Here is a 228,738-nt window from a genome sequence, read left to right as displayed (position 1 = left end):
CCTCCGGCAACGGCAAGGGCCAGATCTTCGTCAAGGGCGAGGTGATCAAGACCGTCCCCGAGTCCAAGATCGTCGAGACCCTGATCGAAGAGGCGATGCGGATCGCCGAGGAGATGGGCGAGACCACCAGCACCGGCGAACCAACCGTAACAGTCGGGTAGCACCACGTTCGGGTCGAATATGGTGCGCACAGAGGCGATCGACTGGTGCGTTATTCGCTTGAGATTGGCGTACCGTTGCTCCTGTGACGCGCATCTCCGTAGATGTGAACGACGAGTGGCTGGACGCCGCTCGTGCCGAGCTGGGCACCGACAGCAAGGTGGAGACGATCAATGCCGCCTTGCACGAGTTCGCCCGACGGCAACGGGCCAGGGCTCTGATCGCGACCTTGGATGACGTCGAGCTGGATACGAGTGGATCGGCTGACGCGTGGCGTTATGGCGGCGGTCGTGACTTGAGCAAGCTCGAGGAAGATGCGCGAGAGGCGCCCAGCGCATGATGGCCGGCGCCGCCTATCTGGTGGACACCTCGGTCGTCGTGCTGCGCGGTCGGCAGATCGAGGTCAAGCAGCGCTTCGACGCCCTGCTGATCGAGGGCCGGCTGACCTTCTGTCAGATGGCTCTGCTCGAGTGCCTGAACAATGCACCCGATCCACGGTCGTACGAGCGGATGTGGGCGGATCTTCACGAGCAGCGGTGGGCAGATGTCACCACTGAGGTGATGGACCGGGCGCTGGACGTGCATCGGGCGCTCGCGGCCAAGAGTCAGCATCGCGGATTCAAGCTGCTGGATCTGATCATTGCGGGCACGGCTGAGCTCGCCGGGCTGACGGTGCTGCACTACGACGAGGACTACGAGCGGATCGCGAAGGTTACCGGGCAACCGGTCGAGTGGGTTGTCCCGAAGGGATCTCTCTGACATGACCGACTATTTGGTGGTCAGTGCGGTGCCAGGTGAGGCGCGCTACGTTCCCGAGGGACTGCCGGTGGTCATCACCGGTGTCGGGAAGACGCAGGCAGCGGTTGCGATGGCGCGGGCGCTGGCGTCGCGTGACACCTCGGACCTCGTTGTCCTGAACGTCGGTACGACGGGCGCCCTGCGCGACGGGCTGTCCGGGATCTACCTGCCGAGCTCGGTGATCAACCACGACCTGAACGCGGACGCGATCCGGGCGATCGGGCTCGACCCGCAGGAGGAGTTGCCGGTCGACGGCGGTGACGGGACGGTGCTGGCATCCGGCGACGTGTTCGTGGCCGACCCCGCCGTACGGGATCGGCTGGCTGAGCGGGCGCACCTGGTCGACATGGAGGCGTACGGCGTCGTCTACGCGTGCCGTGAGTTCGGCGTACCGGTCAAGGTCGTCAAGCACGTCTCCGACTCAGCTGACGACGCTGCCCTCGACTGGCCGGCGCAGGTCGACGCCAGCGCCAAGGTCCTGGGGGAGTGGCTCACTCAGTTCGTGCGGCCAGCCAGCTGAGTACGGCGGTCTCACGCACGAGCCACCGCATCACGCCCACACCGCTGTCCAACACACCGCGGTTGGCTGCCAACGCCTCGGCGACGGTCACCCACCGCGGTGTCAGTTCGAGCTCAGCCTCGTAGCCCTCCAACTGCTGGGCGCCCATGGCTGTGCCGCCTGAGCAGGCGAAGTAGTGCGACGTCATGCCGAACACCTCGTACTCCGTGTCCTCGGCCGCCACCTCTTCCCGCGTCGTGCCCAGCTCTGCACCGACCACGACTCCGTCGTACGCGCACTCCTCCTGGAACTCGCGCACCAGCGCCGCCGCGAACGATTCACCCGCCTCTACTCCGCCCCCGGGGAACTTGAAATCCCCGTGGCGTGAACCCAGCAACAACAATCGCGGCCCGTCGAACAGCACGCCGCGGACCGCCGTCCGTTCGACGACCCGTCCGTCGGCGGGGAGGCCTGGTGCGGTGAACGTGCCGAGGTGTGCGCTCAACTGCGCTCCTGGAGATGGACGGCGACGCGTGCTGCGACGGACAATGCCTGATGTCTCAACTCCAGGCAAGCCAGCCGCTGTTGTGCCGCTTGAACTTCCATCGGGTCGATGTGTGGACGATGCGCTCCGATGCCCATCCTTGCGAGCAGGTCCGGCGCTGCAAGCGATGCGCGGTGGAGATGCAGGCGCAAACGTTCCACGACTGGGGAAGCCCTCGCCGAGCCGGCGATTCCTGTACGGCGACCTTCACCTGCGCGGACTGCGGTGCGCGCAAGGCGGACGTCGCGCACGTTTACCGGGAGCAGCTCGGTGACGACTGCCTGAAGATCGTGGCGTGCACGGTCTGCAGGTCGGAGAAGTCGCGGGGCTACGTCCACGACTATCGGGGCGCCGACCCCGGATGCCGGCGCTGCGGCTTCGAACCGACGAGCGACGAAGCCTAGGCTTGACCTTGACCCTGGGGGCAGGGTTTAGCGTCGAGGCAGAGGAGGCGGGATGCGGATCGGGGACTTGGCCCAAGCGGCCGGCGTGACGATCAAGGCGGTGCGGTACTACGAGTCGCAGGGGCTGCTGAAGCCGCGTCGCGAATCGAACGGGTACCGCGCGTACGACGCCGAGGACGTGCTGATCGTGCGGGAGGTGAAGGCGTTGCTGAGCCTTGGCCTGACCGCGGAGCAGACGTACCCGTTCATCGAGTGTCTGCGCGCCGGTAACGACCGGGCCGACGTGTGCCCGGCGTCGCTGACGGCGTACCGGATCCGGATCGCCGAGGTGGACCAGCGGATCGCTGAGCTCACCGCGCTGCGAGGCCGGCTGACCGACCTCCTGACCGATGCCGAGAGCTGGAGGACGAACCGAACATGAGTGACCTGCGATCAGTCGACGAGACCACCTTCGACGAGCTGGTACTGCGCTCCGACAAGCCGGTGCTCGTCGAGTACTGGGCCCAGTGGTGCGGGCCGTGCCACCAGATCCTGCCGATCCTCACCCAGATAGGTGCCGAGCGCAACGATCAGCTCACGGTCGTGAAGCTGAACGCCGACGAGAACCCGGCCATCTCCGCGGCCTATCGCGTGATGGCCCTGCCGACCCTGATGCTGTTCCACCACGGTCAGCCGATCTGGGCGGTTGTCGGGGCCCGCCCCAAGGCCAAGCTCCTCAAGGAGCTGGACGACGCCCTGCTGGCTGCCGTCTAGAGAGCGGTCTGCTGGTGGAAGATGACGCGCCAGTCGCCGGAGCCGTTGTTCCACACGGTGCTCGCGTACGACGGGAACTGCTGTTCCTGGCCGTCCAGTAGGACGGTGACCTCGACGCGGTAGGTGACGATCGCGGTGTGGTCGTCGATGACGATCACCTTCTCGTCCGTCCGCGGGGTCTTCAGGTAGGGGTTGTGGTTGGCCTGGATCCCGGGGACGGCGGCGGTCTTGTCGATGATGCCGTACTTGCTGACGGCCAGCGCGTCGTCGCGCAGCCACTGGGCGTAGAACGATCCGTCGCCCTCGCGGTTCGCGCGCCACAGCTGGTCCTCGAGGTCGAGCAGGGTCTCCTGGACGGACATGAATGCTCCTGTAACTGGTTAAACCGGTGTGAGACACCGAATATAGTGGTTACATGAAGCCAGGGGCAAGACGTCTGACCGGCACGGACGGGGTGAGCCACACCTTCGATCCGGGCAGCTTCGCGCTGGAGCTGATCCTCAGCGGCGGCCCGCCCCCGTGGGACCGCTACGAGCTCCTGCACACCCCGGACGACGCGGCCGCCTGGCTGGCCGAGTCCTACCTCGCGGCCGACCTGCCCTTCACCGCGGACGACGTCCGCGTCACCAAAGCGGACCTGGCACGGCTGAAGGAATTCCGCGCGCTGTTGTGGCACGTCGTACCAGGCATGATCCCTGACGCGAAGACGCTGCCCGGCATCACCACGCGGCAGCTGACCCCCGAGGACCGCGCGCTCATCAACGCCACGGTCGGCGAACCGCCGCTGGCCGAGCTCGACGAGGCCGGCCGGATCCGCCGCCGTACCCCCATCACCATGCGTCAGGTCCTGGGCGCAGCCGCCCAGGACCTGATCGACATCATCGGAAGCGACCAGGTCGCTCGCCTCCGGATGTGCGAGGGCGACAACTGCGCCCTGATGTTCTACGACACCTCACGCCCCGGCAACCGCCGCTGGTGCTCGATGCAGCGGTGCGGCAATCGCCACAAGGTCGGCAACTACCGCACCCGCCACCCCAGCTAACGCTTCTGGAAGCTCCACCGCTGACAGGGACCACCGTGGTAGAACCACGTGATCACGTCGGCATCGGTCGTCCGGTTGCACCCGGCAACATCCATCGAGAGACCGCTGCCGGCCTGGATGACGCTGTAGGTGCCGCCAGGTGTCGGCTCGATCCGCCACAGCTGACACTCGGACTCGTTGCTCGTCCACAAGTTGACGAAGGCCCCCGGCAGTTTCGAGCACCCGACCAGGTCCAGCACCTTCGCGGTCTTGCCGTCGACGATCTTGTACAGGTCGTCACCGAGGCTCTGCAGCTTCCAGGACTGGCACAGACTGCCGGTGACCTCGGCCCACATCCGCACGTTGGCGCCGTCGTCGGTCTGGCAGTCCTGTACGTCGAGCACCGCCGCCGCGTTGGTCGCCGCCGAGGTTCGGTACTTGGCGTTCAGGTTCTCGCCCAGCGGTACAGCGTTGTACGACGGCCGCAGAATCCACTGCTGGTTCGACCCCTGCCCGCAGGTCTCCTGCTGCACCGGCGCATAGTCGGCAGGTGACGCGTCGATGATCGACAGACACTTCCCGCTGTGCGCGAGCTTCAGTTGGACGACGGTGTCGTAGCTGGCGCCGTCGACGTACGAGAGCGTGAACTGCTGGTTGGCGGTCGCCTCGCCGTTCCCGTTGCCGCACGGCCACTGGATCAGCTGGCCACCGTCCTGCATGCTCCAGTTGTCCATGTCCGCACACTTCAGCGGCCCCTCACCGGTCGCCGTGTGCATCGGTTTCAAGGCGTACTGGTCGGTGCCGGCGATCTGCGCGATCTGGAACCTGGCGTTGAGGTCCACCGGGAGGCACTGGTACTGGATGTACTTGGCCAGATTGTCGACGCTGGCGCCCGAGACGTTCAGGCACTTGCCGCTGTTGCGGTTGACCAGTTCGTACTCGCGGTGCTCGATGTCGAACTTCGGACCGGTCACCGCGCCGACTTCGCCCTGCCAGCCCAGTACGCGGTCGGCGAACGCCGTGCCGGAGGACTGGAAGCTGAAGACCTGGCGGTCGACCGGGGCGGTGCCACCGGCGTACAGGATGGCGGCGTCGCCCTTGCCGTCGGCGTTGTAGTCGCCGGTGGTCAGGGTCGCCTTGGACAGGTCGAGATCGACCGTCTTGCGCCACCACGAGCTCTGGGTGAGCGCCGTACCGGTGGACTTGAGAACTGTGAGCCCGGCGTCGGTCTGGTTGTTGGCCGTGCCGTACTCGTACAGAGCGACGATGTCGTCCTTGCCGTCGCCGTCCACGTCGGCCACCGCCGGGCGGCTCTTCTCCCAGCAGAGGTTCCCCGCGCCCGAGTCGTAGATCGTCTGGGCGGCCGCGAACCCGCTCCCCGTCGACTTGTACAGGTCGACCGTGGTGCGGCAGCCGTTCAGGTTGCGCACACTGAGCAGGTCGAGCTTCTTGTCCCCGTCGACGTCGGCCAGCAGCGGAGCGCTCGCCGACCACGGATTGCCCGCGGCCGAGGTCGTCCAGGTGGTCGGCGCCGAGAAGTTGTTCGCGGCCCGGAACACCAGTGCGCTCCAGTTGCCGCTGCCGGCGTTCTGTACGACGAGGTCGGCCTTGCCGTCGCCGTCGACGTCACCGCCGATCATCCGTGCCGTGCTCAGGGGCCAGCCGTTCGGCCCGCTGCTCCACAGCGCCGGCGGCGCGTCGTACCGGTTGCCGTCCGAGGTGAGCTTGTACAGATAGATCTGGCGGCCGGCGCCTTCACGGAACAGCGCCAGGTCGGTCCGGCCGTCGCCGTCGAGGTCGCCCTGGACAGGCCGCGTGCGGTACAGGTTGAAGCCGCCGCCCTCACGACTGTCCCAGCCGATGTAGCCGGGGTAGTAGGTGCTGTCGCCCTGGGAGTCGAAGTTCCAGACCGTGGTCCGGCCGAAGCCGTGGTCGACCACCGACGTGATGTCGGCCCGGCCGTCACCGTTGACGTCGTTGCGGACGTGGGTCACCGGTGGCGGGCTGTCGTCGAGGGCCTGCAGGCTCCATTGCTTGAACTTCTCGCTGATGTTGCCGGCGCTGTCGACCGCCTTCACGAACAGGGTGGCAGACGGCGTCTGGGTCGCCGGATCGACGAAGACGGTGGCCGGAATCGTGGCCTGGCCGTTGATCGCCTTGACCCGCATCGTCATCTTGTCCTGCTGGTAGCCGAACAGGAACTCGGTGACGTCGGTGTCCGCGGCCGAGCCCACCTTGAAGGTGACCTTGCCGGCCGTCCGGATCTGCAGCACGGGCTCGCCGTTCGGGAAGTCGCTCGACGTCACCACCGGGGTCGCCGGCTTGACCTTGTCGACCACGAACCAGCAGGCCGGCGTCGTCGCGCCGCTCTCGACGTCGTCGCGCGATGTCGCGGTGTACCTGTACTTCTTGCCGGACACCAGCTTGTCGGCGGGGACCTCCGGCCACGAGAACGCCGCGCCGCTGACCGTCGGGCCGACGTCGGAGGACCAGGCCTCGGCCCCGGTCTCGTCGACGATCTGCAGCTTGGTGGTGACGTTGTCACCGGCGTCGGGGTCGTTGGCGATCGCCCCGAACTGCGGCTGCAGGGTGGCGATCGGCAGCGGCTTGTCCTGGGGGGCGCAGGGCTGCGGACGGGTGAAGTTGAAGCTCTTCGGGATCCGCGGCGGGGTGTTGTAGGTGATCGAGATGACCGCGGTGTTCGGGTGGAACTTCTTCCACTGCAGCTGGTCGCCCTCGTTCGCGGCCCGCAGCCCGAACGACACCTGGGGACTCCGCGCGTCGGCGACCCCCTGCAGGATCTGCCGGAGCCGCTCGTTGCCGAACTCGATCGGGTTGTCCTCGTTCCAGGGATAGGCCTCGCCGTACGACGTCGCGACGTTCTCGCGCCAGTAACCCTCCTGGCTGCCCCAGTTGACCACGTCCGTGGTGTGCAGGTCGTTCAGCCACCACAGCTGCACCGGCCGGGCGGTACCGTCCGGCGACTTGTTGATGGTGATCCGGAAGGTGGCGCTGATGACATGGCTGCCGGCGATCGTCTGGGCGCCGTTGGTGGTGTTCATCAAGAACATCGACCGGTACTTCTGGCTCGACTCGCCGTAGATCGCGCCCATCTTGGCGCCCTCGTCGTTGCGGTCGTAGGTCCAGCCCTGGTCGCTGCCGGTCATCTTCGTGCTGACGTGCAGCCAGTTCACCAGCCCGCCACCGATCGACGGGTCGATCAGCACCGGGTACTTCGTCTTCGGACCGGTGAGCAGCTCGCGGTCCGGCGTCAGCGACATCGTCGAGCCGGACAACGTGATCCCGAGCCGGGCCGGCTTCTCGGTCGCGTCCCACATGGCCGGCGGGGGAGCGGTGAAGACGGTCTCACCCTTCTTGCCCTGGGCAACCGTCGTACCGTCCTCGCGGACCGACAGCCTCAGGCTGTCACTGCTGATCGGGTAGCGCAGCGTCCGCAGCGCCGGGTTCGCCGCGGCGGCGCGGTTCTTGACCACCAGCAGATGCTGGAAGTCGGTGACGCCGACAACGATCCGCAGGTCCACTCCCGGCAGGACCTCCGGGTACGTCGCTGTGTCGCCCGCCAACCGCGGTGCCGGCAACACGCCAGGCCACCCCATGCTGATCCGCTGCCCGCGCTTCCCGATCGTCAGCAGCTGACCGGAACCCCCACCGGACAACACGATCGGCGTGACCGCGGCCTTCGGCCGGATGCTCCCGTCGGCTCCCTTGACCAGGGTGGCGTCCGGAGTCGTCCACCGTTGCCCCTGCCGGACCCGGACCGGCAGCGCGTGCTGCTCCATGGTCTTGGTTCCGTCCGGATTGGCGAACACCTCCGCGGTCTCCGACCGCAGGTTCTCGATCTCGACCCGGTGGCCGCTCTGCTTGGCAGCCGTTGCCGCCTTGCCCATCGGCGAAAGGTCCACAGCCGGTGGCGCTGCCTCCGGTCCGGTCTGCGCCGCCCTGGCGGGTTCGGCGGGAACCACCGCCGACGTCCACAACAACCCTGCAGCGGCAAGTCCTGCCGTCAGTGCTCCCCATCGCATCTTGCGATCACCTCACTGTGAAGACCTCACGAAACGGGCAAGCCGAAGCGACCTGGCGCTGGGCCCTGCCCACCATCACATGCGTCGAAAGGACCGGACACCGTTTCGGTTCAGCTCGAAACGGTGCCCGGTCCCGGTGCCGATCAGTCCGGCGCGGTGAGCCCGAACTCGGCAGCCACCCGGAGTACCAGGCCGAGGTCGACCGACTCCTTGGCCACGCTCAGCTCGACCCGGTCACCCCGCTCGGTCAGCGTGAACAGCTGGCCGCCGTTGTCTCCGACGGTGATGTCCCAGACCTCGTAGATCATTGCGGTGTCGGCGGACCCGTCGGCCAGCTCGGTGACCTCGATCAGCCGGCCGTTGTCCTCCAGCATCACCACGGGTTGATGAGGCCCACGAAGTCCTCCCCCTTCCGCCCGTTGAAGCGTGCCGCCGAGTCCGGCAACCGGTACTCGCTGACCTTACCGAAGTCCTTGTGGGTGTACTGCTGGACAGCCGTTCTCGGATCCTCCAGCAGGTTGCGCAGGGTCCTGCTGCCGGCGCCGTTCACCTCCTTGTCGGGGACGTGCTCGTAAACGCTGTTGGCCCGCTTGCCGCCGGCCGTCCGGCGGTGTTTGGCGTACGACTGCCCGACCTCGGTCCGGCCCTTGACCTTCGACGCCTTCTCGGCCGAGGTCATCATCCGCTCGACCTTCTGAGCGGCCCGGGCGATCTGACTGGCCCGCTTGATGCTCGACGCGACCCGGACCAGGGCCATCACACCGCGCACGGCCAGGATGCCGACGCCCCCGGTCAGTGCTCCGACGGCCACCTCGAGAGCGATCTCGGCGACCACCTGCAGGATCATGGCGCGGTTCTCGTAGACCCATTTGGCGGCCTTCTGCGCCACCGCGGCGACCTGATGGGCGACCGCCTTGGCCGTTTTGACCGCCGCGGCGGCAGCCTTCTTCAGCTCACCGACGGGATCCTTGCGGATGTCGTTGACCTTCTTGGCCACCTTGACCGCGACCTTGATCGCGGTCTTCACCACGGTCTTGATGGTCTTCTCGATCTTCTTGATCACTTCGACCGGGTGGGTGACGACGTACGCGACCGCCTCGACGACCTTCGTCGCTGCGTCCTGCACGTAGTTGATCACCGTCGAGGCGACGTTGATCGTCTCCTTGAACGTCTCCACGACCCGGTTGGTGACCGTGGTGGCGACCGTCTTGATGCTCTCGACGATGCTGCTGAACCACGACATCCCGTCGGGGTCGCTGAAGGTGATCGGGTTGTTGTTCCCGTACACGTAGGCGTTCAGCGCCTGGGGGTCGTCCGGGTTCATCACCGGGTCGACCGAGATGAACTTGCCGATCGTCGGGTCGTACTCGCGGGCGCCGAGATGGACCAGACCCGTGCTGGCGTCCTCGGTACCGTCCACGAAGCCACGCTGGCCCGGCCACGCCGCCGGTGCGGTCCCGCGGCTGTTGCCGTAGGGGTCCTGCCGGCGCTTCTGCACCGTCTGGGCGGCGTTGTCGCTGACCGCCGTGGTCGACGTCGCGTGGTGGTCCGCGCCGAGCCAGGTCAGCTCGCCCTTGGACCGGATGGCGATCGTCTTCTCGCCGTGCTGGTAGTACCGGGTGCCTTCGGCAACGGTCGCGTTCGGCTTGAGCAGCAGCTCGGTGTCGCCGAGGTACAGCGTCGTCCCGGTGTTGTCCTTGCGCAGCAGCCGGGTGTTGTTGGCGTCGTACAGGTAGCTGGTCTCCTGGCTGCCCTTGGTGACCTTCTCCAGGTTGCCGTCGGCGTCCCAGCTGTAGTTCTCGCCGACTCCGGCGACGGTCCGGCTGGTCCGGTCACCGGTACCGTTGTAGGTGTAGCTGTCGGTCCGTCCGCCGGCCGGCATCCCGGTACCGGTGGTGACCACCTTCTGGACCGCGTGCGGCTGCGCCTGCCCGGCGTTCGGGTAGGTGTAGGTGGCCGTGGTGGAGCCGCCGTTCCAGGTCTTCGTCTCGGTCTGGCGATTGCCGATCTTGTCGAACGTCCACGACTGCCAGTACGGCGCCGGGCCACCCAGCCCGGCCGCGGTCGGAGCTGCCGAGCAGTCACCGGCGTTGTTGTCCGCGTCCGGGGCCGGGGTCCAGGCCGCGGTCATCCGGCGCAGGTAGTCGTAGTTGAAGCACTGGGTGTCGGTCTTCTCCCCAGTGGTCGCCGACGGGGTGTCGGTGATCTGCTTGATGTTGCCGGAGTCGTCGTAGCCGTACTGCACCTCGGAGATCCGCCGGGGCAATGTCTCCTTCTCCGTGACCACTGCCTGGAGCCGGCGGGAGCCCGTCTCGTACTGGTAGCCGAGCTGGACCCACTTGCCTCCGGTCGAGCCCAGCGTGACCTTCTGGACCTCACCGAACGGCGTGTACGACGTACCACGGACATACGTGGTGGTGTCGGACTTCAGGGTGGAGGGCTGGTCCTCGGCGTCGTAGCCGTGGGTCAGCGTCTCCGCCGGCAGGCCGCCGACGCCGGGAAGCTTCTCGGTGTCGACGGTGCCGTCCTCGCGGTAGGTGCTCTCGAACCGATAGGTACCGGCCAGTGCGCCTTCCGAGGGCGGGATGACGTACTCGTTGCCGAGGGCCCGGCCGACGGCGTCGTAGCCGGTGACCCGGTTGGTGAAGGCGTTGCCCTTGGCGTCGTACCGGGTCGACGAGGTCGGCATGCCGGCCAGCAGCGTGTCGAACGTCCACTCGGCCCGCTTGGGACCGGCCAGGGTTCCCTCGTGCACCGACTTGCTGCGGCCGAGCTCGTCGTAGTCATAGGCGAGAGTGCCGCTGGGGTCGGTCTTGGTCGCGATCCGGTCGAGGTCGTCGTAGGTGAAGGTGGTGATGCCCTTGTCGGGGTCGACCTCCTTGGTCTTACGGTTGCGGACGTCGTACTCGTAGGACCAGCGGTTGCCCGCCGGGTCCTCGACCGCCTGCAGCAGTCCGCGCTTGTCGTAGGTGTAGGTGGTCTTGTCGTAGGTGCCGGACGCGGTGTCGCCGGTGAACTGGCGGTACTCCAGCAGCCGGCCCTGGACGTCGGTGATCCGCTGCGTCGGGGTCTCCCCGTTCGGCGGCTCGACCGCCTCGCCGTCACCGGTGTACAGGTGCTTGGTCTGCCACTTCACCGAGTTCTCGGAGACGAACTTCTCGACCGTCGGACGGCCGGCCAGGTCGTACTCGGTGACCTTCTGGGTCGGCAGCTGCGCCTCTTCCGGGATCGCCACCTCGGCGACCGGCGGGGCGTCGTTGTAGTACGGCCCGTTCTCCTTGACCTCGAGACCGCGGCTGTCGTAGAGCGCCTCGTTGACGACCCGGCCGCCACCTTGCGCGGCCTGCTGGGTCTGGCGCGGGCGCATCAGGCCGTCGTACAGCTGAATGGTGCTGTCGATGCTGCCGTCGGTCTGCAGTGTCTTGGTCGTGACCGACATCGGCGCGTCGGAGTGGATGCCGTAGGTGTATTCGACGTCCGGGACGGCGGAGTTGTCGGAGGCCGCGGACAGGCCCGCGACATTCGCACCGGCCTTGCCGGCGGTCTTGGCGGCGAAGGTGGCCGAGCCGCTGTGCCCCGGGTACCAGACCTTGGTGGTCCGGCCCAGCGGGTCGTAGGTGGCCTCGGTGCGCTTCCCGGCGATGTCGGTCGTGGACAGCTGCGTGCCCCAGGCAGGCTCGAGCTCGATGGTGGTCTTCTGCCCGACCGGGTTGGTCGACTCGACCTTCGTGACCGGACCGGCGCCGGCCGGCGTGTAGCTGGTGACACTCTTCTGGCCGATGGTGTTGGTCATCTCCACCGTCCGGCCGAGGGCGTCGTACTTGACGGCGCTCGCGGTCTGGTACTGCGGAGTGCCGTCGGCGGCGAAGCTCTTCAGCCGCTCGGTCTTGGTGACATTGCCCTTGGTGGGGGCGGCGTCGACCGAGGTGGCGTCGTCGTAGTAGGTCCGGACGTCGGAGATGACCTGGTCCTGCGCGTACGTCTTGCCGCAGGCCACGCCGACGGTGAGTTCACGCTTCGGGACCTCGACGATGCCGAGGGCATCGTTCTTGGTGTACTCCATGGTCGTGCAGGTGTCGTCGGCCGCGGTGCTCAGGTCGTTGAGCTTGTTGCTGCTGAGCAGCACACCGTTGCCGTCGTACGAATTCGTCGAGACGCTCTGCCGCTCCTTGCCGCCCGGAAGTGTCTCCACCTGCCGGTTGCCGGACTGCTGGGTCTGGAACGCGCTGGTCGTTCCCCAGCTGCGGACCCGGGTCGATGTCGGGTCCGACACCCACTGGTCGGTGATCGTGCGGTCGACGAGCTCGGTGCCGTTGTAGTTGGAGACCTCGCGCGGCTGACCGGACAAGGGCGACAGGTCGGGGACCTCGGCTCCGGTGGAGTCCTTGATCGTGACGTGCTTGACACCGCCGGTGTCGTTCAGCTTGTCGCCGTCCATGCCGCGGTAGAAGCGGTTGACGGTCAGGGTCTGCGGACCACCGGCGTTGCCCTTGCGGACTTCGACCAGGTCGTACCCGCGCCACTGCGACCAGGTCTTCTGGCCGATCTCGACGAGGCCGTCCTCGTCGTCGTGACGCCAGGCCGGCGGCCGCGGGTAGCTGACCGTCGTGACCATCGGCTCGGTCCCCGAGATCAGGTCGCTCTCGGTCACGGTCTTCACGACGTACTTGTGGAACCAGTCGGTGCGTTCGGTCGTCGAGCCGGGCGGGGTCCACTTCATCGGGTGGCAGCGCCGCTCGTTGGTTGCCGGGGCCGGGACGTCACCGGGTTTGCAGTCGGTGGGGTAGTACTCGACCGCCAGCTGCCCGCCGGTGCCGTAGTTGACGCGGTTGATCCGCCACCACTTCATCTCGGGCAGGTTGTCGCCGACCGCGTCGACCCGGTTGGCGAGCTGGACACCGTCGAAGTTCACCTCGGGAATCGCGATCCCGCCGGCGTTGCCGACGTGACCGGCCGAGGTGATGGCCTCCAGCCACAGCCCCGGCTTGGTGCCGTCGCTGTTGTCGGGGAAGGTGTGCCGCAGGGTCCAGCTCGTGACCGGCGTGAAGGTGGTGCCACGCGCGACCTCGGTGCTGATCTTGGACAGCTTCCTGGTGGTGAAGAACGTCGCGTTGAACTTGTTGTCGCAGTTGGCCGGCGGCGCGCCACCGGCGCCGATGCAGCGCTGGTCGAGTGGGACGTCGGGGTAGTCCGCCGGGGCCGAACAGGTACTGCCGTCCAGGCAGCGCTCGGTCGTGGTGAACTGCACCCGGCCGACCGGTGGTGTGGTGTAGAGCGCGCCTTCGCGCTGGCCGTACTCGATGGTGCGGATGTTGCCGCCACGGATGTACGGCGTCACCGCGGTCGCCGTCTGGTTGCGGCCGTAGTAGTTGGGCTCGGTGTCGTAGTACAGGCTCATCGTGTTGCCGTGCCGGTCGACGACGTAGTCGAGGTTCCACTTGTAGGTCTGCTGGCACCACGAGTCGGCGAAGGCGGTCTGGTGGCACTGCTCGCCCTGGTGGTTGCCGAACACCGGGACCGTCCAGCTGGAGTTCGTGCGCTGGGTGGACGCACCGGGCAGCTTGTTCAGACCGAAGTAGTACTTCGTGCCTTCCTTGGTCGTCAGCAGCCAGTGCTCGCCCCGGGTCTCCGGGGTCGCGCCGTCGTCGCCGTTGTCGGCGCCGGACAGCTTCTCGATCCGCGAGCCGTCGTCGTTGCGTGGACGCCATTTCCCGGTCGCGTCGTCGCGCACCAGTTCGCCGCCCTTGCCGTTCAGCGTCATCGTGGCGTTCTCGGTGGCCCAGCACAGATCACCGGTGACCTTCGTGCCGTTGTTGCCGGAGCTCTCGGACTTCGAGCCGCAGGAGGCGTAGCGCTGCTCGATCGAGCCACCGGGGTTGAGGTCGAAGCCCTGGCCGGCCCAGGTGGGCTGGTTGTTCGTGGCCGAGGTGCGGCCGTCGACACTGCCCGAGGAGTAGCTCAGGGCCAGTTGCGGTGTCGGTCCACCGTTGCTCGGCGGAACGCTCATGGGGTAGTTCCAGGCGAAGTCGCCGGAGGAACCGCCGACCTGCCAGGTCGCCGTCGGAGCGAGGGCGGAGGCACCGAAGTTTCCCGCGCCTCCGTCGGCGGCGGCCACCATGGCGTACGTCGTACCGGTCGCTGCGACCGGTACGTCGCCGGTGAGCGTTCCCGACCCGTTGTTCTGGACGGGTACGGCCTTGCCGGTCGACTGGTCGATCAGCCGCAGCCGGGTCGCCCAGTCGCCGCCGAAGGCGTCCCGGAACTCCTCGTAGCGCAGCTGGAGCGAGACCTTGCCGGCCTTCTTGAGGCCGTCGGCGCGGGTCAGCTTGACGGTCAGGCCGTCGGTCGAGCGGCGGGCCAGGTCGACCTTGAGCTTGGTGGGTGTCACGTCGGCGGCGGTCGCCGCGGAGGTTGTGCGGGCCGGCGCGGCGCCGATCCAGATCGGCAGCTTGCCGGCCTGGGCCTTGGCGCCGGCCTGACGACCGCCCGCGAGCATCGCCGACCAGTCGGACGACACGGCGGGTACGGCGACCTCGGCCGAGCCTGCCGCCGGCCAGGAGACCTTCCGCGACGCGGGTTTCGCGGCTGCGGCCTCGGCCGCATCCGCGGTTTTCGGTATCGGCTTGAAGTTCTTGGTGGGGACGGACTTCTCCTTCTGGGGCTTCCAGGCAGGGTCGTCCTTGAGGGGTGCGGCGTTGGCCGCGGGGCCCCAGAGGGTGGCGATCAGGGCGGAGGCGACCGTGGTGGAGATCGCTATCCGGCCGGTCCGGCGCCAGAGGTGGCGCCGGCGTGAGTGGGCACTGGGCATGGGTGCTCTCTTCGGGACGGTTGGGCGTGGGCCCTGGTATTCCAACGATTGACCGGTGGGTGCGGCAACCCGTTCCACCCTGCTCGAAGTCGTCGATGGACCATTCGAACAGGGTCGAAATCGGAAACCGAAATCCCGGCTAGCGGAGCGAGAACTCCGCGGCGGGGGTGGTGCCGGGGCCGATCTGGAGTTGGCCGTCGGCGGTGTGCCGGATGGTGCTGGCGGGGTAGTTGTGGGCCCGGAACATGCGGCCGTCGGGGTGGAAGGTGGCGTCCGCGCGGTAGAGGGGTTGGTTGCTGTAGGCATCCAGTCGGAGGAGGCCGTTGGCGTGCCGGAGGTAGGAGCCGGGGTAGTTGACGGACTGGAAGGCGACGGCGTCGCGATCGGCGAGGCCGGCGACGACGCGGAAGTCGAAGTCCGCGTCGGGGCTGCCCGCAGGTTGACCGGGAAGGTCGATGCGGGCCAAGCCGTCGCGGTGCCGCCAGAACTTGCCGGGCTTGTCGACGGACTCGATGCGGTGGGTGTCGTTGACGGCGAACGCCTGGATCTCGGCGAGGCCGTTGTTGAGGCCTTGGCCGCCGGCGACCTCGAAGAGCAGCGAGGTGGTGGTGCGGGCCGGGAAGTTGACGACGAGGCCGGTGCCGGAGTTGTCGATGCCGGAGACGGTGACCTTGCTGCCGTCGCTGAAGGTGAGGGTGCCGCCGCGCGCCTGGTCCTCGAGGTTGCTGCGGTCGAACAGGATGACCTGGCTGAGGCGCTGCGGAGTTGCCCAGGTCAACGTGAGCTGGGGATTCACCTCACCGTTGGAACCCCATTCGCCCGCGAACCATTGGTTGACCACACCGTCGGTCGCGGCCGGAGCGCCGTACGCGGGATCGTTCTGGTACGCCGATGATGCCGTCGCCACGGCGCTGGAGGCGATGTTCGGGGCGGACAGGGTGCGGATCTGCGACAGGCCGACGTTGCTGCCCGAACCGGCCGCGGCGAACTTGACCCACGTCACTGACTTGGCCGGGAAGCTCACGACCTTCGCCGAGCCGTCGGCCGGGATACCGGTGATGGCGAGGCTGCTGCCGTCGCTGAAGGTCAGAGTGCCGCCGGTGATGTTGCTGACGGGATCGGGGCGGTCGTTGAGGACGATGCGGTCGAGCTGGTGTGTGTTCACCCAGTCGATCCGGACCGACGGGTTCGTCTCGGTCGAGACCCACTCCGAGGCCGGGCGGCTGTCGATCGCGTTGTACGGCGAACCCGTGCTGGCCGTGATGGTGCCTTCGCGAGCGACGTCAGCACCGTCGTACACCTGGATCTCGGACAGGCCGACGTTCAGGCCGGCGCCGTTGCTGACCTCGAGCCGGACCGACGTCGTACTGCGCGGTGCGAAGGTGATGTCCTTGGCGAGGCCGCTGTTGGGTAGTTCGGGGACTGGGACGGTACTGCCGTCGCTGAAGACGAGGCGGCCGGCGCGGATCTGGTCGGTCGGGTTGGCGCGGTCGAACAGGACGACGCGGCCGACGGCCTGCGCGGTGGGCCAGGCGAGTGTGAGGGTCGGCTTGAGCTCCTGGTTCGACGCCCATTCGCCGGTGGCATGGACGCCGACGGTGCCGTCGATGACGTTGGCGGCGGTGAGTTGCGGGTCGGCGGAGCTGACCGAGGAGGCGGTGGCTGTCGCGGACCGGGCGAGATTGTTGCCTAGGGCATTGGTTCCGAGTCGGACACCACCGACCGAGTACGGCGGAACGGTCAGCCGGAGGTTCGCCGTACCGCTGCTGAGTGTCAGTGGGAGCGAGGACTTCGGGGTGACCGGGTTCTGGTTCGGGCCAGCCTCGAAGAGGTTCGCAACGGTCGAGCCGGCCAGACCCTTGAGCTGCAGGGCGACTTCGAGGGGCTCGGCGGTGTTGTTGACGACCCAGCTGACGTTGTCGCCGCCCGCGGTGGTGGCGGCGCCGAAGCCCGTGGAGGGGTTCGGGGGAGCGGAGACCTGGCGGAGTCTGCCGACTCCGTCGCCGAGACCGAGGTCGCGGGAGAGCAGTTGGTAGGCGCGGGCCCGGGCCGGGAGCATGCCGTTGCTGTGGACACCGAAGAAGTCCGCGTCGATGGCTTCGTCGTTGTCGGCGAAGACGTTCGCCCCGGCCGCGCGCTGGTTGTAGAGGTTCGTCAGCCGCAGCGCCGAGTAGCTGAGGTTGCGGGCATCGCTCGCGTTCATCAGGACCCGCTCGTAGGCCGCGGAGTAGTTCCACTCGGTCACGTAGATCGGGATGGTCGGCCGGCCCTGCGCGGCCGCGTGCTGCCGGATGGTCTCGACGGCTTCGCCGCGGTACTGCGTGTACGGGTTGTACTCGTGGTAGCTGAGGAAGTCGAACTTGTTCTTGAGATCCGGGTTCGCCAGCAGCTTGTCGACCCAGCGCACCCCCTCGTCCGGCCAGGACACGGCCGGTCCGCCGATCGGGATCTCCTGGTCGACGCTGCGGATCGCGTCGTACGCGTGCTGGTAGATCTGCTGGTAGGCGACGAGCTGGCCGTCGGGCGTGGTCTCCCAGGGCGACTTCTTCAGGTTGAGGAAGCGCTCCAGGTTCGGTTCGTTCCACACCTCGATGAGGTCGACCTTGTGGCGGAACCGCAGGTAGATCTTCTTGACGACGTCCTCGTAGACGCGGAAGCCGGCCGGGCCGTTCGGAGGACTGGTGTCCGGCCACTTGTCCGGGTGGTAGCCGAGCCAGTCGGCCGAGTAGCTCAGGATCAGGATCGTCTTGGTGCCGCGCTGGTGATGCGCGTCGATCCAGGCGTAGTCCTGCCAGTTCCAGGTGTTCGGGTCGGAGACGCTGCCCGGCTTGTCCCCCGCGTCGACACTGGCCTGGTAGTCCTCGATGGTGCTCTTGGGCAGGATCTGCTGCAGGTAGGCGTCACCGCGGACGAAGCGGGTGCCGGCCTGGTGCAGGGTGTCGATCTTGGCGGTGTCGGTGAGGGACGGGACATTGATGCCGGAGCCGAAGACCTCGGCGTACGCCGGGCCTTTGTCGACCGAGAAGTCGGCGGTCATGGTGGTCGCGGCTGCGGTTGCTGCCGGGGCAGCGGTGGCCGTGGAGTGTAGTCCGGCGGCCAGCAGGGCGGTGGTCAGTGCGGTAGTCAGGGCGGTAGTCAGGGCGGTGGCGAGGAGTCGCATGATCGAACCGTAGGATTTAATGCATTAACACGGCAAAGGATTCGAGGGTGGTGCAAATGCTCCCCAGGTACGAGCAGGTGAAGCGGGAGTTGCTCGCGCTGATCGCCCAGGGCGGTCACACCCCGGACCGGCCGTTCATCACCCAGCGCGAGGTCTGCGAGCGGTACGGCGTCAGTACGACGACTGCGATCCGCGCACTGAACGATCTGGTCGCCGAGGGAGTGCTGGTCCGGCAGCAGGGGCGCGGGACGTTCGTCGCCGAGCGCCCTTCGCAAGAGCCTGCACCGCTACGGCGGCGTGCGGTCGCGCTGGTGATTCACGGGCAAGGGCCGGTGAAGGAGGGGATCATCAGCGGCGTGGAGTCGCGGTGCGAGGAGCTCGGGTTCGAGCTGGTCCTCTATGACAGCAAGGGCTCGCTGGAACTCCAGGAGCGCGCGCTCCGGCGTGCAGTGGCGGGCGGAGTGGGTGGGATCGCGCTCTACCCGGTGGAGGGTTCGTCGCAGGTACTCCGTGAGCTCTCGCTGCCGGTAGTGCTGATCGACCGGTACCAACCCGACGTGCCGACCGACGCGGTTCTGGCTGATCAATTCGCCGTCGGGTACGAGCTCACGACGTACCTGATCGGATTGGGGCACCGTCGGATGGCCACGCTGTGGGGCGAGGTCGACTGCACCAGCGTGCGGGACCGCCTCAGTGGTCACCAGCAAGCGCTCCGCGCTCACGGCCTGGTGACCCGGCCGGACCTCACTGCGCTCACCACGCACCAGTTCCTGACCCCTGAGGCCCGCAAGGCTCGGTTGGCCGCGCTACTGAACCACTCCGAGCCGCCCACCGTGCTGCTGTGCTCAGACGGCTTCATCGTCACGACAGCCGCCCGCGACCTCGCCCATCTCGGCTACGAGGTCCCCGGCGACATCGAACTGGCCGGGATGGACGATGCCGGCCCCGCGAGCGTCCTTCCGCTCACCGTCGCCGCCGCGTCTCTTCCGGTGCACGACATGGGTCGCGCCGCGGTCGACCTGTTGGCCAACCCGGCCGCCCCGCGCAACGTCGTGCTGCCGATCACCCTGCACAAACGCGACACCACCTACTTGCGCGTCGTCCACTCGTAGAGCTCCACGAGGACGCCGTGCGGTCCGGCGACGTACGCGGAGGTCGTCCCCCAATCGGTGTCCACTGCCTCGAGGGCGATCTTGCCGCCGCGGCCGCGGATCTCCTCCACATCGGCGCGGACGTCGTCACTGCGGAACTGCAGCAGGGTGCCGCCGTGCGGGCCGAAGTCGTCGATCATCGCCCCGGTGTGCAGGGCGATCGTGATCGCGCCCGCCTTCACCTCGGCGTACCCCTGGCTCGCGTCGCCGTCGACCTCGAGGCCGAGGACGCCGGCGAAGAAGTCGGCCAGGTCCTGGTTCTTCTCGGCTGTGTCGCTGAGCAGGCCGAGGTGGTCGAAGCTCAGATTCATCGTCGCTCTCCCTGGGTTGACTGGTAGCTCTCTAGGATGCTAGCAATATAGCCATGAGCGGTGACGGTGACAAGAAGGTGCAGTTCAACGTGTACCTGCCGCCGGGGCTGGTGCGGCGGGTGAAACACAAGGCGATCGACGAGGCGGCGAGTCTGTCGGCCCTGGTCGAGCAGGCCCTGACGGAGTACCTGGACAAGCATGGAGAGGCACGCGGATGAGTGACGTGGTGGTGCGGCCGTTGCGGTTCACGGACCAGGTGGCGGAGATGCGGGCGTTCCTGGAGACGCTGGGACTGCAGTCGCGGCTCGAGTCCGAGAGCGGGGGCTGGGTGGACATGCTGGCTGGGCGCGGGATGGTCGCACTGCACAGCGCGGCGTCCAGCTCGACCGGTGGGCAGCAGGGACAGACGCGGCTGTCGTTCGAGGCCGCTGACATCGACCGGCTGAAGGATGCGCTGGAGAGCGCTGGGTACGGCGACGTTGCGATCTGGGACGAGGCCTATGGGCGAGTGCTGCGCGTGTCGGGGCCGGCTGGTGAGAACCTCTGGATCGACGAGCGCAACGACGACCTGTACGGCTACAAGCTGGGCAGCGGCCGTCCGGACGAGCGGGTGACGCTCACGCCGTTGCTGGACGCCGCGAGCCAGGCAGGGTGGCAGAAGCTGTTGGCCGTGCTCGGACTGACCGACACCTTCCGGTTCGGGTCGCCCGGTGATGAGGTGCGGCTGGAGTTCACCACCACCGAGCCGCTGGACGACGTACTCGAACGGTTGACTGCGGCGGGTCACAAGGTCACGCGCGTTGACGACACCCTCGAGATCACCGACCCGGACGGCCAAGCCGTCGTTGTCCGCGGATGATCGCCGTACGGCGGGCTGTGGTCGCGGACGTCGACGCGGTGCGGCAGATCGGGCTCACCACGTGGCCAGTCGCGTACGCCGGTCTGGCGTCCCCTGAGTTCATCGCCGACGGACTAGCGCAGTGGTGGTCGCCTGAGGTGGTCGAGCGCGGCATCCGGACGGGTATCACCTTGGTTGCCGAGGAGAACGACGTACTGATCGGCATGGCTGGCCTTGGGCAGAACGACGGCTTCTGGGTGCTCTGGAAGCTCTACGTGTTGCCGGACCAGCAGGGGAAGGGCGCAGGCAAGGCTCTGCTCGACGCTGCGGTCAAAGAACTCCCAGCCGGTACGCCGGAGCTGCTGCTCGATGTCATGGTCGACAACAAGAAGGCGATCGGCTTCTATGAGGCCTACGGATTCGGAGCGCCGATTACGACTCCGGATCGGGAGCTCGGAGATGAGCTGATGTGGATGAGACTCGGGCTATGACGACAGCAGTACCGCCAGTGCGGTTGCGGGACGATCCGGACTTCCGGCGGTACTGGTCCGCGCGGGCGCTGTCGATCACCGGGTCGATGGCGACGGCTATTGCGTTGCCGGTGCTGGTCTACCGGCTCAGTGGCTCGACCGTGCTGACGGCTGCGGTGACTGCGCTCGAGGCAGCGCCGTACCTGCTGACCGGGCTGTTTGCTGGTGCACTGGCCGACCGATGGAACCGGCGGCGCGTGATGGTGACGGCCGACCTCGTGAACGCCGTACTGATCGGCTCAGTGCCAGTAGCGCAGTTGCTCGGGGTGCTGACGGTTGTGCAGGTGCTGGCGGTCGCCTTCGTCGTACAGGCGGTCTATACGTTCTTCGACGGCGCGAACTTCGGAGCGCTGCCGGTGCTGGTCGGCCGTGACCGAGTGGCACAGGCGAACTCGGCAGTCTGGTCGACCTCCAGCTTGATCGAGCTCTTCGTGCCACCACTGGTCGGACTGTCGCTGGCAGTCCTCAACCCGGCCGGACTGCTCGCGTTGGATGCTCTGAGCTTCGTGGCGTCTGCACTGGCGGTGCGCGGCATCGTGCGGGCGATGTCGGAGCCGCGCGACGGCCAGGCGCCGCTGCGGCCGCGGGTGGTGCTCAGAGACATCTCCGAAGGAGTCCTCTACCTGGTGCGCCACCCGGGCGTCCGGACGATGACGATCGTGGGCAGCCTGCAGTCCTTCGCGGGCGGCGGCTTCATGGCGCTGATGGTGGTCTGGTGTGACCGCGTGCTGCACGTCGGTACGTCGGGACTCCGCTTCGGACTGGTCTGGGGGACGTGGGGGATCGGTGGGCTGATCGCCGCACTCGCCCTGCCGCGGCTGCTGAAACGGCGGACTCCGGCCGTGATCACGCTCTACGCACTCCCGGCGTCCGCGGTGATCGGAGTGCTCGCGCCGCTGTCGCCGGACTGGGTGGTGGCCGCGTTCGCCTTGCTGGTCTGGGGTTCGGCGTACGTGCTGGTGATCGTCAACTCGGTCTCCTACCGGCAGCAGGTCACACCGGAGCATCTGCTCGGCCGGGTGAACATGGTTGGCCGGATGCTCTCCTGGGCGGTCGGCTGGACCCTGGGCGCGCTCGTGGGCGGGTTGCTCGGCAATCAGCTCGGCATCCGGAGCGCGATGGTGCTGGTCGGCACCGCCAGTTTCGTGGGCGTCATTGTGGCCTGGACCTCACCACTGCGGCACCCCCGTTAAGTGCCTTCGGGTGATTCATCCGCTAGGTTCTGCGCGTGGGCGTACGGGTTCTCGGTCCTCGTGACCTCGCGGCGGCGCGCGCGGTGATCGCCCGTGACCCGGTCGTCAACGTGTTCGTCGACAGTCTTGTGCAAGCGTCCGGACTCGATCCGCGGCGTGGCGCCGAGGTCTGGGGGTACGTCGACAAGGGCGTGCTCGAGGCGTTGTGTCATGCCGGCGGGAACATGGTTCCGGTCGGCGCCGACGATCCCGCGCTGCGCGCGTTCGCGGCGTACGCGCTGCGCCGGGGGCGGAACTGCTTCCAGATCCTCGGCCCGGCCCGCGCGGTCGACCTGCTGTGGACCGCGCTCGAACCGCACTGGGGCCCGGCCCGGGAGGTGCGCGGCGAGCAGCCGTTCATGGTGATCGAGGGCGCGCCGGCCGTCGAGCCCGATCCACTCGTCCGCGCGGTCGAGCCGGTCGAGCTGCCGATCCTCTACCCGGCGTGTGTCGCGATGTACACCGAGGAAGTCGGCGTACCGCCGCAGACCGGGCCCGACGGGACCTTCTACCGGTCGCGGGTGGCCGAGCTGATCCGGGCCGGCCGGGCCTTCGCGCGGATCGAGGACGGCCGGGTCGTGTTCAAGGCCGAGGTCGGATCGGTCGGCACCGGGGTGTGCCAGATCCAGGGGGTCTGGGTGGACCCGGAGTACCGCGGGCAGGGGATCGCCGCGCCGGGGATGGCGGCCGTGGTCGAACTGGCCCGGCAGATCGCGCCGGTGGTGACGCTCTACGTGAATGCGTTCAACACTCCGGCCCGGCGGTCCTACGAGCGGGTGGGCTTCCGGACCGTCGAGACGTTTGCCACCATCCTGTTCTGATTACCCGGTAGTAAGGTGGCGCCCATGGCGTCCCGAAGCAAGACCACGACCGGCCTGTCGGCGCTGTTCGGCGTCCTCGGAGTGCTGCATTTCGTGAAGCCCGAGCCGTTCGAGAAGATCGTGCCGAAGGTGCTGCCGCGGAAGAAGGAGCTCGTCTACGCCTCGGGTGTGGCCGAGCTGGCCTGCGCGGCCGGGCTGCTGCACCCGAAGACCCGCCGGGTGGCCGGGCTGATGAGCGCCGGTCTGCTCGTGGCCATGTGGCCGGCCAACGTGCAGATGGCCACGGACATCCAGCGCAAGGGGTCGCCGCGGGCCAAGGCGATCGCCTGGGGACGGCTGCCGTTCCAGATTCCGCTGATCAAATGGGCACTGAAAGCCTCCCGCGAAACGAAGTGACGCCGGCCTGGGACAACCTGCCTGGGGATAATTGGTCGGGCGAGCTCCGGGAGACGGATATCCTCTGAGACGTCCTTTGTTCCATCTCTTTTGGAGTTCCCGTGATTCTGCGTATGTCGTCGCTGTTCCTTCGCACCCTTCGCGAGGATCCGGCGGACGCGGAGGTCCCGAGCCACAAGCTGCTCGTCCGCGCCGGCTACATCCGCCGCACGGCGCCCGGTGTCTACACCTGGCTGCCGCTCGGTCTGCGAGTGCTGCGCAAGGTCGAGCGGATCGTCCGCGAGGAGATGGACGCGATCGGCGCGCAGGAGCTGGTCTTCCCGGCGATCCTGCCCCGCGAGCCCTACGAGGCGACCGGCCGCTGGACCGAGTACGGGCCGAACCTGTTCCGGCTCAAGGACCGCAAGGGCGCGGACATGCTGCTCGGCCCGACGCACGAGGAGATGTTCACCCTGGTGGTGAAGGACCTCTACTCGTCGTACAAGGACCTGCCGCTGTCGATCTACCAGATCCAGAACAAGTACCGCGACGAGGCCCGGCCGCGGGCCGGCGTGCTGCGCGGGCGTGAGTTCGTGATGAAGGACTCGTACTCGTTCGACATCGACGACGCCGGCCTGGCCGCGTCGTACGAGGCGCACCGCGGGGCGTACATCAAGATCTTCGACCGGCTCGGGTTCGACTACGTGATCGTCCAGGCGATGTCCGGGGCGATGGGTGGATCGCGCTCGGAGGAGTTCCTGGCGATCGCCGAGAACGGCGAGGACACCTTCGTCCGCTCCGCCGGTGGGTACGCCGCGAACGTCGAGGCCGTCGTGGTCGCGCAGTCCCCGGCCGTCGACGCGTCCGCGGTCCCGGCGGCCGAGGTCGTCGACACCCCGGACACCCCGACCATCGACACCCTGGTCGACGCGCTGAACGCGAAGCACCCGCGCACCGACGGCCGCGACTGGACCGCCGCGGACACCCTGAAGAACGTGATCGTGATGCTGGTGAACCCGGACGGCTCCCGCGAGCCGCTGGCGATCGGCGTACCGGGGGACCGGGCGATCGACGAGAAGCGGCTGGGCGCGCAGGTCGAGCCGGCCGAGGTCGTCGCGTTCGAGGAGTCCGACTTCGAGAAGAACCCGGCGCTGGCCAAGGGCTACATCGGGCCGGGCGTGCTCGGTTCGGAGAACGCGTCGAAGATCCGGTACCTGCTCGACCCGCGGGTGGCCGAGGGCTCGGCGTGGGTGACCGGTGCGGACAAGACCGGCTTCCACGTGATCAACCTGGTGCACGGCCGCGACTTCACCGCCGACGGCACGATCCAGGCCGCCGAGGTGCGCGACGGTGACGACGCGCCGGACGGTTCCGGCCCGCTGGAGTCGGCGCGCGGGATCGAGATGGGTCACATCTTCCAGCTCGGCCGCAAGTACGCCGACGCGCTCGACCTGAAGGTGCTCGACCAGAACGGCAAGCTCGTCACGGTCACCATGGGTTCGTACGGCGTCGGTGTCACCCGCGCGGTGGCCGCGATCGCCGAGGGCAACCACGACGAGCTCGGCCTGGTCTGGCCGCGCGAGATCGCTCCCGCCGATGTCCACCTCGTTGCCACCGGCAAGGATCCCGAGCTGTTCGCGAAGGCCGCCGAGATCGCCGCCGAGCTGGAGGCGCGCGGTCTGACCGTGCTGTACGACGACCGCGAGAAGGTCAGCCCCGGCGTGAAGTTCAAGGACGCCGAGCTGATCGGCGTCCCGACCATCGCCGTGGTCGGCAAGGGTCTCGTCGACGGCACCATCGAGGTCAAGGACCGCCGCTCCGGCGACCGCGCCGACGTCCCCGTCGCCGACGTCGTCGAGCACCTCGTCACCACGGTCCGCAGCTGACCCCAGTGGACTGCACGTTCTGCCGCATCATCGCAGGACGCCTCCCTGCCCGGTTCGTCCACCAGGACGACCGGGCAGTGGCATTCCTCGACATTCGCCCCCTGCGGCGAGGGCACACTCTCGTCGTACCGCGTGCTCATGTCGCCGACCTGGCCTCCGACGGCGCCGCCGAGGCCATCGCCGATGTGGCCGCGGCCCTGCAGGCAACCTCGCGCCTGCTCATCGACCGCCTTCCCGCTGCCGGCCTGAGCGTCCTCCAAGCCAACCGCGTCGCCGGCGGTCAGGAGGTCTTCCACCTCCACTTCCACCTGGTGCCGCGGTGGACGGGTGACCGCCCGCTGAATGATTGGTCCGAGGATCCAGGGGCCTCGACGACGCTTGACGAGATTCACCTGCAGCTGGGCGGCGGAACGCAAGACCAGGCCTGAATCACCTGCTGCCCGGCGTAACGCGTTGCAATGAACCTTGTACAAGGGTTCTTGAGTAATCCCCAGAGCGTGCTCCTTCAAGGTGCATAAGGCGAAAGGCTTGGCTAGCGTCCGAAAACACGCCGACCACGTACTGCGATCGTTCGGACGTTGGCTTTGGGGCTTGCGTAGCGTCCGAGAACACGCTGACCACGTACTGCGATCGTTCGGACGTTGGGGGTTAAGTGAGGCCGAGGTGTTTGGTTAGTAGGGCGAGTTGGTTGGCGTAGTGCTGGATGAACTCGGGGGAGCGGGGGTCGGTCTGGCAGAGGCCTTCGATGACGTGGGGGAGTGTGGTGGTCGCCATGGCTGCGCCCATCAGCATGACTAGCAGGCAGGCTGGGTCGAGCTCCGCGGGCAGGGTGCCGGCTGCTTGTAAGGCGCGGATCTGGTCGACGGAACGTTGTAGGCGATCGGCGCGGGGTTGGTGATCGGCGTCGGATGCTGGTCCGGCGTACTCGAGGCCGCCCCACGCCAGTAGCCGTACGCCGTCCGGGTTGTTCAGGGCTTCGAGTGCGTACTGGCGGGTCTGCTCGGCCAGGGTCTGGTCGGGGCCGACCAGCTCGCTCTCGCGGTCGCGCCAGGCGGCCGAGATCGCCTGGTAGAGGCCTTCCTTGCCGTCGAAGTAGTACGAGATCAGCTGCTGGTTGACCCCGGCCCGGGTGGCGATCGCGGCGATCCGCGCGCCGGCGAAACCGTGGGCGGCGAACTCGGCGACGGCCGCGTCGAGGATCAGCTTCCGGGTGCGTTCGGGGTCGCGTTGCCGCTCACCCGGTTCCGGCGAGCGACGCGGACGCGGTGTGCTCATGACGCTGATCATACAGCCGCCTGCATCAATCATCCATCTGGTTGACAAGATCATGAGAACACATGATCATCGATGGCATGACCACTGACCACACACCCGTCCTGATCGTCGGCGGGGGAGTGACCGGCCTGTCGCTGGCGCTCTTCCTGGCCCGGCAGGGGATTCGCCCGCTGCTCGTCGAGCGCCACCCGTCGACCGCGATCATGCCGAAGGCGCGCGCGTTCAATCCGCGCTCGCTGGAGGTCTACCGCGCGCTCGGCCTCGAGGACGAGATTCGTGCGCACACGTCACTGCTCGCCGACTTCCCCGAGATGATCGGCGCCGAGACCCTGGCCGGTGCCGAACGCTTCCGCTTCGACCTGCTGGCGCAAGTGCGTCCGCCGGAAGGCGTGAGCCCGACCGACTGGGCGCTGATCGACCAGGACGACCTGGAGCGCATCCTCCGCGCCGAGGCCGTGCGCCACGGGGCCGAGATCCGCTTCGGCACCGAACTGGTCTCCTTCGAGACCACCGACGAAGGCATCCGCGCGGCGCTGCGCGACGTCGAGCAGGACGTCGAGTACGCCGTACGAGCGGACTATCTGGCCGGGGCCGACGGGCACCGGGCCGGCGTACGGCATGAGCTAGGCATCGGTGCCGAGGCGGCGACCGAGCTCGGGCACGCCATGCATTTCGTCTTCGAAGCCGACCTGAGTGAAGTACTTGGCGATCGGCGCTTCCTGCTCGCCTACCTCGATCGGCCAAGACCAGGAACGGTGATCGCGCCGCTGCAACAGGTCGGTCGCTGGATGCTCGGCGTCCCCTATGACCCCGATGGTGACGAGGTCTGGACCGACGAGCGCTGCATCGAACTCGTCCGTCAAGCGACCGGTGTGCCGGACCTCGACGTGAAGATCGTCCCCATGGTCCCTGGCTGGACGCACAAGGTGTCGAGTGTGCAGATCGGCGGCTGGGTGGCACATCGGTACCGCGACGGCCGCGTGTTTCTGGCCGGCGACGCGGCGCACGTCGTACCGCCGTCTGGTTCGTACGGCGCCAATACCGGCATCGCGGATGCGCACAACCTGGCCTGGAAACTGGCCGCCGTGGTCAACGGACAGGCGGGCGACGCGCTCCTCGACACCTACGAGGCCGAGCGTCGGCCGGTCGCCGAAACGACCTTGCGGGTCGCGCTCGACCTTCTGCACAACCGCCACGCGGGGTCCGCCGAGGACATCCAGCGGATCGACGACATCACGATGATCTTCGGCTACCGGTACGCGTCGGCCGCCGTACTGACCGAGCCCACCGACCCGGGCGGCGCCGTCGCGGATCCGCGCGAGTCCAGCGGGCGACCGGGACTACGAGCGCCGCACGTCTGGATCGGTGACCAGGTCTCCACGATCGACCTGTACGCCGACAGTTTCGTCCTCCTGGCGGGGTCCGATGAGTGGGCCGATGCGGGCGCGAAGCTGTCCGACGAGGTGGTCGTGCACGGGTTCGACGGAGCGCTGGACGCCTATGGAATCAAGGGGGACGGCGCGGTTCTCGTTCGCCCGGACGGGTTCGTGGCCTGGCGATCCGTCGGGGCGTCGGCCGATCCGGAATCCGAGCTGCGCGAGGTGCTGGCCGCCGTACTGGCGCGCTGAGGTGGGATGGGTCACGTAAAGGTTGTTTGGGACAATGGCCTTACCAGACAATGGCGCGTGTGCCTGACATCTCCACCTGGACCCTGATCTTCCTCGTACTGGCCGCCTTCTCGGCGGGCTGGATCGACGCTGTGGTCGGTGGGGGAGGTCTGCTGCAGTTGCCGGCGATGCTGCTGGGGCTGCCGAACGCCTCACCGGCGCAGATCCTGTCCACCAACAAGATCTCGTCGTTGTTCGGTACGACGACGAGCGCGGTCACGTTCGGCGTCAAGGTGCGGCCGGACAAGCGGACCGTGATCCCGCTGGCGATCCTGGCCGGGCTCGGATCGGCGGCGGGAGCGTTGGTCGCGACGCGGATCCCGATGTCGTGGTTCAAGCCGATCGTGCTGGTCCTGCTGATCGGCGTCGCGATCTACACGGCGATGAAGCCGACGCTCGGGGCGCGGACCGCGTTGCGGTTCGACGGTCGCGAGCACTATCTCGCGGCGTGTGGGGTCGGGGTCGTGATCGGCTTCTACGACGGTGCGGTCGGCCCGGGGACGGGGTCGTTCCTGATCTTCGCGCTGGTCGGACTGCTCGGGTACAACTTCCTGCAGGCGAGCGCCAAGGCCAAGATCGCCAACGTGGCCACGAACCTCGGCGCGATCGGCATCTTCGCTCTGCACGGCGCACCGTTGTGGCAGCTCGGTCTGATCATGGGCGCGGCCAACATGGTCGGCGGTCTGCTGGGTGCGCGCACGGCGGTGGCGCGCGGCAGCAAGTTCGTCCGCGTGGTCTTCCTGGTTGTCGTCTCCGCCCTGATCCTGCGCCTCGGGTACGACGTCTTCTTCGCCTGAACGGGATCAGGCCGACCAGGTCACGTTGAGCGCCGGCACCTTGCGAAACACGAGGCCGCGCGGGGCTGGTGAGTCGGGCTGGAGTTGCAGGTCGGGAAGGTCCAGTACGGCGGCGACCGCGGTCTGTGTCTCCAGCCGGGTCAGGTGCATGCCGAGGCAGATGTGCGGGCCGCTCGCGAAGGCCAGGTGGCGGCGCGCGTTGGTTCGCCGTACGTCGAAGGTGTCGGGGTCGGTGAAGATCTCGGGATCACGGCCGGCTCCGGCGAGCGAGACGACGACGAGGTCGCCGCGGCGGATGTGGGCGCCGGCGAGTTCGATGTCGCGGGTCGCGTAGCGGTCGACGACGGCGGCGGCTGGTTCGAGGCGGAGGGATTCCTCGAGGGCGTTGGGGAGCAGCGCGGGGTCGGCCCGGACGAGGGCGAGCTGGTCGGGATGGGTGAGGAGATGCCAGAGGGCGTTGGTGATCATGCCCTCGGTGGTCTCGATGCCGCCGAACATCAGGACGGCGGCGTTGGCCACCACCTGATCGGTGCTGAGGTCGTGGGCGGCAGCGGACAGCAAGCCGTCGGAGTCGATGCCTGAGGCAACGTGTTTGTGCAGTTCGGCGAAGGCGGCTGCGCCTTCCGGGGTGACGGGTCGGCCCGCCGTGACGCCGGTGACGGAGTCGGAGATCGCCGTGTACCAGTCGAGGACAGTGGCGGCGGAAGCCTGGGGGAGGCCGAGCGCGTACGCGACCACCGCCACCGAGAGGGGACCGGCCAGCGTCGTCCGCAGGTCGGCGGTGTCGCGCAACCTGGCGAGCAGGTCGGCGACGGTGGCTTCTACGGGTTGAGTGAAGCGGCGGCGGGTTTCTGGAAGCGTGAAAGGGGACTCGAAGGGCCGGCGGTGGGTCGCGTGGGTGGGGCCGTCGAGGGAGAGCATGGACGGGCCGACGACCTGGGCGGTCGAGAAGCGGGGATCGTCGACGGTGAAGGTCTCGGGGTCGCGCATCACAGCGATCGCCAGGGCTCGGCCGCTCACCACCCAGCCGCCCAACGCGTCCATCCAACCGATCGGACGGATGGCGGCCACTGCGGCATGCGGGTCGCGTTCCAGCTCTTCCAGGGTGACCATTTCACTAGCCTAATCAGGTAGACCACCTGCCCAGCTGGTATTGCTGAGACAGATCGAATCTGAGTGATTCAGCAGGGCATCTGGTTATAAAACGGTCACCAACGCCCTCTAGGGTGTGGCCCATGTCTGTGTCTGGTGACTTGGTGCTGCTACCTGCCGTCGATGTGGCGGACGGTCAGGCGGTTCGGCTGGTGCAGGGTGCGGCTGGGAGTGAGACGTCGTACGGCGAACCGCTGGCGGCCGCGCTGGCGTGGCAGGAGGCAGGGGCGGAGTGGGTGCACCTGGTCGACCTGGACGCGGCGTTCGGGCGCGGGAGCAACCGTGAGCTGCTGGCCGAGGTGACCGGGAAGCTGGATGTGCAGGTCGAGTTGTCGGGCGGGATCCGCGACGACGACTCCCTGGAGGCCGCGCTGGCGACCGGTGCCCGACGGGTCAACATCGGGACGGCGGCGCTCGAGGACCCGGTGTGGTGCGACCGGATCATCCAGCAGTACGGCGACCGGGTCGCGATCGGGCTGGACGTGCGGGGCCGGACTCTGGCCGCGCGTGGCTGGACGAAGGAAGGCGGTGACCTGTACGAGGTGCTCGAGCGGCTGGAGACGGCCGGCTGCGAGCGCTACGTGGTCACCGATGTGACGAAGGACGGCATGCTCCAGGGACCCAACCTGGAGCTGTACCGCGACCTGTGCGCGCGCACGGACAAGCCGATCATCGCCTCCGGCGGCGTCTCGAGCCTCGACGACCTGCGCGCGCTGAGCACGCTGGTCGCCGACGGGGTCGAGGGCGTCATCGTGGGTAAGGCTTTGTACGCCGGCGCGTTCACTCTGACCGAGGCACTCGAACTCACGCGTGGAGGCGACAAGTGAGTCTGGCCGACCAGCTGAAGGACAAGAAGGTCCTCGTCACCGGGATCACCGGTTTCGTCGGCGAGGCCCTGCTGCACCGGATGATCGGCGATCTGCCCGGCACGACCGTGGTGGCGATCATCCGGCCGAAGGGCTCGCTGACCGGCGCCATGCGGATGGCGCAGTTGCTGAAGAAGGACATCTTCAAGCCGTTCTACGGCGAGGGCACCCCGTACGCCGACGCCGAGGCGCTGACCGCGGCCCGGATCGAGGTGGTCGAGGGCGACCTGTCCGACGTGCCGGCGCTGCCGACCGATCTCGACATCGTCGTGCACTGTGCCGGTGACGTCAGCTTCGACCCGCCGATCCACGAGGCGTTCACGACCAACGTGCTCGGTACCAAGAGCCTGCTGGAGCGGATCGACGAGAGCCGCCAGGGCACGGATCGCAAGATCCACTACGTGCACATCTCCACCGCTTACACGGCCGGCCGCCGGCGCGGCGCGATCCCGGAGGCGTCGGTCGACCACACCGTCGACTGGCGGGTCGAGGCCGAGGCCGGGATGGCGATGCGGCCCCGGATCGAGGAGCAGTCGCGGTCCGCGCCGATGCTGGCCAAGTTCCGCAAGGCGGCCGAGAAGATCCACCGCCGCGCCGGCCACTTGACCGCGGCGGCCGACACCGAGCGCCGCCGTACCGAGTGGGTCGCGAAGCGGCTCGTCGAGACCGGCACCGAGCGCGCCCGCAGCCTCGGCTGGACCGACTGCTACACGTTCACCAAGGCGCTCGGCGAGCGCGTGGTGGAGGAGTTCTCGGCCAAGTTCCCGACCTCGATCGTCCGGCCGGCCATCATCGAGTCCGCGGTCGAGAGCCCGCACCCGGGCTGGATCGAGGGCTTCAAGATGGCCGAGCCGCTGATCCTGGCCTACGGCCGCGGTGAGCTGCCGGAGTTCCCGGCCAGCCCGGACGCCGTGATCGAGATCGTCGCGGTCGACCACGTGGTCGGCGCGATCTGCGCGGTGATGGCGACCGAGCCCGAGCTGAACAAGCCGGAGTACTACCACGTCGGCTCCGGCGCCCGGAACCCGCTCACGTTCGAGCAGCTGTACAAGGGGATCCGCGCGTACTTCTCCAAGCACCCGTTCGACCTGGGCGAGCGCGGCGCGGTCCGGCTGCCGGTCTGGAAGTTCCCCGGTGGCGACTCGGTCGAGTCGATGCTGCGGTACGGCGAACGCGCGCACAAGCTCGCGGATGCGGTCGTCACCCGCGTCCCGCGCGGTGAGCGCGCCCGCAAGTTCGCTCGCGAGCTGGACGTGCAGAAGCGCCGGATCGACTTCCTGCGCCGCTACATGGACCTGTACTCCGAGTACGCGCAGGTCGAGCTGCAGTTCATCGACGACAACGTGCTCGCGCTGCACAACGCGCTCGAGGGTGACGACCGGGAGAAGTTCGCCTGCGACACTGCGGTGGTCGACTGGCAGCACTACATCCAGGAAGTGCACTGCCCGAGCATCACCGAGTCGATGCGCCGCCTCGACGTGGTCCGCAAGAAGCGGAACAAGGGGCTGGCCGAGACCGCGGGTGTCCTGAAGAAGGTGAAGCCTTCCGACGACGGCGAGATCATCGCCGCGTTCGACATGGACGGCACGTTGCTGTCGTCGAACGTGATCGAGACCTACCTGTGGATGCGGCTGCCCGAGCTGGACGGCCCGCAGCGGGTCGGCGAGATCGGTCAGATGCTGCGCCGGCTGCCGAAGCTGATCTCGGCCGAGCGCAAGGACCGCGGTGCGTTCCTGCGCACGATCTACCGCCGGTACAAGGGCGCGGACCTGGAAGAGCTCAACCGGATCGTCGACGAGATCCTCGCCGAGCACGTGCTCGAGCGGCTGAGTGGTGCCGCGGTACGGCGGATCCGGGAGCACCGGGCTGCCGGGCACAAGACGATCCTGATCACCGGCGCGATCCGGCCGCTGACCCGGCCGCTGGAGCCGTTGTTCGACGAGATCGTCGCGGCCGAGCTGGCCGTCGACGACCGCGGCCGCTGCACCGGCTACCTGTCCGGGCCGCCGCTGGTCGGTGAGTCCCGGGCCGCGTGGATCAAGCACCGTGCGCGGACCGGCAACATCGATCTGTCGAAGTCCTTCGCGTACGCCGACAGCCACTCGGACCTGCCGATGCTGGCGACCGTCGGCAACCCGGTCGCCGTCTCGCCGGACGTCTCGCTGTTCCGGGCCGCCCGGGCCGGACGCTGGCAGATCGTCGACTGGAAGACCCCGTCCACTTCGTCCCGTCTCGAGCTCCCGGGGGTGAACGCCCGATGATGCTGGCCCTCGAGATGTACCGGTCGCCGGCCAAGTACCTGGCGGCCAAGGCGGTCGGCGGCCGGATCCCGGGCATGCTGACCGGACCGGCGGCACCGTTGCGCCTCGTCACCATCAACGAGCCGAAGGCCGACCGGGAGGGCTGGGCGCGGATCCGGCCGATCCTGTCCGGGATCTGCGGTTCGGACCTCGGCATGGTGACCGGCTCGACCAAGATGTACTTCTCCGCCGTGGTGTCGCTGCCGTTCGTGCCCGGTCACGAGGTCGTCGGTGAGCTGCTGGACGACTGCGAGGACCTGCCGAAGGGCACCCGAGTAGTCATGGACAGCGTCCTGACCTGTGCCACGCGCGGTGTCGAGCTGTGCGAGGGCTGCGCGTCCGGCCACACCAACCGGTGCGACCGGATCACGGTCGGGCACCTCAAGCCGGGTCTGCAGACCGGCTTCTGCCAGGACACCGGCGGTGGCTGGGGCAACGTGATGATCGCTCACCGCAGCCAGCTGTACGCCGTACCGGAGGGGCTGAGCGACGAGCGCGCCGTACTGGTTGAGCCGCTGGCAGGTGCTGTGCACGCCGCGCTGCGTGCCAACGTTCAGGCCGGGCAGTCGGTGCTGATCAGCGGCGCCGGTGCGGTCGGTCTGTTCGCGACGCTGGCGATCCGTGAGCTGACCCAGGCGGGCCGGATCACCGTGGTCGCCAAGCACGCCAAGCAGCGCGAGCTCGCCCGGGCGTTCGGGGCCAGCGACGTGGTCGCGCCCGACGAGGTGTTCCGTGGCGTTCGCCGCGCGACCGGGGCGTTCCGGCTGAAGCCGGACCTCGGCGCCAAGGAGTTCCTGCTCGGCGGTGTCGACGTCGCTGTCGACGCGGTCGGCAGCAAGGACTCGATCGACACCGTGCTGCGGGTCACCAAGGCCGGCGGCCGGGTGGTCCTGTCCGGCATGCCGTCGACCGGTGTCGACCTGTCCCCGGTGTGGTTCCGGGAGCTGGAGGTGGCCGGCACCTACGCGTCCTCGACGTCGGAGCCGAACGGCCGCCCGGCGTTCGAGACCGCGCTGGAGCTCGCCGCGAAGGCCCCGCTGGACGGGGTCGTCGGGGCCAAGTACCCGCTGTACCGCTGGCGTGAGGCACTCGACCACGCGCATTCGGCCGGCCGCCTCGGCACGGTCAAGGTTGCTTTCGATGTGAGGGCCTCATGAGGGCGCCCGCCGTACGACGAGAGGGTTTCTGACATGTCCCGGCCAGGTTTTGTGCTTGAGGTTGACGACCGCACGCCGCCGTTGATCGTGCACAACGGTGAGGGCTTCCTGCTCGAGCGGTTCCCGCTCGGCACCCGCGTGGTGTACCCGCCGGAGGCACTGCCGGCGGTGCGCGACGTGGAGGAGGCGATCCAGAACGCGTTGCTGAACCCGATCGAGTCCGAGCCGCTGCCCGAGCTCCTGCACGCGGGGATGCGGCTGACGATCGCGTTCGACGACATCTCGCTGCCGCTGCCGCCGATGAAGAAGCCGGACATCCGCCAGCGCGTGATGGAGGCGGTGCTGGAGATGGCGGCGGCGGCCGGGGTTGACGACGTCGAGATCATCTCGGCCAACGCGCTGCACCGGCGGCTGACGCCGAACGAGCTGCGCGACATCGTCGGCGAGCGGATCTTCCGGTCGTTCTTCCCCGACGGCAAGCTCTACAACTTCGACGCCGAGGACGCCGAGAACCTGACCCACCTGGGCCAGACCCGGCACGGCGAGGACGTCGAGATCTCCAAGCGGGCGGCCGAGTCCGACCTGCTGGTCTACGTGAACGTGAACCTGGTGGCGATGGACGGTGGCCACAAGTCCACCTCGATCGGGCTGGCGTCGTACAAGTCGCTGAAGCACCACCACAACAGCCACACGATGATCCACTCGCGGTCCTTCATGGACCACAAGGCCTCGAAGATGCACCACTCGGCCTGGCGGATGGGTGAGGTGCTGACCGAGCACGTCAAGGTCTTCCAGATCGAGACCACGCTCAACAACGACCTGTTCTCCGGCGGCCTGTCGTTCCTGCAGAAGCGGGAGTGGGAGTGGTCGCTGAAGGACCAGGGTTCGATGCTCGCGGCCAAGCGTGGACTGGCGGCGGCGCCGAGCAAGGTGCGGCACAAGATCTACACCGACGTCCGCTCGCCGTACGGGCTGACCGGGATCAACGCCGGCAAGATCGAGCCGGTGCACGAGAAGACCATCGAGATGGTGCACCGCCAGCACATGGTCGAGGTGCAGGGCCAGGCCGACGTCGGCGTCATCGGCGTGCCGTACCTGAGCCCCTACAACGTGAACTCGGTGATGAACCCGATCCTCGCCGCGGTGATGGGGATGGGCTACCACTTCAACGCCTACCGGGGGAACCCGATCGTCCGCAAGGACGGCGCGCTGATCCTCTACCACCCGGTGCCGTACGAGTTCAGCCAGCTGCACCACCCGTCGTACGTCGACTTCTTCGAGGAGGTGCTGTCGGAGTCCACCGACCCGGCCACCATCGAGGCGAAGTTCGAGAAGCAGTACGCCGAGGACCCGTGGTACATCCACCTGTACCGGACGTCGTACGCCTACCACGGCGTGCACCCGTTCTACATGTGGTACTGGATCAGCCACGCCCTGGACCACTGCGGTGACATCGTCTGGGTCGGCGCGAACCGCAAGACCGTCGAGCGGATGGGCTTCCGGTCCGCCTCGACGCTGCAGGACGCGCTCGAGATGGTCAGCCACTCGGTCGGCCGGTCGCCGTCCATCACCTATCTGCACAACCCGCCGCACCTGATCGCGGACGTGCACTGATGGGCAACAGCTTGGTGAAGTTCACCTCCGAGACCGCGAAGGACGTCAAGCTGGTCGCGCGCGGCTGGCGCTGGGGCCGGCGCGCGCAGGTCCCGCGCTCGGCCGAGCCGTACGTCGTACCGAAGGAGACCTCGGTCTTCCCGACCAAGTGGGCCCGGACGCCGGGGGCGATCGCCGTCCGCGATCTGCTCCAGAAGGGCCCGCTGAACGCGATCGTCAACGGCACCGTCAAGCCGCAGGTGAGCGGGCTCGACTCGCTGCTCAAGCTCGACGGCCCGGCGTTGATCGTCGCGAACCACTCGTCGCACCTGGACACGCCGCTGTTGCTGCTGTCGCTGCCGGACGCGATGCGTCGCCGTACGGCGATGGCGGCGGCCGCCGACTACTTCTTCGACACCTGGTGGCGGGCGGCCGGTTCGGCGATCGTGTTCAACACGTTCCCGATCGAGCGCCGCGGCGGCAAGCTCAGCGCGACGCCCGGCGACCTGCTCGCCGACGGCTGGAACGTCGTGGTCTTCCCCGAGGGCACCCGCTCCCCGGACGGCTGGCTGCAGCGCTTCCGGATGGGCGCGGCCTACCTCGCGGTCGAGCACAACGTGCCGGTGATCCCGGTCGGCATCAAGGGCTCGTTCGCCGCGATGCCGCGCGGCCGCGGCTGGCCGGTCCCCGGCCGTCCGACGGTCGCAGTCCGGTACGGCGACCCGCTGCACGCCGCCGAGGGGGAGAGCCCCCGTGACTTCGCCCCGCGCATCGCGGCCGCCGTCGCCGCGCTGCTCGACGAGGAGTCGACCACCTGGTACGAGTCCCGCCGCCGCGTCGCCGCCGGTACCTCACCCGCCCAGACCGGCCCCGAAACCTCCGCCCGCTGGCGCCGCGTCTGGGAATCCACCCGCCCGGTCAAGGCAACCGACAGCCGCCGTAAAGCCTGGAAGTAGATCGGTGCCGCGGCCGACCTGACGGTAAGGGTTGCGTCGGGTCGATCGCCTCGCGAGGGGCGATCGAGAAGGTCAGGAAGTAGACCCCGCGCAGCCGCCGCTTCACCTTCCCCCTCCTCCCGGCCAACGTCCGAAGGACCGGAGTGCCCGTCTCCGGGTTTTCGGACGTTGGCGTGGGATTGGAGCGTTCCAACGTTGTGGGATCGTTTCCAGGGGATTGTGGGAGCGCTTTCATGGGCCTACGATCATCGCGTTCGACGTCCGCCCCCTGTCGACCGAAGGTGAAGACCCATGCCCAGATCCCGGCTGCTTCTGGCTGCCGTGACAACGCTCGCGATCACCGCCGCATCGCTGGTGATGACGAGTGGAGTTGCCTCCGCGAACGAGTACTACAACAGCATCGAGAGCGCCTCGGCCTCGAATGTCGACTGGATGAGCCGCGTCCCCGGCGACACCACGCTCGACAAGCTCTCCGTCCCCGGCACCCATGACAGCCTCGCCTTGTGCGGGTACTCCGGTACCGGCGGCGACAGCTGTGACCCGGTGACCACCAGCATCACCAAGACCCAGGAGAACCACGGGTACAGCGCGCAGACGCTGACCACCCAGTTCAACGCCGGCATCCGTGCCATCGACATCCGGGTCCGTGTGGACAAGGGTGATGCCGGGATGAGCTTCACCGTCCATCACGGCACCTACTACCAGTGGGCGAACTTCGCCGACGTACTGACGAAGGCGCGGGACTTCCTCGCCGCGCATCCGCGCGAGACGATCCTGCTGCACCTGAAGGCCGAGTGCACCGGTGAGACCGGGTCCTGCAACGACGCCGACGGCTACGGGAACGACGAGTGGCGGCTGAAGACGCTGCGGTCGTACCTGGAGGGCAAGGCGTACACGGGTGACGGCGACAACTCCAATCCGGCAACCAACTGGAGCAGTCTGTTCTGGGCGCCGTCGGTGACCGGTACCGACCAGGCCGACACCCCGAAGCTGAGCGAGACGCGCGGCAAGATCGTGCTGACGACTTTCCGTGGGGTGCGGGGTGGGATCTACGGCGGTTACGGGCTGAAGATTCCGTACCCCGGCGGTGGGTCCAACGACGAATGGGTCCAGGACGACTACCAGGTCGACGACATCAGCGACATCGACGACAAGTGGGAGAAGGTCCGCACCCACCTGCGCCGCACGAACGGCGTCTGGGACCTGAGCCGGCCGGGGGAGAAGGAGCACGTCTACCAGCCGAACTCGATGTACGTGAACTACACCAGCGGTTCCGGTTCGGGCGCGCACCCGTTCACCGTGGCCGGCGGTACGCCGACCGCGAACGGCGTCAACGAGTTCCTGATCCAGTGTCTGCACAACACCGACGGCCGGTGTCCCGAGTTCTACCCGGGTCGCGACGACAAGTTCGGCGGTGAGCCGTCGATGTCGCGGACCGGCGTGATCATGATGGACTTCCCGGGTGGTGGGCTGATCGACGAGATCGTCAAGCGCAACCGCACCGGCCCGGACCCCGTGGACGACAACGGCGGCGTCGGCGACCCGATGGAACAGCACCCGGGTGGTGACGACGGTGGCTCGCGGCCTGCGTCGAAGACGACAGCCACTGATTGCCGCCCGGACGGTCTGGCGACGACGCCGGGCGTGGCAACGCCGTACTGCAAGATCTATCAAGGCGACGGCCGGGAGTGGCTGGGCCAGGGTCGCGATCGCCGAGTCGTTGCCTACTTCAACGGTGGGCGCACCGGGGCGGACGGGACGCCGCATTATCTGGTGAAGAACATCCCGTGGTCGAAGGTCACGCACATCAACTACGCGTTCGCGTCCGTGAACAACAACCACATCACCGTCGACGATGCGGCGACCACGATGGAGTGGCCGGGTCAGACGGGTGCCGAGATGGACCCGTCGCTGCCGTACAAGGGTCACTTCAACCAACTCACGAAGTACAAGCGCCTGCATCCGCGCGTGAAGACGCTGATCTCCGTCGGTGGCTGGGCCGGGTCGGGCGGCTTCTACTCGATGACCACCAACTCTGACGGTTCGGTCAACCAGGGTGGGATCGACACGTTCTCGAGTTCGGTGGTGGACTTCCTGCGGACCTACGGGTTCGACGGTGTGGACATCGACTTCGAGTACCCGACCGTGCTCGACGACACCGGCAACCCCAACGACTGGAGTACGGCGAATCCGCGGCGGAAGGGCTTGCCCACGTCGTACGCGGCGTTGATGAAGACGCTGCGCGATTCGCTGAACCGCGCATCTGTTGCCGATGACAAGTACTACCAACTGACGTCGGCGTCCTCGGCCTCCGGCTACCTCGTGCGTGGCATGGCCAATCAGACCGCGTTGGACTACCAGGACTTCACCAACCTGATGGCCTACGACTACCACGGCACCTGGAACGACGTCGTCGGTCCGAACGCGGCGTTGTTCGATGATGGCAAGGACCCGGAGCTGGCCGACCTTTACGCGACACCCGAGTACGGCGGGATCGGCTACTTCAACACCAGTTGGGCGATGAAGTATCTCCGCGGCGCGATGCAGGCCGGGCGAGTCAACATCGGCATCCCGTACTACACCCGCGGTTGGAAGAACGTCACCGGTGGGACGAACGGTCTGTGGGGGAACTCGCAGAAGACCGGTTGCGAACCAGGGACCGGCGTACGGCGTCCTTGTGGTGACGGCGCGATCGGGATCGACAACATCTGGCACGACGAGACGTCCAACGGTGGTGAGCTCGGCTCGGGGACAAACCCCTTGTGGCACACGAAGAACCTGGAGAAGAACATCCTCCCCAGGTATGCGCCGAACGTCGGTCTCGACCCGAACGATGCCGCTGACAAGCTGAGCGGTCAGTACTCCCGCTACTGGGACAACACCACGAAAACGTCCTGGCTGTGGAACAACGACAAGAAGGTCTTCCTGTCCACCGAGGACGAGCAGGGCATCGACGCAGTCACCGATCTCGTGAAGTCCACGGGCGCCGGCGGCGTGATGATGTGGGAACTCGGTGGCGACTTCGCGTGCCCCGACACGGTCGACGCCCAGCACCCCTGCGGGATGGGCTACACGCTGACCACGCGGCTCAACGAGAAGCTCGGCAATTCAGGTGCCTATGACAACAATCTCCGCAGCGGAAGCTCCGGCACGGCGCCGACGGTGACCGCGAACATCAGCGTCGACATGGTGAACTACCCGACCACCACGGCGAACCTCTGGCCGTTGACGCCGACCGTCCGCATCACCAACAACACCGGCCGGACGCTCGGTGGCGGCAAGGACACCAAGCTGTCGTTCGACATTCCGGCGTCCACGTCCCCGCTGGTCAAGGACGTCAACTGGCAGACCGGTGCCCAAGGTGGTCAGTGGCAACTGACCTCCGGTTCGACCTTCCACCGGGTGACCACGACGCTCGATTACTGCCAGATCATCCCCGCGGGCAAGACCCTCGACCTGCCGATCATCTACTTCCTCCCGATCACCGGCCCCGTGAATACGAGCCTGTCGATCGGAGGTACGCCGTACGCGCCGGTGACCGACAACCTGAAGGGACTCGGTACGGCGACCCCACCGGCCGGCGGATGTAGCGCCGGCAACTGGGACTCGACCAAGGTCTACGACCCGACCACCCAAGCGGTCGAGCAGGTGACCGTGAAGTACAACGGCAAGGTCTGGAAAGCCAAATGGTGGACCCAGAACAACGCCCCCGGAACCGGCCCCGACCCCGACCACGAACCGTGGAAGCTGATCGGCCCGGCTAACTGACCACCCGTCTGCGCGGTCGCCACAGGGGACGGCCGCGCAGACCCGGGTCAGCCTTCGTGGCGGTCTCGTTGGACGTTGGTGGTGCGTAGGGCGTTGGCGGTGGGTGGGGTGATGGTCCAGTCGGGGTGGTTGGGCATCGGGGGTTCTTTGGTGCCGTAGAGCCAGTCTTCGAGGAAGGGACGGACGGTGGGGTCGCCGGAGACCTGGGTGGCTAGGGCGATGTAGTCCTCGGTGGTGGCGGAGCGGTTCTTGTAGGTGCGTAGGTAGGCCAGCTGGACCTGGTTGAACTTGTCGAGGCCGATCTTCTCCGACAGGGCGAACAGCGTCAGGGTGCCGCCGGTGTAGCGGATGTCGTCGAACAGGTGCGCGGCGTTCGGCTTGGCGACCGGGCCTGACTTGGCGCGCCAGATGTCGCCGTTGCCGTAGGTCTCCTTCATCCGGTCGAGCATGGTGGTCTTGCCGTGGGTGTCGGTCCAGCCGCGCTCGTACTGGTAGAGGAACGAGTAGTAGTTGGCGTTGCCCTCGTTCAGCCAGAGGCTGCCCCAGTCGGCGGGGGAGACGCTGTTGCCGAACCAGCTGTGGGTGACCTCGTGCACCATGTGGGTGCCGATCTGGTTCTCGGGCCGCTTGAGGTAGTTCGGCTTGTAGAGCGTCAGCGTCTGCGTCTCCAGGCCGGTGAAGTCGAACGCGTCCGACGCATCGGAGTTCGCGGGCAGCAGGCCGTACGCCTCGAACGGGTACGGGCCCAGCCGCTCCTCGACCCAACCGAGTTGACCCTTGGTGAGCTGCAAGGCTGGCTCGAGGTCGGCCACCCGAGCTTTCGGTACGACGTCCCGCAGCCGCGCGCCGCCTGACGTCGTACCGCGATCGATCACGTCGAAGTCGCCGACGGAGATCTGCACGAGCTCGGTCGGCAGGGGCTCACGAGACTGATACGTGTACGTCGTACTGCCGTCGGCGTTGGGTTCTTCGCTGGTCTTGGACCCGTTGGCGACACCGATCGTGCCTGCGGGCGCGGTGACCTTGAACGTGTAGCCGGCCTTGTCCGACGGGTGGTCGTTGCTCGGGAACACGGTGTGCGCGACATCGGGCTGCGGCGCCGTACTGAAGCCGTCCGGCGTCGCCACAAACCCACCGAGCGGCGGCTTCAGCAGGCGCGGGTCGGCCTGGTAGTGCACCTTGACGGTGAACGTCGAGCCGAGTTCCCCGGCCGGTGTGATCACCAGCTCGTGCCCGTCCTGCTGGTACTGCGCCTGCTGGCCGTCGACCTCAACCGACCGGATGTCGAGCCCGTAGGAGTCCAGGTCGAAGGTCGAGAGGTGCTGGGTGGATCGCGCGTCCATCGTCATGGTCGCGTCGATGAGCTTGGTCGCGGCGTCGTACTTCATCTCGATCAGGTAGTGCTCGGCCTCGTAGCCGCCGTTGCCGAGGTTCGGGAAGACCGAGTCACCGACACCGGGAGCGCCCGGCGTCCCGGTTCCGGCCGTGGCCGCCGAGCTGATCGCGGCCGTCGACAGCAGCGCCAGACTCGCCACTGCCGCCGTGACGCCGATCCGGCGCACCGTTCGCTGCATGAACAACTACCTCCTGGGGGATGGGATACCTCGCCCACTCTGATCCAGCGGGTGGGTCAGGAGTTGGAAACGCGGAACTATTCGACCGGGGTTTCAGGGTGGCCCGATATCCTGGCCCGCGTGACTCTTGCCGTGCGAGTGATTCCCTGCCTGGACGTGGATGCCGGGCGGGTGGTCAAGGGTGTGAACTTCGTCGGGCTGCGGGACGCCGGCGACCCGGTCGAGATGGCCAAGGTGTACGACGCGGAGGGCGCCGACGAGCTCACCTTCCTCGACATCACGGCGTCCTCGGGATCCCGGGAGACGACGTACGACGTGGTCGGCCGGACGGCGGAGCAGGTCTTCATCCCGCTGACGGTCGGCGGGGGAGTGCGCGAGGTCGCCGACGTCGACCGGCTGCTGCGGGCCGGTGCCGACAAAGTCGGGATCAACACCGGCGCGATCGCGCGGCCCGACGTGATCAAGGAGATCGCGCACCGGTTCGGCAATCAGGTGCTGGTGCTGTCTCTCGACGTACGGCGTTCGGCCGAGCAGCCGAGCGGTTTCGAGGTGACCACGCACGGCGGCCGACGGTCGGCCGGACTGGACGCGATCGAGTGGGCCCGGCGTGGCTGCGACCTCGGTGCGGGCGAGATTCTGCTGAACTCGATGGATGCCGACGGCACCAAGAAGGGCTTCGACCTGGAGCTGATCGCGGCGGTCCGCGCGGTGGTCGACGTACCCCTGATCGCCAGTGGGGGAGCGGGCGCGCCCGAGCACTTCCCGCCCGCGGTCGAGGCCGGGGCGGACGCCGTACTGGCTGCCAGCGTCTTCCACTTCGGCGACTTCCGGATCGCCGACGTCAAGAAGGCGTTGCGCGACGCCGGGATCGTGGTCCGATGACCGAGACCACCCCCGAGGTCCAGCAGGCGCCTGAGCCGCTGGTCGCCGACATCGAGCAGCAGCTGTCCGCGCTCTTCCGCCGCGCCCGCTCGGCCTCGATGATGATGGCCCGCCGCGTGCACCCCGACATGGACGCGGCCGGGTACGCGCTGATCTCCCAGGTCGAGTTCATGGGCGGCGCCGGCGCCGGCGTCCGCGCCTCCGAGGTCGCGCAGTCCCTCGGCCTCGACAAGTCCACGGTCAGCCGTGGCATCACCCAACTCGAGGGCCTCGGCCTGCTCGAACGCATCGGTGACCCCGACGACGGCCGCGCCCGCCTGCTCAAACTTACCGACGTCGGCGCCGAACGCTTCAACGCCTTGCGCGCCCAGCGCCAGCTCGAGTTCCGCGCCATCTTCAACGGCTGGAACCCCGAGGACCTCTCCGACCTCGGCCGCCTCCTGGGCCGCCTGAACGGCGACCTGACCTGAGGTAACCCTCCGTAGCCGAAGCCCTTCGCTCCGCACATATGGTTGCAGAAACCAACTATTCGTGTATATAGTTGAGTTATGCAACTAGCTCAGCAACCCCTCGTCCCGGGGGTGGAGCGGGACGCGTCGGCCCAGGAGCTGATCGAAGGGGTCAGCTCGCTGATCCGGGCCGTGCGCTGTATCGAGCACAAGCACCTGATGCCGGGCAACGGCCTGCGCCGGTCCGACGCCAGTGTGCTGAAGGTCCTGATGGTCGACGGTGAGCAGCGTGGCGGAGAGATCGCCGCGAAGCTCGGCGTCGACGCGTCCGTGGTGAGCCGGCAGCTGACCGCCCTCGAAGCCGACGGCCTGGTGAGCCGTCGGCCGGACCCGGCGGATGCCCGGGTCGGGCTGGTCCGGGTGTCGGACGACGGCAGGACCCGGCTGGAGGCCATGTACTCCGCCTACACCAAGCAACTGCGCTCCGCCTTGGCGGACTTCGACGATGACGCGCTCACCGATGCCGCCGGTGTCCTGAAGCGGCTGGCCCGCGCCGTCACCGAGGCCGCCGACTCCGTGAGGCGATCGAAGACAACGGGAGACTGATGACTGTCACTACCGCGGATTCCGGGACCCGGAGCCAAGCGCCCAGCGCTCCGGAACTCACCCACCGCGAGATCCTCGAGATCCTGATCGGCCTGCTCGCCGCGCTGTTCACGGCGATGCTCAGCTCGACGATCGTCAGCAACGCGCTGCCGACGATCACCGCCGACCTGCAGGGGACCCAGACGCAGTACACCTGGGTACTGACCGCCAGCCTGCTGGCCACGACGGTCTCCACCCCGATCTGGGGCAAGCTGTCCGACCTGCTCAGCAAGAAGCTGCTCGTGCAGCTGGCGATCTCACTGTTCGTGGTCGGTTCCGCTCTTGCCGGTACGGCGCACAACATGCCGTTCCTGATCGGTGCGCGGGTCCTGCAGGGGCTGGCGATGGGCGGCCTGATGGCGCTGGCCCAGTCGATCATCGGTGCGGCGATCCCGCCCCGTAACCGCGGCCGGTACTCCGGCTACATGGGTGCGGTGATGGCGGTCGCGACCGTGTCCGGTCCGCTCATCGGTGGCGTCATCGTCGACACCTCGTGGCTCGGCTGGCGCTGGTGCTTCTACGTCTGCGTCCCGCTGGCCGTGATCAGCCTGATCATCCTGCAGAAGTACCTGCACCTGCCGCTGATCAAGCGCAAGGTCCAGGTCGACTACCTCGGCGCGATCCTGATCAGCATCGCGGCCAGCCTGCCGCTGCTGTGGGTCACCTTCGCCGGGACTGATTTCGACTGGATGTCCTGGCAGTCCGCGCTCTTCGTCGTCGGCACGCTGGTCTTCGGGGCCCTCGCCGTCCTGGTCGAGAGCAAGGTCGCCGAGCCGCTCGTCCCGCTCAAGGTCGTCCGGGAGCGGACCACCGCACTGGCGATCGTGGCCAGCCTCGCGGTCGGTGTCGCGATGTTCGGCAGCGCCCTGTTCCTCGGGCAGTACTTCCAGGTCGCGCGCGGCTACAGCCCGACCGAGGCCGGTCTGCTCACCATCCCGATGATGCTCGGTTCGTTCATCGGTTCGGTCGGTTCGGGTCAGATGATCACCCGGTTCGGCAAGTGGAAGCGTTACCTGGTTGCCGGTGGCATCCTTCTGGTCATCGGCCTGGTCGTCCTCGGCACGATCGACCACGCCACGCCGTACTGGTATGTCGGTCTCGGCATGCTGTCGATGGGCATCGGCATGGGCATGATGATGCAGAACCTGGTGCTCGCCGTACAGAACACGGTGGACGTCTCGCAGATCGGCGCCTCGAGTGCGACGGTGTCGTTCTTCCGCAGCCTGGGTGGTGCGGTCGGCGTCGCGGCGCTGGGCGCCGTACTGGCTGCCCGGGTGAAGGACCTGATCCTGGCCGGCCTGCCGGCGAGTGCACGTGGTCAGGCGTCCGGAGGCGGGCAGAGCCTGCTCGACGTCAACCACCTGCCGCCGCAGCTGGCGGAGCTGGTTCGGCACGCGTACGGCGATGCGACCGGGCGGATCTTCCTGATCGCGGCCGCGTGTGCGGCGGTCAGCCTGATCGCGGTCTTCTTCATCAAGGAGGTCCCGCTGCGGACCACCGTGCGGAAGGTCGACGACGTCGAGGACCTGGCCGACCGAGCCGTGCACGACTAAGCAGGGCATGACTGATTCCTGAACCGGTCAGTGGTTAAGTTTGCGGTACAGACCATTGGCCGGAAAGGGTGTCATGAGCTCGGGGTACCAGCAGCAGCCGCAATGGGGTCCGCCTCCGCCGCCGCCCAGGCAGCGGAACACCGGACTGATCGTCTCGTCGGTGGCGTTCGGCGTGATGCTGATCGTGTTCGTGGTGACCGCGTTCGTCGCGCCGGGCTTCCTGGTCGGCGGCGACTCGGACACCGCGCACCCGGCGCCCGATTCGACGTTCCCGGCGTCGCCGCCGGCGTCCTCCGCGCCGCCCAGCTCGGAGCCGAGTGATCAGCCCACCTCGTCCGTGCCGACCTCGTCCACGGGGATCGAGCAGGACCCGGCGTACATGAAGCCGATGGAGTCCTTCGTCGCCAAGGTGAACGCGCGCAACGCCGCCGCCGCGAACGCGATGACCTGCAAGGACGAGAAGAGCAAGCGGCTGACGATCCCGCGGGTGACCGCGGCGGTTGCCCAGGGCCCCCATTACGTGATCGAGTACGGCAACTCCGGCAGGTCGGTGTCGAACCTGGCCGGGCTGGAGCTGGGCGGGAAGCTCGGCAAGCGTGAGGTTCCGAAGGTCGCTGCCGTCGGCAACGAGAAGCACCTGATCTACACCGGCGGCGTCTCCGCCCGCCAGGACAGCTCCGGCTGGTGCATCAACGCCTTCTACTCCGGCTTCTCCGACATCGACAAGAGCTGAGGCTCCAGGCTGTCCAGGTCGCGGGTCCTGAGGATCGGCGACCGGACCAGCCACAGTACGGCGAACAGGCCGCCGGCCGCGGAGACGAACAGGGTCGCGCGGACACCGATCCAGGTGCCGAGGAACCCGCCGACCACCGCGCCGAGCGGCCTGATCCCGTAGTTGATGGTGCTGTAGGCCCCCGAGACCCGGCTGCGCATCCGGTCGTCCGTGACCGCGGCCTGCAGCGAGTTGTTCGGGATGTCGTAACACATCACCGCGAACCCACCGACGAACTGAGCGGCGGCGAACGCGGCGGCCTTGAGCCAGACCGGGCCGGCGGCGAACGCGGCGATCGCGATCGCGCCCGGAAAGACGATCGCGCCGACGGCGATCAGCGGCCCGATCCCGATCACGCGACTGAATGGCGCCGCGGCCACTGCGCCGACCAGTGCGCCGGTCGAGCCGATGCCGAAGGCCAGGCCGATCGTGCCCGCCGACAGATGCAGCTCGCGGCTGGCGAACAGGACCAGCATCGCGCTGCCGATCAGGTTGAAGAAGTTGATCGTGGTCGAGCAGGCCAGCGTGTGCCGGAGGTACGGGTGGCGGAGCAGGTACCCCATCCCGCTGCGAGCCCGGCGGAGCAGTGACTCGGCTGTCGCCTCCGCGGGCGCTGGAGCGACCTTCGTCCGGGTGAGCTGGAGAGCTGAGAACGCAAAGGTTGCTGCATCCGCGACCAGCGCGATCGGCGCTGTCAGCCACTGCACCAGGACGCCGCCGGCCGCCGGGCCGGCGATGAACGAGATCGACCGGGTCGCGGAGAGTTTGCTGTTCGCCTCGAGGAAATGGTCGCGATCCACCAGGCGCACGAAGAACGCCGAGTACGCCGTGTTGAAGACGACCCGGGCCGCGCCGGTGAGGATCGCGATCAGATAGAGCTGGCCGAGCGTGAGCAGGTCCAGCCAGTACGCCGCCGGCACGCTGAGCAGCATGATCATCCGGGACAGGTCGGCTGTGATCATCAGTGGCCGCTTGTCGGGCCGATGGTCGACCCACGCGCCGACGAACAGCGACAGCAGGTTCGGCAGCCAGACCGCAGCGGTCAGCAGACCGACCTGGCTGGGGGAGGCATCGAGCAGAGTGACCGCGATCAGCGGCAGCGCGAGTTCAGTGATGCGGTCTCCGAACTCGGAGACCGACTGCGCGGACCAGAACCGCCGGAACCGGCGGTCGCGCCACAGGCTCGTTGCGGCCGGGCGCTTCATGCTTCTGGGAGAAGCAGGTGCAGGTAGCGAACCGAGGCGGCACCCTCTGGTGCTTCCTCGGTGTTCCGGCGCTGCACGTACGGCGCGAGCACCTGCTCGATCGCGGATCCGATCTCCTCGGCCTCCTCGGGCGTGATCACCAAGCGGGTGTTGGCCGAGTCGGCCGCCCGGCTCCACGGAGGGTCGAGGCCGGGCTCGGTCTCGGCCAGCCATCGCTGTGCGGTCTCCAGGATCTGGTTCATCATCTCGACGCGCAGCAGGCGGCCGGCTTCGGTGCCCTCGGGCGTTTCCGGCAGTCGGTAGCGGAAGCCGCGGCTCGCCGCGTTCCACCAGCGTTGGCGTTTGTCGGTGCCGGTCGGGGGTGGGCCGTCGGTGACGAGGCCGAACTGGGCCAGGTGGCGGAGGTGCCAGCTGGTCACCGAGGGGGAGGCGCCGACGTGCTCGGACAGCTGGGTCGCGGTGGCCGGCCCATGGCGTTGCAGCCAGCTGAGCGCGGCCAGCCGGACGGGGTGCGCCAACGCCCGCATCGCCTGCGGGTCGGTGATCTCGAAATCGCCGTACGGATTTCTGAGAGACATGTTTCGAGAGTAATCTCTCAGATCTCCTCTCGACAAGTTCCGGATTTCGTGGAACCTGGTGGTGGGGTGGCGCGTGTTACCACCAGACGCGGCGGGACGAGGGGGTTCGGTGGATCGGGATCAGGTGCCGGATGTGGCCGTGCTGTACCGGCGGAGCTGGCCGCGGCTGATCGGTGTCCTGGTGTCGATCGGTGGGTCCCGGCCCGACGCCGAGGAGGTGGCGCAGGACGCGTATGTGAAGCTGCTCGGCCGGTGGGAGTCGATCAGCAAGTACGAGGACCCGGAGGCGTGGGTGCGGTCGGTGGCGGTGCGCACGCTGATCAGCCGGCTTCGGCGGCAGCAGGTGGCGGCCAAGGCGCTGACGCGGCTCACTGGGCGCCGGGCCGAGGTGGTGGCGCCGCCTGATGGTGAGGCGCTGGATGTGTCGTCGGCGCTGGCCACGCTGCCGCCTGCGCAGCGGGCGGTGGTCGTGCTGCACCACGTGATGGATCTGCCGCTGGACCAGATCGCTGAGGAGCTACAGGTGCCGATGGGCACGGTGAAGTCCCGGTTGGCCCGGGCGCGGCAGGCGCTACAGCCGCTGCTGGAGGTCAAGGAGGTGCCTGAGAATGCGTGAGTTACTGACCCAGTACGTCGACGAGCAGACACCCGAGGAGGCGCCGCCGTTCGAGTACGTCGAACGCGCTGCCCGCGGCCGGAAGACCCGCAACCGGGTGACGGCGACACTGGTGACAGGGGTCGTCGTGGCCGCCGGTGGGATGCTCGCCGTGATCGACCGGCCCCAGGCTGCTGACCCGGCCCCGGCAGGACCGGAGATGGTCATCACGCAGGACGTCCGCACCGGCGAGCTGATCGTCCCCGGTCTGCTGGACGACGGTCCGCCGCCGAAGCAGTTCAAGTACGGCAAGACGACGATGGTGCTGGCCAGTGAAGTGCGGATCGTCGGTGTCAACGGAGAGCCGGACCACCCGGAGTACCTGACCGTCCAGCTGCCGCATGACGCGACCTCGTCGTCCGTGAGTTGTCTGCCGGACACCGTGGTCCGGATCCTGCGCCAGGACGACACGTCGATCCGGGTCGCCGCGTATCGCTACCGGCCGGGTGGGGACGAGGCCGTGGGGCAGCAGTGTTTTCCGGTGCGGATCGAGGGCAGGCATCAGGTCGTCCAGCTCAACCTGCGCCGGCTGCTGGGCGCCCGCACCGTGTACGCCGGCGCGGCCGGGAAGCGCATCCTCCAGTACTGACGGCTCGCCGGGGTGGACCGCGACCACCCCGGCCGGCCGTCGCTTCACACGTCGATCGTGCAGCGCAGGGAGTCGATGACGAGGGACTCCGTCATGCCGACGGACAGGTACAGACCCAGTGCTGGGGTCGGGTTGTTGGTGTCGACGTGCAGGAGGGTGCCGGTGCGTCCGGCAGCGGCGTCCAGGGCGAACTGGTCGCGGAGTAGGAACTTGGCCAGTCCCTTGCCGCGGGCATCGTCGAGCACGGCCAGGCGGCCGATGTAGTTGCAGTTCTCGTCTTCGACGAACGCGTCGGTGCACTCGCGCATCGCGACGGCTTTGCCGTCGATCTCGAGCAGCGTCATCCCGGCCCAGTCGAAGGTCGACTGGGCCTCGTGGGAGGCGCGCCACTCCTCGAACGAGCGCACCTCGAAGCCGTACTGGCCGGTGAACGCCTCGATGAGCACGTGATGGGCCGCTCGCTGCGACTCCTCATCCGGTGTGCCTCGACGGACTACGACACCGGCGGGCGCCTCCGGTGTTGAGACGGGGCCGGGGTGGTCGATCCGCATCCGGTGGAACGTCGTACCGCGAACGTAGCCCTGCGCCTCGAGGCGCTCGCGACGGGCGGTGTCGAGACGGTAGACGCCGGTGTCGAGCTGCACCGAGGTGTGCCCGTGGGCGGCGGCGAGTTCGCGGCCGCGCCGGGTGATCTCACCGAGCAGGTAGGCCTCGACGGCCGGGTCGCTGGTGACGGCGTCCATGTCGAGGACGTGGAACTCGCCCTTGCCGAAGATCGAGCCGTAACCAACCAGTTGGTTACCTTCGAAGACCAGCCATCCGTCGGTCGCCGGATCGAACCCGGGCTCGGTGAGCTCGTCGACGGCATCGTCGAGGGTGTAATCGGCGAAACCGACCACGCTCGTGTTGTACGCGGCGACCAGGTCGAAGACGGCTCGGGCGTCGGCTTCGACAGGTGGTCGCACAGTGAAGGTGTCTGGCAGTACGGCGGTCATGTCCACAGCGTGGAGAACGACCGCCGTACTGTCGACTGGTTTAACAGGCCTTGACCCACTCCGACTCACAGGCCGGCTGGTTGCTCTGCCGGGTCTGCGGTGCGATCGCCGCGGCCGGGGGAGCCTGGTCACTCCACGAGGCGAGCAGCACGCCCACCTGGTCCTCCACGGGACGCGGCGAGGTGATGTAGTTGTTGCTCAGCATGGAGAACACCAACTTGCGGCCGTCCTTGTTGGTGACATAGCCCGAAAGGGCAGTGGCACCGGTCAGGGATCCGGTCTTGCCGTGCAGGTTGTTCGCGGCCGGAGTGTTGCGCATCCGGGCGCTCAGAGTGCCGCCGGTGAAGCGGTCCGGATTCCCCGCGATCGGCAGCGCGTCGTACCACTGCTGGAACCACGGCTCCTGCTGTACGGCGAGCAGCAGCGTGGTGATCGAGTTCGCGGTCACGTTGACCTTGCGGGCCAGACCGGAGCCGTCGCTGAGCCGGATGGTGCTGGTGTCGACGCCCTTGCTCTTGACGTAGTCGTTGACGACGGCCAGACCGGCCGCCCAGGTGCCCTGGCCCTTCTTGACCGCGCCCATGGTCTTCACCAGGTGCTCGGCGTGCATGTTGTTCGACAGCTTGAGGAACGGGTTCATCAGCTCGCCGACGGTCATCGACTCGTCCTTGGCCAGCACGGTGGCACCGGTCGGAGTGGTGGCGTTCTTGATCTTGCCGTTGACCCGGATGCCCTCGGCGGTGAGCGCCCGCCGGAACACGTCGGCCGCGTACAGCTCCGGCTCCCAGACGGTCACCCACTTGCTCGACTTGGCGGTACCGAGCGGGAACGAGCCGCTGACCCGGACGGTGCTGGTGCCGTGCTCACGCTCGACGACCAGCGTGTTCGCGGAGCCGGCAGCGCCGGTGGTGGCGGTGTTGACGACCTTCAGTACGTCGTTGGCCGGCACGGTGTTGAGCTTCACCGGGTCACCGGCCGCAGCACCGGGCAGCGTCTCGATGATCGCCGTACCGGAGTCCAGGTCGCCGTTCGGGGCGAGCGTCAGCGCGGAGATCTGTGCGGAGTAGTACGAGGACTCGTCGTCGCCGGCCCAGCCGTCGCCCAGCCGGGTGTGGTCGAAGTAGGAGTCGTCGGCCACCAGGTCGCCATCGACGCGGGTCACACCGGCGGTCTTGAGCTGCTTGGCCAGAGCGACGTAGTCCGCCTCCAGCGTGGTCGGGTCGCCGTACCCCTTGAGGTACAGGTTGCCCTTGAGCTTGCCGTTCTTGGCCGGAGTGCTCGCCAGCACGTCGGTGTGGAAGCGGAACGACGGACCGAGCACCGCGAGTGCGGCAGTCGAGCTGAAGAACTTGGTGTTCGACGCCGGCATCAGTCGGTTGCCGCCGTTGCGGTTGTACAGCGTTTCGCCGGTGGTGGCGTCCCGGACGACCAAACCGACCTGCGACCCGGTGTAGGCCGGGTTGGTCAGCAGCTGGTCCAGCTGGGTCTGCAGCGGGGTCTCGTCAGCCGAGGCGGTCGAGCCGACGGCCTGCGAGACCACGGCTCCCGCGGCTACGGCCAGTACTGCCGCAGCCGCGAGCAGCTTGCGCCTTGAAACCCACGGTGAATAGCTCACTCCATACTCCCTTGACCATCGAGAATCGACTTGAGCGAGTCTCTACCTTCAGGGGGTCGCGTGGCTGGTGAATCGATGTAAAACTGCAGATCCGCCCCCACTCCAAGGAGTGCAGATGTTTCGACGACTACTCGCGGCGACACTAGCTGCAGGCCTCAGCCTGACTGCCGCCCCCGTCCACGCCGCACCACAACTGGCTGGTGCGGTCTTCCCGACCGACATCGTCGCCCAGGACTTCCCGGATCCGGACGTCTTCCAGCAGAACGGCACCTGGTACGCCTACTCGACCAACAGCAGCCCCGGGACGGTTCCGGTTGCTACAGCCACCAGCCCCGGCGGACCGTGGACGATCCGCGGTGACGCGATGCCAGGCGGCCCATCCGCCGCTTGGGCTCAGCCGGGCCGCACCTGGGCGCCGGACGTGTACCCGAACCCCGACGGCACCTACACGCTGACCTACACCGCTTGGCACAAGGCCTCCGGCCGCCAGTGCATCGGAGTAGCAACCGCCACGTCGCCCCGCGGCCCGTTCACGCCGGTCGGGACCGAACCGCTGATCTGCCCGCTCGACCTCGGCGGGGCGATCGACCCCAACACCTTCGTGGACCGCAACGGCACCCGCTACCTGGTCTGGAAGAACGACGGCAACGCCATCGGCAAGCCCTCGACGCTGTGGCTGACCAAGACCACCAACAACGGCCGAACGCTCGTCGGCTCCAACACCGCGTTGCTGAGCTCGAGCGGGATCATCGAGGCGCCGGACATCGTCCAGCGCGACAGCCGCTACCTGCTGTTCTTCTCGACCGGTGGCTACAACGACTGCAACTACCAGACGTCGTACGCGACCGCGACCAGCCTGACCGGACCCTGGAGCGTCGCCGGCCGTCCGCTGATGACCACCCAGACCTTCGATGACCACGTCTGCGGGCCGGGTGGTGCCGACTTCGTCGGGGACAAGGTGTTCCTGCACGGCTGGAAGAACAACAGCCGGCACCTGTACGTCGCCGATGTCGGCTGGCCGAACGACTACCCGGTCGTGCGTGGCAGCCGGGTCCGGACCGAGTCCGAGAGCGGCCAGCTGAACCACTGTGTGGTGCGCGCCAACGCCAACGGCGCCTCTGACGGCAAGGTGGTCGGCTACATCGACTACGCGGACTCCTGGGTCGAGAACCGCGTCTACGCACCGGTTGCCGGTGGCTACACGCTGAACGTGCGGTACGCCAACGGCTCCGCCGGTACGGCGAGCCACGGGCTGGCGGTGAACGGTGTGAGCCAAGGCTCCGTGAGCTACCCGGTCACCGGCTGGGACAACTGGCACGAGAGCGCGGTCCCGGTCACTCTGAATGTCGGCTGGAACACCGTCCGGCTCTCCAAGGGCGACCTCTACACCGAGGTGGACTACCTGGAACTGCAGTAGCGGCACTGCTGCCGGGTCAGGGACCTGCCGGGCACGACCCCGGCCCTGACCCGGGAACAGCCCGTCCGGTGCGTGGCGCGGTGCGTCCAGGCGGTACCTCGCCTCGTACGCTCGGTACTGCACCACAGCGACAGCACCACACCGGACGGGCACGGGGAGCACGGGCACGACATGGCGAAACCACCGGAACAGGTCTCCGGCGACCGGCGATCACGTCGGCCGTTCTGGCTGGACTGGCGGCGTACCGGCCGCGGCCTGCAGGCGATGCTCGTCGGCGGGCTGCTGTCGCTGATCTCCCTGATCATCACCTTCTGGACGCTGCCGCAGATTAGCAGCGAGGGTCGGCTCCCGATTTTGCGGCTGGTCGTGCTGCTGGCGGTCTTCAGCGTGCTGATGCGCTGGATACTCGCCGGAGTCGCGGTCCTGATCGGCTCGATCGGCGTACTGGTCGGTGGACTGCTGTCCCAGTTCGGAGTGGTCTACCTCGGCATCACCGTCGACCCCGGTGTGCACCTGCACGGCGGCCCCGAGGCGGTGCTGATGGTGTCGATCGTGATGTCGTCGGTCAGCGCCTTCGTCGGCTGGTTCGCGTACGCCGGGAGTGACGACGCGTACGTCTCCGAGGTGATGCGGGTGGTCCATCGCCGTGCCCGCAGGGTCACCGCGGCGCCGAAGACCGGGATGCTGATCATCCAGATCGACGGTCTGTCGGCACCGCTGCTCAACTGGATGGTGATGTCCGGCAACCTGCCGCATCTGGGTGGCTGGATCCGTGACGGCAAGCACTCGATGGTGGAGTGGCACACCGGCGTACCGGCCACGACTCCGGCCAGTCAGGCCGGCATCCTGCACGGCGGCTCCGGCCAGATCCCCGCGTTCCGGTGGTACGAGAAAGAGACCGGCCGGGTGATGGTGACGAACCGGGGCCGGGACGCCGCCGAGATCGAGGCCCGGATGTCGACCGGCCGCGGGCTGCTCGCGGACGGTGGCGTCAGCATCAGCAATAACTGGTCCGGGGACGCCGAGCACTGTGAGCTGGTGTTCAGCCGCGCCGCGCTGCCGAACAGCCGCAGTCGGGGCTACGTCCGGTTCTTCTCGAGTCCGCAGGGTGCTGCCCGCGGACTGGTGCTGTGCTTCGCCGAGATGGTGAAGGAGCTGTTCCAGGCTCGCAGGCAGCGCCGGCGCAACCTGGTGCCGCGGGTGAAGCGGGGCGGCAGCTACATCTTCCTGCGGGCGATCACCAACGTGCTGCTGCGCGATCTGAACGTCTCGCTGATCACCGACGAGCTGGTGAAGGGCACACCGGTCATCTACTGCGACTTCGTCGACTACGACGAGGTGGCACACCACGCCGGTCCGACCCGGCCGGAGTCCATGCAGACGCTGGAGGGCCTGGACCGGGTGCTCGGAGCGCTCCAGCGGTTCATCGATATCCTCCCGCACTCGTACGAGATCGTTGTCCTGTCCGACCACGGCCAGAGCCAGGGAGCGACGTTCCTGCAGCGTTACGGCCGGACGCTGACCGAGGTGGTCGACGAGCTGGTCGACACGACCAGTGAGCCGGTGGCGGCGGTCGGCAAGTCCGAGGGCTGGGGACCGGTGAACGCGTTCCTGACCGAGCTCTCTTTGCGTCGCAGCGTTGCCGGCTCGGTGACTCGGAAGGCACTGCACGGCAAGGCCGGGCGGGGCGAAGTAGAGCTGGGCCCGAAGGACTGTGAGCCGGCGGTGAACTCCGACGAGCAGATGGTGGTCACGGCCTCAGGCAACCTGGCGCTGATCTACCTGGCGACCACACCGGGCCGGGTACCGCTGGAAGAGATCGAGCTGCTGCATCCGAAACTGATCCCCGGCCTGGCGACGCACCCTGGCATCGGGTTCGTCGTGGTCGACTCCCTGGCCGAAGGCCCGGTCGCGATCGGCAGGGCCGGTGTCCGGGTTCTCAAGTCCGGCCGCGTCGAAGGCGAGGACCCGCTGGCGCCGTACGGGCCGTTCGCACCGACGTCGATCCTGCGACAGGCCGAGCTGCCGCACAACGGCGACGTCGTCGTGGTCAGCAGGGTCGACGACTACACCCACGAGGTGGCCGCGTTCGAGGAGCTGGTCGGCTGCCACGGCGGTATCGGTGGCTGGCAGACCGAGGCGGTGCTGGTACACCCGTCTCGCTGGGAGCTGAAGGAGCCTCCCGTAGGCTCCGACGCGGTCCATGCACTGCTGGTCAGCTGGCTCGAGCAGCTCGGTCAGCGCAAGGACATCGAGGAGTCGGTCGAGACGAAGGTAGAGGCCTGAAGCGTGCGGATCACCTGGTGGGGGCATGCGACCACCACCATCGAGGCAGACGGTACGCGGCTCCTGACCGACCCGGTACTGACCTCACGCATCGCCCACCTGCGGCGGCGTCGTGGTCCGGTTCCGACCGCGGAGGCGGGTCAGTGCGACGCCGTACTGATCTCACACATGCATGCCGACCACCTGCACCTCACCTCGTTGCCACGGGTCAATCCGGACGCGGCACTCGTCGTACCGCGCGGTGCGGCCCGGCTGATCCACCATGACTACGGTGCGGCCTTCTCGGACCGCTGTATCGAGGTAGCGCCCGGACATCAGCTCAGGATCGGCTCACTCGACATCACCGTGATCACTGCGCATCACGACGGTCGCCGTCTGCCCTGGTCGTCGTACGACGGACCTGCGGTCGGCTATCGCGTCGACAGCGCGCCAAGCGTCTGGTTCGCCGGAGACACCGACCTGTACGACGACCTGGCGGCTGAGGCGGGTCCGGTCGACCTGGCGCTGGTCCCGGTCGGCGGCTGGGGACCGTCTCTCGGGCCTGGCCATCTGAACCCGTCGCGTGCCGCTGAGGCGGTCCAGCGCGTCGGAGCCAGCGTGGCGATCCCGATCCACTTCGGCACGTTCTGGCCGATCGGGTTCGAGCGGATCAAGCCCGAACTGTTCCTGCCGCCGGGGGAGCAGTTCCGAACCGCTATGGCTGAGGTGGACCCTGCGGTGAAGGTGGATGTGTTGGTACCAGGAGAGTCGACCGAGGTGGCGGGATGACAGGGAACGCAGATTTCGACCTCTGGTACCTGTTCGCGCTCGCAGGCGCCGTACTGATCGGTGCCGTCCTGCCCGTGCTGCCGACCGGTGCGGCCGTCTCGGCAGGCGCAGTACTGGCCTCACACAGCAATCCGATCGGACTGGTCGGAGTGCTCATCGCCGGTGCCGCCGGCGCGTACGTGGGCGACCTGATCGTGTACGCCGGTTGCCGGTTCGGTGGAGAGAAGCTCGCGAAGCGGATCGGGTGGTTGCGCGACAACGAGAAGCTCGAGGCGCTCCGGGAGCGCCTCAGCGAGCACGAGATCGGCGTACTGCTGACGTCGCGGCTGGTCCCCGGCGGACGGGTCCCGGTGCTGCTGGCCGCCGGTCTGGCCGGCTACAAGTGGGAACGGTTCGCGGTGGTCGACCTTGCCGCCTCATCGCTGTGGGCCGCGGTCTACATGGCGATCGGACTGCTCGGCTACGCGCTGTTCCCCGAGCCGTGGCAGGGCGTCGTGGCGGCGATCGGTCTGGTGCTGCTGACCACAGTGGTCAGCAGTCTGGTCCAGAAGCTCCGCCACAAACGGTCAGAAGCCAAATGAGGTGGCCTTCAGCTCTTCGATGACCGCCGGGTCACCGTCGAGCTGAACTTCGGCCACCTGCTGGCGCCCGAAGCAGAACAGGGTCAACTCGACCGGCTCACCGATCACGGTGACCGTGCGGCCGTCGACCGGCGCCTTGGCGACCGTCGAGCGGCCGTCGGGCAGCTGCAGCACGATGCCGCTCGGCGCTTTGCGGGCCATCGCGCGGGCCGCGATCCGGAGCCCCTTCCACAGACCGGCCTGCTGGTCGGCGGGCAGTGTGCGCACGGTGAAGTCCGGCTGGGCGCGGCGGACGTCCTCGTGGTGCACGAGGTACTCGGTGGTGTTCAGCTGGTGCCCGATCAGCGGCAGCCCGTAGATCGAGGCGCGCGGCGGCCCGCTGCGGACCTTGTTCACCACACCGGCGAAGCCGAGCTTCGCCTTCGCCCGCTCCATCCGCTTCTCGGTGGTGTCGGCGAGCGCGGAGATCATGATGCCCGGACCGGCCATCGGATCGGACTCCCGCACGTACAGGTGCACGGCGAGGTCGAAGGTGTCCCAGCCCTCGCACAGCGTCGGCTGGTCCGGCCCTAGCTCGTCGAAGAGGTCACACAGAGCAAGTCTTTCCACCCGGCTGTAATCGGTCACGATCCCGATCGTAGTCCGGCGCCGGGAATGGCAGAATGTCAATCGTTGTCATGATTGTGACTGCTGTTCGCACCTGACTGTCCTGGAGTGACTCTTGCCCGTGCCGAAAGTCCCTGACAAAGGGAGCGCGACCCGGCGTGGGTTCGCGGTCCTGCGGGTCGCCATCTGGGAGGAGCCGTGGGTCTTCGCGGTCTCGGTGCTCGCCAGCATGCTGTACGGCGCGATGACCGTGGCCGACGGCTGGGCGCTGGGCTGGGCCACCGACCACGTGATCCGGCCGGCGCTCGAGCGCGGTGACACCACCTTCGGTGCACTCGCCGGGCTGGTCTCGCTCTTCCTCGGGATCGCGATTCTGCGCGCCATCGGCGTCGTCGGACGACGCGTCGGTGCCGGGGTCATGCAGTTCCGCCTCCAAGCGACGTACCGGCGCCGGGTGACCCGGCAGTACCAGAAGCTGCCGCTGGAGTGGCACCACCAGCACCCGACCGGTCAGCTGCTGTCCAACGCGAACGCCGACGTGGAGTCGATCTGGTTCGTGATCGCACCGCTGCCGATGGCGATCGGTGTGCTCGCCATGCTGGCGTTCGCGACAGTGGCCATGTTCATGGCCGACGTGTGGCTGGCTCTGGTCGGCTGTCTGGTCTTCCCTCTGGTCTTCGTGGCCAACGTGATCTTCCAGCGCATTCTGCAGCCACTGGCCACTCGGGCGCAGCAGCTGCGGGCAGACGTGTCTGAGGTCGCGCACGAGTCGTTCGACGGTGCACTGGTGGTGAAGACGCTCGGCCGCGAGGCTGCTGAGACCGAGCGCTTCCGGGCGCCGACGTACGCGCTGCGGGACGCCAACATCGCAGTGAACAAGGCACGCGGAATGTTCGACCCGGTGATCGACGCACTGCCTCGCATCGGCGTACTGATCGTGCTGCTGGTCGGTGTGGGCCGAGTGCGCTCCGGTGCTGCCGATGCGGGTGACGTGGTGCAGGTCGCGTTCCTGTTCACGCTGATCGGGTTCCCGATCCGGGCGCTGGGCTGGGTGCTCGGTGAGCTGCCGCGGTCCGTGGTCGGCTGGGACCGCGTGCAGCGGGTGCTGACGGCTGAGGGCGGCATGGAGTACGGCGAGGACCGGCTCACGTCGACTACGGCGGCCCGGCTCGACGTGTCCGGGCTGCGGTTCGGGTACCTGCCGGACCGCGACGTACTGAGCGGCATGGACTTCACCGTCGAGCCCGGCCGGACAGTTGCCGTGGTGGGACCGACTGGTGCGGGCAAGTCGACGATGACGACGCTGCTGACCCGACTGGTCGATCCGGAAGAGGGCTCCGTCCAGGTCGACGGCACTGACCTGCGTGGGCTGGCCCGTGGCGAGTTGGCGGGTTCCGTTGCGCTGGTGGCGCAGACGGCCTTCCTGTTCGACGACAGCATCCGCGGCAACATCACGCTGGGCGGTGACTACAGCGACGACGACATCTGGGACGCACTGCGGATCGCCCAGGGCGACGCCTTCGTGAAGACGCTGTCGGACGGTCTGGACACCAAGGTCGGCGAACGCGGTACAACGCTGTCCGGTGGGCAGCGCCAGCGGATCGCACTGGCTCGTGCGCTGGTACGGCGGCCACGGCTGCTGATCCTGGACGACGCCACCAGTGCGGTGGACCCACAGGTCGAGGCACGCATCCTGGCTGGGTTGCGGTCCAGAGTGCGCGAGGACGCGACCGCGGCGACCACCGTGCTGGTGATCGCCTACCGCAAGGCGACCATCTCGCTCGCCGACGAGGTGCTGTTCCTGGACGAGGGCCGGATCACGGCCCAGGGCACTCACACCGAGCTGCAGGAGACCTCAGCGGCGTACCGGGAGCTGGTGGACGCCTACGAGAAGGACGCCGAGCGCAGGCTCGAAGAAGCCGAGCTGGACAAAGAGCTTGATGACCTGGACGGAGTGAAGGCATGAGCTCGGCAGAAGCGACTCGGATGGACCAAGGCGATGACGCCGGTGGTCTGGAGACGCTGCGGCAGGGGCTGCGGATCTCACCCGAGCTCGCGCAGGGCTGGTGGATCACCGGGCTGCTTGCGTTGACCATGACAGCCGGCCGGATCGTCATCCCGATCGCTGTCCAGCAGACCATCGACAAGGGCCTGTCCGGACCCAGTGGACCGAACATGTCGTTCGTGGCCTGGATGGTCGTGGTGTGTGCGGTTGGCATCGTGGTGACTGCCGGAGCGTCGTACCTGACGACTGTGCGGCTCGCGGTGAACTCCGAGCGCGGACTGGCCACCATGCGGATCAAGGCCTTCCGGCACGTGCACGACCTGCCGGTGCTGACGCAGAGCACCGAGCGGCGGGGTGCACTGGTCAGCCGGGTGACGTCGGACGTGGACACGGTCTCGCAGTTCCTGCAGTTCGGTGGGTTCATCTTCCTGGTCAGCCTCGGGCAGATGCTGCTCGCGACCGTGGTGATGTTCTTCTACTCCTGGCAGCTCGCTCTGGTGGTGCTGGTCTGCTTCATCCCGCTGTTCGCGAGCCTGCGCGCACTGCAGCGCCGCATGTCGGCCGCGTACGGCGTGGTCCGGGCGAAGGTCGGCGAGATGCTCTCCGCGGTCGCCGAGCCGGTGGTCGGTGCGCAGGTGGTGCGGGCGTACGCGATCGAGGGGCGCACGCAGGCCCGGATCGACGCGACCGTCGACGACTACCGCCGTACGGCGACCAGTGCGCAGACGCTGACCGGAATCACCTTCTCCATCGGTGGTCTGGCGGCCGGTCTGGCGAACGCGGGTGTACTGACTGCGGGCGTGCTGCTCGGAGTGGACGGGCACGCGACGCTGGGCGAGATCCTCGCGTTCATGTTCCTGGTGGCGCTGTTCTCGGACCCGGTGCAGATCGCCACGCAGGTCCTGACCGATGCGCAGAGCGCCTTCGCCGGCTGGCGACGAGTGCTCGGCGTCATCAACACGCCGGCCGATGTGGTCGACCCGGGGGAGGACGGGGTGCAGCAGGCCCGCGGACCGATCACGGTCGAGTTCGCAGACGTGAACTTCGCCTACCCCGAAGGTGAGCTGGTACTGCGCGACGTCGACGTCCGCCTGGAACCGCATCGGCGAGTGGCGGTCGTGGGGGAGACGGGCTCGGGCAAGACGACGTTCGCGAAGCTGCTCACCCGGCTGATGGATCCGACGTCCGGCGCCGTACTGCTGGATGGTGTGGACGCACGGGAGATCTCGTTCGAGACGCTGCGGGAGCGCGTCGTGATGGTGCCGCAGGACGGCTACCTGTTCGACGCGTCGCTGGCCGAGAACGTCCGCTTCGGGCGGCCTGAGGTGACGGACGCCGAGTTGCTGACGGCCTTTGAGTCACTTGGTCTCACAGACTGGCTGGAGTCACTGCCGGACGGGCTGCAGTCGCCAGTCGGCCAGCGTGGTGAGTCCCTGTCGGCAGGTGAGCGTCAGCTGGTCGCACTGGTCCGCGCGAACATCGCAGACCCCGACCTGCTCGTCCTGGACGAGGCAACGTCCGCAGTCGACCCCGGGACCGAGGTCCGGGTCAACGCGGCGCTGGAGCGACTGATGACCGGCCGTACATCGGTTACCATCGCGCACCGGCTGTCCACGGCCGAAGCCGCGGACGAGGTGCTGGTGTTCGACAACGGTGAGGTCGTCGAACGTGGACCGCACGCGGAACTCGTCAACGCGGGCGGTGTCTACTCACGGCTGCACGAGAGCTGGATCGCTCAACGCAGCGCCCTCTGAACCCCCGGGTGCGGCCGGTCCCTGGGAGGGACGAACCGGCCGCACCGGGTTCAGGTACTTCGCGGCACCACAGTCAGGTTGGCGCCCCGCCGTACCCGGCCTCAGGCGGTGGGGGCACCGCCAGGCTGCGGCACGAGCAGGAACTCGACCCCGCCCTTGTCGTCCACCGCAGCGTCGAGGATCTTGTCATCCAGCGTGCTGGCCGCGTTCTGCTCCAGGAACACCCGCGCCCCAGCCTCTTCGACCACCTGGTCGCCCGGTCGCGGCGCCTCCGTCGTGGTCACCGCCAGCGCCGGGTCCGCCGGATTCTCCTGCGAGATCCGCACGCCGGCACCTTCCGGCGCGCCCTCGACCCCCGTGATGCTCTTGATCACCAGGGTCGCGTTCTCAGTCAGGGTAAGCACAACAGCTCCAACCTCTAGACATCACTGAACCCACCCCGTGCCCGACCACCCACACCCCAAACCCCCACTTCGAGCACCCCTCGACCACACCCACGCGCCCCACCTGGTTGACCCGTGCCCAAGGTGACGCCCCTCACCACTTCGAGCACCCCTCAACCGCATCTCCGCGTCGCAGGTGGTTGACCCGTGCTCAAGGTGCGCGTCGACCACTTTGAGCACCGTTCAGTCGTGCTGGGGGTGTGGAAGTGGTTGGTGGGTGCTCAAGGTGGGGTGGGGTGGTGGGGTGTGGGGGGAGTGGATGGTGTGGGATCGGGGGATGGCGATTGAGATGGCGACGGCCAGTGTTGACGGGCTGGGCGATGTGGTGGGGGCGTTGCGGGACTGGCAGGGGGATGACACTCCGCATCAGTTGCACCCGGGGGACGTGGGGTGGTTCTGGCGGTTCGGGGCGGAGAAGACGGCGGCGTCGATCCGGACGTGGCGGCGGGACGGGGCGATCGTCGCTCTGGGGTTGCTGGACGAGGCTGACCTGATTCGGATCGCGTTCGATCCGGCTGCGTTGCAGGATGCGGAGCTGGCCGAGCAGGTGGCTGCTGACGTGGCGGAGCCGGAGCGCGGCGTACTGGTCGCGGGCAAGGTGTTCGTGGAGGCGCCGGCTGGTTCGCTGGTGAAGGACATGCTGTTCAAGGCGGGGTGGAACCTCGACGAGCCGTGGGTGCCGGTACGGCGTGATCTCAGCCAGCCGGTGCCTGTACCAGAACTGCGGGTGGACGTGATCGGCTCGGAGGAGGCGCACGAGCGGGTCACGGTGCAGCGGGAGTCGTTCGACGGCTCGACGTTCACCAACGAGCGGTGGTTCACGATGGCCGACGGCATCCCGTACGCCGATGCGCGGTGTCTCGTCGGCCGCAACCAGCTGGGCGAATCAGTAGCTGCCGTGACGGTGTGGTCGGCCGGCGAAGGCAAGCCGGGCTATCTGGAGCCGATGGGCGTGCACCGGATGCACCGTGGTCGCGGGTACGGCGAGGCGATCACTCTGGCTGCAGCACACGCTCTGCAGGAGATGGGCGCCTCGGTCGCCTACACCTGCACGCCCGGCTTCAACGTCGGCGCGATCGCCACCTACGAGGCGGCCGGCTTCGTCCGCGGTGAGGACCTGAGGGACCTCCGCCGCGACGCCTAGACCGCTACGTCGTCCGAGGCGCGCAGTACCCGAAGGATGTTGCCTCCAGCAAGCTTCTCGAGGTCCTGGTCACTCCACTTGCGCTCGGCCAGGGCCTCGAAGAGCAGCGGGTACGACGACACGTCCGGCAGGTCGACCGGCGTCTCCGGAACCCCGTCGTAGTCCCCACCGATCCCGACGTGGTCGATCCCGGCCACCTCACGGACATGCTCGACGTGCTTGACCACATCGGCCAGTGAGGCCAGCGGCTTCGGCTTCTCGTAGGCGGCCATCACCTGGTCCCGCTGTGACGGGTCGTCCTTGTCGAGGCCGAGTGACTCGGCAGTCTCGAGTGCACCGGCCACCCAGTCGACGTACTCCTGCGAAACGAAGTACGGAACGAAGGTGACCATGCACACCCCGTCGTTGCCGGCCAGCGTCTCGAGTACGTCGTCCGGTGCGTTCCGCGGTACGTCGCAGACCGCACGGGCTGACGAATGACTGAAGATCACTGGTGCACTAGTGACCCGCAGCGCATGCCTCATCGTGTCGGCCGAGACGTGGGACAGGTCGACCAGCATGCCGATCCGGTTCATCTCCCGAACCACCTGCTCACCGAAGTCGTTCAGTCCGCCCAGCACGGGCTTGTCAGTCGCGGAGTCCGCCCACGGAACGTTGTTGTTGTGCGTGAGCGTCATGTAGCGCACCCCGAGTGTGCGCATGGTGCGCAGGACGCCGAGCGACTCACCGATCGAGTAGCCGCCCTCCATCCCCATCAGCGAGGCGATCCGGCCGGCCTTGATCGCCGCCTCCACGTCATCCGCTGTCGTCGCGAGCTGCAGCGCATCCGGGAAGCGTGCGACGAGCTGGTGCACGAAGTCGAGCTGCTCGAAGGTCCGCCGTACAGCGTGCTCGTCCTGCGGCACCCACAGGGACCAGAACTGCGCACCGACGTTCCCGGCCCGCAGCCGCGGCAGATCGGTGTGCAGCTGCGGCACCGACCCACTCAGGTCGTGTGCGTCCAGGTCGTACTCGCACAGCTCGTAGAACGCGATCGGAAGATCGTTGTGCCCGTCGATCACCAGGTGCGGACTCGTCATACAGGCATCCTGTCAGCTCTGCTGGTACGACGCCCGCGGCGTGGCGAACGTCTCCACCACGCGCCGGAGTACGTCGTACACGTCGAGCGCGGGCAGGTCGGCGTACAGGATGGCTCCGCTCGCGTGAACGACGAGGTGCTCGGCGTCGGAAGGCCAGAACCCGAACCCGGCTCCGGTCTCCACCTCGGTCTCCGGATCCCGGCTCGCGAACGCGCTGCGGATCGTGCCAGGCTCGGGCTTGCGGAAGACGTCGTCCGCATCGGCTCGCTCGACCAGCCGGACGAGATCGCGGACAGGTGCGGGCTGACGAGCGGCCCAGGACAGCGCATCCGGCGAGAGCGTGAAGGACCAGCCGTGGTCGCGCTCGGCGAACTCCCGGTGCGCGATCTCCATCCGCCGGCGGTTCTCGGCGTAGTAGGTCTGCAGGTCCATCTCCACCCTCCCTGGTCAGAACTGTCCGATCCATCGGCGACAATAGGGGAGTGAGTATCGACGAGTTGACCTTCGATGCGGCCGGGCTGATCCCGGCAGTCGTCCAGCAGTACGACACACGCGAGGTGCTGATGGTGGGCTGGATGAACGCCGAGGCCGTCCGCCGGACGGCGGCGACGGGCCGCAGCACGTTCTGGTCGCGCAGCCGTCAGGAGTTCTGGATGAAGGGCGAGACCAGCGGTCACCGCCAGCACGTGAAGGAGATCCTCGTCGACTGTGACGCCGACACCCTGCTGGTCCTGGTCGACCAGGAAGGCCCGGCCTGTCACACCGGCACCCGCAGCTGCTTCGAGCACGGATCGATCGAGGTGACGGCATGAACATCCCCGGCCTCGGGACCTTCCGCGACTACGCCAAGGACCGCCGCGTCATCCCGGTGACGCGCCGGCTGCTCGCCGACGCCGAGACGCCGATCGGCGTGTACGGCAAGCTCGCCGCCGAGCGCGAGGGCACGTTCCTGCTCGAGTCCGCGGAGAACGGCGGCGTCTGGTCGCGCTACTCGTTCATCGGCGTTCGCTCGGCCGCGACGCTGACCGAGCGGGACGGTCAGGCGGTGTGGACCGGCAACCCGCCGGTCGGCCTGCCGCAGACCGGTGACCCGCTGGCCGCGCTGCGCCAGACGCTCGAGATCCTGCACACGCCTAGGTTGCCGGACCTGCCCCCGCTCACCGGAGGCATGGTCGGCTTCCTCGGGTACGACGCCGTCCGCCGGCTGGAGAAGTTGCCGGACACAACGACCGATGACCTCGGCCTGCCCGAGCTGACCTTCCTGTTCGCCACCGACCTGGCCGCGCTCGACCACGAGACCGGTGAGATCTGGCTGATCGCGAACGCGATCAACTGGGACGACACCGACGAGCGGGTCGACGACGCGTACGCCGATGCGGTCCGCCGGCTGGACGCGATGGAGGCCGACCTGGCCCGGCCGACTCCGTCGTACGTGGTCCGTGCCGATCGCGACGCGCAGCCGGACCCGCACCGGCAGCGGTCGAGCGTCGAGTACCGGGAGGCCGTCGAGACGGCCAAGGAGGAGATCCGGGCCGGCGAGGCGTTCCAGATCGTCGTCTCCCAGCGCTTCGAGCTGCAGACCACCGCGTCCGCGCTCGACATCTACCGGGTCCTGCGTCGCTCGAACCCCAGTCCCTACATGTACCTGGTCCGCCTGGACGGTTTCGACATCGTCGGCTCCAGCCCCGAGGCGCTGGTGAAGGTCACCGACAACAAGGTGATCCTGCACCCGATCGCCGGCACCCGCCGCCGCGGTGCGACGCCGGAGGAGGACCACGCTCTCGAAGAGGAGCTGCGCGCCGACGCCAAGGAGCGGGCCGAGCACCTGATGCTCGTCGACCTCGGCCGCAACGACGTCGGCAAGGTCTGCGCCCCCGGCACCGTCGAGGTGGTCGACTTCATGGATGTGCGGCGCTACAGCCACGTCATGCACCTGGAGTCGACCGTCACCGGTCAGCTCGCCGCGGGCAAGACCGCGTTCGACGCCCTCACCGCTGCCTTCCCAGCCGGCACTTTGTCGGGTGCGCCGAAGCCGCGGGCGATGGAGATCATCGACAAGCTCGAGGTGACGCGCCGCGGGGTGTACGGCGGTGTCGTCGGCTACCTCGACTTCGCCGGTGACGCCGACACCGCGATCGCCATCCGTACGGCGGTTCTCCGTGGCTCCACGGCCTACGTCCAAGCCGGCGCAGGCATCGTCGCCGACTCCGACCCGGCCTCCGAGGACGCCGAGTGCCGCACGAAGGCAGCCGCCGTGCTGAATGCGATCGCCGTCGCAGGAACGTTCAGCGAGGTCTGATGCGTCCACAGCGACTGGTCGACCTGCTCACCCTGATCGCCCTGGCTCTGCTGGCCCTGGCTGCCTATCTGACGTGGTCGACGGCCGATCCGGGCAGTGGGCGGCCAGTGGTGCATTTCAGCGGGTACAGCGTCACCAGAGCGCCAGTCACGCTGGCCATGGCGGCCGTGGTCGCCGTTGTGGTCACCAAGCTCGCCGGTACGGCGCTGCGCCGCATCATCGGCGTACTGATCGCGCTGCTGGGTGTTGCGGCGATCGCAGTGTCGCTGCAGGTGCGGCCGGATGTCGCGGAGCTCAGCCGGTTGCGGCCCGAGCTCAGCCAGGCAGTGACCGACACCGTCACGTTGAGCGCCGGACCGGCGCCGTGGCCGGCGTTGGCCGGGGGCGTGGCGTTGCTGCTCGCAGGTCTGGTCACCGCGGTGACCGCACAGCGATGGAAGCGGCCTACCGATCGGTATGAGCGTGAACCGGCGGCGGCGACCGCCAGCAAGCAAACGGGCCCCGGCACCGAGGACGGGGTCGATCAGTGGAAGGCGATCGACGCGGGAGAGGACCCGACTCTCTGATCGCGGCGGGCTACCGCCACAATAGGACAGGACGACGACGAGGAGTGGCGGCAACCATGGACAATACGACTGCCGATCAAGGGGCGACCCGGGTGAGCGACGAGGCTCCCCACGACGCGCACGGCAACAGCACCGCGGCCTGGACCGCGGTGGCGATCATCCTGGTGGGGTTCACCGTCGGTGCCATCGCGATGGTGCTCGGCCCGAACTGGCTGCTGTTCTGGATCTCGGTCGGGATCGTGGTGCTGGGTGCACTGGCCGGCAAGGTGTTGCAGCTGCTCGGCTTCGGCGTCCCCACCGACGACCACTGAAGGGCGGACGGACCATGACTGTGCTTGACGACATTCTCGCCGGGGTTCGCGAGGACCTCGCGGAGCGCCAGGCTCTAGTCGGCCTGGACGACCTCAAGCTGGAGGCGCAGCGCAAGCCCGACGCCAAGGACCCGATGCCGGTGTTCCGCGGCGACGGGATCGCGGTGATCGCCGAGGTGAAGCGGTCCAGCCCCTCCAAGGGTGAGCTGGCCGAGATCACCGACCCGGCCGCCTTGTCCGGTGAGTACGAGGCCGGCGGCGCGTCCGCGATCTCCGTGCTGACCGAGCAGCGCCGGTTCAACGGCAGCCTGGACGACCTGCGGGCAGTGCGCGGGCGGGTCGACGTACCCGTGCTGTGCAAGGACTTCATCGTCTCCTCGTACCAGCTCTGGGAGGCGCGGGCAGCCGGTGCCGACATGGCGCTGCTGATCGTCGCGGCCCTCGAGCAGGAGGCACTGGTCTCGCTGATCGAGCGCGCGCATTCGATCGGGCTGTGCCCGCTGGTCGAGGTCCACGACGAGGAGGAGACCCGGCGTGCGGTGGACGCCGGCGCTCAGCTCATCGGCGTGAACAACCGGAACCTGAAGACCCTCGAGGTCGACCGGACCACGTTCGCCCGGGTCGCACCGATCATCCCGAACAACCTGGTCCGGGTGGCGGAGTCCGGCGTCCGGGGCCCGCATGATGTAATCGAGTTCGCGCGCGCCGGGGCCGATGTCGTCCTCGTCGGTGAAACCCTGGTGACCGGCCGCGATCCTCGCGCCTCGGTCGCCGACCTCGTCGCCGCCGGATCGCACCCCGCCATCCAGCAGCGGCACTGACCTCTCCTCCCGGTCCAAACGGGTAGGGGCAGAGACTCTCTCCCGTGCCCGTGGGCCGGGTTCGGAAGGTTTGTCGGATGAGTAACACGCTGCCCGACCAGCTCGGGCACTTCGGCCGTTTCGGCGGCCGGTTCATGCCGGAGGCGCTGATCGCGCCGCTCGACGAGCTCACGCAGGCCTGGCAGAGCGCCATGGCCGATCCGGAGTTCACGGGCGAGTTCGACCGGATGCTGCGCGAGTGGGCCGGCGTCCCGAGCCTGCTGTACGACGCGACCCGGCTGTCCGAGGTGGCCGGGGCGCGCATCCTGCTCAAGCGCGAGGACCTCAACCACACCGGTGCGCACAAGGTCCGCAACGCGCTCGGGCAGGCTTTGCTGACCAAGCGGATGGGCAAGCCGCGGGTGATCGCGGAGACCGGCGCCGGCCAGCACGGCGTCGCGACCGCGACCGCGTGTGCCTACCTGGACCTCGAGTGCGTGGTCTACATGGGCGAGGTCGACACCCAGCGCCAGGCGCTGAACGTGGCCCGGATGAAGCTGCTCGGCGCCGAGGTCATCCCGGTGACCAGCGGCAGCCGGACCCTGAAGGACGCCATCAACGAGGCGCTGCGCGACTGGGTCGCCAGCGTCGACAAGACCCACTACCTGCTCGGTACGGCGGCCGGCGCGCACCCGTTCCCGGCGATGGTGCGCGACTTCGTCCGTGGCATCGGTGACGAGGCGCGAGCCCAGTCGCTCGAGCTGCTCGGCAAGCTTCCCGACGCGGCCGTCGCCGCGGTCGGTGGCGGGTCGAACGCGATCGGTCTGTTCGCCGCGTTCATCCCCGACGAGGACGTGAAGCTGTACGGCATCGAGCCCGGTGGTGACGGGTTCGAGACCGGTCGGCACGCAGCCACGATCACGGCCGGACAGGTCGGCGTACTGCATGGTGCGCGGTCGTTCCTGCTGCAGGACGAGGACGGTCAGACGATCGAGTCGCACTCGATCTCGGCCGGGCTGGACTATCCCGGGGTCGGGCCGGAGCACTCGTGGCTCGCGGAGACGAAGCGGGCGACGTACCGGCCGGTGTCGGATGCCGACGCGATGGAGTCGTTCAAGCTGCTGGCCAAGACCGAGGGGATCATCCCGGCGATCGAGTCGGCGCACGCGGTCGCCGGTGCGCTGGAGATCGCCAAGGAGCTCGGCCCGGACTCCACCATCCTGGTGAACCTGTCCGGTCGCGGTGACAAGGACATGGACACCGCGAGCTCGTGGTTCGGGCTGATCGACGGGGAGGCCGGTCGTGAGTGAAGTAGTTGCCCTGGGCAAGGCCGGGACCGCGATCCGGAAGGCGAACGCCGAAGGCCGCGCGGGTCTGGTCGGTTACCTGCCGGCCGGTTACCCGTCGTACGACGGTGGCGTGGACGCGATCAAGGCGCTCGTCGACGGTGGTGCCGATGTGCTCGAGATCGGCCTGCCCTACAGCGACCCGGTGATGGACGGTCCGGCGATCCAGCGGGCCGCCGAGGCCGCGCTCGCCGGTGGGTTCCGGGTGAAGGACCTGCTGCGCACGGTCGAGACGGTCGCTGCGTACTCCGACGTACCGGTGCTGGTGATGACGTACTGGAACCCGATCGAGCGGTACGGCGTCGATCGCTGGGCCGCCGATTTCGCCGGTGTCGGGGGAGCGGGCCTGATCACGCCCGACCTGATCCCGGAGGAGGCCGCGGAGTGGATCGCGGCCGCCGACAAGAACGAGCTGGACAAGGTGTTCCTGGTCTCGCCGTCCTCGACGGACGCACGGATCCGGTCGACCACGGCCGCGTGCCGCGGGTTCGTCTACGCGACGGCAGTCATGGGTGTGACCGGCGTACGGTCGGCTGCCTCGGATCTTGCCGAGCCGCTGGTCGCCCGGACCAAGGCAACGACCGGGCTGCCGGTCGGGGTCGGGATCGGCGTCTCGAACGCGGAGCAGGCGGCCGCCATCGGCGCGTTCACCGATGCGGTCATCGTCGGGTCGGCGTTCGTGAAGCGGCTGCTCGACGGTGAAGGCCCGGCTGGTGTGCGATCGCTCACCCAGAGCCTGGCCGAGGGCGTCCGCCGGGAACCGTCAGCGGCGGCCGGACGTTGAGCCAGCTGTGAGTCGAACCAGGAACGCGGCCGTTCTCCTTGCCGCGGTGACTCTGCTTGCCCTCGCGGGCTGCAGTGGCGGCAAGGAAGAGAAACCCGACAACCCCGGCGGTGCGATCATCCGCACCAGCCAGGACCCGAACGGGATGCGGGGTGCCACGCTCGACCAGCCGTACAAGTTGCCCGCGGCCACACTGACCGACACCGGCGGGAACCCGTTCAACCTGGTCACGTCGACCAAGAAGCCGGTCACGCTGATCTTCTTCGGGTACACGAACTGCCCGGACGTGTGCCCGACGGTGATGGCCGACGTCGCGTCCGCGCTGACCAAGCTGGACGAGTCGGTGCGCAAGCAGGTGCAGGTGCTGTTCATCACCACCGACCCGGCCCGCGACACCGGCCCGGTGATCCACAAGTACCTGGACCGGTTCGATCCGTCGTTCATCGGGCTGACCGGGTCGCTGACGTCGATCAAGGACATCGCGCAGGCGGTCGGCGTACCGGTCGAAGGGATGAAGAAGCTGCCCTCGGGTGGTTACGAGATCGGCCACGGCGCGCAGGTGCTCGGGTTCGGCAAGGACGACAAGGCCACCGTGCTGTGGATGTCGAACACGTCGATCGGTGACATGGTGCACGACTTCGGGAAGCTGGTCGAGGCGAACCAGTGAAGCCTCGGGGGGCCTGGGTTTCACTGGTGGCACGGCTGATTCTCGGTGGGGTGATGCTGGTCGCGGGCGCGCTGAAGGTCTCCGATCCGGAGACCGCGGCGCAGGCCGTCCGCGCGTACGAGATCCTGCCGCCGGGGCTGGCCGACCCGGTCGGCTGGGGTCTGCCGTTCCTGGAGATCGCGATCGGATTGCTGTTGATCCTCGGTTTCGGTGTCCGGCACTCGGCGGCGGCCGCGGGTGTTTTCATGGTGGTGTTCATCGCCGCCGTGGGCTCTGCCTGGGCGCGCGGGCTGGCCATCGACTGCGGCTGCTTCGGTGGCGGCGGACGGGTCGATCCCGGCCGGACGAAGTACCTCGAGGAGATCCTCCGCGATGTCGGTCTGCTCGTGCTGGCGATCTGGCTCTGCGTGAAGCCGGCCAGCAGATTTGCGCTGGAAACTGATCCGAACACCTCGACAGGAGACGCCGTACCGTGAGCAACACCAACGCCAGCCCGCTGCAGGAGCAGAAGAAGCGGGTGCCACCCGGCGTCGTCGTGGTGATCGTCCTGGTGCTGGCGCTGCTGGCCGGTGTCGGGTTCCAGTACCTGCGCGGGCACTCCAAGGTCGAGGTCAGCGGGACGAACCACACCGAGCCAGCCGTCATCACCGGGCCGGGACAGTCCGGTCAGGGCGTCACGGTCGGTCAGGCCGGCGCCAAGGCGCAGATCGACCTGTATCTGGACTTCCGCTGCCCGCACTGCGCGGAGTTCGAGGAGATGACCGGATCGACGGTCGACAAGCTCGTCCAGGACGGTACGGCGAAGCTCACCTACTGGCCGTTGGCCTTCGTGAACCCGGAGGCCTCACCACGGCTGGCGAACGCGTTCGCGGCAGCGGCGGCGAACGGGAAGGCGCTGGGCTACGCCGACGAGATGTACGCCGACTTCAGCAAGTCCTGGTCGGATGACCAGCTGATCGAGCTGGGCAAGCAGCTCGGGATCGGCGACGCGAAGTTCCAGCAGGCCGTGCAGAACAACACCTACGGCAGCTGGGTCGCGTCGGTCGGCAAGGCCGCCGATACGCGCGGCGTGACCGGCACACCGACGGTCTTCGTCAACGGCAAGAAGCTGGAGACCAAGGACCTGACGCCGCAAGGCCTGCAGAAGGCGGTCGACGACGCGGTGAAGTCGGCGAGCTGACGCCATGTCTCACGCACCGAGTCCCCATCGTGACCCTGGGTTCCTGGCCGGTGGGCTGGGCCGTCGAGTAGCGTTCCGGATGCCATGTCTAGTCTGATCCCCGCCGTGATCGTGCCGGCCTTCATTCCCAGTCCCAGCCAAGGTGTCTGGCACGTCGCCGGGCTGCCGATCCGCGCCTACGCACTGTGCATCCTGGCCGGGATCTTCGCCGGCTACTGGCTGACCCGGCGGCGCTGGGTCGCCCGCGGCGGTTCGCCGACGGTGCTGTCCGACGTGATGTTCTGGGCGATCCCGTTCGGCCTGGTCGGCGCGCGGATCTACCACGTCATCACCGACGCGGAGCTGTACTTCGGCGAGGGCCGGCACCCGATCGACGCGCTGAAGATCTGGCACGGCGGCCTCGGCATCTGGGGTGCGGTCGGCTTCGGCTGCCTCGGCGCCTACCTGGCCTGCCGCCGCGCCGGCGTCCCGTTCCTGGGCTTCCTCGACGCGGTCGCCCCCGGCGTCGCGCTGGCCCAGATCTTCGGCCGCTTCGGCAACTACTTCAACCAGGAACTCTTCGGCCGGCCCACCACCCGTCCGTGGGGCCTGGAGATCGACCCGGCGCACCGCCCCGACGGCTTCGCCGACTTCGCGACGTTCCACCCGACCTTCCTGTACGAAGCGATCTGGAACGTCGGCGTCGTCGCCCTCGTCATCCTGGTCGGCCGCCGCTTCACCCTCGGCCACGGCCGCGCCTTCTTCCTGTACGTCGCCGCGTACTGCGCCGGCCGCGTCTGGATCGAGAACATGCGGATCGACACGGTCAACCACTTCCTCGGCCTGCGCCTGAACGTCTGGACCTCGATCATCCTGTTCGTGCTGGCCGTCGTCGCGCTGATCATCAGCGCCCGCACCAAGCCCGGCCAGGAAGACCTGTCCAGCGGCCCCGCCGCCGGCCAGCCCACCCCGATCGTCAGCGCCGGCGCAGCCTCCGGAACCGACGCAGCATCGGCTGAGTCCGCGACCGGTACGGCGACCGCCGCCGGCGCGACCCTCGTCGCCGAGTCCACCGAGCCCGAGTCCACTGAGCCCGAGGCCGAGCTCGACTCGACGGGTGGGACCGGACCCGACGCGGCCACTTCGCCATCTGCCGCGGCAGCCACGGATGCGGAGGCGATCGTGGTCGAGAACGCCGACCCGGCGAGCGACATACCGGCTGCGGGTGGCGAGCGGACCAGCACCGAGGCCGTCAAGGACACGAACACCACCGCTCCCGCCGTACCGGGCGACGGGGCTCGTGACTGACCGTCCGCAGGTTTCCTCCGAGCATCACGGTGACCACAAGCACCGTGATGTGAACGGCGGCTGGCTGCGGCCGGCCGTGTTCGGCGCGATGGACGGCCTGGTGTCGAACTTCGCGCTGATCGCCGGCATGGACGGCGGTACGCAATCGGGCTCCAAGTTCATCGTGCTGGCCGGACTGGCCGGGCTGGCGGCCGGAGCGTTCTCGATGGCGGCGGGGGAGTACACCTCGGTCGCATCCCAGCGTGAGCTCGCCCGCGCCGAGATCGAGGTCGAGCGGCTGGAGATCGCCCGCCACCCGATCGACGAAGAGATCGAACTGGCCGAGACCTACCGCGCCAAGGGCCTGGATCCCGACCTGGCCGACAAGGTCGCCAAGCAGTTCCACACGAATCCCGACCAGGCCCTCGACGAACATGTCCGCGAAGAGCTCGGCATCGACCCGAACGACCTCCCGAGCCCGGTGCTCGCGGCAGGCTCGTCCTTCGTCTGCTTCGCGGTCGGAGCGTTCATCCCGCTCCTGCCGTACCTGCTCGGCGCGACCACCGTCGTACCGGCGCTCATCATGAGCCTCACCGCGCTCTTCGCCGCCGGAGCGGTCGTCAGCCGGGTGACCAGCCGCTCCTGGTGGTACTCGGGCCTGCGCCAACTCCTCCTCGGTGGCGCGGCCGCGGCCCTCACCTACTTCGTCGGCTCCCTCGTCGGCCCCGGCATCGGCTGAACCCGGACCGCCCCCACTCACCAACTCTTGGCGACCCGTCCGTTCCACGCTCAGCATCCCCGCGCGAACCACGCCGACGCCGGGTTGATGAGTGGCACAGGTCCGCCTCCGATCGGCTACCGTCAGCGGGTGTTCCCCGCGAAGATCGACGAGCAGCCCGATACCTACCTGAAGAGTGTCGGCGAGGTGTTCGCCGAGTTCGGCGAGCACACCCAGGACTCCGGCAACATCTCGTACGGCGTGACGATCGACGGCCACCGCTACTTCGTCAAAACGCCCGGCATCCCGGAGGATCCCAAGCCGTTCGCCCCAGCACCCCGCCGCCAGGAAGCAGTCCGCCGCGCCGGCCGCCTCGCCGCCGAGATCGAACACGACCTGCTCCCCGCCTACCACGGCCTGATCGAGACCCCCTGGGGCCCGGCCCTCGTCTTCGACTGGCGCGAAGGCGACCACCTCGGCACCCACCTCGACCGCTTCCGCGCCTTGTCCGCCGACGAGATCAGCGAAGCCCTCGACCAGCTCTACGACCTGCACGACGTCCTGACCTCGTCCGGCTGGGTCGAAGGCGACTTCTACGACGGCGCCATGCTCTACGACTACGACACCCACCAGCTCACCGTCATGGACCTCGACGACTACCGCCCCGGTGCCTACCGCAACGACATGGGCCGCATGTTCGGCTCCACCCGCTTCATGGCCCCCGAACAACTCACCCTCGACGCCCTCATCGACGACAGCACCACAGCCTTCGTCATGGCCCGCACCGCCCTCATCCTCCTAGGCGACGGCACCCTCGACCGCCCCGCCTTCCGCGGCACCAACCCCCAGTACGCCGTCCTCCACCAAGCCACCACCACCCGCTACGACAGCTACCAAGCCTTCTACAGCGCCTGGCTAGAAGCCTCCTCAATGACATAACCCAGCTGCTCCAGTCGCTCAAGGTGATCACCAGGGGTGGGCTGGTCTAGCGCCCATGCAGCTCGTGATGCGGCGGTGAGCGCCGCCGTCAGTACGGCGCCGCGCCGTACGACGGGGTTGGCGGGGAGGATGTGGTGAGCGGCGGTGGGTAGGGCGATCAGGAGGTAGCCGAGGTCGAAGCCGGCTGGGCCGAGGCCGAACTGTTCCCAGTCGAGGGCGAGCACGTTGTCGCCGTCCCAGCCGTTCAGATTCCCCGGATGCGCGTCGCCGTGGGTGGGGACTCGCGGCAGGGTGTCGAGTTCCGCGAGCGCGGCGGATCGCCGTACCCACAAACGCCGCAGGTGCTCCAGCAACGTCCCGGAGACGTGATCCCACAACACGTCCCAACCACCTCGTGCCTCGACGGTTGCCATGCGGTCCCGCAGGACGTCGCGCGCACCCCACGCCGGTTCCTCGAGCTGAGCGTCCGCGAATCGCCGAAGCCCGTCAGCGAGTCGTCCGGCATCCACGGGTGCAGGCTCGACGTACTCGGACAGGACTGTGATCCCGTCTGCGTCACGCTGTACGGCGACGTAGCGCGGCGAGCGTAGTCCCGGCGTACTGGCGACGATGCCGGACTCGGCGACGAGCGCTTGTCGTTCCCAGTAGGCGTGGTGGCGGGCGGTTGTCACGCCGGGGAGGAGGCGTTTGGCGACCAGGCCTTCGGGGGTGATCCAGACGCCGCCGTTGGACTGGCCGGTGCCGGGCTGGAGGGGTCTCATCGTCCAGATTTAACCCGATGGTGTCACCATGGGTAGACGAAGGAGTGAGCGCTTGCTTACGAGGCGTGACTGTTGACAGTGAACGGCGTGCTGGCGGTGGAATGTCTGTCCACCTGTCGGGCGTCATGAGGTAGTCTCGGGACACCCGGCTTGGGCCAATGTTGTCCCGCGGCCAGTTGTTGACCGTAGGACGACGGGAGCCCCTGAATGTTTGGTCGCGCCCCCTTTCCACGTGAGGGTTTGTACGACGGCCGCCACGAGCACGATGCGTGTGGTGTCGCCTTCGTCGCAACCCTGACGGGAATTCCCAGCCACGACATCGTGGCGAAGGCTTTGACCGCCCTGCGTAATCTCGAGCATCGTGGTGCGTCCGGCGCGGAGCCGGATTCCGGCGACGGCGCCGGAATCCTGATCCAGGTCCCGGACGCGTACTACCGCAAGGTGTGCGACTTCGAGCTGCCGGTCGCGCGTGGGTACGCGACCGGGATCGCGTTCCTGCCGGCCGAGGCCGACGACGCCGCGAAGGCGATCGCGCGGATCGAGGAGATCGCGGCCGAGGAGAAGCTGACCGTGCTGGGCTGGCGCGACGTGCCGACCACGCCGGAGCTGCTCGGCAGTACGGCGCGTTCGGTGATGCCGACGTTCAAGCAGCTGTTCGTGGCGGCGCGGGCCGGCCGGGTGCTGGGGCTGGCCCTGGAGCGGATGGCCTTCCGGCTGCGCAAGCGGGCCGAGAAGGAGACCGAGACCTACTTCCCGTCGCTGTCCGGCCGGACCATCACCTACAAGGGGATGCTGACCACCGACCAGCTGGACAAGTTCTTCCCCGAGCTGACCGACCCTGATCTGGCTTCGGCGATCGGCGTCGTGCACAGCCGGTTCTCCACCAACACGTTCCCGTCCTGGCCGCTGGCGCACCCGTACCGGTACATCGCCCACAACGGTGAGATCAACACCGTCCAGGGCAACCGGAACTGGATGCGCGCCCGCGAGGCGTTGCTGTCGAGCGACCTGATCCCGGGTGACCTCGAGCAGCTCTACCCGATCTGTACGCCGGGCGCTTCGGACTCGGCGTCGTTCGATGAGGTGCTCGAGCTTCTGCACCTCGGTGGTCGTTCACTGCCGCACGCGATGCTGATGATGATCCCGGAGGCGTGGGAGAACGCCACCACGATGGACCCGAAGCGGCGCGCGTTCTACGAGTTCCACTCGACGATGATGGAGCCCTGGGACGGACCGGCCTCGGTCGTGTTCTCCGACGGCACCAAGGTCGGCGCGGTGCTCGACCGCAACGGCCTGCGCCCCTCGCGGTACTGGGTGACCGAGGACGGCCTGGTCGTGCTCGCGTCCGAGGCCGGTGTGCTGGACATCGACCCCGCCACGGTCACCGAGAAGGGCCGGCTCGAGCCGGGCCGCATCTTCCTCGTCGACGTCGAGAAGCACCGGATCGTCACCGACGCCGAGGTGAAGAACGCGCTCGCGAACGAGAACCCGTACGACGAATGGCTGCACGCCGGCCTGATCCGGTTCGAGGACCTGCACGAGCGCGAGCACGTCGTGCACAGCCACGCGTCGGTGACGCGCCGCCAGCAGGTGTTCGGGTACACCGAGGAGGAGCTGCGGGTCATCCTCACCCCGATGGCCAGGAGCGGCACCGAGCCGATCGGTTCGATGGGCACCGACACGCCGATGGCGATGCTGAGTGACCGGTCGCGGCCGTTGTTCGACTACTTCGCGCAGCTGTTCGCCCAGGTGACCAACCCGCCGCTGGACGCGATCCGCGAGGAGCTCGTCACTTCGCTGTCGTCGAGCCTCGGCCCGGAGTCGAACCTGCTGAACCCGAGCCCGTCGTCGTGCCGTCAGGTGGTGATCCCGTTCCCGGTGATCACCAACGACGAGCTCGCGAAGCTCCGCCACATCAACCTCGACGGCGACATGCCCGGCCTGGCCACCACGGTCCTGCGCGGCGTGTACGACGTCGAGGGCGGCGGCGAGGCCCTGAAGACCCGGCTCGACGAGATCTGCGCCGAGGCCGACGAGGCGATCCGGGAGGGCGCGCGCATCGTCGTACTGTCCGACCGGCACTCGAACGCTGACAGTGCGCCGATCCCGTCGCTGCTGCTGACCGCGGCCGTGCACCACCACCTGGTCCGGGAGAAGACCCGCACCCAGGTCGGCCTGGTCGTGGAAGCAGGAGATGTACGCGAAGTTCATCATGTCGCACTTCTGATGGGGTACGGCGCTGCCGCGATCAACCCGTATCTCGCGCTGGAGTCGGTCGAGGACCTGTGTCGTCGCGGCACCTACCTGCCGGGTGTCGAGCCCGAGCAGGCTGTTCGCAACGTCGTGAAGTCGCTCGGCAAGGGCGTCCTCAAGGTGATGTCGAAGATGGGCGTGTCGACGGTCGCGTCGTACACGGGTGCACAGATCTTCGAGGCCAACGGCCTGTCGCCGGAGCTGGTCGAGCAGTACTTCACCGGTACGTCGTCCAAGCTCGGCGGGATCGGCCTGGACACGATCGCCGAGGAGGTCCGGCAGCGCCACCTGCGCGCCTACCCGGCCGACGGCATCCTGACCGCGCACCGCAAGCTCGAGGTCGGCGGTGAGTACCAGTGGCGGCGTGAAGGCGAGCCGCACCTGTTCGACCCCGAGACCGTGTTCCGGCTGCAGCACAGCACCCGCAGCGGGCGGTACGACATCTTCAAGCAGTACACGGCACGCGTGGACGAGCAGTCCGAGCGGCTGATGACGCTGCGTGGACTCTTCGGTTTCAAGGAGAATCGGGAGCCCATCTCGATCGACGAGGTCGAGCCGGTCAGCGAGATCGTCAAGCGGTTCTCCACCGGTGCGATGAGCTACGGCTCGATCAGCGCCGAGGCGCACACCACGCTCGCGATCGCGATGAACCAGCTCGGCGCCAAGTCGAACACGGGGGAGGGCGGCGAGGACTCCGAGCGGCTGCACGACCCCGCCCGGCGGAGCTCGATCAAGCAGGTCGCGTCCGGCCGGTTCGGTGTCACGTCGGAGTACCTGACGAACTCCGACGACATCCAGATCAAGATGGCGCAGGGTGCCAAGCCCGGTGAGGGTGGTCAGCTCCCCGGGAACAAGGTCTACCCGTGGGTGGCCAGCACCCGGCACTCGACCCCCGGCGTCGGCCTGATCTCGCCGCCGCCGCACCACGACATCTATTCGATCGAGGATCTGGCGCAGCTGATCCACGACCTGAAGAACGCGAACCCGCAGGCCCGCATCCACGTGAAGCTGGTCTCCGAGGTCGGCGTCGGCACGATCGCCGCAGGCGTTTCGAAGGCGCACGCGGACGTCGTACTGATCTCCGGGCACGATGGTGGCACTGGCGCGGCGCCGCTGACGTCGCTCAAGCACGCAGGTGGTCCGTGGGAGCTCGGCCTGGCCGAGACCCAGCAGACGCTGCTGCTCAACGGGCTGCGCGACCGGATCGTCGTACAGACCGATGGTCAGCTCAAGACCGGCCGGGACGTCGTGATCGCGGCGCTGCTGGGAGCGGAGGAGTACGGGTTCGCCAGTGCGCCGCTGGTCGTGTCGGGCTGCATCATGATGCGCGTCTGCCACCTGGACACCTGCCCGGTCGGCGTCGCCACCCAGAACCCGGTCCTGCGGGAGCGCTTCTCGGGCAAGCCGGAGTTCGTGGTGAACTTCTTCGAGTTCATCGCCGAAGAGGTCCGCGAGTACCTGGCGGAGCTCGGGTTCCGGACGCTGGAAGAGGCGGTCGGGCACGCCGAGGTGCTGGACATCAAGCGCGCGGTCGACCACTGGAAGGCCGACGGTCTCGATCTGACGCCGATCCTGCACGTGCCGTCGCTGCCCGAGGGCGCCTCCCGGCACCAGGTCATCGAGCAGGACCACGGCCTCGACAAGGCCCTGGACAACGAGCTGATCCGGATCTGCCGGCCGGCGCTCGAGAACGGCGAACCGGTCCGGGCCCAGCTCGCGATCCGCAACGTCAACCGGACCGTCGGGACCATGCTCGGCCACGAGATCACCAAGCGGTACCGCGCGGCCGGGCTGGCCGACGGCACCATCGACCTGACCTTCACCGGGTCGGCCGGAAACTCGTTCGCCGCCTTCGTCCCGCGCGGTGTCACGCTGCGCCTCGAAGGCGACGCGAACGACTACGTCGGCAAGGGGCTGTCCGGTGGCCGGGTCGTCATCCGCCCGGACCGGCACGCCCGGTTCGACGCGGCCGACCAGATCATCGCCGGCAACGTCATCGCGTACGGCGCGACGTCCGGCGAACTGTTCATCAGTGGTGGCGCCGGGCAACGGTTCTGTGTCCGGAACTCCGGAGCCACCGCGGTCGTCGAGGCAGTCGGCGACCACGCCTGCGAATACATGACCGGCGGGCGCGTCGTCGTACTGGGCGCTGTCGGACGGAACTTCGCAGCGGGCATGTCGGGCGGCGTGGCCCACGTGCTCGACCTGGACCGCGCCCTGGTGAACAAGGAGCTGGTCGACCTGCTCCCGCTCACCGAGGCCGAGTCCGACCTGTTGCAGGACCTGGTCCGGCGTCATCACGAGGAGACCGGTTCGGAGCGGGCAGCCAAGCTGCTCGGCGACTGGCAGGCGGCCGGTTCGCGGTTTACAACAGTGATGCCCCGCGACTACGCCCGGGTTCTGGCAGCCAAGGCGGCTGCCGAACGCGACGGGCTGGACGAGGACGCCACCACGCGAGCGATGATGGAGGCCATCTGATGGCTGACCCGAAGGGTTTTCTCACCACTGGTCGTGAGGTCGCCGAGCGGCGTCCGGTCGAGGAGCGGTTGCAGGACTGGAAAGAGGTCTACCCCGGTGGACCGGGCAAGGCGCTGCTGCCGATCATCACCAAGCAGGCCGGCCGCTGCATGGACTGCGGGATCCCGTTCTGCCACAGCGGCTGCCCGCTGGGCAACCTGATCCCGGAGTGGAACGACCTGGTCTGGCGGGACGACTGGTCCTCGGCGATCGAGCGGTTGCATGCCACCAACAACTTCCCGGAGTTCACCGGGCGGCTGTGCCCGGCACCGTGCGAGACCTCGTGCGTGCTCGGCATCAACCAGGACCCGGTCACGATCAAGAACGTCGAGGTCGCGATCATCGACAAGGCCTGGGAGACCGGGCACGTCCGGCCGCAGCCGCCGGAGTGGCTGACCGGCAAGACGATCGCGGTCGTCGGCTCCGGCCCGGCCGGGCTGTCCGTCGCGCAGCAGCTGACCCGCGCCGGGCACACGGTCGCGGTCTACGAGCGCGCCGAGGCGCCGGGCGGGCTGCTGCGGTTCGGCATCCCCGAGTTCAAGATGGAGAAGGAACAGGTCGACCGCCGGATCCAGCAGATGAAGGAAGAGGGCACGGTCTTCCGGTCCGGCGTCAACGTCGGCGTGGACGTCACCGGTACGCAGCTCAAGCAGCGCTACGACGCGGTCGTGATCGCGACCGGCGCCACCGCGGCGCGTGATCTGCCGGTGCCGGGTCGTGAGTACGGCGGTATCCACCAGGCGATGGAATACCTGCCGCAGGCCAACCGGGTCGCTCTCGGCAAGCCGGTCGAGGACCAGATCGTTGCCACCGGCAAGGACGTGGTCATCATCGGTGGCGGCGACACCGGCGCCGACTGCCTCGGTACGGCGCACCGCCAGGGCGCGCGCTCGGTCACCCAGCTCGAGATCATGCCGCGGCCCGGTGACGACCGGCCGGCCGGTCAGCCGTGGCCGACGTACCCGATGATCTACCGGGTCGCCTCGGCGCACGAGGAGGGCGGCGAGCGCGTGTACGCCGTCTCCACGGTGAACTTCGAGGCCGATGCCGACGGCAACGTCTCCGGGCTGAACCTGGTCGAGGTGAAGTTCGAGGGCGGCAAGTTCAACCCGGTCGAGGGCTCGGAGCGGACCATCCCCACGCAGCTCGTGCTGCTGGCGATGGGCTTCCTCGGCCCCGAGCGCGAGGGCTTCCTCGAGCAGCTCGGTGTCGAGCTCGACGAGCGTGGCAACGTCAAGCGGGACAAGAACTACCACACCTCGGTCGAGGGCGTCTTCGCCTGCGGCGACGCCGGCCGCGGCCAGTCGCTGATCGTCTGGGCGATCGCCGAAGGCCGTTCCTGCGCCAACGGCGTCGACGCCCACCTCACCGGTTCCTCCACCCTCCCCACCCCCATCCCACCCACCGCCCGCCCCCTCGCCGTCTGACCCGCCCCCATTTGGCTGGCTAGGCACCGCCGTTGGGGGTTTTGCACTCTGGTTAAGGGTGCCGAACCCCTGATTTGCGTGGCTAGCCAGGCAAATTCGGTACGGCGGGGTGGTGGGGTCGGTTGATTGGGGGGAGGGGGCCGATAGGTTGGAGTTGTGGTCAGGCGGTTGGTGACGAAGAGGCGGGTCCGCGCGGTGGCGCCGTGGGCCGGGCTGTTCGTGCTCTGGGCGGTGACCACGGTGCTGATCGGGGCGATGGGGTTCTCCCACGACTCCGAGCGGGTCACCATCGGGGCGCACGCGGCAACGATCTCGCCGACGTTCGACGGGCACGCGACACTCGACCTCGGCGCGGTACTGCCCCGGTTGCGGATCGCAACCGATACACCAGGCGGGATCGGTGTGAACGTCGACGTACAGGAGACTGACGCCGACAACCTGACCGAGCTGCTCAACCGGGACGCGTTGATCGCCTCGCAGCCCGACGGTGAGATCGCGCGGATCCAGCAGGTCATCCAGGAGATGGCGATCGACAACCTGGTCGCCGGGGCCGGTTCCGGGCTGCTCGTGGTCGTGGTGGTGACGACCTTGTGGACGTCGCTCGGTCGTCGCCGGCGCCGGGAGCTGTGGGATCTCGTGCACCGCCACGAACGGCGGTTCGAGCACCGCGCGATCGTCGTACTGGTCGCGATGCTGATCACGATCGCGTCGATCTTCGGACCAGGACGGATGCGTACGGCGGAGGTCGCGCCGACCGAATGGCGGCCACTGGCCGAACTGCTCCCGCAACTGTCGCTCGATCCGCGGCTGAAGCGGGTCGAGGTGGCGTCCGGGTTCTCCACGACCGGTGGGGTCGGGGTGATCAAGACGGCGGTGCAGACGTACGAGCGCTCCACCGAGTTCTACGGGCGGCTGCGTGAGCAGGTCAGCCGGGTCGGTGGCCGGATCCACCAGGCGACCGAGAAGGAAACCGTTGCCCTGCTGGTCTCGGACCGCCACGACAACATCGGGATGGACCCGGTCGCCAGCGAGGTCGCCAAGGTGGCCGGCGCGAAGCTGCTGATCGACGCCGGTGACGACTCGTCGTCCGGGCAGTCGTGGGAGGTGTTCAGCATCCACTCGCTGCGAGAGCACTTCAAGGACCTCAAGGTGGTCGCGGTGGCCGGCAACCACGACGCCGGTGGGCACATCGAGGACGCGATGCGCAAGAACGGCTTCACCGTGCTCGACAGCAAACCGGTCGAGGTCGAGGGCATCCGGTTCCTGGGCGACAGCGACCCGACCAAGACGGGGCTCGGCAGCGCGGACAGCCCCGGCGACGAGACGACCGCCGAGCAGTCCAAGCGGCTCGCTGACGTCGCCTGCGCGCAGCCGGACGACAAACGCATCTCGACGATGGTCGTCCACGATCCGTCCTCGTTCGCCGACACGGCCGCCCGGGGCTGCGCGACGCTGCTGCTGTCCGGACATCTGCACCGGCAGGTCGGGCCGGAGACGAAGGTCGTCGACGAGCGGCCGGTGACGACGTACACGAACGGCACGACCGGGGGAGCGGCGTACGCGTTCGCACTCGGGTACACCCTGCGGCGGCCGGGCGAGATGACGCTGGTCACCTATACCGACGGCAAGCCGATCGGCCTCCAGACGGTCACCGCCGGGCTGGCCGGCGAGCTCACCGTCGGCGCCTACACCCCCTTGCCCTCCTGACTTTTCAGGCTCTGCCGCGGCTCGTCACAAGGTGGTGACCCGCAAGTAATGGGGGTGGACCAGCGGAGCAGTGGTCTTGTAGGAGTAGGGTTTTGTGACGTGCGTCGCGCAAAGATCGTTTGTACGCTCGGCCCGGCTACTGCCGCCCCCGAGCGCATCCTGGAACTCGTCCAAGCCGGTATGGACGTGGCTCGTCTCAACCTGAGCCACGGTGCCCATGCCGAGCACGAGCGGATCTATCAGCGGATCCGCACCGCCGCCGCCGAGACCGGCAAGAACGTCGGCATCCTGGTCGACCTGCAGGGTCCGAAGATCCGGTTGGCCGAGTTCGCCGAAGGCAAGGTCACGCTGACCTACGGTGAGCGGTTCACCATCACCACCCGGGAGGTGCCGGGTGACGTGACCATCTGCGGAACGACGTACGACGGTCTGCCCGGCGACGTGAAACCCGGCGACCAGCTGCTCATCGACGACGGCCGGATCGCGCTCGTCGCCGAGGAGGTGACCGCGACCGACGTGGTCTGCCGCGTCACCGTCGGCGGGCCGGTGTCGAACCACAAGGGCATCAACCTGCCCGGCGTCGCGGTCAGCGTGCCGGCGATGTCCGAGAAGGACGTCGAGGACCTGCGGTGGGCGCTGCACCTGCCCGCCGACATGATCGCGCTGTCGTTCGTCCGGGACGCCGCCGACATCCTGCTGGTGCACAAGATCATGGACGAGGAGGGCCTCCGGCTCCCCGTCATCGCCAAGATCGAGAAGCCGCAGGCGGTCGCCAACCTGGACGAGATCGTCGAGGCCTTCGACGGCTTCATGGTCGCCCGCGGTGACCTCGGCGTCGAGCTCCCGCTCGAAGAGGTGCCGCTGGTCCAGAAGCTGATCATCGACCAGGCCCGGCTGAACGCGAAGCCGGTGATCGTCGCCACCCAGATGCTGGAGTCGATGATCTCCGCCCCGCGCCCGACCCGGGCCGAGGCCTCCGACGTCGCCAACGCCGTCCTCGACGGCGCCGACGCGGTGATGCTGTCCGGTGAGACCAGCGTCGGCCGGTTCCCGATCGAGACCGTCAACACGATGGCCCGGATCGTCGAGTCGACCGAGGAACACGGTCTGTCCCGGATCAAGGAGATGGAGTGGGAGCCGCGCACCAAGGGCGGCGTCATCGCCCGCGCGGCCGCCGACGTGGCCGAGCGTCTCGACGCCAAGCTGCTGGTCGCGTTCACCCAGTCCGGTGACACGGCGCTCCGGCTGGCCCGGTACCGCACCGAGATCCCGGTGCTGGCCTTCACGCCGGTCCCGTCGGTGAGTTCGTGGCTGAGCGTTGTCTGGGGCATCGAGACCCACATCGTCCCGACCGTCGACCACACCGACGAGATGGTGCGTCAGGTCGACCAGCGCCTGCTGGAGCTGGGCAAGCTGCAGAAGGGCGACCTGGTGGTCATCGTCGCCGGTTCGCCGCCCTCGATCCCCGGCTCCACCAACGCCCTGCGCGTCCACCGCATGGGTGACGCCATCGAAGGCCGGGCCCCGGCCTACCGCACTCCCAACCCGTAAGACGTGCTTCGAGGCGGACAGCTGATCAGCTGTCCGCCTCGTGGTGTTCTCAGGCGTTGACGGTGGTCGGGGTCGCGGTGCCGTAGTGCTTGGCGTAACCGTTCTCCACCCCGACCAGGATCTCGACGATGTCGAAGTAGTGATCCCAGAACAGCGTCTCGCGGAGCGCCTCGATGACCAGCTGGAAGGCTTCGTGGTCATCGGCCTCCCACACCCAGATGTCCGTGACGCGGGCCGAGTAGAACTCGGTGTCGTAGAAGCGTGAGCGGACGTTGCTGACCCGCTCGCGCACCGTCGGCAGTACGGCGGTCTCGAACGCCTCGATGCGTTCGGGCACAGTCAGATCAAGCCACTCGCGGCGGGTCTTGACGAGGATGAAGGCCGTCAGTTCGCTCATGTGTACGCCCCTGCGGTGATGTCCTCGATCAGGCCGGGGCCGGTGGGTTTCCAGCCGAGCAGATCGCGGGTGATGTCCGACTTCGCGGTCATCGTGGTGGCGAAGAAGTGACCGACGACCCCGAAGTGCTCGGCCGCCTCGGCCGGGTCGATCGACGTGACCGGTACGGCGAGCGCCGTACCGAGTGCTTCGGCAATCGCCTTGGTGGTGATGGCCTCCTCGGCTACCGCGTGCAGGCGTGATCCGGCCGGCGCCTGCTCGATGGCGAGCCGGATCAGCTGCGCCGCGTCGGTGCGATGGACGGCCGACCAGGTGCTCTCGCCATCGCCGATGTAGCCGGACACACCGTGCTTGCGCGCGGCAGCCGCGAGCCAGGTCACGAACCCCCAGTCCCCGCGCCCGTGCACCGACGGCGCGAACCTGACCGCCGAGGCCCGCACGCGCCGTACGGCGGATTCCAGCGCAAGGTTCTCGCTGCCCCCTCGGTCCGAACCGGGGCCGACCGCTGGAGACGGGTCGGACTCGAGTACCGAGCGGCCTTCGGTGATGCCCGACAAGCCGTTGGCGATCACGAACGGCCGATCGGAGCCGGCCAGGGCGTCGAGCATGGTCTCGACCGCGGCCCGCTCCGCACGGTCGGACTCTGCCGGGTTGCCCCAGTCGTGCTTATTGGCCAGGTGTACGACGGCATCCGCCTGAGCGGCGCCGTCCCGGAGCGAGTCGAGGTCGTCGAGGTCGCCGCGATGAGCGAGCGCGCCCTTCGCGGTGATCTTGGCGGCCGATTCGTCCGAGCGAGCCAGCCCGACGACCTCATGGCCGGCGGTAAGCAGCTCGTCGACGGTGGCGGACCCGATCCAGCCGGATGCTCCAGTGATGAAGACACGCATGTCGTGTCCCTCCCTCTCAATTTCGGTGCACTGTGTCCAGTAATCTAGCAATATCGAGTCACCGTGTCCAGGTATAGTGCTGTCATGGAGCACGCCAAGGTCGGCCGCCCGCGCAGCGAACAGGCCAGAGAAGCCGTCCTGCACGCCGTCGACGACCTCCTCGTCGAATCCGGCTACGCGGCCATGTCCATGAAAGGCATCGCCGAACGCGCCGGCGTCTCCCGCCAAACGGTCTACCGCTGGTGGTCCACCAAGGCCGAGATCCTCTTCGAGGCCAGCGCCACCGACGCCGAAGAAGAACTAGCCGTAACCCCCACCGGCAACCCCCAAGCAGACCTCGCCGCCTACCTGACGGCCCTCATCCACTTCCTCGCCCACTCCCAAGCCGGCATCGCCTACCGAGCCCTCCTCGGCGAAGCCCAGCACGACCCCGAAGTAGCCCGCCTGGTAGCCACCAAAGACGTCCTAGGCGACAGCGCCCGCACACTCCTCGCCCAAGCCCTCCCCGCCGCCTCCCCGGACCAAGCCGCCCCCCACCTCATCGGCCCCACCTTCTACGCCATCATGACCGGCCAAAACCCAGCCCACCTCAACCCCGCCGAGCTAGCCCGCACGTTCCTCGCCGGGCGCGAGCACTAAGCCTTCGGCCCCACCAGTTCGTCGAGTCGGGCCACACCTTCCCGCCGCGCAACCGACAACGCGTTCCGCCGCGGCATCCGCCAAGGAACGCCGAGCCGCGTGAGTGCCTCCTGGCACAACCCCATGATGTCGGCCGACTCGTTGGAGAACTGGTACCGCGGATACTCGTACCGCTTCACCACCCCGCCGACACTCCGCGTCGCCCAGTTCGCCGCCCGGCACCCGTCGGAGTTGAACAACCCACGGACGAAGAGCTCCGGTTGCGCGGCGACGATCTCTTGCTGCCAAGCCGCCAGCTCGATCCGCCGCAGGTGCTTCGGGCCCGAACCCTGCTGAGGAAACAGACAAGGCCAGTGCTTCCAGTACGACACCACCGAGGTGTAGCCAATGGCCTGCGTCCGATGCACCGGCCGAGTCGGATGTACGGCGGCGATCACCGCCGCGACCTCGTCGGTCAGCCGCGGGTACTTGTCGTCGCACGCGATCCGCAACGCGTACACCTGCCGCCGATGCTCCGACAGGCAGCCGTCGCCTAGATACCACCCGAGCAGATGCGCGTACTCCGCAGACATCGGCTGTTCGGTGCATCGCGGACACCCACTCGATCGTGGCTCCCGGTCGGCGTTGTCACGCCAGTCGCGCAGAGTGGAACGACTCACCCCAAGACGCTTGCCGATCGCGCTGAGGCTCTCACCACGCGCCATCGCCTCACGGGCCTCGATCCGCACCTTCTCGTCGTACACAAGACGAGAATCGCAAGCCCTACAGACGAAAACTGTGCCCTGGGTGGGATTCGAACCCACACTGTATGCTGTTTGAGAGCATCATCTCTGCCGTTGGATTACCAGGGCTTCTGGCGATATTTGTCAGTTCTAGATCCTAGCCCATCGAGGTGCCTGAACCGCAAATTGTCGGTCGGCTTCGAGAGCATGAGGCATGGGGCACATCAGGTCGCAGGAGACGGTTGATTCCGCGTTGCGGATGTCGGACGAGGGGTTCAGTGACCGGGCCAACGCGGCCAAACATGGCGTTGCCATCAAGACGATCCGGCGGTGGCGGAGGCTGTATCAGCGGCGCGGGCTGCCGCGTGGGACCGGATTTCAAGGGACGCCGTGTCCGCGGTGTGACGGCGCGTACCTGGATGAAGCGGCGTACGCGTTGCTGCTGGGGTGGTATCTGGGCGACGGCTCCATCGCCAGGGCTCGGCGAGGTGTGTTCACGCTGCAGATCGCCAACGATGCCAAGTATGCGGATCTCAATCGGGAGATCGTCGAGACGATCGTTCGGGTGAAGCCGACGGCAAGTCCGGTTCCACGGAGCCGGCCAGGGGCGATTATGACCGAGGCGCGGTGGAAGCACTGGCCTTGTGTGTTTCCGCAGCATGGGCCTGGGCGGAAGCACCTGCGCAAGATCGAGTTGGTGGACTGGCAGCTCGAGATCGTTGCCGAGTACCCCGAACAGCTCCTGCGGGGACTGTTTCACTCGGACGGCTGCCGGATCTTGAACTGGGCGAGCAAGCCAGGACGAGACAAGCGATACGAATACGTGCGCTACCAGTTCGCCAACGAGTCCGACGACATTCGGAAGATCCTGACCGACGCGTTGGATGTGCTGGGGATTCCTTGGCGGCAGCCGCGGCGGAATGTGATCGCGGTGAGTCGGAAGGAAGGGGTGGAGAGGCTTGATACGTTCGTCGGTCCGAAGAGTTGAGAGGGGGCTCGATACAGTGTTCACCGTGACTGCTAAGCGTGTGGTGATCGCTGAGGACGAGGCGTTGATCCGGATGGATCTGGCCGAGATGCTGGCCGAGGAGGGGTACGACGTCGTCGGGCAGGCGGGGGACGGGGAGGAGGCTATCCGGCTGGCGAGCGAGTTGCGGCCGGATCTGGTGATCCTGGACGTGAAGATGCCGAAGCTGGACGGGCTGAGCGCGGCGGAGAAGATCGCGGGGGAGCGGATCGCGCCGGTGCTGATGCTGACGGCGTTCTCGCAGCGTGAGTTGGTGGAGCGGGCGCGGGACGCGGGGGCGATGGCTTATCTGGTGAAGCCGTTCTCGAAGGCGGACCTGTTGCCGGCGATCGAGATCGCGGCGTCGCGATATGTGGAGCTGGCCGAGCTGGAGCGCGAGGTGGCGGATCTGGCCGAGCGGCTGGAGACGCGCAAGCTGGTGGACCGGGCGAAGTCGGTGCTGCAGACCAAGTTCGGGCTGTCGGAGCCGGACTCCTTCCGGTGGATCCAGAAGACCGCGATGGACAAGCGGGTGTCGATGCGGCAGGTGGCCGAGCTGGTGGTGGACGAGGCCGGCGGCAGCTGATCGCCGGTACGGCGGCCTGGTTGCCGACGGCATCGATCACGCGAACTGCCCGTCGGGGCGACCGCGGGCCGGGGCGGACGGGCGACGTACCGGCGGTGTGCGGTCCGCAGGGGCACGGATTGTCACCCGAAGGTGATATCTGGTGAAGATTTGTCACGGACGGTACCGGATGCGGCAATTTCAGAGTCGTGATCCTTCACGCAATCGACTGATCTACTGACTCTGTGTCATCGGATTAGCGCTGGGACAGTTCTCAGAATGCAAGATGGTCCTTACAGCTGTAACGACCTCACAACACAGCCAGTGCGCTGTTCGCTTGGGAGCACCCGGCGGTCTAACCTGCGGATGCTCGCGGCAAACGCGGGAGTCCGGGGATCGGCCGGACTATCCAGACATGGGAGGAACAGTGCACCAGCGTTCCGTAGTAAGGGTCGGCGCGTCGCTGATCGTTGCGTCGTTGGCCCTGACTGCCTGCGGTTCTCGCAGTGGTGGCGACAACGCCGGGGGGAGTGGCGGCAGCACCAAGACCGCCAAGATCGGCATCATCGCCCCGCTGTCGGGTGACCTGTCGGCGCTGGGCCTCGGTATCCAGCACTCCGTCGAGCTGGCCATCAAGCAGGCCAACGACAACAACACGATCCCGGGCTGGAAGCTCGAGGCCGTGCCGAAGGACGACGAGGGCAAGACCGAGCCGGGCAAGAACGCGGCCACCGCGCTGGCCGGCGACAAGGACGTCATCGGCGTCGTCGGCACGCTGAACACCAGCGTCGCCCAGCAGGTGCAGCCGGTGCTCGACCCGAAGCACATCGTCCAGGTCTCGCCGGCCAACACCGGCCCGGGCCTGACCCAGGGTGCGGACTGGCAGACGGCGCCGAAGCGCCCGTACACCAACTACTTCCGGACCTGCACGACCGACGCGGTCCAGGGCCCGTTCGCGGCCCGGTACCTGTACGAGACCGCGAAGATCACCAAGGTCGCCACGATCCACGACAAGAAGGCCTACGGCCAGGGTCTGGTCGGCACCTTCACCGAGGAGTTCAAGAAGCTCGGTGGCACCGTCGTCGCGGCGCAGACGATCAACCCCGACGACACGAACTTCAACGCGGTCATCTCGGCGGTCAAGCCGGCCGGGCCGCAGGCGATCTACTACGGCGGTGAGTACCCGCAGGCCGGGCCGCTGTCGCAGCAGATGAAGGCCGCCGGCCTGAACGTCCCGCTGATGGGCGGCGACGGCATCAAGGACCCGAAGTACATCACGCTGGCCGGTAAGAACAGCACCAACGACCTCTCGACCTCGGTCGGCGCCCCGACCGACTCGACCGAGGCCGGCAAGAAGTTCCTCGCCGACTACAAGACCGCCGGTTACAAGGAGGACTCCGCCGCGTACGGCGGTTACTCCTACGACGCCGCCAACGCGATCATCAACGCGCTGAAGACGTCGCTGGCCGGGGCCTCGGACGTGGAGTCGGCCCGGCAGAAGACGGTCGATGCCATGAGCCAGGTTTCCTTCGACGGCGTGACCGGCAAGGTCGCGTTCGACCAGTACGGCGACAGCACCTCCAAGGTGCTGACGGTCTACAAGGTCGACGCGGGTGCGTGGGCCACCGTGGAGACCAAGGCGTTCGAAACCAAGTAAGCAAGTCGACCTCATGTCTCGGGGGTGGGAGTGATCCTCCCGCCCCCGTGGCATGTCGGAACTGAGGCAGTTGGGAGGTCGACGTGGACCAGTTCTTCCAGCAGCTCGTCAATGGGCTGACCCTGGGATCGCTGTACGCCCTGATCGCCGTCGGGTACACCGTCGTCTACGGCATCGTGCAGCTCATCAACTTCGCCCATGGCGAGGTGTTCATGATCGGTGCGTTCGGCGCACTGACCACATACCTGTTGTTCTTCGAGGGCAAGACCTCGGTCTGGATCCTGCCGGTGATGATCATCGGCGCGATGATCGCGTCGGTCGGCACCGCGGTGCTGATGGAACGTGTCGCGTACCGTCCCCTGCGGAACGCGCCACGGCTGGCGCCACTGATCACCGCGATCGGCATCTCGGTGTTCCTCCAGGAGTTCATCCGGCTGATGTACGACCAGCCGGCCTGGACGGTCGTCGTGTTCGCCAGTGGCGCGCTCGCACTCGGGTACGTCGCCGGCGCGCGGCCCGGCCGGCCGAACCTGAACCACCCGGTGTCCAAGTGGTCCGATCGGGCCCCGCTGCTCGGTGCGGCCGGCGGTGCCGTCCTGCTCTGGATCGTCGCCCGCCTGGTCACCCGTGACCTGGGTGTGCTCACTGTCGGCGTGATCGTCGTCGGAGCGGTTGTCGGGACGGGCATCGGTCTGCTCGCGGCATCGCTGGCCAAGAAGACGGCTCGCGTCACGTTCAGCCCGCGGACGATCGCCACGGCTGCGGTCGTCGCGGCGGTCGCGGCCGAGATCGGCTGGGTGCTCTGGCGGACGCTGATCACCCATGTCGACTGGCCGAGTGCCAAGCAGAGCATCCCGTTCCCGCAGCTCGACGTGGTCTCCGGTACGGCGCTCAGCGTGGGCGGCGTGACGATCCAGCGCTCGGCGATCTTCACGGTCGCGGCGTTGGCGATCTGCGCCATCGGGTTGTGGTTCTTCATCAACCGGACCCGCGTCGGCCGCGGTATGCAGGCCGTCTCGCAGGACCCGGACACCGCTCGCCTGATGGGCATCAACGTCGACCGGATCATCGTGGTCGCGTTCGCCCTGGGCGCTGTGCTCGCTGCGATCGCAGGTGTATCGCAGGGACTGCAGAACAGCAACATCCAGTACCGGATGGGCTTCCTGGCCGGTCTGAAGGCGTTCACCGCCGCCGTACTGGGTGGTATCGGCAACATCTACGGCGCTGTCGTCGGTGGCCTCGTGCTCGGGGTCGTCGAGGCGATGGCGACGCAGTACATCCCCGGGCAGTTCGGTGGTAGCACCTGGAAGGACGTCTGGGCGTTCGTGATCCTGATTCTGGTACTGGTGTTCAGGCCGCAGGGCCTGCTGGGCGCGAGGGTGGTGGACCGCGCATGACGGACGTACGTACCGAAACCGCGGCGGTGCCGGAGGTTCCGGCCCCGCCGAAGGCCAAGCCGATCGCCTGGCCGCTCGGCCTGGCCGGGGTGGCCCTGGTGATCGTCGGGTCGTTCCTGTCCTGGAGCTACGACGGCACGATCCTGAACGACCTGTCGATCGACTTCTATCCCGGCGGTCTGCAGATCCTGACGATCATCGTCGCGGTGGTCGCACTCGTGCTGCTGCTGATCGAGAAGGGCCTGCTGGGCGGTCTGGGTTCCTTTGTGGACTCGGCCACCGGCCTGCGCGCGCTCGGCGCCGGCCTGTCGTTCTACATGGTGCTGGTGCTGGCCGCGATCTCGACCGAGTCCGACGGCCTGATCAACGTCAACCCCGGTGGTTACGTCACGCTGGCCGGCGGGCTCCTGATCGCTGTCGGCGCCTGGATGCTGCCGTTGCGGCAGTTGCGGTCGATGAGCGAGGCGAAGCTGCCGGCCTGGGCCGACATCCTCGCGATCGCGGTGCTGATGGCAGCGCTGCTGTTCGTCGCGGCGTACGCGCTCGGGCTCGAGGACGCCTGGTCGTTCATCCTCTGCCTGGTGTTCATCACCACGGTCGTGGTGGCGCTGTTCCGGACCGGCGCGATGTCGTGGCTGTCGCACGCCGGGCAGCGGCACCGCAAGGTGCTGACGCTGGCGTCGTTCGCGGTGGCGTTCCTGTTCCCGTTCACGCAGAACGGGTCGGACGCGAACATGTCGATCGCGACCTCGGTGCTGGTCTTCGCGGCCACCGCGATGGGCCTGAACATCGTCGTCGGTCTGGCCGGTCTGCTCGACCTCGGGTACATCGCGTTCCTGGGTTCGGGTGCGTACGTCGCGGCGACCCTGTCGGAGTCGGCGTTCGCGACGATCGGCTGGAAGCCGCCGTTCCTGGTGGTGGTCCTGGTCGGTGCCTGTGTCGCGGCCCTGCTGGGTCTGGTGATCGGTTCGCCGACGCTGCGCGTCTCGGGTGACTATTTGGCCATCGTGACGCTGGGCTTCGGTGAGATCTTCCGGTTCGCGATGTTCAACCTGGACGGCAACAACGGCCCGAACCTGACCAACGGGCCGAACGGTATCCCCGGTATCCCGGACCTGGTGCTGTTCGGCTTCGACTTCGGCACCACCCGGGCGCCGTTCGGGTTCGAGCTGACCCGTTTCTCGAACTACTACTTCCTGCTGCTGATCCTGACCGGCGGTGTCATCCTGACGTTCTCCCGGCTGAACAACAGCCGGATCGGGCGCGGCTGGGTGGCGATCCGGGAGGACGAGAAGGCGGCCGAGGCGATGGGCGTGAACGTCTTCGGGCTGAAGCTGCTCGCGTTCGCGGTCGGTGCGTTCCTGGCCGGTCTGGCCGGCACCATCAAGGCCCACCAGGACGGCGCGGTCAGCCCGGACCAGTACATCTTCCTGGAGTCGGCGTTCCTGCTCGCCGCGATCGTGCTCGGCGGGATGGGCACCATCGCCGGTGTGTTGCTGGGAGCAACGATCCTGAAGCTGTTGCCGGAGAAGCTGCGGTTCTTCTCGGAGTACCGGCTGCTGCTGTTCGGCATCACGCTGGTGCTGATGATGCGCTTCCGGCCCGAGGGGCTGGTGGCGAGCAGACGGCGGCAGCTCGAGTTCCACGAGGAGGACGAGCACCTGGCCGAAGCAGTGGAGAGCCAGCTCGTCGAGGAGGCGAAATGAGCGTCCAGGACACGGTGCCGGCCACTGCGGCACCGACCGTCGGCGAACCGGTGCTCGAGGCAACCGGTGTGACGATGCGCTTCGGTGGTCTGCTGGCGGTCAACAACGTCAACCTGACCGTCCGCCAGGGCGAGATCGTCGGACTGATCGGCCCGAACGGTGCCGGCAAGACGACGTTCTTCAACTGTCTGACCGGGCTCTACAAGCCGACCAGCGGCCAGGTGCGGTTCGCGCCGACGCCGTACCAGAAGGCGCAGCGGCCGATCAAGCGGAAGGTCGCGATCAACGGCCAGGAGACGACGCTGGAGGAGCTGGAGATTCCGCAGCAGGCTCCGGCGTCGGTCACCCTGACTCCGCCGGTGGCGAGCGCCCTCGCGGCGCTGCCGCCCAAGCCGCGGGCGGTCGTCCGGGCCGGAATGGCCCGGACGTTCCAGAACATCCGGTTGTTCGCGAACATGACGGCGCTCGAGAACGTCATGGTCGGCCGGTACTGCCGGACGTCGGCGGGTGCGCTCACCTCGGTGCTGCACGGCCCGAAGTTCCGTCGCGAGGAGGCGGCCACCCGGGCCCGTGCCCAGGAGCTGCTCGAGTTCGTCGGGCTCGGCCGGTCGGCCGAGCACCTGGCCCGGAACATGCCGTACGGCGACCAGCGGCGGCTCGAGATCGCGCGGGCGCTGGCCACCGACCCGAAGCTCATCCTGCTGGACGAGCCGACGGCCGGGATGAACCCGCAGGAGACCAAGCAGGCGATGGACCTGATCTTCAAGATCCGGGACGCCGGCCTGGCGGTCGTGGTGATCGAGCACGACATGCGGTTCATCTTCAACCTTTGTGACCGGGTGCTCTGCCTGGTCCGTGGTGAGACCCTGATCGAGGGCACACCGGGTGAGGTGCAGTCCGACCCGCGGGTGATCGAGGCCTACATCGGCACCGGCGAGGACGACGACGATGACGACGAGGAGGTGCAGGCATGACGACAGCACCTGACAGCACGCAGGACCGGCCGCTGACGGCGATGCTCGAGGTCCGCGACCTCGAGGTTGCCTACGGCAAGATCGTCGCGGTGAAGAAGATCAGCTTCAGCGTGGAGCAGGGGCAGGTGGTGTCGCTGATCGGCACCAACGGCGCCGGCAAGACCACCACGCTGCGGACGATCTCGGGTCTGCTCCGGCCGACCCACGGCGAGATCTGGTTCCAGGGCGAGCGGATCGACAACGTCGCCGCGCACGACATCGTCACCCGCGGGCTGGCGCACTCGCCGGAGGGCCGGCGGATCTTCCCGCGGCTGACCGTCGAGGAGAACCTGCTGCTCGGCGCGTTCTCGCGCCGGGACCCGGCCGGTGTCCGCACCGACCTGGATGCGGCGTACGACCTGTTCCCGATCCTGGGGGAGCGGCGCAAGCAGCCGGCCGGGACGTTCTCCGGTGGTGAGCAGCAGATGCTGGCGATGGGCCGGGCGATGATGAGCCGGCCGAAGCTGCTGATGCTGGACGAGCCGTCGATGGGTCTGTCGCCGATCATGATGAAGCGGATCATGTCGACGGTGACCGAGCTGCAGAAGCAGGGCACCACGATCCTGCTGGTGGAGCAGAACGCCCAGGCCGCCCTGAAGCGGGCGGACTTCGGCTACGTGCTGGAGGTCGGTCAGATCAAACTGTCCGGCACCGGCCGCGAGCTCCTGGTCAACGACGACGTCCGCAAGGCCTACCTCGGCGAGGACTGACCGACCGCATTTGCCTGGCTAGCCAGGCAGATTGGGGGTTCCGCACTCTGAACCAGGGTACGGAACCCCCAATTTCGCTGGCTAGCCAGCGAAATGGCCGGCCAGCGAAATGGCCGGCCAGCGAAATGGTCGGGTGGGGGATGGTCGGGTGGGGGATGGTCGGGGTGGGGGATGGCCCGGTGGGGAGTGGTCAGCTGCGGAGAACCACCAGCAGCTGAACGAGGAGGGGCGCGACGATCAGGGCGGGCAGCATGTCCGCGACCGCGATCTGCTTGATCTTCAGCAGTCGCAGAGCAACACCGATCAGCATCACCCCACCAGTGGCCCCCAGCGCGGTCACGTGGGCTTCGGGCAGTACGTCGCCCAGTACGGCGCCGACCGCGGTCATCAGGCCCTGGATCACCAGTACGACGAGCGCCGACGCCATCACGCCCCAGCCGAGGGACGCGGCGAACGCGATCGAGGCGAAGCCGTCGAGCACCGCCTTGAGGAACAGCTGGTCCGCGCCGCGACCGAGTCCGTCGGACAACGCGCCGAGGAACGTCAGCGGGCCGACGCAGAAGACCATCGACGCGGTGACGAATCCTTCCACGAAGGTGCTCTCACCGTCGGCGCGTCGGAACCGGTGCTGCAGCCAGGCGCCGAATCCCTCCAGCCGCTGCTCGATCCGGAGCAGTGAGCCCGTGATGCCGCCGATCAGCATCGCGCCGAGCACGATGAGTACAGGTGCGCTGTCGCCGACCGCGTCGCTGAGGGCCTTGTCGCCCACGGTGAGTGCCGAGGTGATCGCGATCAGCAGTGTCACCAGGCCTAGTGCGTCGGTGACCAGATCGCGGGTGCGGTGACTCAGCCGATGCCCGACGAGCACACCGAGTGTCGACCCGGCCAGAACCGTTGCAACGTTGACGACAGTGCCGATTCCGATGAACAAACCAGGTCTCCGCTCACTCTGCAGGGCGCAGCTTTGCAAGTGACCCCTGAGGGCCTACTGTTGCGCGAGGGCGAGCGTATATCGGGCCCGTTCCGTTCACCTCGGGGGTGGACCAGACCCAGGAGGTCGCTGTGGCAGCTGCCATTGCGGTGAGGGACGCCCAGCGGGGTGATGCCGCCGCTTTGGTCGCGCTGTGGCGTGAGCTGACCACGACCGGTGCCAGCCGCTTGCCGGGGGTGCCGACGGTCGCCGCGGTGGAGGTTGCCGTCAGCAAGCATCTGTCCGACCCGTCGGGCCGGCTGGTCGTCGGGGAGCTGGACGGCCAGGTGCACGCGATGGCCTACCTGCGTCGGGCGGCGGTCAGCCCCCTGCACGACGACACCACGCTCACGGTCGAGTACCTGCACGTCAGTGACGCGGCCCGTCGGCACGGACTGGGCAAGGCGATGATCGCCGAGGCGGTCGCCTGGGCCGAGCACGAGAGCTGCCCGCACCTGGCCGTCGTCGCACCGGCGATCGCCCGGGAGGCGAACCGGTTCCTGGCCAGGCTCGGGCTCGGACAGGCCGGCGTACTGCGGTTCGCGAACACGCACACGGTCGCCCGCCGGCTCGCCGCCGAGCACGCGCCGAACCTGCTCGCCCTGCTGTCGTCGCGACGGTCCGTGATCGGCCAGCGCCGCGCTCAGCTCGCGCGGCCGGCCCTGGCCGAGTCGGTCAGCTACCCGCCGGAGCCTGAATCAGCTGGCAGGTGATCCGCGCCGTACAGACCCGCTTGTCGCGGTCGTCGGTGATGACGATCTCGTACGACGCGGTGGTCCGGCCGAGGTAGATCGGGGTCGCGACCCCGGTGACCGACCCGTCGCGGACGGCGCGGTGGTGGGTGGCGTTGATGTCGACACCGACCGCGACCTTCCCGTACGACGCGGCGTGCAGCGCGGCACCGACCGAACCGAGGCTCTCGGCGAGCACGCAGGACGCGCCGCCGTGCAGCAGTCCGTACGGCTGGGTGTTGCCCTTGACCGGCATGGTCGCGACGACCCGCTCCGGGGAGGCCTCGCTGATCGTGATGCCCATCAGTTGCAGCAGGCTGCCTTCGACGTCCATGCCGGGCGGGAGCGCGTTGATATCTGTCACCGCAGCAGCCTAACCGCCGTGTTCGGAAACTGTCCCAGGGAAGCACTAGAGTCGGTGTGTGGCTCCAGATACCGACTCTTCGACGATGACCAAGGATGCTGCGGTGGCAGGAAACGGCCGCCCGCGGGTCCTGCTGCTCGACGGGCATTCGCTTGCGTACCGCGCGTTCTACGCGCTGCCGGTGGAGAACTTCTCCACCTCGACCGGGCAGCACACCAACGCGGTGTACGGGTTCACCTCGATGCTGATCAACATGCTCCGCGACGAGCAGCCGACGCACATCTGCGTCGCGTTCGACGTGTCCCGCAAGACCTTCCGCTCCGAGCAGTACACGGAGTACAAGGCCGGCCGGACGAAGTCCCCGGACGAGTTCAAGGGACAGGTGTCGCTGGTCAAGGAGGTCCTGGACGCGCTCCGGATCCCGACCACGGAGATCGACGGCTGGGAGGCCGACGACATCATCGCGACGCTGGCGACCCAGGCCTCCGAGCAGGGCTTCGAGGTGCTGATCAGCTCCGGTGACCGCGACTCGTTCCAGCTCGTCAACGAGAACGTCACGGTGCTCTACCCCAAGCGCGGGGTCTCCGAGATCGCCCGGATGGACCCGGCCGCGGTCGAGGCGAAGTACGGCGTTCCCCCGCGGCTGTATCCTGACCTGGCCGCGCTGGTGGGGGAGAAGAGCGACAACCTGCCCGGCGTTCCGGGCGTCGGTGACAAGACTGCGGCCAAGTGGCTGAACCAGTTCGGTTCGCTGAACGATGTGATCGACCGTGTCAACGAGATCAAGGGCAAGGCCGGTGAGTCGCTGCGCGAGCACCTGTCCGACGTGATCCGGAACCGGCAGATCAACGAGCTGATCCGTGACCTCACCCTCGATGTCACCGTCGACGACCTGGTCCGGGTGCCGTGGGACCGCGAGCGGGTGCACACGCTGTTCGACAGCCTGGAGTTCCGGGTGCTGCGCGAGCGGCTGGTCGCCGAGCACGAAGAGGTCGACGCGACGGTCGAGCAGGGTTTCGAGCTGGATGGTGTGCAGCTGAAGCCGGGCGAGGTCGCGGCCTGGCTGCAGAAGCACGTGAGTGCCGGTCAGCGCGTCGGCGTCGCGGTGCAGGGCAGTTGGGGGCGCGGGACCGGGGAGATCACGGGGCTGGCGCTGGCCAACACCGAAGGTGCGGCGGCGTGGTTCGACCCGACCGTGCTGACGTCAGAAGACGAGACCGCCTGGAAGGCGTGGCTCGCGGATCCGAAGCAGCCCAAGGCTCTGCACGATGCGAAGGGCCCGCTGCTCGGTTTCCTGGAGCGCGGCTGGACGCTGGCCGGCCTCAGCTCGGACACCCAGCTGAGTGCGTATCTGGCGCGTCCGGACCAGCGGTCCTACGACCTGGCCGACCTGACCGTGCGGTATCTGAAGCGTGAGCTCCGGACCGAAGAGGTCGAGAATGGTCAGCTCAGCTTCGACGACGTCGAAGGCGGTCCGGCCGCGGACCACACGATGCTGCGGGCGCGCGCGATCGCCGACCTCGCGGACACGCTCGACGCCGAGCTCGAGAAGCAGGCCGGTACGGCGCTCCTCGCGGAGGTCGAGCTGCCGCTGATCGACGTGATCGCCGGGATGGAGCGCGACGGCATCGCGGTCGACCGCTCGTATCTCGAGGAGCTGGAAGAGCGGTTCGCGACCGGTGTGCGCGAGGCGGCGACCGCGGCGTACGAGGTGATCGGCAAGGAGATCAACCTCGGTTCGCCCAAGCAGTTGCAGGTGGTGCTGTTCGACGAGCTGCAGATGCCGAAGACGAAGCGGACCAAGACCGGCTACACCACGGACGCGGATTCGCTGCAGGCGCTGTTCGAGAAGACCGAGCACCCGTTCCTGGCGTACCTGCTCGCGCACCGCGACGCGACCCGGCTGCGGCAGACCGTCGAGGGTCTGCTCAAGACGATCAGCCCGCGGGATGCGCGGATCCACACCACGTTCAACCAGACGATCGCCGCGACGGGCCGGCTCAGCTCCACCGACCCGAACCTGCAGAACATCCCGATCCGCACCGAGGAGGGCCGCCGGATCCGGCAGGCGTTCGTCGTCGGCGAGGGCTACGAGTCGCTGATGTCGGCCGACTACAGCCAGATCGAGATGCGGATCATGGCGCACGTCTCGAAGGACGAGGGCCTGATCGCGGCCTTCAACTCCGGCATGGACTTCCACTCGGTGACCGCGTCGCGGGTCTTCCAGGTCGAGCCGGGCGAGGTCACCCAGGAGCAGCGCGCCAAGATCAAGGCGATGAACTACGGCCTCGCCTACGGCCTGTCGGCGTACGGGCTGAGCCAGCAGCTGAAGATCGGCGTCGACGAGGCCAAGGGCCTGATGGACGAGTACTTCGAGGGCTTCGGTGGCGTCCGCGACTACCTGCGCAGCATCGTCCTCGAGGCCGGCAAGAGCGGCTACACCGAAACCATCCTCGGCCGCCGCCGCTACCTGCCCGACCTCACCAGCGACAACCGCCAGCGCCGCGAGATGGCCGAGCGGATGGCCCTGAACGCCCCCATCCAGGGCTCGGCCGCCGACGTCATCAAGATGGCCATGCTCAAGGTGGACTCGTCGCTGAAGTCCTCGGGCCTGCAGTCCCGGATGCTCCTCCAGGTCCACGACGAACTGGTCTTCGAAGTGGCCCCCGGCGAACGCGACCAGCTGGAAGAGCTCGTCCGCCGCGACATGGGCGCCGCCGTCGACATGGACGTCCCCCTCGACGTCTCCGTCGGCGTAGGCCGCACCTGGCACGAAGCCGCCCACTAGCACCTGCCCTACGACGAGCGCCGGCCGGCAAGGCCGGCGCTCGTTGCATTTCAGGTGACGTAGTACGGCGCTTCGTCGGGGGAGAGAGCCCGCTTGATGAAACGGAGTTCTTCGTCGCGCAGGGGTGGGAGGTTGGCGAGGGGCCACCAGCGGACGTCGGTGGACTCCTCGTCGTTGACGCGGGCTTCGCCGGAGATGGGGTGGCAGCGGAAGCAGAGGTCGAGGAACTGCACCTGGTCGCCGTTGGGGTAGGTGTGCGGCGGGAACGACTCGACGTTGAGGAGGCGCTCGACCTCGGCGTGGACGGCGGTCTCTTCGTGGATCTCGCGGACCAGGGCGACGGCCGGTTGTTCGCCGGGCTCGAGGATGCCGGCGGGCAGGGACCAGTGGCCGCTGTCGGCGCGCTGGACCAGGAGGACCTGGTCGTGGTCGTCGAGGACGACGGCGGTCAGGCCGGTGAGCCAGAGCAGGTCGTGACCGATCTTCTCGCGCAGCTCGAGGATGAACTTCGGGGTCGTCATGCGACGACCCTAGCGAACCTCCCGGCAACTTTCTTTCCTGAGGAAAGTAGTAGGGGTCGCTCCTTCACCCCTTTCGGACAGATCCGATCTCTGCCATCCTGCGGGGCATCCGAATCGTAGATCCTATCGGATATCTCACACACCGTAGCGGGAGGCGAGATGCGCAAGGACGTGAAGCGCCGGACGTTCGTGGCCGGAGCACTCGGAGTCGCCGCGACCGGCGGCAGTGGCCTGCTGAGCGGTTGCGGCTCCGGTACGGCGGACGCGGGCGCGGCACCGGAGAGCCTGACCCAGCCGGTCGCGGAGCTCGGTCCGGTGAAGCCGGGGATCAACTACCCACCGGGGTACGTCGGTCCGAAGGCGCGGCGGCAGCAGACGATCGTGACTGAGCCGGCGACGTTCACCGTGGTGGTCCCGCAGAGTCTCACCGTCGGCGACTGGAACAAGAACGAGTTCACCCGCTGGATGGAGCAGCAGACCGGGATCCGGATCCAGTGGCGGCAGGTGGCCGGCAAGGGCAACGACCCGGAGACGATGACGAAGGTCAACGCGATGATGGCGGCCGGCGACATCCCGGACGCGTTCCTCGGGATCACCTTCACCCGCTCGCAGCTCTACCTGTACGGCGCGCAGAACCTGTTCGTCGACCTGAATCCGTACCTGGAGCGGTACGCCCCGAACCTCCAGCTGGCGATGAAGGACTACCCCGAGACGCCGAAGCTGCTGGTCTCACCGGACAAGGGCGTCTACAGCTTCCCCGACTTCAACGACTGCTATCACTGTCGTGCCTCCAACGGCCGCGCGCTGCTCAACACCGAGTGGCTGCGCAAGGTGGGGCTGGCGATGCCGGAGACCACCGATGAATTCCGTGAGGTGCTGACCGCCTTCAAGAAGGCCGATCTCGCCGGCGGCGGCAAGACGATCCCGTTCGGTGGCTACAAGGACGCGCCGCTGGACACGTTCTTCATGAACTCGTTCCTCTACAACGCCGGTGATCCGTGGCTGGCCGTCAACGACGGCAAGGTCGAGGCCAACTACGTCAAGGACGAGTGGCGCGAAGGACTCAAGTACCTGCACGGCCTGTACGCCGACGGCCTGCTGGCGAAGGACATCTTCACCGCGAACGAGGACCAGATCAAACGGTACGGCGACAACCCCGGCACCGCGCTGCTCGGCGGCGCCCGCGTCTATTACTGGGGCACGTTGATGACGCTGGACCTCGTCGACCCCAAGGCCCGGTGGCGCGATTACGAGACCATGGACCCGCTGAAGGGACCGAACGGCGTACAGGTCGCACCGTGGGACTACCTCAAGGTCGGTCTCGAGGTGTCGACCCTGGTGGTGACCCGCAAGTGCAAGCGGCCTGACCTGCTGGTCCGGTGGGCCGACTATCAGCTCGATCTCGAGGTCGTCCTGCGTTCGTACGCCGGTCCGGACTTCCGCTGGTCGGTCAAGGGCGACAAGGGCATCAACGGCAAGCAGTCGATCTACGGCATGGACTCGTGGAACACCGACGCGACCAAGGGCAAGACCTGGGACCAGTACGGCGTCATGTACCGGTCCGGTGATTTCCGGCTGGCCGAGCGGGTGGACCCGAAGAAGCCGACGTTCGAGTCGCCGCTGTACGAGCAGACCCGCGATCACCTGTTCCCGCACCGGCAGCCGATGGAGCAGCAGTTCCCGCCGGTAACGCTCGAGGCCGACCAGGCCGCGCTGGACGCGGAGATCGGGCTGAACCTCAAGTCCGAGGTGACCGGCTCGATGGCCAAGTTCGTCACCGGCCGGCTCGACCCCGCCGACGACGGCCAGTGGAACGACTACAAGAGCCGGATCGGCCAGATCGGGCTGAAGCCGTACCTGGAGATCCAGCAGGCCGCCTACGAGACCTACCAGGGGTGATGAGGATGGCGATCGAGACTGCGAGTGCACCCGCGCCGGTCCAGGAGACCCGGTCGGACCGGATCGTGATGATCTGCAACTACACCGCGCTCGGCCTGTTCACGCTGGCCGTGCTGTATCCCTTGGTCTACGTGCTCAGCGCCTCGCTGAGCGATCCGAAGAACGTGGTCTCCGGCAAGGTCTGGCTCTGGCCGGTCGGGTTGAGCATCGAGTCGTTCAAGGCGGTCTTCGACTACGACTCGATCGTCAGCGGCTTCTCGAACTCGATCCTGTACGCCGTCGGCGGGTCGCTGCTGGCGACCGTCCTGACCCTGTTCGCGGCCTACCCGTTGTCGCGCAAGGGCCTGCCGGGCAAGGGCCTCATCATGGCGCTGTTCGTGTTCACGATGATGTTCTCCGGCGGCCTGATCCCGTCGTACCTGGTGGTCGACCGGCTCGGCCTGCTGAACACGCGCTGGGCGATCATCCTGCCCGCCGCCCTCGCGGTCTGGAACATGATCATCACCCGGACGTTCTTCCAGGCCACGATCCCCGAGGAGCTGGTCGAGGCCGCGAAGGTCGACGGCTGCACGGACTTCGGTTTCTTCTGGCGGATCGTGCTGCCGCTGAGCAAACCGATCATCGCGGTCAACCTGCTCTTCTACGCGGTCGCGCAGTGGAACTCGTGGTTCAGCGCGCTGATCTACCTGACCAACGAGCAGCTGTTCCCGCTGCAGCTGGTGCTGCGCCAGATCCTGCTGCAGAACCAGTTCGACCCGTCCCAGGTCCGCGACACCGCCGAGCTGATCCGGATGAAGGAACTCCAGGAGCAGCTCAAGTACTCGCTGATCGTGATCGCCACCATCCCACCCCTGCTGGTCTACCCCTTTGTGCAGAAGCACTTCGTCAAGGGGGCCATGGTCGGCTCGCTGAAAGGCTGACGATGGCTACCGACACCTTGGTACGACGTACCCCCGCGCGCCCCGGAGTCCGCAAAGCCAAGCAGGCGGTCGGTCTGGGCACCCGGATGCGACGCAACTGGCAGCTCTACGCGATGCTCGCCGTCCCGCTGATCTGGCTGGCGATCTTCGCCTACTGGCCGATGTACGGCGCGATCATCGCGTTCAAGGACTACAACGTGGTCGACGGGATCCTGGGCAGCCGGTGGGTCGGGCTGAAGCACTTCGAGCGGTTCGTGGAGTCGTACCAGTTCGGGCGGCTGATCAAGAACACGCTGGTGCTGCAGGTCTACGAGCTGTTCGCGACGTTCTGGCCGCCGATCCTGCTGGCGCTCGGGCTGAACATGGCGCGGCGGAAGTGGTACCGCCGGTCGGTGCAGCTGATCACCTACGCCCCGCACTTCATCTCCACGGTGGTCGTGGTCGGCATCATCGTGGTCCTCGTCGACCCGAACACCGGCGTACTGAACCAGTTCCTCGCGCTGTTCGGGGCCGGGCCGATCGACGTACTGAACAATCCGGACTACTTCCGGCACCTCTACGTCTGGTCCAGCTCCTGGCAGACGATGGGCTTCTCGGCGATCATCTACCTCGCCGCGCTGACCAGCGTCTCGCCGGAGCTGCACGAGGCCGCGATCGTCGACGGCGCCTCCCGGTTGCGCCGCGTCTGGCACATCGACCTCCCGGCGATCCGTCCGGTCGCGGTGATCCTGATGATCCTCAACATCGGCACGATCATGACCGCCGGCTTCGAGAAAGTCCTGCTGCTGCAGAACACGCTGAACCTGCAGACCTCGGAAGTACTCGACACCTACGTCTACAAACTCGGCTTCGCCTCGCAGGTCCCGCAGTTCAGCTACGCCGCGGCGATCGGGCTGTTCCGCTCGGTCATCGGTCTGGTTCTGCTGGTGCTGGCGAATACGCTGGCGCGGAAGTTCGCAAAGTCAAGCCTCTGGTAAGCAGCGCCGACAGCAGGAGAGCGCAACCGCTGGTCAGGGCGACCAATGTCTTGACTCCGGCCATGCCGTCGCCGAGGACGATGACGGCAGTGGCCGCGAGCACGACCAGCCCGGCCCAGATCACCAGGGCCGCGCGCTTCTCCTGCTGCGCGATGGCGGCGTACACGACCATCTGCAGTACGGCGTACGCCGAGCCCGCGATCGCGAACAGCCAGGTGTAGGGACCGAGCGATCCGTACTTCTCCGGCCCACCGATGACCTTCACGACCAGGTCAGGCAGCACGAGGGTGCCCAGCACCGTGCAGACGCCGAGGCCGGCCACCGCGAGGATCGCGCGCCGGAGCTTGGCGGTGTCGCCGGGGGAGTTGGCCAGGGACGGGAATACGATCACGATGACGAACTGTGGGAGGAACAGACAGGCCTTCGCCACGATCACACCGGCGGCGTAGTAACCACTGTGCGTCCCGTCGAGCAGGCCGCGGGCCAGCAGCACGTCCGCGTTCGCGATCACGAAGAACGCGAGCAGCGTGTGCGTGCCGTGCGCAGTCTCCAGGAGGAGGCTCTTGACGGCCGCAGGCGTGCCGCCGCTTGCTCCACGCAGGAAGACACTGCCCAGAACGGGCGGTACGACGGCGCCGAGCGCGAGGCCGATCATGGCCGAGTCCAGCGAGGGGTGGATGAACAGCGCACCGCCACCGAACGCGAGTCGTCCGAGCCCGACGGACGTGTACACCGCGGCCAGTTCGGTCCAGCGCTGGCTGCCCTGGAGCACTCCGAGCTGTGAGCCCATCAGCGTCAGCCCGGCGAGCGTCGGCGCCAGCAGCAGGACCGCGAGGACCGAGTCGATGTGCAGCAGCCACATGATCAGCGGTGTGGCGAGCAGACAGACCACAGTGAGGCCAGCGGCGGTACGGCGGCCGGCCTGCAGCATGGCGTGTGCCAGCGAACCGTCGTCGCTCTGAGTGGCGAGGCGGCGGGCACCGGTGGCCTGCAGTCCGAGCGAGGCGACGTTGCCGATCAGCAGCAGCCCCAACAGCGCGGTGATCGCGCCGAACTGCTCCGGGACCAGGCGGTGCGTCCCGATCAGCGTGAAGCCGTAGGCGGCGACGTTCATGATCGCCATGCCGACCGCGACCACGGCGGCACTCCGGAGGAAGCTGTGCCTCGGCTCTGTGACGGAATTCATCGCTGCCACCGTAAGCCGCTGGGAGTTCGATATCACTATGGCCACGCCCAGCGATTGCGTGCTCCTGATCCGTTAAGGTCCGCCTGTGCTGAAGGCAGGAACGTCCGAGCAGGTGGTCTGGCGAGCGAGGCTCGTGCTGGGCTGTCTGTTGCTGTCGGCACTTTGTTTTCAGCGCGCGCCGGGACCGGTCGCCCCCGGTTCCCGCATCGATGATCCGGGTGCGTTGCTCGGTGGCGCACTGCACCTGTGGGACCCCGACAGCGGGCTCGGCCAGCTGCGGAGCCAAGCCTTCGGCTACCTGTGGCCGGTCGGCCCGTTCCAGTGGCTGACGCACGCACTGTCGATGCCGGACTGGATCGGCCAGCGGGTCTGGTGGTGCGTGGTGCTGTGCGTCGCGTTCCTTGGCGTGTGGAAGCTGGCCAACGCCTGGCGGTACGGCGTGCCCTGGACGCGGTTCGCCGTCGCACTGCTCTACGCGCTGAGCCCGCTACTCCTCAGCGGCATGTCGATCACCTCGGTAGAGGTATGGCCGCTGGCCATGGCCCCGTGGGTGCTGCTGCCGCTGGTGACGCCGCGTGCCCGCTCCGGCTGGTGGCGGGTCGGCTGGTCGGCCATGGCCGTGGCTCTGATTGGTGGCGCCGACCCGGTCGCAGCAGGTCTGACTCTCGTCCTCCCGGCCGTCTGGTTGCTCACTCGCCGTCAGGACCGCTGGACGCTCAAGGTGGCTGTGGGCTGGCTCGGGTGCGTGCTCGCCGTGTCCGTCTGGTGGCTCGTCCCCCTGATCCTGGTCATGCAGTACGGCACCCCCGCCGACCGCACCGCCGCCCTCGCCCAACCGCGCGGCGAGACGACCGACCCGGACAGCGCGCAGTGGCGTGGGTGGATCCGTAAGCAGAACACCGCCGGCAACGTGCTCGTCGTACCGGCGGCCAAGCCGCAGTGGCTGGATGACGAGGTAGAGCGTCGCCTCGCCTCTGGTGTGGGGGACCAGACGCTCCAGCAAGCCCTGGTCCACGCCGGCGTCCGGTACGTCATCATCCGCAACGACCTGGCCGTTCCGGCCGCGGCGGTCCACGAGACGCTGGGCGAGGCCGGCCTGAAGCGCGTCGCCCATTTCGGTACGACGGTCGGCGCCTACCCGAGCGTGGAGATCTACGACGTCGGTACGGCGAACGTGGCCCGGCTGATCCCCGAATCGCGGCTCATCGAGGTGCAGGGGAGCACAAGCGACGTACCGGCCGTCTTGTCGGCACTCGGCGGTGACCGGGAGGCGATCACCGCTCCGGACCTGAGTAGTGCGCAGGGCGACCTGCCGTTGATCCAGACCGACGGGTTGCAGCGTCGTGAGGTTGGGGTGGATCAGCCGGCGGGCAGCCGGGCCGAGCGGGTCGACGTACCGGCTGCTGGGCGTCAGCCGAGTGCACTGGTGTTCAGGAACCCACAGATCGGGCGGTCTGCCTGTCTGCACTTGGACAGCCGGTCGGTGTGTCAGCAGAGCTCGGCTCGGGATGCTGACGAGCCGGGTGGGCTGTTGCGAACGGTGAACCTGCCGCAGACGGCGTCGTACGAACTGAAGGGCACTGCGCTGCCGCAGGACGGACCTGCGCTCGAACGCCTGCTGGCGGGACCGATCGGGGTCAACGCCTCCTCCCGTGCGGTCGCTGCGCCGGAAGGACGGCCGGGTGTGGTGGTCGATCAGGACATCACGACCAGTTGGGTCGCCGACGCCGCGGACCGGAAGCCGACGCTCACCCTGACCCTGCCATCGGCACGGAAGCTCAGTGCTCTGCAGTTCCGTACTGAGTCAGGGCTGACCGCGCCCACCGACGTCACGCTCAGCTTCGACGGCGGCCCGGCCACGGCTCACAAGCTGGATGCTGACGGCTATGTGCGCTTCGAGGAGTCGACGGCCCGGATCGTTGAGATCGGTTTCACCAAGCCGGTAGCGGTCTCGGAGATCCGAGTGGTGGGTGCGGACGAGCTGCGGCAGGCGCTGCGGCTCGACGACCGCGTCGGCGAGGCCTGCGGGTCAGGACCGGTCGTCCAGGTGGACGGCACGGCGACCATGACTCGCGTGACCGCGACGATGCGCGACTTCCTGCAGCGGCGGCCGGTCGCGTTCACCACGTGTGACCCGGCGCCCGTCGTACTACAGGCTGGTCGGCACCAGCTGGACGTGCTGACGAACGGCGGCCTGGCGCCGACCGAGGTCGTGCTGACCAAGGCCGGCTTCGGCGACGTGTCCGTCACGCCGGTGCAGGGTGTGAACATCTGGCGGTCGAACCCGGCTGCACTGACGCTCGAAGTCCCGGCCTCGGGGAAGCAGTCGGTGCTGACCGTCGCGCAGAACTACAGCAAGGGCTGGGTCGCGTACGACGGCAGCGGGCGCAAGCTGACGCCGATCCGGGTGGCCGGCTGGCAGCAGGGCTGGGTGTTGCCCGCAGGCGAGGAACAGTTGGTCAACGCACGGTTCATGCCGGACCGGGCGTATCGGGCCGGTCTCCTGGTTGGCTCGCTTGCAGTGCTGGCGGTGATGGCGATGGCGATCTTCTACCGGCGCCGGACGCGTCGCTCCGGACACCAGCTAAAGGCCGCTCGATGGTGTAATAGCTGGCTGCAGCGAGCCCGATGGACGCGAGCAGGGTCGTAACGAACAGGAAGACGAACTGCGTGCTGATGCGCGTGAGCAGGGTCAGCGCGATCAGCTGGTAGGCGAAGACGCCGTACGTGAGGTTGCTGGCCAGTCGCGCCGGTCTGCCGCCCAGGTAATGCAAAGCTCGCTCGGTCGGGGCGAGGGCCGGGAACAGCACGCAGGCTGCGATGCCCGTGTAGAGAAGGCTCTTCACCGCCGACTGTCCAGGGCTCGCGGCGGACAGGTCGTACGGACCGGCCAGTGGGGTCGAGGCGAGCAGCAGAAGCGCGGCGGCGATACCCCAGACGGTGCCAGGGATCGTGGTGAGGATGTCGAGCGCCGACGAGCCGAGCCGGCCGGTACTGCGAGCCACCTGCCACAGCGCGAGTCCCATGCCGACCGCGAACCAGCCGATGTACCCGGGCAGCCAAAGCGCGGCATTCGGGTGATGCGTGGCGCTCATAATGGTCAGCCAGACAGGTCCGACCACGGTGAGCGCAGCCAGCACGCTGAGCCGCCAGCGCACGCTGCGCCGGGTCGGCCGGTCGTAACCGGTCAGGAGCTTGGCCAGCGCCGGGAGGATGACGTAGAACGCTGCGATCGCCGCCAGGCTCCACAACTGAGTGAGGCCCTCAGCTGCTGAGCCCTCGAAGTAGACCTGCGTGAGCGTGGCGTGCTGCAGGTACGTCGTCCAGTCCGCGGAGTGCAGCAGGACAACGGCCAGCAGGACAGCCACCCAGAGCACCGGCAGGATCCGCACTGCCCGGTTCCGCAGGTAGGGAAGGGTCAACGGTGGCTGCGTTTCTTCGAACCAGGCTTCGACGTGCGGCCGGTAGAGCAGGAAGCCGGAGATCGCGCAGAAGACCGCGGCGCCGACATCCAGTCGCGACAGCACGCCCTTGAGCGGTCCGGCGTCACTGTGCAGCGCCACCTGAGCAGTGAGCATCGCCAGTGCGGCCAGAACACGCAGACCGTCCAGTGCCAGGAACCTGCGTCGCTTCATCCGGACCACTCCTTGCGCGCCGACCAGATCGCCGTACCGGGAACGAAGCGGCCGCGGTACGGACCCCAGCCACCCCAGACGAGGGTGTGCCCGGCCGGCCACTCGGGCTCGAACAGGTCGTCGATGGCGAACCCAGACTCGGTGAGCGCGCGAACCCAGTCGCCGACGGTCCGGTGGTGTTCGACGTAGACCGGCGTACCGGCGCTGTCGACCTCCACGTACGGCGTGCGGTCGAAGTAGGACTTGTCGATCCGCAGTCCGTCGGCGGACGGGTCGTCCGGCATCGTCCAGCGGAACGGGTGGGTCACGGAGAAGACCAGCAGACCGCCCGGCTTCAGGGTCCGGGCGATCTCGCGCAGGGCAGTGGTTGCGTCGGCGACGAAGGGCAGTGCGCCGAAGGCTGAGCAGACGATGTCGAACGTGTTGTCGGCGTAGGGGAGTGCGGTCGCGTCGGCCGCGACGGTCCGGACAGCCGTGCCGGTGCGGGCATCCAGCTGCTGTGAAATCCGCAGCTGCTCCACAGAGATGTCAAAGGCAACGACATTGGCGCCCTGGCCAACTAACCAGCGTGAGCACTGCGCGGCGCCGCAACCGACCTCGAGGATGCGTTTGCCATGCACCGGGCCGAGTAGCTGGGCGCTCTCCTCGTCGACACCCTCAGGTCCCCAGATGAACCGGTCGTCGCCGAGAAAGTCACCGTGGTCGGTGAGGTACTCGGCGGCGGCGGAGTCCCAGTAGGTGCGGCTGGCGTGCGAGCTCTCGGCCTCGGTCAGCTCGATACGTTGCGGCTCGACCACCCGGTCACCCTACCGAGCAGCGATCGCCCGAGTCGCGATCGCACGGTTCATCGCGTGGAACTGTGGCTCGATCGTGTCGTGCAGCATGCCGGCCGTGAACGGGACGGCGGCACCGCGGAAGGTCTCCTCCTGGACCAGTCGGGTCCGGCCGCCCGGCAGCGCCTCGATCCGGAAGGCGTGCTCGCCGTCGAAGATCCCGCCGAACCCGATCCGGCCGATCCAGCGCAGCTCGCGGTCGGGTACGACGGCCAGCAGCTCCGGGGTGAAGGTGGTCTCCGAGCCTTTGGTGTCGCGCAGCACGTTGGTGATCGTCGCGCCGACGGTGAGGTCACCGGTCGACGAGACGATGAACGGGTTCCAGGCGGGATAGTTCGCGCGGTCGGTGAGGACCTGCCAGACCCGGTCGGGGGAGGCGTCGATCTCGAGCTCGGTGTGCAGCACGGTGGGACGGACGATCGTGTAGGTGGTATAGCCGATCAGCAGCAGCACGAAGGCGCCAAGGCCTACCAGCAGACGACGCTTCATGGGGACTCCTCAGGTCCAAGGACGCTCACGACGAGCGTCCGGGCGTATTCAGGGGTGAGCGGCTCGCCGGTGACGAGGAGCCGGTAGTAGAGCGGGCCGACCAGCTGGTCGACCAGCACGGCGGGTGCGACGTGGTCGAGCACCACCCCGGCCTGCTGCGCCTTCGCGACGACAGCGGTGACGGCTCGATGGCGCTCCGACCAGAGCGCGCGGACGCTCTCGCCGACGCGGGGATCGCGGGCGGCCGCGGCCGCCAGGTCGGCGACCAGGCTGGTCGGTGTCGACGCCAGTCCGGCGGCGATCGTGGTGACCAACCGGGTCAGGTCCGCGCGCGGGTCGTCGGACGGCTCGAACGGGACTTCCTCGCGCATGGTGGTGATCAGCGCGACGACGAGCTCGGCCTTGGACGACCAGCGTCGGTACAGCGTGGTCTTGGCGACGCCGGCCCGGTCGGCGACCCGGTCGATCGACAGGCCGTCGTACCCGCCGGTGCGCAGTTCTTCGGCCGCGGCGGCGAGCAGCCTGCCTTCGATCGCGGTGTCACGGGGTCGTCCTCGGCTCATGCTATTTACGCTACTACAGTATCGTAAATAAATCAAAGGGCGCCGAGGTCTTGCCGAAAAGGTGAATTTTCCTCAAGCTGGTCCGCACCTGAGCTGTTACCGACTGGTCACTTAACGTCAAAGGCGGCGGCATGAAGAGAATGTTGAGAGCGGTGGCGGCGATGGGTCTGCTGGCCGGGGGCCTGGTGCCCCTGCAAGCAGCCGCGGCGCCGCCGATGGTGTACGTCGCGATGGGCGACTCGTACGCCGCCGGCTCGCTGGTGCTGCCGGCCAAGGAACTGCTCACCTGCGCGCGCTCGGCGGTCAACTATCCGTCGCTGATCGCCAAGGACCTACAGCCGGCGACGTTCCGCGACGTGACCTGCGGAGGTGCCACGACCACGCACTTCGCGAACCCGCAGCCGGGCATCATCACGGGGACCGCAGCACCCCAGTACGACGCTCTCAGCGAGGACACCACCGTGGTCTCGGTCGGGATCGGCGGCAACGACATCGGTCTGGTCGGTCTCGCGTTCTCCTGTGTGAACCTGCTGCCGCAAGGGGTCGGGACATCCTGCAAGGCGACCAACACCGCTGGTGGCGTGGACAAACTGGCTCAGAAGATCGATGCGTTCGCGCCGACCTACGGCACGGTGATCGCGCAGATCCGCCAGCGCGCACCACACGCGAAGATCCTGATGGTCGGCTACCCGACCGGGATCCGGAAGGGCGGCTGCTGGCCGGTCGTCCCGGTCTGGAGTCAGGACGCGGACTACCTGCAGGCCGCGCTGACCCGGCTGAACAAGCGGATGGCGGAGCAGGCTGCGGCGCATGGAGCGACGTACGTCGATCTGGCGACTCCGAGCGTCGGTCACGACATGTGCAAGCCGGCCGGGACGCGGTGGATCGAGGGGCTGATCCCGAGCGTGACCACGAACGGTCTGGTCCCGTTGCACCCGAATGCGGCCGGGCTGCGGAACGCCGTACCGACTGTTCTTGCCGCGATGGGTGTGCCCTCGAAGGCTTGAGGGTGCTGGCAGGATCGGGCATGTGGATGGGCTTGCGGCGAGCGCCGTACCGCTGACCGGCGGCTATCAAGGACAGACCTTCGCGGTGACTGCGGGCGGTGAGGACGCCGTCCTGAAGCTGTACGTGAAGGACCCCGGGCGCGCGGTCGTCGATGCGGCACTGCTGCAACTGGTGAACGGGCTGCTGCCGGTACCGCGGATCCTCGATCTCAAGCGCGAAGGGTCGTGGGAGGATCCGCCGTACCTGCTGATGGAGCGGCTGCCCGGCGTGAACCTGCAGGTCTATCTGGAGACGGCCGGGCCGGACGAGCGCCGGAAGGTCGGGACTCAGCTGGGGGAGTTGCTGGCCCGGCTGAGTGGGATGCCGTTCCTGACCGCCGGCATGTTCCGGGGTGGCGAGCTGACGGTCGAGCCGTTCGGCAAGGCCGACCTGGAGGAGTACGCCGCCGGTCTCGGCCTCGTGCAGGGAGGCCTGGTCGAGGTGTTCGCCGAGGCGGAGGACCTGCTGGACGGGGCGGGGAACCGGTTCTGTCTCGTCCACAGCGACTTCAATCCGAAGAACCTGCTGGTGGATCCGGAGACCGCCCGGATCACCGGGCTGATCGACTGGGAGTTCACGCACAGCGGTTCGCCGTACGACGATCTCGGCAATCTGCTGCGGTTCGAGACCGACCCGGTCCTTGCCGGCGCGGTCTTGAGCGCGCTGCGGGGGAGCGAGCTGGGACTCGCGGAGCCGCTGGTCGAGCTGGGTCGGGCGGCCGATCTGTGGGCTCTGCTCGACCTCGCTTCGCGGGCGACGGAGAACCCGGTCGCCGCTGCGGCGGCGGCTCTGGTTGCCCGGATGGCAGACACGCGGACCCTGTCCGGAGACCGCCCGGAGCTGGACGTCGTACATTGAGTTGAGCGGTACGTCGGGACACCTCGGCGGGCGGCCGGTGGTGACCGGGTGCCCCAGGTTGTGTTGCCTCCGTCAAGACCGGTATTCTGTGAGATGCGCTATGAGCCTGCGCGACCTCGGACGGAGCAGGCTCGTGCTCGCAGCTTGTCGGTGGTGTATCTGTGCTCTCCAGGCAGTCCAGCGGTGTGGTGCGATCCAACGGCTCATGACGCAACCTGACGAGACCACCAGTCCACGGAGCAACCCACCACATGACGGCCAGCATCGAGGCACCTCTCGACCCCGCAGTTCGCACCACCCCGCAGGTAGCGGTCAATGACATCGGGTCGGAGGAAGACTTCCTCGCGGCGATCGATCAGACCATCAAGTACTTCAACGACGGCGACATCGTTGAGGGCACCATCGTCAAGGTCGACCGGGACGAGGTTCTCCTCGACATCGGTTACAAGACCGAAGGCGTGATCCCCTCCCGCGAGCTGTCGATCAAGCACGACGTCGACCCGAACGAGGTCGTCAACGTCGGCGACCACGTCGAGGCCCTGGTTCTCCAGAAGGAGGACAAAGAAGGCCGCCTGATCCTGTCGAAGAAGCGCGCCCAGTACGAGAAGGCCTGGGGCACGATCGAGAAGATCAAGGAAGAGGACGGCGTCGTCACCGGTACCGTCATCGAGGTCGTCAAGGGTGGACTCATCCTGGACATCGGCCTCCGTGGCTTCCTGCCGGCCTCGCTCGTCGAGATGCGCCGGGTCCGCGACCTCCAGCCGTACGTCGGCCAGGAGATCGAGGCCAAGATCATCGAGCTCGACAAGAACCGCAACAACGTGGTCCTGTCGCGCCGGGCGTGGCTGGAGCAGACGCAGTCCGAGGTGCGGATGAACTTCCTCACCCAGCTGCAGAAGGGCCAGATCCGCAAGGGTGTCGTCTCCTCGATCGTCAACTTCGGTGCGTTCGTGGACCTCGGCGGCGTCGACGGTCTGGTGCACGTCTCGGAGCTGTCCTGGAAGCACATCGACCACCCGACCGAGGTCGTCGAGGTCGGCCAGGAGGTCACCGTCGAGGTGCTGGACGTCGACATGGACCGCGAGCGCGTCTCGCTGTCGCTGAAGGCGACCCAGGAAGACCCGTGGCAGCAGTTCGCCCGGACCCACCAGATGGGCCAGATCGTCCCGGGTAAGGTCACCAAGCTGGTGCCGTTCGGTGCGTTCGTCCGCGTGGAGGAGGGCATCGAGGGTCTGGTGCACATCTCCGAGCTGGCCGAGCGTCACGTCGAGATCCCGGAGCAGGTCGTCCAGGTCAACGACGACGTGATGGTCAAGATCATCGACATCGATCTCGAGCGTCGCCGGATCTCGCTGTCGCTGAAGCAGGCCAACGAGGGTGTCGACCCGGTCTCCGACGACTTCGACCCCACGCTGTACGGCATGGCGGCGACGTACGACGAGCAGGGCAACTACATCTACCCCGACGGCTTCGACCCGGAGACGGGCGAGTGGCTCGAGGGCTTCGATGCTCAGCGTGAGGAGTGGGAGCGGCAGTACGCCGAGGCCCACACGCGCTGGGAGGCCCACAAGAAGCAGATCGAGGACGCCAAGACGGCGGACGTCGAGGCCGGCGAGGCCTCCACGTACTCCTCCGCCACCGGCGGCGGCACCTCCTCGGCCCCGAAGGACGACGCCCCCGCCGAGGGTGCGCTCGCTTCCGACGAGGCCCTGCAGGCTCTCCGCGAGAAGCTGACGGGCCAGGGCTGAGTCCCTACCCGGTAGTGCTCGGAACCCCCGCATCCCTTGGGGTGCGGGGGTTCCGCACGTTCTGGACCAACACTGTTCAGGGGCCGCGGCGTTTGGAGTCGCGGAAGCCGTTGCCCCAGGTGCCGCCGCCCTCACCCTTCATCCGGGTCTTCAGCTCGACGACCACCGCGCGGGCACCGCTACCGGTGAAGAACCCGATCCGGTACGGCTCGTTCGGCGCACCCGCTTCCCACGCCGGCACCTGCTGTTCGCCGTACCGGACCATCCGCACCGGCGGATCCTCGCCGGCCTTGATCCGCGCGGCGTCCTGGGCGCAGGCCGGCACCCGCCGGGTCGGGCCGCTGCGCGGCGTCCACACCACGTCCACGCTGGCGGGTCCGTGCTGCGGGTTGAAGAAGCACGGCGTACGGCGTTCTGGCAGTGCTGAGCCGTCGACCCGGGCGCGGGCACAAGCCAACGCGTACCTGCCGGCGGTGAGTGTGTCGATCACCGCACTGATCGACTCGACGGACTGCAGTTTGTCGACGATCCGCTTGGCGCTCTCGTAGGCGTCGAGCGCGGTCTGGTAGTCGTGCCGGGCGTCGGCATCGAGTTCATGAGCGTCACCGAAGCGGGTCAGCTCCTCGCCGAACACGATCGTGTCCTCTTCGGCCATCAACTGGACGTGCTGCAGCTCGCGCAGGTCCTGGCGTTTCTTCCTCCACCCCATAAGACATAGTAGATCCGTGCTACGAGTGGGACTGACCGGCGGAATCGGCGCCGGCAAGAGTGCGGTGTCGTCGCGGCTGGCGGCGCGAGGTGCGATCGTGATCGACTCCGACGTCCTGGCGCGCGAGGTGGTCGCCAAGGGGACCGAGGGGCTGGCCGAAGTGGTGGCGGCGTTCGGTCCCGAGGTGCTGACCGCAGAAGGCGAGATGGATCGGTCGGCGGTCGGGCGGATCGTGTTCGGCGACGCCGCCGCGCGCAAGCGGCTCGAGGCGGTCATTCATCCACGGGTGCGGGCTCGCGCCGCCGAGATCGAGGCGTCGGCGCCGGACGACGCGATCGTCGTGCACGACATCCCGTTGCTGGTCGAGACCGGCCAGGCGGACAAGTTCGACGTGGTGCTGGTGGTCGACGTACCGGCAAACGTTCAGCTGGAAAGGCTGACGCAGCAACGAAAGATGGCTGCGGATGAAGCCCGGCAACGGATCGCCAGTCAGGCGACCCGCGAGCAGCGGCTGGCGGTCGCCGACATCGTGGTCGACAACTCGGGGACGCCGGCCGAGCTGGAGGAGCGCATCGATGAGGTGTGGGCCACGTTGCGAGGGCACGGTCCCACAACGAAAGCGTGACCCCTGCGCGGTAAATGATGAATCCGGGACCTGCTGTAAGAGAATCTGTGCGGTCCAAACACCCGATGTAGGGAGGATGGCGTGGTGTGTCCGCGCTGTAACTCTGACGTCCCCGAGGTCTCGCGGTACTGCCACCACTGTGGCAACGACCTGCGGTCGGGGGACACGGAGCGGAAGAACGCGTACGCGGCGCGGCCGGATGAGCCGGTGGCGTCGTTCAAACTCGTCTCCACGATCATGCCGCAGGGCTCGGGCAAGCAGCCCTACACGTACAAAGTCGCGCTCGGGGTCGCGCTGCTGCTGACGATCATCACCGCCGCGCTCGGCGCGCTGCCGGTCGCGATCATGGTGGCCGCGTTCTCGATCCCGATCGTCTACATCCTCTACCTGTACGACGTGAACCTGTGGGAGGACGAGCCGATCCCGGTGGTCGCGGCGGCCTTCGTGCTGACCGGCGTACTGGCGGCCGTCTTCACCTGGTTGTGGTCGGACAAGATCTCGCTGTCCACCGACACGATCGGCGCGAACGACGTCGGCCCGTCCGGACGCGACCTGCTGATCCTGCTCCTGCTGCTCCCGGTCGTCTCGGAGCTGATCCGCCAGATCGGCCCGCTGTACCTGGCCTCGCGGCCGCGCTACGACGACCTGATGGACGGCTTCACCTTCGGTGTCGTGGCCGGCGTCGGGTACGCCTGCTTCGAGACGCTCGTCCTGCACTGGGGCTGGATCAGCGGCGGTTTCGCCGGTCCGGGCAGCAGCGCCGGCACGTGGATCTCGATCGTGGTCCTGCACGGTTTCATCAAGCCGCTGATCTACGGCTCGGCCACCGGTCTCGCGGGCGCGGAGTTCTCCGGACTCGGTGCCGGGTACGACGGCTTCACGCCGCGCTGGGTGATGGGCCTGCTCCAGGCCATCGTGGTGAATGTGCTGTTCCAGGGCGGTGTCTACCTGCTCGGCTTCGTCGGCGGTCACGGCTCGACCATCGGCGCCGTGCTCGGTGTCGTCTGGGGCCTGTTGCTGCTGGGCGCGCTGATCATCCGGGTCCGCACCGTGCTGCACAAGGGCCTGCTCGAGGCCGCGCTGGAGTCCGCCGCTCGCGGTGGCTCCAACCACGCCTCCGGCGACCAGGCCTTCTGCTCGCGCTGTGAGATGCCGCTGCTGCCGCACTCGGACTTCTGCTCCGCCTGTGGCAACTCCGTCCGCTCGGTGCCGAAGTCGGCCCGCGGTGTGACGGCACCGGCGACGGCGAGCGGGTACGACGCGACGACTGGGGAGACGCAGGCATGAGCAACCAGCAACCTCCGTACGGCCAGCAGCCTCCGCAGGGTCAGCCGCCGCAGGGGCCGCCGCCTGGTTACGGCCCGCCTCCGCAGGGACCACCGCCGCAGGGACCGCCGCCCGGGTATGGGCCGCCCCCTGGCTACGGTCCGCCCCCGCAGGGACCGCCTCCTCAGGGCCGCCCGCCGCAGGGGCCGCCGCCTGGTTACGGACCGCCGCAGGGTCAGCCGGGATACGGGCAGCAGCCCGGACAACCGCCGTACGGGCAGCAGCCGCCGCAGGGACCGCCGCCTGGCTACGGCCAGCAGCAGTACCCGCCGCAGCAGGGTGGTTACCCAGGACAGCAGCAACAGTTCCCCCAGCAGGGGTACCCGGGCCAGCCGCAGTACGGCGGCCAGCCTCCGCGCGGCAAGCTCAACGCCAAGATCCTCTACCTGGCCGGTGGTGGTCTGGTCGTGGTCGCGGTGATCGGCATCGTGCTGGCACTGATCTTCGGCGGCGGTGACGACAAGCAGGTTCAGCCGACTCCGCCGACCCCCGGTGGTGGCGGCGACAACAGCCAGCCGACCAACGTCGACGAGGGCATCGAGGTCGGTGAGGGCGTCTTCGTGAAGCCGGCCTCGGGCTACATCCGCAAGGAGCTGCAGGACTTCAAGGGCGTCTACCTGCTCAAGTCGGGTGAGGGCTACTTCATGACCCAGGTCTTCAAGGCCGCTCCCGGTGAGAACGCCGAGAACGTGCTGCCGAAGCTGTTCACGGCCGAGACCAAGAACCTGACCTCGCTGCAGAAGAAGGAGATCAAGACGCTGACGCCGGGCTCCGGCGACAAGACGCCGGTCAAGGTGCTGCTGAGCCAGGCCTACTCCGGTGTGTCGGTCGGCCAGCAGGGCAGCACTCAGATCGTCGGCTTCGTCGGCGTGATCGAGCGCAACGACGGCGTCATCACGCTGATCCGGGTCTACGGCCGCAAGGACAAGCTGGCGACCCTGGACCCGGACAGCACCGCGATGCTGCAGTCGGTGCTCAAGAGCCAGTGACCGGGAAACGTGACAAGGGGGCCGGGGACAGCAACCCGTGGGTGAGTAAACCCGGCCCCGGCGACGACACCGAGGCAGCGCCGGCTCCGGCGCTGCCGCCGTCCCCGTGGAACCTCGAGGTCCCACCGGCGCCCGCCGGTTCGGGGTCGCCGTGGTCCGGTGACAAGGTTCCGGACACCGAGGCCGGTCCCGCTCCCGCTGTACCTGGTGGTCCCGGCCCGGCGACCGAGACGTCGTCGGCCTGGGGTGACAAGGTCGGGCCGCCGTCGCTGCGCCGCCCGCCGCCGGAGAAGAAGCGGCCGCGGATCCCACCGCTGCTGCTGCCGATCGGTGCCGGGCTGATCGTGGTCGTGATGGTCGCGGTCGCGCTGGTGCTGCTGTCCGGTGGTGACGGCGACAAGGCGGACCCGGGCCCCGGTCCGGCCACGCCGAGCGCGACGCCGACCACGCCGTACACGCCGCCGGCCGGTGCGATCCCGGTCGAGTTCGGAGTGTCCGTCGTACCGGTGCCGGGCTGGAGCGTGCTGGAGACCGAGAAGCAGGGCAAGGAGCTCGTCACCTACGCACCCGACGGCAAGCCGCGGGCGTTCTTCTGGGTCCGGCAGAAGCAGAACGTCGGGGCGAAGGCCTATCTGCTCGCGATCATCGAGGGCGAGACCGAGAACGAGATCGCCAAACTCGGCGACGAACGGAACCTGCCGTGCCCCAAGGACGTCCTGGAGGAGTGCATCGCGATGAGCTACACCTCCACCGCCAAGGACGACAAGGGACAGGACGTCGCGGTCCAGGGCTACGTGGAGGTCTACGTGCGCAAGGACAAGGTGGCCACCGCGGTGGACTTCCGGACCCGGGTCGACTTCGCGCCGAAGGCCGAAGCGGACGGCGCCCAGATGAAGACGTCGGTTCTCGACAGCCTGTGACGAACCCCCGACACCACGAGGAAAAGCTATGAGTCAGCAGTACGGACCGCCGCCCGGCCCGCCGCCGGCCGCCGCACCCGGTGGCTGGGGATCCGGTCCCGGGACGCCCACCGGGCCTGGCGGCTGGGGACCCGGACCGAACCGTCCGCAGGGCCGGCCCGCCAAGTCGAACCGCTCGCAGTTCATCATCATCGGTGCCGCGGCCCTGGCCGTCGTACTGGTCGCTGTCGGCGTTGTCCTGCTGGTGACCGGCGGTGGCGACGAGGACCAGCCGGCCGCCGTCCAGACCCCGGACGCGCCGGGCACCATGTACACGCCGCCGGCCGGTTCCAAGCCGGACGACTCCAAGGGGCCGAACGACGTCGGCGTCGAGGTCGGCCGCGGGATCTGGTTCACCCCGGCCAAGGGCTGGCTGCCGGACCCGAGGTCGAAGTCCGGGCAGAACTACATCCTGCAGCAGTTCAACGTGCGCGGCCTGATCGACGGGTACTTCTGGGTCCGCCAGACCGAGCTGTACGACGCGAAGGGGTTCGCCGAGCACCTGGTCGACATCGAGTCGAACGGGATGCAGAACGTGGTGATCGGCAAGGGCGAGGAGTGCAAGCCGGCCAACACCGCGATCAAGGCCTGCTACCGGCTGAACTACACCGCCAAGATCAAGACCGCCAAGAACGGGCTGATCGACTACCAGGGCTTCGTCACGGCGTACTCGGACAAGTGGGACCGGATCACGGCGACCGACGTGGGGCTGGAGACGCGGGTCTACGAGCGCCGCAAGGACAACCTCAAGTCGATGAACGACAGCGTCGAAAAGAGTTTCTGACCTGCGGTTTCATCGTTTTGTCGGTGCCGCCACGTACGGTTGGTGACATGCGACAGGTAACAGATCTCCAGCGGATGGTGGCGCCGCTCAAGGTGGTGTCCGATTTCGATCCGGCCGGTGACCAGCCGGCCGCGATCGCGGACCTCGAGCGGCGGATCAACGCCGGCGAGCAGGACGTGGTGCTGCTCGGTGCGACCGGTACCGGCAAGACGGCCACGATCGCCTGGCTGGCCGAGAAGATCCAGCGCCCGATGCTGATCCTGCAGCCGAACAAGACGCTGGCGGCGCAGTTCGCGACCGAGCTGCGGCACTTCTTCCCCGGGAACGCCGTCGAGTACTTCGTCTCGTACTACGACTACTACCAGCCCGAGGCGTATGTCCCGCAGACGGACACCTACATCGAGAAGGACTCCTCGATCAACGAGGAGGTCGAGCGGCTGCGGCACTCGGCGACCTGGTCGCTGCTGACCCGCCGCGACGTGGTCGTGGTGGCGACCGTCTCCTGTATCTACGGTCTGGGTTCGGCCGACGAGTACCTGAACCGCATGATCCACGTGAAGGTCGGCGACGAGATGGACCGCGACGGTCTGCTCCGCAAACTGGTCGGCGTGCAGTACGCGCGCAACGACCTGGCCGGCACCCGCGGCACCTTCCGGGTCCGCGGCGACACGCTCGAGGTCTTCCCCGTCTACCAGGAGCTCGCCGTCCGGGTGGAGTTCTTCGGTGACGAGATCGAGCGGCTGATGACGCTGCACCCGCTCACCGGTGAGGTGCTGAGCGAGGAGGACGAGCTCTACATCGGCGCCGCGACGCACTACGTGACCGCGCCCGAGAAGATGGAGCGCGCGATCACCTCGATCGAGGCCGAGCTGGCCGACCGGCTGGCCGAGCTCGAGCGCGGTGGTCAGTTGCTGGAGGCACAGCGGCTGCGGATGCGGACGACGTACGACATCGAGATGATGCGCCAGATCGGCACCTGCTCCGGGATCGAGAACTACTCCCGGCACACCGACGGCCGCGAGGCCGGGACGGCCCCGCACTGCCTGCTCGACTACTTCCCCGAGGACTTCCTGCTCGTCATCGACGAGTCGCACGTGACGGTCCCGCAGATCGGCGGGATGTACGAGGGCGACATGTCGCGCAAGCGGACGCTGGTCGAGCACGGGTTCCGGCTGCCGTCGGCGATGGACAACCGGCCGCTGCGCTGGGAGGAGTTCCTCGAGCGGATCGGCCAGACGGTCTACCTGTCCGCGACCCCGGGGCAGTACGAGCAGGACAAGTCCGACGGGTTCGTCGAGCAGATCATCCGCCCGACCGGCCTGATCGACCCCGAGGTCATCGTGAAGCCGACCAAGGGCCAGATCGACGACCTGATCCACGAGATCCGCGGCCGCGTCGAGCGCGACGAGCGCGTGCTCGTCACCACGCTGACCAAGAAGATGTCGGAGGACCTGACCGACTACCTGCTGGAGATGGGCATCCGGACCAGGTATCTGCACAGCGAGGTCGACACCCTGCGCCGCGTCGAGCTGCTGCGCGAGCTCCGGATGGGGGAGTACGACGTCCTCGTCGGTATCAACCTGCTGCGGGAGGGCCTCGACCTGCCCGAGGTGTCGCTGGTCGCGATCCTCGACGCGGACAAGGAAGGCTTCCTGCGCTCCGGCCGGTCGCTGATCCAGACCATCGGCCGGGCGGCCCGCAACGTCTCCGGCCAGGTCTTCATGTACGCCGACAAGATCACCCCGTCGATGGAACAGGCGATCGACGAGACCAACCGCCGCCGGACCAAACAGATCGCGTACAACCTGGAGAAGGGCGTCGACCCGCAGCCGCTGCGGAAGAAGATCGCCGACATCACCGACATGCTCGCCCGCGAGGACGCCGACACCGCCGAACTGCTCGGCTCCGGCCGCACCCAGTCCCGCGGCAAGGCCCCGGTCCCCGGCGGCGGCAAGGCCCGCGCCGGCGAGAAGGCCAAGGAGCTGGCCGGCGGCCTGCCGTCGTCCGACCTCGCCGACCTCATCCAGCAGCTCACCGACCAGATGCACAACGCGGCGGCCGAGCTCCAGTTCGAGGTGGCCGCCCGCTACCGCGACGAAATCTCCGAACTCAAGAAGGAGCTCCGCCAGATGACCAACGCCGGCGCCAAGTAGCGCGGGGAGCGCCGAGCGGTCAGCCTCGGCGGGTTTCGTCGACTGTCAGGGTGAAGATGTCGGGGCGGCTGTAGTGGCCGACCGGGTCGAAGTCGAAGACCGCGCGGTCGCGGTCGGCCAGGTCCAGTTCGGCGAGGAGGACTGTCTCGCCGGACCGAGCTGGGCCGGCAAGGATCTCGCCCAGTGGATTGATGATCGTGCTGCCGCCGTTGATGAGCACGCGGTCGTCGGCGTCGGTCAAGTACTGGTTGGCGCTGATCACGAAGCACCGGCCTTCGAGGGCCACGTGGCGCATGGTGGCTTGCCATTGGTCGCGGTCGTCGACGGTCGGCGCGCACCAGAGCTCAACGCCTTTCGTGTACATGGCCTGGCGGAACAACGGCATGTAGTTCTCCCAGCAGATGGCCGCGCCAAGAACGCCGTACGGGGTCGGTACGGCGTGCATCGTCGAGCCGTCGCCCTGTCCCCACAGGTACCGCTCGGCGGCGGTCGGCATCAGCTTGCGGTGCTTGGCCACGAGTTCGGGCGTGAAGAACAGCGCGGTGCAGTACAGCGTGCCGCCGTCCCGCTCGATCACACCCACCACCAGATCCACGGTCAGCTCCGCAGCAAGCTCCGCCAACCGCGCAGTCTCCGGCCCCGGTACGGCGATCGCTGCCTCCCGATAGCGCCGGAACAACTCACGCCCTTCCGGCGACCGTGATCCCACCGTCACGCCGAAGTCCATCCCCTTCGGATACCCACCCAGCAACGCCTCCGGCAACACCACCAACCGAGCCCCACCCGCCGCGGCCTCCCGGACGTAATGCTCCGCCTTCACCAACGTCGCCGCCGTATCGAACAACACCGACCCGACCTGAACCGCCGCCACCACCACTGTGCTCATGCTCGCAGCGTAAATCGGGGGAAGATGACCCGCATGAGCCGGTTGGAGCGGGACGACGTACTGGCGCACTGCCTGGCCAAAGCAGGCGCCTGGCAGGACGAGCCGTGGGAAGGCGACCTCGTGGCGAAGGTGGCCGAGAAGATCTTCGCCTTCACCGGGACCGACACCGTCGGTCTGAAGTGCGGCGCGAACCGGGAGGAGGCCGACGAACTGGTGGCGGCCTACCCCGACGACGTGTGGACGATGCCGTACATCGGGCGCTCGGGCTGGAACACGGTCCGCCTCGGCGCCGCCGTCCCCGATGACGAGATCCTCGAGCTCATCGACACGTCGTACGAGACCGTCGTCGCCAAGCTCCCCCGCAGCCGCCGGCCTTAGGCTATAGATATTAATCATTTGCCTAATAGGTTTAGGTTACCTACCGTGGAGTCATGGAACCCGTCACGGAAGCTGTGATCCGCAGCTCGTTCGTCAACTGCTCGCGGGGTGAGGCGCAGCGGCTGCCGATGCCCAAGGACCTGGCCGACCGGCCGTGGGGCGACCTCGACTTCCTCGGCTGGACCGATCCCGGCGCACCTGATCGCGGCTACCTGGTGGCGGAGCACGACGGGAAGCTGGTCGGCGTCACCCTGAAGACAAGCCGCGGTAAGACCCGTGGATTCACTGCGCGCGCCATGTGTTCCTTGTGTCTGACGCCTCGCACCGGCGGCGGTGTAGTCCTGATGGCCGCGCGGCGTTCCGGCGCTGCCGGGCGGCAGGGAAACACGGTCGGGCAGTACTTGTGTGCCGACCTGTCCTGCTCGCTCTATGTCCGCGGCAAGAAGCAGTCGGTCTCGGATCCGGGGATCGAGGAGACGCTCTCCGCCGCGGCCAAGATCGCGCGTCTGGAGGCCAATCTCGCGACCTTCGTCGAGAAGGTTCGGGGCTGATCTGAGCAGTTTCGGGGTGGCGGTCGGCGTGGCGGGGCGGCGGGAAGGTGCGGAATCTAGCCTCGGCTCATGACTGAGTTGTGGGGGAAGAAAGCGTTGGTGACGGGGGCTACGTCCGGGATCGGGCGGGCCATCGCGGAGAAGTTCGCGGCAGCGGGGGCCGAGGTCGTGGTCACCGGGCGACGGGCCGAACAGGGGGCGGAGACGGTCGACCTGATCACGGCGGCCGGGGGCAAGGCGACCTACGTGCGGGCCGACCTCGGCGAGATGGCCGAGGTCGAGCGGCTCGCGGAGGTCGTGGGGGAGGTGGACGTGCTGGCGAACAACGCCGGCTACTACCCGATGGTGCCGACGGGCGCGGTGAGCCCGGAGGAGTTCCAGCGGATCTACGACGTGAACCTGCGCAGTGCGTACTTCCTGACCGCCGCGATCGCGCCGCGGATGGTGGCCGGGGCGACGATCGTGAACACCTCGTCGATCGGGGCGCGGATCGGGATGCCGGTGGCGGCTGCCTACAGCGGTACCAAGGCCGCGCTGGAGTCGATGACACGGTCGTGGGCCGTCGAGTTCGGGCCGGCCGGCGTCCGGGTGAACGCTGTCTGCGCGGGCGCCGTACGGACGGAGACGCTGCTGGGGATGGTGCCGGAGGAGGTGCTGTCGATGACCAGTGCCTCGGCGCCGCTGGGACGGATCGGTACGGCGGAGGAGATCGCCGAGGTGGTGTTGTTCCTCGCCTCACCGCGGTCCAGTTTTGTCACCGGCGCGGTGATCGTGGCGGACGGCGGGTACAGCGTCCCGTAGACCGCGGGCGGTGAACGACCACCGTCCGTGACTATTCCCCAACCGGCTTGTGATGATTTCGACAGGCGGACACGGTGTCCCGGATTTGGAGTCCGGGACGCCGACCCGTCACACTGGTCCTGAAGAAGGGGAGTATTCCTTCGCGGCGGCATCGTCATCACGGCCGTGGGTTCACGCTCACGCCCGGTGCCCCCGGTCGGCCAGGTGGCCGGCGGAAGAGACCTTCGGAGTCCTGTTTCAGCTGCGCTCCGGAGGTTACCTATGCACGTCGCTGACTACGTTTGGTACATCACGGTCGGTCTGTTGCTGGCGTTGCTCGCCTTCGACGTCTTCGTGATCGGCCGCCGCCCGCACGAACCCACCACCCGGGAGTCCGCGATCGCGATCGCGTTCTACGTCGGTCTGGCGGTCGTCTTCGGGCTCGGGGTCTGGTTCTTCTCCGGCGGCGAGTACGCCGGAGAGTTCTTCGCCGGCTGGCTGACCGAGTACAGCCTGAGCGTCGACAACCTCTTCATCTTCCTGATCATCATGTCCAGGTTCAGCGTGCCGAGGAAGTATCAGCAGACCGCACTGCTGGTCGGCATCATCCTGGCGCTGGTCTTCCGCGGCATCTTCATCGCCGTCGGCGCCGCGGCGATCAACGAGTTCTCGTGGGTCTTCTACATCTTCGGCGCGTTCCTGGTCTACACCGCGATCCACCTGGCCTCGCAGGGGGAGAACGACGACGAGGACTACAAGGAGAACGCGGTCATCCGGTTCGCGAAGAAGCGGCTGAACGCGACCGACGAGTACAACGGCGTCAAGCTCACCGTGGTCAAGGGCGGCAAGCGGCTCGTCACCCCGATGGCGATCGTCATCATCGCGCTCGGTACGACGGACCTGCTGTTCGCGCTCGACTCGATCCCGGCGATCTACGGCCTCACGCAGGAGCCGTTCCTGGTCTTCACCGCGAACGTCTTCGCCCTGATGGGCCTGCGGCAGCTGTACTTCCTGCTCGGCGATCTGCTGAAGCGCCTGGTCTACCTGTCGATCGGCCTGTCGGTGGTGCTCGCGTTCATCGGCGTGAAGCTGGTCCTGCACGCGATGCACGTCAACGAGTTGCCGTTCATCAACGGCGGTCACCACATCGAGTGGGCGCCCGAGATCCCGATCTGGTTCTCGCTCGGCTTCATCATCGTCACGCTCGGCGTCACGACCGTGCTGAGCCTGCGCAAGTCCCGTGGCCTGCCCGCCGCCGGTGAAACTCCTGCTGCGATTGATCAGGAAGAGCCGGCGACGGACGCCAAGAACAGCTAGTTCAGAACCGGGCGGCGGCGACCAACGTCTTCCGGCGCTCATCGGGAAGCGGCGCATCCTCGAGCCGCTTCCCGGTCTCGGAGGCGTGCAGCATCCCGGTGGAGGAGACGAACCCGACGTGGTGCACGACCTTGCCGGGGCGCGCGAAGAAGTACAGGTCGCCGGGCCGGACCTCCTCGAGCGGGATGTTCTCCAGCGTGTCGGCCTGGTCGTGCGCGTCGCGGGGGATCCGCAGACCGAGCACCCGGCTGACGGTGTGCGTCAGCCCGGAACAGTCCAGCCCGTACGCCGACGTACCGCCCCACAGGTATTCCAGCCCGAGGAACTGTGACCCGAGCCGCAGCCGGTCCTCAGGTGTCGACGGCTCACCAACAGCACGCAGTACGTCGTTCGCTAGCCAGCCGGACCCGCCATCGGGAGTGGCGACCCGCGTGTACCCGTCGGCCTGCTCGACCGAGGCCAGCACGGTGCCGAACGACAGCGTCATCACTGGGGCACCAGTCCCTGGCTCTGCGAGCAGGGGAGCAGTAGGCACGGTCACAGCGACCGGATCGGTCGCGCTGCCCGGCAGCTCACCCAGGTGGCTCGACGGCACCCAGCCCGGGTAGCCGAGCTCGTCCCCGGACGACGGCTGCCACGGCGCGAGGATCTCGGACCAGCCGTCCCGCTCGGAGCGGACCAGTACGGGCTCTGCGAACAGCAGCTGGGACAGAGTCCGGCCGTGCAGGCCGAGGCGGCTCTCGTTGTCCATCGACTTCGCCCAGGCAGCCACATCGGGCTGCGCGGCGGTGGCGGGCGCGTCGACCTCACGGGGCGCGTCCGTTCCGGTCCACACCGTGCTGATCGGGACCTTGGCGGCTGCAAGCTTCATAAGGTCAAGCCTGTCACGCCGAGGCCAGGCTCAAACGGAAGATGGATCAGCGAGCCGTCGTACCGGATTCCGCCGATCACCGGTGCGTCACGGAGCCACCACGCCGCGTCGAGATCGTTGACCGCCGTGGTCGGATACGCGGCGACCAAGGCCGCCGCGGCGCCGATTCCGACGTGACTTTCCATCATCGAGCCGACCGCCGTACCGAGGCCGTGCTCGCGCGCGAGCTCCAGCAGGGTGCGGGCCGGGCCGAGTCCGCCGCACTTGGCGAGCTTCACGTTGACCATGTCGGCGGCGCCGTGCCGGATCACCGCCACGAGGTCACGAACGCCGTACACGGACTCGTCGGCGAGGATCGGTGTGTTCACCCGGTCGGTCACCCAGGCCATGCCTTCGAGGTCGGCGGCGGCGACCGGCTGCTCGACCAGTTCGAGGTCGCAGTCCTCGAGTGCGCGGATGGCGTTGACGGCGTCGCGGCGGGACCAGCCCTGGTTCGCGTCGAGCCGCAGCCGTGGTCCCGGCCCGATCGCATCCCGCACCCGGCGGACCCGCTCGACGTCGCCGGCCGCATCGGTACCGACCTTCACCTTCAGTACGTCGAACCCGTCGGCGACCCGTGCCGTCGCGGCAGCCGCGAGTGCATCCGCATCCCCGACCGAGAGCGTCACGTCCGTCCGCACGGTGCTGACCGTCGAACCGAGGAAGGCCTGCAGGCTGATGCCGAGGCGGCGGGCGGCGAGATCGTGCAGAGCGACGTCGACCGCGGCCTTGGCGCCGAAGTTGCCGGCGGCCGCGTTCTGTACCCGGCGGAGCGCCTCGGTGAGGTCGTCCGGACCGAGGCCGTTCAAGGCAGCGGTGATCGGTCCCTCGACACACGCCTGGGCGCCCGCGAGCGACTCGCCGGTGACCTTCCAGACCTGCGGCGCCTCACCCCAGCCGCTGTGCGAGCCGTCGCTCAGCTCGACCAGCAGGGAGTCGGCGTGCGTCGCGGTCCGCAGTGCGGTGATGAACGGGGTGTGCAGCGGCGCGGAGATCAGATGGGTGGTGAGCTTCATCGAACCGCTCCCAGATCGTGCCGGTGGTTCCACGCCGCCAGCGCGATCTCCGCGATCAGTTGCTGCGCACGCGCATCCGGCAGGTCGGACGTCGTACAGACGGTGAGCACGAACGGGTCTGCGTCGGGCGGTCGCACGATGCCGCCGTCGTGACGGATGCGGACGTCCCAGCCGTTCTTGTGCTCGACCCGAGTGCCGGCCGGAAGCAGCGCGGGGATCTCGCCGTTCCATTGGTTGCCCGCGAGCAGGTCGCGCAGATACTGGTTGTCCACGGCAACGAGTACGCCGGCCAGCCCGGCCGGGCTCATCTCGTTGCTGATCCCGGCTGCCTGGGCCGCGCGGTCGTCGATCCCGCGGCGGATGGCGCTGCGGCCGTCGCCGTACTCGGCGAGCACCGCCTGCGCCGCGTCGATCCCGACCTGTTCGAGGACGAGGTTCGTGGCCAGGTTGCTGGACAGCGTGATCATCTCGGTCGCGAGCCAGCCGAGCGGGACCAACGTGTCGAGCTTGGCCCAGGTCGCCGGCGCCTCGTCCTCGTCCGGGTTCACACCGAACCGGCCGCCGGCTTGTGAGGTGAAGTCGTTGTGGACGGCCACTGGCTGGTCGAGGGCGAGTTCACCGGCCGCGACCTTGCGCAGCATCGCCATCGCCACCGGCAGCTTCATCGTGCTGGCCGAGTAGTGCGTCCGCTCCGCCTCGTGCTCGAACACCGGCGTCCCGTCGGCCCGGCCCAGCCACACCCCGAACTCGCCGCTCCCGTCCACCGCCGCGAGCAGTTCCGCAATACCCATACCGTCACCCTCGCATATTTCTTTCCTGACCCACACCTGACCCCGCACATTTGTTACCTGGCACACTTCTCCAGGTGTCCACCAGTGTCGGGCTCTTGCTCGGGTTCGTCGCCGACCGTGTCCTCGGCGATCCGCGGCGTTTCCACCCGGTCGCCGGGTTCGGGCAGACGGCGGCCCGGCTGGAGTCACACCTGTACGCCGACTCGCGGGCAGCCGGTACGGCGTACACGACGGCACTCGTCGGTACGACGGCACTCGCGGGGGTCATGGTTGAGCGGCTGACGCGTGGACGGCCGGTGCTGCACACGCTGGTCACGGCCGCGGCCACGTGGACCGTGCTGGGCGCTCGGAGCCTGGAGCGCGAGGCGGAGACCATGGCCGGGCTGCTGGAGGAGAAGGACATCCCAGCGGCGCGTGAGCGGCTCAGCCACCTGTGCGCTCGGGACGCCACGTATCTGGAGGCCGACGAGCTCGCCCGTGCCACGGTGGAGTCTCTGGCCGAGAACACGTCGGATGCGTGTGTGGCGCCGCTGCTGTGGGGCGGAGTGCTCGGGGTGCCCGGGCTGCTGGCGTACCGCGCGATCAACACGCTCGATGCGATGGTCGGGTACCGCTCACCGAAGTACGCCAACTTCGGGTGGGCCTCAGCGCGGCTGGACGATCTGGTGAACCTCCTGCCGGCCCGGGCGTGCGCCGTACTGACTGGTGTCGTTGCAGGCCGCTATGGCGAGGCGCGGCGGGTGTGGAAACGGGATGCGCCGCAGCACCCGAGTCCGAACGCCGGTCCGGTCGAGGCGGCGTTCGCTGGTGCGTTGGGGTTGTCGCTGGGCGGGACGAACAACTACGGGTCCTATACCGAGGACCGTGGCACGCTGGGGGACGGACCGACGCCGACCGTCGCCGATGTCCGCCGTACGGCGACCCTGGCGCGGCGAGTCGGTATCGCGGCGGCTGGCGCGGCAGCGATCCTGGCAGTGGCGAGAGGACGGTTATGGGACTGAGCCGACGACCACTGCGGATCGCGTTGATACGGCACGGCGAGTCCGAGGCGAACCTGGACAAGTCGATCTACGAGCGAGTGCCGGACCACTCCGTGGCGCTGACGGCGCACGGGTGGGAGCAGGCGGCTCTCGCCGGGCAGGAGCTCCGCGACCTGTTCGAGAACGAGCCGATCCGGGTGTACGTCTCGCCGTACCTGCGCACCCTGGAGACGCTCAAGGGCCTCAATCTCGACGACCTGATCGGGATCGCCCGGGAGGAGCCGCGGCTGCGTGAGCAGGACTGGGCGAACTTCCAGGACACCGAGGACATCGAGCGCCAGGAGAAGCTGCGCGATGCCTACGGGCATTTCTTCTACCGGTTCACCCATGGTGAGTCGGGGTCGGACGTGTACGACCGGGTGTCGAGCTTCCTCGAGACGATGCACCGCGACTTCGAGCAGGCGGACGCACCGCGCAACGTGCTGCTGGTGTCGCACGGACTGACCATGCGGCTGTTCTGCATGCGGTGGTTCCACTGGTCGGTCAAGTACTTCGAGACGCTGCGCAACCCGGGCAACGCCGAAACACGCGTGCTGCTGCGGCAGCCGGACTACCGGTACAAGCTGGACCGACCGTTCGAACAGTGGACGACGACTTACGAGCCGAAAGAACAGGAGCGCGCCGCGTGGTTGTAGAGCAGACCCGTCAGGCAGCCATCGAACTGCTGGAGAGCCTGCGGCCGGCACAGCGCAGTCTGATCCAGGCGCCGTTCGACACCCCGGACCACCAGGAGTGGACCTACCTGCCCGGGCCTCGACCCGGCCTGCCGCTGTCCGCGCTCAGCCCGGAGCAGCAGCAGTTGGCGCTGCGGCTGATCGCCCTTGGCTGCAGCGAACGCGGCTTGGCCGACTCACTCGCCGTACTGGACGCTGAGGTGATCCTGCGCGGGCACCCGGTGCCTACGACTGCAGACTGGCAGGACTCGCTGGCCACGCCCGGCTACTTCCTGCGGATCCTGGGCGACCCCGCCGCGTTCGAGCCGTGGGCCTGGCGGCTGAACGGCCACCACCTGGCGATCCACGTGACGCTGGTCGACGGTGCGATCTCGTTCACCCCGTCATTCATCGGCTCCAACCCAGCCGTGGCTCCCTCGGGCCGACGCTTCCTGGCTGGCGAGCACGACCTGGGCTTCCAGCTCTTGGACGCGTTGGACGACAGCCAGCGAGCCGTCGCTGTCGTCTCACCCGACGCACCGGACGACATCCTCACCCGGCACGACCCGGTCGCCGACCCGTCGCTCCTGCGCCGCGGACTCGCGTACGGCGACATGACCGCCGAACAGCGCCAGCTCCTCAGCCTCCTGCTCGGCCAGTACGTCGGTCGCGCAGCCGGCCCGATCGGTCTCCTGACCTGGCAGGACCTGACCGAGCAGGGCATGGAGAACCTCACCTTCGCCTGGGCCGGCGAAACCACCCCCGGCATCGGCCACCGCCACTACTACTCCCTGGCCGCCCCGACCTTCCTGGCCGAGTACGACAACACCCAGGACAACGCCAACCACATCCACGCCGTCTGGCGCTCCCATCGCTCCGACTGGGGCACCGACCTCCTCGCCGCCCACTACGCAGCCCACCGCTGAACACAGCGTCCGAAAACACGCCGACCACGTGCTGCAACCCTTCGGACGCTGTGGACCAGTTGTTCGCAGCGTCCGAAAACACGCCGACGAGGTACTACGGGGCTTCGGACGTTGTGCAGGGGGTCGGATAGGGTTCAGGGGTTCAGCGACGGCTGTGCAGGAACCCGGTGTGAGTCCGGGACGGTCCCGCCACTGTGACCCAGCGATGGGGAGTCAGGAACTGCTGCTGTCGCACCTCCGGCCGGGGCGTGGATACCCCCAGGAAGGACCGGTTCAGCGTGCCCGCGAACCTGTTGCTGTTGTCTACTGCCGACACCGACCTACTGGCTGCGGCGGAGGCGGGAACCGGGTGGAAGGTCGCGAACCCGGCGCGCCTGGAGCTGTCTGAGCTCGCTCCGCTGCTGGACGCCGCGCAGATCGTGGTGGTGCGGCTCCTGGGCGGTAAGCGCGCCTGGGAGGACGGACTGGACGCCGTACTCGCGTCTGGCAAGCCCACCGTGGTGGTGAGCGGTGAGGCGGCACCTGATGCGGAGCTGATGTCGCTGTCGACCGTGCGGGCGGGGGCGGTGACCGAGGCGCTGGCGTACCTGCGGGAGGGCGGCGCGGACAACCTGCGGAACCTGGCCGGCTTCCTGAGCGACACCATCCTCCTCACCGGCGACGAATTCGACCCGCCGGCCGCGCTCCCGGCGTACGGGGTGCGTGGGACCTTCACTGACGACGACCGGCCGGTGGTCGGGATCGTCTACTACCGGGCGCATGAGATCGCCGGCAACACGGCGTTCGTCGACACGCTCGCTGCTGCGGTGGAGGCGGCCGGTGCACAGCCGCTGCCCGTGTACTGCGGGACGCTGCGCGGGCTGGACCCGACGAGCGACGAGAACGCCGGACTGTTCGAGCTGCTGCGCAAGTGCGACGTACTGGTCACCACGCTGCTCGCAGCGGGCGGTTCGGTCGCTGCGAACGCCAGCGCCGGGGGAGCGGACGACGCCTGGGACGCGGGCGCGCTGGCCGCACTCGACATCCCGCTGATTCAGGGGCTCGCACTCACGTCGACCCGCGAGCAGTGGCTCGCCAGTGACGCGGCGATCAGCCCGCTGGACGCTGCCACGCAGGTGGCGATCCCTGAGTTCGACGGCCGGATCATCACGATCCCGTTCTCGTTCAAGGCGTACGACGCCGACGGGCTGGCGCGGTACGCGCCGGATCCGGAGCGGTGCACCCGGCTGGCCGGGATCGCGGTCGCCCACGCCCGCCTGCGACACGTCCCGGTGCCCGAGAAGCGGCTCGCGCTCGTGCTCTCGTCGTACCCGACCAAGCACGCCCGGATCGGGAACGCGGTCGGTCTCGACACCCCCGCCTCGGCGGTCCAGCTGCTCGGCAAGCTCGAGGAGGCCGGGTACGACCTCGGCGGGCTCGACCTCAGCGAGTTGCAGGGCGCTGACGGTGCGGACGGGCTGATCCACCGGCTGATCGCGACCGGCGGTCACGACGTCGACTGGCTGACCGACGAGCAGCTCGAGAACGCCGTGGCCAAGGTGCCGCTGTCCACGTACGCGAAGTGGTTCGGCCAGGTCCCGGAAACGTTGCGTGAGGCAATGACCGAGGCCTGGGGCGAGGCGCCCGGATCCCTGTACGTCGACACCTCCGGACCCGAGACTGCGATCGCGCTGGCCGCGTTGCGGTTCGGGAACGTCGTACTGATGATTCAGCCGCCGCGTGGTTTCGGCGAGAACCCGGTCGCGATCTACCACGATCCCGACATGGCTCCGTCGCACCACTACCTGGCGGCGTACCGGTGGTTGGAGAACGCGCCGGCCGACGGTGGGTTCGGGGCACACGCTGTCGTGCACCTGGGCAAGCACGGAACGCTCGAGTGGTTGCCGGGCAAGGGCATCGGGATGGCGGCCGACTGCGCGCCGGACGCCGTGCTCGGGAACCTGCCGATGGTCTACCCGTTCATCGTCAACGACCCCGGTGAGGGAACGCAGGCCAAGCGGCGGGCGCACGCGGTCGTGGTCGACCACCTGGTGCCGCCGATGGCACGGGCCGAGACGTACGGCGACATGGCCAAGCTGGAGTACCTGCTCGACGAGTATGCGACGGTGCAGGCGCTCGACCCGGAGAAGGTCCCGACGCTGCGGGCACAGATCTGGACCCTGATCCAGGCGGCGCAACTGCACCACGATCTGCATACCGACGAGAAGCCGGACGACGAGGCGTTCGACGAATTCGTCCTGCACCTGGACGGCTATCTGTGTGAGATCAAAGACGTTCAGATCCGTGACGGCCTGCACATCCTTGGCGGCGTACCGGCCGGCGAGGCGCGGATCAACCTGGTGCTCGCCGTACTGCGGGCGCGGCAGCTGTGGGGCGGTTCGTACTCGATCCCCGGCCTGCGGGCTGCACTGGGGGAGACCTTCGGCGTCGACGAGGCCGAGCTGCTCGCGAACCCTGGTCTGGCCGCTGAGCTGACCGAGCTCGCGACACTGGCCGACCTGCCCGCGGTGAGTGGTGCAGACGGTGTCGACATCCTGGAGGCGGCCGCGCGCAAGCTGGTCGTCGCGATGGAGACGCTCAACTGGGATGCGTCGAAGGTGCCGGTCGTTGTCACCGAGGTCATCGGCCGCTCGTCGGTGGGCGTCGAGTCCGCGCTGACCTTCGCCGCGACCGAGGTCGTACCGCGGCTCAACGGCACTTCAGCTGAGCTGACGAACGTGCTGCGTGCACTGGACGGCCGGTTCGTCGAGGCAGGCCCGTCGGGTTCACCGACCCGCGGTCTGGTCAACGTGCTGCCGACCGGACGGAACTTCTACGCGGTCGACCCGAAGGCGATCCCGAGCCGCAACGCCTGGGACGTTGGCGTCGCGCTGGCCGACTCGCTGCTGGCCCGGCACCAGGCCGAGACCGGCGAATGGCCGCGCTCGGTCGGTCTGACGGTCTGGGGTACGTCGGCGATGCGGACCCAGGGCGATGACCTGGCCGAGGTGCTGTGGCTGCTCGGCTGCCGCCCGGTCTGGGACGAGGCCTCGCGCCGCGTCACCGGGTTCGAGGTGGTGAGCCTGGAGGAGCTGGGCCGGCCGCGGATCGACGTGACGATCCGGATCTCCGGGTTCTTCCGGGACGCGTTCCCACACGTCGTACAGCTGCTCGACGAGGCGGTCCGGACGGTCGCGGCACTGGATGAAGATGCCGCCGACAACTATCTCCGCGCCCACGTCGACGATGACGTTGCCGCGGGCAACGACGTACGGTCGGCAACGGCTCGGGTGTTCGGATCCAAGCCCGGCTCGTACGGCGCCGGCCTGTTGCCGTTGGTGGACGCGCGGAACTGGCGGACCGACGCCGAGCTGGCCGAGGTCTACGCGGTCTGGGGCGGGTACGCGTACGGCAAGGACCTGGACGGAGCCGAGGCGCGCGGGTCGATGGAGCGCGCGTACGCGCGGATCCAGGTGGCGGCCAAGAACGCGGACACCCGTGAGCACGACATCATGGATTCCGACGACTACTTCCAGTACCACGGCGGCATGATCGCGATGGTGCGGCACCTGACCGGGTCGAACCCGAAGGCCTACGTCGGCGACTCCGCCGTACCGGCGCAGGTGAAGACCCGGACGCTGGAGGAAGAGACCAAGCGGGTCTTCCGGGCGCGGGTCGTGAACCCGCGGTGGATGGCCGCGATGCGGCGGCACGGGTACAAGGGCGCCTTCGAGATGGCGGCGACCGTCGACTACCTCTTCGGGTACGACGCGACCGCGGGCGTGGTCGACGACTGGATGTACGAGACGCTCACCACCGAGTACGTCGCGGATCCGGAGATGGCCGAGTTCTTCCGCAAGTCCAACCCCTGGGCCCGGCACGGGATCGCCGAGCGGCTGCTCGAGGCCGCCCAGCGCGGCTTGTGGTCCGCGCCGTCGCCCGAAGCCTTGGAGACCCTGCGGAACGCAGTCCTTGAGACGGAGGGTGACATCGAGGACCGCGGCTGATTGGGTGGAGGTATGGCGCGGATCCTGATCACCAACGATGACGGTTTCCAGGCACCCGGGATCCGCGCGCTCGCTCCGGCGATCGCCGAGCTCGGCCACGACGTGTTCGTGGTCGCGCCGCTCGACGACCAGAGCGGCGTCGGCTCGGCGCGGGTCGGGGTGGCCAACCGGCCGATCCAGACCGTCGTCGAGGAAGCCGGCGGCATCAGCTACCGCGGGGTCGCCGGGACGCCTGCACTCGCGGTGACGCTGGCCACGCTCGGCGCGTTTGGTCCGGCGCCGGATCTGGTGCTGTCGGGGATCAACCGCGGCCACAACATCGGCGTACCGATCTTCCACTCGGGCACCGTCGCCGCGGCCCTGACCGCAGCCGGTCAGGGCGTCTCTGGCGTCGCGATCAGCATCCAGGGCATCGACCCCGTGCACTGGTCGACGGCGGCAACGATGGCCGGCGAAGCACTGGCGTGGATCGCGGCCGAGCCGGTGGGGACCGCGCTCAGCCTCAACGTGCCGGACCTACCGATCGACGAGCTGGCGGGAGTGCGGCACGCAACGCTGACCCCGATCACGCGCGAGCGGTTGGTGGCGACCACGGCTCCGACCGGCGAACCGATGATCGCCGTCGCCCCGCTCCGACCCGACCCACCCGCCGGTTCCGACGAGGCGCTGCTGCGGGCCGGCTACGTCACGGTCAGCCCGCTCGTCGGGATCCGTGTGCTGCCGGAGGACGATGCCGCGATCGCGTTGGCGAAGCGACTGTCGTCGTACCGATGAGCCTGTACGTCGAGCAGTACGGCGACCCGGATGCGCCGCCGCTGCTGTTCATCCACGGTCACGGCGGTGGATACCACTGGACGCAGTGCCAGGGCGAGCGACTCGGTTCGCAGCTGCACGTGATCTCGCCGGACCAACGCGGCGTACTGCGGTCCGACCCGGCTGACGTCGAGATCCGGATGGACCTCCTGATCTCCGACTTCGAGGAGCTCCGTCAGCAGTTGGGTATCGAGCGCTGGGCGATCCTCGGTCACTCGGCCGGCGGCAACTACGCCGTCTCCTACGCTCTCCAGCATCCCGACTCGGTCTCCGCCGTCATCTTCGACTGCCCCTGCTGGGACTTCGACGCCAACGACCGCTACCGGCTCCCGATCTTCGCCGACCTCTACGACCAGGCCGGCGACCCCGAGACCGCCGCCCGCTGCCGCGCCCTCGCCGCCCTGCCCCGCCGCCTCACCCCCGACGACAAAACCTACGAACTCGCCTTCGGCCTCGGCGAGGCCTTCCAGGACTTCTCCTGGTACGACCCCTCCCGCCGCCCCGCCTTCGAACAACTAGGCCGCGACGCCGACCTCACCGAAGACCAATGGGCCCGCGGCTACAGCCACCTCTCCACCCTCGCCGACCTCTACACTTCCAAACTCGACGACTTGGCCCACATCACCCAACCCACCCTCCTCATCCGAGGCACCAAGGACCCCGCCACCGACCCCCTCTCCGTAGCCACCTACGAAGCCACCGGCCGCCCCGCCATCACCTTCACCCACTCCGGCCACTTCCCCCACTACGAACAGCCGGAGGAGTATGCGGCCGAGGTGTTGACCTTCCTAACGACAGGAGGTGTCGGCGCAAGCTGACCGCACCGTCACCTGGGCCTCTTGTTGGGGTGGTTCGCGCGTTCGGACCGGAGGGTTGCCGTCCGATCGCAGGACCTCGGGCGCCATCGTGGTGGGCGTGGAGTGGCGGGGGCGGACCGCCAGCACCGTCTAACTCCGCACGGCTCGGACAGTTCACGCTCAGCATCACCCGCACGAGTCGCCGCACGAGGGGTTGGACGGTGGCACAGGTCCGGTACCGACCCGGGGTGGATCAGAGGAAGGTGAAGAGGTCGGCGGTGGAGATGATGGGCTCGTTGTTGGGGCCGGTGAGGGTGTCTTCCAGGCCTAGGCGGAGGTCGTGGCGGTGGGCGCGGGCCCAGTGGAGGGTGGGCCAGGCCCAGTGGTTCTCGCCGTGGACCAGGGCTGGGGTGTGGGGTGGGAGGGCGGCGAGGATGGATTGGGCGGCGGTGGGGCCGTCGGGGCCGGGGGAGATGGTGGGGATGGCTTCGACGAGGATGCGGAGGGTGGGGCCAGACCAGGTCAGGTAGGTGGCGGCGGCTTCGGGGGTGAAGAGTCCGGCTTCGACGGCGATACCTCGGGTGATCAGGAGGTCGGCGACCTCGCAGGCGCCGGGTTCGTGGAAGTTGACGCTGGCGAAGTCGGGGCCGGGTTCCCAGTCGGCGATCAGGCGGAGGCGTTCGGTGAGGTCGGGGACGATCGGTTCGCGGGTCGAGACGCCGATCGATACGCCGGGACAGGCGGTTCGGACGGCGTCGACGGCGGCGCGGATTTCGGGCCAGTGAAGGCTCTCGAGTTCGTCGGTGCCGCGGGGGTGCAGGTGCAGAGCGTCGGCACCAGCCTGTACGGCGGCCGCGGCTGCGTGGGCGAGTTCGTCCGGGGTGATGGGGACACCAGGGTGGTCGGCTCGGGTCCGGTCTCCGTTGAGGCACGCCTTGATCACGTGTCGACGATAAACCGGTGTGAACCTCGTCGCTGAGCGGCCGGGGGCGGTGTGCCATGATCGAGCGGACGGGTGTGGAGGAACACCGGTGACCGGGTTTGGCCGGGACTCCGGGGCGGTCCCGCCACTGTGACCGGGAGACCGGGAGCCAGAACATCCACACCACGTCCGCCGCGGTTTCGTGGCGTACCAGCTGCGCGGGCGTGGATACCCGCTGACGAAGGGACTTCCCGCTGATGCGGCCTGCGCCACCCTCGACCGGCTTTCCGTTCACCGCGGTGGTCGGGATGGACGACCTCCAGCTCGCTCTGATCCTCGCGACGATCTCACCGGCGATCGGTGGGGTGCTGATCCGAGGTGAGAAGGGGACGGCGAAGTCGACCGCGGTCCGCGCCCTGACCGAGATCCTGCCGCCGGTGGACGTCGTACTGGGTTGCCGCTTCTCGTGTGATCCCGAGGCTCCGGCGGCCGACTGTCCCGACGGACCGCATGCGGCGCTGGAGACGGTCAGCCGCGCAGCGCGGTTGGTGGAGTTGCCGGTGGGTGCGACCGAGGACCGGGTGCTGGGGTCGTTGCACCTGGAGAAGGCGCTGGCCGAGGGAGTCACGGCGTACGAGCCGGGATTGTTGGCTGCCGCCCACCGCGGACTCCTGTACGTCGATGAGGTCAACCTGCTGCACGACCACCTGGTCGACGTGCTGCTGGACGCCGCCGCGATGGGGCGCGCGACGATCGAACGGGACGGGGTGTCGGTGACGCACCCGGCGCGGTTCGTGCTCGTGGGCACGATGAACCCGGAAGAGGGCGAGCTGCGGCCGCAGTTGCTCGACCGGTTCGGCCTGACGGTCGACGTCGTCGCGAGCCGGGACCCCGCCGTACGGGTCGAGGTGATGCGCGCGCGGCTGTCCTACGAGGCTGATCCGGCAGCGTTCGTCAGCCGGTACGACGGACCGCAGCGGGAGCTCGCCGAGCGGATCGTCAAGGCACGCGACCTGCTGGGCGAAGTGATCCTGACCGACTCGGCGTTGCGCCAGATCGCCGAGATCTGCGCGTCGTTCGACGTGGACGGGATGCGCGCCGACCTGGTCACCGCCCGAACCGCGGTCGCCCATGCGGCATGGTCGGGACGCACGGTCGTCGAGGTCGACGACGTCCGCGCCGCGGCCAAGCTCGCCCTGCCGCACCGCCGCCGGCGCAACCCGTTCGACGCACCCGGCATGGACGAAGACCAGCTCGAACAAGCCATCCAGAACAGCATGCCCCAAGACCCGGACGACGACCCCGACGGCGGCACAGACCCCGACGGTCGACCCGACGACCCCGACACGACCCCTCCGACCGACGGACCGGACGCCTCCACCGACGGTTCAACCCCACCCGGCAACCCCACGAACGAGCTCGACCCCGCCGAAGGGCCGGACCTTCCCCGGAACTCCGCCGACCCGGATCCGGCCGACCAGTCCACCGAGAAGCCCGGTCGGCCTACCCCGGTAGGTGAGGTGGCCGGCAGCTCCGAGCCCTACAAGGCCCGCCTCCTGAGCGTGCAAGCAGCAGGTGCAGGCGTGGCCGGCCGCCGATCCCGAGCGATCACCGAGGTTGGCCGAGTAGTAGGCGACCGACCCCGCGTAGGACGAGAGTCCGGCCGCCCCCACCTCCTCGCGACCATCCGGGCCGCTGCCCCCCACCAACACGCCCGCGGCCGCAAGAACTCCGCCGACGCAGGCCCGGCCGACGCGCGTGCCGAGGCCCTTGGCAGCGCCGGGGTGGTCCCGCACGTGGGTGATGGTGGCCCAGGTAATGCGGTGGTGGAGGCGCGTGCTGGTGGTGCTGACCCGGCGCGTGCTGGTGGTGCTGACCCGGCGCGTGCTGGTGGTGCTGACCCCGCGCGGGTGGGTGGTGGTGACCCGGGTGGTGCGGTGGTGGAAGGGCGCGCTGGCGGTGGGGGACGGCGGGGTGGGTTGGTGGTGCGGGGGAGTGATGTGCGGCTGTCCGTGCGGGAGGGGCGGGAGGGGAACCTTGTGCTGTTCTGCGTGGATGCTTCTGGGTCGATGGGGACGAAGAGGCGGATGGGCGAGGTCAAGACGGCGATCGTTTCGTTGTTGCTGGATGCCTATCAGCGACGGGACACGGTTGGGCTCGTGACGTTCGCGGGGGCGGAGGCGACGGTGGCGTTGCCGCCTACGGGGAGTGTGGAGACTGCGGTACGGCGGCTTGAGTCGTTGCCGACGGGTGGACGGACGCCGCTGGCTGAGGGGTTGATGCAGGCGGCGGAGGTACTGCGGATCGCGGCGATCCGGGATCCGCGGCGGCGGCCGTTGCTGGTGCTGGTGACGGATGGTCGGGCGACGCAGGGGGAGAAGGCGTTCGCGAGGGCCAAGCAGGCGGCTGGGTGGTTGGCGCAGCGCGGGGTCGCGACTGTGGTGGTGGATTGCGAGCCCCGGCGTGGGGTTCGGCTGGGGCTGGCGGGTGAGCTCGCGGGTGATCTCGGCGCGGAGTACCTCGACCTCGGTGACGTTGCCGCTGGCAACCTTGTGCGGACGGTCTCGGAACGGAAGGTGGCCTGATGCCGAAGGGACAGCCGGAGGTCGTGCCGCAGGACGGGCTGACGACCCGGCAGCGCCGGAACCGGCCGCTGCTGATGGTGCACACCGGGGAGATGAAGGGGAAGTCGACCGCCGCCTTCGGGATGGCGTTGCGCGGCTGGAACCAGGGCTGGAACATCGGGGTCTTCCAGTTCGTGAAGAGCGCGAAGTGGAGGGTCGGCGAGGAGGGTGCCTTCAAGGCGCTCGGTCAGTTGCATGAGGCAACGGGTCAGGGCGGGCCGGTCGAGTGGCACAAGATGGGTGAGGGCTGGAGCTGGTCGCGCAAGGCCGGTACCGAAGAGGACCACGCCGCTGACGCGGTGGAGGGCTGGCGGGAGATCCAGCGCCGGATCGCCGCCGAGACCCACGATCTCTATGTGCTGGACGAGTTCACCTACCCGATGAAGTGGGGCTGGGTCGATGTCGACGAGGTCGTCGAGACGCTCGTGAACCGGCCCGGCCACCAGTACGTCGTGATCACCGGCCGCAACGCCGACCAGCGCCTGATCGACGCGGCGGACCTGGTCACGGAGATGACGAAGGTCAAGCACCCCATGGATGCCGGCCAGAAGGGGCAGAAGGGCATCGAGTGGTAGTTCCGCGGATTGTGGTGGCGGCGCCTTCGTCGGGAGCCGGCAAGACGACGGTTGCCGTCGGTCTGATGGCCGCGCTGCGGCGGGCCGGGCATGTGGTGGCCGGCTTCAAGGTGGGGCCGGACTACATCGACCCCGGGTTCCACGCGGTCGCGACCGGCCGGCCCGGACGGAACCTCGACGCGATGCTGAGCGGCGAGGAGCGAGTCGCGCCGCTGTTCGCGCACGGTGCGCTGGGCGCGGACCTCGCGGTCGTCGAAGGCGTGATGGGCCTGTACGACGGCGCCCTGGGAACCGAGGGTTTCTCGTCGACCGCCCATGTGGCGAAGTTGCTGAAGGCACCGGTCGTGCTCGTCGTAGATGCGTCTGCGGCGGGACGGAGCGTCGGGGCGGTTGTTCAGGGATTCGTTGCCTTTGACACCGAGGTGCGGATCGTCGGGGTGATCCTGAACAAGGTCGGCTCGGATCGGCATGAGGCCGAGGTCCGCGCCGGGGTGGCGCCGACCGGCGTACCGGTTCTTGGGGTGTTGCGGCGGGACACCAGGCTGACGGTTCCCAGCCGGCATCTGGGATTGATCCCGGCGGATGAACAGCGTCAGCAGGCGGAGAACGCGGTCGAGGCTGCGGCTGAGCTGGTGCGTGCCGGAGTTGATCTGGAGGCGTTCGTCGCTGCGGCGCGGGCGGCTTCGGAGCTGGCGACGGAGACCTGGGATCCGGCGGCCGAGGTGACGCCGGCGGAGGAAGGCCGGCCGGTCGTTGCGGTGGCGGGCGGGCCGGTGTTCTCGTTCCACTACACCGAGACGACGGAGTTGCTGACCGCTGCCGGTGCTGACGTGGTGCGGTTCGATCCGCTGCTCGATCCGTTGCCCGAGGCAACCTCTGCGCTGTATCTCGGCGGCGGCTTCCCCGAGCTGCATGCGGAGGCACTCGCGGCCAATGAGCAACTCAGGAAGCAGGTCGCGACCGAGATTGCCGCTGGGCTGCCGGTTGTCGCGGAGTGTGCGGGCCTCTTGTATCTGTGCCGTGAGCTCGACGGTCACCAGATGACCGGCGTTCTTCCGGCGACGGCTCGCATGACCGGGAGCCTGACGCTCGGCTACCGTACCGCGATCGCGGCGACCACGACCGCGTTCTTCGACGAGGGGCGTCGGGTGCGCGGGCATGAGTTCCACCGGACCGCGGTGGAGTTCGACGGTGACGTCGCTCCGGCTTGGTACCTGCCGGGCGGGGCCGAGGGGATCGCGCAGCCGTGCGTGCATGCGTCGTACCTGCATCTGCATTGGACGGCCACCCCTGATGTGCCGGCTCGGCTGGTAGCGGCGGCGCGCGTGCATGCTGGGTTGGAGAAATGAACCTCGTCGTCGGCGTCGGCCTGCGCGCCGGTACGTCGTACCGTGAGCTGCGCGATCTGGTCACGGAAGCCGTCGCCGATGCAGGCAGGGTCCGGATCCTCATCACAGTCGATGGGCGCGAGAGCGAACCGGCTGTCCAACGGCTCGCGGCCCACCTCGGTGCGGAGTTGCAGACGGTCGCCCCGGCTGAGCTTCGCCGGCAGAACGTGCCGAGCCCGAGTGAGCAGGTCGACGGCCTCGCCGGTACGCCGAGCGTCGCGGAGGCCGCCGTACTGAGCACTGGTGCTGAGCTTGTTGTCCCCAAACGCAAGTCGGGCGCGGCGACTGTTGCGGTGGGGCGGCTTGCGGCGGCTCCTGGGTATGCACCGGGGGAGCGGCACGTCGTGCATCGGGTGCTGGCGGAGCGACGGGATGTACGGCGGGGGTTCGTGGACCTGCCGATCCCGGATGACGTGCTGACGCGGGTGCTGGAGTCGGCGCATCGGGCGCCGAGTGTGGGGCTCAGTCAGCCCTGGGACTTCCTGCTGATTCGCGAGATCGCGACGCGACGGAAGATTCACGATCTGGCGAGTGCCCAGCGGGACGCGTTCGCGGCGTCGTTGCCGGATGAGCGACGGCAGCGGTTCGACGGGTTAAAGATCGAGGCGATCCTCGACACTCCGTTGAACATCGCCGTGACGTGCGACGCCGGGCGCGGCGGACGCCACGTACTCGGACGGCATGCAGATCCGCGGACGACGTGGTTCTCGGCCGCGATCGCGATCCAGAACCTCTGGCTGGCGGCGCGGGCCGAAGGGCTGGGCGTCGGTTGGGTCTCGTTCTTCGAACCAGGTGAAGTGGCCGCCGTGCTGGACCTGCCCGCGCACATCGAGCTCGTCGGGTACCTCTGCATCGGGTACGTCGATGAGTTCGCGCCCGCACCGGAATTGGTGCGGACCGGGTGGGCGTCGCGGCGTCCGCTCGCGTGGGCGGTGCATCAGGAGTCGTGGGGGAGGCGAGGTCTGCCAGGTGCCGAACCAACCTCAATCACCCAGGACGCCGAGCAAGCAGCCCGCGAGGTGGAGCCACGAGAGTCGGGGCAGTCGGTTCGCGTGGTGGTTGGTGGGGATCCTGCCGACTACCTGGGGCGGACGGACACGATCGTCGTACAGTTGGGTGCTAAGCCTGAAGCCGATTTCGGTGTGCTCTGGCGGCCGGCGCGGAATCCCGTGGAAGGTGTCGAGGTGGGCGTGGAGATCGTGCGGGATCTGGCGTTGCAGGGCGTGGGAGAGATCGCCGTACAGGTGGTCGAGGACGGCGACGTGGCGGCCGCGGTGGGGCGTGGGCTGCGGGTCGGGGCGAGTGCCTGCGGGGTTGGATGCCGTGATGAGCCGGTGGAGCTGTCAGACTCACCCGCATGACTGTGCCACCCAGTGGGGGATCCATGCACGTACCCGCCTTCTCGATGAAGCAGCGGATCACGTTGATGGCCAACAAGTACGAGCTGATCACGACCAACCCGGACGGGTCCGACGGGCAGCTGCTGGCGTTCGCGCAGCAGAAGCGGATGGCGTTCAAGGAAGAAGTCACGTTCTACACCGACGACAGCAAGTCGCAGGTGGTGTTCTCGTTCAAAGCGCGCAAGCGGATCGATCTCGGTTCGGGATACGACGTCTTCGACGCGAACGGCCAGCAGATAGGCTGGTTCAAGAAGGAGTTCGGCAAGAGCCTGCTGCGGTCGAGCTGGCAGCTGAGCGGGGCCGGGTTCGAGTCGTCCGGCACCGAGCGCAGCGCCGGGATCGCGATCCTGCGCCGGGTCTGGGACTTCGTCCCGTTCGTCGGTGAGATCCCGCTGCCCTTCATCTTCCACTTCGACTTCACCGACAACGCCAGCCGGCAGCCGGTGCTGTCGGTCGAGCGGAAGATGTCGATCCGGGACCGGTACCGCGTGACGGTCCAGGACCAGCGGGTCGACTTCCGGGTCGCGGCCGCGATGACGGTCGCCCTGGACGCGCTCCAGAGCCGCTGATCGTGCAGTAACAGAGCCCGCCGTACGACCCCGGTCGTACGGCGGGCTCACTCTTTCGGGTGAACTGACCCCGAAGACCCTTGGCTGGGCAAGCTGGCGGTGCGAGTCTTGAGGACATGAGTGCAACTCAGCGCAGTCGACGGTGGTTGGTTCCGGTTACGGCGGTGGCCGTGGTGGCCGGAGTGGGGACGCTCGGGCCGGTGGTCGCGGACGCCTCACCGAAGTTGCCAGGGATCTCCGCACAGGAGTTGCTGGCCAAGGTGCAGACCGCGAAGGTCGACGGGCTGAGCGGCACCGTGCACTCGTCCGCTGATCTCGGTCTGCCGGCGCTACCCGGCGTGACCGGTGGTGACAGCAGCTCGCCGAGCGGCCAGGTGACCGAGATGCTGAGCGGTGACCACACCGCGCGGGTCGCGTTCGCCGCGCCGGACAAGGCACGGGTCTCGGTGCTCGACAACATGGCCGAGCGGGTCTGGACGTCGGACGGCAAGTCCGCCTGGGCCTACGACTCGTCCAGGCGCGAGGCCGTGAAGCTGCAGATCCCGGCGCACGACAGCGGCAAGCCCGAGAAGGCGCCGCAGTCGTACGACCCGCAGGCCGTGGCCAAGCAGTTCCTGGACGCGATCGACCCGACCACGAAGGTCGATGTCAGCGGCACCGAGAAGGTCGCCGGGCGGGACGCCTACAAGCTGCGCCTGACGCCGAAGACGGACAAGACCACGGTCGGCTCGGTGACGCTGGCGGTGGACTCCAAGACCTACGTCCCGCTGCAGGTGAGTGTCCTGCCGCGGACCGGCAAGGACCCGGCGGTCGAGATCGGCTTCACGCAGGTCGACTTCGCCGTACCGGCGGCGAGCACGTTCACGTTCACCCCGCCGAAGGGTGTCGAGATCAAGCAGCCGAAGGTGCCGACGACGCGGCCGGATCACCCGGTCAAACCGACCGGCCCGAAGGCCGTCCCGGGCAAGCCCACTGAGAAGCCTGAAACCGCCAAGAAGCCCGGTACGGCGAACGCTCCGACCGTGCTCGGTGAGGGCTGGGACGCCGTGGTGATGGTGAAGGGTGTGAAGCTGACCGGTGCCGGTGGTCCGGTCGACCAGCTGCTGGTGGGTGCGCCGACGGTTCAGGGTTCGTGGGGCAAGGGCAAGCTCGTGTCCAGCAAGATGGTCAACGTGCTGATCACCGACGACGGACGAGTGTTCGCCGGCCTGGTCACCGCGCAGACCCTGCAGGACGCCGCCGCCAAGGCGCCCCGCTGACCGTGACAGACACACAGAAGCTGGCCGGCGAGGGATCCACGCCGGAGCCGGTAGCCGGGGGATCTGCCCCCGGCCCGGCCGTCGGGGATTCCGCGCCGGAGTCGGGGCGTGGGGGTTCAAGTCTCCCCTCGCACACCCCGGCGGCTCCTCTCGTTACTCCGACGGGTGGGTCTCCGCTTGTTACGCGGGGGCTGACCAAACGGTTTCGTGGGGGACAGGTCGCCGTCGACTCGGTCGACCTTGAGGTGCCGGCTGGGAGCGTCTTCGGCTTTCTTGGGCCGAACGGTTCCGGCAAGACGACCACGATCAGGATGGTGCTCGGGCTGATCGCGCCGACGTCGGGGGCGGTCGAGCTGCTCGGGCAGCCGATGCCGAAGGCTGCGTTGCGCGTGCTTCCGCAGGTGGGCGCGTTGGTGGAGGGCCCGGCGTTCTATCCGTTCTGGAGCGGCCAGGCGAACCTGCTCCGCTTCGACGCCGCCGACCGCACGGCAGACCCACGCACTCGCAAGGCCCGCGCAGGCGAGGCGCTCGAGCGGGTCGGCCTGTCGAACGCGGCTGGTAAGAAGGTGCGCGCGTATTCACTCGGCATGAAGCAGCGGCTGGCGATCGCGGTCGCGCTGATGCAGCGCCGCGAACTCCTGGTGCTCGACGAGCCGACCAACGGTCTCGACCCGCAGGGCACCCGCGAGGTGCGGAACCTGATCCGCGAGCTCGCAGGTGACGGTACGACGATCTTCACCTCGACCCACCTGCTGGCCGAGGTCGAGCAGGTCTGCACGCACGCCGCGGTGATGAGTCGCGGCCGCCTGATCCGGCAGTCGAGTATGGCGGAGCTGCGCTCCGAGCTGCGGCCGCGCCTGGTTGTCCGCACCCCGGATGTCGCCGCGGCCGCCGAGACCCTGAAGCGGCTCGGCGTGACCGATCTGCGCACCTCCGACGAGACCGTCGAGGGCGACGCGGCCGATCTGCCGATCGAGAAGTTCGCCGCGGGGCTGGTCGCCGCGGATGTCCGCATCCACGGTTTCGGCCTGGAGCGTCCCAGCCTCGAAGACGCCTTCGTCGCGCTCACCGGAGAGGGTTTCGATGTCGCCGAGTAGCGCGGTAGCCGACGTACCGATCGCCACACCGAGCGCCGGCCGGCACACGCTCGCGCTGTTCCGGTCCGAACTGCAGCTCGTCTTCGGCCGGGCCCGGACCTGGGTCCTGCTTGCCGTGCTGGCCGCCGTACCGCTCCTCATCGGCGTCGCGATCAAGCTGTCCGGCACCGAAGGCGGCGCCGAGGGATTCCTCGGTCAGGTCGCCGGCAACGGGCTGTTCCTGATCGTGGCGAGCCTCGGGCTCTCGCTCCCGTTCTTCCTGCCGACCGCCGTGACCGTGATCTCAGGGGAGTCGCTGGCCGGCGAGTCCAGCCTCGGTACCCTGCGAAACCTGCTCACCGCTCCGGCCGGACGCTCGCGCCTGCTGGCCGCCAAGATGGTCGCGCTGGCGGTCTTCTGCCTGGCCGCGACGCTCACGATCTGGGTCGCCGGGCTGATCGTCGGCTTCCTTCTGTTCCCGGTCGGCGATGTCCTGCTGCTGTCCGGCTCGACGATCTCGCTGGGGGAGGGGCTGCTGCGAGCCCTGGCCATCGCGGTGGTGATCGCGTTGTCGCTGCTCGGCCTCGCCGGGATCGGGCTGTTCGTGTCGTCGCTGACCTCGACGCCGCTCGCGGCGATGGCGGCCACGTTCGGCACCTTCATCGTGCTCGGCATCATGTCGGCGATCCCACAGATCGACGTGATCCACCCGTGGCTGCTGATGTACGGCTGGACGTCGTTCGCCGACCTGCTCCGCGACCCGCCGTACTGGGACGCGATCGTGCGCAACCTGCTCCTGCAGGCCGGCTATCTGGCCGTCTTCTACTGCGCGGCGTGGGCCCGGATCACGAGCCGCGACATCGTCTGAGGAGACAATAGGCGGGTGGATCCCGATCTGGTCGCCGTGCTGCGCTGTCCGGTCTGTGCCGAGGGGCTGGCACTGACCGGCCGGACGGCGGGCTGTGCGCATGGGCACGCGTACGACCTGGCGAAGCAGGGTTACCTCAATCTGTTGCCTTCGGCATCGAATGGGATCGAGGGCGACTCGGCCGCGATGATCGGCGCCCGGACGGTCTTCCTGGGCGGCGGTCACTACGCGCCGATCCGGGACGCGCTGATCCTGCGCGCGGCCGAGTACCTCCAGCCCGACAGCGACGAACTGGTGGTCGAGGTCGGAGCGGGGACGGGCTACTACCTCGCGGGCGTCGCCGGCCGATCGCGACGCGGGCTCGCGCTCGACGTCTCCCGGTACGCCGCTCGCCGAGCGGCCAAAGTGGATCCGCGCATCGGCTCGGTGGTGTGTGACGCCTGGCGCGAGCTGCCCGTGGTAGACGGCGCCGCCCAGGTGGTGCTGAACGTGTTCGCTCCGCGCAATGCCACCGAGATGGCTCGAATCCTCAAGCCAGGCGGTGTGCTGCTGGTAGTGACACCGAACCCGGAGCACCTGGCCGAGCTGGTCGGCGTACTGGGGATGGTGTCGGTCGACGAGGACAAGGAGCGGCGCCTCCAGGACGCGCTCGGTGGGACCTTCGCCGAGACGGGCCGCACGCTGATCGAGGAGCCGATGCGGCTCGATCGCAATGCGGTGGAACAGCTGGTGCTGATGACGCCGAGTGCGCGGCACATCGCGCCGTACGAGCTCGCGGACCGGATCGCCGTCCTGCCCGAGCCGGCGCTCGTCACGCTCTCGGTCACGCTGACAACCTGGAAGCCCTTCTGAGTCGATGCCGGCTAGCACGGCATCTCATCAGGGCCTAGATGGTCAGGCAGCGTTGGCGACGAGCTCCTTGGCGACTACGTTGCCGTGCTCCTCGGCGGTGGCGTGCGCCTCGGTCTCGGACACCTTGGAGGCGTCGATCAGGTCTGCCATCGCGGGCGTGACCGGGGCCAGGGTGAGCTCGGCGGCCGCCGTACGGATCTTCATCCCGAGGACGTCACCGAAGATGCGCTCCAGGTACGGCGTCGAGTGGTCCCAGCCGTGCTTCGGCGTACCGGGGGCGTAGCCGCCACCGCGGGCCAGCGTGAAGATGATCGGCCGGCCGACCAGCGGGTTCACCCCGCGCAGGTAGGGCTCGTCGGTGAGGAACAGGTCGATCCACACCTTCACGTGCTGCGGGATGCCGTAGTTGTACAGCGGTACGGCGAGCAGGATCGCGTCGGCGTTCTTGACCTCCGAGCTGATCTCCTGGACCAGCGCGAGGGCCTCGGTCAGCTGGTCGCGTTCGGCGTCGGTTTCCGGGTTCTCGCCGACCGCCATCCGGGCGATGGCCGGCCAGGCCGTGGCCGGGAGCGGGTCGCGGCCGAGGTCGCGGCGGACGACGACGCCGTCGGGGTGCTCGGCCTTCCAGGCGGCCTCGGCGCTGTCGGCCAGCGCGCGGCTCACGGATCCGTGCAGGCGGACGCTGGCGTCGACGCGGAGCAAGGTGGTCATAGTCGGTCTCTCCTGAGGGTTCGGTGGGGCTGCTCGATTCGAGCTGTTCCGAAGATAGTCTGCTAGACAGAACATATTCAAGTCAGATCGTATTCCGGGTGGCGTAGACCACGTAGACTGGGTTTCGTGACCAGCACTTCGGCGGATGTGGGAGCCAAGACGGCCCGTGGCGTAGCGCCACGCGTGGCCAGTGGTGCGCCGGTCGAGACGGATCTCGGCTGGGCGCTCGGCGTCGTGTTCCGCCGCTACGCGAAGGCCTCCGGTGCCGCGCTCGGCGACGTACCGGGCGGGCCGCGCGGCTACCAGGTGATCGCGACGGTGAACTCCGAGGGACCGAAGCGGCAGCTCGATCTGGCCGCGCAGCTCGGCGTCGACCGGACCGTGATGACGTACCTGCTCGACGACCTGGAGGGCGCCGGACTCGTGCAGCGCCAGCCCGATCCGGCCGACCGCCGGGCCCGGCTGATCGTGCCGACCGAGCAGGGCAAGATCACCCTCTGCGACCTGGAGCGCCGGCTGACGGCCACCGAGGACGAGGTGCTCGGCATGCTGGACGAGGACGAGCGGTCGAGCTTCCGGACGCTGCTGCGGCGCGTCGCGCTGAAGGCGGACGCGCTGGACCCGCTGCACAACGCCTGTGCACTGGCCGACGAGAATGTCGACCCGGCAACGACCTAGCGATCAGTGCAGCGGCACGAAGCCTGATTCATAGGCCTTGATGACCGCCTGGGTGCGGTCGCGGGCGTTCAGCTTCGCGAGCACGTTCGCCACGTGGGTCTTGACGGTCTGCAACCCGAGGATGAGCTCGGCCGCGATCTCCGCGTTCGACAGTCCACGCGCCATCAGCCGCAGGACCTCCTGCTCGCGGTCGGTCAACTGGTACTCGCCGAGCCCGCTCGGACGCGTCGACTGCGCACCCACGTGGGCGAGCGCGAGCGCCCGGATCGCCTCTGGGAACAGCAGCGACTCGCTCCCCGCGACAGTGCGGATCGCGGCGATGATGTCGTCCGGCGGGGTCCGCTTCAGCAGGAATCCCGACGCGCCGGCCCGCAGAGCGTCGTACACGTAGTCGTCGTTCTCGAAGGTGGTCACGACGAGCACGCGCGGTGCCGGATCGAGGCTGTCGAGCAGCAACCGGGTGGCCTGGATGCCGTCCACGGCGGGCATCCGGACGTCCATCAGTACGACGTCGGGGCGCGTCCGGCGGACCACCGGCAGAACCTCGGCGCCGTCGGCGGCCTCGCCGACCACGGTCAGGTCGGGCTCGGCGTTGATGATCGCGCGCAGCCCACTGCGGATCAGCGGCTCGTCGTCGACCACCACCACGGACAGCGTCACGTCCGTCATCCCTTCGTCGTCACGGCGACCGGCAGGCTCACGGTCAGCCGCCAGTCCTGGTCGTCCCGCCCGGCCGCGACCGCGCCCCGTAGTACGGCGACTCTTTCACGAATGCCGGCCAGTCCCCGGCCACCGCCCGCATTGGCCGATTCGCCGGTCACCGGGTTGGTCACTGTCAGACGGAGCCCCGATGTGTCGAGCCGGATCTCCAGGGCCACGGTCAGCTGGTCGTCCGGGTGGCCGGCGTGCCGGATCGCGTTGGTGAGCCCCTCCTGGAGGATGCGGTACGCCTCCCGCGAGACCGTCGAGGGCAGCCGGTCGAGCGCCCCGGAGCGCTCGATCGTGACCGTGATCCCGCCGGCCCGGGTGGCGTCCACCAGCCGGTCGAGATCGGCGAGGGTCGCCTGCGGTGCGGTGGCGGAACCCGGGCGCCGGTCGTCGCGCAGCAGGCCGAGCACGTGGTCGAGGTCGGCCAGCGCCGACCTCGCCGAGGTCTCGATCGCGCCGAGGGCCGTCTCGGCGAACTCGGGATCGCTGGCCAGCACCCGCCGTGCGGCCGCCGCCTGGATGGTGACCAGGCTGAGCGCATGACCGACGCTGTCGTGCAGTTCGCGGGCAAGACGGTTGCGTTCGGCAAGGGTCGCTGTACGGCGTTCGAGCAGTTCGATCCGCTCGGCCGCGGTCGGTCCGAGGATGCGGGGTGCGAGGTAGGCGAGCAGCGCGCCGACGGCCGACGAGATCAGGAACAGACCGACCAGCGAGGCCACGAAGGCGAGCGGCATCCACGCGTCGGTCCAGGTCCCGGTGACGTCGTAGTCGATCCCCGGCACCAGCTCTCGCGAACCCTGCGCGCGGAACGGGGCCGCAAGCAACACCGGCCCGGCCCCGAAGACGACGGTGCTGAGAATGCCGACCAGACCACCCATCACCAGATGCAGAGTCAGCCAGGCGGCGGTCCGGCGGCGCTGCGCCCAGGTCCGTGCCGGGCCGAGCGGTCGCTCCTCGAACTTCACCCCGAGCAGCGACGACACCGCGATGCCCTCGACCTCCCGCACCGCGGGCAGCAACCCGATCGCGAGCGGCGGCGCGACGCCGAGCAGCGCCAGCAGCACCACACTCGCGGGGCCCGGCAGCCGCATTTCGTGGGTGAGCGCGCCGACCGCGCTGCCGACCAGCAGCACGGCCAGCACCAGGGCGGCGCCGATCAGCAGATAGATCCAGCGCAGGTACGTCGACGCCCGGCCGAGGGACCTGAGCGCGGTGATCACCTGCCCATGGTGTCAAACCCCAGGGGTCCGGACCTCCCTCGGCGGAGTGAAGGTGCCGGGCAGAAGTGCTCGGAATCACAAGAGGTTGAGGGTTTACGTAAATTTGATGCCGAAGTCGCGGATCGGCACCTCGTTGCCGTCGCGATCTGCTGTCGGTGCGGGTACGGTCTGTGGTCGGGGCGGGAGGACTGACCGGGAAGGGTCAGGCCGAGGGGAACGGCTCCAGGACTGGTGGCACAGCGGGAACCGCGGGAAGCACAGTGCGGAACGGGCAGGTAAAGTCACTGTGAAGTCCCTGGGGGCCGATTGACCACCTTTCCATATTTGATGTTTGATCAAATATCGGATGAGAGAGGTCGATATGAGGTTGAGGCGTTCCGTCGTCGCGCTGACGGCGGTCCTGGGGCTCGCCCTGGTCAGCGCGTGCAACAGCGGGGACGACAAGGGCACGGACAGCGGGCTGCAGAAGGTCAGTTACCAGACCTCCTTCGGTCAGTTCGGCCGCGAGGCCTACGCGTACGTCGCGCTGGACAAGGGGTATTTCAAGGACGCCGGGTTCGACGTCAAGATCACCCCGGGCAGCGGGACGGTCGACGTGATGAAGCAGGTGGCCGGGGGGCAGGCCGACTACGGCATCGGTGACTTCACCGCGATCGTGATCACCCTCGGCAAGCAGAAGATGCCCGTCACCACCGTGGGCATGATCCATCAGAAGTCGATGGCAGGCCTGATGACGCTCGAGGGCATGGGCATCACCAAGCCGTCGGACCTGGTCGGCAAGAGCGTCGGTGACCAGCCGGGCTCGACCAACCAGGTGATGTTCCCGGTCTGGGCCAAGGCGGTCAACATCGACCCCGGCAAGGTCAACTTCGTCGCGTCACCGCCGCCGGCACTGCCGGCGCTGCTCACGAGCAAGAAGGTCGACGCCATCGGCCAGTTCGTGGTCGGCAAGCCGCTGATCGAGAAGGCGGACAAGGACGGGCGCAAGGCGATCATGCTGCCGTACGGCGACGCACTGCCGCAGTTGTACGGCAACGCGATCCTGGCCCGTGCCGATGTCGCCAAGGAGCACCCGGACCAGGTGAAGAAGTTCACCGCGGCCCTGCTCAAGGGCCTGGACGACGCGATGAAGGACCCGGCGGCCGCGGCGGAGACGCTGAAGAAGTACGTGCCGACGACCGATGTCGGGGTGGCCACCGAGGAACTGAACCTGATGAAGGACTACTCGGTGGTGAAGGACGTTCCGCTCGGCGCGGTCGACACCGACCGGGTGCAGAAGGTCATCGACACCATCGTCGACGCCCAGCAGCTCACCAAGGGTGCGCTCAAGCCGGCCGACGTGGTCACCGTCGATCTGGCGCCGAAGGGCTAGTCATCGATGATCCGGCTGGACGGTGTGGGGCAGGTCTTCGACGGACGCGAGGGCCCGGTCACGGCCCTGGAGAAGATCGACCTGCACGTCCACGCCGGTGAGTTCGTCACGCTGATCGGCCGGTCCGGGTGTGGCAAGTCCACCCTGCTCCGGCTGATCGCGGGACTGTTGTCACCGACGTCGGGCACGGTCCAGGTGGCGGGCGAGCCGGTCACCGGACCGCGCCCGGACGTCGCGTTCATGTTCCAGCGCTCGGCCCTGCTGCCGTGGCGGTCGGTGCTGTCCAACGTGCTGCTGCCGGTGGAGCTGGATCGATCAACCGGTGCCCGCGACAAAGCGGCGTACCAGGACCGGGCGCAGGAACTCCTCGAACTGGTCGGGCTGCAGGGGTTCGAACGGCGGTTGCCGCACGAGCTGTCCGGCGGCATGCAGCAGCGGGTGTCACTGTGCCGGTCGCTGATCCGCGACCCGAAGGTGATGCTGATGGACGAGCCGTTCTCCGCGCTCGACGCGCTCACCCGCACCGAGCTGTCCGAGGAACTGCAGCGGATCAAGATGGAGCTGTCGACCACGATCGTGTTCGTCACGCACTCGATCGACGAGGCCGTCGTACTGGCTGACCGCGCGGTCGTGCTGTCGCCGCGGCCGGGGCGTCTGCGCGATGTGGTCGACATCGACATCCCGCGGCCCCGCAGCCTCGGTCAGCACGCGCATCTGGAGGACGTCGCCCGGATCAGCGCGCGGTTGCACGCGTTGCTCGCGGACAAGACGCCGCCGGTCGCCGAGCGGCTGGTCGACGAGGTGTGGCCGCGATGACGAGGAAGTCGTGGTGGACCGACTCCCGGGCCGCGGCCATCCTGCTGCCGGTCACCGGTCTGATCGCGGTGATCGTGCTGTGGTGGCTGGCCACGATCGTCTTCACGATCCCGGAGTTCCTGGTCCCCAGCCCGGGTGACGTCCTGGCCAGGTTCGTGGCGGACCCGGCGATCCTGCTGCAGGCGGCCCTGGTGTCGCTGCTGGAGACGATCGAAGGGTTCCTGCTCGCGATCGTGATCGGCGTGCCGATCGCGCTGCTGATCGTCCGGTCGGCGATTCTCGAGCGGCTCGTCTACCCGTTGCTGCTGATGGTGAACGCGATCCCGAAGGTGGCCATCGCCCCGCTGCTGGTGGTGTGGATGGGCTTCGGCCAGGGCCCGAAGGTCCTGATGGTGCTGCTGATGTGCTTCTTCCCGATCGTGATCTCGACCGCGCAGGGGATGAAGTCGACCCCGGCGGAGCTGGTCGAGCTGCTGCGGTCGCTGAACGCGAGCCGGAGCCAGGAGTTCTTCAAGCTCCGGCTCTGGCATGCGATGCCGCAGATCTTCACCGGGCTCAAGGTGGCGATCTCGCTGGCCGTGATCGGCTCGGTGATCGGTGAGTTCGTCGGTGCCACGCAAGGCCTCGGCTACCTGATCCAGCAGTCCGGGGCGAGTGCGGACACCGCGCTGGCCTTCGCCTCGATCACTCTGCTCAGTGTCATGAGCCTGATTCTTTTCTACGGTCTGGTGCTGCTGGAACATCTGCTGCTGCCCTGGGCACAGGAGACCCGGTGACCACCCAGGCATCGGACGCCGACCGCCGCGTCCTGGTCCGGCCGTCGTGGCTGGAGGCAACCGTCTCGGCCGTCTTCAGCGCGGTCGGTTTCGAACCGGACGACGCGGCCTCGATCGCGGTCGCCCTGGTCGAGGCGGACCTGCGCGGGGTCAGCTCGCACGGCGTCATGCTCGTGCCGATGTACGTCGATCGCCTGAACGCCGGTGGGGTCACTCGCGAGCGCGAGCTCGACGTCCTGTCCGACGCCGGTGCCGCGCTGGTCGTGGATGCCCGCGGCGGGATGGGCCAGTTGTCCAGCCCGCAGGCGATGGGACAGGCGATCGAACGCGCCGGCCGGTACGGCATCGGCCTGGTCTCGGTGCGGAACGCGCATCACTTCGGCGCGGCCAGCCGGTGGGCCATGCAGGCCGCCCAGGCCGGTTGCGTCGGGATCGCGATGTCGAACACGACACCGTTGATGCCGGCGCCGGGTGGGGCCGAGCGGATCGTCGGCAACAATCCGCTGGCGATCGCCGTACCGACCGCTTCGGGGGTCGAGATCGTGCTCGACATGGCGTTGTCGGCCGTTGCCCTGGGCAAGATCCGGCTCGCGGCGTCGGCCGGCCGGCCGATCCCGGACACCTGGGCCACCGACCCGTCCGGGACCCCGACCACGGATCCGGAGGAGGCCGTGCTCGGCATGCTGCTGCCGGCCGCCGGGCACAAGGGATTCGGGCTGGCGCTGATGATCGACGTACTGACCGGAGTGCTCAGTGGTGGCGGCTGGGGTGACCAGGTCCGCCCGCTGTACCGGGAGCCGGACCAGCCGAACGACTGTGCCCACCTGTTTCTCGCGATCGACCCGGAGCTGCTCGGTGGAGCCGAGAGCTTCCGGAGCCGGTCATCCGGGCTGGCGGCCCGGGTCCGCGGCAGCGCGACCGCTCCGGGGGTGGACCGGCTGTATCTGCCGGGTGAGATCGAGGCGGAACGCGCGGCTCACCAACGGCGCAACGGCGTACTGATCGAGAGGTCGGGACTGGACGGACTCCTGGCGGCCGCACATGCGGTCGGCGCCGTCATCCCGGCCGGAGGGGTACTGAACTGATGGCGAAGACTCAGGTCTCCACGACCGAACTGCACAGCCCGAACGGCGTGTTCTCCCAGGCGACCACGGTCGCGGCGACCGGGCGGCTGGTGTTCGTCTCCGGGATGACCGCGCGCCGCCCGGACGGCAGCATCGCCGGCGTCGGCGACATCCGCGAGCAGACCCGGCAGGTGTGCGAGAACGTCGCCACCGCGGTTCGCGCGGCCGGTGGAATTCTCGCCGACGTCTGCCGGGTCGACGTGTTCGTCCGCAACATGGAGGACTTCGCGAAGATCCACGAGGTCCGCGCGGAGTTCTTCAGCGAACCGTTGCCCGCCTCGACGATGGTCGAGGTCAGCAAGCTGGCGCACCCGGACTACCTGATCGAGATCAATGCGATCGCGGTGATAGGCCCTACTGGAGGTGATTCCATGCGCGGCGTCGAGTGGACCTGAGATGCGGTACGTGATGGTCTGGTACGACGGGTCCGAGCGCCCCGGCGTCCTCGACGGTGACTCGGTTCTGTTGCTGGTGGCAACAGATCTCACCGCGGTGATCGTTGACGGTGCCGAGCTCTCGGGGGTGAAGATCCCTTACTCACCTGGGCTGCTGCGGCCGCCGTTGCGCAGGTTCCGGCGGGACATCCTCTGTACGGGGTGGAACTACTGGGACCACTTCGAGGAGAGCAAGGGCAAGCGCGAGGGGCAGGACGTCGAGCGGCCGTTGCATCCGACGTTCTTCACCAAGGGGCCGGATGTGGTGATCGGCCCGTACGACGACATCGCGTGGGACCCGGCCATCTCGTCCAAGTGGGATTACGAGGCCGAGCTGGCGCTGGTGATCGGCAAGACCGGCCGGAACATCCCGGTCGCGGACGCGCTGTCGTATGTCTGGGGCTACACCTTGGCCAACGACGTGTCGCAACGGGACCTGCAACGGGCCCACGGCGGTCAGTGGCTGAAGGGCAAGAGCATCGACAACACCATGCCGCTCGGCCCGTGGATCGTGACGGCCGAGGAGTTGGGCGACCCACAGGATGTGCAGTTGCAGTGTTTGGTGAACGGTGAGGTGCGGCAGGACGCGTCGACGCGGCAGATGGCGTTCGACGTGGCCACGCTGATCAGTGAGCTGTCGTTCGGGATGACTCTGCGGCCGGGCGACCTGCTGCTGACCGGAACGCCGGCGGGCATCGGCAACGCCCGTGAGCCACAGGTGTTCTTGCAGGACGGCGACGTAGTGGTCACTCGCGCCGACAAGCTCGGTGAACTGCGGAATCGGGTGGTGCTGGTGAGCGAGCGAAGCGAGTTCACAAATAAGCAGAGCGAACCAAGTTCATGGCCGGCCGTAGCGAAGCGAGGACGGGTATGAACGGGCCGTTGGAGCTTCTGACTGGTGGTGGCCGGAGTGGTCGCCGGACTCTGGCTGAGCATGCGGCTGCAGAGCTGCACCAGCTGATCCTGTCCGGTGAGCTGCCCAGCGGTACGCCGTTGCGGCTCGTGGAGTTGGCCAACCGGCTCGAGATGAGCCAGATGCCGGTCCGGGAGGGGCTCCGGCGGCTGGAGGCGCTCGGGCTGGTCGAGATCATCCCGCACCGTGGTGCGTGGGTGCGTGACCTGTCCTTGGAGGACCTGCGGGATACGCACGAGACGCGGCTGGCGCTGGAGTCGCTCGCGGTGCGGGCCGCTGCGGAGCGGTTCACCGAAACCGATGCGGAGAATGCTGCGACCGCGCTGGCTGACCACCTCCGGTTGTCGCAGGCACAGGACCTTGCTGGGGCTCGGGACGCGCATGCGGAGTTCCACTTCGCCATCTACCGGGCCAGCGGGTCGCAGTGGTTGCCGCGGGCGATCGAGCCCGTCTGGCAGAACAGCGAGCGCTACCGGTTCGGCAGCCGGCAGACCGCGGCGATGATCGAGCAGAACCGGGCTGAGCACCAGGCGATCCTCGACGCGTGCGCTGCGCGGGATGTTGACGGTGCTGAGACGGCATTGCATGACCATCTGGCTGGTGCGTTCCAGCGGATCACGGACACCATGACGAGGCGGGCCGAGGGAAGCCAGCACAGTCCGCCTCAGCAGAAGGAGACGCCGTGAAGGTGACCTTTGACGCGACCGGAGTGGTCGTCGTGATCACCGGTGGCGCTCAGGGCATCGGCGCGGCGTTGGCGGCAGCGATCACGTCGTACGGCGGAACTGCTGTGGTCTTCGACGTGGTGCGACCGGCTGATCCGGCGGTCGTGTTTGTTGAGGTGGATGTGGCCGACCGGGAGGCTGTGAGCCGCGCAGTCGCTGGAGTGGTCGCTGACTATGGACGCATCGACGGACTGGTCGTCGGTGCGGCGGTGCAGCCGCGGTCGTCCGTTCTGGAGCTGGACCCGGCCGAGTGGACTCACACGCTCCAGGTGAACCTGGACGGCGTGGTGTGGGCGTGTCAGGCCGTCGTACCGCACATGGTCGCGCAGCGGTCCGGGTCAGTCGTGATGTTCACCTCGGGGATGGCTGCGACGGGCTTTCCGGGCGCATCGGCGTACGCGACGAGCAAGGCCGGAGTGGTCGCGTTCGCGAAGACGCTGGCGGCTGAGGTCGCCCCGGACCGGGTGCGGGTGAACGTCCTGGCGCCAGGCGTGATCGACACGGAACAGTTCCGCAGTGCGAACCAGAGCGCGGACCGGGAGCACTGGCGGGAGACGATAGGGATCGGCGACCCCGAGGACGTGGTCGGCCCGTTGCTGTTCCTGTTGTCCGATGCGGCCACGATGACCGGGTCGACGCTGACCCGGGAGCGTGCGTATTCCGTGCGTCTTCCAGGGAGTGACCTTTGACTGCTGACCAGCTGCCTGTCGTCGTCGTGGGGGCCGGACCGATCGGTCTGACCACGGCTCTCGGTCTCGCCCATTACGGCGTACCGTTCCTGCTCCTCGAAGAGGACGCCACGCTGTCGTCGGACACCAAGGCCGGTACGACGCTCAGCCGGACCCTCGAGATCTGGAACCGGTACGGCGCGGTCGAGGAGATCCTGAACGCCGCTGTCCGGATCGACGAGATCGGTGACATCGACCGGGCCACCAACACGCCGCGGGCGTCGGTGCGGCTGGCCGAGCTGGTGAACGACACCCAGTTCCCGTTCGTGATCAACCTGCCGCAGCAGCGGATGGAGCCGATCCTCGCGGCCGCCCTGGAGCGCGCCGGGCACACGGTCCGGTTGCAGCACCGGGTGACGTCGTTCGAGGTGCTGGACGACCGGGTGGTGCTGCAGGTGGAGACGCCGGACGGTCCGCAGACGCTGGAGGCCGCACAGCTGCTGGCGTGTGACGGTGGGCGCAGCAAGGTGCGTGACGCGCTTGGTGTGCCGGTGGTGGGCGAGACGCTGCCCGAGCGGTACATGCTGATCGATGTCGCGGTCGATCTGGACGTCGACAACGCGCGCGACTACCCGTACCTCGCGTACTTCGCGGACCGCACCGAGTGGATGGTGCTGATCCGGCAGCCGGACAACTGGCGGTTCCTGTTCCCGCTCGCGGCGGGGGCGGAGACGCCGGGTGACGAGGACCTGCTGGTGAAGGTGAAGCAGTTCATCGGTGAGGTCGACCGGATCGAGCTGCTCGGGACAGTCATCTACAACGTGCACCACCGGGTCGCGGAGAAGTGGACCGTCGATCGCAAGGTGTTCCTGATGGGTGATGCGGCGCACCTGATCACGCCGATGTGGGCACTGGGTCTGAACACTGGTGCACTCGACGCGTCGAACCTGCCGTGGCGGCTGGCCTGGGTACTGCGTGGCTGGGCCGATCCTTCGCTGTTGGACGGGTACGAGCAGGAGCAGCGACCAGTGGCGGTCAACGGGTCCGGTGAGATGGCCGAGGCTGCCCGGAAGTACATGTCCCACCAACGTGGTGCGGTGACTGCTGGCACGAGTGACTGGGCGACGGCGTACACGCGGACCCTGCTCAGTGTGCGGTTGGACGTGGACGGCGTGGGTGACTGGTCGATGGTGGCCACGACGGCTGTGCCACTCGCCGTACGGGCTGGTGATCGGGCGCCGGACCTGGCGCTGCAGGGGCCGGCTGGTCGGGTGACCGTGCATGAGTTGGTTCGGGATTCGTTTGTGGCGCTGTACTTCACTGACGTGCGGCGGCGGCCGGAGATTCCGGTCAACGACTCACCTGCGCTGCGCCACTACGCGGTGTCTCGCTGGGATGCGCCTCACGACTCCGGGCTGCGTGACAGGTCGCTGTTCGATCCGGGAAGCGTTGCCACGAACAGGTACGGCGTACCGGCGGAAAGCGTCGTACTGCTGCGTCCGGATGGACATGTGGCGGCTGTGGAGCCGCTGCGGCCTGGTGTGGCCGCGGAGCTGTACACGCGGGTCACTGGCCGACCTGTGCCGCGAGAGGAGAGCTGAGTGGCTTCCTTCGACGAACCATTGCGTGAGCTGTTGGTGCAGACCGATGACCTGGAGTGGGTCGAGAAGTCCTTGGACGGGCTGTCGCACAAGATGTTGTGGCGTGACCCGGAGACCGAGGCGTCGATCGCGCTGGTGCGCTTCGAGCAGGGGACCGGGATCCCGTCGTCGCATCAGCATGCGTCGAATCAGTTCATGTTCTGCCTGAGCGGACGGTACGTGTACGTGCCGACGGGAGTGACGCTGACCAAGGGCAGCTTCTACTGGAACCCCAAGGGCTGCGTGCACGGGCCGACGCTCGCTGAGGAGACGTCGGTGCTGCTGGAGGTGTACGACGGTCCGCACTATCCGGAGCGGCCGGAGTTCTACGACAACGACGAGGATGCGCGCTGACATGCCGGGCTGGGACGTCCACACACACCTGATACCGCCGACCGTCCTCACGGCGGCGTACCGGGGTGAGTATGGGCTGTCCGTCGACAGCGGCTCGTTGGTGGTCGACGGACAACGGCTGCCGCTCAAGCGGCTGGCGGACCCGGCTGCGCTACTGCAGTGGATCGCAGACCAGGACCTGGAAGGCGCAGTGGTCTCGGTACCGCCCGCGCTCTTCAGGTACGACGCTGGCGTCGAGTGGGCCGAGTTAGTGAACCAGGGGCTGCGGGAGCTCGCCACTCCGCAGCTGCGGGTGCTCGGCCAGTTGCCGCTGCTGGATCCGGCCGCTCCGGCCGTGGCTGCTGGGCTGGCGCGTGAGGGAGTCTTCAGCGGGTTCGCCCTCGGTACGCCGGACTACACGGGGCTGGATGCGGTGTGGCAGGTGCTGCACGAGCTGGAGGCCTTCACGCTGATTCATCCGGGACACAGTGACGACAAGCGGCTCCGCTCGTTCTATCTGTCGAACCTCTTGGGGAATCCATACGAGACCGGGCTGGCCGCGGCGTCGCTGGTCTTCGCGGATGTGCCGGGCAGGTTCCAGGGGATCAGGTTCTGTTTGTGTCATGGGGGAGGGGTGACGGCGGCGGTGGCCGGACGGTGGCAGCGCGGGCTGGAGACAGCCCGGCCGGGGATCGAGCCGCTCTCGATGCCGGTGACCGAGGCGATCCGCAGCTTCTACGTCGACGACCTCGTGCACGACGAGGCCATGCTGCAGCTGCTCGTCCGGACGTTCGGCGCCGCCCACGTGCTGGCCGGCAGCGACTGGCCGTTCCCGATGGGTAGTGACGAGGTGGTGGGCGAGCGTGCGGTGACTGCTGGGGAGCTGACCGCGCCACTGGCCAGGGAGGTCTCGGCCCGGTGAGGTGGCGGTTTCTTGTGAATGTTGTCGTGATCAGATATCAAATGGGGGACGGATGAGGTCACAGGAGGGGACTGCGCTGCGCAGTCACGGACCTGGGCCGGAGCTGGCGGTCGAGGAGATCTCGTTGACCGCCGGTCCGGGCGAGACTCTGGTCGAGATGCGGTTGGCCGCGGTGACGTCGCAGGACCGGGCAGTGCTGGGCGGCAAGCAGCCGGATGCGCCCTTCACGCCAGGCTCTGAGGGTTACGGCGTAGTGATCAGCTCGTCGGTCGCCGAGACCGGTGCTGGGGTCGTGCTGCGTGGTGAGGGGATCGGTGTGACCCGGCCCGGACTGTGGGGACGGTACGCCGTCGTACCGGATGCTGCTGTGCACGCGGTGCCGGCGTCGATGGAGCCGGCGACTGCACTGGCGTTGCTGACACCGGCGTTGACGGCACACACCGCCGTACGGCGAGTTGGTCAGGTTCTGGCCGGAGAGACGGTTGTCGTCACCGGCATTACCGGACTGGTCGCGCGGTTGTGCGCAGCGGTCGCTCGGTCGGCCGGTGCGGCGCGAGTGATCGGGTTGGCCGGAGTCAGCGAGTCCGTAGCGCTGGTGGGGGATCTGGTCGACCAGATCGTTCGCGTGGACGAGCTGGGTCAGGTCGGTCGGGACCTGTCGTGGTGTGACCTCGCGGTCGACACTCTGGGCGGGCCGGTGACCAGCGGGGTGCTCGGGCACATCACACCGGGCGGGCGAATCGCCCTACTGGGTTACAAGACTGGTGAGTTCACAACACTCGATCTGCATCAGCTGATCGGTCGCGACCTGCGAGTGCTGCCGGTCAACGTGCAGCGGACGACGCTCGAACCCGGTGCGGTCGGACAGGCGCTGGCGGACATCGCACCGGCGCGGCTGCGGCCGGAAGTCGACCTGTTGCCGGCCAGCCGGATCAGTGAAGTGCTGGACAGATCCGCTTCCGGTGCACGGATTTTGCTCGACCTGACGGCCCTTGGCGGAACTTCGAGCTGAGCAATCTGTTGGTGGAGGCGCGGTGACGGCCTTGCCTGCCGTACGGTTACCTCCCAGAGCTGTTCTGTGTGGAGGAGAGAGGCAGCCCGCGCCCAATGACCCGACGACTCGAGCTCACGCCCGGTGGACCGACCGGCCGTCGTACTCTCGCCGAGGAAGCTGCCGCCGAACTGCACGAGCTCATCCTGTCCGGTGAGCTCCCCAGCGGCACGGCGCTCCGGCTCGAGGAGCTCGCCAAACGGCTCGACATGAGCCAGATGCCGATCCGCGAAGGGCTCCGCCGGATGGCCGCCCTCGGACTGGTCGAGATCGTGCCGCACAAGGGCGCCTGGGTCCGCGAACTGTCCGTCGAGGACCTCCGCGACACCCACCAGACCCGCCTGGCCCTGGAGTCCCTCGCCGTCCGCGCCGCTGCCACCCGCTTCACCGACGCCGACGCCGCCGCCGCCCGCACGGCGCTGGCCGAGCACGTCCGCCTCTCCAAGCTCGGCGACAACATCGCCTCCCGCCAGGCGCACACCGAGTTCCACTTCGCGATCTACCGCGCCGGCGGCTCCCGCTGGCTCCCACGCGCCATCGAACCCGTCTGGCAGAACAGCGAGCGCTACCGCTTCGGCTCCCGCCAGACGAAGGCGCGCATCGAACAAACCCGCCGCGAACACCAAGCCATCCTCGACGCCTGCACCGCCCACGACGAGGCCGGCGCCGAAACCGCCCTCCGCGACCACCTCGAGGGCGCCATGAAACGCATCACCGAAACCATGGAACGCCGTACCAACAGAACCTGACGATTTCAGGCAGCGATGTCGAAATCGCCGGGCGAGCCTCTACCTCTGGTCAAACGCACCACCTAGACCAGGAGAACCACAGTGAAGCTCGCCCTAGCCATCGCCGTCTCGGCCATCGCAGTCTTCGTCGTCAGCAGCATCTGGTACGTCGCCTTCGCCGCCCAACGCAAAGCCCACCTCCCCACCGCGGCCGACGAACGCCCCGCCCCCTGGAAGGCCGCCCTGGAGCTGCTCCGCAGCGCCCTGGTCGCCTCACTCGTCGCAGGCCTCGCCGCCCACCTCTCAGCCGACAGCGTGGGCAAGGTACTCCTGCTCGGCCTAGCCCTCTTCCTCGGCTTCCCCTTCGTCCTCCTGACCGGCTCTGTCATCTGGGACAACGTCAACTGGCGCCTAGCCGCCATCCACGCCGGCGACTGGCTCTTAAAGCTCCTAGTGATCAGCGTCGTAGTCGGCCTGTTCCGCTGACCCACCCCTCAGGCAGGTACGTCGCCCCACCGTAGGTAGCCGTCGTTCACCTGCGGCAGGTCCGGCGAGTGGTACTTCGTAGGTGCCGGGTGTCCGTCGACCAACGCACTCGCAACCTCGTCGAGCATCTCGCCGACCCCGCTCCAGCGTGGCGGTGGCTCCATCACACCCTCGTCCCACTCCGAGATGCACCCGAACTGGTCACCATCGCGCAGATCGACGAACAGGAGACCGCCGTCATAGGCACCTGCGACGGGAAGGAAGCTGTCGAGCCAGTTCGTCGGCCGCTGCCCGGCCGGTTCGCTCTCACTTGCCCACGGCCCGGTGCCGTCGATCCGGTGCCGAATCTCCTGATGAATCTTCCGCGCTGACAGCATGTCCATGATCGGAAGGAGGTTGTAGAACGGCGGGATCAGGTAACCCCCTACGTAGCGGTGGTTGGTCCCGTCGGCGATCTGCAGGTACTCGACCAGGTCGGTCGGGAGCGGACGGTTCATCGCGGCCTGGAGATAACGCAGGTCGACTGCAGTTGCCGGTGGGTTGATGTGAGGCACTGTCGCCGGGTGGTTGGCGGCAAGCCACCCGACGATCCGGTCCCACGACGTGGCAACGCTCACGTGGTCAGTCGGCGAGGTGGGCGGGGAAGCCGCCGGTGGCTAGTGGGCTCCAGCGGGTGGGGGTGATGCGGATGAGGCACTTGCCTTGGGCACGCATCGCCTCGCGGTACTCGTCCCAGTCCGGGTGCTCACCGGAGATGGAGCGGTAGTAGTCGACGAGGGGTTCCACTGCGTCCAGGAGCTTGATGACCTCGCCCTCGCCGTCCACCTGTACCCAGGCGCCGTTCCACTCGTCAGAGAGCACGACGACACTCGTCTGCGGGTTGCGCTCGACGTTGGTGCTCTTCGCGCGCCCCGGGTACGACGAGATGACGATCCGTCCCTGCTCGTCCACTCCACCCGACACCGGCGACGCCTGCGGCGTACCGTCTGCCCGCGTGGTGATCAGCAGCATGTGATGACGAGGCCGCACAAACTCCAGCAACCCCTCAAGATCAACCTTCGTGTTCGTAGCAATAGTCCGAGCCATGCCTGCACCTTATTCCGTCACTCCCTCGCCCACCGAAGCACCGTGCGCGCCCACCGAAGCCACCGTGCGCGGCGATCGAAGCCACCGTGCGAGTGTGAGGAGTCGCCGGGCGAGTGTGGGGAATTGGTCGCCGGTAAGGGTTTTCCGGCGGCATGGTCGTCACACTCGAGTCGGCGAGTGCGTGTGGGAGGTCAGGCGACGCGGGGGTGGTGGAGCCAGCGGCGAGATGTGAGGGCACTGGCCAGGCAGGCGCTGTGGGCCGCTTGGATGCGAGTGATCAGGCCAGACGGGTTCCGCAGGTCCAGAGCGGTGACTCGAAGTACGGTCAGACCGCTGCGTTCGAGATTCTCTTCACGGTGGTTGTCCCTGGTTTGCTGGCCGAGCTCCCAGTGGTATTCGCCGTCGTACTCGAGAGCAAGACCGGCGACAGCCTCCAGCAGGTCGACGATTCCGAGGAATCTCCCGTCGAGATCGTGGACCGGCGCGTTGACGAGGAGCTGCGTCAGGCCCGCGGCGCGGCAGATCATCCGCAGCCGTGACTCGGGTGGTGAAGCTGCTCGCCCGTTGAGCAGCGGGATCGCCTCACGTAACTGGCGGACACCGCGACGCCGTGAGTGTGCGGCTTCATATGCTGCGATCGCCGCCGGATCCGCGAGCCCGGCGTGGATGAGGCAATCGCCTGCAACCACTGCCTCGGTCAGGTCTGGAGCAAAACGCATCAGGTCGTACGCCGTCCGGACGCCGACGGTGCACCGGATGCCGGCCACCTCCGTGACGTCCTCGGAGCCCAAAGCTGCGCGCAAGGACCGGATGCCGGAACGATTCACCACGCTGTTCGGCGGAATCGCCACCAGCACGGGCTCACCGAGCCGGCCCTGCCCGGCGACGGCCGATCCCCAGCCACCGTCCAGAGTCGTCACACCCTGCAGGTAAGCGGAGGCCCAGCCACCCAGGACACCGCCGTACGGCATGACTGCGACCGCATCCAGAATGCGCTGCCTGATGGGATCCCTGACCTGCGTGGACCGGTGATATCCGAAATGCGGCGAGACCCAGGATCCCGATTCGAGTTGTGCCCGCGTGACTCCCGTACTGAGCAGGTCCATCCTGCGACGAGGCAGGAACCCGCGACCGATGTATTCCATCACCCCACGATGCCGGAACGACGGCTTGCCCCCCGTGAGTTATCCACAGCTAGGTCCTCCACTGAAGCCACCCTGCGTCGTTCTCTGCCACCGAAGCCACCGTGCCACCCAGGACGGCTTCAGCGAGTGTGACGACCGAGTCGCCGGAAAGCCCTTGCCGACACCCTGGTCCTCGCACTCGGCAGCTGACTCCTCACACTCGCACGGTGGCTTCGGTCGCGGGGCACGGTGGCTTCAGTGGCGAGGAGGGGGGCTTCGGTGGGCGGGAGTGCTGCTGAGGGTTGGTCAGAGGACCGGGGTTTCGTGGACGGCGAGCCAGTGGGAGCCGGTGAGTACGGCGGTGGTTCGGCGGGCTGTGCCGATGGAGTGTTGTTCCAGGAATCGGCAGACGGCGGTGGTGCCGGACTGGGTGAGGACCTCGAACTGGTCGATGGTGATCTTCAGGCCCGGTACGGCGTTGTGGGCGGTGGCGAGTCCGCCGATGAGTTCGTCGAGGGTGACTTTGGCGCCGTCGACGGTGATGAGGGTGAAGTCCGGGTGGTGGGCGGTGCGGAACTGGTCCAGGAGCTCTGGACCGCCTTGGCCACTCAGCCAGGCGGCGAGGGTGTCGTGGTGGCGGACTACGGCGTCGTACAGGGTGTCCATCAGAGGTCTCCGTCGCAGGGGATCAGTTGGTCCAGTTGGTCGTCGGTGAGCTGGTTGATCCGGTCCTTGGCGCGCTGGGCTTGGGGAGTGGTGGGGATCTTGCCGGCCAGCAGCATTGGGAGCGCTAGCTCGTAGCCGGCGCGGGCGCGTGGGGAGTAGCGGTGCCGGGTGCGGGCGACGGCGGAGGAGACGCGGAGGGCGTGTTCGTTGCGGGACTGGGCGTCCGGACGGTCGGTCTCCTGGGCGGCGAAGCGGAAGCCGTTCGCGAGGTCGCAGGCGGCGCATCCGAGCGGGCCGGCGCCCAGGCCGGAGCCGCACTCGCTGCACGTCAACTGTTTGAGGGCGCCGTCGACGACTCGCCAGTCGAACTCAGAGGTGTCCTGGAGGACGACCTCGGCCAGTTCACGGGCTTCCGGCGTACCGGGGGTGACGTCGGACTCGGCGCAGAGGGCGAGCCAGGCGGCGTCGATGCTGTTCTCAACCTCCTGCAACGCGCTGCGGAAGCGGGGGTGGTCGACGCGGAGCATGATCGGACCCTAGCGTTCTGAGGGGTTGCGGACGACCGGATTGACACAGTCGAACAGGTGTTCGAACATGGGGTCATGACGGGGATCACGGCGCTCGACGAGGCTCGTGCCTTCCTGTCCAAGACCCGGGGGACGAAGGCACGGGTGCAGCAGGCGCTGGACACGGCGACGGTGGACCGGGGGTTGCCGACGTCGCCGGTGGTCTCCGAGCTGCTGGCGGGTGCTCCGCTGCGCGGTGGCGCGGTGTATTCGGTGCAGGGGTCGACCGCGCTGGTGATGGCGCTGATGGCGGGGCCGTCCGCGGAGGGGGCCTGGTGCGGGGTGGTCGGGCTGCCGTCGTTCGGCGCGGAGGCGGCGCGGGCGCTCGGGGTCGACCTGGAGCGGCTGGTGCTGGTGCCGGACCCCGGGACGGACTGGCTCAGTGTGGTGGCGGCGCTGGTCGACGCGCTCACGGTCGTGGTGGTCCGGCCGCCCGGTGAGGTGACGCCGGGGGAGGCGTCCCGGCTGGCGGCTCGGTTGCGGACACGTGGTGCGCTCCTGATCGCTTCTGGCTCCTGGCCGGGCAGTGAGGCGCGGCTGGAGATCGAGAGCAACACCTGGACCGGCCTCGGTGAGGGCGAAGGGCTACTCGCCGCCCGCCAAGCCACGGTCGCCGTCACCACCCGCCGAGCCGGCACCACCCCAACCCGTCACCACCTCTGGCTCCCAGCCCCCGACGGCACCCTCCGCACCATCACACCCCCAGCTCTCACCACCGCCCCGAGTTGGCAGGAAGAAGCAGTCGGGTGAGGCGGGTGATGGTGGTCTGGGTGCCCGACTGGCCTGTGGTGGCGGCCGGGGTGGGTGACGGGGCTGTGGCGGTGTTGGAGAAGGGGAAGGTGCTGGCTACTTCGGCGGCTGCTCGGCGGGAGGGGGTGCGGCGGGGGCAGCGGGCCCGGGAGGCGCAGGCGCGGTGTCCGGAGCTGGTGGTGGTGAAGTACGACCCGGTGACGGATACGCGGGCGTTCGATCCGGTGGTCGAGTGTCTGGAGGCGCTGACGCCGGGGGTGCAGGTGATCCGGCCGGGGATGTGCGCGGTGCAGGCGCGCGGGCCGGCGCGGTTCTACGGGAGTGAGGCCAAGGCCGCGGAGAAGTTGCTCGACCGGCTCGAGACGTTCGAGGTGCCAGGAGGGCGGATCGGGGTTGCGGACGGTCCGTTCGCGGCCGAGCAGGCGGCTCGGGCGAGCTCGGAGCAGACGCGGGTGCTGGTGGTGCCGCCGGGGGAGTCGCCGGGATTCCTGGCACCGCTCAGCGTCGACGTACTCGAGCAACCGACGCTCACCGGTCTGCTGCGCCGGCTCGGGCTGCGGTCGCTGGGGGCGTTCGCGCAGTTGCCCAGCGCCGAGGTGCTGACCAGGTTCGGTCCGGACGGCGCTTTCGCGCACCGGCTCGCCCGTGGGGTGGACGACCGGCCAGTGGTCGCGAGGGAGGTGCCGCCGGAGCTCACCCGCACGCTCGACTTCGAGCCGCCGGTGGACCGGGTCGACCAAGTGGCGTTCGCGGTCCGGTCGGTGGCCGACGAGCTGGTCGCCCGGCTGACCGAGCTCGGCGGAGTCTGTACGACGTTGCGGGTCGAGGTCGGCACCGAGTCCGGCCGGATCCACGAGCGGGAGTGGCTGCACCCGCGCTGGTTCACCGCCGCGGACGTGGTCGACCGGGTCCGCTGGCAACTCCAAGGCAGCGGTACGGCGACCAGTGGGCTGACCTCACCGGTCACCCGGCTCCGCCTGATCCCCGAGCAGGTGGACCCGATCGGCTCCCAGGCCGACGGCCTGTGGGGTGGCGGACCGGACGAGCGGATCCACCGCGCGCTGACGCGTGTCCAGAGCATGCTCGGCCACGGCGCCGTCGTCTCAGTGGTGGTCGGCGGCGGCCGCGGCTTCGCCGAACGCCAGACCCACATCCCCTGGGGCGACCGCCCGGTCCCGGCGCACGCCCCCGATCAGCCCTGGCCCGGCGCCATCACCGCCCTCGCCCCCACCACCGTCTTCCCCGACCCCCTCCCCGCCCAGGTCTACGCCGCCGACGGCACCCACGTCTCCGTCACCGCCCGCGGCGACCTCTCCGCCGCCCCCACCGCCTTCCGCCTCGCCCCCGGCCGCCGCGTAGCCGACAGCAACAAGCTCCACCCCATCACCGCCTGGGCCGGCCCCTGGACCACCGAAGAACGCTGGTGGGACCCCACCACCACCTCCCGCCAAGCCCGCTTCCAGTTCGTCACCGCCGACACCCGCGCCTGGCTCTTCACCCTCCGCCACAACACCTGGCACCTCCAAGCCACCTACGACTGACCTCCTCAGGCGCTCGGTTTGGCCAGGGCTTCGGCGCGGGATTGGAGGTAGTGCTGTTCGGGGGTGCTTTGGGTTTGGCGGGCGGCTTGGAGGTAGGCGGTGCGGGCGGCGTGGGGGTCGCCGGCTAGTTCGAGGAGGTGGGCTCGGACGGCGGGGACGCGGTGGTGGTTGGTGAGGGCGGGGTCCAGGTCGTCCAGCAGGGCGAGGCCGGCGGTGGGGCCGTGGACCATGGCTACGGCGACTATGCGGTTGAGGGTGACCATGGGGCCGGGGGCGGTGGACTCGAGGAGTTCGTAGAGCATCAGGATCTGGCGCCAGTCGGTGGCGTCAGCCTCCAACGCTTGGTCGTGGACGGCGGCGATGGCGGCCTGGAGTTGGTAGGGGCCGACCGGGGCGGTGGTGAGGGTGGTGGTGATCAGGTCGGTGCCCTCGGCAATGGACTCGCGGTTCCAGCGGGAGCGGTCCTGGTCGGGGAGGGGGACGAGGTGGCCGTCGGGGGTGGTGCGGGCCGGGCGGCGGGCGTCGGTGAGGAGCATCAACGCCAGCAGACCGGCGACCTCGCCTTCGGCTGGTAGCTGCGCGTGGAGTTGCCGGGTGAGCCGGATGGCCTCGGTACTGAGCTCGACGCGGTGCAGGGATTCCCCGGAGGACGCGGTGTAGCCCTCGTTGAAGATCAGATAGAGCACATGCAGTACGGCGGTCAGCCGGGCCGGTAGCTCGTCGGCCGGGGGCAGGGCGAACCGGGCGTCCTGCAGCTTGGCCTTCGCCCGGCTGATCCGCTGGCCGATGGTTGCCTCCGGCACCAGAAACGCCCGGGCGATCTCGCCGGTGGTCAGGCCGCCGACCGCGCGCAGGGTGAGGGCGACCTGCGACTGCGTAGTCAGCGATGGGTGACAGCACAGCATCAGCAGCGTGAGTGAGTCGTCGACCGATGACACCGAGTCAGGCGCCACCTCGCCGGCCACCGACTCACGCCGTACCCGAGCTGCCTCCGACCGCAGCACCTCGATCCGCCGCCGGGATGCGACTGTGATCAGCCAGCTCCGCGGATTGTCCGGCAGGCCACTGGAAGGCCACTGCATCGATGCCGCGAGCAACGCCTCCTGAACAGCGTCCTCGCACGCGTCGAAATCGCCGTACCGGCGCGTCAGCGCACTCAGCACCCGTGGCGCCTCCGCACGCAGTACCTCCTCGAGTGAAGTCACTGGTACGCCGACAGGTCGCGCACCGGCCGCACCTCGACCACGCTGTACGGCGCTTCCGGGATCAGCGCGACGATCTCGGCCGCCCGCTCCATGGACTCGCAGTCGAGGAGATAGAAGCCGGCCAGCTGCTCTTTCACCTCGGCGAACGGACCGTCCGTGGTGAAGGGCTTGCCGTCGCGGACCAGCACCTGCTTGGTCGCGGCCGGGGGAGCCAAGGACTCGGAGGCGAGGAGCTCGTCGCGTTCGGCCAGGGCCTCGTGCAGGGCGGCGTACCCGGCCATGCCCTCACGCTTCTGCTCGTCGCTCAGGCCGTCCCACACCGCGCGGGATTCCGGATTGCCGTAGATGAGTACCAGGAACTTGGACACGGTCCAGTATCGATCGGATTACCGGTTCGCCGCACCCATAGCGGGTGACCCGCCGAGACGTTCAGGTGTAGAGGGTGTCCGGCCATGGCCCGGGGCATGGCCCCAAGTACAGTTACCACCGCCTATCCAAACGATAGAGCCAAGGGGTGAGAGAGGAGGGGGCGCGTGCCGGACTTGGAAGTGTCCGACCGGGTGCTCACGATCCCGAACGCGCTCAGCTTCCTCAGGTTGCTGGGTGTGCCGCTGTTCCTGTGGCTGATCCTGGGGCCCAAGGAGGACGGCTGGGCGTTGCTCGTGCTGGCGATCTCCGGGTTCACGGACTGGGCCGACGGCCAGATCGCGCGGCGGATGAACCAGACCACCCGGCTCGGGCAGATGCTCGACCCGGTGGCCGACCGGCTGTACATCTTCGCCACCGTGCTCGGGCTGGCGCTGCGCGACATCATCCCGTGGTGGCTGGCGATCGCGCTGCCACTGCGTGACCTGTTGCTCACGTTCACGCTGCCGGCGCTGCACCGCCGCGGCTTCAACGCGCTGCCGGTGCATTTCCTCGGCAAGTCGGCGACCTTCTGCCTGCTCTACGCGTTCCCGTTGCTGCTGCTCGGTGACGGCGACAGCACGCTGAACCTGCTGGCCCGCGTCTTCGGCTGGGCCTTCGCCATCTGGGGTACGGCGCTCTACTACTGGGCCGGGGTGCTCTACTTCGAGCAGCTGCGGCACTTGATCCAGACAGTGAAACCGATCGACAAGGCCCGGTAGCCAGTGACCGAGCCCGCGACCAAACCAGCACCGCCGCGGCGTGTCGACGCGTCGATGTCGCTGCTGAACAACCTGATGGCGCACCCGATCGACGAGGGGTACGCCGTTGCCGCCCGGAGCCGGCCGCAGCAGGACGGCAAGCCGGCCCGGGTGCGGCACCGGGTGATGCTGACGGTTGCGGCGCTGGTGCTCGGCTTCCTGCTCGCGGTCGCGGCGGCGCAGAACTACCAAGCCGCGCCGGAGGCGGAGAAGCAGCGCAAAGAGCTGATCACCCGGATCAACCAGGCCGACGACCGGCTGTCCGGGCTGCGCACCGACCAGACCCAGCTGGCCGACGAGGTCCGTCGGCTGCAGGCCGAGGGACTGGGCAGCGACAGCGACGGTACGGCGCTCCAGCAGCAGCTCGACGATCTCGAGCTGCAGACCGGGGCGGTCGCGGTCACCGGCCCGGGACTCAAGGTCGTCGTCGACGACGCCAAGGACGCGGACAAGGAGGGCCGGCTGCTCGACGTCGACCTCCAGCAGCTCGTCAACGGGCTGTGGACGGCCGGCGCGGAGGCGGTTTCGGTGAACGGTCACCGGCTCACCGCGATGACCGCGATCCGTAGTGCGGGCAGTGCGATCACTGTCGACTACGTGTCGCTGACGCCGCCGTACACGGTGCTGGCGATCGGCGACACCGGGACGCTCGAGGCCCGGTTCGCACAGAGCTCAGGGGGCCAGTGGGTGCAGTACCTGGTCAGCAACTTCGATGTCCGGAAGACGATCACGACGGAGGATTCCTTGCTGGTGCCGGCGGACGCGACCATCGCGCTGCGATACGCGAAGGTGATCGGGAAATGATCGCCGTACTGGGACTGGTCATCGGTGTGGTGCTCGGGCTGCTGCTGGCGCCCGACGTACCGGAGTGGGCGCAGCCCTACCTGCCGATCGCGGTGGTCGCCGCGCTGGACGCGGTGTTCGGCGCCCTGCGGGCGTTCCTGGACGGGATCTTCGACGACAAGGTGTTCGTCGTGTCGTTCGTGTCCAACGTGCTGATCGCGGCGCTGATCGTCTACCTGGGCGACCAGCTCGGCGTCGGCTCGCAGCTGTCCACCGGCGTGGTCGTCGTCCTGGGCATCCGGATCTTCACCAACATGGCGGCCATCCGCCGGCACATCTTCCGGGCCTGACATGAGCGACGACAAGCCGGACACCCCGGAGCCCGACAAGACCGCCGCGGACGACCAGCCGACGGTCGTCGCCAGCTGGTGGAGCGCCGACGGCAAACCCGCCGACCCCCCGAAGCCCGCCGACGCCCCCAAGCCTGCCGAGGCCCCTAAGCCTGCCGAGGCCCCTAAGGCCGCGCAGCCCGCCGAGGAGAAGAAGGCCGGTACGCCGGACGATCCCGCGCGCCGCCCGAAGTCGGAGCACGCCAAGCCACCGCGCTTCGACCCACCGGTCACCAAGCCCGAGCCACGGCCGGAACCGCGACCAGAGCCACGGCCGGAGCCCAAGCCCGAGCAGGCGCACCCGGTGGAACCGACGCCGATGCCGTCCGCGAAGAAGCCGCGCACCCCGAACCTCGCGCTCCGGCGGCTGAAGGCCGGCTTCAAGCCGTCCCGCGGCCAGGCGATCGTGGCCGTGGTCCTCGCCCTGGTCGCCGCGACCGCGGTCGTCCAGGTCCGGGTGAACCGGGCTGACGACGGCTACCAGAACGCGCGCCGTGAGGACCTGATCGCGATCCTCGACGGCCTCGGCCAGAACACCCGGCGGCTGGAGAGCGAGATCGCCGAGCTGGAGGAGCGCAAGAACACGCTCTCGTCCAGCGCCAACAAGGCCAAGACCGCGCAGGAGCAGGCCGACGCCCAGATCCGGACGCTCGGCATCCTGGCCGGCACGCTGCCCGCCCGGGGCCCCGGGATCCGGATCACGCTGAACGATCCGCAGGGCAAGATGACCTCGAGCAACCTGCTCGACGCGATCGAGGAGCTGCGCGACGCCGGCGCCGAGGCGATCCAGATCAACGGTACGGCGCGGGTCGTGGCCAGCACGGACTTCGTCGACGACGCCCCCGGTATCCAGATCGACGGCACCAAGGTGAACTCGCCGTACGTGATCGAGGCGATCGGCGACTCGCACAGCCTGGCCGAGGCGTCCAACTTTCCTGGTGGTCTGGTCAGTGAGGTGACCGGTCCCCAGATCGGCGGTACGGCGGACGTGCAGGAGGAATCCAGCGTCTCCATCACCGCCTTGCACGCGCAGGAGGAGCATCGCTACGCTCGCCCGGCGCCCAGCCCGACCAAGTAATTCCTTCGAGAAAGAGGAACGACGGTGTACCCCGAAGACCTGAAGTACACGGCCGAGCACGAATGGGTGAAGGCCGGAGAAGACGCTCCCGTGCGGATCGGCATCACCGACTTCGCGCAGGACGCGCTGGGCGACATCGTGTACGTCCAGCTGCCCGAGGTCGGCAGCGCGGTGCGCGCCGGTGACGCCTGCGGCGAGCTCGAGTCGACCAAGAGCGTGAGCGATCTGTTCGCCCCGGTGAACGGCACCGTCCGCGCGGTGAACGAGGCGCTGGCCGACCAGCCCGACCTGGTCAACACCGACCCGTACGGCGAGGGCTGGCTGCTCGACATCGAGGTGGACGACATCGCCGAGGTCGAGGCGCTGATGGACGCCGAGACCTACCAGGGCCAGCTCGACCCGAGCTAGGCACGTCCTGGGTACTGCCTGCTAGGTTTACCGGACCTCAACCGCTGGTAGAGGGTTGAGGCTGGGTACACACTTGTTCCACGGGGTCTACGACACAACGTCGCCTAACGGCGATCGGGAGGATCACAGCATGCCGTTCTGCAACCAGTGCGGGCACGAGAACTCCGAGGGCAGCCGCTTCTGCTCGCAGTGCGGAGCGATGCTCCCTGGGGCGGACCGGCCGGCCGCCGCGACGCCGACGCCTGGTGTGACGGACACCGCGATGCTGACGCCGATCAGCGCCGAGCCGGAGACCGAGCGCTTCGACCAGGGCGAGCCGCTGTCGGCCGACGACCAGGCCGCGGTCGGTGCACTGCCGGCCGGGTCGGCGCTGCTGATCGTGCAGCGCGGCCCGAACGCGGGCAGCCGGTTCCTGCTCGACGTCGACGTGGTCACCGCCGGGCGGCACCCGGACAGCGACATCTTCCTCGACGACGTGACGGTCTCCCGCCGGCACGCCGAGTTCCGCCGCGACGCGTACGGCGTGAAGGTCCGCGACGTCGGCAGCCTGAACGGCACCTACGTGAACCGGGACCGGATCGACGAGGTCCAGCTGAGCAACGGCGACGAGGTCCAGATCGGCAAGTACCGGCTCGTCTACTACGCCAGTGGCCAAGCCTGAGCTGTCGATCGGCGAGGTCCTGCAACTGCTGCAGGCCGAGTTCACCGATGTCACCATCTCCAAGATCCGTTTCCTCGAGGCCGAGGGGCTGGTGACACCGGCGCGTACCGCGTCGGGCTACCGCAAGTTCAGCGCGGGCGATGTCGAGCGGCTGCGCTACGTGCTGACCGCACAACGCGACCAGTACCTGCCGCTGAAGGTCATCAAGGAGCATCTCGGTGCCCTCGACCGCGGACTGCGCCCGGCCGCGGGTGGACCGCCGATCGCTCCCAGTACGCCGGCCGCCGGGCCGGCCGCCGACGACTTCGGTGCCACCGGCACCGACCTGCGGCTGACCAGGGCGGAGCTCTGCGCGGCGGCCGGAGTCAGTACGGCGTTGCTCGCCGAACTGGAGAGCCACGGCCTGATCGTGGCCGAGGGCAAGCATTACGGCGGCGACGCGATCGTGGTCGCGCAGGTGGCGGCCGAGCTCGCGACGTACGGGATCGAGCCGCGGCACCTGCGGCCGTTCCGGACCGCGGCCGACCGCGAGGTAGGGCTGATCGAGCAGGTGACCGGACCCCGCCGTACCGATCAGACGCAGGAACTGGCGGCGCTGACTGTGCGGTTGCACACGGCACTGGTGAGATCCCGGCTGCCGCGCTGACCGGCGCGGAGTAGGGTTGAGGCGTGCGCGAAGTCGACGTAGTCGGAGTCCGGGTCGAGATGCCCTCGAGTCAGCCCATCGTGCTGCTCAAGGAGGTCGGCGGCGAGCGGTACCTGCCGATCTGGATCGGGGCGGCCGAGGCGAGTGCGATCGCGTTCGCCCAGCAGGGGATGGAGCCACCGCGGCCGCTGACCCACGACCTGTTCGCGGAGACGATCCGGGTGCTCGGGCACACGCTGAGTCAGGTCCGGATCGTGAACCTGACCGACGGCGTCTTCGAGGCGATCCTGGTCTTCGACGACAAGACCGAGATCTCGGCCCGCCCGTCGGACTCGATCGCGATCGCGCTCCGGACCGGTACGCCGGTCTTCTGCGCCGACGAGATCCTCGCCGAGGCCGGGATCCCGGTGCCGGAGAGCGAGTCCGGAGCCGTCGACGAGGTCCAGGAAGAGGAGGAGGTCGAGCGCTTCCGCGAGTTCCTCGACCAGATCACCCCGGAAGACTTCGACAAGAGCTGAGACCCCTCCGGCACGCCTGAACCAGGCAAGACCGGGAAGGTAACGATTCGTGCGGGAGCCGCGACACGCATTCGGCTCGGAGCGGTTGTCGTTGACCCTCTCTGGTCGGCGGCTTACCGTGAAGGAGTTGTGGGGTGCTGCTACTCCACGCAGGTGACTCGTTCCAGTAGGTATCCAGGGAGGCTCAGGCGTGACACGCACCGGCGACACGGATCTGACGGCGCAGTCGACGTCCGAAGCACGCGCCGAGGCGGCCGCCGCGGCCGGCGTCCAGGGCTTGCTGTTCGACGACGACCTGCGGCCGATGCCGGAGGATGTCGGGTTCCGTGGGCCGACGGCCTGTGCCGCGGCCGGGATCACCTACCGTCAGCTGGACTACTGGGCCCGCACCGGCCTGGTCTCGCCGTCGGTGCGTCCGGCGACCGGCTCGGGCACGCAGCGGTTGTACGGTTTCCGTGACGTGCTGTTGCTGAAGGTGATCAAGCGTCTCCTGGACGCCGGCATCTCGCTGCAGCAGATCCGGACCGCGATCGCCCACCTGAGCAAGCGCGGCATCGACGACCTGACCCAGATCACGCTGATGAGTGACGGCGCGTCGGTCTACATGTGCACCTCGCCGGACGAGGTCATCGACCTGCTGGCCGGTGGCCAGGGCGTCTTCGGCATCGCGCTCGGTGGCGTCTGGCGGGAGGTCGAGGGCTCGCTGTCCGAGCTGCCGACCGAGCGTGCCGACGGTCACGGCGAAGGCGACGACGAGAACCACGCGAGCGACGAGCTCGCTGCCCGCCGCCGGGCCCGCATGACGGGCTGAGGTACTCTTTCAGCTAGCTGTTCACCGCACTCGGGAGAGACCCGTGCAAACCGGGCGCCGAAGGGGCAATTCCTCCCCGGAACCTCTCAGGCCCATGGACCGGGTGCGTCAGGCGACTCTGAAGCGTGCACTCGTGCGTGACAGAGGGGGAGGCCCCCGGAAGCTACTGCAAGCAACGGAGCCTCTTTGATGACGGAAATTTCAGCAATCTTCGCCGACCGGCACATCGGGCCCCGCCCGGACGAGGTCGCGCGGATGGTCGAACTCCTCGGGTACGCCGATGTCGACGCGCTCGCGGATGCCGCCGTACCGGCCTCGATCCGGTCCACCGAGCCGCTGCGGCTGCCGGAGCCGGCCTCCGAGGTCGACGCGCTGACCGAGCTGCGCCAGCTCGCGGCCCGCAACAACGTCGCCACCTCGATGATCGGCCAGGGCTACTACGGCACCTTCACCCCGTCGGTGATCGTCCGCCGGCTGGTCGAGAACCCGGCCTGGTACACGGCCTACACGCCGTACCAGCCGGAGATCTCCCAGGGGCGGCTCGAGGCGCTGCTGAACTTCCAGACCGTGGTCTCCGACCTGACCGGGCTGCCGACCGCGAACGCGTCGCTGCTCGACGAGGGCACCGCGGCCGCCGAGGCGATGACGCTCGCGCACCGCTCCAACCGCAAGAGCAAGTCGAACCGCTTCCTGGTCGACGCGGACACCTTCGCGCAGACGATCGCCGTGGTGCAGACCCGCGCCGAGGCGCTCGACATCGAGGTGGTCGTCGCCGACACCACCGACGGTCTGCCCGAGGGCGACTTCTTCGGCTTCCTGGTGCAGTACCCGGGCTCGGGCGGTGCCGTCCGCGACCTGAAGCCGCTGATCGCCGCCGCGCACGAGCGCGAGACGCTGGTCGCGGTCGCCTCCGACCTGCTCGCGTTGACGCTGCTCGAGGCGCCGGGTGAGGCCGGGGCCGACATCGTCATCGGCTCCTCGCAGCGCTTCGGCGTCCCGCTCTTCTACGGCGGTCCGCACGCCGGCTTCATCTCGGTCCGCGCCGGTCTCGAGCGGTCGCTGCCCGGCCGGCTCGTCGGCGTCTCGGTCGACGCGGACGGCGCTCCGGCATACCGGCTCGCGTTGCAGACCCGTGAGCAGCACATCCGTCGCGAGAAGGCGACCTCCAACATCTGTACGGCGCAGGTCCTGCTGGCCGTCGTCGCCTCCATGTACGCCGTGTACCACGGACCGGATGGGCTGAAGGCGATCGCCGGCCGCGTGCACGACTACGCGGGCAAGCTGGCCGCGTCGCTGCGCGCCGGCGGCGTCGAGGTTGTCCACGGCGACTTCTTCGACACGGTGCTGGCCCGCGTTCCCGGTGCGGCCGCGGACGTTGTCGACGCTGCTCGTCAGAACGGCATCTGGCTGCGCCAGGTCGACGCCGACCACGTCGGCATCTCCTGCGACGAGAAGACCGACGCCGCCGCGCTGACCCGGGTCTGCCAGTCCTTCGGCGTCCAGTACGACGACACGCTGGCCGCGCCCGAGGTCGCCGTACCGCGGAGCTCGGAGTACCTGACGCACCCGGTCTTCAACACGCACCGGTCCGAGACGTCGATGCTGCGCTACCTGCGCAAGCTGTCCGACAAGGACTACGCGCTCGACCGCGGCATGATCCCGCTCGGCTCGTGCACGATGAAGCTGAACGCGACCACCGAGATGGAAGCGGTCACCTGGCCGGAGTTCGCGGACATGCACCCGCTGGCGCCGATCGAAGACGCCGCCGGCTACGTGAAGCTGATCGGTCAGCTGGAGCGCTGGCTGGCCGAGGTCACCGGGTACGCGAAGGTGTCCATCCAGCCGAACGCCGGCTCGCAGGGTGAGCTCGCCGGGCTGCTCGCGATCCGCGGCTACCACCGGGCCCAGGGCAACGAGGACCGCAACGTCTGCCTGATCCCTTCCAGTGCGCACGGAACCAACGCTGCGTCGGCGGTGATGGCCGGGATGAAGGTTGTCGTTGTCAAGGGCAACGATGACGGCACGATCGACCTGGACGACCTGCGCGCCAAGACCACCGAGCACGCCGACAAGCTGGCCGCGATCATGATCACCTACCCGTCCACCCACGGGGTGTACGAGGAGAGCGTGACCGAGGTCTGCCAGATCGTGCACGACCACGGCGGCCAGGTGTACGTCGACGGTGCGAACCTGAACGCGTTGCTCGGGCTCGCGAAGCCGGGTCAGTTCGGCGGCGACGTCAGTCACCTGAACCTGCACAAGACCTTCTGCATCCCGCACGGTGGTGGCGGTCCGGGCGTCGGCCCGGTCGCGGTCGCCGCGCACCTCGCGCCGTACCTGCCGAACCACCCGCTGCTCGACCAGGCCGGCCCCGAGTCCGGCGTCGGCCCGATCAGCGCCGCTCCCTTCGGCTCCGCCGGTGTCCTGGCGATCTCGTGGGCCTACATCCGGATGATGGGTGGCGAGGGCCTGACCGCCGCCACGAAGAACGCGGTGCTGACCGCGAACTACGTGGCCAAGCGGCTCGAGAACGCCTTCCCGGTCCTCTACACCGGCGAGAACGGCCTGGTCGCCCACGAGTGCATCCTGGACCTGCGGCCGATGACCAAGGAGACCGGCATCAGCGTCGACGACGTCGCCAAGCGCCTGGTCGACTACGGTTTCCACGCGCCCACGATGTCGTTCCCGGTCGCGGGCACGCTGATGGTCGAGCCGACGGAGTCGGAAGATCTAGGAGAACTCGACCGTTTTTGTGACGCGATGATCGCGATCAAGCACGAGATCGACCGGGTCGCGGCAGGGGAGTGGCCGGCCGACGACAACCCGCTCGTCAACGCCCCGCACACGGCAGCCTCGGTGATCAACGACAAGTGGGAGCACGCCTACACCCGTGAAGAGGCCGCCTTCCCGCAGTCGGTCGACCGCGCCTCGAAGTACTGGCCGCCGGTCCGACGCATCGACGGCGCGTACGGCGACCGTAACCTGATCTGCTCCTGCCCCTCCCCGGAGGCGTTCGAGTAATCGGCACGTTGTTCACCCCGCACGAGGCATACTCGTGCGGGTGACCGACGTACGTGCCGACACCGACGCCGCCCTGCTGGCCGCAATCGCAGCTGCCCAGAGTGAGACCAGACTGCCGTCGGTGACCGCCGGCGTCGTGCGTGACGGAGAGCTGGTGTGGACGGGCGCGCGTGGCCGGTTCGCCAACGCGTCCGGGCTCGCGCCGGGGTCGAACGTGCAGTACCGGATCGGGTCGATCACCAAGACGCTGACCGCGATCCTGGTCCTGCAGTGCCGCGACGAGGGGCTGCTGTCGCTGAACGATGCCGTCGGCAAGCATCTGCCCGGGATCGCGTTCGGCGACCGGACGGTGCGGCACCTGCTCGCCCACAGCGGTGGGATGAACGCCGAGCCCGAGGGCCCTTGGTGGGAGCGCAACCCGGGCGTCTCGTTCGACGAGCTGGCCGCGAGCATGGACGAGTCGCACGCGACCGGTCCGGCCGATCGACGGCACCACTACTCCAACCTCGGCTACGCGTTGCTGGGTGAGCTCGTGGCGCGGCTGCGTGGTGAGTCCTGGCTCGACGTCGTCCAGGAGCGCATCCTCGATCCGCTGGAGATGCGGCGTACGTCGTACTTCCCGTTCGGTGCCGCTGCCCAGGGGTACTCGGTCCATCCGTTCAGCGGTCAGCTGATCGAGGAGCCGGCCTACGACTCCGGCGCGATGGCTCCGGCCGGTCAGTTGTGGAGCACCATCGAGGACCTGGCGCGCTACGCGAACTTCTGGATCGACCCGGTCCCTGAGGTGCTCAGCCGCGACACCGTCGACGAGATGTCCGCACCGACGGCCGCGGATCCACGCGAGGCGCTGACAGCGTCGTACGGGCTGGGGTTGCGGTTGATTGCCGACGACCCCTATCTGCTGTTCGGGCATACCGGCTCGATGCCGGGCTTTCTGGCCGGGCTGTTCGTCGATCGGATACGGCGGATCGGCGCGGTCACGGTGGGGAACGCGACGCACGGCAAGGTCGCGTCGCTGGCGCCGGAGCTGATCACGACCCTGGTCCGGTACGAGCCGGTGCTCGCACGTGAGTGGCTGCCGGAACCGCAACTAGAGCACGGCGACGAGCTGCTCGGCCACTGGTACTGGGGCAACACTCCGCTCACCATCGGCGTCAGCGCCGGCGGACTGCTGATGTCGGGTGCGATGAGCTGCCGCTTCACGCCGCTCGGCCCGGATCTCTACCAGGGACGCGACGGCTACTTCGCGGGAGAGCGGCTCCGCGTCGTCCGCACCGGCACCGCCATCGACCACCTCAACCTCGCCACCTTCATCCTCACCAGAACGCCGTACGGTGAGAAGTGATGATGGCCACGTGTAGTCGGGTGGCCACGGAGGAGGTTTGAAGTTAGGCTCACCTAAGTAAGTGTTGCCTTACTTCAGGAGAGTGAGCGTGACTTCGACCGAGACGGCTGTCGCGGCGCATCTGAACGCGATTCTGCGTTGCTACACGCGTGAGGCTGCGGTGCCGGTGACGGCCGGAGTGATGCGGCTGACCGTCGGCGGTTCGACGGTCACGGCGCGGGTCGAGCACGCCTCGCGGAGCGGGTGGCACCAGTTCACCGAGGTCCTGGTGGACGGTGCCCCGCCGACCCCGGAGGCCTTGGTCCGGCTGCTGTCGACCGACGCCGACCCGGCGGAGGTCGACGACCTGGTCGCCCGGACGGCGGAGTCGGTCCGCAACGTCGCGTACTTCGTCGACGCGGGTGAGGCCGACCGTGGCCCCGGCCGCTTCCTGGAGATCGAGCAGGCGTTGCTGTTCGGTCAACTGAACCACCCGGCACCCAAGAGCCGGGACGGATTGAGCGGCGCCGAGCTGGCGAGGTACTCGCCCGAGCTCGGTGGCCGTTTCGCGGTGCACTGGTTCGAGGCCGACACCGAACTGGTGTCCTCGGACCAGGTGGCCGGCGCGCCCTCGCTGCAGGGACTGGACGCTGTGCAGCTGATGGGCGCGCTGGCCGGTATCACTCCGTCGGCGGGCCGGGTACTGATCCCGGCTCACCCGTGGCAGGCGGCAGCCCTGCGGCAACGGCCGCGGGTCGCCAAACTGCTCGAGGAAGGCCGGGTGAAAGAACTCGGCCCGCACGGCGCACAGTGGTACCCGACGTCGAGCATGCGCACGCTCTACCACCCAGACCTGCCGGTGATGCTGAAGCTGTCGCTGGGTCTGCGCATCACGAACTCCCGTCGTGAGTCGACCCCGACCGAGCTCCGCCGCGGCCTGGAGGTCTATCGCCTGCTGGACGCCGCCTACAACGCAGGTACGGCGACAGCGCATCCCCGCTTCACCATCGTCCGCGACCCCGCCTGGATCGCCCTTGACGAAGGTGGACCCACCTTGACCGGTCTTGACGTCGCGGTGCGTGAAGTACCGCATGACGTCAACAGTTATGCATGCTTGGCCGGACTGGTCGCGCCACGCCCCGACCGCCTCAGCCGCCTGAGTGAGTTCGCCGCCGACGACCCGGCCGCGTGGGTGGCGCAGTACGTCGACAGCGTCCTCATCCCGATGCTGCACCTGTACACCGAGACCGGCATCGGCCTCGAGGCCCATCAGCAGAACACTCTCATCCGCCTAGACGGCCTCGGCCGGATCAAGGGCGGCGCCTACCGCGACAACCAGGGCTACTACCTCGCATCGTCGTACCTGCGCGGACTGCTAGCCGTCACCGGCCTCCGAGACTCTGCGCTCGCAGTGGTCGACGACAGCACCGCAGACGACCGCCTCACCTGCAGCCTCCTCTACAACCAGGCCCTGGCCGTAGTCGGCTGCCTGGCCGCAGACGGGGTCGCCGACGAAGGAGAACTGCTCGATGTAGTGCGGGACCGACTCATCCTCGCCCTGCCCCTACTGAAGGCCGCCGGCCCCGACGGTGACCGCCTCGCGCGCCGCTGGCTGACCGCAGACACCCTGCCCTGCCAGGCGAATCTGTCCACCCTCTACCTGAACATCCCGAACCCGCTCACAGCGTGACCGAGACTCCCCGGAATCGAGCACTGTAGGCTGGCGCGGTCTGCCGATCGTCCAGACCGGCGTGACGACCACGGGGAGCACTATGAATACTGGACACGTCGAGCTCGCACGGGCTCAGCAGGAACGGTGGGAGTCGGCTTACGCGCGACATCCGCAACTGCACGGGGCCGAACCGTCGGCGGCGGCGCGGTGGGCGGCGGAGACGTTCGGTGCCGCAGGCATCGATGACGTTCTCGAGCTCGGGTCCGGGCACGGCCGGGACGCGCTTTTCCTGGCCAGGCAGGGATTCAGCGTGCATGCCACAGACTTCAGCGAGACCGCGCTCGACCAGTTGCGGCAGCAGGCACAGCGCGAAGGGCTCGACGACCGGGTCACCGCCGCGCTGCACGACGTCCGCGATCCGTTGCCGCCGGCCGACGCCACGGTGAACGCGGTCTTCGCCAATCTGCTGCTGAACATGGCTTTCACGCCGGACGAGCTGCGCGGCCTGATCGGCGAGATCCACCGGGTGCTGCGACCCGGTGGGCTGTTCGTGTACGCCGTCTGGTCCGCGGAGGATCCGTGTGCGGCGAACTGGCGGGAGTTCGGTGCCGGGCTGTGGGAGCACGACGGGTTCGTCGGCCGCTTCTTCGACCGGACCCGGCTCGACGAGCTCACCGCCGGATGGCGCTCCGTCGACACGACGCCGTACGCCGAAGGCCCGAAACCGCACCGGATGTGGCGGGTCACGGTCGCGAAAAGGTGAAGTTCGCTCGAAGTACGGCGCGCCACGTTGCGGGCCGCCGAGCGAGGCGACAGCGTGCACTGACGCATCTCACCTCGAGAGAATCGGAGTGCGGCAATGCAGTGGTTCACCGATGTGATCACGAAGCGGTACGCGGAGTTCAACGGCCGGGCACGGCGCAAAGAGTTCTGGATGTACTTCCTGTTCTGGTTCATCATCCTGGTGGTCGCAGGCATCCTGGACAAGCTGCTGGGCCTCGACTACGGCGACCCGGACGCGAAGTTCGGCCGCACCGGCTGGATCTCGACGATCCTGTTCCTCGCGATGGCGATTCCGAGCATCGCGGTGTCGGTCCGCCGGATGCACGACAAGGACCGCAGGGGCTGGTGGGTCCTGATCTGGCTGATCCCGTGTATCGGCTGGATCTGGTTCATCGTCTGGCAGGCCCAGGACGGGACGCCGGGTGACAACCGGTTCGGGCCGGACCCGAAGGCCGCCGAGCGCGGCCCGGGCTTCGCCGGTCCCGGTGGGGCCGAGCCGGGCTATCCGACGGTCTGATCCGCAGCCGGACAACGCCCCGCGAACCTTCGGCAGGTTCGCGGGGCGTTGTCGTCAGCTGGCCTGGCTGACGCTGGACATGTTGAAGTCCGGAATCAGCAGTGGCGGGGTCGCCGTCCGGGAGAACTCGTCGCCCCACTCGCGGGAGAACGACGGTACGGTCGCGCCGGCCGCGGTGATCCGGGAGAGCAGGTCGACCGGGCTCTCGTTGAAGCGGAAGTTGTTGACCGCGCCGGTCACCTCACCGTTCTCGATCAGATAAACGCCGTCCCGGGTGAGGCCGGTCAGCAGCGAGGTCTGCGGGTCGACCATCCGGATGTACCACAGGCAGGTCAGCAGCAGGCCGTTCTCCACACCGGCGACCAGGTCGTCCGTCGTACCGGTGGCGCCGTCGATCGACAAGGCATAGTTGTCGATCCCGGGCGCAGCGGCGGGAGCGCCGATCAGCTCGGCGGTGTGCCGGCTCGTCATCAGCGTCTCGAGCTTGCCGTCGCGGATCCAGTCGGTGGCGGTCAGCGTGAGGCCGTTGTCGAAGACGCTGTCGGAAGCGCCCGACGAGCGTGCGACCGCGAACGGGAACGTCTCCAACCCGGGCAGTGTCGGGTCCGAACGCAGCTGCACCGGCTTGGTCGCCAGCGAGTCGCCGATCCGCGTCCCACCGGACGGCTTCGAGAACACACTGCGGCCCTCGAATGCCTGCCGCCCGTCCAACTGCCAGAACAGGTATGTCGTCAGGTCGGCAACCGCGGTCGGCGGCAGCACGGTGGCATGCCGACCGGGGTCAACGGCAACCGTCCGCGATGCCCAACCCAGCCGCCGAGTCAGCTCGGCGTCGAACGCCAGCGGATCGATATCGGTGAAGTCGCGCGTGGCTGCACCGACCCACGCGGACTGGCTCAGGTCACCGGACTTGCCGGTCTCGGTGACGAAACCGCGGGGGAGGGCGTGCCGGAGACGGAGCCCCGCCGAGGAACCGACGTACAGGGTGACGACCTCGTGGTCGGCGAAACCGTAGAGCCAGCGTCCTTCGCTGGTGGCTCGCTGCAGGGTCTCACCGAGTGCGGGAGCGAACTTCTCGTAGACGCTGACCGAGGTCTCGGCCGCCTCCTCGTCCCAGTCCGGGCTGGTGGTGCCGTCGATCAGCGGCCGGGCGTCGTCGGCCGGCGACGAGGCCCGCGCGGTCGCGACCGCCGCCGAAACCTGCTCGCGCAACGAGTCGTCGGTGACTGCGGACCGGCTGACCACTCCGGTCGCCGTACCTTCGCCTGCGCCGACCGTGGCGATCACGGTGACGTGCGAGCCGCGCATCGAGCCGTTGGTGGTCAGGGTGTTGTTGGCCCAGCGCAGGTTGGCGCTGGAGGTCTCGGCGACGATGACCACGCACCCGTCGGCCCCCTCGGCCGCTGCGAGCGCGAGCCCGCGCTCGACGGTGTCCTGCGGGGTGAGCTGAATGGCGGTCACCGGCCGGCCTCCTGCGTGGTGTTGAGAATGCGGACGCCCCGGAACAGGGCGGACGGGCAACCGTGACTGACGGCGCCGGACTGCGCGGGCTGGGCCTTGCCGCAGTTCAGCGCGCCGTGCAGGACGTAGGTCTCCGGGCCACCGACGGCCTCCATCGAGCCCCAGAAGTCCGTCGTGGTCGCCTGGTAGGCGATGTCGCGGAGCTGACCGTCCAGCTTGCCGTTGGTGATCTTGTAGAACCGCTGCCCGGTGAACTGGAAGTTGTACCGCTGCATGTCGATCGACCAGGACTTGTCGCCGACGATGTAGATCCCGTTCTCGACCCGGCTGATCAGCTCCTCGGTCGAGGGGCCGCCTTCGGCCGGCTGCAACGACACGTTGGCCATCCGCTGGATCGGGATGTGGCCGGATGAATCGGCGTACGCACAACCGTTGGAGCGGCCGGTGCCGAGCAGTTCCTCGTTCACCTTCGCCATCCGGCGGTCGACCTGGTAGCCGACCAGTACGCCGTCCTTGACCAGGTCCCACTGCTGACCGGCCACGCCCTCGTCGTCGTACCCGACCGTGGACAGACCGTGTTCGGCGGTCCGGTCACCGGTGACGTGCATGACCGGCGAGCCGTACTTGAGGTTGCCGAGCTTGTCGGTGGTCGCGAAGCTGGTGCCGGCGTAGTTGGCCTCGTAGCCGAGTGCGCGGTCCAGCTCGGTGGCGTGGCCGATCGACTCGTGGATCGTCAGCCACAGGTTGCTCGGGTCGATGACCAGGTCGTACACCCCGGCCTCGACACTCGGCGCGGCCATCTTCTCGGCCAGCCAGCCCGGGACCTGCGCGAGCTCGTCGTCCCAGTCCCAGCCGGTGCCGGTCATGTACTCCCAGCCACGCCCGGCCGGCGGCGCCAGCGTGGTCATCGAGTCGAACCGGCCGGTTTCGGCGTCGATCGCGAAGGCGGTGATCTCCGGACCGATCCGCACCCGCTGCTGCGTGTACGACGTACCTTCGGTGTTCGCGTAGAACTTGCACTCGTGGACCGTGGCGACATGCACGCTCGTGTGCGCGACGCCGTCCGCCTTGAGCAGCCGGTCGCTGTAGTCGGTCAGCAGCGCGACCTTCTCGCTCCGCGGCACGCTGAACGGATCGATCTCGTACGCCGAGACCCACGTGACGTCGTCGTACACCGGCTCGTCGGCGAGCTCGATCGGCTCCGCGTTGATCGGCCGCGACACCAGGGCCATGTTGACGGCCTGCTCGGCCACCTGGACCGCGGCGTCCGTCGTCAGCGCGACCCCGGCCGCGAAACCCCACGTGCCGTCGTGCACGACGCGCACCGCGAGGCCCAGGTCCTCGCCGTCGCTCGCACTCTCCAGCACGCTGTCGCGCAGCGAGATCGACTCCGACCGGATCCGCTCCAGCCGGAACTCCGCGAAGGTGGCCCCGAGGTCTCGCGCCCGCTGCAACGCGGCCTCCGCAAGCTCCTGCCGGGGAAGGGCAAGGAAGGATTCATCGATGTCTGGCACGCTCCCGACCCTATACACCCGGCGGTCGACCCGCTCAGACTTTGAGGTAGGCCAGGACCGCCAGGACGCGCCGGTTGGCGGAGTCGTCGGCCTGGATACCGAGCTTGTCGAAGGTCGTGGTCGTGTACTTGCTGATCGCGCTGTCGCTGAGGAACAGGCGCTGGGCGATCGCGCTGTTCGACAACCCCTCTGCCATCAGGGCGAGGACGGACCGCTCACGCTCGGTCAGCCGGGCCAGATGCGGCTCGGCGGCCGGGCGGGCGAGGAGCTTGGTGACGACGGCCGGATCGAGTGCGGTGCCACCGGCGGCGACGCGTTCGAGAGCGTCGATGAACTGGTCGGCGTCGAACACGCTGTCCTTCAGGAGGTAGCCGACGCCGCCTGCCTGGTCGGCGATCAGCTCACGGGCGTACAGCTGCTCGACATGCTGCGAGAGGATCAACACCGGTAGCCCAGGGACCTCGCGGCGAGCGCTGAGCGCGGCGGTCAGCCCCTCGTCGGTGTTGGTGGGCGGCATCCGTACGTCGACGACCGCGACGTCCGGACGGTGTGTCAGGAGGGCGTGGAGCGTCTCCGGTCCGGTGGCTGCGGTCGCGACCACCTCGTGGCCGAACGTCTCGAGTAGCCGAACCAGCCCGTCGCGGAGCAGGTAGAGGTCTTCGGCGACGACTATTCGCATGGGATCTCCATCCGTGCCAGGGTCGGCCCACCAGGCGGGCTGTCCAGTGTCAGAGTGCCGTCGAAGGCACTCAGCCGCCGGGTGATCCCGTCCAGTCCACCACCCGGTACGGCGACAGCGCCGCCCGGGCCGGTGTCCGTCACGAGCACGGAGAGCGTCGTACCGGCTTGGCGGAGTTCCACCTGCACCGTGGAGGCTTCGGCGTACTTGGTGGCGTTCGCCAGCAGCTCGGCCACGCTGAAGTAGGCCGCGGCTTCGATCGGCGCGTCGAGGCGTTGCCCAAGGTGAGAGACGACAGTGACTTCGAGTGCGCTGTCGAGTGCGAGTGCACGGATCGCATCGACCAGCCCGCGTTCGGCGAGCACCGGTGGGTGGACGCCGCGGACGAGGTCGCGCAGCTGGGCGAGTGAGGTGGAGGTGCCCTCCCGGGCCTCGCGGAGCAGCGCCTTCGCGCGGTCGGGGTCGGTGTCCATGAGGCGTTCGGCTGTGGCCAGCGACAGGCCGACCGCGACCAGCCGTGCCTGCGCACCGTCATGCAGGTCGCGCTCGATCCGCCGGATCTCTGCCGCCTGTGTCCTGGTCAGATCCGCGCGCTGGAGCTCGAGCTCGCGCACCCGGTCGGTGCTCTCTGGCGCCCGCAGCCAGCGTCTGGCGAGTGGGCGGAGGACCAGCCACGCGTACGGCGCGGTCAGCAGCCCGACCAGCGTGAGGCCGATGCCGACGGCAACTGCCGACCGCGTGAAGGCAACCACGGCCCCGGCGAGTGCGACCGGCGGTACGGCGCACACCGGCGCGACGGTGATGGCCGAGATGCCAAGCCAGCGCACGTCTCGCCAGTACGCCGGATCGCCGAGCCCGCGCCGCCAGCGGGCATCCATCTCGGCGTCCCGGCGGGTCCGTTCGTACGAGTGGCCGTTCCACCAGTGCCCGGTCGACAGCTGGACCGGCTCCGGACCGGGCGGCCGGTACCCACCCTCGAGCTGGAGACCGCACCAGCTGTTCGCGAGGCGTCGTACCAGCGTGCCGATCGGCCGGGCCAGGGCGAGCGCGCAGGCGCTGAGGATGAGCAGCCAGCCGAACCACGTCCAGGGGTTGGCCGGCGACCAGGACCGTCCGGTGAGAGCACCCAGCACGGCTGGGACGACCGAGAGCGCCGGTACCGCCGTGGCCAGGGCCAGCAGCACGAGACCTCGCCCTGCCGCTACGAGCCGTCGCATGCTGTCCTCGTCCCTTCAGCCGGCTGCCGCCGGATCATGACCGCTACTGCGATCAAGGGGATCACAGACGCTGCCTGGAGCGCGGCGAACCACACCGGGCAGACGCCAGGGATCAGGTCGACGCCGATGATCGCGATCGGCAACACGGTCGTCAGAGTCCGCAGGCGCTGTTCGCTGAGCCGGTAGAGCACGGGGGTGATGGCCAGCAGCAGTACCGAGCGCACCCACATGAACGTGCTGACCGTCCCGTGCGTCGCAGCCGTCGCGATCACCACACTCAGCACTACCGCGCTAGCCACGCCGTACAGTCCGATGCACTTCTTCACTGTGTTTTTCATACTCACGACGTTAGAAATCGGCTGCGTCGCCCAGTACAGGTCCAGCCCCACACCTGGGTGGGTCTAGCCACACTGGAACCGGACGATCAGCGGCGGTGTAGTGAGAGTGTCCGAGAGGTTGAGGAGGTCCGGATCAGCGCAGTGGATGAGGCGGCGATTCTGGCTCGGGTGCGTGGCGGGGACTCCGCCGCGTACGGCGAGTTGGTGCTGCTGCATGCGCCGATCGCTCACCGTACGGCGGTGTTGCTCGGGGCCGGTGCGGACGCGGACGACGTCGTCCAGGAGTCGTTCGTGAAGGCGTACCGGGCGCTGGGTGAGTTCCGTGGTGGTGCTGCTTTCCGGCCGTGGCTGCTGCGGATCGTGGCGAACGAGACGAAGAACTGCCTGCGATCGCGTTCGCGTCGCAGTCGCCGGGAAGAGGTCGCTGCGCCACTGGACGTCGTACTGGATCCCGCCGAGGAGACGGTGTCGCTGGAACGACGGGCTGAGCTGCTGAGCGCCGTACAGGGTCTGCCGGAGGCACAGCGGCTGGTGGTGACGTGCCGGTACTTGCTGGAGCTGGATGAGCAGGAGACAGCGACGGTGCTCGGTTGGCCGCGTGGGACGGTCAAGTCGCGGCTGTCGCGGGCCCTGGAGCGACTACGGAAGGAGGTGCTGCCATGAATCTGGATGACGAGCTGCGCGCGTTGGGACGGTCCGTGGAGGTACCGCCGGTCGACTCCGAGCTGACTGCTGCCGTCCTGGCACGCGTGGCCGACATGCCGGTACGACGGCGCTTGCGCGACCGCTGGCGGGCTTTCGTGGCCGGTCTGTGTGTGCTGCTGGCCGGGCTGGCGCTGACACCGCCGGTGCGCGCGACTGTGGCCGAGTGGCTGCGGATCGGGGGAGTGCAGGCTGTCCCGGGTGGCACTCCACCGGCGAGCGCACCTCCTGTGCCTAGAGCTTCGGGAGCGATGTCTCTGGAGCAGGCTGCGCAGGTCGCCGGCTTCACTCCGGTACTCCCCAAGGACTTGGGCCAGCCGGACGCCGTGAATGCGTCGCAGGACTTCGTCGCCATGAGCTGGGGCAGCCTGCGGCTCGAACAGTTCCGCACGGGGATCTCGCCGATGTATCTCAAGCAGCACTACGAATCGCTCGAGTACATCAAGCAGGTCAACGGCTACTGGTTCAGCACCCCGCACGAGCTGGTGCTGGTGAACGAGCAGGTGCTGCGGATCGCCGGCCCCACGCTGGTCTGGGAGCTGAACGGCACGACCTTCCGGCTCGAAGGTGCCACCAAACAGCGGGCGATCCAGGTGGCCGCCGGAACCTTCTGACGTGCGGCGGTGTACCCACTACATGATCCGACGGACGCTCGCCTTCTTCGCCGTACTCGCGATGCTCACCATGGCCGCTCCCGCGTACGCGGGTGGTCCCACCAGCGTGCTGCTCAGCGCACCGCCCCGCGTCACCGCCTTCGGGTACGACGATCCGCGGTACAGCGAGCTACAGGCGCTCACCAGTCTTGAGGGTGCCCATAAAGAGCCGGACTCGCCTGACCACCAGAGCGGGAACTTCGTGCGCGCCACCTGGCTCATTCATGACATGAACGTCTGGCGGATCGACATCATCTACCCCGACGCCCCAGGCGGCCCATGGATCGCCACCAGCGAGTCACTCGACGGCTCGCCGACGCTGGGCAAGCCGGTCTGGCATCGCTCGACCGAGCCGGTCGCCCTGACCAAGCTGCTGAGCTCACTGAAGCTGCTCCCCGGCGACTCCAAGTTCTACGGCGGTCCCACCACCCTCGACTACTCATCGCCTGCACCACCACCGGAGCCCGACGTACAGCCTGCGCCGCAGCCCCAGGCCCAGGTTGTAGCGACCAGCGTCTTCACCGGTTGGCGCTGGATCCTGCCCGGCGTCCTCGTCGGCGCAGCGCTCGCCTGGGCGGCCGGCCGCTTCCTGCGCCAGCGCCGCTGGGACCTGGTCGACGCCGACTGACAGTCACGCCAGTCGAGCCGAGTGCACCCGCCGGCCGACCGCTGTGGTCCGCTTCCGCCGCAATGCGGACCACAGACGGCGCTTCGGTCGCTCGATGGCCATCTCGCCATGCACGGAGTGCCGCATCTCCTCAGCCACCAGCTTGGTGTTCAAAACCATGCTCAACGCTTCCATCGCTCCACGCTCCTGCTTCGGGCACCCGCTCCCGGGTGCCATCACGAGGTACGTCGGAGCCGCTGAGTCGTTCTTGACATCGACCGCCGAACTCAGTTGCCGAGGCCGATCGAGCGGGTCGCGGTGAGCAGGACGGTCCCGAGGTACTTGTAGTCCTTCGGCGCACCGGCGACGGCGATCTCGACCTCGGCGGACTTGCCGCCCTCGACGCCGAGGAAGCGGTCGGCGACCCAGCGGGTGGTCTTGCCGCTGCGGTAGGTGTAGACGACCGTACTGACGGTCAGCGGACCCTGGCCGGAGGTGGACTTCATCGACGCAGTCGAGGTGCTGACGACGTGCAGGCCGCGGACGTGCTTGAGGGCGACGACCTTGCGCTTCATCGCCTGCGTGGTGCTGATGTTGGCGTTGTATGCCGTGTTGAAGCGGACCGCCTGGTTGTGCTTGGCGTCGGAGAACTTGTCCTGCCAAGCGCCGAGCGTCTGGTGCTTCCAGGTCTTCGGCACGTAGGCGCTGGCGTGCGGGCCGTCGCTGACGGCGAAGTACCGCTTCACGAACTGGCTGTTGCTGGAGGCAACGGCTGCGTCGCTCGGCAGCACGCCACCGATCAGCACGGCGCCCGCGCCCGCCACCGCCGCGATACCGGTCAGAACCCCGAACTTCTTCATCTCTCTGTGTCCCCTCGAGTTTTCGCACAGCCATCGTGGCTGCACATGACTGGAGATGACGGCAGGGGAGCGGAAGGTTGACTACTCGTCCGAGGTTTTTCGCTGGCCGTGCAGGGACCCGGCGTGCGCGGTGGCGGTCGGGTCGTTGCGGGTCTTGAGCAGGCTGGCGACGACGACGATCACCAGGATGCCGATGATCACGCCGAGGCTGACCGGGGTGGAGACCTCCGGAATGCCGTCGTGGATGTCCACGTGCGCCCAGTGCAGGATCAGCTTCACGCCGATGAACGCGAGGATGACGGCCAGCCCGGCCGACAGGTACACGAGCCGATCGAGCAACCCCTTCACCAGGAAGAACAACGCCCGCAACCCCAGTAGTGCAAAGGCGTTGGCCGCGAACACGATGTAGGCCTCGTCCGTGACACCGAACACCGCCGGGATCGAGTCCAGGGCGAAGAGCAGGTCGACGCCACCGATCGCGACCAGTACGACGAACAGCGGCGTGACGACCTTCCGCCCGTCGATCCGCGCCGTCAGCTTGCCGCCGACGTACTCCTCGCTGACCGGCAGGACGCGCCGGGCGGTCTTCACGATCACGTTGTTCTCGACGTCGGGATCCTCGTCACGGTGCCGGAACAGTTGCACCGCCGTGTAGAGCAGCAGCAGCCCGAAGATCAGGAACATGAAGGAGAACAGCGAGAGCAGCGTCGCCCCGAGCGCGATGAACGCCGCCCGCATCACCAGCGCGAGCACGATGCCGAAGGTCAGCACCTTGTGCTGATGCTCCTCCGGTACGGCGAACGTGGTCATGATGATCACGAACACGAACAGGTTGTCGACCGACAGGCTCTTCTCGACGATGTAGCCCGCGAAGTACTGCGCGCCGAAGTCGCCGCCGTACTGGCTCATGAACCACAGGCCGAACGCGACCGCCACCGCGACGTAGAACACCGACCAGGCGGCCGCCTCCTTGAACCCGACCCGATGCGGCCGCAGTGCCGCGAGCAACAGATCCACTGCCAGCAGTACGACGATCAACCCGATCGTGATCGCCCACGTCGACCCACTGAGTTCGAGCACGGTTCCTCCGTCATCCTTCGGCGGTTGGTGCAGCCGAGCCTACCGAGTCGGACCAGCTCAGTTAGTTGCGCCGCGCAACCATCGGAGAATTTCCCGGTACGCCGCGGTCGGCGGCGCGTGCGCACCGACGTACTGGATGGCTTCGGCGGCCGGCAGCGCCTCGATCAGGTAGCCGGCCTGCTTGCCGGCGCGCTCGTCGGCGGTGCCATGCCAGATGCTGGTCGGGACCCGGACATCGGCGAGGTCGAAGCCCCAGGGCGTGGCGAAGGCCACGAGGTCGTCGAGCACTCCGTCCATGCTGGTGACGAAGGTGGCGGTGAGTCGCGCCATCGCTTCCGGGTCGTCGCGAGCGGGCGGCGCCGGCGGCGCGGGGTCGTGCGGGTCCGGCGGGAACTCCGGGCCACCGGCCTCGACGGCGGCCATGACCCGTGCGAAGCTCACCTCGAGCTCGGGCCGGAGGACGTTCACGTCACGGGCGGCCTGCCAGGCGTGCCGGTCGCGGCGCGGGTCGGCCTGCTCCTCGGCCTCGGTGGGTTCGGGGTCGTGGGTAAGGGGCGGGGCGATGCCGCCGACACTGGCGCAGCGGATGACCCGGTCGGACAGGAGCGCCGCGCAGGCGAGAGCGTGCGGGCCGCCGCCGGAACCGCCGGTCACGGCGAAGGTCGACCACCCCAGGTGATCGGCCAGCAGGGCGACGTCACCGGCCGCGTCGGCGACCGAACGACCGGGCTGACGGGTGGAGCCGCCGTACCCGGGGCGATCGGGGACGGCCATCAGCAGACCGGCAGCCGCGATGGCTTCGACGACCGATGGACGTTTCCAGCGGGTGCTGGACGTCCCGCCGAGGGAGACCACCGGAAAACCGTCGGTGGGACCGTAGAGAGTGTACTTGAGCAGTCTGGAGCCGATGCGCAGTTCGCCGTCAGTTGCCGCTGTCATGCGCGGAGAGTAGCCGGACGACAGGAGGTAAACGAATCCGGAGTTACCGAGTCGAGATTCTCAGGATTCAAGATGCGGTCCGGGGGGTGGGAGGATGCCGCCTAGCTTGTGTCGGCTGTTTGAAACAACTCGTCAGGAGTGTGTGTGAGTTCGTCAGTTGCCGGGGCACTCTCGCCGACCCGGCAGGCCTTGCGCCGGGTACGACGGGATCGGAGCGCGCGGGTCGGTCTGGTGCTGGTCGTCGCGCTGATCGTGGTCGCGGCGGTCTCGCCGCTGCTGGTGAAGTTGTCGGGGCAGGATGCGTTCACCTATCACATCGACCTGCTCGATCCGGCCCGCGGGAACGCGCCGCGCGGATCGTTCGGCGGCGCGAGCGGTGAGCACTGGTTCGGGGTGGAGCCGCTGACCGGGCGGGACCTGTTCTCGATCGTGGTGCTCGGCCTGCGGACGTCGCTGGTGATCGCGATCGTGGTCACCGCGGTCACGACCGTGATCGGCACGCTGCTCGGGATCACCGCGGCGTACGTCGGCGGCTGGTTCGACGCCGTGCTGTCCCGGCTGCTGGACTTCCTGTTCGGGTTCCCGCAGCTCGTCTTCATGATTGCCCTCGGCATCATCGTGCCGGCCAAGGTGCCGCGGCCGTTGCTGCTGATCGGCGTCCTGAGCTTCTTCGGCTGGGCCGGACTGGCCCGGCTGATCCGGGCGCAGGCTCGCTCGCTGGTCACTCGCGAGTTCGTCGAGGCTGCCCGGAGCGTCGGCTCGAGCGGCTGGTGGGTGATCACCCGTGAGCTGCTGCCGAACCTGCTCGGCCCGGTTCTCGTGATCGCGACCCTGTCGATCCCCGGCTACATCGGTGCCGAGGCCGCGCTGTCCTTCCTGGGCGTCGGGGTCCCACCGCCGACACCAAGTCTCGGCCGCTCGATCTCGGACTCGATCGCGTGGGTCTACACCGGCGCCGATCCGTGGTTCATGGTCTTCCCGGGCATCGCGCTGTTCGTGGCCGTGCTCGGCTTCACGCTGCTCGGCGACGGCGTCCGGGACGCGTTCGACGTACGGCTGCGGAGGACGCACTGATGCCCGACATCGTCTGGTTCGTCATCCGGCGGCTGTTCGCCGCACTGCTCGTCATGCTCGCGCTGAGCCTGGCCGTCTACCTGGTCTTCTACGCGATCCCGGCCGACCCGGCCCATCTCGCCTGCGGCAAGCCCTGTACGCCGGACCGGCTCGAGCAGGCGCGCCATTTCATGCAGCTGGACCAGAGCACGATCCAGCAGTACCTCGCCTTCCTCAAGGGCATCTTCGCCGGTCGCACGTACGGCGACGGCGCGGCCGCGGTGCACTGCGACGCCCCCTGCTTCGGGTACTCGTTCCCGCTCGCCCGCCCGGTGACCACGCTGATCATCGACCGCCTCCCGGTGACGGCGTCGATCGCCATCGGGGCCGCCGTACTGTGGCTGATCATCGGCGTCTCGCTGGGCGTGGTCGCCGCGCTGAACCGCGGCAAGCTGCTCGACCGGCTGGCGGTCGGGGTCGCGCTGATCGGGGTGTCGACGCCGTCGTTCCTGCTCGGTCTGCTGGCGATCCTGGTCTTCGGGTTCTGGCTGAACATGGTCCCGGTCAACGGGTACGTGCCGCTGACCGAGAGCCCGGTCGACTGGGCCTGGCACCTGGTGACGCCGTGGTTGGTGCTCGCGGTGCTGTCGGCGGCGTCGTACATCCGGCTGACGCGATCGCAGATGCTCGAGGAGCTGAACCTCGACCACATCACCACCGCGCGGGCGAAGGGTGCCGGCGAGGTACGGGTCGTGGTCACCCACGGTCTGCGGGGCGCACTCGTACCGATCGTGACCCTGTTCGGTCTCGACCTCGGCGGTCTGCTCGGTGGAGCGATCCTGACCGAGAAGGTGTTCAGCATGCAGGGGCTCGGCGAGCTGCTGATCAGCGCGGTCGGTCAGCTGGACGTCGCCGTCGTCGTCGGGGTCACCCTGTTCTCGGCATTCTTGATCATCCTCGCGAACCTGGTGGTGGACATAGTGCACGGCGCTCTGGACCCGAGGGTGAGTCATGGCTGAGCCGGTGCTGGAGGTCCACGACCTGCGCGTCACGTTCGACACCGAGGGTGGCCTGGTGCCGGCCGTCGACGGCATCGACTTCGCCGTCGCGCCCGGGCAGACGCTGGCGATCGTGGGGGAGTCGGGCTCGGGCAAGAGCGTCAGCTCGGCCGCCGTGATGGGCATCCTGCCGTCGAACGCCGAGGTCAAGGGCGAGGTGCTGCTCGACGGTCGCGAGCTGGTCGGCCTGCCCGCGGACGAGCTGCGCAAGATCCGCGGGAACGACATCGCGCTGGTCTTCCAGGACGCGTTGTCGGCGCTCAATCCGTACTACACGGTCGGCTGGCAGGTCGCCGAGGCGTACCGGCTGCACCACGACGTCTCGAAGAAGGTCGCGTTCAAGCGGGCCGTCGAGATGCTCGACAAGGTCGGCATCCCGGACGCCGCGCGGCGCGCGAAGAGCTACCCCCACGAATTCTCCGGGGGAATGCGGCAGCGGGTCGTGATCGCTATGGCTCTCGTGAACGACCCGCGCGTGCTGATCGCCGACGAGCCGACGACGGCGCTCGACGTCACCGTGCAGGCGCAGATCATGCAGCTGCTGGCCGACGTCCAGGAAGAGTTCGGTACGGCGCTCGTCCTCATCTCGCATGATCTGGGCGTGGTCGCGGAGGTCGCGGACGACGTACTGGTCATGTACGCCGGTCGCGCGGCCGAGCGCGGGACGGTACGCGATCTGTTCTACCGGGCCGCGCATCCCTATTCGCTGGGACTGCTCGGCGCGATGCCGCGGATCGACGTACCGCCGAAGCCGCGGTTGGTCACCATCCCGGGATCGCCGCCGTCGCCGGGGTCGATCAAGACCGGTTGCCCGTTCCAGCCGCGCTGCGCGTACACCGAGCGGGTCGGCGAGCGCTGCATCACCGAGCGGCCCGAGCTGACGCCGCGTCCCGGTGAGGGCGACCACGAAGCCGCGTGCCATCTGGGCCGCCGACCGGAGGCGACCGCATGAGCGACGAGTTGTTGCGGCTGGACGGTGTGCGCAAGTACTTCGGTCTGCGCGGTGTGCCGTGGCGTGCTGCCCAGATGGTGAAGGCGGTCGACGGGGTCAGCCTCGTGGTCCGCAAGGGCGAGACGGTCGGGCTGGTCGGCGAGTCCGGTTCGGGCAAGTCGACGCTGGCGCGGGTCGCCACCCGGCTGCTCGATCCGACCTCGGGCCGGATCGAGATCGGCGGCAAGGACGTCACCCGGTTCCGTGGCCGACGGCTGCGGCCAGTTCGCCGTACGGTCCAGATGGTCTTCCAGGACCCGCAGGCCTCGCTGAACCCGCGGCAGTCGGTCGGCACGATTCTCAGTACGCCGTTCCGTGCGCAGGGGACGCGGCCGACCCGGGCTCAACTGGTCGAGTTGCTGCAGAAGGTCGGCCTGTCCGAGGAGCACCTGGAGCGGTACCCGCACGAGTTCTCCGGCGGGCAGCGGCAGCGGATCGGGATCGCCCGGGCGCTCGCCGTCAGCCCCGACCTGCTGATCTGCGATGAGCCGGTGTCGGCACTCGACGTCTCCGTCCAGGCTCAGGTGCTGAACCTGCTCGCCGATCTGCGCGACGAGCTCGGTCTCTCGTACGTCGTCGTCGCACACGACCTGGCCGTGGTCCGGCAGGTCGCGAGCCGGGTGGCCGTGATGTATCTCGGCACGATCGTCGAGGAGGGTCCGGCGGACCAGGTCTACGCGTCGCCGGCTCATCCGTACACGAAGGCGCTGCTGTCCGCCGTACCGGTTCCGGAACCCGGGGTGACGCGGGACCGGATCGTGCTGACCGGCGACGTACCGACCCCGATCGCACCGCCGTCGGGCTGCCCGTTCCGGACCCGCTGTTACAAGGCCGAAGACATCTGTGCCACGGATCGACCTGTACTCGAAGTAGTCCAGGGCCAGACTGAACTGCACCTTGAACACAGAGCCGCCTGCTACTTCCCCGAGCCCCCCATCTCCTGAGAGGACACGATGAAACACCTCACCCGCGTGGTCGTGGTCGCGGCCGCCCTGGCGCTGGCGGCCACCGGCTGCAACGCCAACAACAAGTCCACCCCCAGTGGCGGTGGCTCGTCGGCGGCCGCCGAGCAGGGCGGCACGCTGCAGTTCCTGAGCACCAGCAAGGAGATCAGCTTCGACCCGGCCAAGAGCCAGAACCTCGGGACGAGCGCGATCCACCTGATCCTGCGCGGCCTGACGGCGTGGAAGACCGACCCGAACAAGCCGACCGAGCTGGTCCCGGACCTGGCCACCGACACCGGCCAGGTCAGCGACGACGGCAAGACCTGGACGTACAAGCTCAAGCCCGGCCTGAAGTACGCCGACGGCTCGCAGATCGTTGCCGCCGACATCAAGTACGGCATCGAGCGCTCGTTCGCGCCGGAGCTGTCCGGTGGCCTCGGCTACCACAAGTCGCTGCTCGTCGGCGGCGACAAGTACACCGGCCCCTACAAGGGCGGCGACCTGGCGTCGGTCGAGACGCCGGACAACGCCACGATCATCTTCAAGCTGAACAAGGCGTTCGGCGACTGGCCGTGGATCGTCAGCATGCCGGCGTTCTCGCCGGTCCCGAAGAAGGCCGACACCGACCCGGCCCACTACGGCGAGAAGCCGCTGGCCAGCGGTCCGTACCAGGTGAAGTCGTACGCCCCGGGCTCGAAGCTCGAGCTGCAGCGCAACCCCAACTGGGACAAGGCCAGCGACCCGGCCCGCACCGGCCTGCCCGACGCGTACGTCTGGCAGATGGGGCTCGAGGCCAACACCGTCAACCAGCGCCTGATCCAGGACGCCGGCGACGACAAGACCGCAGCCTCCACCGGCACCAGCGTCCCGGCCGCACTGATCCCGACCGTCACCGGCAACCCGGCGGTCAAGTCGCGGGTCGCGACCTCGCCGTCCGGCGCACTGCAGTACCTGGCGATGAACAACAAGCGGCCCGCACTGTCGAACCCCGAGGTCCGCAAGGCGATCCAGTACGCCGTCGACAAGCAGGCGGTCCAGGTCGCCGAGGGCGGTCCGGAGTTCGGTGGTGAGATCGCGTCGACGCTGATCACGCCCGGCATCGACGGCTACACGAAGTACAACACCTACGAGGCTCCGCCCGCGGGTGACCCCGACAAGGCCAAGCAGCTGCTGACGGCGGCCGGGGTCACGAACCTGCGGCTCACGCTGGTCGCCGACAACGCCACCGGTCTGCCGGTCGCGCAGGCGATCCAGCAGGGCCTGAAGCGGGCCGGCATCACCGTCGACATCAAGCCGCTGGACAGCGAGCCGCTGAGCGACCTGATCACCGGCAACAAGCCCGACTACGACCTGACCGTGTCGAGCTGGCTGCCCGACTTCCCGAGCGCGATCGGCAACATCCAGCCGCTGTTCGCCACCTCGGAGATCGGCAACGGCGGCTACAACCTGTCGCGCTACTCCAACCCGACGGTGGACGCCGCCATCAACGCCGCGACCGCCGAGTCCGACAAGACCAAGGCCGCCGCGGACTGGGCCGCCCTGGACAAGCAGATCATGAACGACGCCCCGCTCGTCCCGCTGCTGTACGCGCGCAACGCGTTCCTGCACGGCTCGAAGGTCCAGAACTTCTACCTCCCGGGCTACCCGCCGTACCCGAACACGCTGATCCTGGGCCTCAGCAAGTAGCTACGTCCGGCCCTCTTTCTCCTGGGCCTCGAAGAGGGTCGGCTGGGTCTCGGCATCGAGTCCCCAGTCGGCCCTCATCACCGTGTACCCGGCCTTCTCCGCGGCCGCACACACCTTGATGTCGTCATCGACCAGTACGGCGACCGGACGGTCCTCGGACAGTTTCTTGAGTCGATCGAGTTTCATCTGGGCGCCCGGCCGGCGATCGGTGTTGCGCCGCATGTAGACGGTGCCCTCGGGGAAGCCGTTGTCCTTCAGCCACTTGAGCGTGTCCCGCCGCAGCCGCTCCGGCCGGCCGGTCAGGTAGACGATCTCGTGGTTGGCCGCGAGTGTCGTCGCGACCGTCAGCCCCTCGTCCAGCACGGCATCGTTCTTGGCGTCGGCGAAGAACGAGTCCCAGTCCTTCGGCCTCCGCTCCAGGAAGTGCACACGCTTGCTCGTGTCGGAGAGCGTGGCGTCGATGTCGAGGACGGCGTACGGGCGCGGTTCGTCAGGCACGTCGCCCAGCTTCCCAGGTACGGCGCTCGAGGGCGTACTCGACCTCACCGAACTCGGTCCCCGGCAGCGGATCCTCGAACTCCTCGTGCCACAACCGCACGAACCGCAACCCACTCCGCCGCATCACCGCTCGCGACCGATGATTCACCGCCATCGTGTCCGCAACGACCCGCTCCACCTTGATCTCGGTGAACGCGTAGGCGATCAGCATCTTCGTGCCCTCGGTCGCGTACCCCTTGCCCCACGACCGCCGGTTCAGCCGGTACCCGACATCCACAGTCGCGGCGTCGGCGGTCGGTTGCAGGCCGAACCACCCGACGAACGCGCCGCCGTCCTTCTCCTCGGCTGCGAACGTGCCCAGCCCCGGATGCTCGCCGTACACCTCGAGCATCCCCGGCAGGACAACGTTTTTGATCTCCTCGCGCGGCGTCGCCTGTCCCGTCAGGAAGCGCATCACCTCCGGATCCGAGTCCAGCTCGATCAGCAGGTCGAGGTCATCCGCGGTGAATCGCCGCAGCCGCAGCCGCTCGGTCTCCATCCTCGTCCTACCCGAGTCGCCGGAGCGTCGACTCGATGGCGACCTCGACCCGGGACGTCATGCCGGGCACCTCGACGGGGCGGCGCCCGGCGACCTGAGCACGGATCCACTTCGACGCGCTCTCGTCATAGTGCAGCAGGGCATACAGATCCCACCACGGATCGAGACTCACCCCGGCGACGGACTCATAGGCTGACCGAAGTTGGTCCGCCCACTCGGGCGAGTAGAGCGCGGCCAGGAATCGCCGGCAGTGCCCGACGTCGATCGCGCGCGATCCCCGATGAATGCCGTTCCAGTCGGTCACGCCGCTGATCCGCCCGCGCGACCACAGCAGATTGACCGGCAGCAGGTCGCAGTGCAGAAACACTGCCGGGTCCTTCGGCGGCTCCGCCGCCATCGCCTCGAACGCCGCCTTCCACACCGCTGGCCTCCGCGCGCGGCCCGGCACCCGAAGCCCATCCCGGGGAGCGATCCAGGAATCAGTCCAAGGTCTCAACGTCTTCGCCGGAAGATCGAGCGAATGCAGTTGGACGGCGAGCTCAGCGATCCGCGTCAGCCACGTCTCGGGTTCGTCCGGATCGAGGTCAACATGCCCCGGCAACCGCGACATCAACAACGACGGCGCGCCCCCGGTCGATGCCCCAGCAACATCAGCAGCAAGCACCTCAGGAACCGGCAACCCGCTCCCCGCCACCACCCGGAGGTTGGCGATCTCCTTCGCCAAAGCCTCCTCGAGACCAAGCCCCGCCGGATACTGCCGCAGTACGACGAACGTCCGCACGCCACGGTTCTCAACAGTCAGCCGATTGACGGCAGAGCAGACACCACCCGTCATCCGGCGATACCCGACAACGCGACTACCCGCCCCCATCGCCGCCGCAACCCAGTCGAGCGTCACCACGGATGGCCGACGCTCCCTGAACCCGCTCTCCCTCCAGTCGCCCTCAGCCATGCCCGCGACCCTATTCGACCAAGCCCCACCACGACATCGGATTTCCAGCCGAACAGACCGACTGGTGATGGGTCTCGCACCGGCCGGAGGAGCAAGGGTGGATGCGGGCCGAAGTGCCTGCCGGGTGAGACCTGTCACCAGTTCTTGTGTACGCAACGGCTGCCCACCACCAGCACCCCTCGACCGCAGCCCAGGGATCGGCCCGGCCACCACCTGGAGTGGGGGGCCGCGAGCGAGGGGTGTCCGGAGTGTGGGCGGTTGGGGGGTTGGGGTGTGTTGGGTTGGGTGGATTTCGGGTGGTCGGGTTAGCGTTCTGACCGCAATGGACGACTCGATCACGTTTCTGCACAGTTCGGACTGGCAGCTGGGGATGCTGCGCCGGTTCCTGGGGCCGGACGGTCAGGCCCGGTGGGGGCAGGGCCGCCTGGATGCTGTCGCGCGGATCGGTGCGGTCGCGGAGCGGACCGGGGCCGCCTTCGTGGTGGTGACGGGGGATGTGTTCGAGCACAACCAGGTGGAGCGGCAGACGATTCTGCGGGCGTGTGAGGCGCTGAAGCGGATCGCGGTTCCGGTGGTGCTGTTGCCGGGGAACCATGACGCGCTCGAGCCCGGCTCGCTGTGGACGTCGAGTCAGTGGCAGGCGCATGCACCGAAGCACGTCACGGTGCTGACGGACACGACGCCGATCGAGATCTTGCCGGGCGTCGAGGTGGTCGGTGCGCCCTGGCGGTCACGCCGGCCGACGTCCGACCCGGCTGCGGAGGCCTACGCCAAGCTGGAACCAGCCCCAGCCGGTACGACGCGCATCCTGCTCGTGCATGGGCAGCTGACGAGTCTGAGCGGCGGCATGTCCGAGGTACCGCCGATCGACCAGCCGGCGCTTGAGGCCGCGGTGGCCGCCAACAAGGTCCAGTACGTCGGCCTCGGCGACCGCCACTCGACGACGCGAGTGACTGACCGGATCTGGTTCTCCGGGACGCAGGAGGTCACCACCCCGGAGGAGACCGACCCGGGCAACGTACTGAAGGTGACTGTCAGCCAGAGCGAGATCGAGGTTGAGCCGATCCGGGTCGGCGCCTGGCACATGGTGGATCACCGCGTGGAGTTGTTCGACGAGGAGTCGCTCGACGCTCTCGAGGACTGGTTCGCCGAGCTGCCCGACAAGGAGCGCACATACGTGCGGCTGGCGGGGGACGGCTCACTCAGCCTGCCGTTGCTCAGCCGGCTCGACACGATGATCGACGTACAGGGTGAGGCGTTCGCGAGCGTTGAGCGGTGGGCGAAATTCTGGACCGTGCGGCCGGCACCGGACGCGGCGGACCTGGATGCGCTGCAGTTGAGCGGTCCGGCGCGGGCGGCGATGGAGGAGCTGCGGCAGGCGCTGGCCGGTGGCGACGAGGGCGCTGGTGCCGCGTTGTCGCTGATGCACCGATTGGCGCGGGACGCGGGATGAGGCTGCACTCTCTGACGCTGCGGAACTTCCGCGGCGTCAAGGACCGTACTGTTCGCCTGCCCGCCCTCGGTACGACGGTCGTCGTCGGCGACAACGAGGTCGGGAAGTCCAGCCTGGTCGAGGCGTTCGCGCTGATCTTCGACTTCCCGGACGACTCCAAGTCGACCAGGGTCCGCGACATCCAGCCGGTCGGGCAGGACGTCGGTCCGGAAGTGACCGCCGAGCTGACCCTGGGCGGTCGCGAGCTCACCTACACCAAGCGCTGGCTGAAGAACCGGTCGACCGAACTGGCCGTCGTCGAGTCCGACGGGCGCCGTACGGCGTGGACCGGGCGCGAGGCGCACAACGAGGCCGAGCGGCTCTTCCACGAGTACGTCGACCCGGTGCTCTGGCAGACCCTGATGGTCAGCCAGGGGCAGTCGCTGGTCCTGCCGACCCCGGCTGACGCCGAGCCGCTGATCACTGCCGTCACGGCCGAGTCCGGTACACCGGTCGATGGCGCGTCGATGCCGTTGGTGAGTGCGGTCGAGCACGAGTACCTGCGGTACTGGACGCGCGGTGGCCGGGCGACCGGCGACTACGCGAGGTCCGAGAAGGCGGTCGCGGCGGCCGAGCTGCAAGCGGCGCAGGCATTGAAGGCGATGGAGGAGGTCCAGCAGGACATTCGCCGCGCCGAGCGTTTGACCCTTGACCTCGCCGACGTGGACACGCGCCTGAGCGAGCACCTGAGCACGGTCGAGGAGGTCCGCGAACGGAAGCAGGCGACCGACGAGATCCTCCTGCGCCGCGACTCGATCCGATCCCGGGCCGAGACTGCGCGGGCTCGGCTCGAGAACCACACCCGCACGCGGATCGAGCGGGAGCGCCTGCTCGAGGAGGTCGAGCGGTTCACCAAGATCGACGCCGAGCTCGCGGAACGCCGTACCGATGCGGACACGGTCGCCAAGGCTGCGGCCGAGACCGTGCAGGCCGCCGAAGCCGCGCTCGCAGAGGTGATCGAGCTCAAGGACGTTCGCCGTACCGACGCGCAGGACGCCGAGCGGCGGGTCAGCCAGCTGATGGACCAGGCCGAGCTCGAGCGGCTGCTCGGGCAGCAGGGCGAGCTGATCGACGTGCGCGCCCGGATCGTGGCGGCCGCGGCGATCCTGGACAAGATCAAGGTCGACGACGCGTTGGTCGCGGCGCTCGAGGACGCCCGGTCCGCGGTGGTCGAGGCACGCGCCGCGCTGGCGGCCGGCGTACCGGAAGTCCTGGTACGGCGGCTTGGCGCGGAGCCGGTCGAGTTGTCGGGCAAAGGTGTTGAGCCTGGGTCAGGGCGGATGCCGAAGGAGCTCGGGTTCGACGAGTCGACCGAGCTGCTCGTATCCGGTGAGCTGACGATCGGCGTACCGGGTCAGATCGAGGTGACCGTGCGCGCGGGCGGTGAGGCGGCGACGCTGCGGTCGCGGGTCGACGATGCGGTACGGCGTGAGAAGGAGCTGCTGAAGAAAGCCGGTGTGAAGGATGTCGCGGCCGCGCGGGACCAGCTGCGCAAGGCGGATACGGCGTCGGCCGAGCTGCAGGAGGCACGTCGTACCGAGAAGTCGTTGACGTCCGCCGGGGACCCGGGGGAGCGGATCGCGGTGCTGACCGCGCGCCTCGGGGTCGACGAGGAGGACAGCGAGCAGAGCGGCGGGAAGCAGGCGGCCGTCGAGGGCGTGCCCGGGCAGATGTCGTTGTTCGAGGAGTTCGCCTCACCGCTCGACACGTTGTTCGACGACTTCGAGCTGCCGGAGGCGCCGGTCGATGACCTGGCCGCTGCGCAGCGCGCGCTGGACGAAGCGCGCACCGAGCTTGGCGTGGTCGAGCGGCTGCTGACCGACGCGGAGTTCGCGGCGCAACAGGCGCGGAAGGCAGCGGACGAGGATCGCTCCGACGCGCAGCAGGCGCGAGCTCGGTCCGAGATCGCTGGTGAGCGGTTGGCGGCGGCGGTCGACGCGTTGGCGGTTGCACGGAAGCTGCTCGACGACGAAGCGGTGACGGCGGCCGAGACGGAGGCCACGGCTGAGGTTGAGGCGGTTCTTGAGGAGCTGACCGTGGTCCAGGAGCAGGCCGATGCGGCCGGTGCGGATCAGGTCGCCGGGGAGCTGGCCGATGCGTTGTCGGTCGCGACGCGGATGCAGGGGGAGCGAGACACCCTGCGCGACGCGCTGCGGACGACCGAGGGTCGGCTGGAGCAGTCCGGCCGAGACGGGCTGGCGACTCGGCGGGACGTGGCCGAGCTGGAGTTGGCCGCCGTACGGACTGAGCACGAGAGCCTGCAGCGCCGGGCCGAGGCTGCGCGCCGGGTGTACGAGACGCTGGGCCGGCATCGGGCCGAGGCGCAGACGCGGTACTCGGAGCCTCTGCAGACCCGCATCGAGGCCCTGGGACGCAGTGTCTACGGTCCGTCGTTCAAGGTCTGGCTGGACGACGACCTGGCTGTCGCGGAGCGCGAGATGGATGGCGTGCGGTTGCCGATCGAGGCGCTCTCGACCGGTGCACAGGAGCAGCTCGCGATCATCACCCGGCTCGCGATCAGTCACCTGGTCAGCACCGGCGACGGCAGCGTGCCGGTGATCTTCGACGACGCGCTCGGCTGGTCCGACAAGGCCCGGCTGCGGGACATGGGTGCACTGCTCGGCCGTGCCGGTGACCACGGTCAGGTGATCATCCTGACCTGTATGCCGGACCGCTACGAGTACGTCCCGAAGGCGACGTTCATCAAGCTGGACGGATGATCCGTTCCGGGTAGCTGTAGACGACACAGCGCTCGCCGCGGGTGAAGCCCGCGACCGTCACGCCGAACCGCCGCGCGAGATCCACCGCCAGGCTCGACGGCGCACCGACCGCGACGATCATGCCGAGACCGGCGGCGACTGCCTTCTGCACGATCTCGTACCCCACGCGGCCGCTCACCGCGAGGACGAGCCCTTGCCGCGTCTGCTGGTTGAGCACGGTCCAGCCGACCACCTTGTCGACCGCGTTGTGGCGACCGACATCCTCCCGTACGACGACCTTGCGGCCGTCCGCGGTGAACAGACCGGCCGCGTGGAGACCGCCGGTCCGGGAGAACGTGGGCTGAGCTTCGCGGAGCAGATCGGGCAGCCGCCGTACGACGTCGACCGAGACCTCGACCGGGTTGACCGGGTCGTAGTCGCGCTCGGCGAGTTCGTCGAGGGACTGCTGACCACACACCCCGCACGCGGCCGACGTCACGCCGTACCGCTGGGGTGGTTCGCGGTCGGGCGGACCGTCGAAGGTGATGGTGACGGTGTTGAACTGCTGCTCGCGGGTGAGCTTGTTGTCGGTGCAATACGCGACCGTGCGGATCGCGTCCGGCCGGACCGCGAAGCCCTCGCCGAGGCAGAACCCGGCAGCGAGCTCGAAGTCCGCACCGGGCGTCCGCATCGTCACGACGAGCGGCTCGGGCGCGCGGCCCGGCCACTCGAGCCGGAGCTCGAGCGGCTCCTCGGTGACGACGACGTCCTCACGCCGCGAGGTGCGCTCGCCGTCGAGCACCTCGACCTTGAACCGGCTGGTCGGAGCTTTGGTCATACCCTCAAAGGTAGGTGGTCCATCCACGTCGCGGGGCCAACCAGTCCAGGAAGGTCCAGGCCGACAGGCGTTGATGCTCCCGCAGGGCGGGCGTCGTACCGATCGGTGGTGGGTTGTCGGGGTTCTTCAGCATGTACGCCGCGACGACGGCGACGAAGCAGTCGAGCTTCTCGGCCGGTACGTCGGCCGTGAGCGGGCTGGTGCGGATCGCGGCGAAGGTGTCGATGCCGTGGTGCTGGGCGATCGGCAGCATGCCGACCCAGTCCATCCAGCGCGGACCGAGGGCCAGCCAGTTCCAGTCGACCGTCCAGCAAGAGCCTGTCGTGTCGATCAGCAGGTTGTCCGGCCGCAGGTCACCGTGAGTGGCCGCCTCGCCGGTCAGCAACTCCGGTACGGCGTTCATCAGGTCGGCCAGCTCGGGCAGGATCCGCGGCAACCATTCCTGCAACCCACGCGGTAGCGGACGGTCGCCGGAAAGGATCTGCGACGGCACGAGCAACGCCGACTCACCGGACTCGAGATCGTTCAGGAAGGGGGCCAGCCCGGCGATCGGACTGGGATCCAACGCGACCGCGATCTGTTCACAGGTGGCGGTAACCACGGCGAAGTCCTCGGCCGTCCACGGCGCTCCGGGCATCCGCGCATCCACCCACTCGGACACGACCGCGAACCAATCATCGGTGCGGGCCGTGGTGACGATCGCTGGGACAGGTACCGCCGACGGCAGTTGCGGGACGATCTCGGCCTCCCGCTGATAGGCGCCGTACGAATGCAGCGTGTTGTCCGAAGCCTTGATGAAAACCCGCCGCCCGTCAGCAAGCCGAGCCGGCGCCGCGAACCCACCCGTGAACCCGGACCGGACAGAGGCACCGACGCTGACGATTTCGGTGCCGAGGGCAACGGTCAGCGCCTCCTGCAGCTCGGCCGGCACCGACGCCCAGGCCGGACGCTCAGAAGTTGCACGGTAATCGACGACGGGTGGTCCACTCATGCCCCGACGATAGAGCGCTGCGAGCCGCACCGCGCCTGAATATCGGACGGGGCTGAAACCCAGATCGAAAGGTCGAGCGGGCGGTCGCTGTCTCCCCTTACGATCACAGCGAAATTTCTGGTTCGAGCTGATCCGAAGGGGTTGGGATATGCACAAGGGACGCATGATCGGTCTCACGCTGGCGACGCTGGGGCTGGCGCTGGTCGGTGGGTCGCTGCAGGCGACTGCCGCCGAATCGCCCGCTGTCGTTGCGAAGACGGTCGCTGCGGCGCCAGGGATGTCGCCCGCGCCGGAACGTGCGACGTACATCGGCCGGTACGACTTCTACGACTACAACTGCCCGTCCGGTCGCGCCTGCCTGGCCGTGTGGAACGAGGCCGGCAGCAACTGGCGGGTCTTCGACATGTACGCGTGCACCACCTATCACCTGTCGAACGCGTACACGGGTGCGATCAAGAACAAGCAGACCGGCGGCGCCCTCGTCACCATGTACGGCGCCTCCGGCAACTTCCTCTACGCGTTCGGCGTCGACACCGAGCCGGAGCCCAGGAGCGTCAACCTGGAGCCGGTTTACACCGTTCGTCCCTGCTGACCAGCGCGTCCGTCCCTCGGTGCCCGGCGTGGCGCCGGGGGACGGGTAGCGTTCGGGTGTGGCTCTGCACGTGCTGGACCTGATCGGGATCTTTGTGTTCGGGATCACCGGCGCGCTGGTCGGAGTTCGTAAGCAGTTGGATGTGTTCGGCATCCAGGTGCTGGCGTTGGTGACCGGGCTCGGTGGTGGGTTCATCCGCGATGTGCTGATCGGCGCTACGCCGCCGGCGGCGCTCAAGGACTGGCGTTATCTCGTGGTCCCGATCGTGGCCGGCCTGATCACGTTCTTCCTGCACCCCGGCATCGAGCGAGTCGAACGACTGGTCAACATCTTCGACGCGGCCGGGCTCGGCCTGTTCTGTGTCACCGGCGCGCTGAAGGCGATCGAGTACGGTCTCTCGCCGTTGTCGGCGGCTCTCCTCGGCACCATCTCCGGCATCGGCGGCGGGGTGATCCGCGACCTGCTCAGCGGCCGCGTTCCCGTCGTACTGCGCCGCGAGATCTACGCCACCCCGGCCTTCCTCGGCGCCGCCATCGTGGTCGTCGCCTCAGCCCTCGAGTACCACGCCGTCTGGGTCTCCTACGCCGCCGTCCTCACCTGCTTCGCCATCCGCCTCCTCGCCATCCGCCGCGGCTGGAACGCCCCCCTCCCTCGAACCCACTAGGGGTAGGCGTACCGACGGACGGGTGGTGGTTCGGGCGGGGTGAGGGCCGGGAGCGTGGGAGAGGCCGGGGGAGTGCCGAGATCGCCGACCACTACCCGTTCTCCGGTACGGCGGGGCCGCGCAATGGGGGTTGTACAAGAGGTCTTGAGTAATCGCTGGGCGGTACGACGCGTTGGTGGGGAAGGCGTGGAGCGCAGCTAGTTGTGGGCGAAGGTGGTTTTGGGGCGGGCGAAGGTGATGGAGGCGGCGGCTATGAGGGCGCAGGCGACGCCGACGGCTACTGGGACCCAGTAGGCGTCGGAGGGGCCCCAGACGTCGACTGCGTGGCCGGCGGCGGCGTTGCCGGGGGCTACGCCGAGGAGGATGCCGGTCACGGTCCAGGTGATCGCCTCGGTGAGGCGCTCGGGTGGGACCCACTCCTCGACGCAGGCGGTGACCGCGACCATGGTCGGGGCAATCGTCATGCCGCAGCAGAAGAGAACGACACCGAGCAGCCAGACGCTGTTGACCCAGGGGAGGGGAGCCAGCGTGATGGCGAGCGCGATGGTGCCGATCAGCAGGCGGCGCTCCACGGGGGCGCGCCAGTGCACCGAGCCGTACCAGAGGCCGGCCAGCAGACTGCCGAACGCCCAGACGGCCAGTACGACGCCAGCCATGCTCGCCTGACCCTTGAGCGTGGCGAAGGCGACGGTGATCACCTCAGCGCCACCGAGCGTCGCGCCGAGGCCCAGGCCGATCAGGCTGAGCAGGGCGATCGACACCCACGGCATCGGCGCTTGCTCCTTGCCGTTGGCCTTGCCGCGCCCAGGCGGGTCAGAGCCGCGCAGGAAGGCCAGCCAGAGCCCACCGAGCAGACCGAGTACGCCGGCCGTGGCGAGCCCGGCGTACGGGCTGATCTCGGTCGCGAGGAAGGTGACCACGACTGGACCGATGATGAAGACGACCTCGTCGCCGACCGCCTCGAGCGCGAACGCGGTCTGCAGGGCGCGACCGCGGCCGAGGAGATGCGTCCAGCGGGCGCGGACGAACGAGCCGACCTGCGGACGGGTGCCTCCGGCAACAAACGCCAGCGCGTAGAGCACCCAGGTGGGGGCGCCGGCCTTGACGGCGATCAGCAGTCCGGCCAGACCGACCGTGCAGAGCACCGAGCCGACGATGAGCAGCAGACGCTGGCCGAAGCGATCGACGAGCCGTCCCTGGATCGGACCGGTCAGTGCACCCGCGATGACGGCCACACCGGAGACTGCGCCGGCCAGACCGTACGAGCCGCTCTCGCGGGCGATCAGGATGACGACACCGAGGCCGGTCATCGAGATCGGCATCCGGCCGAGCACCCCGGCACTGAAGAACGCGCCGGCGCCCGGTCGGCGCATCAGGTGCAGGTAAGGCTTCAGCATGGCAGTTGCACCTTAGCGCCTCAACGACTAAGTCCTGACATCGACTCCCGGCCCCGCGCACCACTGTTCCCACCTGGCTGAGAGACTGGATGCATGCCCGTCGGTACCACAGATGCAGCCCCGTACGACGCCGTCCTCCTGCTGTCCTTCGGGGGACCCGAGAAGCCCGAAGACGTACTCCCGTTCCTGCAGAACGTGACCCGGGGCCGGGGGATCCCGGACGAGCGACTGAAGGAAGTCGGCGAGCACTACTACTCGTTCGGCGGCAAGAGTCCGATCAACGACCAGAACCGTGCGCTGCTCGCTGCGTTGCGGGAGTCGTTCGACCAGGCCGGTCTGGAGCTCCCGATCTACTGGGGCAACCGGAACTGGGCGCCGTACCTGAGTGACACGCTGCGCGAGATGGCCGCGGACGGCATCCAGCGCGCGGTGGTGATCGTCACCTCGGCCTACCCGTCGTACTCGGGCTGCCGCCAGTACCGGGAGAACCTCGAGGACGCGGTCCGCGAGGTACCGAACGCGCCACGGCTGGACAAGCTGCGTCACTACGCGAACCACCCCGGGTTCGTCGGCTCGTTCGTCGAGTCGACCGCCGACGCGCTCAGCACGCTCCCAGAGGGCAGTGCGGTCGCCTACGTCACCCACTCGATCCCGAACGCGATGAACGCCACCAGCGGTCCGGACGGCAACGGGTACGTCAGCTGGCACCTGGACGTCGCTGCTGAGATCGACGCCGAGCTGGAGCGCCGTACCGGGCAGACCCGTCGTACCGACCTCGTCTACTGCTCGCGGTCCGGCCCGCCGCAGGTGCCGTGGCTTGAGCCGGACGTGAACGACCACCTGGAGGCCCTGGCGGCTGACGGGGTACCAGGGGTGGCCGTCGTACCGATCGGGTTCGTGAGCGACCACATGGAGGTCATCTACGACCTCGACACCGAGGCCGCCAAGACGGCCGAGAAGCTCGGACTGCCGATGGCCCGGGCCGCTACACCCGGGACCGACGAGCGGTTCGTCACGATGTTGCGCGACCTGGTGGTCGAGCGGGCCGCCGCCGAGCGCGGCGAGCAGCCGGAGCGGCCGTGCGTCGGCAAGCTCGGCCCGGCCTGGGACGACTGCCGGCCCGACTGCTGCCCTGCCCTGCGCCGACCTGCAAAGGAATCTGCATGAACCCCCAAGACCTGCTCAAGCTCGCTGTGACGGTCGCCGAGGAAGCGGCGGCGCTGATCGTCGAGCGGCGCCGGGGGACCATCACGGTCGCCGCCACCAAGAGCACCATCACCGACGTGGTCACCGCGGTCGACCGGGAGTCCGAGGAGCTGATCCGGGCCCGCGTGCTGCAGGCCCGGCCGGACGACTCGTTCCTCGGCGAGGAGGGTGACGACGTGGTCGGCACCAGCGGGGTGCGCTGGGTGGTCGACCCGATCGACGGCACGGTCAACTACCTCTACGACCACCCGACGTACGCCGTCTCCATCGCGGTCGAGGTCGACGGTACGACGGTCGCCGGGGTGGTCGTGGACGCGCCGAAGGGCGAGGTCTTCACGGCGACGCTCGGCGGTGGCGCGTTCCTCGACGGCAAGCCGATCCAGGCCTCGGACTGCTCCGAGCTGTCCCGGGCCCTGGTCGGTACCGGCTTCGGCTACGACCCGGTACGGCGGCAGGTCCAGGCCGAGGTGGTCGCCCACCTGATCGCGAAGGTCCGCGACATCCGCCGGATCGGCGTCGGCGCGATCGACCTCTGCTACGTCGCCTGCGGCCGGCTGGACGCGGTCTACGAGCGCGGCCTGAACCCGTGGGACTACGGCGCCGGCGCGCTGATCGCGGCCGAGGCCGGCGCGAAGGTCGGCGGCCTGCACGGGGAGCCGGTGTCGCCCGAGATGTCGATCGCGGCCGCTCCGGAGCTGTTCGGCCCGTTCCACGACCTGCTGGCCGAAGCGAACCCACTGCGCGCCTAGTTGCAGTTGAGTGATCGTTTCTGCTCGAAACGCGCAGTAATGAGCATTCTATTGTTCGGTCCTGACAATTGTTGCGACACGCGGGTCACAAGTTGGACCCCGGCGCGCGCGAAGGGCCCTCGATAGGGCACAATCCCGTCCTCGGGAGCGGAATGTTGCCGCTCCCGGCCTGGCTGTCAAGGGTTTCGGGGGACGAAACGTTCGGCGCGGTGCTTCAGCGCGGAATTTCTCGGCCACTCCACCCGTTCAAGGGCTCAGCAAGGCAACACCACGGGTACGAAGAGGGCAGGGAACACCATGGCGACTGATTACGACGCCCCGCGCAAGACGGACGAGGACGCTTCCGAAGAGTCGATCGAGGAACTGAAGACTCGCCGTCACGACAAGAACTCCGGCAAGGTCGACGAGGACGAGGCGGAGGCGGCCGAGAGCTTCGAGCTGCCCGGTGCCGACCTGAGTCACGAGGAACTGGCAGTGCGGGTGCTGCCACGCCAGGCCGACGAGTTCACGTGTTCGAGCTGCTTCCTGGTGCACCACCGCAGCCAGCTTGCAGAGACGAAGGGAACGCAGCTGATCTGCCGCGACTGCGTCTGATCGAGCGCCCTCTCTTCGTCAGTAGACGACTACGGGACCTTTCCCGGATGGGAAAGGTCCCGTAGTCGTGTCTGAAACAGCGCTGCCGAATCAGTCCTTGGCGATGCTCTTGACCAGCCCGCTCGGGACGGTGGCGTCCTGCTCCCAGCCGGGCGGGGCGTGGCCGGTGGACTTCAGGTAGTACGACGCTGCCTGGCGCTCGGCGAACACCGTCGCCACCGCGGTGGCCGCCGCACTGGCGGCTGCCCAGGCGGCGACTTCGAGGTACCCGCCCTGGCCCTTCTTCGGCGGCTTACCGCCCGAGCCGAGCTTCCAAGCGGTGCTGACCGCCTTGCTGGCGGCTAAACCGACTGCGATCGAGAAGGCGGCCTGCACCAGCTTCCAACCGATCTTGGCTCCGACCACGACATGCCCTCCTAGCGAATTGCCTGACAGTCAGGATCTTGTCACGCTGTGCCCGCTCAGAGCTGCTGCCAACCGTTCGGGGTGCCGCGTGGCGAGCACCCAGTACGGCGTGGGGTCGCTCGGATCGTTGATCGCGACCCGGACCGCCCCAGGGGCGTAGCTACGCAGCAGCAGGTAGGCCTTGGGGTCGCAGTCGCGGCCGAAGGCGTTCCGGGCCGCCTCACCGGTCAGAGCCTCGGCAGCGCCCAGGTGAGCGCGTTCGATGACGGCTCTGCCGGCACGAAGGCGTTCGGCATCCACCTCGACCCGCGCGGCGCCGTACCGGAGCAGGAGCGTCAGCAGCACGGCCACTGCGACGGCGGCGACGATCAGTCCGGCCAGCAGGCTGACCGGGACGGCCGTGATGGCGAACAGCGTCACCACGGCAGCGGCGGAGATGATCCACCAGGACACCGGCACGCTCAGTCTTTCGCGGTAAACACCCACAAGCCCAGCCTGGCATGCGACGTCTCGGAGCGCGTCGGTAGGGTCGCCTCTCGTGACCGAGGTTCTCATCCAGCGACTCGACCCTGACCTGCCGATCCCGGCGTACGCACATCCCGGCGACGCCGGTGCGGACCTGGTGGCGGTGGCCGACATCACCCTGAAGCCCGGCGAACGCGGCCTGGTCGGTACGGGCATCGCGATCGCTCTGCAGGACGGGTACGTCGCCCTCGTGCACCCGCGGTCCGGACTGGCCGCTAAACACGGGGTGTCGATCGTGAACGCACCGGGCACCGTGGATGCGGGCTACCGGGGCGAGATCAAGGTCTGCCTGATCAATCTCGACCCGCACACCGAGGTGACGCTGAAGCGGGGCGACCGGATCGCGCAGCTGGTGATCCAGCAGGTCGAGAAGGCCAGGTTCGTCGAGGTCACCACGCTGCCGGGCTCCGATCGCGGCGAGGGTGGCCACGGCTCGACCGGCGGCTTCGGGAATGTGACACGCTGATCAGGTGCGACGGGTGACACCACTGATGCGGGAGACTACCGCCGCCGTACCAATCGATTCAGGAAGTAGGCAAGAGCTGTGATCTTCCGCCGGAAGAGCAAGAACGAAGACCTCGAGAACGAGACCGGCGACGAGGCGGCCACCGGTACGGCGGAGCCCCGGGCCGAGGGTCCGTTCGACTCGTCCGAGGTGGACCCCGAGCTGCTCGAGGCCGACGACCGGATCGACCTCGGCGCCCTCGTGATCAGCGGCCTGCCGGGCATGGAGCTGCGGCTGCAGGTCGACGAGCAGTCCGGTGCGGTGCAGGCGATCCTGCTGGTGGTCGAGGAGTCGGCGCTGGAGCTGCGCGCCTTCGCCGCACCGAAGCGGAGCGGCATCTGGGACGAGGTCCGGCAGGAGATCGCCGGCGAGGCGACCCGGATGGGCGGTACCGCCACCGAGACCGAGACCGGGTTCGGCACCGAGCTGGTGCTGGTCGTGCCGGTCGAGGACCCCGACGGCAAGATCTACAGCCAGACCTCCCGGGTGGTCGGCATCGACGGCCCGCGCTGGCTGCTGCGCGCCACCATCCTCGGCCGCGCCGCGGTCGACCCCGAGGTCGCGCCGCCGCTCGAGCAGACGCTGCGCGAGGTGATCGTCGTCCGCGGCGACGAGCCGATGGCCGTGCGTGAGTCCCTGCCGCTGCGTCTCCCGCCGGGCGCGGAGCCCGTCGGTGGCGAAGCCGAGCAGGCGTAGCCGGACTACAATCAGAGTCATGGGTAGCGAGAAACCCGCGGGCCTGTTCCGGCGGGCCTTCCGTGGGCTGGCCGGGGACCGGGACCAGCAGGACGCAGAGGTCCTTCAGGACTACGCGCACGACTGTGGCGCGCGGTCGATCACCGGCTGCCGCGACCGCGAGGTCGTGACGCTGTACGGCACGTTGCGGACGATCACGTTCAGCCCGCGCGGCGGCGTACCGGCCTTGGAGGGTGAGTTGTACGACGGCACCGGCACGGTGAAGCTGGTCTGGCTGGGCCGGCGCAAGATCGCCGGCATCCACCCGGGCTCGGAGCTGACCGCTTCCGGCCGGATCGGGGTCGTCGACGGCGACCGGGTGATGTTCAACCCGCGCTACGAGCTCCGGCCGACGGCTGCGCATGGCTGAGACCGCGGTCACTCCGCCCAAGAGCAACACCCAGCAGGTCCTCGGCTGGATCGGCACCCTGGTCGACATCGGGCTGCCGTGGATCGCGTTCACCGTGGTCTACGCGTTCAGCGACCACGACCTGAAGCTGGCGCTGATCGTCGCGATCTCGGCGGCGGCCGTGGTCGGCGTGTTCCGGCTGGTCCGCAAGCAGCCGATCGCGAACGTGATCGGTGGCTTCTTCGGCGTCGGCATCTCGGCCTTCACCGCGTCCCGCACCGGCCAGGCCGAGGACGTCTTCCTGCCCGGCATCATCCTGAACTCGTGCTTCTTCGTGGGCTACGCGATCACGCTGATCACGCGGTACCCGCTGTTCGGTCTCCTGTACGGCGCGATCACGCAGACCTGGCTGGCCTGGCGCCAGGACGAGGTGCTGTTCCGCGCGCTGAACCGGGTCACGATGGTGTTCACCGCGCAGGTCGGGATCCGGCTCGCGATCATGGTGCCGCTGTACCTGACCGACAGTGTGAACGCGCTCGGGATCGCCAAGATCGCGCTCGGACTGCCGTTCTACGCGGTCACGCTCTGGGCCGCGTACGCCGTACTGCGGGGCTCGATGCCCGACGACAAGTGGGACGAGGTCAAGGAGAACTTCACCCACCTGCTGAAGGGCACCCAGCCGCCTCCGCCCGCGCCGGCCGACGACGATGTCGAGGACAAGGCCGAGGCCAAGAAGGAAGAGCCCGCTCGCGAAAGCTGAGCGGGCCCTCCGGGGTGTTGCGTAGCTAGCTGTTGCCGTTGTTGCGGCGGTGGTGCGGGGAGAGCATGTCCTCGAGCTGCTCCTCGGTCTCGTCGGCCGCGACGAACAGGAGTTCGTCGTTGAGCTCCAGGGTGCCGTCGGGCTCGGGCCGCAGCACGCGTCCCTCGCGCAGGATGCACACCAGGGCGGTGTCCAGCGGCCAGTCGATGTCGCCGACCCGCAGGCCGATCATCGGGGAGTCCTCGGGCAGCGTGAGCTCGACCAGGTTGGCGTCGCCCTGACGGAAGGTGAACAGGCGGACCAGGTCGCCGACCGAGACCGCCTCCTCGACCAGCGCGGACATGATCCGCGGGGTCGACACCGAGACGTCCACACCCCAGGCCTCGTTGAACATCCACTCGTTGCGCGGGTGGTTGACCCGGGCAACGGTTCGCGGGACGCCGAACTCGGTCTTGGCCAGCAGCGAGACGACCAGGTTGACCTTGTCGTCACCGGTGCTGGCGATCGCCACCTGGCAGCGCTGCAGGGCGGCCTCCTCCAGTGAGGAGAGTTCGCAGGCGTCGGCCAGCAGCCACTCGGCGCGCGGCACCGACTCGGCCTTGATCGCGCGCGGGTCCTTGTCGATCAGCAGGACCTCGTGGCCGTTGTCCAGCAGTTCGCTGGCGATCGACCGGCCGACCTGGCCGGCCCCGGCGATGGCTACCCGCATCACAGCTCCTCAGGCTTGGTGCCGAGCTGGGACTCGATCGCGGCGGCGTCCCGCTCCAGCATCACGACGTGGACCAGGTCGCCCTCCTGGATGACCGTGTCGGCCTTGGGCAGGAAGCCCTCGCCGAGCCGGGTCAGGAACGCGACCCGGGCCCCGGTGGCCTTCTCGATGTCCAGGGCGAGCCGGCCGACCCACTCCTTGTGCACGTGCACCTCGGCCAGCCGGATGGTGGCCGAGGGGTCGCGCCACTCCGGCTCGGAGCCCTCGGGCAGCAAGCGACGGATCATCTGGTCGACGGTCCAGCGGACGGTGCCGACCGTGGGGATACCGAGCCGCTGGTAGACCTCGGCCCGGCCCGGGTCGTAGATCCGCGCCACGACGTTGCCGATCCCGAAGTTCTCCCGGGCGACACGCGCGGCCAGGATGTTGGAGTTGTCGCCGTTGGAGACCGCGGCGAACGCCTCGGCCCCCTCGATCCCGGCCTCGATCAGCACCTCGCGGTCGAAGCCCATCCCGGTCACCGTGCGACCGGTGAAGTTCGGGCTCAACCGGCGGAACGAGTCCGCGGACTGGTCGATGATCGCGACCGTGTGGCCACGTTTCTCCAGGGTTCGTGCCAGCGTCGACCCGACGCGGCCGCAGCCCATGATGACGACGTGCACTCGCTGATCACTCCTTGCCCCAACAGGGCACACTGGTCGGTTCGGCAGGGCTAGACGCTACAGGAGTACCAGGCTCCCTCTAACATCTCCCGTGTGACTCCCGCTCTCGGCGATATCGGTAAACGGCTGCTGCTCGGTCGCAAACTGCGCAGCACCCAGCTGGGTGAGACGCTTTTGCCCAAGCGGCTCGCCCTTCCGGTGTTCGCCAGTGACGCTCTGTCCTCGGTCGCCTACGCACCTGACGAGATCTTCCTGACCCTGTCCATCAGCGGTCTGGCCGCCTACAGCTTCTCCTGGAAGATCGGCCTGCTGGTCGCGTTCGTGATGCTCGTCGTGGTCGCGTCGTACCGGCAGAACGTGCACGCCTATCCCTCCGGTGGTGGCGACTACGAGGTCGCCACGGTCAACATCGGCCCGACGGCCGGCCTGACCGTGGCCAGCGCGCTGATGGTCGACTACGTGCTCACGGTGGCCGTGTCGATCTCGTCCGGGGTGCAGAACGCGAAGTCCGCGCTCCCGTTCCTGGCCGGTCACGAGGTGCCGCTCGGTGTCGGCCTGGTGCTGCTGCTCACCGCGATGAACCTGCGTGGTGTCCGCGAGTCCGGCGCGTTCTTCGCGATCCCGACGTACATCTTCATGGCCGCCGTCATCGGGATGGCGTTGTGGGGCGTCATCCGGTACGCCGTCGGTGGCCTGCCGATGGCGGAGAGCTCGGGCTTCCAGGTCCGGCCCGAACCCGGTCACGAGGTGTTCAACGGGCTCGCTGCGGTCTTCCTGCTGGCCCGGGCGTTCTCGTCCGGGTGTGCGGCCCTGACCGGGGTCGAGGCGATCAGCAACGGCGTACCGGCGTTCCGGAAGCCGAAGAGCAAGAACGCGGCGACCACGCTGCTGCTGCTCGGCACGATCGCCGTCACGATGCTGATGAGCATCCTGTTCCTGGCCGACAAGATCCGGCTGCGGTTCGCCGAGGACCCGGCGACCCAGTTGCTGGGACCCGACGGCCGGCCGGTCGGCCCGGGCTACGCCCAGAAGACGGTGATCGCGCAGATCGCCGACTCGGTCTTCTCGAACTTCCCGCCCGGGTTCTACCTGGTGATCGGCGCGACCATGCTGATCCTGGTGCTGGCCGCGAACACCGCGTTCAACGGCTTCCCGGTGCTCGGCTCGATCCTGGCCCGCGACGGCTACCTGCCGCGGCAGCTGCACACCCGCGGCGACCGGCTCGCCTACAGCAACGGGATCGTGCTGCTGGCGCTCTGCGCGATCGGCCTGATCATCGCGTTCGACGCCGAGGTCACCAAGCTGATCCAGCTCTACATCGTCGGGGTGTTCGTCAGCTTCACGCTCAGCCAGTTCGGCATGATCCGGCACTGGACGCGGCACCTGAAGAGCGAGACCGACGGCGGCAAGCGGCGCCAGATGATGCGGTCACGGGTGATCAACACGGTCGGCCTGACGATGACCGGCATCGTGCTGGTGATCGTGCTGCTGACCAAGTTCACCCACGGGGCCTACATCGCGATCATCGCGATGGCCGCGCTGTTCCTGCTGATGAAGGGCATCCACCGCCACTACGACACGGTCGGTAGGCAGACGGCCGTGGACGGTGACGAGACGCTGATGCTGCCGTCGCGGGTGCACGCCATCGTGCTGGTCTCCAAGCTGCACAAGCCGACGCTGCGGGCGCTGGCCTTCGCCAAGGCGGCCCGGCCGTACACGGTCGAGGCGGTCACGGTGGACGTCGACCGGGACGAGTCCGACATCCTCCAGGCCGAGTGGGACCGGATGGGGATCCCGATCCCGCTCAAGCGCCTGGCGTCGCCGTACCGGGAGATCACCCGGCCGATCCTGCAGTACGTGCGGGACATCCGGCGGCAGTCGCCGCGGGACGTGGTGATGGTCTACATCCCCGAATACGTGGTCGGGCACTGGTGGGAACACGTGCTGCACAACCAGAGCGCACTGCGGCTCAAGGGCCGGCTCTTGTTCACACCTGGTGTGATGGTTACGTCCGTTCCCTACCAGCTGATCTCGTCGCAGGCAGCGGAGGAACGGCAGGACCGGGAGGAACGAGTGGCCGGACAGGTACGTCGAGGGCCCCGTAAGGCGTCAGGAGATCGGTGACAGACGAGAACATCGTCGGGACGGTAGTAGAGCTGGAAGTGGGACCAGTGGCGCACGGTGGCCACTGTGTGGCCCGGCACGAGGGCCAGGTCGTCTTCGTCCGGCACGCGCTGCCAGGTGAGCTCGTGCACGCCCGCATCACCGAGCAGACCGCGAAGTACCTGCGGGCCGACGCCGTACAGGTGCTGACACCGTCACCGCAACGGATCGAGCCACCGTGCCCGTACGCCGGCCCTGGGCTGTGCGGCGGGTGCGACTTCCAGCACGCCAACATCGTCGAGCAGCGCCGGCTGAAGGCGACCGTCGTCTCCGACACGCTGCGGCGGATCGGCGGGATCGAGCGGACCGTGGTGATGGAGTCACCGGGGGACGACGGTCTGGGCTGGCGGACGCGACAGCGGTACGCCGTGGTCGACGGGCGGCCGGGGATGCGTGCACACCGCTCCCACGACCTGATCCCGATCGACAAGTGTCTGATCGCTCACCCGGACACTCCGGATGTGCTGGCGCAGCGCTGGCCGGGAGTGTCGTCCGTACAGGCTGTTGTGTCGTCTGAGGGCAAGACCGCGGTGGTCACGGACTCTGCGCCCGCTGGCCGGGTTGTGGAGGTCGTGCGGAACCGGCGGTTCCGGGTGGAGGCCGGTGGGTTCTGGCAGGTGCACCCGGCTGCTCCGGAGACGCTGGTGGACGCTGTGATGAGCGGACTCGAGCCTGCGGCGGGTGAGTCGGCTCTCGACCTGTACTCAGGCGTGGGGCTGTTTGCGGCGTTCCTGGCCGAGGCTGGATGCACTGTGCTCGCGGTGGAGGGCGACAAGGACGCGGTGAAGAACGCGCGCCGCAACCTGCACGACCTGCCGACCGTGACGCTGGAGTCCGGTGACGTCGACCGCGTGCTGAACGTGGCTGCAGGTCAGGGGCTCGAGCACGTCGACCTCGTGGTGCTGGATCCGCCCCGGACGGGTGCCGGGAAGGACGTCGTACGGCGGATTGCGGCGCTGACGCCTCGGCGGATCGCGTATGTGGCGTGTGACCCGGCGGCGCTGGCGCGGGACCTGAAGACGTTCGGGCGGCTCGGGTACGGGATCGCGTCGCTGCGGGCGTTCGACCTGTTCGGGATGACACACCACATCGAATGCGTCGCCGTTTTGCAGCCTGTGGACAGCTGAGTGGTGGGCATTCAGGTCTCGGGGTAGCGTTCTGGCTCTGGATTCCAATGCGCTGGAGACCTGAATGCCGCTCGTTGATCTCGACGACCCGGAGGAGTTGCGCGCTCGCTGGAGTGCGCTGGCCGCCGTGTCCCACGCCACCGGTTTCGACCGCCGGTGGTATGCGGACGTCGACGGGTACTACCACCAGGACGAGACCGGCTCCATCCTGCGCCTCCAGCGCCCCGGCGACGGCCGGGCCGTCCTGTTCGGCTATCAGACCCAGCACAGCCAGACCGCCGGCTCCGACCTGCTGGCCGGCTCACCCGAGTGGATCGGCTCACCCGAGGTGCGGCAGCGGCTCGCGGCGGGGGAGCTGGGCTTCGTCTACGGCGCCTTCAACGGGACGTGGGCGCGCGCGGCGTACGACGGTGACCCGTGGGAACCCATACCCGACGGCTTCCTGCAGATCGGCGGCTGGATCACCTCCGAGGAGGACTCCGCCCGCGAAATGATCGAGTGGGTCGCCGAGTGGGCGGACTACCTCGGCGGGCTCGACGAGCTGCTCCCGCACGGCGTGGCGCTGATCCGCGCCGGGGGAGCGATCACGGTCGAGGCGCTCGCGGCGTTCTTCGCGCCGTTCAACATCAACCCGCGGTCGCCGATGCAGCCGGACCTGCCCGCGGGCGCTGCGGCCGCGGCGATGTTCAGCGACCGTGTTGCGGTCCCGGAAAAGTTTGCGCCGGAGCCTGACGCGCCTAGGGGTTCGGTCGTTGAGCCTGTCGTGACTGGAACACCCGACGGCCGGCCGGCGGCCGACGAAGAGGAATCCTTCGTCGTCCCCCCTGGAATCAGCCCGTTCACCGGCCAGCCGATCGCCACCGACACCGGTGGTACGCCGATCGTCGCCGACCAGCCCGCGTCGTACCAGCAGGTCCCGTTCGGTCGCGACGAGGCGCCGAAGCAGGACGAGTACGGCGTCGTCGGCAAGAAGCAGGGCTGGCTCCGCCGCCGCAAGCAAGACGAAGCCCCTGCCGCGCCTCGCGCTGCTGCCCCCGCTCCCGGCTCGTACGTGCCTACGGACGTCCCCGACAACGGCCTCCCGTACAACCGCCTGCCCTCCTCAGAACCCCCACGCGTAGGCGACGGCCGCCACGAAGGCGACGACTTCTTCAACAGCCTCTTCGCCGACGCCCCCGCCGCAGCAACCCCCGACCAGGACTTCGAAACCGCCGAACAACCCGCCTGGTCCGACCCCGAAGCCACCAACCAGTACAACCCCTTCCAAGACACCACCAACGCCCCCACCGCCCCGGCCCCCGAAGACACGGACGCCACAGCCGCAAACGCCTTCGCCCCCATCCCCGCCGAGCCCCCCTTCGCCCCGGACGCGAGGGCCGGGCAGTCGCCCTCAGACGAGCGAGCCCGCGCCGCCCAGTCATCCTTCGCCCCAGAGGCGAGGGGCGGGCAGTCGCCGTCGGACGAGCGAGCGCGCGCTGAGCAGTCGCCCTTTGCGCCATCTGACCCAGACGCCGCGAACGCCTCCGCCCCGATCTCCGCTGAGCGCCCAGGCCAGTCGCCCTTCGCCCCGGACGCGAGGGGCGGGCAGTCGCCGTCGGACGAGCGAGCGCGCGCCGAGCAGTCGCCCTTCGCCCCAGCCCCGTCTGACCAGACGGAACGCGCCGACCAGTCTCCGTTCGCGCCTGCTGACCCCGATGCGACGGCAGTGGGTGCCTTTGCACCGATTGCCGAGGAACCCCCGTCACAATCGCCCTTCGCCCCGGCCCCCTTCAACGAGACTGAGCGCGCCGACCAATCGCCACGCCCCCCGGAAACGCGAGGTGGGTCGTCACCGTTCGCCCCGGCTCAGGGTGCGCGGACGCCGTTGGGTGCGTTGCCGTCAGACCCAGACGCAACTGCGGCCTACACACCCTTCGCGCCGCTGCCGGAACAACCTGCTGCGCGTTCCGAACACGACCCGCGTGCCGAGCAGTCGCCGTTCGCGGCGACGCCTGATGCAGCAGACGCGACCGCTGCCTACTCGCCGTTCGCGCCTGCACCGTCCGAGCACGAGGCACCGGCCAACTCGCCGTTCGCTCCGAACGCCCAGCCCCAATCGGAGGACACCTGGGACGGACCCGCCTGGATCAACGGCGAGTGGGTCGAGTCCCGACCGGCCCGGAACGCCTCCGACGCCCCAGCACCAGACCGCGGCGCCACGGACTCGGCCTCCACACCCACCGAAGCCGACCACCCGAGTGCTCCGGCCCCCGACCACCCCAGCCAGCCGGCTCCCGAACCCGCGCCGGCCGAGTTCGGCGACGACGAAGCGCCCACCGCCGAGATCGCCGCCGTTCCCGCCTCCTTCACCGGCCCCTCGCCCTTCGCCCCGCCCGCAGACGAGTCCGACCAGGCAGACCCAACCCCGTCCGCGCCGAGCGCCGACGGCCGTCCGGACGCCCAGCCAAGCCCGTTCGCACCGAACGCTGGCGAGTCTGCCGAGGCAAACCAGGCTCCCCCCACCCCGTTCGCCTCGGGTCCTGACGGCCACGCCGATGCCTCGGAAAGCCCGTTCGCGCCGTCAGGCGAGGTCGCTGAGCGTGCTGATCGCGACCTCGCGGCTGGTAGTCCGTTCGCGCCGCAGTCGACGGATGACGGGACGGCGCGTAGTCCGTTCGCGCCGAATGCAGCCGAGTCCGCCGAGGCAGGCCAGGCGCCGGGCGCCCCGTTCGCGCCAGGCCGCGACGGGCGTGCAGATGCCTCGCCAAGCCCGTTCGCGCCGAGCGTAGGCGAGTCCGCCGAGTCAGAGCAGGCGTCGGCCACCCCATTTGCCCCGAGTCGTGACGGGCACGCCGATGCCTCGCCAAGCCGGTTCGGGCCGTCGGGGGACGCCGCTCAGGGTGCTGATCGCGACCTCGCGGCTGGTAGTCCGTTTGCGCCGCAGGTGACGGATGACGGGGCGGCGGGGAGTCCGTTCGCGCCGGGCTCGGTCGACCAGGACGACGTACTGGATGACGAGACCGCGGAGATCCCCGCGATCATCGAACCCTCGACCGGCGAGCACCCTCAAGCTCAGGTCGACCCTCACCCCCAGCCGCAGCCGTGGCCCCAGCCTGGGCCTCAGCCGAGTCCCTGGCCGCAGCCCACGGACCCGTACCCCGCCCCGACCCCTCACCCGTCGCCGGACCCGTACCCCGCGCCGGGCCCCGACCCGTACCCGCGCCCAGAGCCGACGCCCACCCCGGACCCGACGCCGCGTCCAGCGCCCACGCCCCATCCGGAGCCCACGCCGTTCCCGGGACCTGAGCCCGACCCGCGTCCGTCGCCGTACCCGACTCCTGAGCCGGACCCGTCGCCGTTCCCCGGACCTGAGCCCGACCCGCGTCCGTCGCCGTACCCGACTCCCGAACCGGACCCATCGCCCTTCCCGGGACCTGAGCCGGATCCGCGTCCGTCGCCGTACCCGCATCCCGGGCCGTCGCCGGAGCCGACGCCTGTACCGCAGCCTGAGCCCGTGCCCGGGCCGTATCCGGCGCCGGAGCCCGAGCCTGCGCCGCAACCGGAGCCCGTACCCCCGGCCGATCCCGAGCCTGCGCCCGAACCGGAACCGGTACCTCAGCCAGAGCCTGGCCCCGCACCGGACCCGACGCCGCCCGCTGGCGACCCGTCCCCGTGGCCGGACGCCGAGCCGAGCCAGCCCGCCCCGCAGGTCAGCGAGCTTGGAGACGACGAGCCGACTGGCGTCATCCCAGCTGTCGACGCCAACCTGGCCACTGACGAGCAGGCCGCCGACCAAGAGCACCCGTGGCAGCCCACCGGCGCCTCGGACGCGCTGACCCGCAACCAGAACCCCACCCAGGCAGCCGACACCCGCGCCGAGCCCGCCGCTCCTCAAACGCAGCACCGCGAGTCGGCCGACCGCTCCCAGTACGAGGCGTCCGGCAACCGCGCCCAGTACGACGAGGCGTCCGGTGGGAGCCAGTACGCCGAGGCGTCCGGTGGGAGCCAGTACGGCGAGGTGGAGGCGCGTGCTCATGGCAACGACTCCGAGGACCCGCAGTACGACGTGGAGCCGCGTGAGGAGTTCTCAGCGGCTCAGGGTGAGGAGTGGCCTGAGGACGCGGATGAGCCGACTGGGGTGATCCCTGCGGTCTTCGGGGACGAGGACCAGGCGGTTGACGATCAGCAGTCGGCGTACGCCGAGCAGGTGGGTGATCCGGCCAACGGCTCGCACCAGGCCCAGCCGGCTCACGAGGCGGCGCCGTACGACCAGCACGAGGCAACGCAGCACCAAGCAAACGAGGCAACGCCATATGAGTCTGACGAGGGAGCCGCGTACGGCGAGCGTCCGTCGTCACCCACGTATGACGAGCGGCAGGATGTCACGCCGTACGGCGAGCAGCGTCCAGCCGCCGCGCTGCCCGCACCCGGTGCGATGTCGATCCCGGGTCTCGGCCTCGTCGGCGCGGACGGTCCCGGCGTCGAGCTCATACCGGGCTCCCTCGAGGAGGCGATGCGCGCCGAGGCCGAGCGGGTCCGCCCCCGGCCGGCCGACTCGGCCGCCTTCGACGCACTTCACGCCTGGTGCCGCGCCCGCACCGCGATCGTCCCCTCGGGATTCACGATCCAGGTCCAGGTGCTCGACCCCGAAGCACCGTCGTACCGGTTCGACCTCGAGCCCCCGAACGTCGAGGACCCCGAGTTCGCGGCAGACAAGCTCAGTGGACTCCTCGGCGACCTTTGGCTTACCGAGGCGCAGGGGGAGCACGGCGGTTGGTTGTTCGCGCGCCTCGACGCGGCCGGTCGGACTCTGCGGATCGACCGTTGGTACGACCAGGTGCCCGAGTGGTGGGACGCCCCGGTCGAGACCCGACTGGACGTCGGCAACCTGGCTCGCCGGCTGACGAGCCGTGATCCCGCCTGGCAACCGTCGTACGTGCAGAAGTTGTATACCAACGCGAGATAGCGTGTCCGCATGCTTCTCAGGATCTTCACCGAACCCCAGCAAGGCGCCACGTACGACGAGATCCTCGCCGTCGCGCGCAAGACCGAGGAGAACGGTTTCGACGCGTTCTTCCGCTCCGACCACTACCTCGTGATGGGCGACGGCGACGGGCTCCCGGGCCCGACCGACGCCTGGATCACGCTCGCCGGCCTGGCTCGCGAGACCCAGCGGATCAAGCTCGGCACCCTGGTCAGCCCGGTCACCTTCCGGCACCCGGGCGTCCTCGCGATCAGCGTCGCCCAGGTCGACCAGATGAGCGGCGGCCGCGCGGAGCTCGGGCTGGGGGCTGGCTGGTTCGAGGCGGAGCACGCGGCGTACGGGCTGGAGTTCCCGGACACGCCCGGCCGGTTCGACCTGCTGGAGGAGCAGCTCGAGGTGATCACCGGGCTGTGGGACACGCCGGTGGGGGAGAAGTACGAGTTCAGCGGCGAGCACTACCAGCTCAAGAACTCCCCGGCGCTGCCGAAGCCGGTCCAGCAGCCGCACCCGCCGATCATCATCGGCGGCGCAGGCAAGAAGCGCACGCCGGAGCTCACCGCGAAGTACGCCACCGAGTTCAACGCGGGCTTCAAGACGATCGAGGACACGAAGGTGTTGTTCGAGCGCGCCCAGGCAGCCTGTACGGCGATCGGCCGGGCCGCCGACTCGCTCGTGCTCTCGGCCGCGCACCGCGTGGTGGTCGGCAAGGACGACGTCGAGGTGAAGCGCCGCGCCGAGGCGGTCGGCTGGAGCCTGGACGAGCTGAAGGCACACGGCGTCGGCGGTACGCCGGACCAGGTGGTCGACCAGCTCGGCCGCTTCGCCGAGCTCGGCAGCCGGCACTTCTACCTGCAGATCATGGACCTCGCCGACCTCGACCACCTCGACCTGATCGCGTCCGAGGTCCTGCCGCAGGTCTCCTGACCCGCGCATCGCCACGCCGAGTGGAGCCGGTGAACCCCGGCTTCGGCCAACAGCAATTTGAACGGATAACCCCTGAATTTGCCGGTTCTCTGCCCGAAATTTCGGCTCTTGTGACGTATGTGTGGGTGTTGTTGCGTGCCTGAATGAGCACACGCCGTTCTCTGCCTAGGTTTCTGAGCTGTCGAGGAACAGGAACCA

The 228,738-nt window shown here is 68.4% G+C and carries 216 protein-coding genes, 1 tRNA gene, 2 pseudogenes and 3 riboswitches (1 of these 222 only partly in view); of the genes and pseudogenes, 153 read left to right on the top strand and 66 right to left on the bottom strand.

What is annotated here, in order from left to right; translation table 11 throughout:
• The 4 genes from ispG to ACIA49_RS32020 all read left to right on the top strand — a co-directional run.
• On the top strand, positions 1-161 hold the 3' end of the coding sequence (gene ispG / locus ACIA49_RS32035; RefSeq protein WP_396381535.1) for a flavodoxin-dependent (E)-4-hydroxy-3-methylbut-2-enyl-diphosphate synthase. It extends 991 nt beyond the left edge of the window; only the last 161 of its 1,152 coding nucleotides appear in the window; its start codon lies off the left edge, out of view; it ends in the stop codon at positions 159-161.
• A gap of 83 nt (positions 162-244) precedes the next feature.
• A complete protein-coding gene (locus ACIA49_RS32030) occupies positions 245-499 on the top strand; it encodes a type II toxin-antitoxin system VapB family antitoxin (RefSeq protein ID WP_396381533.1) in 255 nt (84 codons plus the stop codon).
• Positions 496-918, top strand: coding sequence for a PIN domain nuclease (locus tag ACIA49_RS32025; protein WP_396381531.1), 423 nt, complete (start codon positions 496-498; stop codon positions 916-918). Before ACIA49_RS32030 ends, ACIA49_RS32025 begins: the two co-directional genes overlap by 4 nt.
• A 1-nt stretch (position 919) precedes the next feature.
• A complete protein-coding gene (locus tag ACIA49_RS32020) occupies positions 920-1,477 on the top strand; it encodes a nucleosidase (protein WP_396381529.1) in 558 nt (185 codons plus the stop codon).
• Here ACIA49_RS32020 and ACIA49_RS32015 read toward each other — a convergent pair.
• A complete protein-coding gene (locus tag ACIA49_RS32015) occupies positions 1,449-1,961 on the bottom strand; it encodes an NUDIX domain-containing protein (protein ID WP_396381527.1) in 513 nt (170 codons plus the stop codon). The genes ACIA49_RS32020 and ACIA49_RS32015 overlap by 29 nt on opposite strands.
• A gap of 14 nt (positions 1,962-1,975) precedes the next feature.
• Between ACIA49_RS32015 and ACIA49_RS32010 the strand changes: the two genes are divergently transcribed.
• The 3 genes from ACIA49_RS32010 to trxA are packed head-to-tail and all read left to right on the top strand — an operon-like array spanning position 1,976 to position 3,157.
• Complete coding sequence (locus ACIA49_RS32010; RefSeq protein WP_396381525.1) at positions 1,976-2,404, top strand: hypothetical protein; 429 nt, start codon at positions 1,976-1,978, stop codon at positions 2,402-2,404.
• A 52-nt stretch (positions 2,405-2,456) separates the two neighbouring features.
• Entirely contained in the window at positions 2,457-2,825 is a 369-nt protein-coding gene (locus tag ACIA49_RS32005) for a MerR family transcriptional regulator (RefSeq protein WP_396381523.1), read from the top strand.
• Positions 2,822-3,157, top strand: coding sequence for a thioredoxin (gene trxA / locus ACIA49_RS32000; RefSeq protein ID WP_396381521.1), 336 nt, complete (start codon positions 2,822-2,824; stop codon positions 3,155-3,157). Before ACIA49_RS32005 ends, trxA begins: the two co-directional genes overlap by 4 nt.
• Here the strand turns inward: trxA and ACIA49_RS31995 are convergent.
• Positions 3,154-3,519, bottom strand: a complete 366-nt coding sequence (locus ACIA49_RS31995; RefSeq protein ID WP_396381520.1) for a nuclear transport factor 2 family protein — start codon at positions 3,517-3,519, stop codon at positions 3,154-3,156. The two genes, trxA and ACIA49_RS31995, sit on opposite strands and share 4 nt — an antisense overlap.
• Before the next feature lie 53 nt (positions 3,520-3,572).
• On the opposite strand from ACIA49_RS31995, the gene ACIA49_RS31990 reads away from it, so the two are divergent.
• A complete protein-coding gene (locus ACIA49_RS31990; RefSeq protein ID WP_396381518.1) occupies positions 3,573-4,199 on the top strand; it encodes a CGNR zinc finger domain-containing protein in 627 nt (208 codons plus the stop codon).
• On the opposite strand, the gene ACIA49_RS31985 is transcribed toward ACIA49_RS31990, so the two are convergent.
• The 4 genes from ACIA49_RS31985 to ACIA49_RS31970 form a co-directional block, all read right to left on the bottom strand.
• On the bottom strand, positions 4,196-8,221 hold the full coding sequence (locus ACIA49_RS31985; protein WP_396381517.1) for an RICIN domain-containing protein: 4,026 nt from the start codon (positions 8,219-8,221) through the stop codon (positions 4,196-4,198). The genes ACIA49_RS31990 and ACIA49_RS31985 overlap by 4 nt on opposite strands.
• A 143-nt stretch (positions 8,222-8,364) precedes the next feature.
• Positions 8,365-8,601, bottom strand: coding sequence for a hypothetical protein (locus ACIA49_RS31980; RefSeq protein WP_396381515.1), 237 nt, complete (start codon positions 8,599-8,601; stop codon positions 8,365-8,367).
• The gene (locus ACIA49_RS31975) at positions 8,595-15,029 is read right to left on the bottom strand and encodes an RHS repeat domain-containing protein (protein WP_396381513.1); all 6,435 of its coding nucleotides are present in this window, start codon (positions 15,027-15,029) and stop codon (positions 8,595-8,597) included. Before ACIA49_RS31975 ends, ACIA49_RS31980 begins: the two co-directional genes overlap by 7 nt.
• Positions 15,030-15,168: 139 nt before the next feature.
• A complete protein-coding gene (locus tag ACIA49_RS31970) occupies positions 15,169-18,189 on the bottom strand; it encodes an AbfB domain-containing protein (RefSeq protein ID WP_396381512.1) in 3,021 nt (1,006 codons plus the stop codon).
• Between the two features lie 56 nt (positions 18,190-18,245).
• Between ACIA49_RS31970 and ACIA49_RS31965 the strand changes: the two genes are divergently transcribed.
• Positions 18,246-19,301, top strand: coding sequence for a LacI family DNA-binding transcriptional regulator (locus tag ACIA49_RS31965; protein ID WP_396381510.1), 1,056 nt, complete (start codon positions 18,246-18,248; stop codon positions 19,299-19,301).
• Here the strand turns inward: ACIA49_RS31965 and ACIA49_RS31960 are convergent.
• Entirely contained in the window at positions 19,277-19,651 is a 375-nt protein-coding gene (locus ACIA49_RS31960; protein ID WP_396381509.1) for a VOC family protein, read from the bottom strand. The genes ACIA49_RS31965 and ACIA49_RS31960 overlap by 25 nt on opposite strands.
• Positions 19,652-19,704: 53 nt before the next feature.
• Between ACIA49_RS31960 and ACIA49_RS31955 the strand changes: the two genes are divergently transcribed.
• The 8 genes from ACIA49_RS31955 (at position 19,705) to ACIA49_RS31920 (ending at position 25,761) form a co-directional block, all read left to right on the top strand.
• A complete protein-coding gene (locus ACIA49_RS31955; protein WP_391541893.1) occupies positions 19,705-19,869 on the top strand; it encodes a CopG family transcriptional regulator in 165 nt (54 codons plus the stop codon).
• Positions 19,866-20,510, top strand: a complete 645-nt coding sequence (locus ACIA49_RS31950) for a VOC family protein (RefSeq protein ID WP_396381508.1) — start codon at positions 19,866-19,868, stop codon at positions 20,508-20,510. The genes ACIA49_RS31955 and ACIA49_RS31950 overlap by 4 nt, the downstream gene beginning before the upstream one ends.
• Complete coding sequence (locus ACIA49_RS31945; RefSeq protein ID WP_396381506.1) at positions 20,507-20,980, top strand: GNAT family N-acetyltransferase; 474 nt, start codon at positions 20,507-20,509, stop codon at positions 20,978-20,980. Before ACIA49_RS31950 ends, ACIA49_RS31945 begins: the two co-directional genes overlap by 4 nt.
• Positions 20,977-22,212 (top strand): MFS transporter, encoded by a 1,236-nt coding sequence (locus tag ACIA49_RS31940; RefSeq protein ID WP_396381505.1) that lies wholly within the window; start codon positions 20,977-20,979, stop codon positions 22,210-22,212. The genes ACIA49_RS31945 and ACIA49_RS31940 overlap by 4 nt, the downstream gene beginning before the upstream one ends.
• Positions 22,213-22,247: 35 nt before the next feature.
• Entirely contained in the window at positions 22,248-23,072 is an 825-nt protein-coding gene (locus tag ACIA49_RS31935) for a GNAT family N-acetyltransferase (protein WP_396381504.1), read from the top strand.
• Between the two features lie 24 nt (positions 23,073-23,096).
• On the top strand, positions 23,097-23,468 hold the full coding sequence (locus ACIA49_RS31930; RefSeq protein ID WP_396381502.1) for a hypothetical protein: 372 nt from the start codon (positions 23,097-23,099) through the stop codon (positions 23,466-23,468).
• Positions 23,469-23,569: 101 nt separating this feature from the next.
• Positions 23,570-25,333: a proline--tRNA ligase gene (locus ACIA49_RS31925; protein WP_396381500.1), complete on the top strand. Its 1,764-nt coding sequence runs from the start codon at positions 23,570-23,572 to the stop codon at positions 25,331-25,333.
• A 5-nt stretch (positions 25,334-25,338) separates the two neighbouring features.
• Positions 25,339-25,761, top strand: a complete 423-nt coding sequence (locus ACIA49_RS31920; RefSeq protein ID WP_396381498.1) for an HIT family protein — start codon at positions 25,339-25,341, stop codon at positions 25,759-25,761.
• A 220-nt stretch (positions 25,762-25,981) separates the two neighbouring features.
• Here ACIA49_RS31920 and ACIA49_RS31915 read toward each other — a convergent pair whose 3' ends face one another.
• Positions 25,982-26,608: a TetR/AcrR family transcriptional regulator gene (locus ACIA49_RS31915; protein ID WP_396381496.1), complete on the bottom strand. Its 627-nt coding sequence runs from the start codon at positions 26,606-26,608 to the stop codon at positions 25,982-25,984.
• A gap of 77 nt (positions 26,609-26,685) precedes the next feature.
• On the opposite strand from ACIA49_RS31915, the gene ACIA49_RS31910 reads away from it, so the two are divergent.
• Together ACIA49_RS31910 and ACIA49_RS31905 are read left to right on the top strand one after the other, a co-directional pair.
• On the top strand, positions 26,686-28,236 hold the full coding sequence (locus tag ACIA49_RS31910; RefSeq protein WP_396381494.1) for an FAD-dependent oxidoreductase: 1,551 nt from the start codon (positions 26,686-26,688) through the stop codon (positions 28,234-28,236).
• 59 nt (positions 28,237-28,295) lie between these two features.
• A complete protein-coding gene (locus tag ACIA49_RS31905) occupies positions 28,296-29,072 on the top strand; it encodes a TSUP family transporter (protein ID WP_396381492.1) in 777 nt (258 codons plus the stop codon).
• A gap of 6 nt (positions 29,073-29,078) precedes the next feature.
• Here ACIA49_RS31905 and ACIA49_RS31900 read toward each other — a convergent pair whose 3' ends face one another.
• The gene (locus ACIA49_RS31900; RefSeq protein WP_396381491.1) at positions 29,079-30,185 is read right to left on the bottom strand and encodes a cytochrome P450; all 1,107 of its coding nucleotides are present in this window, start codon (positions 30,183-30,185) and stop codon (positions 29,079-29,081) included.
• A 122-nt stretch (positions 30,186-30,307) separates the two neighbouring features.
• Here ACIA49_RS31900 and priA point away from each other — a divergent pair, with 122 nt between their 5' ends.
• The 6 genes from priA (at position 30,308) to ACIA49_RS31870 (ending at position 40,864) form a co-directional block, all read left to right on the top strand.
• Positions 30,308-31,051 carry a bifunctional 1-(5-phosphoribosyl)-5-((5-phosphoribosylamino)methylideneamino)imidazole-4-carboxamide isomerase/phosphoribosylanthranilate isomerase PriA gene (gene priA, locus ACIA49_RS31895; RefSeq protein WP_396381490.1) on the top strand — a complete coding sequence of 248 codons (744 nt, stop codon included), beginning with the start codon at positions 30,308-30,310 and terminating at the stop codon, positions 31,049-31,051.
• Positions 31,048-33,351: an HAD-IB family hydrolase gene (locus ACIA49_RS31890; RefSeq protein ID WP_396381489.1), complete on the top strand. Its 2,304-nt coding sequence runs from the start codon at positions 31,048-31,050 to the stop codon at positions 33,349-33,351. Before priA ends, ACIA49_RS31890 begins: the two co-directional genes overlap by 4 nt.
• Positions 33,348-34,547, top strand: coding sequence for a zinc-binding dehydrogenase (locus tag ACIA49_RS31885; RefSeq protein ID WP_396381487.1), 1,200 nt, complete (start codon positions 33,348-33,350; stop codon positions 34,545-34,547). The genes ACIA49_RS31890 and ACIA49_RS31885 overlap by 4 nt, the downstream gene beginning before the upstream one ends.
• 33 nt (positions 34,548-34,580) lie before the next feature.
• Complete coding sequence (locus tag ACIA49_RS31880; RefSeq protein WP_396381486.1) at positions 34,581-36,161, top strand: lactate racemase domain-containing protein; 1,581 nt, start codon at positions 34,581-34,583, stop codon at positions 36,159-36,161.
• On the top strand, positions 36,161-37,096 hold the full coding sequence (locus ACIA49_RS31875; protein WP_396381485.1) for a lysophospholipid acyltransferase family protein: 936 nt from the start codon (positions 36,161-36,163) through the stop codon (positions 37,094-37,096). Before ACIA49_RS31880 ends, ACIA49_RS31875 begins: the two co-directional genes overlap by 1 nt.
• A 291-nt stretch (positions 37,097-37,387) precedes the next feature.
• Positions 37,388-40,864, top strand: coding sequence for a phosphatidylinositol-specific phospholipase C domain-containing protein (locus ACIA49_RS31870; RefSeq protein ID WP_396381483.1), 3,477 nt, complete (start codon positions 37,388-37,390; stop codon positions 40,862-40,864).
• Positions 40,865-40,911: 47 nt separating this feature from the next.
• Here ACIA49_RS31870 and ACIA49_RS31865 read toward each other — a convergent pair whose 3' ends face one another.
• Positions 40,912-42,438 carry a M1 family metallopeptidase gene (locus tag ACIA49_RS31865; protein ID WP_396381482.1) on the bottom strand — a complete coding sequence of 509 codons (1,527 nt, stop codon included), beginning with the start codon at positions 42,436-42,438 and terminating at the stop codon, positions 40,912-40,914.
• A 120-nt stretch (positions 42,439-42,558) separates the two neighbouring features.
• Here ACIA49_RS31865 and hisF point away from each other — a divergent pair, with 120 nt between their 5' ends.
• The 5 genes from hisF (at position 42,559) to ACIA49_RS31840 (ending at position 46,700) form a co-directional block, all read left to right on the top strand.
• A complete protein-coding gene (gene hisF, locus ACIA49_RS31860) occupies positions 42,559-43,320 on the top strand; it encodes an imidazole glycerol phosphate synthase subunit HisF (RefSeq protein ID WP_396381480.1) in 762 nt (253 codons plus the stop codon).
• Positions 43,317-43,790: a MarR family winged helix-turn-helix transcriptional regulator gene (locus ACIA49_RS31855; RefSeq protein WP_396381478.1), complete on the top strand. Its 474-nt coding sequence runs from the start codon at positions 43,317-43,319 to the stop codon at positions 43,788-43,790. Before hisF ends, ACIA49_RS31855 begins: the two co-directional genes overlap by 4 nt.
• A 78-nt stretch (positions 43,791-43,868) precedes the next feature.
• Positions 43,869-44,375, top strand: a complete 507-nt coding sequence (locus ACIA49_RS31850; RefSeq protein ID WP_396381477.1) for a MarR family winged helix-turn-helix transcriptional regulator — start codon at positions 43,869-43,871, stop codon at positions 44,373-44,375.
• Entirely contained in the window at positions 44,375-45,967 is a 1,593-nt protein-coding gene (locus ACIA49_RS31845) for an MFS transporter (RefSeq protein WP_396381476.1), read from the top strand. Before ACIA49_RS31850 ends, ACIA49_RS31845 begins: the two co-directional genes overlap by 1 nt.
• A gap of 73 nt (positions 45,968-46,040) precedes the next feature.
• On the top strand, positions 46,041-46,700 hold the full coding sequence (locus ACIA49_RS31840; RefSeq protein ID WP_396381474.1) for a hypothetical protein: 660 nt from the start codon (positions 46,041-46,043) through the stop codon (positions 46,698-46,700).
• Here the strand turns inward: ACIA49_RS31840 and ACIA49_RS31835 are convergent.
• Positions 46,667-47,944: an MFS transporter gene (locus ACIA49_RS31835; protein ID WP_396381472.1), complete on the bottom strand. Its 1,278-nt coding sequence runs from the start codon at positions 47,942-47,944 to the stop codon at positions 46,667-46,669. The genes ACIA49_RS31840 and ACIA49_RS31835 overlap by 34 nt on opposite strands.
• Positions 47,941-48,522 (bottom strand): ArsR/SmtB family transcription factor, encoded by a 582-nt coding sequence (locus ACIA49_RS31830; protein WP_396381471.1) that lies wholly within the window; start codon positions 48,520-48,522, stop codon positions 47,941-47,943. The genes ACIA49_RS31835 and ACIA49_RS31830 overlap by 4 nt, the downstream gene beginning before the upstream one ends.
• 109 nt (positions 48,523-48,631) lie before the next feature.
• On the opposite strand from ACIA49_RS31830, the gene ACIA49_RS31825 reads away from it, so the two are divergent.
• Positions 48,632-49,138: an RNA polymerase sigma factor gene (locus ACIA49_RS31825; RefSeq protein ID WP_396381469.1), complete on the top strand. Its 507-nt coding sequence runs from the start codon at positions 48,632-48,634 to the stop codon at positions 49,136-49,138.
• Positions 49,131-49,766 (top strand): hypothetical protein, encoded by a 636-nt coding sequence (locus tag ACIA49_RS31820; protein ID WP_396381468.1) that lies wholly within the window; start codon positions 49,131-49,133, stop codon positions 49,764-49,766. The genes ACIA49_RS31825 and ACIA49_RS31820 overlap by 8 nt, the downstream gene beginning before the upstream one ends.
• Before the next feature lie 44 nt (positions 49,767-49,810).
• Here ACIA49_RS31820 and ACIA49_RS31815 read toward each other — a convergent pair whose 3' ends face one another.
• Both ACIA49_RS31815 and dacB read right to left on the bottom strand, forming a co-directional pair.
• Positions 49,811-50,761, bottom strand: coding sequence for a GNAT family N-acetyltransferase (locus ACIA49_RS31815; protein WP_396381467.1), 951 nt, complete (start codon positions 50,759-50,761; stop codon positions 49,811-49,813).
• A 40-nt stretch (positions 50,762-50,801) separates the two neighbouring features.
• Entirely contained in the window at positions 50,802-52,376 is a 1,575-nt protein-coding gene (gene dacB, locus ACIA49_RS31810; protein WP_396381465.1) for a D-alanyl-D-alanine carboxypeptidase/D-alanyl-D-alanine-endopeptidase, read from the bottom strand.
• Positions 52,377-52,491: 115 nt separating this feature from the next.
• On the opposite strand from dacB, the gene ACIA49_RS31805 reads away from it, so the two are divergent.
• The 4 genes from ACIA49_RS31805 to ACIA49_RS31790 all read left to right on the top strand — a co-directional run bounded on the left by ACIA49_RS31805 (position 52,492) and on the right by ACIA49_RS31790 (position 57,428).
• Positions 52,492-53,793, top strand: coding sequence for a family 43 glycosylhydrolase (locus ACIA49_RS31805; RefSeq protein ID WP_396381464.1), 1,302 nt, complete (start codon positions 52,492-52,494; stop codon positions 53,791-53,793).
• A gap of 171 nt (positions 53,794-53,964) precedes the next feature.
• The gene (locus tag ACIA49_RS31800) at positions 53,965-56,079 is read left to right on the top strand and encodes an alkaline phosphatase family protein (protein WP_396381462.1); all 2,115 of its coding nucleotides are present in this window, start codon (positions 53,965-53,967) and stop codon (positions 56,077-56,079) included.
• Positions 56,080-56,082: 3 nt separating this feature from the next.
• The gene (locus ACIA49_RS31795; RefSeq protein WP_396381461.1) at positions 56,083-56,847 is read left to right on the top strand and encodes an MBL fold metallo-hydrolase; all 765 of its coding nucleotides are present in this window, start codon (positions 56,083-56,085) and stop codon (positions 56,845-56,847) included.
• Positions 56,844-57,428: a DedA family protein gene (locus tag ACIA49_RS31790; RefSeq protein WP_396381460.1), complete on the top strand. Its 585-nt coding sequence runs from the start codon at positions 56,844-56,846 to the stop codon at positions 57,426-57,428. The genes ACIA49_RS31795 and ACIA49_RS31790 overlap by 4 nt, the downstream gene beginning before the upstream one ends.
• Here the strand turns inward: ACIA49_RS31790 and ACIA49_RS31785 are convergent.
• Positions 57,414-58,055: a TIGR03085 family metal-binding protein gene (locus tag ACIA49_RS31785; protein ID WP_396381458.1), complete on the bottom strand. Its 642-nt coding sequence runs from the start codon at positions 58,053-58,055 to the stop codon at positions 57,414-57,416. The genes ACIA49_RS31790 and ACIA49_RS31785 overlap by 15 nt on opposite strands.
• 100 nt (positions 58,056-58,155) lie before the next feature.
• Here ACIA49_RS31785 and ACIA49_RS31780 point away from each other — a divergent pair, with 100 nt between their 5' ends.
• Positions 58,156-60,000, top strand: coding sequence for an ABC transporter ATP-binding protein (locus ACIA49_RS31780; protein ID WP_396381456.1), 1,845 nt, complete (start codon positions 58,156-58,158; stop codon positions 59,998-60,000).
• Entirely contained in the window at positions 59,997-61,793 is a 1,797-nt protein-coding gene (locus tag ACIA49_RS31775) for an ABC transporter ATP-binding protein (RefSeq protein ID WP_396381454.1), read from the top strand. The genes ACIA49_RS31780 and ACIA49_RS31775 overlap by 4 nt, the downstream gene beginning before the upstream one ends.
• 101 nt (positions 61,794-61,894) lie before the next feature.
• Here ACIA49_RS31775 and ACIA49_RS31770 read toward each other — a convergent pair whose 3' ends face one another.
• Positions 61,895-62,197 carry a Fe-S cluster assembly protein HesB gene (locus ACIA49_RS31770; RefSeq protein ID WP_396381452.1) on the bottom strand — a complete coding sequence of 101 codons (303 nt, stop codon included), beginning with the start codon at positions 62,195-62,197 and terminating at the stop codon, positions 61,895-61,897.
• Positions 62,198-62,513: 316 nt separating this feature from the next.
• Between ACIA49_RS31770 and ACIA49_RS31765 the strand changes: the two genes are divergently transcribed.
• Positions 62,514-63,380 (top strand): GNAT family N-acetyltransferase, encoded by an 867-nt coding sequence (locus ACIA49_RS31765; protein WP_396381451.1) that lies wholly within the window; start codon positions 62,514-62,516, stop codon positions 63,378-63,380.
• Here ACIA49_RS31765 and ACIA49_RS31760 read toward each other — a convergent pair.
• Together ACIA49_RS31760 and ACIA49_RS31755 are read right to left on the bottom strand one after the other, a co-directional pair.
• Positions 63,377-64,459, bottom strand: coding sequence for a dipeptidase (locus ACIA49_RS31760; protein ID WP_396381449.1), 1,083 nt, complete (start codon positions 64,457-64,459; stop codon positions 63,377-63,379). The two genes, ACIA49_RS31765 and ACIA49_RS31760, sit on opposite strands and share 4 nt — an antisense overlap.
• A 12-nt stretch (positions 64,460-64,471) precedes the next feature.
• Positions 64,472-64,891, bottom strand: a complete 420-nt coding sequence (locus tag ACIA49_RS31755) for a hypothetical protein (protein ID WP_396381448.1) — start codon at positions 64,889-64,891, stop codon at positions 64,472-64,474.
• 50 nt (positions 64,892-64,941) lie between these two features.
• Here ACIA49_RS31755 and hisI point away from each other — a divergent pair, with 50 nt between their 5' ends.
• The 13 genes from hisI (at position 64,942) to ACIA49_RS31690 (ending at position 75,335) form a co-directional block, all read left to right on the top strand.
• Positions 64,942-65,271, top strand: coding sequence for a phosphoribosyl-AMP cyclohydrolase (hisI, locus tag ACIA49_RS31750; protein WP_396381447.1), 330 nt, complete (start codon positions 64,942-64,944; stop codon positions 65,269-65,271).
• Entirely contained in the window at positions 65,268-66,758 is a 1,491-nt protein-coding gene (locus ACIA49_RS31745; protein WP_396381445.1) for an anthranilate synthase component I, read from the top strand. Before hisI ends, ACIA49_RS31745 begins: the two co-directional genes overlap by 4 nt.
• On the top strand, positions 66,758-67,324 hold the full coding sequence (locus ACIA49_RS31740; RefSeq protein ID WP_396381443.1) for a Trp biosynthesis-associated membrane protein: 567 nt from the start codon (positions 66,758-66,760) through the stop codon (positions 67,322-67,324). Before ACIA49_RS31745 ends, ACIA49_RS31740 begins: the two co-directional genes overlap by 1 nt.
• Positions 67,325-67,380: 56 nt before the next feature.
• Positions 67,381-67,635, top strand: coding sequence for an HGxxPAAW family protein (locus tag ACIA49_RS31735; RefSeq protein ID WP_391541847.1), 255 nt, complete (start codon positions 67,381-67,383; stop codon positions 67,633-67,635).
• 14 nt (positions 67,636-67,649) lie between these two features.
• The gene (gene trpC, locus ACIA49_RS31730; RefSeq protein WP_391541846.1) at positions 67,650-68,456 is read left to right on the top strand and encodes an indole-3-glycerol phosphate synthase TrpC; all 807 of its coding nucleotides are present in this window, start codon (positions 67,650-67,652) and stop codon (positions 68,454-68,456) included.
• 77 nt (positions 68,457-68,533) lie between these two features.
• Positions 68,534-69,745 carry a tryptophan synthase subunit beta gene (gene trpB, locus ACIA49_RS31725; protein WP_396381441.1) on the top strand — a complete coding sequence of 404 codons (1,212 nt, stop codon included), beginning with the start codon at positions 68,534-68,536 and terminating at the stop codon, positions 69,743-69,745.
• Positions 69,738-70,565 carry a tryptophan synthase subunit alpha gene (gene trpA, locus ACIA49_RS31720; RefSeq protein ID WP_396381439.1) on the top strand — a complete coding sequence of 276 codons (828 nt, stop codon included), beginning with the start codon at positions 69,738-69,740 and terminating at the stop codon, positions 70,563-70,565. The genes trpB and trpA overlap by 8 nt, the downstream gene beginning before the upstream one ends.
• 46 nt (positions 70,566-70,611) lie before the next feature.
• Positions 70,612-71,232 (top strand): SCO family protein, encoded by a 621-nt coding sequence (locus ACIA49_RS31715; RefSeq protein ID WP_396381438.1) that lies wholly within the window; start codon positions 70,612-70,614, stop codon positions 71,230-71,232.
• On the top strand, positions 71,229-71,708 hold the full coding sequence (locus ACIA49_RS31710) for a DoxX family protein (protein ID WP_396381437.1): 480 nt from the start codon (positions 71,229-71,231) through the stop codon (positions 71,706-71,708). The genes ACIA49_RS31715 and ACIA49_RS31710 overlap by 4 nt, the downstream gene beginning before the upstream one ends.
• Positions 71,705-72,412, top strand: coding sequence for a DsbA family protein (locus ACIA49_RS31705; RefSeq protein WP_396381436.1), 708 nt, complete (start codon positions 71,705-71,707; stop codon positions 72,410-72,412). Before ACIA49_RS31710 ends, ACIA49_RS31705 begins: the two co-directional genes overlap by 4 nt.
• 84 nt (positions 72,413-72,496) lie before the next feature.
• Positions 72,497-73,699 carry a prolipoprotein diacylglyceryl transferase gene (lgt, locus tag ACIA49_RS31700; protein WP_396381434.1) on the top strand — a complete coding sequence of 401 codons (1,203 nt, stop codon included), beginning with the start codon at positions 72,497-72,499 and terminating at the stop codon, positions 73,697-73,699.
• Entirely contained in the window at positions 73,692-74,417 is a 726-nt protein-coding gene (locus ACIA49_RS31695) for a VIT1/CCC1 transporter family protein (RefSeq protein WP_396381433.1), read from the top strand. The genes lgt and ACIA49_RS31695 overlap by 8 nt, the downstream gene beginning before the upstream one ends.
• Positions 74,418-74,546: 129 nt before the next feature.
• Positions 74,547-75,335, top strand: a complete 789-nt coding sequence (locus ACIA49_RS31690) for a hypothetical protein (protein WP_396381431.1) — start codon at positions 74,547-74,549, stop codon at positions 75,333-75,335.
• On the opposite strand, the gene ACIA49_RS31685 is transcribed toward ACIA49_RS31690, so the two are convergent.
• A complete protein-coding gene (locus ACIA49_RS31685) occupies positions 75,299-76,096 on the bottom strand; it encodes an aminoglycoside phosphotransferase family protein (RefSeq protein ID WP_396381430.1) in 798 nt (265 codons plus the stop codon). The two genes, ACIA49_RS31690 and ACIA49_RS31685, sit on opposite strands and share 37 nt — an antisense overlap.
• Positions 76,097-76,303: 207 nt before the next feature.
• Here ACIA49_RS31685 and gltB point away from each other — a divergent pair, with 207 nt between their 5' ends.
• The 4 genes from gltB (at position 76,304) to pyk (ending at position 85,551) form a co-directional block, all read left to right on the top strand.
• The gene (gene gltB / locus ACIA49_RS31680) at positions 76,304-80,827 is read left to right on the top strand and encodes a glutamate synthase large subunit (protein WP_396381429.1); all 4,524 of its coding nucleotides are present in this window, start codon (positions 76,304-76,306) and stop codon (positions 80,825-80,827) included.
• Entirely contained in the window at positions 80,827-82,293 is a 1,467-nt protein-coding gene (locus ACIA49_RS31675; protein ID WP_396381427.1) for a glutamate synthase subunit beta, read from the top strand. The genes gltB and ACIA49_RS31675 overlap by 1 nt, the downstream gene beginning before the upstream one ends.
• Before the next feature lie 171 nt (positions 82,294-82,464).
• On the top strand, positions 82,465-84,000 hold the full coding sequence (locus ACIA49_RS31670; RefSeq protein WP_396381425.1) for a metallophosphoesterase: 1,536 nt from the start codon (positions 82,465-82,467) through the stop codon (positions 83,998-84,000).
• Positions 84,001-84,099: 99 nt separating this feature from the next.
• Entirely contained in the window at positions 84,100-85,551 is a 1,452-nt protein-coding gene (pyk, locus tag ACIA49_RS31665) for a pyruvate kinase (RefSeq protein ID WP_396381424.1), read from the top strand.
• A gap of 49 nt (positions 85,552-85,600) precedes the next feature.
• Here pyk and ACIA49_RS31660 read toward each other — a convergent pair whose 3' ends face one another.
• Entirely contained in the window at positions 85,601-85,948 is a 348-nt protein-coding gene (locus ACIA49_RS31660; protein ID WP_396381422.1) for a darcynin family protein, read from the bottom strand.
• Entirely contained in the window at positions 85,945-86,835 is an 891-nt protein-coding gene (locus ACIA49_RS31655; protein WP_396381420.1) for an SDR family oxidoreductase, read from the bottom strand. Before ACIA49_RS31655 ends, ACIA49_RS31660 begins: the two co-directional genes overlap by 4 nt.
• An 84-nt stretch (positions 86,836-86,919) precedes the next feature.
• On the opposite strand from ACIA49_RS31655, the gene ACIA49_RS31650 reads away from it, so the two are divergent.
• Positions 86,920-87,474, top strand: a complete 555-nt coding sequence (locus ACIA49_RS31650) for a TetR/AcrR family transcriptional regulator (RefSeq protein WP_396381418.1) — start codon at positions 86,920-86,922, stop codon at positions 87,472-87,474.
• Here the strand turns inward: ACIA49_RS31650 and ACIA49_RS31645 are convergent.
• Both ACIA49_RS31645 and ACIA49_RS31640 read right to left on the bottom strand, forming a co-directional pair.
• Positions 87,471-88,217 (bottom strand): helix-turn-helix domain-containing protein, encoded by a 747-nt coding sequence (locus ACIA49_RS31645; protein WP_396381417.1) that lies wholly within the window; start codon positions 88,215-88,217, stop codon positions 87,471-87,473. The genes ACIA49_RS31650 and ACIA49_RS31645 overlap by 4 nt on opposite strands.
• A 35-nt stretch (positions 88,218-88,252) precedes the next feature.
• A tRNA-Leu gene (locus tag ACIA49_RS31640) sits at positions 88,253-88,325 on the bottom strand.
• Between the two features lie 361 nt (positions 88,326-88,686).
• Between ACIA49_RS31640 and ACIA49_RS31635 the strand changes: the two genes are divergently transcribed.
• The 8 genes and pseudogenes from ACIA49_RS31635 to ACIA49_RS31600 all read left to right on the top strand — a co-directional run bounded on the left by ACIA49_RS31635 (position 88,687) and on the right by ACIA49_RS31600 (position 96,250).
• Entirely contained in the window at positions 88,687-89,184 is a 498-nt protein-coding gene (locus ACIA49_RS31635; protein ID WP_396381416.1) for a hypothetical protein, read from the top strand.
• 16 nt (positions 89,185-89,200) lie between these two features.
• Entirely contained in the window at positions 89,201-89,788 is a 588-nt protein-coding gene (locus tag ACIA49_RS31630; RefSeq protein WP_396381415.1) for an ANTAR domain-containing response regulator, read from the top strand.
• Between the two features lie 394 nt (positions 89,789-90,182).
• Positions 90,183-91,424: a branched-chain amino acid ABC transporter substrate-binding protein gene (locus ACIA49_RS31625; RefSeq protein ID WP_396381414.1), complete on the top strand. Its 1,242-nt coding sequence runs from the start codon at positions 90,183-90,185 to the stop codon at positions 91,422-91,424.
• A gap of 83 nt (positions 91,425-91,507) precedes the next feature.
• Positions 91,508-91,846: pseudogene (locus ACIA49_RS31620) on the top strand (branched-chain amino acid ABC transporter permease); the annotation flags it as partial.
• A gap of 15 nt (positions 91,847-91,861) precedes the next feature.
• Positions 91,862-92,821, top strand: coding sequence for a branched-chain amino acid ABC transporter permease (locus tag ACIA49_RS31615; protein WP_396381624.1), 960 nt, complete (start codon positions 91,862-91,864; stop codon positions 92,819-92,821).
• Positions 92,818-94,527, top strand: coding sequence for a branched-chain amino acid ABC transporter permease (locus ACIA49_RS31610; RefSeq protein WP_396381412.1), 1,710 nt, complete (start codon positions 92,818-92,820; stop codon positions 94,525-94,527). Before ACIA49_RS31615 ends, ACIA49_RS31610 begins: the two co-directional genes overlap by 4 nt.
• Positions 94,524-95,501, top strand: coding sequence for an ABC transporter ATP-binding protein (locus ACIA49_RS31605; RefSeq protein ID WP_396381411.1), 978 nt, complete (start codon positions 94,524-94,526; stop codon positions 95,499-95,501). Before ACIA49_RS31610 ends, ACIA49_RS31605 begins: the two co-directional genes overlap by 4 nt.
• Positions 95,502-95,533: 32 nt before the next feature.
• Entirely contained in the window at positions 95,534-96,250 is a 717-nt protein-coding gene (locus ACIA49_RS31600) for an ABC transporter ATP-binding protein (RefSeq protein WP_396381623.1), read from the top strand.
• Between the two features lie 190 nt (positions 96,251-96,440).
• Here the strand turns inward: ACIA49_RS31600 and ACIA49_RS31595 are convergent, their stop codons facing one another.
• Positions 96,441-97,181, bottom strand: coding sequence for a DUF554 domain-containing protein (locus ACIA49_RS31595; protein ID WP_396381409.1), 741 nt, complete (start codon positions 97,179-97,181; stop codon positions 96,441-96,443).
• A 131-nt stretch (positions 97,182-97,312) separates the two neighbouring features.
• On the opposite strand from ACIA49_RS31595, the gene ACIA49_RS31590 reads away from it, so the two are divergent.
• A complete protein-coding gene (locus ACIA49_RS31590; protein ID WP_396381408.1) occupies positions 97,313-97,933 on the top strand; it encodes a GNAT family N-acetyltransferase in 621 nt (206 codons plus the stop codon).
• Here the strand turns inward: ACIA49_RS31590 and ACIA49_RS31585 are convergent.
• On the bottom strand, positions 97,896-98,315 hold the full coding sequence (locus tag ACIA49_RS31585; protein WP_391541823.1) for a PaaI family thioesterase: 420 nt from the start codon (positions 98,313-98,315) through the stop codon (positions 97,896-97,898). The genes ACIA49_RS31590 and ACIA49_RS31585 overlap by 38 nt on opposite strands.
• 85 nt (positions 98,316-98,400) lie before the next feature.
• On the opposite strand from ACIA49_RS31585, the gene polA reads away from it, so the two are divergent.
• Positions 98,401-101,103, top strand: coding sequence for a DNA polymerase I (gene polA, locus ACIA49_RS31580; protein ID WP_396381406.1), 2,703 nt, complete (start codon positions 98,401-98,403; stop codon positions 101,101-101,103).
• A 50-nt stretch (positions 101,104-101,153) separates the two neighbouring features.
• On the opposite strand, the gene ACIA49_RS31575 is transcribed toward polA, so the two are convergent.
• Positions 101,154-101,624 (bottom strand): NUDIX hydrolase, encoded by a 471-nt coding sequence (locus tag ACIA49_RS31575; RefSeq protein WP_396381405.1) that lies wholly within the window; start codon positions 101,622-101,624, stop codon positions 101,154-101,156.
• A 159-nt stretch (positions 101,625-101,783) separates the two neighbouring features.
• On the opposite strand from ACIA49_RS31575, the gene ACIA49_RS31570 reads away from it, so the two are divergent.
• The 3 genes from ACIA49_RS31570 to ACIA49_RS31560 are packed head-to-tail and all read left to right on the top strand — an operon-like array spanning position 101,784 to position 105,420.
• Positions 101,784-103,523, top strand: coding sequence for an extracellular solute-binding protein (locus tag ACIA49_RS31570; RefSeq protein ID WP_396381404.1), 1,740 nt, complete (start codon positions 101,784-101,786; stop codon positions 103,521-103,523).
• 5 nt (positions 103,524-103,528) lie between these two features.
• Positions 103,529-104,443: a carbohydrate ABC transporter permease gene (locus ACIA49_RS31565; RefSeq protein WP_396381402.1), complete on the top strand. Its 915-nt coding sequence runs from the start codon at positions 103,529-103,531 to the stop codon at positions 104,441-104,443.
• A gap of 2 nt (positions 104,444-104,445) precedes the next feature.
• Complete coding sequence (locus ACIA49_RS31560) at positions 104,446-105,420, top strand: ABC transporter permease (protein WP_396381400.1); 975 nt, start codon at positions 104,446-104,448, stop codon at positions 105,418-105,420.
• Here ACIA49_RS31560 and ACIA49_RS31555 read toward each other — a convergent pair.
• The gene (locus tag ACIA49_RS31555) at positions 105,350-106,606 is read right to left on the bottom strand and encodes a polysaccharide biosynthesis protein (RefSeq protein ID WP_396381399.1); all 1,257 of its coding nucleotides are present in this window, start codon (positions 106,604-106,606) and stop codon (positions 105,350-105,352) included. The two genes, ACIA49_RS31560 and ACIA49_RS31555, sit on opposite strands and share 71 nt — an antisense overlap.
• 85 nt (positions 106,607-106,691) lie before the next feature.
• Between ACIA49_RS31555 and ACIA49_RS31550 the strand changes: the two are divergent.
• Positions 106,692-107,948: pseudogene (locus tag ACIA49_RS31550) on the top strand (alpha-(1->3)-arabinofuranosyltransferase family protein); the annotation flags it as partial.
• Positions 107,949-109,077: 1,129 nt separating this feature from the next.
• Here the strand turns inward: ACIA49_RS31550 and ACIA49_RS31545 are convergent.
• From ACIA49_RS31545 to ACIA49_RS31530, 4 genes are read right to left on the bottom strand one after another with little or no spacing between them, the layout of a single operon-like run.
• Positions 109,078-110,241: an acyltransferase family protein gene (locus tag ACIA49_RS31545; RefSeq protein WP_396381397.1), complete on the bottom strand. Its 1,164-nt coding sequence runs from the start codon at positions 110,239-110,241 to the stop codon at positions 109,078-109,080.
• A complete protein-coding gene (locus tag ACIA49_RS31540) occupies positions 110,238-111,038 on the bottom strand; it encodes a class I SAM-dependent methyltransferase (RefSeq protein WP_396381395.1) in 801 nt (266 codons plus the stop codon). The genes ACIA49_RS31545 and ACIA49_RS31540 overlap by 4 nt, the downstream gene beginning before the upstream one ends.
• 9 nt (positions 111,039-111,047) lie before the next feature.
• Positions 111,048-111,563 carry an SRPBCC family protein gene (locus tag ACIA49_RS31535; protein WP_396381394.1) on the bottom strand — a complete coding sequence of 172 codons (516 nt, stop codon included), beginning with the start codon at positions 111,561-111,563 and terminating at the stop codon, positions 111,048-111,050.
• Positions 111,560-112,126 (bottom strand): TetR/AcrR family transcriptional regulator, encoded by a 567-nt coding sequence (locus ACIA49_RS31530; protein ID WP_396381393.1) that lies wholly within the window; start codon positions 112,124-112,126, stop codon positions 111,560-111,562. Before ACIA49_RS31530 ends, ACIA49_RS31535 begins: the two co-directional genes overlap by 4 nt.
• A 131-nt stretch (positions 112,127-112,257) precedes the next feature.
• On the opposite strand from ACIA49_RS31530, the gene ACIA49_RS31525 reads away from it, so the two are divergent.
• The 3 genes from ACIA49_RS31525 (at position 112,258) to rpsA (ending at position 115,779) form a co-directional block, all read left to right on the top strand.
• Positions 112,258-113,133, top strand: a complete 876-nt coding sequence (locus tag ACIA49_RS31525) for an SGNH/GDSL hydrolase family protein (protein ID WP_396381391.1) — start codon at positions 112,258-112,260, stop codon at positions 113,131-113,133.
• A gap of 22 nt (positions 113,134-113,155) precedes the next feature.
• Entirely contained in the window at positions 113,156-114,031 is an 876-nt protein-coding gene (locus ACIA49_RS31520) for a phosphotransferase family protein (protein WP_396381390.1), read from the top strand.
• A 251-nt stretch (positions 114,032-114,282) separates the two neighbouring features.
• The gene (gene rpsA, locus ACIA49_RS31515; protein ID WP_396381388.1) at positions 114,283-115,779 is read left to right on the top strand and encodes a 30S ribosomal protein S1; all 1,497 of its coding nucleotides are present in this window, start codon (positions 114,283-114,285) and stop codon (positions 115,777-115,779) included.
• A gap of 76 nt (positions 115,780-115,855) precedes the next feature.
• Here rpsA and ACIA49_RS31510 read toward each other — a convergent pair whose 3' ends face one another.
• A complete protein-coding gene (locus ACIA49_RS31510; RefSeq protein WP_396381387.1) occupies positions 115,856-116,488 on the bottom strand; it encodes a hypothetical protein in 633 nt (210 codons plus the stop codon).
• Positions 116,489-116,504: 16 nt separating this feature from the next.
• Between ACIA49_RS31510 and coaE the strand changes: the two genes are divergently transcribed.
• The 6 genes from coaE (at position 116,505) to uvrB (ending at position 123,324) form a co-directional block, all read left to right on the top strand.
• Positions 116,505-117,113 (top strand): dephospho-CoA kinase, encoded by a 609-nt coding sequence (gene coaE / locus ACIA49_RS31505; RefSeq protein ID WP_396381385.1) that lies wholly within the window; start codon positions 116,505-116,507, stop codon positions 117,111-117,113.
• An 81-nt stretch (positions 117,114-117,194) separates the two neighbouring features.
• A complete protein-coding gene (locus tag ACIA49_RS31500; RefSeq protein ID WP_396381384.1) occupies positions 117,195-118,400 on the top strand; it encodes a PrsW family glutamic-type intramembrane protease in 1,206 nt (401 codons plus the stop codon).
• Entirely contained in the window at positions 118,397-119,428 is a 1,032-nt protein-coding gene (locus tag ACIA49_RS31495; RefSeq protein WP_396381382.1) for a hypothetical protein, read from the top strand. Before ACIA49_RS31500 ends, ACIA49_RS31495 begins: the two co-directional genes overlap by 4 nt.
• Before the next feature lie 41 nt (positions 119,429-119,469).
• Positions 119,470-120,348, top strand: a complete 879-nt coding sequence (locus ACIA49_RS31490; protein WP_396381380.1) for a hypothetical protein — start codon at positions 119,470-119,472, stop codon at positions 120,346-120,348.
• A gap of 28 nt (positions 120,349-120,376) precedes the next feature.
• Positions 120,377-121,171 (top strand): hypothetical protein, encoded by a 795-nt coding sequence (locus ACIA49_RS31485; RefSeq protein ID WP_396381379.1) that lies wholly within the window; start codon positions 120,377-120,379, stop codon positions 121,169-121,171.
• A 47-nt stretch (positions 121,172-121,218) separates the two neighbouring features.
• The gene (gene uvrB, locus ACIA49_RS31480; protein WP_396381377.1) at positions 121,219-123,324 is read left to right on the top strand and encodes an excinuclease ABC subunit UvrB; all 2,106 of its coding nucleotides are present in this window, start codon (positions 121,219-121,221) and stop codon (positions 123,322-123,324) included.
• A gap of 19 nt (positions 123,325-123,343) precedes the next feature.
• Here uvrB and ACIA49_RS31475 read toward each other — a convergent pair whose 3' ends face one another.
• The gene (locus ACIA49_RS31475) at positions 123,344-124,210 is read right to left on the bottom strand and encodes a nitrilase-related carbon-nitrogen hydrolase (RefSeq protein ID WP_396381375.1); all 867 of its coding nucleotides are present in this window, start codon (positions 124,208-124,210) and stop codon (positions 123,344-123,346) included.
• A 33-nt stretch (positions 124,211-124,243) separates the two neighbouring features.
• Here ACIA49_RS31475 and ACIA49_RS31470 point away from each other — a divergent pair, with 33 nt between their 5' ends.
• The 4 genes from ACIA49_RS31470 to ACIA49_RS31455 all read left to right on the top strand — a co-directional run bounded on the left by ACIA49_RS31470 (position 124,244) and on the right by ACIA49_RS31455 (position 127,236).
• Positions 124,244-124,588, top strand: coding sequence for an MmcQ/YjbR family DNA-binding protein (locus ACIA49_RS31470; protein ID WP_396381373.1), 345 nt, complete (start codon positions 124,244-124,246; stop codon positions 124,586-124,588).
• A 53-nt stretch (positions 124,589-124,641) separates the two neighbouring features.
• The gene (locus ACIA49_RS31465) at positions 124,642-125,139 is read left to right on the top strand and encodes an FBP domain-containing protein (protein ID WP_396381372.1); all 498 of its coding nucleotides are present in this window, start codon (positions 124,642-124,644) and stop codon (positions 125,137-125,139) included.
• Positions 125,140-125,208: 69 nt separating this feature from the next.
• Complete coding sequence (locus tag ACIA49_RS31460) at positions 125,209-125,940, top strand: SDR family NAD(P)-dependent oxidoreductase (protein WP_396381370.1); 732 nt, start codon at positions 125,209-125,211, stop codon at positions 125,938-125,940.
• A 261-nt stretch (positions 125,941-126,201) separates the two neighbouring features.
• Positions 126,202-127,236: a TerC family protein gene (locus tag ACIA49_RS31455; RefSeq protein WP_396381368.1), complete on the top strand. Its 1,035-nt coding sequence runs from the start codon at positions 126,202-126,204 to the stop codon at positions 127,234-127,236.
• Between the two features lies 1 nt (position 127,237).
• On the opposite strand, the gene ACIA49_RS31450 is transcribed toward ACIA49_RS31455, so the two are convergent.
• The 3 genes from ACIA49_RS31450 to ACIA49_RS31440 are packed head-to-tail and all read right to left on the bottom strand — an operon-like array spanning position 127,238 to position 129,953.
• Positions 127,238-128,107: an NlpC/P60 family protein gene (locus ACIA49_RS31450; RefSeq protein WP_396381367.1), complete on the bottom strand. Its 870-nt coding sequence runs from the start codon at positions 128,105-128,107 to the stop codon at positions 127,238-127,240.
• Positions 128,104-129,162 (bottom strand): dipeptide epimerase, encoded by a 1,059-nt coding sequence (locus ACIA49_RS31445; protein ID WP_396381365.1) that lies wholly within the window; start codon positions 129,160-129,162, stop codon positions 128,104-128,106. The genes ACIA49_RS31450 and ACIA49_RS31445 overlap by 4 nt, the downstream gene beginning before the upstream one ends.
• Positions 129,159-129,953 (bottom strand): serine hydrolase, encoded by a 795-nt coding sequence (locus ACIA49_RS31440; protein ID WP_396381364.1) that lies wholly within the window; start codon positions 129,951-129,953, stop codon positions 129,159-129,161. Before ACIA49_RS31440 ends, ACIA49_RS31445 begins: the two co-directional genes overlap by 4 nt.
• A gap of 74 nt (positions 129,954-130,027) precedes the next feature.
• Here ACIA49_RS31440 and ACIA49_RS31435 point away from each other — a divergent pair, with 74 nt between their 5' ends.
• From ACIA49_RS31435 to ACIA49_RS31410, 6 genes are all read left to right on the top strand, one after another.
• Complete coding sequence (locus ACIA49_RS31435) at positions 130,028-130,954, top strand: cobalamin biosynthesis protein (protein ID WP_396381362.1); 927 nt, start codon at positions 130,028-130,030, stop codon at positions 130,952-130,954.
• Positions 130,945-131,628: a phosphoglycerate mutase family protein gene (locus ACIA49_RS31430; protein WP_396381360.1), complete on the top strand. Its 684-nt coding sequence runs from the start codon at positions 130,945-130,947 to the stop codon at positions 131,626-131,628. Before ACIA49_RS31435 ends, ACIA49_RS31430 begins: the two co-directional genes overlap by 10 nt.
• On the top strand, positions 131,619-132,572 hold the full coding sequence (locus ACIA49_RS31425) for a DUF3500 domain-containing protein (protein ID WP_396381358.1): 954 nt from the start codon (positions 131,619-131,621) through the stop codon (positions 132,570-132,572). Before ACIA49_RS31430 ends, ACIA49_RS31425 begins: the two co-directional genes overlap by 10 nt.
• A gap of 121 nt (positions 132,573-132,693) precedes the next feature.
• Positions 132,694-132,815: riboswitch (cobalamin riboswitch) on the top strand.
• Between the two features lie 35 nt (positions 132,816-132,850).
• Entirely contained in the window at positions 132,851-136,558 is a 3,708-nt protein-coding gene (gene cobN, locus ACIA49_RS31420; RefSeq protein ID WP_396381357.1) for a cobaltochelatase subunit CobN, read from the top strand.
• Between the two features lie 12 nt (positions 136,559-136,570).
• On the top strand, positions 136,571-137,332 hold the full coding sequence (gene surE / locus ACIA49_RS31415; RefSeq protein WP_396381356.1) for a 5'/3'-nucleotidase SurE: 762 nt from the start codon (positions 136,571-136,573) through the stop codon (positions 137,330-137,332).
• Positions 137,329-138,189: an alpha/beta fold hydrolase gene (locus ACIA49_RS31410; RefSeq protein ID WP_396381354.1), complete on the top strand. Its 861-nt coding sequence runs from the start codon at positions 137,329-137,331 to the stop codon at positions 138,187-138,189. The genes surE and ACIA49_RS31410 overlap by 4 nt, the downstream gene beginning before the upstream one ends.
• A 232-nt stretch (positions 138,190-138,421) precedes the next feature.
• Here the strand turns inward: ACIA49_RS31410 and ACIA49_RS31405 are convergent, their stop codons facing one another.
• Positions 138,422-139,111: a 3-keto-5-aminohexanoate cleavage protein gene (locus ACIA49_RS31405; protein WP_396381352.1), complete on the bottom strand. Its 690-nt coding sequence runs from the start codon at positions 139,109-139,111 to the stop codon at positions 138,422-138,424.
• An 80-nt stretch (positions 139,112-139,191) separates the two neighbouring features.
• Positions 139,192-139,267: riboswitch (cobalamin riboswitch) on the top strand.
• A gap of 80 nt (positions 139,268-139,347) precedes the next feature.
• Between ACIA49_RS31405 and ACIA49_RS31400 the strand changes: the two genes are divergently transcribed.
• From ACIA49_RS31400 to ACIA49_RS31360, 9 genes are all read left to right on the top strand, one after another.
• On the top strand, positions 139,348-141,675 hold the full coding sequence (locus tag ACIA49_RS31400) for a magnesium chelatase subunit D family protein (RefSeq protein ID WP_396381350.1): 2,328 nt from the start codon (positions 139,348-139,350) through the stop codon (positions 141,673-141,675).
• A complete protein-coding gene (gene cobO / locus ACIA49_RS31395; RefSeq protein WP_396381348.1) occupies positions 141,675-142,289 on the top strand; it encodes a cob(I)yrinic acid a,c-diamide adenosyltransferase in 615 nt (204 codons plus the stop codon). Before ACIA49_RS31400 ends, cobO begins: the two co-directional genes overlap by 1 nt.
• Positions 142,283-143,638, top strand: a complete 1,356-nt coding sequence (locus ACIA49_RS31390) for a cobyrinate a,c-diamide synthase (RefSeq protein WP_396381347.1) — start codon at positions 142,283-142,285, stop codon at positions 143,636-143,638. The genes cobO and ACIA49_RS31390 overlap by 7 nt, the downstream gene beginning before the upstream one ends.
• Complete coding sequence (bluB, locus tag ACIA49_RS31385; RefSeq protein ID WP_396381345.1) at positions 143,635-145,038, top strand: 5,6-dimethylbenzimidazole synthase; 1,404 nt, start codon at positions 143,635-143,637, stop codon at positions 145,036-145,038. The genes ACIA49_RS31390 and bluB overlap by 4 nt, the downstream gene beginning before the upstream one ends.
• Entirely contained in the window at positions 145,035-145,646 is a 612-nt protein-coding gene (locus tag ACIA49_RS31380; RefSeq protein WP_396381344.1) for a hypothetical protein, read from the top strand. Before bluB ends, ACIA49_RS31380 begins: the two co-directional genes overlap by 4 nt.
• Positions 145,647-145,762: 116 nt before the next feature.
• The gene (locus ACIA49_RS31375; RefSeq protein ID WP_396381342.1) at positions 145,763-146,905 is read left to right on the top strand and encodes an outer membrane lipoprotein carrier protein LolA; all 1,143 of its coding nucleotides are present in this window, start codon (positions 145,763-145,765) and stop codon (positions 146,903-146,905) included.
• Between the two features lie 191 nt (positions 146,906-147,096).
• The gene (locus tag ACIA49_RS31370) at positions 147,097-148,002 is read left to right on the top strand and encodes an ABC transporter ATP-binding protein (RefSeq protein ID WP_396381622.1); all 906 of its coding nucleotides are present in this window, start codon (positions 147,097-147,099) and stop codon (positions 148,000-148,002) included.
• Positions 147,989-148,849, top strand: coding sequence for an ABC transporter permease (locus ACIA49_RS31365; RefSeq protein ID WP_396381340.1), 861 nt, complete (start codon positions 147,989-147,991; stop codon positions 148,847-148,849). The genes ACIA49_RS31370 and ACIA49_RS31365 overlap by 14 nt, the downstream gene beginning before the upstream one ends.
• Before the next feature lie 15 nt (positions 148,850-148,864).
• Entirely contained in the window at positions 148,865-149,701 is an 837-nt protein-coding gene (locus tag ACIA49_RS31360; protein ID WP_396381339.1) for a putative RNA methyltransferase, read from the top strand.
• A gap of 42 nt (positions 149,702-149,743) precedes the next feature.
• On the opposite strand, the gene ACIA49_RS31355 is transcribed toward ACIA49_RS31360, so the two are convergent.
• Positions 149,744-150,412: an FMN-dependent NADH-azoreductase gene (locus tag ACIA49_RS31355; RefSeq protein WP_396381338.1), complete on the bottom strand. Its 669-nt coding sequence runs from the start codon at positions 150,410-150,412 to the stop codon at positions 149,744-149,746.
• Between the two features lie 126 nt (positions 150,413-150,538).
• Between ACIA49_RS31355 and ACIA49_RS31350 the strand changes: the two genes are divergently transcribed.
• Positions 150,539-151,090: a MarR family winged helix-turn-helix transcriptional regulator gene (locus ACIA49_RS31350; RefSeq protein ID WP_396381336.1), complete on the top strand. Its 552-nt coding sequence runs from the start codon at positions 150,539-150,541 to the stop codon at positions 151,088-151,090.
• A 3-nt stretch (positions 151,091-151,093) separates the two neighbouring features.
• Here ACIA49_RS31350 and ACIA49_RS31345 read toward each other — a convergent pair whose 3' ends face one another.
• Positions 151,094-151,750 carry a response regulator gene (locus tag ACIA49_RS31345; protein WP_396381620.1) on the bottom strand — a complete coding sequence of 219 codons (657 nt, stop codon included), beginning with the start codon at positions 151,748-151,750 and terminating at the stop codon, positions 151,094-151,096.
• A 5-nt stretch (positions 151,751-151,755) separates the two neighbouring features.
• Complete coding sequence (locus ACIA49_RS31340) at positions 151,756-153,018, bottom strand: sensor histidine kinase (protein ID WP_396381335.1); 1,263 nt, start codon at positions 153,016-153,018, stop codon at positions 151,756-151,758.
• A gap of 361 nt (positions 153,019-153,379) precedes the next feature.
• Here ACIA49_RS31340 and ACIA49_RS31335 point away from each other — a divergent pair, with 361 nt between their 5' ends.
• The 14 genes from ACIA49_RS31335 (at position 153,380) to ACIA49_RS31270 (ending at position 165,006) form a co-directional block, all read left to right on the top strand.
• On the top strand, positions 153,380-154,390 hold the full coding sequence (locus tag ACIA49_RS31335; RefSeq protein WP_396381334.1) for an ABC transporter substrate-binding protein: 1,011 nt from the start codon (positions 153,380-153,382) through the stop codon (positions 154,388-154,390).
• A 6-nt stretch (positions 154,391-154,396) separates the two neighbouring features.
• Entirely contained in the window at positions 154,397-155,206 is an 810-nt protein-coding gene (locus ACIA49_RS31330; protein WP_396381332.1) for an ABC transporter ATP-binding protein, read from the top strand.
• Positions 155,203-155,982, top strand: coding sequence for an ABC transporter permease (locus tag ACIA49_RS31325; RefSeq protein ID WP_396381330.1), 780 nt, complete (start codon positions 155,203-155,205; stop codon positions 155,980-155,982). Before ACIA49_RS31330 ends, ACIA49_RS31325 begins: the two co-directional genes overlap by 4 nt.
• Positions 155,979-157,067, top strand: a complete 1,089-nt coding sequence (locus ACIA49_RS31320) for an Ldh family oxidoreductase (protein ID WP_396381328.1) — start codon at positions 155,979-155,981, stop codon at positions 157,065-157,067. Before ACIA49_RS31325 ends, ACIA49_RS31320 begins: the two co-directional genes overlap by 4 nt.
• A complete protein-coding gene (locus tag ACIA49_RS31315) occupies positions 157,067-157,501 on the top strand; it encodes a RidA family protein (protein ID WP_396381326.1) in 435 nt (144 codons plus the stop codon). Before ACIA49_RS31320 ends, ACIA49_RS31315 begins: the two co-directional genes overlap by 1 nt.
• A 1-nt stretch (position 157,502) precedes the next feature.
• Complete coding sequence (locus tag ACIA49_RS31310; protein ID WP_396381324.1) at positions 157,503-158,414, top strand: fumarylacetoacetate hydrolase family protein; 912 nt, start codon at positions 157,503-157,505, stop codon at positions 158,412-158,414.
• The gene (locus ACIA49_RS31305; protein ID WP_396381323.1) at positions 158,411-159,139 is read left to right on the top strand and encodes a GntR family transcriptional regulator; all 729 of its coding nucleotides are present in this window, start codon (positions 158,411-158,413) and stop codon (positions 159,137-159,139) included. Before ACIA49_RS31310 ends, ACIA49_RS31305 begins: the two co-directional genes overlap by 4 nt.
• Positions 159,136-159,867 (top strand): SDR family NAD(P)-dependent oxidoreductase, encoded by a 732-nt coding sequence (locus ACIA49_RS31300; RefSeq protein ID WP_396381322.1) that lies wholly within the window; start codon positions 159,136-159,138, stop codon positions 159,865-159,867. Before ACIA49_RS31305 ends, ACIA49_RS31300 begins: the two co-directional genes overlap by 4 nt.
• The gene (locus tag ACIA49_RS31295) at positions 159,864-161,447 is read left to right on the top strand and encodes an FAD-dependent monooxygenase (protein WP_396381320.1); all 1,584 of its coding nucleotides are present in this window, start codon (positions 159,864-159,866) and stop codon (positions 161,445-161,447) included. The genes ACIA49_RS31300 and ACIA49_RS31295 overlap by 4 nt, the downstream gene beginning before the upstream one ends.
• Entirely contained in the window at positions 161,448-161,840 is a 393-nt protein-coding gene (locus ACIA49_RS31290) for a cupin domain-containing protein (RefSeq protein ID WP_396381319.1), read from the top strand. It begins immediately after the preceding gene.
• Complete coding sequence (locus ACIA49_RS31285; protein WP_396381317.1) at positions 161,830-162,741, top strand: amidohydrolase family protein; 912 nt, start codon at positions 161,830-161,832, stop codon at positions 162,739-162,741. Before ACIA49_RS31290 ends, ACIA49_RS31285 begins: the two co-directional genes overlap by 11 nt.
• 52 nt (positions 162,742-162,793) lie before the next feature.
• Complete coding sequence (locus ACIA49_RS31280) at positions 162,794-163,753, top strand: alcohol dehydrogenase catalytic domain-containing protein (protein WP_396381315.1); 960 nt, start codon at positions 162,794-162,796, stop codon at positions 163,751-163,753.
• Positions 163,754-163,848: 95 nt separating this feature from the next.
• Positions 163,849-164,541 (top strand): GntR family transcriptional regulator, encoded by a 693-nt coding sequence (locus tag ACIA49_RS31275; RefSeq protein WP_396381314.1) that lies wholly within the window; start codon positions 163,849-163,851, stop codon positions 164,539-164,541.
• 81 nt (positions 164,542-164,622) lie between these two features.
• Positions 164,623-165,006 carry a DUF1761 domain-containing protein gene (locus tag ACIA49_RS31270; RefSeq protein WP_396381312.1) on the top strand — a complete coding sequence of 128 codons (384 nt, stop codon included), beginning with the start codon at positions 164,623-164,625 and terminating at the stop codon, positions 165,004-165,006.
• Positions 165,007-165,014: 8 nt separating this feature from the next.
• Here the strand turns inward: ACIA49_RS31270 and ACIA49_RS31265 are convergent, their stop codons facing one another.
• The 5 genes from ACIA49_RS31265 to ACIA49_RS31245 form a co-directional block, all read right to left on the bottom strand.
• Complete coding sequence (locus tag ACIA49_RS31265) at positions 165,015-165,623, bottom strand: SMI1/KNR4 family protein (protein ID WP_396381311.1); 609 nt, start codon at positions 165,621-165,623, stop codon at positions 165,015-165,017.
• A 4-nt stretch (positions 165,624-165,627) separates the two neighbouring features.
• Positions 165,628-166,092, bottom strand: a complete 465-nt coding sequence (locus tag ACIA49_RS31260) for a PPOX class F420-dependent oxidoreductase (protein WP_396381309.1) — start codon at positions 166,090-166,092, stop codon at positions 165,628-165,630.
• Positions 166,093-166,283: 191 nt separating this feature from the next.
• Positions 166,284-167,237 (bottom strand): endonuclease domain-containing protein, encoded by a 954-nt coding sequence (locus tag ACIA49_RS31255; protein WP_396381307.1) that lies wholly within the window; start codon positions 167,235-167,237, stop codon positions 166,284-166,286.
• Between the two features lie 285 nt (positions 167,238-167,522).
• Positions 167,523-167,882 carry a hypothetical protein gene (locus ACIA49_RS31250; protein ID WP_396381305.1) on the bottom strand — a complete coding sequence of 120 codons (360 nt, stop codon included), beginning with the start codon at positions 167,880-167,882 and terminating at the stop codon, positions 167,523-167,525.
• Positions 167,882-168,409, bottom strand: coding sequence for a hypothetical protein (locus ACIA49_RS31245; protein WP_396381303.1), 528 nt, complete (start codon positions 168,407-168,409; stop codon positions 167,882-167,884). The genes ACIA49_RS31250 and ACIA49_RS31245 overlap by 1 nt, the downstream gene beginning before the upstream one ends.
• Before the next feature lie 75 nt (positions 168,410-168,484).
• Here ACIA49_RS31245 and ACIA49_RS31240 point away from each other — a divergent pair, with 75 nt between their 5' ends.
• A complete protein-coding gene (locus ACIA49_RS31240; protein ID WP_396381302.1) occupies positions 168,485-169,198 on the top strand; it encodes a hypothetical protein in 714 nt (237 codons plus the stop codon).
• A 20-nt stretch (positions 169,199-169,218) separates the two neighbouring features.
• Positions 169,219-170,739, top strand: coding sequence for a DNA polymerase Y family protein (locus tag ACIA49_RS31235; protein WP_396381301.1), 1,521 nt, complete (start codon positions 169,219-169,221; stop codon positions 170,737-170,739).
• Between the two features lie 5 nt (positions 170,740-170,744).
• Here ACIA49_RS31235 and ACIA49_RS31230 read toward each other — a convergent pair whose 3' ends face one another.
• Positions 170,745-171,944: an RNA polymerase sigma factor gene (locus ACIA49_RS31230; protein ID WP_396381300.1), complete on the bottom strand. Its 1,200-nt coding sequence runs from the start codon at positions 171,942-171,944 to the stop codon at positions 170,745-170,747.
• Entirely contained in the window at positions 171,941-172,312 is a 372-nt protein-coding gene (locus ACIA49_RS31225; protein ID WP_396381298.1) for a YciI family protein, read from the bottom strand. Before ACIA49_RS31225 ends, ACIA49_RS31230 begins: the two co-directional genes overlap by 4 nt.
• 165 nt (positions 172,313-172,477) lie before the next feature.
• Here ACIA49_RS31225 and ACIA49_RS31220 point away from each other — a divergent pair, with 165 nt between their 5' ends.
• The 14 genes from ACIA49_RS31220 to ACIA49_RS31155 all read left to right on the top strand — a co-directional run bounded on the left by ACIA49_RS31220 (position 172,478) and on the right by ACIA49_RS31155 (position 185,721).
• A complete protein-coding gene (locus ACIA49_RS31220; protein WP_391541756.1) occupies positions 172,478-173,071 on the top strand; it encodes a CDP-alcohol phosphatidyltransferase family protein in 594 nt (197 codons plus the stop codon).
• A gap of 3 nt (positions 173,072-173,074) precedes the next feature.
• Entirely contained in the window at positions 173,075-173,914 is an 840-nt protein-coding gene (locus tag ACIA49_RS31215) for a DUF881 domain-containing protein (protein ID WP_396381297.1), read from the top strand.
• Positions 173,911-174,243: a small basic family protein gene (locus ACIA49_RS31210; protein WP_391541754.1), complete on the top strand. Its 333-nt coding sequence runs from the start codon at positions 173,911-173,913 to the stop codon at positions 174,241-174,243. Before ACIA49_RS31215 ends, ACIA49_RS31210 begins: the two co-directional genes overlap by 4 nt.
• Position 174,244: 1 nt before the next feature.
• Positions 174,245-175,360, top strand: a complete 1,116-nt coding sequence (locus ACIA49_RS31205) for a DUF881 domain-containing protein (RefSeq protein WP_396381295.1) — start codon at positions 174,245-174,247, stop codon at positions 175,358-175,360.
• A 24-nt stretch (positions 175,361-175,384) separates the two neighbouring features.
• Complete coding sequence (gene gcvH, locus ACIA49_RS31200; RefSeq protein WP_396381294.1) at positions 175,385-175,768, top strand: glycine cleavage system protein GcvH; 384 nt, start codon at positions 175,385-175,387, stop codon at positions 175,766-175,768.
• A gap of 130 nt (positions 175,769-175,898) precedes the next feature.
• A complete protein-coding gene (locus ACIA49_RS31195; protein ID WP_380157571.1) occupies positions 175,899-176,429 on the top strand; it encodes an FHA domain-containing protein in 531 nt (176 codons plus the stop codon).
• A complete protein-coding gene (locus ACIA49_RS31190; protein ID WP_396381292.1) occupies positions 176,416-177,075 on the top strand; it encodes a MerR family transcriptional regulator in 660 nt (219 codons plus the stop codon). Before ACIA49_RS31195 ends, ACIA49_RS31190 begins: the two co-directional genes overlap by 14 nt.
• A 23-nt stretch (positions 177,076-177,098) precedes the next feature.
• Positions 177,099-177,593 carry a bifunctional nuclease family protein gene (locus ACIA49_RS31185; protein ID WP_396381291.1) on the top strand — a complete coding sequence of 165 codons (495 nt, stop codon included), beginning with the start codon at positions 177,099-177,101 and terminating at the stop codon, positions 177,591-177,593.
• A 190-nt stretch (positions 177,594-177,783) separates the two neighbouring features.
• The gene (locus ACIA49_RS31180; RefSeq protein ID WP_396381289.1) at positions 177,784-178,404 is read left to right on the top strand and encodes a MerR family transcriptional regulator; all 621 of its coding nucleotides are present in this window, start codon (positions 177,784-177,786) and stop codon (positions 178,402-178,404) included.
• Positions 178,405-178,425: 21 nt separating this feature from the next.
• A riboswitch (glycine riboswitch) is annotated at positions 178,426-178,516 on the top strand.
• Between the two features lie 77 nt (positions 178,517-178,593).
• Positions 178,594-181,425, top strand: a complete 2,832-nt coding sequence (gcvP, locus tag ACIA49_RS31175) for an aminomethyl-transferring glycine dehydrogenase (RefSeq protein WP_396381288.1) — start codon at positions 178,594-178,596, stop codon at positions 181,423-181,425.
• A 40-nt stretch (positions 181,426-181,465) separates the two neighbouring features.
• On the top strand, positions 181,466-182,770 hold the full coding sequence (locus ACIA49_RS31170; RefSeq protein ID WP_396381287.1) for a serine hydrolase domain-containing protein: 1,305 nt from the start codon (positions 181,466-181,468) through the stop codon (positions 182,768-182,770).
• 88 nt (positions 182,771-182,858) lie between these two features.
• Positions 182,859-184,439, top strand: coding sequence for an IucA/IucC family protein (locus ACIA49_RS31165; protein ID WP_396381286.1), 1,581 nt, complete (start codon positions 182,859-182,861; stop codon positions 184,437-184,439).
• A gap of 82 nt (positions 184,440-184,521) precedes the next feature.
• On the top strand, positions 184,522-185,184 hold the full coding sequence (locus ACIA49_RS31160) for a class I SAM-dependent methyltransferase (RefSeq protein WP_396381285.1): 663 nt from the start codon (positions 184,522-184,524) through the stop codon (positions 185,182-185,184).
• Between the two features lie 96 nt (positions 185,185-185,280).
• Positions 185,281-185,721 carry a DUF805 domain-containing protein gene (locus tag ACIA49_RS31155; RefSeq protein ID WP_396381284.1) on the top strand — a complete coding sequence of 147 codons (441 nt, stop codon included), beginning with the start codon at positions 185,281-185,283 and terminating at the stop codon, positions 185,719-185,721.
• Between the two features lie 54 nt (positions 185,722-185,775).
• Here ACIA49_RS31155 and ACIA49_RS31150 read toward each other — a convergent pair whose 3' ends face one another.
• The 5 genes from ACIA49_RS31150 to ACIA49_RS31130 are packed head-to-tail and all read right to left on the bottom strand — an operon-like array spanning position 185,776 to position 190,930.
• Complete coding sequence (locus tag ACIA49_RS31150; protein WP_396381283.1) at positions 185,776-187,182, bottom strand: metallopeptidase TldD-related protein; 1,407 nt, start codon at positions 187,180-187,182, stop codon at positions 185,776-185,778.
• Positions 187,179-188,696: a TldD/PmbA family protein gene (locus tag ACIA49_RS31145; RefSeq protein ID WP_396381281.1), complete on the bottom strand. Its 1,518-nt coding sequence runs from the start codon at positions 188,694-188,696 to the stop codon at positions 187,179-187,181. Before ACIA49_RS31145 ends, ACIA49_RS31150 begins: the two co-directional genes overlap by 4 nt.
• 34 nt (positions 188,697-188,730) lie before the next feature.
• Positions 188,731-189,375, bottom strand: coding sequence for a response regulator (locus ACIA49_RS31140; RefSeq protein ID WP_396381280.1), 645 nt, complete (start codon positions 189,373-189,375; stop codon positions 188,731-188,733).
• A complete protein-coding gene (locus ACIA49_RS31135; protein ID WP_396381278.1) occupies positions 189,366-190,592 on the bottom strand; it encodes a histidine kinase in 1,227 nt (408 codons plus the stop codon). The genes ACIA49_RS31140 and ACIA49_RS31135 overlap by 10 nt, the downstream gene beginning before the upstream one ends.
• The gene (locus ACIA49_RS31130) at positions 190,577-190,930 is read right to left on the bottom strand and encodes a hypothetical protein (protein WP_396381277.1); all 354 of its coding nucleotides are present in this window, start codon (positions 190,928-190,930) and stop codon (positions 190,577-190,579) included. The genes ACIA49_RS31135 and ACIA49_RS31130 overlap by 16 nt, the downstream gene beginning before the upstream one ends.
• Positions 190,931-191,098: 168 nt before the next feature.
• Between ACIA49_RS31130 and ACIA49_RS31125 the strand changes: the two genes are divergently transcribed.
• Genes ACIA49_RS31125 through ACIA49_RS31115 form a run of 3 tightly spaced genes read left to right on the top strand, consistent with a single transcriptional unit; the run spans position 191,099 to position 192,913 of the window.
• Complete coding sequence (locus tag ACIA49_RS31125) at positions 191,099-191,593, top strand: RNA polymerase sigma factor (protein WP_396381275.1); 495 nt, start codon at positions 191,099-191,101, stop codon at positions 191,591-191,593.
• Positions 191,590-192,246 (top strand): hypothetical protein, encoded by a 657-nt coding sequence (locus ACIA49_RS31120; protein ID WP_396381274.1) that lies wholly within the window; start codon positions 191,590-191,592, stop codon positions 192,244-192,246. The genes ACIA49_RS31125 and ACIA49_RS31120 overlap by 4 nt, the downstream gene beginning before the upstream one ends.
• 22 nt (positions 192,247-192,268) lie before the next feature.
• Positions 192,269-192,913 carry a hypothetical protein gene (locus ACIA49_RS31115; RefSeq protein WP_396381273.1) on the top strand — a complete coding sequence of 215 codons (645 nt, stop codon included), beginning with the start codon at positions 192,269-192,271 and terminating at the stop codon, positions 192,911-192,913.
• Between the two features lie 3 nt (positions 192,914-192,916).
• Here the strand turns inward: ACIA49_RS31115 and ACIA49_RS31110 are convergent, their stop codons facing one another.
• The 4 genes from ACIA49_RS31110 to ACIA49_RS31095 all read right to left on the bottom strand — a co-directional run bounded on the left by ACIA49_RS31110 (position 192,917) and on the right by ACIA49_RS31095 (position 195,771).
• Positions 192,917-193,087, bottom strand: a complete 171-nt coding sequence (locus ACIA49_RS31110; protein ID WP_396381272.1) for a hypothetical protein — start codon at positions 193,085-193,087, stop codon at positions 192,917-192,919.
• Between the two features lie 92 nt (positions 193,088-193,179).
• Positions 193,180-193,752, bottom strand: a complete 573-nt coding sequence (locus ACIA49_RS31105) for a hypothetical protein (RefSeq protein WP_396381271.1) — start codon at positions 193,750-193,752, stop codon at positions 193,180-193,182.
• A gap of 81 nt (positions 193,753-193,833) precedes the next feature.
• A complete protein-coding gene (locus ACIA49_RS31100; protein ID WP_396381270.1) occupies positions 193,834-194,832 on the bottom strand; it encodes a TerC/Alx family metal homeostasis membrane protein in 999 nt (332 codons plus the stop codon).
• Positions 194,833-194,889: 57 nt separating this feature from the next.
• Positions 194,890-195,771, bottom strand: a complete 882-nt coding sequence (locus tag ACIA49_RS31095; RefSeq protein ID WP_396381269.1) for an alpha/beta fold hydrolase — start codon at positions 195,769-195,771, stop codon at positions 194,890-194,892.
• A gap of 144 nt (positions 195,772-195,915) precedes the next feature.
• Here ACIA49_RS31095 and ACIA49_RS31090 point away from each other — a divergent pair, with 144 nt between their 5' ends.
• From ACIA49_RS31090 to ACIA49_RS31070, 5 genes are read left to right on the top strand one after another with little or no spacing between them, the layout of a single operon-like run.
• Entirely contained in the window at positions 195,916-196,845 is a 930-nt protein-coding gene (locus tag ACIA49_RS31090) for an ABC transporter permease (protein ID WP_396381267.1), read from the top strand.
• On the top strand, positions 196,845-197,843 hold the full coding sequence (locus tag ACIA49_RS31085) for an ABC transporter permease (RefSeq protein ID WP_396381266.1): 999 nt from the start codon (positions 196,845-196,847) through the stop codon (positions 197,841-197,843). The genes ACIA49_RS31090 and ACIA49_RS31085 overlap by 1 nt, the downstream gene beginning before the upstream one ends.
• Positions 197,836-198,834, top strand: coding sequence for an ABC transporter ATP-binding protein (locus tag ACIA49_RS31080; RefSeq protein WP_396381265.1), 999 nt, complete (start codon positions 197,836-197,838; stop codon positions 198,832-198,834). The genes ACIA49_RS31085 and ACIA49_RS31080 overlap by 8 nt, the downstream gene beginning before the upstream one ends.
• Entirely contained in the window at positions 198,831-199,817 is a 987-nt protein-coding gene (locus tag ACIA49_RS31075) for an ABC transporter ATP-binding protein (protein ID WP_396381264.1), read from the top strand. The genes ACIA49_RS31080 and ACIA49_RS31075 overlap by 4 nt, the downstream gene beginning before the upstream one ends.
• A gap of 9 nt (positions 199,818-199,826) precedes the next feature.
• Entirely contained in the window at positions 199,827-201,503 is a 1,677-nt protein-coding gene (locus ACIA49_RS31070; protein ID WP_396381263.1) for an ABC transporter substrate-binding protein, read from the top strand.
• Here the strand turns inward: ACIA49_RS31070 and ACIA49_RS31065 are convergent, their stop codons facing one another.
• From ACIA49_RS31065 to ACIA49_RS31055, 3 genes are read right to left on the bottom strand one after another with little or no spacing between them, the layout of a single operon-like run.
• A complete protein-coding gene (locus tag ACIA49_RS31065; protein WP_396381261.1) occupies positions 201,504-202,001 on the bottom strand; it encodes an HAD family acid phosphatase in 498 nt (165 codons plus the stop codon).
• Positions 201,994-202,539: a GNAT family N-acetyltransferase gene (locus tag ACIA49_RS31060; protein WP_396381260.1), complete on the bottom strand. Its 546-nt coding sequence runs from the start codon at positions 202,537-202,539 to the stop codon at positions 201,994-201,996. The genes ACIA49_RS31065 and ACIA49_RS31060 overlap by 8 nt, the downstream gene beginning before the upstream one ends.
• A gap of 7 nt (positions 202,540-202,546) precedes the next feature.
• Entirely contained in the window at positions 202,547-203,491 is a 945-nt protein-coding gene (locus tag ACIA49_RS31055; RefSeq protein ID WP_396381258.1) for a phosphotransferase family protein, read from the bottom strand.
• Positions 203,492-203,813: 322 nt separating this feature from the next.
• Here ACIA49_RS31055 and ACIA49_RS31050 point away from each other — a divergent pair, with 322 nt between their 5' ends.
• Positions 203,814-204,944 (top strand): exonuclease SbcCD subunit D, encoded by a 1,131-nt coding sequence (locus ACIA49_RS31050; protein ID WP_396381257.1) that lies wholly within the window; start codon positions 203,814-203,816, stop codon positions 204,942-204,944.
• Positions 204,941-207,703, top strand: coding sequence for an AAA family ATPase (locus ACIA49_RS31045; protein ID WP_396381256.1), 2,763 nt, complete (start codon positions 204,941-204,943; stop codon positions 207,701-207,703). The genes ACIA49_RS31050 and ACIA49_RS31045 overlap by 4 nt, the downstream gene beginning before the upstream one ends.
• On the opposite strand, the gene fdhD is transcribed toward ACIA49_RS31045, so the two are convergent.
• Both fdhD and ACIA49_RS31035 read right to left on the bottom strand, forming a co-directional pair.
• Positions 207,687-208,520: a formate dehydrogenase accessory sulfurtransferase FdhD gene (fdhD, locus tag ACIA49_RS31040; protein WP_396381254.1), complete on the bottom strand. Its 834-nt coding sequence runs from the start codon at positions 208,518-208,520 to the stop codon at positions 207,687-207,689. The two genes, ACIA49_RS31045 and fdhD, sit on opposite strands and share 17 nt — an antisense overlap.
• 4 nt (positions 208,521-208,524) lie before the next feature.
• Positions 208,525-209,511: a phosphotransferase family protein gene (locus ACIA49_RS31035; RefSeq protein WP_396381253.1), complete on the bottom strand. Its 987-nt coding sequence runs from the start codon at positions 209,509-209,511 to the stop codon at positions 208,525-208,527.
• Between the two features lie 148 nt (positions 209,512-209,659).
• Between ACIA49_RS31035 and ACIA49_RS31030 the strand changes: the two genes are divergently transcribed.
• Complete coding sequence (locus ACIA49_RS31030) at positions 209,660-210,103, top strand: hypothetical protein (RefSeq protein ID WP_396381251.1); 444 nt, start codon at positions 209,660-209,662, stop codon at positions 210,101-210,103.
• Positions 210,104-210,161: 58 nt separating this feature from the next.
• Positions 210,162-210,767: a trimeric intracellular cation channel family protein gene (locus tag ACIA49_RS31025; RefSeq protein ID WP_396381249.1), complete on the top strand. Its 606-nt coding sequence runs from the start codon at positions 210,162-210,164 to the stop codon at positions 210,765-210,767.
• 197 nt (positions 210,768-210,964) lie between these two features.
• On the opposite strand, the gene ACIA49_RS31020 is transcribed toward ACIA49_RS31025, so the two are convergent.
• Positions 210,965-212,164 carry an MFS transporter gene (locus ACIA49_RS31020; protein ID WP_396381248.1) on the bottom strand — a complete coding sequence of 400 codons (1,200 nt, stop codon included), beginning with the start codon at positions 212,162-212,164 and terminating at the stop codon, positions 210,965-210,967.
• A gap of 93 nt (positions 212,165-212,257) precedes the next feature.
• On the opposite strand from ACIA49_RS31020, the gene ACIA49_RS31015 reads away from it, so the two are divergent.
• The 3 genes from ACIA49_RS31015 to ACIA49_RS31005 all read left to right on the top strand — a co-directional run bounded on the left by ACIA49_RS31015 (position 212,258) and on the right by ACIA49_RS31005 (position 214,713).
• Positions 212,258-213,331 carry a ferrochelatase gene (locus ACIA49_RS31015; protein WP_396381246.1) on the top strand — a complete coding sequence of 358 codons (1,074 nt, stop codon included), beginning with the start codon at positions 212,258-212,260 and terminating at the stop codon, positions 213,329-213,331.
• On the top strand, positions 213,328-214,119 hold the full coding sequence (locus ACIA49_RS31010; RefSeq protein ID WP_396381244.1) for an inositol monophosphatase family protein: 792 nt from the start codon (positions 213,328-213,330) through the stop codon (positions 214,117-214,119). The genes ACIA49_RS31015 and ACIA49_RS31010 overlap by 4 nt, the downstream gene beginning before the upstream one ends.
• A gap of 297 nt (positions 214,120-214,416) precedes the next feature.
• Entirely contained in the window at positions 214,417-214,713 is a 297-nt protein-coding gene (locus tag ACIA49_RS31005; protein WP_391541702.1) for a DUF4193 domain-containing protein, read from the top strand.
• A 90-nt stretch (positions 214,714-214,803) separates the two neighbouring features.
• Here the strand turns inward: ACIA49_RS31005 and ACIA49_RS31000 are convergent, their stop codons facing one another.
• Positions 214,804-215,118, bottom strand: a complete 315-nt coding sequence (locus ACIA49_RS31000; protein ID WP_396381243.1) for a DUF4235 domain-containing protein — start codon at positions 215,116-215,118, stop codon at positions 214,804-214,806.
• A 30-nt stretch (positions 215,119-215,148) separates the two neighbouring features.
• Positions 215,149-215,577 (bottom strand): DUF3093 domain-containing protein, encoded by a 429-nt coding sequence (locus ACIA49_RS30995; protein WP_396381242.1) that lies wholly within the window; start codon positions 215,575-215,577, stop codon positions 215,149-215,151.
• 79 nt (positions 215,578-215,656) lie between these two features.
• Between ACIA49_RS30995 and dut the strand changes: the two genes are divergently transcribed.
• The 4 genes from dut (at position 215,657) to ACIA49_RS30975 (ending at position 217,992) form a co-directional block, all read left to right on the top strand.
• Positions 215,657-216,109 (top strand): dUTP diphosphatase, encoded by a 453-nt coding sequence (gene dut, locus ACIA49_RS30990; RefSeq protein WP_396381241.1) that lies wholly within the window; start codon positions 215,657-215,659, stop codon positions 216,107-216,109.
• 78 nt (positions 216,110-216,187) lie between these two features.
• Complete coding sequence (locus tag ACIA49_RS30985) at positions 216,188-216,844, top strand: DUF3710 domain-containing protein (RefSeq protein WP_396381240.1); 657 nt, start codon at positions 216,188-216,190, stop codon at positions 216,842-216,844.
• Positions 216,845-216,863: 19 nt separating this feature from the next.
• Positions 216,864-217,253 carry an OB-fold nucleic acid binding domain-containing protein gene (locus tag ACIA49_RS30980; protein WP_391541697.1) on the top strand — a complete coding sequence of 130 codons (390 nt, stop codon included), beginning with the start codon at positions 216,864-216,866 and terminating at the stop codon, positions 217,251-217,253.
• Positions 217,246-217,992, top strand: a complete 747-nt coding sequence (locus ACIA49_RS30975; RefSeq protein ID WP_396381239.1) for a DUF3159 domain-containing protein — start codon at positions 217,246-217,248, stop codon at positions 217,990-217,992. Before ACIA49_RS30980 ends, ACIA49_RS30975 begins: the two co-directional genes overlap by 8 nt.
• Positions 217,993-218,017: 25 nt before the next feature.
• Here ACIA49_RS30975 and ACIA49_RS30970 read toward each other — a convergent pair whose 3' ends face one another.
• On the bottom strand, positions 218,018-218,701 hold the full coding sequence (locus tag ACIA49_RS30970) for a potassium channel family protein (RefSeq protein WP_396381238.1): 684 nt from the start codon (positions 218,699-218,701) through the stop codon (positions 218,018-218,020).
• Positions 218,701-219,363 carry a potassium channel family protein gene (locus ACIA49_RS30965; RefSeq protein ID WP_396381236.1) on the bottom strand — a complete coding sequence of 221 codons (663 nt, stop codon included), beginning with the start codon at positions 219,361-219,363 and terminating at the stop codon, positions 218,701-218,703. Before ACIA49_RS30965 ends, ACIA49_RS30970 begins: the two co-directional genes overlap by 1 nt.
• A 93-nt stretch (positions 219,364-219,456) precedes the next feature.
• Between ACIA49_RS30965 and ACIA49_RS30960 the strand changes: the two genes are divergently transcribed.
• The 4 genes from ACIA49_RS30960 (at position 219,457) to ACIA49_RS30945 (ending at position 228,540) form a co-directional block, all read left to right on the top strand.
• A complete protein-coding gene (locus ACIA49_RS30960; RefSeq protein WP_396381235.1) occupies positions 219,457-221,487 on the top strand; it encodes an APC family permease in 2,031 nt (676 codons plus the stop codon).
• Positions 221,484-222,653: a class I SAM-dependent RNA methyltransferase gene (locus ACIA49_RS30955; protein ID WP_396381234.1), complete on the top strand. Its 1,170-nt coding sequence runs from the start codon at positions 221,484-221,486 to the stop codon at positions 222,651-222,653. The genes ACIA49_RS30960 and ACIA49_RS30955 overlap by 4 nt, the downstream gene beginning before the upstream one ends.
• A 64-nt stretch (positions 222,654-222,717) precedes the next feature.
• A complete protein-coding gene (locus ACIA49_RS30950; protein ID WP_396381233.1) occupies positions 222,718-227,598 on the top strand; it encodes a hypothetical protein in 4,881 nt (1,626 codons plus the stop codon).
• Between the two features lie 9 nt (positions 227,599-227,607).
• Positions 227,608-228,540, top strand: coding sequence for an LLM class F420-dependent oxidoreductase (locus ACIA49_RS30945; RefSeq protein WP_396381232.1), 933 nt, complete (start codon positions 227,608-227,610; stop codon positions 228,538-228,540).
• Positions 228,541-228,738: the final 198 nt, after the last annotated feature.

Source organism: Kribbella sp. NPDC051587 (assembly GCF_044453945.1).
Taxonomy (GTDB): Bacteria; Actinomycetota; Actinomycetes; order Propionibacteriales; family Kribbellaceae; genus Kribbella.
This window is presented reverse-complemented; position numbering and strand designations above follow the sequence as displayed.

Coding starts and splice junctions, on each gene's coding strand:
- gltB (WP_396381429.1), top strand. CDS start 76,304: ATGTTTGGTCGCGCCCCCTTTCCACGTGAGGGTTTGTACGACGGCCGC.
- ACIA49_RS31960 (WP_396381509.1), bottom strand. CDS start 19,651: ATGAATCTGAGCTTCGACCACCTCGGCCTGCTCAGCGACACAGCCGAG.
- ACIA49_RS31745 (WP_396381445.1), top strand. CDS start 65,268: ATGAACATCCCCGGCCTCGGGACCTTCCGCGACTACGCCAAGGACCGC.
- ACIA49_RS31250 (WP_396381305.1), bottom strand. CDS start 167,882: ATGGACACCCTGTACGACGCCGTAGTCCGCCACCACGACACCCTCGCC.
- ACIA49_RS32025 (WP_396381531.1), top strand. CDS start 496: ATGATGGCCGGCGCCGCCTATCTGGTGGACACCTCGGTCGTCGTGCTG.
- ACIA49_RS31575 (WP_396381405.1), bottom strand. CDS start 101,624: ATGACGACCCCGAAGTTCATCCTCGAGCTGCGCGAGAAGATCGGTCAC.
- ACIA49_RS31045 (WP_396381256.1), top strand. CDS start 204,941: ATGAGGCTGCACTCTCTGACGCTGCGGAACTTCCGCGGCGTCAAGGAC.
- ACIA49_RS30945 (WP_396381232.1), top strand. CDS start 227,608: ATGCTTCTCAGGATCTTCACCGAACCCCAGCAAGGCGCCACGTACGAC.
- ACIA49_RS31655 (WP_396381420.1), bottom strand. CDS start 86,835: ATGCGTGTCTTCATCACTGGAGCATCCGGCTGGATCGGGTCCGCCACC.
- ACIA49_RS31450 (WP_396381367.1), bottom strand. CDS start 128,107: ATGAAGCTTGCAGCCGCCAAGGTCCCGATCAGCACGGTGTGGACCGGA.
- ACIA49_RS31120 (WP_396381274.1), top strand. CDS start 191,590: ATGAATCTGGATGACGAGCTGCGCGCGTTGGGACGGTCCGTGGAGGTA.
- cobO (WP_396381348.1), top strand. CDS start 141,675: ATGCCGAAGGGACAGCCGGAGGTCGTGCCGCAGGACGGGCTGACGACC.
- ACIA49_RS32010 (WP_396381525.1), top strand. CDS start 1,976: ATGGACGGCGACGCGTGCTGCGACGGACAATGCCTGATGTCTCAACTC.
- ACIA49_RS31105 (WP_396381271.1), bottom strand. CDS start 193,752: ATGAAGAAGTTCGGGGTTCTGACCGGTATCGCGGCGGTGGCGGGCGCG.
- ACIA49_RS31285 (WP_396381317.1), top strand. CDS start 161,830: ATGCGCGCTGACATGCCGGGCTGGGACGTCCACACACACCTGATACCG.
- ACIA49_RS31160 (WP_396381285.1), top strand. CDS start 184,522: ATGAATACTGGACACGTCGAGCTCGCACGGGCTCAGCAGGAACGGTGG.
- ACIA49_RS31900 (WP_396381491.1), bottom strand. CDS start 30,185: ATGGTCACCCTGGAAGAGCTGGAACGCGACCCGCATGCCGCAGTGGCC.
- ACIA49_RS31910 (WP_396381494.1), top strand. CDS start 26,686: ATGACCACTGACCACACACCCGTCCTGATCGTCGGCGGGGGAGTGACC.
- ACIA49_RS31280 (WP_396381315.1), top strand. CDS start 162,794: ATGAGGTCACAGGAGGGGACTGCGCTGCGCAGTCACGGACCTGGGCCG.
- ACIA49_RS31275 (WP_396381314.1), top strand. CDS start 163,849: ATGACCCGACGACTCGAGCTCACGCCCGGTGGACCGACCGGCCGTCGT.
- ACIA49_RS31950 (WP_396381508.1), top strand. CDS start 19,866: ATGAGTGACGTGGTGGTGCGGCCGTTGCGGTTCACGGACCAGGTGGCG.
- trpC (WP_391541846.1), top strand. CDS start 67,650: ATGACTGTGCTTGACGACATTCTCGCCGGGGTTCGCGAGGACCTCGCG.
- ACIA49_RS31850 (WP_396381477.1), top strand. CDS start 43,869: ATGCAACTAGCTCAGCAACCCCTCGTCCCGGGGGTGGAGCGGGACGCG.
- ACIA49_RS31140 (WP_396381280.1), bottom strand. CDS start 189,375: ATGCGAATAGTCGTCGCCGAAGACCTCTACCTGCTCCGCGACGGGCTG.
- ACIA49_RS31845 (WP_396381476.1), top strand. CDS start 44,375: ATGACTGTCACTACCGCGGATTCCGGGACCCGGAGCCAAGCGCCCAGC.
- ACIA49_RS31410 (WP_396381354.1), top strand. CDS start 137,329: ATGAGCCTGTACGTCGAGCAGTACGGCGACCCGGATGCGCCGCCGCTG.
- ACIA49_RS31610 (WP_396381412.1), top strand. CDS start 92,818: ATGACGGACGTACGTACCGAAACCGCGGCGGTGCCGGAGGTTCCGGCC.
- ACIA49_RS31945 (WP_396381506.1), top strand. CDS start 20,507: ATGATCGCCGTACGGCGGGCTGTGGTCGCGGACGTCGACGCGGTGCGG.
- ACIA49_RS31880 (WP_396381486.1), top strand. CDS start 34,581: ATGTCCCGGCCAGGTTTTGTGCTTGAGGTTGACGACCGCACGCCGCCG.
- ACIA49_RS31650 (WP_396381418.1), top strand. CDS start 86,920: ATGGAGCACGCCAAGGTCGGCCGCCCGCGCAGCGAACAGGCCAGAGAA.
- ACIA49_RS31625 (WP_396381414.1), top strand. CDS start 90,183: ATGGGAGGAACAGTGCACCAGCGTTCCGTAGTAAGGGTCGGCGCGTCG.
- ACIA49_RS31970 (WP_396381512.1), bottom strand. CDS start 18,189: ATGCGACTCCTCGCCACCGCCCTGACTACCGCCCTGACTACCGCACTG.
- ACIA49_RS31805 (WP_396381464.1), top strand. CDS start 52,492: ATGTTTCGACGACTACTCGCGGCGACACTAGCTGCAGGCCTCAGCCTG.
- ACIA49_RS31010 (WP_396381244.1), top strand. CDS start 213,328: ATGAACCCCCAAGACCTGCTCAAGCTCGCTGTGACGGTCGCCGAGGAA.
- ACIA49_RS31135 (WP_396381278.1), bottom strand. CDS start 190,592: ATGCGACGGCTCGTAGCGGCAGGGCGAGGTCTCGTGCTGCTGGCCCTG.
- ACIA49_RS31155 (WP_396381284.1), top strand. CDS start 185,281: ATGCAGTGGTTCACCGATGTGATCACGAAGCGGTACGCGGAGTTCAAC.
- ACIA49_RS31535 (WP_396381394.1), bottom strand. CDS start 111,563: ATGAAGCGTCGTCTGCTGGTAGGCCTTGGCGCCTTCGTGCTGCTGCTG.
- ACIA49_RS31975 (WP_396381513.1), bottom strand. CDS start 15,029: ATGCCCAGTGCCCACTCACGCCGGCGCCACCTCTGGCGCCGGACCGGC.
- gcvP (WP_396381288.1), top strand. CDS start 178,594: ATGACGGAAATTTCAGCAATCTTCGCCGACCGGCACATCGGGCCCCGC.
- ACIA49_RS31560 (WP_396381400.1), top strand. CDS start 104,446: ATGGCTACCGACACCTTGGTACGACGTACCCCCGCGCGCCCCGGAGTC.
- ACIA49_RS31830 (WP_396381471.1), bottom strand. CDS start 48,522: ATGTCTCTCAGAAATCCGTACGGCGATTTCGAGATCACCGACCCGCAG.
- ACIA49_RS31310 (WP_396381324.1), top strand. CDS start 157,503: ATGCGGTACGTGATGGTCTGGTACGACGGGTCCGAGCGCCCCGGCGTC.
- ACIA49_RS31995 (WP_396381520.1), bottom strand. CDS start 3,519: ATGTCCGTCCAGGAGACCCTGCTCGACCTCGAGGACCAGCTGTGGCGC.
- ACIA49_RS31940 (WP_396381505.1), top strand. CDS start 20,977: ATGACGACAGCAGTACCGCCAGTGCGGTTGCGGGACGATCCGGACTTC.
- ACIA49_RS31365 (WP_396381340.1), top strand. CDS start 147,989: ATGTCGCCGAGTAGCGCGGTAGCCGACGTACCGATCGCCACACCGAGC.
- ACIA49_RS31115 (WP_396381273.1), top strand. CDS start 192,269: ATGATCCGACGGACGCTCGCCTTCTTCGCCGTACTCGCGATGCTCACC.
- ACIA49_RS31555 (WP_396381399.1), bottom strand. CDS start 106,606: ATGAATTCCGTCACAGAGCCGAGGCACAGCTTCCTCCGGAGTGCCGCC.
- ACIA49_RS31765 (WP_396381451.1), top strand. CDS start 62,514: ATGGCGATTGAGATGGCGACGGCCAGTGTTGACGGGCTGGGCGATGTG.
- ACIA49_RS31035 (WP_396381253.1), bottom strand. CDS start 209,511: ATGAGTGGACCACCCGTCGTCGATTACCGTGCAACTTCTGAGCGTCCG.
- ACIA49_RS31400 (WP_396381350.1), top strand. CDS start 139,348: ATGCGGCCTGCGCCACCCTCGACCGGCTTTCCGTTCACCGCGGTGGTC.
- ACIA49_RS31955 (WP_391541893.1), top strand. CDS start 19,705: ATGAGCGGTGACGGTGACAAGAAGGTGCAGTTCAACGTGTACCTGCCG.
- ACIA49_RS31570 (WP_396381404.1), top strand. CDS start 101,784: ATGCGCAAGGACGTGAAGCGCCGGACGTTCGTGGCCGGAGCACTCGGA.
- ACIA49_RS31315 (WP_396381326.1), top strand. CDS start 157,067: ATGGCGAAGACTCAGGTCTCCACGACCGAACTGCACAGCCCGAACGGC.
- ACIA49_RS31885 (WP_396381487.1), top strand. CDS start 33,348: ATGATGCTGGCCCTCGAGATGTACCGGTCGCCGGCCAAGTACCTGGCG.
- ACIA49_RS31740 (WP_396381443.1), top strand. CDS start 66,758: ATGCGTCCACAGCGACTGGTCGACCTGCTCACCCTGATCGCCCTGGCT.
- ACIA49_RS31445 (WP_396381365.1), bottom strand. CDS start 129,162: ATGAAGCTCACCACCCATCTGATCTCCGCGCCGCTGCACACCCCGTTC.
- bluB (WP_396381345.1), top strand. CDS start 143,635: ATGAACCTCGTCGTCGGCGTCGGCCTGCGCGCCGGTACGTCGTACCGT.
- ACIA49_RS31775 (WP_396381454.1), top strand. CDS start 59,997: ATGAGCTCGGCAGAAGCGACTCGGATGGACCAAGGCGATGACGCCGGT.
- polA (WP_396381406.1), top strand. CDS start 98,401: ATGACCAAGGATGCTGCGGTGGCAGGAAACGGCCGCCCGCGGGTCCTG.
- ACIA49_RS30970 (WP_396381238.1), bottom strand. CDS start 218,701: ATGCGGGTAGCCATCGCCGGGGCCGGCCAGGTCGGCCGGTCGATCGCC.
- trpB (WP_396381441.1), top strand. CDS start 68,534: ATGAGTAACACGCTGCCCGACCAGCTCGGGCACTTCGGCCGTTTCGGC.
- ACIA49_RS31855 (WP_396381478.1), top strand. CDS start 43,317: ATGACCGAGACCACCCCCGAGGTCCAGCAGGCGCCTGAGCCGCTGGTC.
- ACIA49_RS31240 (WP_396381302.1), top strand. CDS start 168,485: ATGACGGGGATCACGGCGCTCGACGAGGCTCGTGCCTTCCTGTCCAAG.
- ACIA49_RS31685 (WP_396381430.1), bottom strand. CDS start 76,096: ATGAGACCCCTCCAGCCCGGCACCGGCCAGTCCAACGGCGGCGTCTGG.
- rpsA (WP_396381388.1), top strand. CDS start 114,283: ATGACGGCCAGCATCGAGGCACCTCTCGACCCCGCAGTTCGCACCACC.
- ACIA49_RS31915 (WP_396381496.1), bottom strand. CDS start 26,608: ATGAGCACACCGCGTCCGCGTCGCTCGCCGGAACCGGGTGAGCGGCAA.
- ACIA49_RS31075 (WP_396381264.1), top strand. CDS start 198,831: ATGAGCGACGAGTTGTTGCGGCTGGACGGTGTGCGCAAGTACTTCGGT.
- ACIA49_RS31455 (WP_396381368.1), top strand. CDS start 126,202: ATGCACGTCGCTGACTACGTTTGGTACATCACGGTCGGTCTGTTGCTG.
- ACIA49_RS31760 (WP_396381449.1), bottom strand. CDS start 64,459: ATGACGAGTCCGCACCTGGTGATCGACGGGCACAACGATCTTCCGATC.
- ACIA49_RS31050 (WP_396381257.1), top strand. CDS start 203,814: ATGGACGACTCGATCACGTTTCTGCACAGTTCGGACTGGCAGCTGGGG.
- surE (WP_396381356.1), top strand. CDS start 136,571: ATGGCGCGGATCCTGATCACCAACGATGACGGTTTCCAGGCACCCGGG.
- ACIA49_RS31475 (WP_396381375.1), bottom strand. CDS start 124,210: ATGAGCACAGTGGTGGTGGCGGCGGTTCAGGTCGGGTCGGTGTTGTTC.
- ACIA49_RS31460 (WP_396381370.1), top strand. CDS start 125,209: ATGACTGAGTTGTGGGGGAAGAAAGCGTTGGTGACGGGGGCTACGTCC.
- ACIA49_RS31430 (WP_396381360.1), top strand. CDS start 130,945: ATGGGACTGAGCCGACGACCACTGCGGATCGCGTTGATACGGCACGGC.
- ACIA49_RS31380 (WP_396381344.1), top strand. CDS start 145,035: ATGACTGTGCCACCCAGTGGGGGATCCATGCACGTACCCGCCTTCTCG.
- ACIA49_RS31495 (WP_396381382.1), top strand. CDS start 118,397: ATGAGCAACCAGCAACCTCCGTACGGCCAGCAGCCTCCGCAGGGTCAG.
- ACIA49_RS31835 (WP_396381472.1), bottom strand. CDS start 47,944: ATGAAGCGCCCGGCCGCAACGAGCCTGTGGCGCGACCGCCGGTTCCGG.
- ACIA49_RS31015 (WP_396381246.1), top strand. CDS start 212,258: ATGCCCGTCGGTACCACAGATGCAGCCCCGTACGACGCCGTCCTCCTG.
- ACIA49_RS31355 (WP_396381338.1), bottom strand. CDS start 150,412: ATGACCACCTTGCTCCGCGTCGACGCCAGCGTCCGCCTGCACGGATCC.
- ACIA49_RS31095 (WP_396381269.1), bottom strand. CDS start 195,771: ATGACAGCGGCAACTGACGGCGAACTGCGCATCGGCTCCAGACTGCTC.
- ACIA49_RS31870 (WP_396381483.1), top strand. CDS start 37,388: ATGCCCAGATCCCGGCTGCTTCTGGCTGCCGTGACAACGCTCGCGATC.
- ACIA49_RS31965 (WP_396381510.1), top strand. CDS start 18,246: ATGCTCCCCAGGTACGAGCAGGTGAAGCGGGAGTTGCTCGCGCTGATC.
- uvrB (WP_396381377.1), top strand. CDS start 121,219: ATGCGACAGGTAACAGATCTCCAGCGGATGGTGGCGCCGCTCAAGGTG.
- ACIA49_RS31005 (WP_391541702.1), top strand. CDS start 214,417: ATGGCGACTGATTACGACGCCCCGCGCAAGACGGACGAGGACGCTTCC.
- ACIA49_RS31875 (WP_396381485.1), top strand. CDS start 36,161: ATGGGCAACAGCTTGGTGAAGTTCACCTCCGAGACCGCGAAGGACGTC.
- ACIA49_RS30980 (WP_391541697.1), top strand. CDS start 216,864: ATGGGTAGCGAGAAACCCGCGGGCCTGTTCCGGCGGGCCTTCCGTGGG.
- ACIA49_RS31565 (WP_396381402.1), top strand. CDS start 103,529: ATGGCGATCGAGACTGCGAGTGCACCCGCGCCGGTCCAGGAGACCCGG.
- ACIA49_RS31865 (WP_396381482.1), bottom strand. CDS start 42,438: ATGCAGCGAACGGTGCGCCGGATCGGCGTCACGGCGGCAGTGGCGAGT.
- fdhD (WP_396381254.1), bottom strand. CDS start 208,520: ATGACCAAAGCTCCGACCAGCCGGTTCAAGGTCGAGGTGCTCGACGGC.
- ACIA49_RS31790 (WP_396381460.1), top strand. CDS start 56,844: ATGACAGGGAACGCAGATTTCGACCTCTGGTACCTGTTCGCGCTCGCA.
- ACIA49_RS31195 (WP_380157571.1), top strand. CDS start 175,899: ATGCCGTTCTGCAACCAGTGCGGGCACGAGAACTCCGAGGGCAGCCGC.
- ACIA49_RS31440 (WP_396381364.1), bottom strand. CDS start 129,953: ATGGGTATTGCGGAACTGCTCGCGGCGGTGGACGGGAGCGGCGAGTTC.
- ACIA49_RS31205 (WP_396381295.1), top strand. CDS start 174,245: ATGAGCGACGACAAGCCGGACACCCCGGAGCCCGACAAGACCGCCGCG.
- ACIA49_RS31030 (WP_396381251.1), top strand. CDS start 209,660: ATGCACAAGGGACGCATGATCGGTCTCACGCTGGCGACGCTGGGGCTG.
- ACIA49_RS30975 (WP_396381239.1), top strand. CDS start 217,246: ATGGCTGAGACCGCGGTCACTCCGCCCAAGAGCAACACCCAGCAGGTC.
- ACIA49_RS31840 (WP_396381474.1), top strand. CDS start 46,041: ATGAGCTCGGGGTACCAGCAGCAGCCGCAATGGGGTCCGCCTCCGCCG.
- ACIA49_RS31755 (WP_396381448.1), bottom strand. CDS start 64,891: ATGGACCTGCAGACCTACTACGCCGAGAACCGCCGGCGGATGGAGATC.
- ACIA49_RS31675 (WP_396381427.1), top strand. CDS start 80,827: ATGGCTGACCCGAAGGGTTTTCTCACCACTGGTCGTGAGGTCGCCGAG.
- ACIA49_RS31260 (WP_396381309.1), bottom strand. CDS start 166,092: ATGGCTCGGACTATTGCTACGAACACGAAGGTTGATCTTGAGGGGTTG.
- ACIA49_RS31605 (WP_396381411.1), top strand. CDS start 94,524: ATGAGCGTCCAGGACACGGTGCCGGCCACTGCGGCACCGACCGTCGGC.
- ACIA49_RS31055 (WP_396381258.1), bottom strand. CDS start 203,491: ATGGCTGAGGGCGACTGGAGGGAGAGCGGGTTCAGGGAGCGTCGGCCA.
- ACIA49_RS31735 (WP_391541847.1), top strand. CDS start 67,381: ATGGACAATACGACTGCCGATCAAGGGGCGACCCGGGTGAGCGACGAG.
- ACIA49_RS31325 (WP_396381330.1), top strand. CDS start 155,203: ATGACGAGGAAGTCGTGGTGGACCGACTCCCGGGCCGCGGCCATCCTG.
- ACIA49_RS31130 (WP_396381277.1), bottom strand. CDS start 190,930: ATGAAAAACACAGTGAAGAAGTGCATCGGACTGTACGGCGTGGCTAGC.
- ACIA49_RS31080 (WP_396381265.1), top strand. CDS start 197,836: ATGGCTGAGCCGGTGCTGGAGGTCCACGACCTGCGCGTCACGTTCGAC.
- ACIA49_RS31020 (WP_396381248.1), bottom strand. CDS start 212,164: ATGCTGAAGCCTTACCTGCACCTGATGCGCCGACCGGGCGCCGGCGCG.
- ACIA49_RS31990 (WP_396381518.1), top strand. CDS start 3,573: ATGAAGCCAGGGGCAAGACGTCTGACCGGCACGGACGGGGTGAGCCAC.
- ACIA49_RS31800 (WP_396381462.1), top strand. CDS start 53,965: ATGGCGAAACCACCGGAACAGGTCTCCGGCGACCGGCGATCACGTCGG.
- ACIA49_RS31510 (WP_396381387.1), bottom strand. CDS start 116,488: ATGGGGTGGAGGAAGAAACGCCAGGACCTGCGCGAGCTGCAGCACGTC.
- ACIA49_RS31820 (WP_396381468.1), top strand. CDS start 49,131: ATGCGTGAGTTACTGACCCAGTACGTCGACGAGCAGACACCCGAGGAG.
- ACIA49_RS31070 (WP_396381263.1), top strand. CDS start 199,827: ATGAAACACCTCACCCGCGTGGTCGTGGTCGCGGCCGCCCTGGCGCTG.
- ACIA49_RS31210 (WP_391541754.1), top strand. CDS start 173,911: ATGATCGCCGTACTGGGACTGGTCATCGGTGTGGTGCTCGGGCTGCTG.
- ACIA49_RS31255 (WP_396381307.1), bottom strand. CDS start 167,237: ATGGAATACATCGGTCGCGGGTTCCTGCCTCGTCGCAGGATGGACCTG.
- ACIA49_RS30950 (WP_396381233.1), top strand. CDS start 222,718: ATGCCGCTCGTTGATCTCGACGACCCGGAGGAGTTGCGCGCTCGCTGG.
- priA (WP_396381490.1), top strand. CDS start 30,308: ATGTCTGTGTCTGGTGACTTGGTGCTGCTACCTGCCGTCGATGTGGCG.
- ACIA49_RS31375 (WP_396381342.1), top strand. CDS start 145,763: ATGAGTGCAACTCAGCGCAGTCGACGGTGGTTGGTTCCGGTTACGGCG.
- ACIA49_RS31530 (WP_396381393.1), bottom strand. CDS start 112,126: ATGAGCCGAGGACGACCCCGTGACACCGCGATCGAAGGCAGGCTGCTC.
- ACIA49_RS31465 (WP_396381372.1), top strand. CDS start 124,642: ATGGAACCCGTCACGGAAGCTGTGATCCGCAGCTCGTTCGTCAACTGC.
- ACIA49_RS31245 (WP_396381303.1), bottom strand. CDS start 168,409: ATGCTCCGCGTCGACCACCCCCGCTTCCGCAGCGCGTTGCAGGAGGTT.
- ACIA49_RS31815 (WP_396381467.1), bottom strand. CDS start 50,761: ATGACCGCCGTACTGCCAGACACCTTCACTGTGCGACCACCTGTCGAA.
- ACIA49_RS31305 (WP_396381323.1), top strand. CDS start 158,411: ATGAACGGGCCGTTGGAGCTTCTGACTGGTGGTGGCCGGAGTGGTCGC.
- ACIA49_RS31470 (WP_396381373.1), top strand. CDS start 124,244: ATGAGCCGGTTGGAGCGGGACGACGTACTGGCGCACTGCCTGGCCAAA.
- lgt (WP_396381434.1), top strand. CDS start 72,497: ATGTCTAGTCTGATCCCCGCCGTGATCGTGCCGGCCTTCATTCCCAGT.
- ACIA49_RS32005 (WP_396381523.1), top strand. CDS start 2,457: ATGCGGATCGGGGACTTGGCCCAAGCGGCCGGCGTGACGATCAAGGCG.
- ACIA49_RS31525 (WP_396381391.1), top strand. CDS start 112,258: ATGAAGAGAATGTTGAGAGCGGTGGCGGCGATGGGTCTGCTGGCCGGG.
- ACIA49_RS31660 (WP_396381422.1), bottom strand. CDS start 85,948: ATGAGCGAACTGACGGCCTTCATCCTCGTCAAGACCCGCCGCGAGTGG.
- ACIA49_RS31545 (WP_396381397.1), bottom strand. CDS start 110,241: ATGAAGCGACGCAGGTTCCTGGCACTGGACGGTCTGCGTGTTCTGGCC.
- ACIA49_RS31330 (WP_396381332.1), top strand. CDS start 154,397: ATGATCCGGCTGGACGGTGTGGGGCAGGTCTTCGACGGACGCGAGGGC.
- ACIA49_RS31485 (WP_396381379.1), top strand. CDS start 120,377: ATGAGTCAGCAGTACGGACCGCCGCCCGGCCCGCCGCCGGCCGCCGCA.
- ACIA49_RS31110 (WP_396381272.1), bottom strand. CDS start 193,087: ATGGAAGCGTTGAGCATGGTTTTGAACACCAAGCTGGTGGCTGAGGAG.
- ACIA49_RS32020 (WP_396381529.1), top strand. CDS start 920: ATGACCGACTATTTGGTGGTCAGTGCGGTGCCAGGTGAGGCGCGCTAC.
- ACIA49_RS31615 (WP_396381624.1), top strand. CDS start 91,862: ATGTACGACCAGCCGGCCTGGACGGTCGTCGTGTTCGCCAGTGGCGCG.
- trxA (WP_396381521.1), top strand. CDS start 2,822: ATGAGTGACCTGCGATCAGTCGACGAGACCACCTTCGACGAGCTGGTA.
- ACIA49_RS31060 (WP_396381260.1), bottom strand. CDS start 202,539: ATGGAGACCGAGCGGCTGCGGCTGCGGCGATTCACCGCGGATGACCTC.
- ACIA49_RS31985 (WP_396381517.1), bottom strand. CDS start 8,221: ATGCGATGGGGAGCACTGACGGCAGGACTTGCCGCTGCAGGGTTGTTG.
- ACIA49_RS31930 (WP_396381502.1), top strand. CDS start 23,097: ATGGCGTCCCGAAGCAAGACCACGACCGGCCTGTCGGCGCTGTTCGGC.
- ACIA49_RS31335 (WP_396381334.1), top strand. CDS start 153,380: ATGAGGTTGAGGCGTTCCGTCGTCGCGCTGACGGCGGTCCTGGGGCTC.
- ACIA49_RS31085 (WP_396381266.1), top strand. CDS start 196,845: ATGCCCGACATCGTCTGGTTCGTCATCCGGCGGCTGTTCGCCGCACTG.